Origin of the sequence: Sphingobacterium sp. (assembly GCF_032065005.1) — a bacterium.
Lineage (GTDB): Bacteria > Bacteroidota > Bacteroidia > Sphingobacteriales > Sphingobacteriaceae > Sphingobacterium.
The window spans coordinates 294,437-474,770 of record NZ_DAMBMM010000001.1; the positions used below are offsets into that span (position 1 = coordinate 294,437).

Consider the following 180,334-nt stretch of genomic DNA (forward strand, 5'->3'; position numbering starts at 1 on the left):
GTTCGTCCCGCGAAGATTTCTGCTTGGAAAAAGATCTTTAAATAATTTATTTATTAATTTAAATTTTATATTTTTATAATATAATTATTGATTTCAGACCCTATTACTGGGGTTATGGTATTAATTCCTTTGCAATAATCTAGATATTGTCCTATACCCCTAAATTATGGGTTTAATAATTGGCTTAATGGTATTAATAAAGGCTTAGTAAATTTGATAAGTCTTAGAAATTAGATGTTTAAGCACATAAATGAGGGTGTAAGGTTTGGGCTACAAATTGAGAAATATAAGGTGTGGATAGGCTTAATCAGTCGTTTGCCCCTTAAATATGTTATAAATTTGTTCCAAACAAATGCTCATTTTATAAAGCAAAATTAAATTGTTGGTTAGATATAGTGTTACTAAATCAGCTGGCAGCTAAAGTCTAAAAATTAAGTCGATGGAGTTTATCATTCTACTTGTTCCTTTCTTATTAGCCATATTTCTTGGGAAGATTATCATCCCATACATTATGCTTATAACATATAGGAAGAGGTTATTTGATCCCATTGATGCTCGAAAAGTCCACCAAAGTATTATCCCAAGATTAGGTGGAGTTGCATTTGTTCCCATTCAATGTTGTTTATTAGCCATTACCGTTGTATTAGTCTATAAGACCAATTTTGTCAATTTGGGCATTGTGACATGGGAAGTATTTCCAATGTTCATTATGCTAATTTGTGGATTGGTAATCCTTTATATCATTGGTATAGCAGATGACTTAATTGGAGTAAGCTATAAATGGAAGTTTGTTGCCCAGATTTTGGTGGCTACTTTCTTTCCTCTAGCAGGATTATGGATCAATGATCTGTATGGGTTGATGTTCCTAACTTATCTGCCAGCATGGGCTGGTATTCCGCTCACGGTTTTTGCTGCTGTGCTTATTATCAATGCGATCAATCTGATTGATGGTTTGGATGGACTATGTTCTGGCTTGGTTGGAGTTGGTTGTTTGGTGTTAGGAACCTTATTTGCTTTTTACCATGCCTGGATCCATGCCTTGTTGGCATTTATTACCACTGGTATTTTAATATCGTTCTTCTATTATAATGTTTTTGGTGCATCCAAAAGGAGGAGAAGGATATTTATGGGGGATACGGGCAGTATGACCTTAGGTTATACTATGGCATTTTTAGCCATTAGCTTTGCTATGAACAATAAGAGTATCAAGCCTTTTTCAGAAGGAGCTATTGTTGTAGCTTTCTCAACATTGATCGTTCCAGTTTTTGATGTAGCTAGGGTAATATTTATCAGATGGTATAAGGGCTTGCCTTTGTTCAAGGCGGATCGTAGCCATTTGCACCATAAATTACTTCGTTCAGGTCTATCACACAAGAGTGCCATGATGAGCATCATCGGTCTCTCTTTATTTTTCTGTGCTTTTAATATTATCACCGTTCAATTCATTAGTAATAACGTAGTTGTTCTTTTGGATCTTGTTTTATGGTTCTTGTTTACTTTGACCTTCAATTATTTTGTGAACAAAAGAAACGCTAAACTTGTTAATCAGGAGATGGAACAAGGAACGATTAAAGTTGAAGCTGCTCAGTTCACAGAGGCTCAGGGCAAAGAAGTGAAAGCTGGTGAAACTCCAGACGCAGTTTCAGTCACATTAATAAATAAAATATAACATTTAGATTATAGATGAATATAGCTATTATCGGTGGTTCTGGTTTTGTTGGCACAAAGCTAATTGGAAACCTCATTGATACTCCCACACTAAACCTTATCAATATTGATAAACAACAAAGTTCTAGTTATCCACAACTGACGAAGATTGCAAATGTTCTTGATAAAGTTCGATTAAAGGAGCTTTTAATGGGGCAAGATGTGGTGATTTTGTTAGCTGCAGAGCATAGGGATGATGTTTCTCCGACGTCACTTTATTATGATGTGAATGTGGAGGGGATGAGGAATACCCTAGAAGCCATGGAAGCTAATGGTGTTAGCAGGCTGATCTTTACCAGTTCTGTTGCGGTTTATGGCTTGGATAAGGATAATCCGGATGAATCTTTCCCAGCGGATGCATTTAACCATTACGGTAAAAGCAAATGGGAGGCTGAACAGGTTCTTCAAGAATGGTATAAGACCCATGCTGATTGGAACATCAATATTGTTCGCCCTACAGTAATCTTTGGAGAAGGAAACAGAGGAAATGTTTTTAACCTGTTGAACCAAATTGCATCAGGTAAATTCATGATGATCGGTGATGGGAAAAATCAAAAGTCTATGTCCTATGTTGGTAATGTCGTGGCATTCCTAGAATTCTTAATTCAACATAAGCGAGAGGGTTATAATGTATATAACTATGTAGACAAGCCTGATTTTACTACCAATGATTTGGTTTACCATACTGGTGAAATTTTAGGAAAAAAGATTCCGACTACCCATATTCCTTACTGGATCGGGATGCTAGGAGGATATGGTTTTGATGTGTTGGCATTTTTAAGCCGAAAAAAACTGACAATCAGTTCTGTTCGTGTGAAGAAATTCTGTGCAGTTACTAAATATGATTCTACAAAAGCGATGTCTTCAGGTTTTGTTCCCCCATATTCCATGGAGGAAGGCTTAAGGAGAATGTTGAATGCAGAATTCGGGAAATAATATAAAATCATAATTTTATATTAAAAATTTTGAAACTATAAAGCATGGGGCTTAAAGAGCAAGCTGCTAAAGGGGTATTTTGGGTTTTTGCTGAACAGTTTGGTTCACAACTGATCGGTTTTGTCATAAACCTAGTTTTAGCAAGGGTTTTATTGCCGTCTGATTTTGGAACAATTGCTTTGTATGGGGTAATTATGAGTGTTTCCGCTGTTTTGGTAAATGGGGGATTGACGAATAGCCTCATCCGTAGCCAAGATGTCGACCAAAGGGATATGTCCACTGTATTCTGGTTCAATTTTGGTGTCAGTGTTATCCTGTACTGCATCATCTTTTTTACAGCTCCACTTGTTGCCGCTTTTTATGAAATCCCGGTTCTTACAGGATTAATTAGGACTTATGCCATCATCTTGATCATTGATTCCTTTGCGGCCGTGCAAGCCACAAAGGTCATTAAAGAGATGAATTTCAAAAGGGCGTTCAAGATTCAGCTACCATCCATGCTGGCTGGCGGTGCATCTGGGATCTTCTTTGCGACCCATGGGTTCGGGGTCTGGTCACTGATCTATTCTTCCTTAGTTCAAAACTTTGTTTATACTTTACAATATTGGTTGTATAGTGATTGGAGGCCTTCTTTTGTCTTTGATAAAGTGAAATTCAAATACCATTTTTCCTTTGGTGTGAAATTGACCGCTTCTTCATTACTGGATACGATTTTCAATAATTTGTACAATATAATCATTGGTAAGAAGTTTTCTCCAACCCAATTGGGTTATTACAATAGGGCAGATTCATTAAAGCAATTGCCGATTACAAATATAGCTGGAGCATTAAATAGGGTTACTTTTCCTTTGTTTGCCAAACTAGCACATGATGATGCTGCTTTGAAAAAATATTATCAAAGCATTATTTTGGTTGTGATTTTCCTGATAGCTCCATTGTCAGTATTAATGGTAGTAGTTGCAGAGCCATTGATCCGTTTTTTATTGACAGATAAATGGTTGCCTTCAGTCCAATATTTTCAAATTCTATCAATAGGAGGGATTTTTTATCCAATCCATGCGTATAACCTTAATATCTTGCAGGCAAAAGGGAGATCCGATCTTTACTTGAAAATCGAGGTATTCAAAAAGATAGTTATTGTTTCAGTCATTTTATGTTGTTTGCCATTTGGAATGATTGGTTTGGTATGGGGTAGTGTAATTATTTCAGTCATCACGGTCTTCATAAATACCCATTACACTTCTAAGTTTATTAATTACCCTATTTGGAGACAATTTGCTGATTTGTTGCCGAGTATTATCAGGGCGTTAATTGTAGGTACTCTCGTTTTCCTAATTGACCAATATTTACTTATAAATTACCACGATTTAATTCGTTTGATAATATCTGTTTCCATATATTTGTGTACTTATTTTGGCGTTGCTTATCTATTAAAGACTAAGGAATTGGCTATATTAATTGACTTGATTAAAGGTAGCCGCAAGAATAAAGAGACTTAAACAACTTTATGGGCGTTAAATTGACCAAAAAGGATGTTATTTGGAGTTATTTAGCGCAATTTTTTGGAATAGCTTCAGGTATTTTCATCCTTCCTATTATTTTAAGATTACTTTCAACAGAGGAAATTGCATTAAACTATTTGATTGGATCCTTGGGGTCCATGGTTGCCTTGTTCGATTTTGGTTTTGCGCCACAGTTCGGAAGGAATATTACCTATGTTTTTAGTGGAGCTCAAGAAATTCATAAAAAGGGTATCCAAGAAGTAAATGGATTAGGAGAGATTAATTATAATCTTCTCGCCAATATGATCAATACGGCTAAATTCGTATATCTACGGATTGCTATTTTTTCTGGGATAGTTCTTTGTACGTTTGGGACCTGGTATATCTACAGTGTCACCAATGGTTTTACAAGTGTGAACCATGTGATTTGGATTTGGATTTTTACCATTATTTCCATCTTTCTGAGTTTCTATTTTACCTATTTTGATTCTTTGTTGATAGGACGGGGATTGATCCGCAAAGCCAAGATCGCCGGGATCATTTCCAAAGTTGTTTATATTTCTCTAGCTATTTCCTTTTTGTACATGGGCTATGGGCTTTTTGGCGTGGCGATATCCAGTCTTTGTTCCACTTTTGTATATAGATTTATTTCTTATCGTTTCTTTTATGACCGTGATTTCAAGGAAAAGCTGAAAGGAATAAAACCAAAACCTGAAGAAAGAAAGGAATTGTTTCTAAAGATTTGGCACAATTCAAGTAGATTGGGATTGGTGTTTATCTCTGCCTATGCCATTAATAACCTCAGTATGTTTTTGGCTGGTTTGTACCTGAGCAGTGAGGAGGTGGCATCTTATGGGCTGTTAATTCAATTGGTGGGTATTATTGGGGTGGTTTCAGGAACTTTGATCAACAGTTACAACCCAACATTTGCTTCACTGCGAATCTCTGGAAAATCGAAGGAGCTGATGCAAACTTTCTCCTTTGCATTGTTCGTATATCTCTCCTTATTTATTATGGGTGCCTCTTTTTTGATTTTCTTGGGCCCAATGGTGCTAGAATTTATAGGTTCTAATGCAGTTTTGCCAAATGCCTATATCATGATGGCATATTGTTTAGTTGTAATTCTAGAAAATAACCATTCCAATTTTGGAACCTTGATAGTGACCAAAAACGAAGTTCCTTTTTTGAAGTCGTCTGTTATTGCTGGTTTCTTTGTTGCAATCGGTGATTTCCTGGTTTTGAATTATCTTTCGTTTGGAGTTTTAGGGTTGATCTTAGTTCAAGGGATAGTACAATTGGCCTATGCGAATTGGAAGTGGCCACTACTGGTATGTCAAGAGTTTTCAACCAGCTATTTGAAGATTTTGCGCCTAGGCTATAAAGAAACCATTTTAAAAGTTAAGCTCCTGAGATGAACGAATTAGCAATAGTAATTCCTTATTTCAAGATTGATTATTTTGAAGAATGTATAAAATCTTTAGCTAACCAAAGCAATAAGAGGTTTTCTATTTACATAGGAAATGATTTAAGCGCTGATGATCCTTTGCCGATCATTGAAAAATATTTATCATCGGACCGGTATTTCTATTTCAATTATTCCGAAAACCTAGGTGGGAAAAATTTAGCTTTTCAATGGATGAGGATTTTGAATGAGGTTAAAGAGCCCTGGTTTCAAATATTGGGTGATGATGATTCCATTGCCTCAAATTTTGTAGAAGAGTTTTATAAGAATTTAGCATTCATCGAATCAGGGTGTCATGTATTAAAATTTAATACGGTACTTGATTTTGTGGGAGAGAGGGAAGAGAGGTTTTATAGTGGTTTTAGGACTGGTTACTATGACACCTATAATCTAATATTAAGAAAGATTGCGGGAGGACTGAACAGTAGTCTCAGCGAGCATGTTTTTAGGAGAGTAAGGTTTGATGAGGTAGGTTTTGAAATTTACCCTCTAGCTTGGCACACAGATGACTATTTAATTTTGAGTATGTCAGGTTTCAATAAAACTTACTTCATTAGCGATTCCAGTGTGCTAGTGAGGGTTTTTAGCAATAGTACCTCTGGTTCTGAGAAAAATCAAATTGAAAAGTCAGATGCTACAAAAAAGTATTTGTGGGATTTTGCACAGTTATTGATCCAAAGCAATAGGGGGTTCCAAGATAAAAGAAGCTTTTTAATTGCAATAAGAAAGTATAAATCTGAAGTCGGCTTACCTTATATTTCTGAGATTTATTCCTTGTTTGGTCTGTTAGGCGTTGTTTATTTTCGAATGTATTCAATTGGTTTGAGTTTAAAGATAAAATAAGGGGTTTCGGGAGAGTAAAAATTAGCTTAATTCTTTAATGTGAATTATTAGAAAATTGTAATTAAAATATTGTCCTAATATTTTACAATTTGTTAATATATCCCTATATTGGACACATGATCCAAGTAACAGTTATTGTTCCGGTTTTTAATGTTGAAAAGTACATCAGAGAGTGTTTTGAGTCAGTTGCTCTACAGAACTATCCTTATTTGACCTGCATGTTCATTGACGATGGGAGTACTGATGCAAGCTATGATATTCTTCAAAAGAAAATTGACGGCTATAATGGACATATCGATTTTAAGTTGCTTAAGAATGAGAAAAACCTAGGGGCTTCAGGGACTAGGAACCGAGGGATCAGAGAAAGTCAGTCAGACTATATTTATTTTTTAGATAGTGATGACGCCATTTCCTCAACTTGTATCGATGAGTTGGTTTACCATGTATTTAAACATCCAGGTGTTGATATTGTTCAAGGGGAGATATTAAGTGAGGTAGCAAATATCAATCATGTTCTTAAAATTTCTGGTAAAGGATATCCAGATTATTCTTGTGATATACATTGGGTTCGGGCAAACGTTTTCAATAGCTTACCTATTTCACCTTGCAATAAGCTTATTCGCTTGGATATCTTAAAAAGGTATGAAATCTACTTCATGGAGGGGATCGTGAATGAAGACGTGTTGTGGACCTATCATTTAAGGAAGTATATAAAAAGTTTAGCCTTCAATTTCAGAGAAACTTATTTCTATAGACATAATCCTAATTCAGTCACTATTTCTGTACAAAATGAAAGACGGAGGTTAGTGGATCAGTTTTTTATTTTGGACAGTTTTCTTCAAGATATTGATTCAAGCTATAAGGAAGTAGACAATTTTGGTATTCTAAAACAGTATTCCCATGTTAAATTAATGACTGTTTCTCCCGAAAATCAAGAATATTTTATTGTAAGTTTAAACACCTGTATTCGGAAGGCTCTGAATACCCGCGGTATTTTAAAATTTTATAAGCCATTTTTCTACTATTTAACCATTTCAGGCGCGATTTTTGGTAGATCTTTATTCATTTGGCGTAAATTTCTTGGTATTTTGTTTAGGTATAATAAAGTCATTGAAAAACAGCGTCTTAAGGGTGTTTAATCATTAAAACTGAACTATTTTATTCATTTACCTATTAGTTAATACATCATGGGGAAAGTAAAGGCAATCGCATTCTATCTCCCACAATTTCATCCAATTAAAGAAAACGATGAATGGTGGGGGAAAGGTTTTACAGAATGGACAAATGTTGCAAAAGCAAAACCAATGTTTCCGGGGCACTATCAACCACATATTCCTGCAGACTTGGGTTTTTACGACTTGCGACTCTCTGAAGCACGGATTGCGCAGGCAGATTTGGCAAAGAAATATGGTATTTCTGCATTTTGTTATTGGCATTATTGGTTTGGAAATGGACGCCGGATATTGGAGCGGCCATTTCAAGAGGTTTTGGAATCAGGAACTCCTGATTTCCCGTTTTGTCTAGCCTGGGCAAATGAAACCTGGAGTGGAATCTGGCATGGTAATCCTAAAACCATTCTAGTTGAACAGGTTTATCCTGGAGAGCAAGATTATATAGATCACTTCTACAGCATATTACCTGCATTTAAAGATAATCGTTATTTTAAGGTCGATGGGAAGCCATTGTTTATGGTGTATAAACCAATGGAAATTCCTGACTTGTCGTTGTTTGTTTCAACCTTTAGAAGATTAGCTGCTGAGAATGGTCTCGAAGGAATTCATTTAGTTGCGACTAATGTCGACCCAGATTGGGAAACTGAAAAGTATGGATTTGATGCTCTGACTCCTGCGGCTCATACAAAGGACTCTTATTTACGATCTGCAAATAAATTTGTTGACATATATAGGAGAGCGAAGACAAGTAGGTTAAATAAATATTATAAAAAAATATTTAAGCGTCCTGTTAGGATTTATAATTATAAGGATGCCATTCAAGAATTTGATGAGAATTCGGGCAACAATATATATTATCCAACCGTGATTCCAAATTGGGATAACAGCCCAAGAAGCGGATTAAATGGATTCATACTTCATGATTCTACGCCTGAACTGTTTAAAAAGGCAATGGTCAATGCGGTCAGGATGGTGAAAAAATATGATCCCGAGAACCAGATTGTTTTTATTAAATCATGGAATGAATGGGCTGAAGGCAATCATTTGGAGCCAGATTTAAAATTCGGTCATAAATATCTGGAGGTTGTAAAGGATGTCCTACAAACAAAAGATTAATTAAGGCTTTTCAATAAAAAGAGGTATCATTTATTTAATTTTCCAACTCGAAATTAATTAAATGATACCTGTAACAAAACCATTTTTACCTCCAATAGAAGATTATAAGCAATACTTGGACAGTATTTGGTCTAGGAATTGGCTTACAAATATGGGGCCTCTTGCCAGTAAACTGGAGATGGAGCTGAAGGATTATTTCGATGTAAACCATTTATTATATGTTACTAATGGTACAGTAGCACTTCAATTGGCAATCAAAGCCTTAGACTTAACCGGAGAAATCATAACCACCCCTTTTTCATTTGTTGCCACCACTTCTTCCATTGTTTGGGAGGGCTGTACACCAAAATTTGTGGACATTGATCCTAAAACTTTGAATATAGACCCTAAGAAAATAGAAGAGGCTATCGGTCCTGATACAAGTGCTATTTTGGCTACCCATGTTTATGGAAATCCGTGTGATGTTGAAGCTATTGAAAAAATTGCCAAAAAGCATAATTTAAAGGTGATATACGATGGGGCACATGCATTTGGGGTAAAGGTGAATGGTAAATCAATTTTCGAATACGGTGATATAAGTACTTGTAGTTTGCATGCCACAAAACTTTATCACAGTATTGAAGGAGGATTGGTTGTTACAAAGGATCCAGAGTTGTTAAAGAAAATCGCTTACATGAGAAATTTTGGAATCTCTGGATATAGCAGTTTTTCTGAACTGGGTTTAAATGGGAAAAATTCGGAATTCCATGCAGCGATGGGCTTGGTCAACTTTAAGTGGTTGGACAAGATTATCAGCCGACGCTTAGAAATTATACAACGATATTCCGAAAATCTAAAGAATTTTAAAGCAACAGTACCTGTTTGGCTTGAAAATTCAAACCAAAATGGTGCATATTTGGTTTATGTAATAGAGTCAGAAGATCTATTACTAAAAATCAAATCCACTTTGGATACATTTGAAATTTTCACAAGAAGGTATTTTTACCCTAGTTTGTCTTCAAGTTTACCTTATCTTGATCCAGTATCAATGAAGGTTACTGATGATATAGCGAAGAGGGTCTTATGTTTACCATTGTACTATGAATTGACAGATGATGAGGTGGATTGGATTTGCCGCATTATTTTAAGAAGTCAAAACAATTAGTACATGTTAATATTTGGAGCCAAAGGCCTTGCAAAAGAAGTTTTGGAGGTTTGTTTGGAAACAGTAAATAAAAGCAATATCGTATTTTATGATGATGTATCATCTGATTTACCTGATAAGCTATATAATGAGTTTTTAGTCCTGCGAAACCTTAGTGAAGCAAGTGATTATTTTGCAAATGTCGATAACAGGTTTGTTTTAGGATTAGGAGGACCATTATTAAGAGCTGGAGCGTTCAGAAAATTTATTGAAGCAGGAGGAATACCATTTTCTTTAATTTCCCAGACCAGTAAGGTTGGTTCTTTTGGGGTGGAGGTTGCAGAAGGGGTAAATGTGATGTTGAATTCAGTCATCACCAATGATGTTAAGATTGGTAAAGGAGTTTTAATCAATCAAATGGCATCGATTGGTCATGATGTGATAATTGAGGACTTTGTTGAAGTTTGCCCTGGGACTGCGATTTCAGGACATTGTAAAATAGGGGAATTGAGCTTCCTAGGAACAAATTGTACCATCCTGCCAAATATTACAATCGGAAAGAGGGTGATAGTAGGGGCAGGTTCAGTGATAAATAGAGATATTCCGGATGGCAGTACAGTTGTAGGTGTGCCAGGGAAAATAATAAAAACCAACAATTATTATTAAGGTTAATAGTTAGAATAAAATTTATAATTTAAAACAAATGTGATATGATATAAAAAGGGATATAGTACTCGAAAAAATCACACACACTAAACACACGCTAATAATAGTAACATCTTAGAACAAGTTCATTATGCTTAGAAAAAAAATAGGTATAATGCAGCCATATTTCTTTCCTTATTTAGGATATATCAGTTTGATTAAACATACTGATAGGTTTATTCTCTTGGACACCGTCCAATTCATTAGACGGGGTTGGATAGAAAGAAATCGGATTTTAAAGCAAAAGGAAGGATGGTTGTATATCCAGGTTCCATTGAAAAAAGAAAATGGAAGATCTACCTTAATTAAAGATTGTGTTTTAGATAACACTAAACCTTGGAAAGAGAAAATACTAGCACAATTTCAAATCTATAAGAAAATTGCGCCGAATTACGAGTTAGTGATGGATTTTTTGAGAAAGACTTTTTCAAAAGATTTTGATAATATCACTTCATTGAACCGTCATGTCCTTACTGAAATATGTAAGTATTTGGATATGGAGCGTGATATATCAATTTTTTCTGAAATGGGAATTAAAATTGATCAACCTCAAGATTCAGATGAATGGGCATTGAATATCTGTAAAAGATTAGGAGCAAAGCTTACTTACATAAATCCAATTGGAGGTATGAGTTTCTTCGATCGAACAAAATATTTCAATGCTGATATTGATATGTATTTTCATCAAATCAATCTTCAGGAATATAAACAAGGATACAGAGAATTTGAACCAGGATTGTCCATTTTGGATGCACTGATGTTCAACACAAAAGAAGAAATCCATAATATGTTAGATCAATTTGAATTGATTTAAATCCCTTTTAATTACGCCAAACAAACAACAATTTTTAACATAAGTAGTAACTATTTATCAAATAATAGGTTTTTGTTTAATGACTGAAACCTGTTGAGAATTTAACTATGGACGAAAATAAACAAGGAAATGTAGATGTTTCAGTTGTAATGACTACATACGGACATGAAGATTTTATTTTAAAAGCAATCAATGGGGTTGTGAGTCAGGAGTTTAATGGGGTTATTGAATTAATCATTTCGAATGATAAATCACCAGATAATACTCATCAGGTCGTCGAGAAATATATAAAAGAGAATCCCTGTCCGCCTAATATTATTATTAGGTATTATAATCATGAAGTTAATAAAGGTTCCATCAAAAACTTTATCTGGACCTTTAAGCAAGTGAAAGGAGAGTTTATCGCTGTTTGTGAGGGTGATGACTATTGGATCGATGTGAAAAAAATCCAGAGACAAGTTGATTACCTGAATGAAAATCAAGATTGCAACCTTGTATACCATAGAGTTCTACTATATGAGAATGAAGAGGGTCGGTTTATGCATGAAACCTTGAATAAAGAGGAGGAAAGTTGTAAAAAAACTATTGAAGAAATATCGAATGGTAATTTTATCCATACTCCTTCTGTACTCTGTAGGAATAACTTAAAATCTATCGATCTTTTAGAACATTCACTTGTTGGGGATTATGTATTGTGGTTTCTAAATGGTGAAATGGGCAAATACGGCTATTTACCGCAATTTATGGCGGTTTATAGGATGTCCAATATTTCTATTTTTGGAAAGAAATCTATCTATTTCCAATCCATCCATGTATTGAAGGCTGTTTTAAATCTAAAAAACTACACAAAAGTCAATAGTATTAAAAACAATTTTGTTCTTCAGAGCCAGAGGATTTCTGAAGATATAGGTATATCTGCTTTGTCTGGGAAAGAATTTATGGACCTTTTCAAGATCATGGTTAAGATTTCGCCTAGTAATGCAGCCTATTTAATAAAAAGGTTGGCTACCAAAATTTCATTCAAAAGAGCTGCAATAATCGCAATGTTCTTTTCAAACCTTGAACTTTATGGCGCTTAATCTCTCAAAATATCCAAAGGTTCTGCGGTGCCTTGCTGCTGGATATAGCAGGAGGATTTTCAATCTTCCGCTATTCTCCAATGAGGAGGCTGTTATTGAAATATGCCAGTCTCAGGAGAGAAGGGATGATATTCCTAAAATAATCTGGATCTATTGGGAAGAAGATGAGTTGCCACAAATCGTAAAGGGGTCAATAGAAAAAATAATTAAACTTAATCCCGATTTTGAAGTTAGGGTTCTTTCTAGTCATACTCTAAAAAGTTATCTACCTGATTTTTATTGCCATACCGAAGTTCCTGTTCCTAATAAGACCGATTTAATAAGATTAGAATTGTTATATCGATACGGAGGGATTTGGATGGATGCAACTATCATCTTACAAGAAAGTTTGAACTGGATATATCAGGATTCTTTAAGGAACAAATACGATGTCATTGGATATTACAGGGGAGTAAATACCTATGATAACAACTTTCCAGTTATTGAAACTTGGTTTTTAGCTTCTCAGGTCGGCAACAAATTTATAAAAGATTGGCTGCAAGTCCTTAGTCCATTAAGGGAAATGGGAAGTCTCCAATATTTTAAGAATTTAAAGGAGAGGGACGATTATGCCATAATCCAGAAAAACATTGAGCCTCCTTCATATTTATTGGTTTACCTGGCTTGTCAGATTGCTCAAAGAAACACACTTGGATATAATTTATATCTACGCAAAGCAGAAGCAAATGCCTTCTTTTTACAAAATCACTATGAATGGAATTCTAATGTAATTTCTTATGCCCTAACTCGTTTGGACGCAAGTCAATCAAATTATAAACTCATTAAGTTGACATCAGGGGATAGGTCTCTGTTAAATAGTTTGGAGGAGTTGAGGTTGATTAATAAAAGAAGTTTTATTGGTCAGTTATTGAATTGAAAATCTTAGAAAATAAAGTTTTTGAATAAATAACAAACATGTTTTATGATTGAAAAGGAATTAGTTAATTTTATTAAAAGTTTTGGAGTTAATTTTCTAAAGAATAGTTGCATTCAGAATGGAACACATCATTTAGAAAGTAATATTTCATTGCTTAAAAAGAATACTATTTCCTCTGTCAAAATACCTAAAAAAGTATGGATCTATTGGGATTCTTTACAGGTTCCAGATTTGATAAAGGCAATAATTGAAAACAACAAAAGGAAAAACCCTACCTATGAATTTACGGTGTTGAATGAAATCAATCTCTTTGATTTCATCCCAAAAGTTGATTTTCATAAAGACATGTTGGCTGCCCACAAAGCAGATTATATCCGATTGAAATTACTGTCGATTAATGGTGGTATTTGGTTAGATGCGACTACTATTCTGGTAGATAATTTAGATTGGATAGAAGAGATGAGTAATTCAAACCATTATGATTTGATCGGTTATTACCGTGAGAAAAGTACTGTTTGTAAAGAGTTTCCCATTGTAGAAACTTGGTTTTTAGCAACAGGGCCGAACAATTATTTTATTAACCGTTGGCTTGAAATGTTCTCTCCAATAATAAAACATGGTAGTAAAGGGTTTTTTGAAGTTTTAAAAACAAGAGCGGATTATAAATTGATTTCACAAGACTTGTCAAATCCAGCTTATCTCATGTTAAATATGTGTGAGCAGATTGCTAGCCGAGAATTGAAGGATGTAAATATGTACTTGAAAAAATGTGAGGACAGTGCATTTTTTATTCAGGAAAATTGTGATTGGGATTTTAACAGGATTAATTATGTCCTATGTAGACAAAAAATGAACATTAATAATTTTCCTGTTTTGAAATTGACATCAAAGGATAGGGAGTTAATTGAATATTATTCAAAGGTCAATTTGATTAAAAGAGAGAGTATAATAGGCCAAATTCTAAATAATAAATCGAACGTAGCATCATAATATTCATGTTGAATAAATATAAAAACTACACAAAGAGCCAATATATAAAAGGTGACAGAATGTATTATCCAGCAAGATTTTCTAGGGAAAGTATAATTGATTGGATACTTTGTTCTGAAAGATATCTTTTGAGGTCATATGTAGTTGCCTTAAGGTCTGAGGAATATTATACTTTTTTGCAACCTAACAAATTGTTGAAATTTTATTATACGAGAAAGAAAAATAAACTCGGATCAAAGCTTGGTTTCTTTATACCTGCAGGATGTTTCGGATTAGGTTTGCACTTAGCACATTATGGTTCCATAATTATCAATCCTAAAGCCAGGATTGGGGAAAACTGTACTATTCATGGGAATTGTTGCATTGGCAATACTGGAAGTGATGATAATGGCTTGCCGGTCATAGGAGATTTTGTGGATTTTGGTCAGGGTTGCCAAGTTTTAGGAGATATTAAAATATCGAATCATGTAAAAATTGGAGCAGGTTCAATTGTGTTAAATTCAATCCTTGAGGAAGGTGTTTCTGTTGTTGGAATTCCAGGTAGGGTAATCGTTAAAAAATAATCAAGTATGTTAATTTCATTTGTTCTTCCAGCTTATAAATCGAAATTCCTTAAACAAGCTATCGATAGTATATTAGATCAGACTTATTCAGAAATAGAATTAATAATTATAGATGATAATTCTCCAGAAAACTTATATGATATAGTTTCCACCTATCAGGATCCAAGAATTTCTTATTATAAAAACGAAGTAAATATTGGGGGGAAAGATCTTGTAGCGCAATGGAATAAATCAATTGATTATGCAAAAGGAGAATATTTAGTTTTAGCTGCAGATGATGATCTTTACCATCCTGAATTTACTTCAGATTGTATAGAGCTGATTCAGAAATATCCCGAGGTAGATATTTTACGCGCTCGGGTCTCAGTAATAAATGATGCTGGCGAACTATTAGAGATCGATGGAATATTGGCCGAAAAGTGTAGCCAGATGGAGTATGTTTATGATTGGGTAAAAGGCATTCCGTTTGTATGTATTGGAAATTACATGTTTAAGACTAAAGTGATTCAAAATGAAAGGTTTGACAGTTTGCCTTTTGCCTTTGGAACAGATACCATTAGTACAGTAAAGCTGGCAAAGAATGGGATAGCTAATACAAGTCAATTATTATTTGATTTTAGGGTCTCAGATATTCACCTTTCAAGTGATAAAACAAAATATGAACATAAAATAAAGGCAATTACCCATCTTTATACCATGATGCGAGCAATTGATTATAATCAGCCAAAGGATGAAATTGAGAAGCTGTGTTTGCAAAAGATCCAATGGGACACTCTTTATCAAAAATGTGTTTATGATTATTATAATGTTGCTGTTAAGAATTTGCCTATAAATAAAGCAAGATGTATAGAGAATTGTGAATTATTAAGTAGAAAGGATAAAATGATTATGTACTTTAGATTTTTCAAGGACAAACTACTTCGTTAGTTAAAGTAAAAGTCCTAATAATTTATATTTTTTATGCGTGTTTCGGTCCCAATAGTAGTCGCATTTACTGAGAATTATTTTATTCCTGCAGTAACCTGTTTGTCTTCCATTTTAAAGAATTCAAATCCAAAATATCAATTTGAAGTAATCTGTTTATTAACGAAAGATCTTCCTGAGGATCTACAGGGCTTATTGGCGAAGTTAAATCCACAACGGATGAAATTCACCTTTTTAAACCTTGATGGGGCATTAGAAGGGGTTTATGTAGATGAGCGATATACCATTGCTGCCTCATTTCGATTATTATTACCCGAGCTTCTGAAGCAATATGACCGTGTAATTTATACCGATTGCGATGTTATCATTCAAAAAGATCTTGGTGAATTATATGAATCAACGGATTTAGACGGTAACTACTTAGCTGCCGTTTATGAAGCTGCATTGGAATCACAGATACCATATTTAGAAGAAATTGGTTGTGAGCCCGGTTTCTACTTTAATTCTGGCTTTTTGCTGATGAACTTGGAGTTAATGCGCCAAGACAATATGTCGAAAAAGTTTATTGATGGTCTGAAGGTTCCTTATTTACAATTCCCAGATCAGGATGTCCTCAATATTTATTGTAAAGGGAAAGTATTAGGCCTATCTCCTGTATATAACGGGATTCGTACTTTTTTCCTTCCCCAGTTCAAACCTGATTTTCTGAAAAAATATACGGAGACTGATTGGAATCAGATTCAAAAAAGTGGAACAATACATTATACAGGGGGTAAACCATGGAATGAGCTGACCATAAAATTTGAAGTTTGGTGGAAGTATTATTTTGACTTACCTCAAGAATATAAAGAAAAGTGGAATCCAAATAAGAAGCTACAATCATTAGCGAAGTTACTGCTAACGCCAATCTTAGGGAATGTTAGTTTAAGTTCAATTGCGTTAATTCGAAAAATTAAAAATATTTGATTATTAATAATTTTTTTCAATTCTCTAATTTATTGAAAGGTGCTAGAAAGTATAAAGAAATTACCCATAATTAGTCAAATCTGGTCATTCATAAGAAAGACCAAGATTATCAAGAAGCACAAGGAAGTTGCTGATTTTTGGCATCCTGTAATCGATCAATATTATTCTGGTCAAATTGATCTTGAAAATTTAAAACCTAAAAAAGAATTCCAATCCGATAGAATTATTTGGCAGTATTGGGGCCAGGGTTGTAACAATGATTCTCTTCCTGAGGTTGTCAAACATTGTTTTGATTCAGTAGACCAATATAAAGCCGATTATTTAGTAATTCGAATTGACGACTCAAATTATAAGGATTATGTAGATCTTCCAGATTATGTCGTTGAAAAATTAGAAAAGGGCATTTTTAAGAGAACTTTTTTTTCTGACCTACTTCGACTTTCATTACTCAGTCTTTATGGAGGCGTGTGGCTTGATGCAACGATTTTACTGACAGCTCCATTAGATGATAAATTAAAATCCTTGCCCTATTTTATGTATCAAAGGGATAATAAGGAGCAAAAAAAGAATTTTTGGGAGAATAGTTACGCCTTTTACTGGGGATGGGACCAAGAATTTAAAGTCAAGGTATTAAATAGCATTATTTATGCTGAAAAAGGCAATGCCTTGATAACAGATATGTTGGAGTTGATATTATATTATTGGCGCACGCAAAATGAAATTATAGATTATTTCTTCTTTCAAATTTTATATAATGAGCTTGTGGAAGGTAAATTAAAAGATAAACAGTGTCAAGTGGTCAGTGATGTGTATCCTCATATCCTTCAGACTAAATTCAATGGTGTGGAAGGATTAATGGATTATAGGCAGGCTTTGAATTTTACATCAACTCATAAAATGTCTTATTTTGACGCTGATGGTATGAAGAAAATGAATGCATTTTTACAAAAATCGAATTAAATTATGAAACACGCATTCCTGATTATAGCTCATAATGAATTTGATATACTATCAATTTTGGTCGATCTTTTAGACGATACTCGAAATGATATCTTCATCCATATTGATAAGAAAGTGAATGATTTACCATCATTAAAAACTAAATTTTCGAATTTATTTTTTGTGGATAACTCAAACAGGGTAGATGTTAGGTGGGGAGATATCAGCCAGATTGAAGCAGAATTTGCCCTTTTTGACTTGGCAAATCAAAATGGTCCTTATGCCTATTATCACATGATTTCCGGAGTACATCTGCCATTGGTCAAGCAAGATACCTTTCATGAATATTTCTCGTCCATACCCGTTTCCCAAGTATTCGTTCCGATGCCCTCGAGTCCTGAAGAACTTGAAAGGAAAGGGAATCGTATGAATTTATTTATGAAGAGTTTTAACTCCAGTTTGATGTCTCAAAGGTTATGGAGGGTAGGAATCAAGGTACAGGACCTACTTGGCGTCTATGTAAATAAAGATCGCACTTTTATTAAAGCTTCAAACTGGGTAAGTATTACAGATGATGCCGTTAAATTCCTTCTGGCTAAGAAGAAAACAATATTAAAAAAATATAAATATACCATGTGCGGAGATGAGCTTTTCGTACCTACTGAACTTGTGTATTCAGGAAAAAATTGGAATATTATGTATTCTGACAGGGTATTGATGCATAAAGTTGGGAATGCAAATTCAACAGTTTTCTCTAATGAAGATCTCGGATCCTTATTAGAATCTAATTGCTTATTTGCAAGGAAATTTAGCTCAACGCATTTTGGAATAGTTGAAAAGATATTGGATAGAATTAAATCCTAATTATGAAACATGCATACCTGATATTAGCTCATAATGAGTTTGAGGTTTTAAATAGACTTATTGAATCTCTTGATGATGTGAGAAATGATATCTATATCCACTTCGATGCAAAAGTTAAAGAGTTACCAACCTTAGCGGTAAAATTTTCAAAATTATTTATTCTGGAAAACCGCGTAGATGTTAAATGGGGAGATGTAACCGTAGTCGAAGCCGAACTGAATCTTTTCGAGGCAGCCTCAAAAAACAAGTCCTATCAATATTACCACTTATTATCAGGGGTGGATATGCCAATAAAGTCCCAAGATTACATTCATCAATTTTTTAACTCCAACCAAGGGAAGGAGTTTATTGGTTTTTATACGGGGGATATAAGTAAAGAAATCGATCGAAAGGTGAGAAGGACCCATTTGTTTTCAAGTTCTTTTAGATCGAGTGAAGGAGTTTCCAATCAATTGAAAAGAATTGCAAGAGCAAGTTTAATTAGAGTTCAGGAACTTGTTGGTTATAAAAGGAATAAGAGTGTTGAATTCAAGAAAGGGACGCAATGGTTAAGTATTTCTGATGGCTTGGTTAAACTAACTTTAAAGGATAAGAATAAGATTCTGCGAATGTATCAAAACAGTTTTTGCTGTGATGAAATCGTAGTTCAAACGATTTGTTGGAATTCCGTGTACAAAAATAAAGTTTATGATTACAAAGATGAGGGAAGAGGCTGTATGCGAGAGATTAGATGGGAAAATAATGTGATCAGAGATTGGGAAGATGCTGATTTTGAGTATTTAATACAATCAGATAAATTGTTTGCACGGAAGTTTAATTCTAAGAGTATCAATGTTGTAGATAAAATTCTACAGCATGTTCAGACAAATAAAGCTTAGTTTTGTGGGGACTTGAAAATGAATAGAAAGCCACTAATTTCGATAATTGTTCCTGTTTATAATGCAGAGAAAACTTTGCATATATGTTTGGATTCTTTATCATCCCAGACTTACAAAAATTTACAGATTATTTTCATCAATGATTGTAGCACAGACAACAGCTTACAAGTGTTGGAAAAGTTTAGGGAGCAATCACAATTTGATGTAGAAATCATTATCCATGAAGTGAATAGGGGTGTTGCAGCCGCTAGAAACACGGGTTTGGATGCTGTAAAAGGGGAGTATATTTATTTTGTTGATGCAGATGATGCAATTGACCATGATGCTTTGGAATTGTCGGCTGAAAAGGCAGAAAAAGAGAATCTAGATATTTTGGGATTTAGTTGGTATCTGACTTTTGAGAAAAATGAAAGAAAGATGAATCAGCCAAATTTCGAATCCCCGATGGAGGCAATTGAAAAGATGATGAGGGGAACGATGAGGTGGAACCTTTGGCTGTTTTTATTCAAAACAAAATTATTTGTTGACCATAATATTAAGTTCATTGAAGGCAAAAATATGGGTGAGGATCTGATGGTTGCCATTAAATTGTTCTGTAATGCTAAAAAAGTAGCTTATTTAGACCGCCATTTTTATCACTATGGGCAAAGTAATACTGCTTCATTGACAAAAACCTATTCGGATAGCCATATTGAGCAAGTGTCAGCAAACGTTGAAGACGTTGAAAACTATTTAAAAAACAGTGAATTATCAGATAAGTTAGGTAACTTAATATATTATTTAAAATTAAATATAAAACTACCATTATTAATTTCTGAAAAAATCTCTCAATATGAAAAGTGGCTAAGCTGGTTTCCAGAGGCTAATCCGTATGTAATGGAAAACACAGCCTTGCCTATGAGAACAAGACTTTTACAATTAGCTGCAGTCAAAAAACAATTTTGGCTGATTAAACTTTATAATAGAGTGGTTTTGAGAATGGTTTATGGGGTATTGTATAAATAATCATTGTACTATATGATTCGATTGTTGCTTTATATTATTCTAGGAGCTTCGGTGAGTTTTTATCTCTTCCCGATCTCTTTCACTTTTCTTCCTAGCCTAAACACCAAAATGATCCTCGCTTTGCTAGGTGTCATGTTTGCAGGGATGAATTGGTTAATGGAAAAAGAAATTAAAATTTCAAAAGGGTTTTTAGTTTCAGTCATATTAGCATTGTTGTTTTCATTCATCTGCTTCTATTCTACCGACATAAATAAGACTACCGATTACGCCTATGCTTCTTATATTCTAAGTTTTGCGGTTTGGTACTTTGGAGCATATGCTATCTGTACAATGATTAAATCAGTTCATGGAAAAGTAGATTTTAAGTTAATAACTTTTTATGCCACAGCCGTTTGTGTCTTTCAATGTATAGCAGCACTTATGATTGATAATATCCCAAGTGTCAAGCTTTTCGTAGATAGTTATGTGTCTCAAGGCCAAGAGTTCTTTGAAGAGGTCGGAAGACTTTATGGGATTGGTGCAGCCTTAGACCCTGCAGGTGTTAGGTTTACCATTGTTTTATTAATGATTACTGCAACCCTAAATAATGATGAAAAAGTTAGGAACAATACATGGTCAATCAGTTTATTGTTAATTGCCTTTTTCTTTATCGCTATTATTGGAAATGCCATCTCTAGAACGACCATTTTAGGACTGGGTGCATCCTTAGGCTATTTAGTATTTGGATCATCCGTATTTAGACAAGCAGTAAAGAAGTATTCTGGGAAATTAAGTCTTTTGTTCGGATTATTTCTAGTGGTTGCCATTGGAGTATCCATTTACCTATACAATACCAACGCAGAGTTCTATGATCAAATGCGTTTTGCCTTTGAGGGATTCTTCAATTACGTTGAAAAAGGTGAATGGAGAACAGATTCAACAGATAAGTTGAATAGAGAAATGTGGGTATGGCCAGAGGATCAGAAAACTTGGTTAATAGGTACTGGATTATTTGACAACTTCGTATTCAGTACAGATATTGGCTATTGTCGTTTTATTCTTTACTCAGGCTTAATTGGCTTTTCAGTATTCGCCCTCTTGTTTGTGGTAAATGCCTTGGTTTTTATGAAAAGACACCCAGATTATTGGATGTTTTTCTTGATTTTATTGGTTTTGACCTTCGTTATCTGGTTCAAGGTTGCAACCGATATCTTCTTTATATACGCAGTTTTTTATTGCATCGATTCGTTAAAGGTTACAGAAGATATAGCTGAAAAAGAAGAAGTTTATGAAGATAGTTTATTGCATCCTAGGTACATTTAACTCAGGAGGTATGGAACGAGTATTGGCAAATAAGACCAATTATCTTGCTAAACTTGGCCACGAAATCAGCATCATTACTACTGATCAGAAAAATCGAAAACCTTATTTTGATTTAGATGATTCTATAAAACAAATTGATTTAGGCATAAATTATACTGAAAATAATAGTTCTGGTCTTCTTAAAAAGCTAGTTGATTATCCCCAGAAGCAGGCATTGCATAAAAGAAGGCTAACTGAACAACTACTAGCAATCCAACCTGATATCTGTGTTTCCCTATTCGATCATGAAGTAGACATATTGCCAGGGATTAAAGATGGAAGCAAGAAAATTGTAGAAATACATTTTTCAAGATTTAAAAGATTGCAATATGGTCGGAGAGGATTTTGGAAGTTAATTGATGGCTATAGAAGTAAAAAAGACCTAAATACCGTTCAGAAATATGATAAGTTCGTCGTCCTAACAGATGAAGACAAATCTTATTGGGGCGATCTTCCGAATATCATTGTAATTCCTAATGCCAATAGCTTTCCATTTTCGCAACGAAGTAAATTAACTTCTAAAAATGTTATTGCTGTCGGACGTTATGATTATCAAAAAAGATTTGAGGATTTAGTGGATGTTTGGAAAATAGTGCATCAACAAGAGCCAGATTGGAAGTTGAATATCTATGGAAAAGGACCAGAAAGGGAAAACTTACAGAATCAAATCAATAAGTTGGGCCTTGAAAAGACTTTAATTCTTCAAGAACCAGTAAGGAATATAGACCAACAATACCTAGATAGCTCAATGATTGCCATGACTTCAAGGTATGAAGGTTTACCGATGGCCTTGCTAGAGGGGCAGGCGTCTGGATTGCCTATGATATCCTATGCGTGTAAATGTGGGCCACGTGACATTATCCAGAACGGTAAAAATGGATACTTATTAGAAGAAGAGGATAAAGCAGGCATGGCAAGTAAAATAGTAGAATTGATACGTGATCCAGAATTAAGAGATTCGATGGGAGAGCAGGCATTTGAAATGTCCGAAAAATTTTCAGAAGCAGCAGTAATGAGAAAATGGATTCAATTGTTTAATGATGCTTTGAATAATCGCTAATGAAAACTATTGTAATATCTGCCGTAAATTTAGTTGAAGCTGGTACCTTGGCTATTCTTCAGGACTGCTTGAAGTTTTTGTCAGATTATGCTGTGCGGAATGGATACCGTGTCGTAGCTATTGTTTATAAAAGAGAATTAACCGATTTTCCCAACATTGAATATATTGAGACGCAATGGCCAAAGAAAAGATGGGTAAATAGGCTTTGGTATGAATATGTCTCTTTAAAAAAGATTTCGAAAGAAATAGGACCTGTTGAATTATGGTTTGCTTTACATGATACAAGCCCTTCCGTGGTTGCAAATAGGAGAGCGGTATATTGTCATAATTCATTTTCCTTCTATAAATGGAAAATGAACGATCTGTTTTTTGCACCTAAAATTGCCATGTTTGCAATTTTTACCAAACTCATCTATAAGACCAACATCCATAAAAATGAGTATTTAGTGGTTCAACAAGAATGGTTTAGAAGAGGTCTAAGCAAAATGTTTGATATTGATCCTAAAAAAATTATTGTTACCAGACCGAAAATTGTTGACAATACAGTGGAGGTCTTAGATCAAAAGGCCAGTTCTAATTATAACTTTTTATTTGCTGGTTCTCCAAATAGCCATAAGAATTTTGAGGTTATCTGTGAAGCCGCTAGAATATTAAGGTCTGATTATGGTCTAAACAATTTTAAGGCTACCATCACAGTAAAAGGCAATGAGAATAAATATGCCAATTGGCTAAAAAATAAATGGGGAAGTGTAAATAATATTGAGTTTTTAGGTTTTATCCCAAAAGCGAAATTGCTTGAGCTCTATGGAATGACCGACTGTCTTATCTATCCTTCAAAAGTTGAATCTTGGGGGCTGCCAATTTCTGAATTCAAGAAATATGATAGACCTATGCTTCTGGCTGATTTACCTTATGCTCATGAAACTGCAGAAGGAAGTAAATTGACGGCCTTTTTTAATCCGGATGACCCAAAGGAATTGGCTGATCTAATGGCTCAATTAATAAAAGGAGATTATTCTTCACTAAAACCAAAACCGGTTGTTCCACTTGATGAACCAAAAGCTGACAATTGGGAGGAATTATTTAATATTTTACTAAAATAACCGACGTACAGTTTATCATATGAAAGTTCTACAATTAGGTAAGTTTTATCCGATCAGAGGAGGAGTTGAAAAGGTTGAATACGATTTGATGCTTGGTTTATCAAATCAAGGTGTTCATTGCGATATGCTTTGTGCTTCCACAGAAGACCATCCAGAGGCTACCATACATCTTAATAAGTTTGCAACACTATTTGTTGTTCCGACTCAAATAAATGCTGCAGCGACCAAATTAGCCCCTAAAATGATCACTAAACTCCGCAAGATATGTAGGAACTATGATGTCATTCATGTACATCATCCTGATCCAATGGCTACTTTGGCGTTGTTTTTATCAAATTATAAAGGGAAGGTCGTTCTTCATTGGCATAGTGATATCTTGAAGCAGAAGACTTTATTGAGGCTGTATAAGCCACTTCAGGATTGGTTGATCAAGAGAGCCGATGTTGTTGTAGGAACTACGCCAATTTACGTTGAGCAGTCCAAGTTTCTTAAGGAAGTTCAACCAAAAGTGGATTTTATTCCAATTGGTGTGGATGTTGATCCTGAAATATCTCCTCTGCTTGAAAATATAAAAAAGGAATATCCGAATAAGAAGATAATTTTTTCATTGGGACGGTTAGTTGAATACAAAGGCTATGAATACTTAATTAAGTCCGCCAAATACCTTGACGATAGTTATCAAATTGTAATCGGTGGCAAAGGACCGCTGAAGGAAGAACTCGATGCTTTGATCAATGAAAACGGATTAGGATCCAAGGTGAAATTACTAGGATTTATGACTGATGAAGAAGTGGCTGGATATTATCAAGCCTGTGATTTGTTTTGTTTAAGCTCCATCTTAAAGACTGAGGCATTTGCTATTGTTCAAATCGAGGCAATGGGATATGGTAAACCTATTGTTTCCACCAGGATCCCTGAATCTGGCGTAAGCTGGGTAAATCAAAATGGGGTTTCGGGATTGACCGTAGAAATAGAAGATGAACGGTCTTTAGCGGATTCATTCACTACAATACTGACCAACGAAGATGTCTACAAAAATCTATCGGATGGAGCGAGAAAACGCTATTTTGAGCATTTTACGCGACAAAAAATGGTAGATAAATGTTTACAAATATATAATAAGATTTTAGCCTAATATTGCCAATACCTAATTTAGCGCAAAATCGTAGAAGATGATTTTTATTGACGTTCAACAAATTTTCTTGCGATTCTTTCGTTGTTCTTATTCTTTCTTGCTAAATTATCATTATTTAACCTAAAAAAATATTGATTAATGGACGAAAACATGAATGCAAAGAGCCATAAGGTTCCTAATCAATTATTTTTCAATTTAATCCAAGAAGATCTTAACCTTGGAAAAACCGTGAAATTTAATGTTTCAGGAAACAGTATGTTGCCCTTTTTAAAGCATGCAGATCAAGTTACAATCAAACAACCCATTAATAATAATGTTAATATAGGTGACATTCTTTTAGCCAAGCATGAAGGTAAAATAGTTTTACATCGATTAGTTGGAATTAAAGATGGTAAACTAATCCTTGCAGGCGATGGAAATCTCTATCAAAAGGAAATTATCCTTAAAGATGATGTGTTAGCAATCGTAATGAATGGCTTCAGAGATCGTAAAGAGCTTAATGTTAATTCTTGGTATAAAAAGAAGTTAGGGATGTTGTGGTACTATTTAAGGCCATTTAGATACCTCATAAGTAAATTTAATAGTTGAAAAATGAAATTGAGAACTGATTTGCAGCTTCGAAAATTAGGAAATGACCATATCATCATTGATCCTGGTCAGGAAATGATTGATATGTCCAAAGTTTTTACACTAAATGAGACTGCTGCATTTTTATGGGAAGAGTTACAAGGTAAAGAATTTACTGAAGAAACTATTTCCGATATTTTATTGGAAAATTATGAAGTGAATGAGGATGTGGCGGTAAAAGATGCCAAAAAGCTTATCCAGACCTTTATAAAAGGAGGTCTAATCAGAGATTAAAGTAATGCTAAATAACAGGATTATTAATATATTTTTTTTATTACTTAAATCTGGACTGTGGAAAAATGCTAATTTAGATACAGAGTTATTTCCTTTAACTAACCGAGAATGGGAAGAAATCTATAAAATTAGTATAAATCAAACCGTAGAATGTATCGTATTTGACGGTATTCAAAAATTAGAGCCAAAATACCAACCTAGTAAAATTTTGTTGTTGAACTGGGCGGTGAGAGTTGAAAAGCATGCTCAAAGGAATGAAAGAATGAATGAGATCATCATCAAATTACATTCGCTGTTCCAGGAACATCAAGTAAACAGCATTTTGTTGAAAGGCCAAGGGCTTGCAAAATGCTATGACAATCCTGCTAGAAGGGTATGTGGCGATATAGATCTATTTTTTGAGGACAAAAACACTTATACGAAGGCATTTAATATTATTAACGAAAAAGGGTTAGAGATCAATTCTATGCCCGGATTTAGTTCCGAATACAATTTTGAAGGATTTGAAGTCGAACATCATCGCAATATGTTTGATATCCATAATCCATTCGTTCAAAAAAAACTGGAGAAAATCCGATTGGAGGAGATCAATAACTTCACAACTTTAAATATTGAGAACACTAAAATAAAATTACCTTCTGCATTAGAAACAATTATCCAAGCAAATTCCCATATCCTAAAGCATTTGCTATCATATGGTATAGGAATACGTCAATTATGTGATTCTGCAAGGATATATGCGCATTATAATCAAGAGTTGAGAACAAAAAATTTAAAAGAAATCTATTCCTCTTTGGGAATAAAGAATTGGGTAGATATGTTGCACCTCTTGTTAGTTAAATATTTGGGTTTAGAAGAATCTAATCTGCCTTATAAACTGACAGCAAATTTAGACGCAGATTGGATGATGGAGGATATTTTGGTGTCAGGGAATTTTGGGTTTCATAATGCAAATTTTGTAGATAAAGAAATCAATTTGAATGGCGGACGAGCGAATAAGAAAAGTAGGATATGGAAAAGTTTTTTGAAGTATGTTAAGGTAACGCCTTCAGAAGCAATCTGGTTTCCAATAATGCAATATTATTCAAGGTTCAAAATATAAAGTATTGTTAGCAGGAATTACATATCAGCTAAAATGGGCTTGGGAACAAGCAAAGGGACATAAAAATGAACTGATAGTTTTTTTCATCCTAGAGTTAATTGGAATTGCCTGTTCGTTATATTTTGTCGTTTGGTCAAAACATGCAATTGATTTTGCAATAAGCGGTGATAAAGCTTCTGTAGATAAAGCACTAATATTAACCGTATTATTTATCGTTCTTGGACTTATTGTTAAAGCTTGGGGATCTTGGATCAATGAAAGGACAAGAGCAAAAATGCTCATTGAAGTTCAAAATAAACTGATCAAGATCCAGATGTTGTCAAGATGGAAAGTAATTAAGAATTGGCACACTGGAGATATGCAGATAAGAATAAATAATGACGCCAATGAAATCGTGCAGATGATTGGATTCTCATTTATTTCCTTTCTGATTACAGTGATCAAATTACTTGCTTCGTTTGCATTGCTTTGGTCCATGGATCCAATGCTTGCATTATTGATTTTGGCGATTTCACCATTGTTCATTTTTACCAAAATTTATTTCAAAAAACTAAGATTTATCAATAAATCTTTGAAAAAAGCAGAATCAAATTTAGGTAAAGTAGTGCAAGAAAACTTGAGATTCAGAATGGTTCTCAGAGCTCTGGGACTTCAGAATTTCAGATGGCAAAAAGTTGAAGAGAGCCAAGCTAACATATATGGTTTAAAATTGAAATTGTTGAATTTTTCAACGCTTTCACAGAGTTCTTTGAAGTTACTTATCAATATCGGTTTCCTTCTGACTTTTGTCTGGGGAGTTTATAAATTGAGAACTGATGAAATTACATTTGGAATGATGACTGCCTTCCTTCAGTTAGTTGGAAGGATTCAAGGGCCATTATTGCTCCTAATGAGTTTTATTCCTGTCTTTATAAAATATAGAACAGCAGCTGAGAGGGTGGAAGAGGTGTATAATACAGAAGTTGAAGAAGAATATTCACCTGAATTTATCAAAGATCCATATGAATTGATCATCAAAAACTTAAGCTTTAAGTATGAAGACAATTTGGTGATTGATGATTTTAACCTGAAGGTTAAAAAGGGCGAGCCTACAGCCATCATTGGTTCAAGCGGCAAGGGAAAAACAACGCTGATTAGATTGTTGTTAGCTGTTATCCAGCCTAACAAGGGTGAAATTTATGTGGAGACTGGACTAAAAACCTATGCGATTAATCATAATCACCGAGTAAATATAGCTTATGTTCCGCAAGGAGATAAATTGTTTTCAGGTACCATTAAGGAAAATATCCTGACTGATACTGAAAATGTTAATCCTGAAAAGATATACGAGGTTTTATACCTGAGTTGTTCAGAGTTTGTTTATGACCTTCCTGATGGTTTGAATACAGTAGTTGGAGAATCTGGCTATGGTCTTTCCGAAGGGCAGGCACAGCGGATTGCACTGGCAAGGGCATTAATGAAGGAAAACAGCATTTGGTTATTTGATGAAGTAACATCCGCTTTAGATCATAAAACATCAGAACTATTGATAGAGAGATTGATGAGTGCAGCGAAGAACAAAATTGTAATTTTTGTAACACACGACTTAAAATTGGCCGAGAAATGTAGTCAATCGGTTTATATGCAGTAAAAAAAATTTTTTGAAGGAAATAATGAAAACAGTGGACTATTTAGTTGCTGAGAATTTGATTAGGATCATATATGATGATTCAATTGATATTCAAAGTAGTTTATCTTCATTTATTGATTTTGAGGTTCCATTTGATCAGAATGCAGAGGCCATTGTACATGTTGAAATCGTTTTGGAACCCACTGACATTGACCTCACAGATGCCAAACTTCTAAGTGATGTTTCCATAATCTGGGGTGATAGGTTCAAATTTGAAGAAACAGAACAAAAGTATGTCACCTCGGTGGAAAATGGAAATGCTAAAGACACTGAAATTTGGAGAATGATAAGTGATAAAGACTTCCGATTCTCGAAAATTCACATAAAAAAACAAGAGTTATATGACTCTAATATTTTAAGCTGGCTCATTATGGTAGCATTTGGTCAGCGAGTTCTTTCAAATAATACAGCATTGATTCATTCCTCTGTTGTAGAAAATGGAGAATATGCTGTTTCGTTCTTAGGAAAAAGCGGTACTGGGAAAAGTACACACAGTAGACTATGGATAAGTACTAATGATGGTTTTCAATTATTGAATGATGATAACCCTGCAGTAAAAGTAGAGGGTGATGAAGTATTTATCTATGGAACTCCTTGGAGTGGAAAAACAGCTTGTTATATTAATAAAAAGCGAAAATTAATGTCAATTATTAGGTTGACACAAGCAAAAAAAAACCAAATGGAATGGAAAAGCAAAGGTGTTGAATCTTTATTGGCTCTGTTGCCAAGCTTCACGGCAATCAGATGGAATGCCAATATTTTTTCTTCCATGGTGAACATCCTTGAAAACATTATCCAACGAACTAATGTTGGACAATTAAATTGTCTCCCAAACCAGGAGGCAGCCATACTATGCTTAAATGAAATTAAAAAAGTAAATAAACTTGAAAATGAATAGATTAATTATCAGCCTGTTTGCATTGACTTTGTTTGGACTGAGTTCATGCGTTGTTTCTAAAAAGGTAACTTACCTTGAAAATATGGTTCCAGGTTCTGAATATCCTATGCAGGAGATTCCAACCTTAAAGATTCAGAAGTATGATAGATTGAGCATTATTATCAGTTCTAAGACTCCTGAATTGGCAGCACCATTCAACCCTGATGGTGGAATTTATAATGTAGGTGATAAAGGTGAAATTACCACCTCTGCTACTGGAGTTCCAACCGAAAAAGGATATTTAGTGGATAAAAGCGGAAATATCGACTTTCCAGTCCTTGGTGTCATCAAAGCAGAAGGAAAAACTGCCGAGGAGCTTAAGAGTTTTATTACGGACAGGTTGGTTAAAGAAAATTTAATCAATTCTCCTTTAGTTAGGGTAGAACTGCTGAACATTAAGATCATGATGATGGGTGAAGTTGGCGCAGTAGGTATCTTGAATGTTCCTGATGGTCAGATTTCTATTCTGGAAGCAATTACACGTAGCGGTGGTCTAACCACAAATGCTTTAACCGAAGCCATTACGGTCATCAGAGAAGAAAATGGCTACAGAAAAATGTATACAAGTAATATTGAAGATGTTAATCTATTCGACTCGCCAGTTTATTATTTGAAACAAAATGATATCGTCTATGTAAAACCAAGATCTGCCGTTCCTACTCCTAGAGAAGACTTAACATGGAGATATATTGGTTTTGCTACCGGTATGTTGACCCTAGGTGTGAGCCTTATAGCATTATTTAATAGAAACTAACAAATTAATGGTTAATCATTCAATAAATAAGCCTTTTCAAGGAAAAGGTAAACAAGATCAATCTCTTTATGTATTAGATATCTTGCGATATCTATTGGGGAACTGGAAATGGTTCTTGTTATCGATATTGATCTTTGGTGGATATTTTTATTACCAATACAGTAAGACTCCATTTTTATACAAAAAGGATCAAACTGTAATGATAAAAACAGCCACGAACTCCATGAGTGCTTCTAGGATTACCAGACCTAATAACTTTTACAATTTTGTAAATGTTAACTCTGAAATTCTTCAGCTAAGATCGCAAGAGTTAATGCGTAATACCATTAGTCTCTTGAATGCTGATGTAAGCTATTCTAGGAAAGATGGACTGAGGTCAGTAGAACTCTACAAAACTTCACCATTTATTGTTCGTTTTACAAATGTTCCTCCACAGGCTGGGTTCTCATTTAATCTGAAATATAAAGGAAACAATCAGGTTGAACTATCTTCATTTTCAAACTCCGACCCAGATAAAACAGTAACAGTAAAACTTAATTCAGAAGCCAAAACACCAGTTGGAAATGTAATCATTTCGGCCAATTCTGATAAAGCATATCGTGTAAATCTTTCTGAGGATATTACCATTACCAAAAGCCCTATCGAATCTATGGTAGGTTACTTTTTGGGCAATCTTAATATCGTTCAAATGGAAGATGTAGAAATCCTTCAGATGACTATGGAAGATACTTCTCCATTGCGTGCTGAAGACATGATCACTAAGTTGATTGAGGTGTACAATCAAATGACCATTGAAGATAAAAAGACAGTCGCTAATAATACGGCTGATTTTATCAATGACAGGATTGTAATCATTGAAAAAGAACTAAGTTCTGTGGAATCTAGCTTGGAAGGCATGAAAACCCAAAACCAAGGTCTGGATGTAAAATCTGCAGGTGAGGCTTATTGGACTGAATCTAGAACTTACCAGAGCTCAAGTAAAGAGTTAGAAACGCAATTGAAATTGGTAGAGATCATGCGCCAAAGGTTAAGTGATCCTAGCCGAGTAGATGACCTTATTCCAAGTAACACTGGGTTGGTAGATAATAATATTGAGGACATCATTTCTGAATATAACACGTTGCTATTGAGAAGAAACCGCTTGATGAGTGGAAACAGCTCAGAAAACCCAATTGTTCAAGATTTGAACAGTGCACTTTCTCAGGTAAGACAAAATATTGCCCGTGCTATTGATAACGTAATTTCTGGTTTTAGGATCAGAATGAATAACATGAGGGAAGAAGAGAATGCAGCGATCGGAAAAGCGAGAAGCCTTCCTTCAAAACAACGTATTATGTTGTCTGCTGAACGTCAGCAAAAGGTAATTGAAGAGCTTTATATTTTCTTGTTGAACAAACGTGAAGAAAACGCCATCAATAGAGCAATGACGGATGATAACATCCGCGTTATTGACTCTGCATCGGGTTCTAATGCTCCTTTCTATCCTAGCAAATTCAAAAAAGTTGCCATAGGTGTAGCCATCGGTATTGCGGTGCCAGCAGCCATATTGTTGTTGATGCTGTTGTTGAATACCAAGGTTAGAAACCGTAAGGACATTGAAGATGTGGTAAGCGTTCCTTTCTTGGCCGAGATTCCTTTCTCAACAGAGATGAAAAATGCCAAGAGTGATATTGTCATCAAAGAACAAGGCGTTGATGAGGTGACAGAAGCATTCAGGATTTTCAGAACGAACCTAAGCTTTATGTCTTCCGGTGATAAAAAACAAAAGGTCGTAACATTTACTTCATTCAATGTAGGTGCCGGTAAAACCTTCTCCGTTATTAATTTAGGAGTGAGTATGACCTTCTTGAAAAAGAAAGTTGTTTTAATCGACTTAGACCTTAGAAAGGGTACTTTAAGTAACATCACAAAATTCCCTATGCCAATTGGAGTTACGCATTACCTTTCTGATAGTTCTGTGACGGTTGATGAAATCATCTATAAAGATAGAACAGATGCCGAGATAGACATCGTTCCGATTGGTGTGATCGCACCGAATCCAGTTGAGCTTTTATTAAGTGAGCGTTTGGATCAATTGATCGCTGAACTAAAAGAACGTTATGACTATATTATCGTTGATAATGTTCCACTGGGAATCGTTGCAGACGCTGATATCGTGAATAGGATTACCGATGTGACCATATTTGTGGTACGTGCTGGTAAGATGGATAGAAGGCAATTGCCTGATGTTCAGAAAATCTATGATTCTTCAGCATTGACCAATATGGCGATCCTTTTAAATGGGGTGAAATTCGGAAATAACCCTTATGGTTATGGTGGATATGGATATGGTGGTTATGGCTACGGTTATGGCTATGGTTATTCAGCCCAACAGAAAAGAGGTTTCTTCTCCAGACTATTTGGAAGAAAATAAAATAGAACATCAGAAAAGCCCTATAGAATATCTATAGGGCTTTTTTATTGTTAATCATTTTCTGATTCTATGAGGCAAAACCTGGGATGAATACAATGTTTTGCTTTCCATTTCCAATCTTTTCGACTTGGAAACTATTTTCTTTGGTCTGAGCTTCTGCTGTTGATACCAATGCTACAAAGGCGATAACGGCTATTAAAATGTTTTTCAAGTTCATAACTAATTGTTTTTGTTTTCCTTTAGATATGATTTTGAAAAAAATGTTACAGTATATTTTGCAAAAATTAGTACTGTCTCTATAATGGATTGATTAAAAGGTTGAATGCCAGTTCGATAAAAAGGAAATAACTAGGTTCCTTTACTCAAATAGTGTTGGTTTTATTTCTTCCACTTCTTAGCATATTTTTTTAAATTTATTACATCCAAGCCTTAAGCTCTTGGTTTATAAATCAATAACCATTTCCTAATACAGCACTGAATATGTCCAAAAGCCCCTTATTCCGAAAATTGATTGCCTTAATTTTGCTTACTTCGGTATTTGCTCCATTGTTTGGTCAACATCCCCCAAAACTCATTGTCAGATCCGATGATATCGGTTCGTTTAATGCGGCAAATCTTGCCATTATTGAGACCTATCAAAAAGGCATAACCACTTCAGTAGAACTCATGGTAAACTGTCCTTGGGCACCTGAGGCTGTTAAGATGTTGAAGGAAAATCCAAATTTAGATGTTGGGGTTCATTTGATGATTACAAGTGAATGGGAGAATTGTAAATGGCGGCCTTTGACAGCAGCGAAAAGTTTAATAGATGATTATGGCAATTTTTACTCTTTTATCTATCCTAATGAGAAGGTACCGATGGCGTCCATTCAGGAACATCAATGGAAGCTGGAGGATATTGAAGCAGAGTTCAGGGCTCAAATTGAACTGGCAAAGAAAATGTTGCCGCGAATTTCACATATTTCCACCCATATGGGTAGTGGTAATTGGAATAAGGAGGTAAAGGAAATGTTGATCAGGCTTTCTAAGGAGTACAATCTCCCTCAGGATATGGATTATGAATTCTTAATGTTCCCAGATTTAGACCTGAAAAGCAAAGCGAATGTGGAAGGAAAAATTCAAGCTTTTTTGAGGGCGCTCGATGAATTAAAGAAAGATAGGGTATACCTGTTTGTGGAACATCCTGGTCTTGATGTCAGTGAAATGGAAAATGTGGGCCATGAAGGCTATAGGAATGTTCGTGAAGATAGGAGTGAGGTAACCAAAATCTTGCTAGATCCTAGGATTAAATCCAAAATCCATCAATTAGGAATTGAATTAACAGACTTCAAATCCTTAAAACCAAAGGGGACTGAATAAAAGACATTAATTGATAATATTAAAAAACGGAGAAATATAGATGACATAAATGGATATTAATGCTAAAGCAGAAATCCATATGCGGTATAAATAATGCATCATTCGATAATCTCCTGTCATATACCAATTGGCAAAGATTGCAGCACTTGAGAAAAAAATAATAAAGCTGAAGAATAAGACGATCACCATACTGTAATTTTGTTCAATTGTTAATTTCCTTATTTCAAATAATTAGATTTTTTGGTTGGTCTGCTAACTTCAGTTATCCTTCAAATATATGTAATATATTCATAATAAGAAACTTTGAGTCTTTTAATTTTTATTTTTTATTTTAAAAATAAAACAACATGATATTTTATAAGGGTAGTTTCGTATATGTCAATGAAGTATTCTTAATAGAATTTAATATATTTGTACTGTTAAAAAACAAGAATCCTTTTGGTCATGCAGTTCAAAAAAAGAACATTCACTTTGCTCGATAAGTTGTTTCTGTCCGTATTCCTCTTAAATATTCTGAATTATTTCCTTTTTGAAAAAACGCTAATTTCGCTTAGGGTAGTTTTTTTCTTTTTCCTTTTTGGAATTGTGTTCTATTGGTTGATCCGAAAAAAAGACCTGTTCCGTAATGTAGGAAAATTAGAAAGTGTATTCTATAGTATTATCCTTACTGGCTCCTACCTGACTTTTATTTTTCTAGGTCTGAATTATTTGTTTTGCTCATCCGAAACCGAAGTCTCGACCTATAAAGTAAAATGTAAGATCAATAAAATTTGGTTGCCTGGGGAAGACATGGCACCAAAAGTTGTAAAAGCGGAATTCGATAATGGATTCCATAAAAGAATAGGGCTTTCAGAAGGCATAAGAATTCAAAATATACATCCAGACTCTTTGAATGTCTATTTATCCTTGGGTTTATTTGGAATTCCTGTAATCAAAAAAGTGGAATTTGATCATTCGCATTCTTAAAAACTGTTCAAATAAGTGCTTCCGTCCATTTCATTAGCCATAAAATGGATGATACTCCCGTAATTATCTGTTGTAATCGGTTCTTCTAAATATTTTAATATAGTTTTAAAGGGATTAGCGTTGTCCAAGTCTAAAGGGACATCTTCAAAAATATTATATGAGAATGTGGCAGTTTCTATAATGATCTTTTGCTCTTCCGTCAACGCTTCATCTTTAATATACCTATTCAATGCAACTTTTAGACTGTTTTCATCAAAATCGGATTGAACAAAGATCAATGCCTTCCTTCCCCAGGTGATACTCATAACATAGATCAGGTCATCGTCTTTTAATTTAGCCAATTCCGCTATATAATTCATGATCCCATCGCCCCCTGGATCTATAAACATATCAAATAAGGGAATCTCATATTCCACAAGAATATTGGATTTAGGCATTTTGTTATTGACGTCCAAGCCAAACCATTTTCCAAGATCCATTTTTTGGCCAAAATTATCATATAGATCTTCGAGGTTTCGAATCGAGTAGAATGAATAACTCGCAATGCCTGCATTTCCTGTTGGAGCTCCTTCTTCCTTCAATTCATCAGAAATTACTTTGTACATGTTTTCCTTGCTAGGTACTATTTCAGGAAACTCATATTTAAACGTAGTTGAAATGGGGGTAATCTTATGATTGGTTTTAATATCCTTGAATTCATGCTTTTCCGTATTGATTGAATTCTTGCTAAGGACAGCGCCTAGAAATATACTTTCAGGATTTTTACCAAAGTAAGTCGAAGAATTTCTTGGTTCCTGAGCCGAAAGGATGCCCAAGGTTAATATATAAAGCAAAACAGTTATTAATCTAGTTCTCATTTTATTTCTTTTCAGGGGTAAAAACATAATTCTTCTTTAACCAGATTAATCTGGAATTATTCAAGGGCTCTGAATCGAGTAAATGTCGGTTATCGGGCATTTCATATTGCTGACCAACACTCAATTGGGCTCGGTTCTTATTATTGGTGTTTTTCTTGAAAAAGCTGATCTTAAGGGTTAAGGTTGAATCAGCATTCCTTGATGCCCAAATTTTCCAACTATTGTTTTTGGCTTCGTGGATTTGTAGAGTTTGCTCTGTCCATTTTATTTGATAGGATTCCATAGGCATTTTTGATTTATGCACAAACATGGAGTCTTCTTTGATCAGGATGGAATCTGGCTTGAAATAGGTAACACGGTTCCCGAAATGTAGTTTGATATCTGCCTCGGTTAGGTCTTTTACCACAAAGCCTTTAAGGTATTCAATGAAATCTTCATTTTTTTCAGAAGTGTATTTATATAAAATAGCTTTTGGTTTTTCAACAGGTTCGGGATCCGGTTCGGGCTCGGGTTCCGGTTTTGGAGCTGGCTTGGGTTCGGGTTCGAGTTCACTTGGACCGCAAGAATGTAAACTAATAAAGAAAATGGAGAGCGGAATTATTAATAAATAAATAGCAAAGCGATTGGTTATTAATGTCATGCCTTAGTTTTTGATTAATTGGTGACAGCTAGTAAAAGTGTAATTAACGTAAATATAAAAATAATTTCTAAATATTTAATAAAATAAATAAGGTGGTTGAAAATCAGCTTTTCCAACCACCTTAATCCGGTTTAATATAAACTTATTGTTAATTATATATTAATATCCTTGCTTATTACTTTTCTCTGCTTACGAAATAATCGATCCAAATTGGCGCGAAAGGAGAGGTACAGCCCTTAGATACTGGATAATCCTTGTAAACACCTAATTTATGACCGATTGCAATAGCACGATCCCTATATTGAGGTTGTTTAATGCCAATCTGAGCTAAGGTACTGTTCATGGTCCATTGTATTTCAGGTTTTGCTTCGAGCATATGTTTTTCAATATAATCCAATAATTTCGGAGTATCCTCCAATTCAGGATTCCTCGCAATATTACCGGATATCAAACTCCATGCTAGTCGCTGCAACATGACATTATCAGCTTTTTCCCATTCTAACCTTAGTGTTTGCTTATCTAAACTGTCTTTAACCAAATAACTATATAGCCAATCAATAACATTTGCGAAATTTTCTGATGAAACCATCACCGTCAATTGCGCGTTACTTAATTTTTTTGGGTCGAGAATTAGGATAGCTACACACCGCGCTTCCATGTTGTTGGTCTCCCATAGCTCAAGACCGAGTTCTTGATCCTTTTTTATCTTAGAAGCTATCTTACGAACATCACCCATTTTCACACCGTATTGATTATCGCCTGCACCTCTTTTTTTATTCTGAGCTATCAGTTTTTCAGAACCTAAGGACTTTAATTCCTCAAGAACTTCTTGTTTGGTCATCTTTGCCATGTCTTTATAGGAAGTTTAATGTGGTAATTTCTGTGTATAGATGTTGGTATAAACCAATTCATCTCCTGTAAAAATAAGAAATCTTGAATAAGATTGATTCGCTTCATAAAAAAACTCCTTAGGCGGGGAACCTAAGGAGTTTTAACTAACCAATTATTAACCTAAATTATGAAATTTGATTAGATATATTCAATGTCTGTGCCGAAATGATAATTAACATTTCGTTTAACTATTTTTAACACTTTCTTGTTGAATGCCAATAAAAACATTTAAATCCAGCGCTAATTGTTTTATTTTTCCGTCTGCTGACAAACTGACATTCACTGGGATTGTACAATTTGTCATTCAGTAGATTGACTTTTTGAAACAATCAGTTCTCCTCTTATCATGTTTAAATCCTCAACACAACGCTTGCAAGATTCGAAGCGTCTCATTGGGCTTGGCAATTCCTTAGCTTTTTCATTCGAATTAAATTCAACGATATAACCGATTTGGTCCATTGTCGTAAAATATACGATATCTGCTTTGTTTTTGTCTGCAGAATTGTATACCATAATTCTCTTATTTGCGGAGCGATTATCTATCCAAAGGTCTATTTTTTTAGAGGTCAACCAACCCGTAACCTTAGCCTTATATTTTAGGTACAAAGGGTATTCAAGATAATTTAATAGATAACAATAATGTTTAAAATCGATTTCATAAGGAAACAGAAGCAAGCAACTATTGGGGTCAATGCGAATAAGTTTGATGATGACATGATATTCCATTTCGTTGATCATCTCACAAAAATCCATGCAGGCAGCCTTTACATCATTGTAAATTGGACCTTCAATTAGGATACCTTTATCATTGCTTATGAGGGGATAATCATTTTCCGAAAACTCAGGCCGACTTGCAGTTGATTTACCAGTAATCCAGCTCACTATAAGAACAATAATGACTATAGCGATGATAACTATACTAATAATTGTACTCATGGCTTTCTTAAATTAATAATGGTTTGAATGACCCCAAAAAGAAGGGTCGATCACTTAAAAGTAGAAATAAAATGTTGATATTAAAATAATTGCTGAATTTTATTGAAGCATTTGATGTTATCTTATTGTTCCAAAATTATTTTCAATAGGTCATATTTAGCTTTCCAAATGTCCTGACATGATTTTAGGTAATCACTATTGGCTTTATTAAAATCTATTAATAGGATTCTGCCTGCCTGATAGGCGGCCAACTTTTCTTCTTTGTTTTGTAATGCTAGGTCCTTGATTTTATTTAGACTTTCAATCTTTTGTTTTGAAAAAATGATTTTTTCCTGCTTTTGTTTTTTGTCGATTTCATCATTCAATTGAAGGTCTTCCAATTGTTGTACATATACTTTTTCACTGAGTTCGGCTTTCTTGATGGCGCTGCTATTACTAAAATATGCTGAGATTGGTATTCTCAAACCCAGATTTGCATAACTATAGCCATACCAATTGTTTTTGTCAATAATATTAAAGGAATTACTGAAATACTGAGCCCCATAATAAGCGTTAAATGACACGCTGGGTAGAACCTGTCGCTTTATTCCCTTTAATTGGACCATGGATAATTGCTGATCAAGCTCAACCAGCTGTTGGTCATAGATCTTTTTTTCAAAAGCCCCCAACTCCATTAATATTTCTTCCATATTGTTGCTCAGGACCCTAATGGAATCTAGCGGATAATACCTACCTAATTCTAAATTTGCCTCCTTTAAAATCGACCATGATTCATGCATCAAGATTTTTTTTCGTTGAACTTCTTGCTGCGACAGACTGTAATCTTCAGAACTCCCTCTACCTGCCAAAAATCTTTCCTTATTGATGCTGTTAATCTCCTCAAATAAAGCGGAATCTTTAAGGGCAAATTGATATTGTTCGGTTGCTAAAACAATCGATGCATAGGCTAAAGTAGAATTGATTTTCCAATCCTGTTCTGCTAATGATTCTTCAACCTTGGCTTTCTCTAAAGCGATTAGGTCCTCCTGCTGTTGGCTCTTCTTATTGGGATCGAAAAGGTTCCATTCCAATTGCAAACCAGCTTTGGAATTCCATTTTGTAGAAAATTTCAATGGTAATATAGCACCTTCCTCTGCATTAGGGTCAAAGGCAATGGCTGGAACTGGTGTTGTTGGAATAATTAGATTCCTTTGCAAATTGGCATCGCCATAAATTACTGGAAACCGTTCAGACCTCCTTACATTCAATTGGGCTGCCTGAACCTCTTTATTCAGTTTCTTCACTTTTAGATTACTCGCTTGGCCAATATAGTTCCATAGATCCGAAATGCTCAGGCTCTGGGCATTTCCGGAAAAGGTAAATCCTATTAAGAGTAAAAATAGAAAGATAGGTTTCTTCATATTAAAAAACTGATGCTGGTTCTAATTTTGATATTTTCCTAACGGCAAATAGAGATCCCCCAATGGATATTATCATGGTTACCAAAAGCAAAAACAAAGCAAATGGTATACTGACATTTATGTTCAATCCGCTTTTTTCAACCCCAAACTTAAAGCCATAGATCAATAACATCGCTACAGCATATCCAATGGCTGCATAAAGAAATGCTTGGGCTATGATCAGGCGGTTTACAAATTTGTTTTTTGCTCCAATAGCTTTTAAGGTACCATAATCTTTGATCCGGTCCAATGCTGACGAATATAATGTGAGGCCAATAATAAAAAATCCAGAGATCATGGCGAACACCACTAATGTGCCAAAACTCATCCCCATATTCGATGAAATCAAGATTTCCTTTACGGTCGAAGATTTTAGTTTTTCAGCATCCCAAGCTCTTAGATGGGGGAAGTTCTGATTGATTACCTCGATCATCTCCTTTTTATCTTGGCCCTGTCCAAGCTTGGCAATGATTAAACTGACCTTATCATTCGGGAAGTTTCCAAAATAACTTGCATTTTCTAAAGTCGTATACATAAAACTGGCTCCAAATGCCTGGGCGTTTTTGGTTATGACCGCTAATTTTGCACTCTTGCCATTGATTTCAATAGGTTTATTTAGATAAAGTGAGGTTTCCCAACTTCTTGCATTAAAATATTCTGCGCTGACCGCGTATGGCTGTAACAGATCCTGAACCGAGCCACTATCAATTTTGTTTACCTCAGGTCCCATCAGGAACCCAGGAGCAGGGGCACCAACTAAAGTGACAGCAGCAGTCTTGCCATCCAGAAAAGTGGCCTGAGCGTTGGCTAATATGATGGGAGTTGCTGTTTCTATACCTTTTAAGCTACCAATTTCTTGGACTGATCGCTGATCAATGCTATTTATTGAATTTACATTTCTGCTTTGGGACTCAATTATCCATAAATCATCTTTTTCAACAGGCGCATTGTTCACCAAGTTTCCCATTAAACCCATCAGAAAGAAAAGGAGGCTTAACTGTTGACCAATGAGAAATACACTGATCACAATTGCAGTGACTATTCCAAAGCTCTTGGCCCGATCAAATCGAATAAATTTCCAAGCTAATCCCAGCATCCTATCATAATTTTATCCTACATTCAACTTTAGAATTGATCAATAGAGTAGAATTGCCTTCAGGTTCTATTCGTATTCTTCGTACCCTTCGGTCTTCTGCCTCGTTTGCCGTCTCAAACAATATGGATTTGTTCATTAGGGTAGGACTTAAATAGACAATCTTTCCTTTACCAATGACTGTTGGTTTTCCAACAAAGTTGATGTCAACAGTTTGTCCAATCTTTACGCTATCCGCAAATAATTCATCAACCTCAGCCTCAATGATTATATTTTCATTGTCCACTATTTTTCCTAATTCAGCCGTACCATTGATAGTTTGGCCAATCTCCACGTTTAGTTCAGATACTATTCCTTTTTTGATGGCCGTAACCTGATAGTCCTTTAAGCTTTGTCTATTTTTGGCAATGATGATGGATTGTTCTTTTTCCGTAGCTTGATTGGCCCTGATCTGACTTTTTAAACCTGATATGAGCTCTTCGTGTTGCTTGACATTGGAAAGATCATTGTCTACATTTTCCCTAGTTTCTGCATTTTTCGCTAAAAGGTTCTTGGACGTTTCATATTTCGACTTTAACTCTTTTAATATGATTTCCTGCTTGGCCAAATCCCTGATACTAGCTTGATGTTGAGCTTTCAAGCCCTCTAATTGGCTTTGTGACTGAGCAAGATCCAATTCCTCCGTATTCTCTTTCAAGGTCATTAAAACCTGGCCTTGTTCCACTTCATCACCTTCTTTGACCATTATATCCTTGACCTCGGCACTGACCGGTGAACTGATCTGTACCCAACCACCTTCCGGTAATACCTTGCCGATTGCAATGACAGAGCCGTAAACAGCAGACAGCTTCGCCTTCTCTTGCTCTTCTTGTTTCTTCTTTTCGCTTTTGCAGCCAATTAAAGCAATCAAGATCATGAAGCAACCAAAAATGCTTAACCTATTTATAATCTTCCTCATTTCGAATACTGTTTGAAACATTTCCTTCCTCTACATAAATGACCTGATCAGCGAACTTTCTCAACCTAAGGTCATGTGTGACAATAATTACTGCCTTACCTTCCTGCGCGAGATCTTTAAGTTCCTCCATGATAATGGCTGCACTTTTTGCATCTAATGATGCCGTTGGCTCATCACATAAAATCATAGTTGGATTGGTCACTAGGGCCCTTGCTATGGAAACCCTTTGTTTTTGGCCACCACTTAATTTCTTGGGCAAGTTGTGCAAACGGTCGGCCAGACCAACTGCTTCCAAGGCTGCAATTGCCTTTTCTTTTGCTTCTTTTTTATCCACTGCTTGCAGTAAAAGAGGCTGCATCACGTTTTCTAAAGCAGTAAGGGGCTCCAAAAGGTTGAATTGCTGGAATACAAAACCTATATCATGCAACCTTAAATCTGCAAGTTTGTTTTCCGACAGACTTGTTACCTCTTTGTCTTTATAGAAAACTTTTCCCGAGCTAGGGTATATGATACAACCAATGATGGACAATAAAGTTGTCTTTCCAGAACCGGAAGGCCCCATGATTAAGGTCAATTTGTTGGACTCAAAACTTAGGCTACTTTTAGCCAAAGCAGTAATGCTAGTGTCTCCAGTTTGATATATTTTCTCAACGTTTTCTAGGCGAACGATTTCTTCAGGCATGCTTTTCCAGCTTTGGTTTTAAAAATAACCAAGAAATAGCCTAAAGCCAAAAACAAAAGCTAATTTCTTTACTTAAATGGGAAATGATTATTAAAAAAGCCTTAACTTCATGCTAGTGAATCTCCTTGCTGATTTACCTCAAATAAACCTAATACCATGAATAAACTAATCAAATTGTCTTTTAGTGCTCTTCTATTGACGTTCGGAACTGTTCATCTTCAAGCCCAACCTTATATACAGAATAAGGCACCCCTCATCCAGAAACCTTTTATGGAATTACCTTTGGGAGCTATAAAACCTCAGGGTTGGTTGAAGGAAATGCTGAACTCCCAGAGAAATGGAGCTACAGGACAATTGGATCAGCTCTATCCATTAGTCATGGGAGACAGAAATGGCTGGCTTGGGGGAGATGGTGATCAATGGGAGCGAGGACCTTATTGGGTGGATGGATTATTGCCCTTAGCATATCAATTAAATGATAAGGGATTAAAAGCAAAAGCGCAACGCTGGGTGGAATGGGCCTTGCAAAGTCAATCTGAAGATGGCTATTTTGGGCCGGCAAAGGATTATGATCATGAACCAGGAATTCAGCGGAACAATTCACATGATTGGTGGCCAAAGATGGTCATGCTCAAGATACTGCAACAGTATTATTCTGCGACTGAAGATCAAAGGGTAGTAAACCTCTTTACCAAATATTTTCACTATCAACTTAGAACCTTAGAAGAGAAACCACTAGGACATTGGACCTTTTGGGCTGAATACCGTTCAGCCGATAACCTTCAGGCTGTTTATTGGCTTTACAACATCACGGAAGACCCTAAATTGCTGGAGCTTGCAGATATCTTGCATGCCCAAGGTTTTGATTTTACCCAAAAGTTCATTCAGCGGAATATGTTGGCTACTTTTAGAAGCATTCATTGTGTGAATTTAGCGCAAGGGCTGAAAGAACCAGTTATTTTTTACCAACAAAGTAAAGACCCAAAACATCTAGCCGCAGTGAAACAGGGCTTATCTGATATTAAATTATTTAATGGTCAGGCACAAGGGATGTACGGCGGGGATGAGGCCCTGCATGGTAGTAACCCGACGCAGGGATCAGAACTCTGTTCAGCGGTTGAATTAATGTTTTCCTTGGAAAAGATGCTGGAAATAACCGGAGATGTTGGTTTTGCAGAACACTTAGAAAAAGTGGCATTCAATGCATTGCCAACCCAGATTTCAGATGATTTTATGCGCCGTCAATATTTTCAGCAGGCCAATCAGGTTCAAATCACTAGACAGATGTACAATTTTGATGTCAATCATCAAGGGACCGATGTGGTTTTTGGACTTTTGACAGGCTACCCATGTTGTACATCCAATATGCATCAAGGTTGGCCTAAATTCACGCAAAATCTCTATTACGCAACCGCAAAGAAAGGAATTGCATCCATGATCTATGCGCCTTCATCTGCTGTTGTAAAAGTTGGCCAAGCTGGAAAAACCGTTCAGGTTTCGCAGGAGACTTTTTATCCTTTTGAAAATAGGATCAACCTTACATTTAATCACAGAGAAAGTGCTATTGAATTTCCTTATCAGCTACGGATTCCCACTTGGACAAAAAATGCCAAAATCCTGATCAACGGGGAAGAGTTCAAAGTTGATACAAAACCTGGTTCTGTAATCGAAATAAATAGAGCCTGGAAAAACAATGATGTCATGACTTTGGACTTTCCTATGGAGTTTAACTTTGAAACCTATCACGAAGGTTCTCGTGCCATAGAAAGAGGTCCATTGGTATATGCCTTGGATATCCCGGGTGAAGAGAAAGAGGTGTTCCTTGAAGACAAGGAAAAGGTCGCCTATGGAGATTCATTTATTGAGGTCCGGCCAACGGCTGATTGGAATTACGGTTTGCCTTTGTTCAACAAAAATGAAATGGCTTCGCTATTTCAGGTTTCTGAAAAGGACAATACCAATAAAGCCTATCCTTGGAACCGTGAAAATGCACCAATTGAATTAAAAGTAAAAGCGAGGCAACTTCCCTTTTGGAAATTATATAATGGAATGGCAGGACCGATGCCGACAGCTGATATGTATGGATTAAATATCAATGATTTAAAAGAAGTTGAAATCCGTTTGATACCTTATGGTTGTACCACCTTAAGGATCTCTCAATTTCCTATGCTTAGAAAATAAACCTATTGAACCCTATTTTATGAAAGTTATCCCTTCACAACGATTAGAGTCCCTAGATATTCTCAGGGGGCTGGACCTGTTTCTGTTGGTTTTTTTACAGCCTGTTCTGATGTCAGTAGGACAAATATGGGACAACCCAGCATATCACAGTATGTTGACTCAGTTTGAACATGAAGCTTGGGAAGGTTTTAGACTCTGGGATCTCATTATGCCCTTATTCCTCTTTATGACAGGGATTACCATCCCGTTTTCTTTAGATAGAAAAATCGGAAAGGATAGCCCCGACGTATACAGACACATCATAAGGAGATTTCTGATTTTGTGGATTTTAGGAATGATTGTTCAGGGCAATCTCTTGGCATTTGATTGGAAGGTATTACGATTATATTCCAATACCTTACAAGCTATCGCTACAGGATATCTTATTACCTCTTTGGCTTACCTTCATTTCAGCTTCAAAAAACTCATCGGTATGGGTTTGTCCTTATTGATCATTTATTCCATCCCCATGTCTACTTGGGGTGGTTATGAACCCAATTATAATTTTGCCATCTATCTCGATAAAATGTTCCTTCAAAATTTCATGGATGGAGTGAAATGGCAAGGCGATGAATGGGTGTTTTCCTAACATTATCAATATACATGGATCTGGAGTAGCTTAACCTTTATCGTTACAGTTTTGATGGGATGCCTCACAGGGAAAGTAATAAAGGATGGCAAAGATAAAGATCCAAATGGAACAACCGTAAAATTGATCATTGCAGGTGTAGTTTGTATTGCCGTTAGCTTATTATGGCAATTTCAACAACCAATAATCAAGAAAATCTGGACAGGGAGCATGACCCTGTTTTCAGGTGGAATATGTATCTTATTAATGGCCATATTCTATTATGCGATTGATGTCAAGCAAATTAAAATGCCCTTTCGCTGGTTAAAAGTTTATGGAATGAATTCCATCGTTGCTTACGGATTAGCGGAAGTTATCGATTTCAGGAGCTTGGTTCATTCTTTAACTTTTGGTTTAGAAAAACACTACGAAGAATATGCCCATTTGATCCTGACCATAGGGAATTACTCCATTGTCCTACTTATCCTTATTTTCTTATATAAAAGAGGGATTTTTGTCAAAATCTAGATTTGAACAGATGATTCCGTTTGCTATTCCTTAATTTTAGGTTTCTTAATCTTATCAGAGGAAATCAGATGGATGAAAAAAATGTAATTCCTACACTTGATATGCATGGTTTTCGTGAGGAGCAATTCGCTGGTAAGAAAGAATTGCTCTTTAATGAAATCCTAGGCGAAAAGATAATTGAGAAACCCCATAAGCATGATTTCTTTATTATTATCCTGTTTGATCATGCCTCAGGAATCCACAACATCGATTCTGTTGATTATATCATCGGGAACAGGGAAGTCCATGTGCTTTTTCCTGATCAGATCCACAAATGGCATATCCAGGAGGGTTCAAAGGGATACCAGCTCATGATTGACAAGACCTTTCTTGAACAGTTTGCACCAGCATTTCGTTATTCTTTTACAAATTATCAGAACCATCCAGTAATTAGGCTCAGCAATGAAGCTTTCGAAAAATTGCTATATGAGTTCAATGCGATTCGAGATGAACTGTTGCTAACCCAACCTGTCAACCAATTGATCTCTGCACGTGCTGCTGTAATTGCCGCATTAGTGAGCAAGGAGGCCGAATTTGATATCGAGGAATTTAAGGTATATCAAACCAATCCAAGATTGGCTAGGTTCAATTGGCTTATTGATAAATTTTACAAGGAACAGAAATCGATATCTTTTTATGCAGAACAATTAAATATCAGTGCTAATTATCTCAATATCCTTTGTAAAAAGAATCTGAAGGTATCAGCAAACAAGCTTATCCATCAGCGAATTACTCTCGAATCAAAACGGCTATTACAAACTTCTGAGCGAAGCATTAAGGAAATTGCTTTTGACCTTGGTTTCTCCGACCATGCCTATTTCTCTAACTTCTTCAAGAACCAAACAGGCTTAAATCCAAGTCAATTTCGTTCTCAGTTATAAAATTTACAAGAAATTGGATGTAATTTCCAAGATATTGGAACCAGAGCAGCCTACCTTTGTATTATAGATCACATTAGCTCATTCAAAATTAATTGAATATGAAACTTTCAAGAAAAGACTTCTTACGGAATTCAGCCATGAGCGTTGCAGGAATAGCATTTGGAACGAATGCACTTGCTGCAAACGCAGATAAAATGGCTAGCGAGACTCCATCTATCAACTATTATAAAAACATGAAAAATCTTAAACTTAAAAATGTAAGGCTTGAAACTGGTTTTGAATATTTTGACGATGAGGTGGCTTCTACAAAAACTGATCTCTTTTCCATCGAGATCGAAAATGGTAAAATCAAAAATATCAGTGCCAATATGAATGATCCCGATGCAGTTGATGCCAAAGGACTATTGATGTTGCCTTCCTTTAAAGATATGCATATTCACCTTGATAAAACTTATTATGGTGATAAATGGCAAGCCGTAAAAAGAAGGAAAGGAGGAGTGAAGGGGATGATTGCCCTGGAACAGGAGATCATGCCGGAGCTATTGAAGACCTCAACCTTCAAAGCTGAGAAACTGATCGAGTTATTACAGTCCCATGGATCTGCATTTGCAAGGAGCCATGTCAATATTGAACCCACATCGAAATTAAATTCCCTAAAAAACCTCCAAAAGGCATTGGACCATAAAAAAGATGGTTTTGGAACTGAATTGGTAGCTTTTCCTCAACATGGGGTTTATTATACCGAGTCTGCTCCATATTTAAAAGAAGCTGCTAAAATGGATATTGATTTTATTGGCGGTCTTGATCCCTTCAGTATTGATGGAGCAATTGAAAAGACTGTGGATTTCACAGTGCAATTGGCCTTGGATAATCAAAAAGGAATTGATATCCATCTCCATGAAACAGGTGATTCCGGAGTGCAGACCATTGAATACCTGATTAAAAAGGTTAATGAAAATCCAATCCTGAAAGGAAAAACCTATTTGAGCCATTGTTTTGCCTTAGGAAAAATTGACCAAGCAAAACAAGAAGAATTAGCCGAAAAATTAGCTGAAGCTAAAGTGGGAATAATATCCACGGTTCCATTTGGAGGATTAATCATGCCAATTCCTACCTTGATGAACAAAGGGGTAGAAGTGTTGGTAGGTAATGATAGTATAGTTGATCATTGGAATACTTTTGGTTCTGGAAGTGTTTTGCAAAAAGCGAACTTGGCAGCACAGTTATATGGTTACAGCACAGAATTGGCCTTATCAAGAATGTTGAGCCTGGCAACTGCAGGTATCACACCATTGGACGACAAAGGTAATCAACTTTGGCCAAAGGTGGGTGATAATGCAGACTTGGTTCTGATTGATGCCAGTTGTTCTGCTGAAGCTGTATCAAGGGTTTCAGAAGTTAAATCTTTAATTTACAATGGAAAGGTAGTGTATTGATTATGAAAGTATTAACTATATTTATGTTCCTTGCATTAGGGTTTTCCTCTTGCCAGGCCTCAACAAAGAAAGAACAGGAGATAGAAATCGTGGATCAACAAGGATTAGTGAAAATGGTGGAAAGTAAAAATGTAAAGGGCGTGGAATCCGCATTGAAAGCTGGACAAGATGTCAATACGGTAGATGCCAATAAACGTAACTTGCTATTGATCGCTACGATAAACCAAGATTTGCCCATGGTAAAGTTGTTGGTTTCCTATAAAGCAGATGTTAACCAACAAGCTGATAATCTGGATAGTCCATTTCTGTATGCTGGTGCAACCGGTCAAACGGAACTGCTCAGGTTATTTTTAGAAAATGGAGCTAGGTTTGATGTGTTCAATCGTTATCATGGATCGGCATTGATTCCCGCTTGTGAACGAGGACATGTAGAGACAGTCAAATTATTGGCAAATACAAAGGGATATCCTATTGATCATGTGAATAGATTAGGATGGACCGCCTTAATGGAGGCAATCGTATTAGGTGATGGCACCGAAAAATACCAAGAGATTGTACAAATCCTAAAGGATGCAGGATCTAGAATGGATATTCCAGATAAAGATGGGATAAGTCCTGTTCAACATGCCAAAAACAGGGGATTCAAAGAAATCGTTAAAATAATAGAGGGATAAATCGAAAGATTTATCCCTCTATTATTTAGCTCTTCATTTTTAGAGATTACTTTCTATAGCACCTACCTCTTCCGAAAACAGTTCAATAGGTTTATCAAGCAAAACAGCAATTACTGTTGTATTTTTATCTAGCCTATCTTTAGGAATATCAATATAAACTATTCCAGGTGTAGCACTCCAATAAAGCTTGTTATAAATTTCATGGCCAATCATAGAACCTTCACCTACAATACGGATCCTCGCAATATTGTTCTTCAATCCCTTGATGGCAATTGGACCAGTAGGTTTACCCTCCACAAATAGATATAGCGTTTGTTTGTCTGGGGATAAGGCCGTTTTTCCGTTAAAGTGATTCGCTGGGATTCCTTTAGCTGCATCTTGGAGAACTTCAGCATGTTTTTTAACCCAGTTTTTAGTTTCTTCACTATGGAAGTTAAAGGATTCATCCAATTTGCTACCATCATCATTGATATAACCTTTGAATAGGTTTGCACCAATGGAGGTCATATCCACAATTTTACGGATAGACTCTTGCGGGGTTTTCGCATAGAGAAAGTCAGTAATGCCAACTGGTTCTGGTAGGATATGAGGATTAATTGAAGGTTTTTTGTCGAATTTTATGGCAACAACAGAAGCAACTGGGTCAAAATTAGCTGTAGGGATCTGCATCTTAAGTTTGCCAAAATTATACTCAAATGGAACATTTTCGTTTGTTCCTAACATTTTTATTTCCAAAGGCTCATCATCTATACCTTGCATTTCTACAAAGTCCTTCACCTGATCTAGGTAGATAAATATGGTTTTACCATCTTTAGAGATACTGTTCTTTTCATTTAGCAAATCTTGGGATAGACCAGCTCTAGTACCATAGATTGCTTCAGAATATTTCTTCGTCCACCTTGCTAACTCTTTCAGAATTGCAATCTGTTCTTCAGGAATGGTTCCGTCGGCCTTTGGGCCGATATCTAACAATAAGTTTCCACCCATTGCCAAACATTCAATTAAGGTCCTTACGATCATATTAGGACTCTTATAATGTTTGTCAAAATGCTGGTATCCCCAAGAGTCATTCATGGTATAGCACAATTCCCAATATCTATGATTAGGACGTTGAACTGGAATACCTTGTTCTGGAGTAGCGTAATCCCCGTGATTGTTCAGTCGGGAATTGATAATGATGTTTTTATTATACTTACGAAGTAAATCTAAAGTTTCCCTGGCTTTCCATTCATCAGAAGAATGCTCCCAGTCTCCATCAAACCAAATAAGGTCGGGTTTATAAGCAACTGATAATTCCTTTAACTGTCCTTGATAATAATCTTGAAATTTGGTCCATCGATTAGGCTCATCCTTGATATCATATCTTTTTTGTGTCCTCGTGATGATATCATAATTCGGGTGGCTCCAATCGGGCAAAGAGAAGTAAAGTCCTGTTTTTAGGCCCGAGGCTTTAAGCTCTTTCACAAAGGGAGTCAATACATCTTGTTTTGCAGCAGCGTCTTTGGCGATAGTAGTTGGTTGGTCCATTTTACTGTCCCATAGAGCTACTCCATCATGGTGTTTTGTGGTAATAACGGAATACTTAGCACCAGAATCTTTAATTAATTGAACCCACTCTTTCGGATCATACTTGTCTGCAGAAAATCCCTGGAGTTGTTTCATATAGTTTTCATGACTCAGATAATTATTGAAAAATGCCCAAGATTCTGATATCCCATCCACAGAGTATATTCCCCAATGAATAAAAATTCCTAATTTAGCATCATCAAACCATTCCATTTTTGGGCTTTCAACATCTTTTTTGTTTTCCTGCCCATTAGCATGTGTCATCAAAATCCCTAATGCCAAAGTGATTAGTGCGCGGCGCATAAAGTATATTAAAATGTTTAAGTTTCTACTTGACTAATAATGATACGGATAAATTCTTTAATAGCTTAAATAAAGCTGAAAATTCATATTTTTTTCTGAGATCGAGTTAGTCTTATTCGAGGCATATTCCGAATTTTCCGAATATGTCTCGAATAAGACCAAAGCAAAATCAAAAGCACAGTCTAAATGATTTTTCATTTTTTTGAATCATTGAATTTTCTGTTTTATCATTATTGGATTTCTAAAAAAATTAAGGAATTCCAATATATTTGATGGAATAGCGGAAATATTATAGTTTCACAAGATGCAAGGAAAGAAAATAACCATTAAGGATAAACTAGAGCCTCAGCGTTTGATAAAAATAGCAGCGTTTGATCGAGCTAAAAATCGAACGAGACCTCATAAACATAATGGTTATTTAGAATTGGTTTTCCTTTCTTCGACCAGCGGCAGACATTATATTGATGGGAGGGAAGCAGAGGTGAAAGTACCCTGTATCTTGGTGATCCGAAGGGATAATGTACATCATTGGGAATTGGAAAATCCGGTTGAAGGCTATGTTCTTTTGCTGAAGAAATTATTTGTGGAGCAAAGTTTAGATTTTGAAATCAGCAGGTTAGTGGAAGAGGTTGTCCAATTTGACCAAATCTTCTTAAAAGAGAAGCTTGTTATAGAGCAGATCTTAGGATTGTTGGCGACAGAGAATAATAAAATCGTACAGGAAGGGTTGTTTAAGGCCATGTTGGCAAAGGTGTTGGAGAATGCTGATCAACAGATTTCTTCAAAGTTCATCCAGAACAACCTGTATATAAAGTTCTGCGAGTTGCTGAACAAAGAGGCTAAAGTGGTCAACCATGTTGCTTACTATGCTTCCCAATTAAATACCAGTCCGCAGAATTTAAGTGCTGCCTGCAAGAAACATGTTAACCTTACGGCATCCGAAGTATTGGCGGGATACATTATCAAAGAAGCCAAAAGGCTATTGTTCTACACCTCAAACAGCATTTCAGAAATTGCTTTCATGTTAGGCTTCTCTGATAAATCGAATTTTTCAAAGTACTTTAAGCGCTATACAGGAATTACACCCACGGATTTCAAGAAACAAGATCCTTAAAATTCCTTCTCACCGAACTCACTTTTTGGTAGTTTAATGATCTGATTCAATTTATGCAGGTTGAAATTCAGGTTGATCAAAAAGACATTCTTTTCATAGATGTAATTTGTCGTGGTATAGAAATCATTTGAATAGGTCGTAATTCTTTGTTCATTTACTCCCCATTTCTTGTTAAGTTCGATAAACTGCCAAAGCAATTGAGCCGTAATGGCACCTTTTAAGAATCCCTTACTGAGGTTGAAATGTGGAGTCAGGAACCTTGAATCCTTTCCTTGAACTGTTGGTCTTTCGGATAGGTAATTGACCTGTAAACCGGTGCTCCAAGAGGGGGCAAAATCTGCTTGTATCCCAGCATTGATGGAGTACACCCAGTCTTGGTTTGTTCGGGTTTCTTGATAGTCCAGTACCTTTCCTGAAACCTTGTAGTTATAAATATTTGCACCTGCATTCACCTTTAACCAGGTCAATGGCTTTCCCTCACCACCGATTTCCATTCCATATCTTGAAGCATAATCGGCATTGGTAAATACACGACGTAAGATCGTATCCGCATAAACAGAGTTTACACGCTGGATTGGATTTTTAGTATGTTGATAGTACGCATTCAAAAATAAACTACCTGCATTTAATTTTTTCACAAGTCCCGTTTCCGCATTTGTGGTGAATTCAGGTAATAACTCTGGATCACCTTGTTCCAATGTTTCCGAATGTTCACGTTCAGGTATAGGGTTTAGCTCAAAGTTATTGTTTCGTTGGACCCTTCTTGCAGCTGCTAATTTCCATGACCAGCCAGCTCCCAGATCATGCATCAAATTAAAGCTTGGGTAGAGTTGGTGGATGGAATAAGGGTATTCTTGATTATTGTCCAATAGAAGGAGATCCCTTTGATAATACTCATAACGAAGACCAAGGGAAAGTTGTGTGTTGTTGAATTTCCGGTCATATTGGCTATACAGGGCATGTACTCGGTTGGTCGCATTTAATCGGCCCGTGAATTCAGGGTTTATTTGAAGGTTTTGATCAGATTTTTCTTTGTAGAAGTATTCAAAACTTCCCTTTTGCCTGTCATTCCTTAGTTGATAACCTGAAATCAATTCTGCATTGTCGAATTTCCATTGATGTTGTAGGGAGAGCCTCAATCCATGCAAAGGATTTGTATAGATATTATGGGACCATTGCACCGTATCGATGTTGTTTTCAATATTCCCATTTTTTGTGGAACCGTAGATGTTGGCAAATTCATAGATAGCTCCCAATTGTAGGAAGTGCCTTGGATTTATTTTATATTGATAAGAGAAGTCCACTAAGTAAAACTCACCTTGTTTGTTCTGTAGATTGGAATTGAAGTAATCTAAGCTGGAGATTTGATCGCCGTTGGAATGCTGGATAGTTCTGTTATTATAATGAATATCAGCGAGCCTATCTTGGAATCTTCTGGAAGCCAGAATCCCTAAATTCAGGTTGTGTTTTTCAGATAGTTCATATGCAGCGTTTAATCTTAATCCGAAGTTGTATTTGTCAAAACTACGTTCTCCTTTTGAAGGAAAGAAGGTTTGTTTATCTCCAATGATGGTGTTAACATCACCATCCCTGAAGCCGGCATTATCATTTCGAAGGTAGTTGGCAGATCCATTGAGTTCCAGCTTATCTTTTTTCAATTGGAAAGAAATATCACCTCCGAATCGTTTTTGACTTTCGATATTGTCATAATCGTCGATGCTAGGTAAGCCAGTCTGAAGGTTTAAGATCCATGCGAATCCATTTGCTGCTGATTTCTTTGTTTTTAAATTGATAATACCACCTTTTCCATCTGGATCATACTGCGCAGTAGGGCTTGTGATATATTCCACTTCTGAAACATCATTGGCAGCAATCTGCCCGAGTATGGTAGCAGGATCTAAAAAGGATGGTTTACCATTGATTAGTACGATAACACCTGAATTTCCACGCATACTGATGTTTCCATTGGCATCGACAGATGCTGAAGGAAGGTTTTTGACGATATCTAAAGCAGTTCCGCCTACAGCATTTTTATATTGGCTGGCTTGATAGGTCTGTCGATCACTGCTATGTTTCTGGGCAGCGATATTTGCCGTAACAGTTACCTGTTCTAAACTTTGCTGAGCACTTGAAATTAAGATGTTTCCTAAATCAATGGATTTTTGACCCTTAATTTCAATTGGACTGTTCTTTTGACGGTAACCAATAAACTTGATCTGTAATATGTATTGGCCATTTTTCAGGTCCGTAAACTGAAATCTACCGGTTGTGTCGGTAATCATTCCATCGATCACCTTTTTGTTGACATCTAATAATCCTATACTGGCATAGGCTATTGGCGCTGATGATAATGAGTCTTTTACTGTTCCGGAGATTTTTGATGTTTGGGCGATGCTAAATTGAACAGAGAAAATGAAGCAAAGTATGGCAATAATCCTTTTCAATGGTTTAAGTTTTTTTCAAAAATAGAAAAGTAAAACCAGGATATGGATTGGATTGGAAATTATACCATTATATTTTCAAATCGACTTTTAATAAATAGAAAAATCCCTGATACAGTTTGGTATCAGGGATTTTTTGTTGAAATCATTTAATCTATTTCTTAAGATATAGATCGAAGTATTTTGCAATTTTATCGTACATGTGGATTCTATCCTTTCCAACTACATTATGTTCATGGGTTGGATATAGGAAATAATCAACCTGTTTACCGGCTTCAATACATTTTTGGATAAATTCCATGCTATGTTGTTGAACTACTACAGGATCTTGAGCACCATGGATAATTAATAAGTGACCATTCAATCGATCAGCCTTGTCTAGCATAGAGGTTTTTTCATACCCTTCAGGATTTTCCTGTGGGGTATCCATATAGCGTTCGCCATACATTACTTCATAATATTTCCAATCGATTACCGGTCCACCTGCTACTGCAGCTTTAAAGATATCGTTATGTTTGGTCATCAATGAGCTCGTCATAAATCCACCAAAGCTCCAGCCAAATATCCCCAAGTTTTCTGCATCTACATAAGGTTGGGATTTAAGGTATTCAATACCTTTCAATTGATCAGCCATTTCGGCTTCACCTAGATTGCGATGGGTTACACGGGTAAAGTCACGACCGCGTGCATCGGAACCTCTATTGTCCATCGTAAATACTAGGTATCCTTGCTGTGCCATGTATAAATCGAAATAACCCACGCCACCTAACCATTTGTCCGTAACCAATTGCGCATGTGATCCACCATATAAATAAACCATCACAGGATATTTCTTATTGGGGTCGAAATTGACAGGATAGGTGATTCTAGCATTCAAAGGTGTTTTACCATCTGCTGAGGTCAGGGTTTTGAACTCAATTTTAGGTAAATCAACCTTTCCAGTGAATGGATTAGTTGCTGTAACCAGTTTTTCGGCCTTGTTAGATTTTTTGTCAATAACCTGAACGATATTAGGGATATCTAAATTGCTGTATTGATCCAAGATATACTTTCCAGAGCTACTAACAGTTGCATTATGGGTACCATTGATACTGGTCAGTTGGGAAGTTTTTCCAGATTTCAGATCGACTTCAAATAAATGGCGTTCCATTCCCTGATTACTGGCGCCAATGTAATATCCTTTACTTCCTTTCGCATCAAATCCTTGGAAATCTGTTACTATGACATCCTTATAACCTAAGTTTTTGATCAGTTTACCATCTGTGTTATAAAGATAAAGCTGGTTAAAGCCATCTTTATCGGTCTGGTATAAAAACTGATTTGGGTTATTTGGAAGGAATTCCAATGCTACCTGAGGTTCAACCCAAGATGTTGAAGATTCTTCGAATAAAGTTTGCACAAGAGCACCATTCTTAGCATCATATTTATTCAATTTTAGATGGTCCTGACCTCGGTTTAATACCCCAACATAGACAAACTCATTTGAAGGATCCCATGTTACCATCGTTAGGTATTGTTCTTTTGGTTCACCAGTTTGCAATTGGACATATTCTCCAGTTTCGGTATTGAAGATGTTCAATGTCACTTCCTCACTTTTCATACCAGCCATAGGATAGCGGATGTCCTTAATGCTGGCCACTCGGGTATCCCATTGCGGTAATGGATATTTGCTGACCATGGTTTCATCCTTGCGATAATAAAGCAGCTTTTTGTCATCTGGCGACCACCACATTCCTTTGGCAATGCCAAATTCATTACGGTGAACGACAGAGCTCCCATTGACGATGCCATCAACTGTGTCTTTGGTAACAGTGATTTTGCTGCCATCGGCTTTTAGGATTTCAATATTATTACCAATCAGGTAGGCTGTGTTTTTATTTGTATGGCTATATTCCTCAGCATCCCTGTTACTTGGAAGGGTCGCATTGAGCTTAGCTTTTTTGCTGTTTACATTGAAATTGATGTTATAGCTGTTCTTTTCACCATTGATAATCAGGTTGATGTTTTCCTTATCAATCCATTTGTAATTATTTGGAAAAGAGCGTAATGAGAATTTGTCATTTGCGGCTATTTCCTTTAAGGCTTGTAGGATATCGTTGGTTGAAGCCAATTGAACAGGATTCCAATTATTCTTTGCTTCGCGAGCCAATAGGTTTTGGTAAGTACTGTCCAGGTTGGAGAATGCATCTGCATCTTTGATCCATTTTGCTGCAGTCAGTGTTTTAGGAGCAAATTTGCTTGGTCCATAAACCGTTTCATCGATTGTGAAACCTCTTTGACCATAAGCAACTGAAGAGCTTAATAATAGTAATACCAGTAGCTTTTTCATTGTTTAATCAAATTTTATGATGACGAAATTAAGGAATTGTTAGGAAAGGAAGGGAGAAAATGGAAAAAGTCAGGATAGTACAGGATACGTAATCGGAAAGAGAGGACTATCTTAGGTTTAACTTGAACTGGGACAACCACATATTGCTCAGACAATTAACCATATAACCTGTAAACACTAATTAAGAACGGACTCAGAATAGTTAGATACAAAAATTACATATAAGATCCAGGGTAATCTTGGAATTTGAGTGGATTTCTACTCAATGGGATTTAGTTGCCTTTAAATAGGGCGAGGTGGGCGTGTATTGGTTTTAGGTTAAGAGTTTTAGGAGCTGGTTTTTCTGTTTTTTAAGAAAACAAATAACACATAATATAAACCTTTTAAACTTAAAACCATGATGAGAACCTACATCCGATGTGTTCCTTTATTGTTATTTTTCTTGTTTGCAAAAATGACATATGCCCAGGAACTCACGATTACTGGACGAGTTACCTCGACTAACAACGAGCCCTTAGCAGGTGTTTCGATCAAGAGTAGCTCAGGCAATGCCAGTACAAGCACTGATACCAATGGTGCTTATGAAATCAAGACCAGTTCAAATGCCAACCTGACCTTCACTTTTATAGGTTATATTACCCATAGCGAATCGGTCAACAACCGACCGGAAATCAATGTGCAGATGAGTACCTCATCGGAATCCATTGAAGAAGTGGTGGTAGCTGTAGGTTATGGGGTCGTCAAGAAAAGTGATCTGACCGGTGCAGTTGGTACCGTTCAGGGCGAGGCATTGCGGGAAAGACCTGCATCCAATCTGAACCAAGCCCTAGGAGGAAAAATAACGGGTTTGAATGTTTCCACCAGTTCTGGCCGTCCAGGTGGTCGGGCCAATATCAGGATCCGGGGTTCAAGTTCCATCTCCACCACCAATAATCCATTGTACGTTATAGATGGTGTAATCATGAGTAGAGATGGATTACAGAATGGCAGTTCACCGATTGACTATATCAATCCTAATGATATTGCTTCCGTGGAGGTATTGAAGGACGCCTCATCAACGGCTATCTATGGTGCCCGTGGTGCCAACGGAGTCGTTATTGTAACCACCAAGCGTGGTACTTCTGGAGGCGGACGCGCCACATATGATGCAGAGGTTGGAGTAGGATATGCACCAAAATTATTGCCAGTTTTGAGTTCAGAAGAATTCTTGGCTGTTGAAGAATTAACCGATGAGAATGCCAAGAAATTTGACCCTGTAGGCTGGGCAACAGGAACAAAATATACCGATCCTAAAACCAAACGGACCAACCCATTGCTTTTTGATTCCAATGGTAAACCACTTTACAATACGGATTGGCAGAAGGAAGCTTTCCGAAACGCCATTACGCAGAACCATCAATTGGCTTTTACCAATGGAAATGAAAAAGGTTCCTACGGTGGTTTTGTGAATTATAGAAATGAACAAGGTGTTGCATATGGCTCTTGGCAGAAAAGATATTCAGCAAGATTTGTATTTGATACCGAGATCAAGGATTGGTTAAAGGTAGGAGGGGTATTGAGCTATACGGATCAAAAGGATAAGCAGGTTGATGAATTGGGCGGTGGTGGAATTACCATGATGCGCCAGGTACTTGAGGCATTGCCATTGATACCTGTTCGCTATGCAGATGGTAGATGGGCAAGTAATCGCGATTATCCAGGAATGGAAGGCGGTGATAACCCAATCCGTGTTGCAGATGAAAGGCTTTATTACCTATCTACCCAACCCTTTATTGGTAATATGTATGCCAATATAAAATTAATGGATGGTTTGGAGTTCCGGACTTCAATTGGAACCAATATCATCAATCAACGTAAGGATTATGCTGCAGCAGCAGGTCTGCAATATATATCAAGTGATGGATCGGCCAATGTGGACAATAAGCGATTCAACTCCTGGCAGTTTGAGAACTATTTTACCTACCTGAAAGATTTTGGAAATATTCATTCCATTAATGCTATGTTAGGTTTCTCATGGCAGCATACCGATTATTTTGGTTCCTATGCCAGCTCCAGCAAGTACACTGATTTCTACTATCAATTCAATAATTTGGGAGCAGGGGCAACCATGAATGCACCTTCTTCAGGTGCGAATGCCAATGGTTTGAACTCTTACTTCACGAGGATCAACTATACCCTGTTGAACAAATACCTATTTACCTTTACGGGGCGTGTGGATGGATCTTCCAAATTTGGACAGGATAACCAATATGCCTTTTTCCCATCTGCTGCAGTAGCATGGAAAATCAATGAAGAGAACTTCTTAAAAGATTCGGAGAGCATCTCCAATTTGAAGTTAAGGATGAGCTACGGAGCAACAGGTAACTCTGAAATCCCAGCCTACCGCGCATTAGCCGGTATGGGGAACTATGAAATTATTCAAGGTGGTGATCGTATGGTTGGAGTAGGGACTGGTAGAATTGCCAATCCAACTTTAAAATGGGAGCGGACGGAACAGGTCGATCTGGGACTTGAGTTAGGTTTGTTCCAAAACAAGTTGAACTTCGAATTGGATGTATATCACCGTCAGGTGAACGATATGCTACTCGATGCCCCAATTCCATTGTCCAGTGGGTATGGGACCATTTTCAGGAATATTGGAAGTATGAAAAATGATGGGATAGAATTTGGCGTCAACGTGGCCAATATCGGCAATGATGTTTTCAGTTGGTCAGGATTGTTTAATTTCTCCTACAATAGAAACCAAGTTTTGAGATTGATTGGTGGAGCTGATATCTATAGTGGTGCGACCATTATCAGAGAAGGTGAGCCGGTTGGGTCTTTTTGGGGTTTCCAGCATTTAGGGACCTGGTCCAGCGCCGACGAAGCTGAAGCCAAGAAATATAATATGCTTCCGGGTGATGTGCGATATCAGGATATCAATGGAGATGGCGTCATCAATGATAATGATAAAACCATTATTGGTAGAGGGATTCCTGATGGTTATGGAACATTCTCCAATACCTTCAAATATAAAAATCTATCCCTATTGATCGATTTACAATATATGTTTGGTAATGATGTGATTGATCGCAGTATTCACTCCGCTGAGGACAGACAAGGGATAGCAAACAGTTATAAGACGGTATTGAACGCTTGGACAGAGAGTAACCAAAACACTCCGATTGCACAGGTACGACCTATCAATGCCTACTATACGACAAATAACGACAGCCATAAAGTTTCTGATGCTTCCTTTATCAGAGGTAGAAACCTAATGCTTTCTTATACATTGAATCCAGATGTAGTTTCAAGAATGAAATTGGATCGATTGCGCTTTTTTGCTTCCGTACAGAACTTCTTTGTGATCACGAAATATTCTGGTTATGATCCAGAGGTTTCTAACTCGGGATCTGCATTTGATCAGGGATTTGGTCTATATGATTATCCAAGACCAAGGGTATTTACATTCGGATTAAACATTGGATTATAATAAAACAGGAAAATCATGAAATACATTAAATATATCAAGAGAACGATTCAATTAACTACAGCCGTAGTATTAACGGCAGGTATAGTAGGCTGTTCGGGGTTTTTGGATGAATCCGATCCCAGTAATTTTACAGTGGAGAACTATTTCACCAAACCTGAACATGCCCGCAGTTCCGTAAGTGCTATTTACGCCAATTTAAGAAACCCAATGGTAAGTGGATTTGGAGGGGGAACCTGGATGATGCTTGAATTTGCTACGGGATTGGCGGGAACTGATTTAGGTCAGGCGGTAAACAGTTACTATGTAAAGGACCTCAGAAACACTTCAGACAATGGCTATGGCCTAGATTATTGGACGACCTATTATAAAGGTATCGGGAATGCCAACCTTTCAATTACGTACATCCCTCAAATCACGATGGATGAAGCTGAAAAGAAGAAGATCTTAGGTGAAGCTCATTTCTTAAGGGCATTTTTCTATTTTAATCTGGTGCAGATGTTTGGGGAAATCCCTTTGGTAACGGAAGCTGTAAGTCTGACATCAGAGCAGCTTTATCCAGAACAGGCAACCGTAGAGAAGGTCTATGAATTAATAGTAAGTGATCTGAAAGTTGCAGAGAACTCCGGTTTGCCATGGAGTGATCAAAGTGGGAAAGTAAATATGGGAATTGTTAAATCCTTGATGGCAAAGGTTTACTTGACCATGGCCGGTTATCCATTGAACAAAGGAGCAGCTTATTTTGACCTTTCGGCCAAGGCATCTGAAGAAGTCATCAATTCCAAGCAATATCAATTGTTCCCTGCCTATGCCGATCTGCATGATCCCAAAAAGAAAAATGGGGTAGAGAATATCTTTAGCATTCAATATAAAACGCAGGTCATTGCCTCCAATTGGCAAGTCGCCATCATTCCTTACAACAAGAATATATCTGCGTATTCAGATGAAACAGGTGGAATCTATGCTACCAAGGATTTTGTGGAATCCTATGATGCAAATGACTTACGACGAGCTGAAAAGCAGTTTTTCTTTACCAAATATACCCATGAATCTGATCGTAGCAAAGAAGTCAATTTAGGGGGATATTTCCTATATAAGCATTTTGATGAGGCGGCGCAGACAAGTACGACAAACAGTGACCTGAATTGGTCTATCCTTCGATATGCTGATTTGTTGTTGATGTATGCTGAGGCAGCAAATGAAGTGTCTGGACCTAACCAAAAGGTATATGATGCGGTCAATGCGATCAGGAAAAGAGCTGAACTTCCAAACTTGAGCGGCTTGTCCAAGGATCAACTTCGGGAAGCTATCTGGAAAGAGCGTTGGCATGAGCTGTGTTATGAAAATGTCACATGGTTTGATATGGTACGTTTGAGGAAGGCTTTCAATGTGAGTACCAAGAAGTTTGATAATTATGTAGGGCATAAATTCTCCTATGGACCTGTGTTGACAGAAAGAGAATTATTGTTTCCAAAGCCTACAGCAGAAATCAGAAATAATAATAAACTAGTGCAGAATAAGGGCTATTAAGTGTTATAGATGTTTGTTTAGAAAGCCGTCGTAAGACGGCTTTCTTTTTTTTAAAACTTATATCGTGCTAACATACCTCCTCGGTTTGAGGTTTTTGTTCCAGAAAAACCAGTTTCAATCTCGATGATATCCTTATTGGTCAATGGTATTTGGTAGCCTGCAAACAAAGATCGGTATAAAGCAGGCTTGAAATCAGGACCTATCTTTTGTCCATCAGCTTTTTGTAAGGTGCTACCTTCATAGGCTAATCCTAATGAACCGGCAATATATAGGTTCTTCAATAAATAATATCGAATTCCTCCATTCAGAGAAAAAACCTCATGTTTCCAGATTTCAGGCATCGTTAAAAGAACATTTTTGGATATACCCCGAACGGTGACTTCATAATTTAAGGTTGAAAAGAAACTTATTTTATTTAAAGGTCGGTACTCATAGATCATCCCTACTCCATAGGAAGCGCCGTGAATGGAAAAATCATAACCAAGCATCGGACCAATTCCGATTGAATGTGTTTTTGGAGCAAAAGTGTCTTGGGCATAACTGATATTCAGCGCACAGCAGCAGAGAATCAGTGTCGAAAATAAAGGATAGTTCATTTGAAAATTATTTATATTAAAACGATAATTATTTCTGTACAGTGAAATTATTCCAAAGTAATTTAAAAAGAAAATTATTTAACGTTTTTAACGAGATAACTTGTTTATTATTAAAAAGTTAGGATTGATTTATACTTGGTCTCTAGGAAGATATTAATCTATATTCGGCTTGTTATTTATATTTTTAAGCGTTTATTTTTATTTATAATGATAAATAATTGTTTTTTTGGTAAGGGGTATATTTTGTATTTCATTTTTATATATTTTTGCTTTCTGAATCTATAAGTCTTTAGTTTTAAGGTATTTCATGAGCAGTTTGAAAAATCGAAAAAGCCGTTCACTAATTATTTACTAGACCTTACTCATTCAACATTATATCCTACTCATTACCATTTAATTTATTGCCATAAAGTATTAGATTAAATTCAAATTGCGTCAATATTGGTTAAATACCGGTTTTGATTTTATACGTTTCGCTAACTTTTAATACGCATCCGATGAATCTAACACAGGATACACAATCAAGCCAATGTTATGACTTCAACAGTCATATTATTGATATGGTTGGCCAGATTCTACAGCAGAAATTCCTAAAGGTGGAAATTGGTGATTTTGATGTAGGAAACCTAATTGTTGAGAATCATAATGAGCCAACGAACTCATTCTTTTATAAATGCAGGACAGATGGAATGGATCATGCGAATCCAGATACAGAACAGATCTGGCTGGCATACTTTGATTTCTTTTTTCCTCCGGAAGACCTTGTTCCCTTAATGCCTGAGCTTTTCCATGCTATCCGGCAAAAAGAATTGAATAAGGTCTATTTCTTTTTTCAGCGTGCAAGGCCACAGCAGATTGGCGATTATAAATGGCATTTTGCTACCAGTAAATTATTTGCCCTTGGTGATGAAAGCCAGCCTGGGATATTATTTCGCTATGCTTTTGAGTTGAATAAAGCTGAAAATAAACCACTTTCCTTAAATGATGAAAGCTATTTCCAAAAGTATTGTAATCGCGTGATGTTGCTGAGCAAACGGGAGAAGGAAGTCATCAAGTTGATCGTGGAAGGTAAGTCTAGCCAAGATATCTCGGAGTTATTGTTTATTTCCATCCATACGGTAAATAACCATCGAAAGAATATCACCAACAAATTGGAGATTAATAACCTTTGTCATTTGACCAAGTTTGCGATTTTGTTCAATATGGTTTAGGACAGTCCTGACCGAGGAAGGATCGGGATATTACACACCTTATTTTCGGAATAATTGCATTGGCGGACTTTCCTGCACCTTCGGTACACGATGACAGGACTTGATGGAGATGAACCGTACAGATTCTTCACGGTTTGTTCAGAATTGGAAAGGCGCATTTAAAAAAATGTTTTTCAATTATTCAAATGAACCCCTTTTGGGGTTCCATTATTTTAGCTGGCATGGCACGCTAGCCAGAAAGTCGCGCAAAAACAATGTTCGATTAATCGAACATTGTTTTTGCATTAGCCCTATATAGTTTACCATCCATGCTAAAATAATTCATCCCCGCTGGGGATGTATCGCGGATAAAAATATTCTTCAGATAAATAAATATGGACCTGGATGACAAAAAATATATTTCTATAAAACTTGTATTTGGTACGGAGGAAGGATCTCGGAATATTACATACCTAATTTTGGGAATAATTGCATCGGCGCAATTACCTGCACCGTTGGTTATCACCCTGGGGTCATCCTGACGAAGGAAGGATCTCGGAATATTACATACGTAATTTTGGGAATAATTGCATCGGCGTACAGGTCCTCCATCTTCGATGGAGAATGACAAGGTCATGAGGGGGAGAACTGTACAGATTCCTCACTGATCGTTCAGAATAAAAATGACCTAAGGAGGGATTCAGAGTGCAACGAAGAATCTATTTTTGTTTTTAATTAGGAGGTGTTTATCATCCCGAAATCGTAAGATGAGTGAACTATTTTCTTTCTTCAGGAAGATTTGTTGAAAAATATTTCTCCCACGCTGTGGGTTGGTCTTTGCAATCATCTCTTTTCTACAAATATTTCACCCACGCTGGGGGTTGACAGATGAACAAATCACACTGCAACAAAGATTTCATTACTTCTAGGGCTTGGCGGCTGCCAATAATGAAATGACTATTGATAGCTATTGATGTGGAAAGGTTTTATACAGAAATTTATTCCAGAATTACAGTATCTAGGAACAAGCACTCTAGCTTCCATCAATAACCAATCATCATGATAGATCAAGCCCTTATATTGTTTAAGACTGAACTGCTGGCTTATTTAAGTTCTAAAGGAGATAATGCGGCCGGAGTCATCATCGATAATATTGGTTTGTCTGAAACTTCTGCTGGCAATGGTTTGCCCGATAATATTGTAATCAGTCTGGTCAATATTGAGGAGGAGAATACCCTGAAGAATCAATCGCCGTTGCGACGGATGCCAGATGGTTCAGCATACTATGAAAATCCTGCTATCTATATCAATCTTTATGTATTGATTACATGCAATTATGCTGGAGACGGTTATTTATTGGCCCTGAAAAGGCTATCAATGGTGATCCGTTTTCTGCAAAGTAAAAGCAGTTTTTCATCAACCAACCCATTAAACATTAACCCTATCGATCCTGATCATACGGAACCCTTTCATTTTAATATGGAGCTCTTCACCTTATCCTTTGAACAGATCAATTATCTGTGGGGCTCACTAGGGGGGCGACAAGTGCCATTTGCAATGTATAAACTTCGTTTGATAAGTCTATCAGAACATGTGAAAGTGAGGAATGCTCCTCTAATTGAGGAAATTGAAACTAAGCTCAGCAAAATAAATTGACGCTATGAGAACGCTCTATAAACCGTTGTTTGAGGTAAAACTCCTCCACGAATTCTATCTGACTGATAGAACAGGAAATAACGTTTTTGATTTGAGCGCACAAGCAGATCGACTTGATTTTCTCTTTCAGAAATATGAATCTTTTGCAGAAGAGATCAATAATGATCTTTCCTATGAAGTTCCGGAAAGCTGTCAGGATATGTTAAAGAACTATGGCTTAAAATTATTGCCAAGTTATTCTGGATTAAAGGTATTGATAGAAGTTAAACTCAAGAAATTAGGAAGTGGGGTAAGTACGTATGAACCTATACAAAAGTTAGAGGATGACCTTCATATCCCAATTTTGATCAAGAGAAGGACCTCAAGATTTGATTCGATTAGCAATCAAAAGGTTGAACGAAATATCAAGTCCACTTATTTATTCAGCAATGATTCCTCCTTATCTGGCTCCCGAAACTTTCCATATCTACATACTGAAGTGGCCAATCATGATGCCGCTATTGAATATGAGCAAGGGGAATTGGCAAAGTTTGGTCCTAATGATATAAGGGCATTTTATGTCGATACGGCCAATAACAAGCAGTGGCTAAGTAAAGCTGGAAAGTCATTTGCCAATGAAAATGATAGGTTATTATGCGGGACTAACTTTAGTTATTCCTTCGTAAATGCCAATAATATCAGCAAGGCAGATTTTATACTCAAGGATCATTTGGGGAATATTATCCAAGAACTACATTTTAAAGCTTCCAATCCATTTGCAAATGTTCATTTAGCTTTTGATCCTAAACTATTGAAGATGCTACCAGAGGAAAAGATTAGCAATGAGTTGGTCTATCAACTGGAAGTTAGTGGAACGAGCTCATTTGCTAAATCCCATAAAGTTGTTTTTTACTCCGATATGCAAGAGTTAAGTAGCAGCATTGGGGTGATTTTTATTAAAGTGAAAGGGAATATAAGTGGCTATAAGCTATTTGATGCATCAGGTAAACTGATTACCCGAAAAAATCAATTTAATGTCACTGATCCCGCAGCACCGGTATTTGAAATTAATATCTCCAGCAAGGCTTCATTTTGGAGGTATATCAATAACAGAAATCGTGCTTTACAGAATGGTCTTTATTCTGACCTTTTGCAAACAATTGATGCCGTGTTGATTGCCAAAGAACCGCGACCATTGACCGCTAAAACTACATTATTTAGGTTGCCGGATAGTAGTTTATTTTATCTTCCTAATCCTACAGGGACTCAGGAAATCCATATTGAGAATAAAAAGATATACAGTGATATAATGGTTCCAGAATCAGATTTATTTCCACTGGCACCTTGACCATAATTAAAAGAATAATAAATCAAAATCTATTGTTATGCAAGAATATAAAACCCCCGGAGTGTATATAGAGGAGATTCCACATCTTCCACCTTCGATTGCTTCGGTAGAAACGGCTATTCCAGCATTTATTGGATATACTGAAATAGCAAAATGGAAAGAAACAGATGATCTTAGGAATAAACCCTGGCGGATTGAGTCCATGCTTCAGTATGAACAATATTTTGGATATCCAGATCCGGAGAAGGAAAGTTTATCTGTTGTCTTTGGACCTAATGCAGATGTCAATGGGAAGATTGATGATACAAAAAGATCTAAATTCCTGATGCATTATAGTATGCAGCTATTTTTTGCGAATGGTGGAGGTCCATGCTGGATCTGTTCTGTAGGAAACTATGTAGACAGTGGAGGTTCTATTGTTGCCAGTAATCTGACGGATGGGCTGAAAGAGATTGCAAAGATCAATGAGGTGACCTTGTTGGTTTTTCCGGACTCGACCAATTTGAGTACAGCATCTGATTATTACAAAGTGCATACAGAGGCTATCAACCAATGTGTAGAGTTACAGGACCGCATTACCGTTTTGGATGTCTATCATGATCCGGCTAATCTGACACAGTGGAGTCTCGATATCGCTTTATTGAGAAGTACACTCTCTGGAACGACAGAATTCTATAAATATGCGGCAGTATATTTTCCAAAATTGTTTACCGGAGTTGATTATAACTATAAGGTTGCTGGTGATCCAAGCAAGGATAACGATGAACTGGTCAGCATTACCGGCGTGGCCGGGGCTAGCAACCTCAAAGAATTACTGGCAATCAATAATGAGAAATACTTTCAGGCAAAGAGTGCCATTACCAATATTCAGATGCTTATGCCAGTTTCTGCTGCCATGGTGGGGGTATATGCTCAGGTTGATAATGCAAGGGGAGTCTGGAAAGCACCTGCGAATGTCAATGTTGCCAATGCGATCCGGCCAGAATTCCTGATCAATCAAAAGGAACAGATGAACCTCAATGTGGATACGACCGCTGGTAAATCCATTAATGTTATCCGCTCATTTCCTGGAAGAGGTCCTGCCATTGTTTGGGGAGCTCGCACATTAGCAGGAAATGATAATGAATGGCGTTATGTTCCAGTGCGGCGATTCTTTTCCATGGTGGAGGAGTCTGTTAAAAATGCTACTGAGCAATTTGTATTTGAACCCAATGATCGCAATACCTGGGTGCGGGTTAAATCGATGATCGAGAATTACCTGACTCAGCAATGGAAAGCTGGTGCATTAATGGGCGCATCGACCAAAGAAGCATTCTTTGTTCATATCGGGCTTGGGGAAACCATGACGGAATTGGATATCTGGGAAGGCAGGATGATCGTAGAGATCGGTATGGCGGTTGTTCGTCCGGCCGAATTCATTATCCTTCGTTTCATGCATAAAATGCTGGCAGAGTCCTAAGCCAAGTTTATTGTAAATCTTAAAAAACCATTGTTATGACCATTGAAAGCTCAAATATGCGAAACCCGAAAAACGGGAATTGTAATGGTAATGAGGCAAAGACAATAACTCAGAAAACTCTCCATCAGATTAAGGAAGATTACTGCAACAGACTGAAAGGGAAGTTAGGTGAGTTGAGTGAAAGCGAGGTAACCAGTGATGGGACCCTGATGATGTACGAAAAAAAGAAATGTGTTTTTGTCAAAACAGAAAAGAATTACCAAATGCTCCGAAACCTGGAATTGAAGGTCGGGGTAGAATTGATACAGTCATCGGAAGAAATAAAAAAGAATGTTGCGGCCAGCATAGCCCAGAATGATGCATTGGTGGCAGGGTTGAAGGCGGTGTTAATGACGGCCAAGAATGCAAAGGTTGCTTTTGGAAACCTTCGGGAATCGGCAGCAAAATTGGATGCAGCTAGGAATGATAGTTGTAATTCTGGGCAATTGAAGATATTGGGATGCTCAAATGACAACTGTAATGATGCTGAAAAGCAAAATGAATCGGATAACCGGCCAAATGAGTGCCAAGATGCCTGTCGGATTTTGAACAAACTGGTTGAAAGACCTGTTGACCTCAGTCTGGAAATTGATATTATCTGTAATTCTGTTGCTGATATCATTGGTATACAGTCTTTTTCAAATATTAAATCCTTAGAGAAATTCCAACAGGATTTTGCTGGCAACGCCAAAACATTTGATGACCTGATCCAAGCGCAGATCAATACGGCGACCGCCGGATTAAAGAAATCTCAAGATGATCTGACATTGGCGATTAAATCCCATACGCAATCCAGTTATACCCTTTACGGTAAACGCAATGAATTGGAAACCTTGGTTGAAGTCAAGGATTATCTATGCTGCCATAAATGCAGTTGTATCGGCGATTGCGGTTGTAATGAAGGGAATAATGAGGAGAATAACAGATTCAAGAAGTGTAAATGTGATATCTGTGACATCTGTAAGGAGGTCACTGAAATCTATTGCATCCGTGATAATGAAGGTGGCTCAAGCTGTGATTGATTGAGGCTACATTTTCAATATGGTAAATTTTAAAATAGACAAATATGTTAAGCTATAATGAAATAAGCAATTCTGAGCGGGATATTTTTGATTGTTGTGATCAAAAACCTAACGGTAATGAGCCAGGAGGAGATTGTTGTTATGATGCATGGATGGGTGATCTGGTCCAAGTAACCTCAGATTGGAAGGCAGCAAATGCCTACGCCAGCAATAAGGAGCTGGAATATAACCTGAGCATTGAGGAAAGAGATCGACTCAAGGCTTGGTTTGCCGACTGGGAAGCTACAGATGAAAATGCGGATGCCCTGCGTCGCCAACTGGAACTATTTATCCTCTTGCTACAAAAGGTCTGTATCGTTACGGACAAGACCAATAAAGCCATAGAGATCTTATTCTGTATGGTCGAGGATCTTTATATCCGTGTGGACCGATTGAAGTCAAACTATGATAAGTTAATCCTATGTATCAATTGCTTGAAACGACCAGAGCTAGCTCCTGGGATAGGGATCATGAAAGTCCTTGAGGACTATGGACAGAAATTAGATGCTGTGATCTTAACGCGAGATATCATGATTCCACAGGTTATTGCCGTGGTAGAATTAGCCTACGGTCTGCACATCAATATCTGTGAAGAGTATGGTCTGAAAAGGACCATTCAATATTGGAAGGATAAATTCCATTGTAACCATTCAGGTTCTGAAAGTATTGTATATGCAGAACAGGCCAAAATTGAAAGCAGTTCTGGTTCCCATGAATGCTGTTGCATAGAGCCACATATCCACCTGCCAATCGATTCTGATGAATATTACCATCAATTGGAATCAGACTATAATCAGACCAAGCAGCGTGTTGATGTGCTGAAAAAGGAATTGGATTCCGCAAAAGAGAAAAGGGATGCACTTTTTGCATGCAAGCAAAGTCTTGAGAATGCAATCAATGAGGTGAATCCTGCAAATAAGTGTAAATAATCAATAAATCATTTGTTATGTCAAACGATCCTAAAAAAAACTACCCATTACCGAAGTTCCATTTTCAATTGGATTGGGGTGGTACCAGAATTGGTTTTACAGAAGTTAGTGGACTTGACTTTGAAACTGAGGTTATTGAATACCGTGAAGGCAGTAGCCCCACCTATAACAAGACAAAACAACCTGGATTGACCAAATACCCGAATGTGACGCTGAAACGCGGTACTTTCTTTGGGGATTTTGAATACTTTGAACAGTGGAAAAAGACCATGATGTTCCAGGAGGGCAAGGAGAAATTTAGGAGGGATGTTACCATTCGATTACTGGATGAAGAACATCAACCGATCATCTCCTGGACGCTCTCAAGAGCTTGGCCTTCAAAGGTTCAATCCACCAATTTGAAAGCTGATGCCAACGAAGTGGCCATTGAAACCATGGAATTGGTGCATGAGGGTTTATCCATTGTAGAAGCTAAAAAATAAGTTATAAGCCATGGCTGACAGTTTATATCAAACGGTCAATTTTCATTTTTCAGTGAATTTTACACTGAAAGGGAATAAGGCTGTGGATATTAAATTCCAGTCTGTAACTGGTTTGGACTCTTCGATTGATATAGAAACCATAAAGGAAGGTGGTGAAAACAGGTTTGAGCATGTTGTGCCTGGACGGCATAAATATGGTCCTTTGGTACTGAAAAGAGGGTTGATCTCACCAGGTTCATCAGCGATTACGGATTGGTTGAAAAAGGCTTTCGACGACCAGGTATATGAAACCCTGGAGACTGTGGTCATCAATCTATTGGATGAGGAACATCAATCTATCATGCATTGGAAAATTAACAATGTATGGCCAAGGAGCTGGAAACTTTCGGAACTGAATGCCGGGAGGGCGGAAGTCCTGATCGAGACGCTAGAGCTGAATTATAACCGATTAATTTTTCAAAAATCATAGTTATGCCAGTTGAAGTTAGGGAGTTGGTCATTAAGGCGACCGTTGTTCAGGATCTTGCTTCCCCTGAAGGGAGTGGAGGTTCTCAGGATAATGGGGTTTCTGCTTCAGAGGAGCTAATCAAGATTTGCGTAGATAAAGTTTTGGATATTATTAAGGACAAAAATGAGCGCTAATTATAGTTCGGGGAAATTGGAGAAACTGTTGATCTATTCTTTTACAGATAGGCAGTTTCAGGTTAAGGGTGTGGAGCAAACCAATAAGCCAGCATTCGTAGCCCCGATCAATCCTGAGGCTTTTTCAAAGAACTTTAAAATTGAACACGATGTACAAAGACCTCATGGGTCTGGCTCATCAGAAGTTAAATTTAAATCTACTGCGCCAGAGGAGCTGAAGCTTGATTTTATTTTGGATGGTTCCGGAACCATGGAAGGCTATTGGGAGGAATACAAAACCAAACCCGTCAATGAGCAATTGAAAATCTTCATGGACTGTGCCTATAATTACCAAGGTGACATCCACCGACCCAATTTCTTGTTGATTATCTGGGGCTCAGAGATTCGATTCCGCTGTGTATTAGCTAATCTGGATGTGAATTTCACCTTGTTTAAGCCAGATGGCACGCCATTGCGAGCAAGGTTATCCGCAACTTTTCTGGATTACCAGTCTCGTGAACAGCGCATGGCAGAGGACAATCCCTCATCACCAGATTTGACCCATCACCGTGTAATCAAACAAGGTGATCGATTGGATCTGATGACCTATGGTATTTACAATGATCCGAAGTACTTTTTACAGGTTGCGAAAGCTAATGGCCTGACCTCAATAAGAAGGTTACAACCAGGAAATGATATTTATTTTCCTCCTTTTAATAAAAACGAAAACTAATGGAAGAGCTCATCATACCGAATCCGTCCCAACATGATACTATTTCGTATGAAATATCATTGGGTGGGTCTAAAATGGATTCTTCTTACGAAATACTCAGTATATCCATTGATAAGGAAGTCAATCGGATACCCACAGCAAAGATTTTGTTAAAAGATGGGGATGCCGCATTAGGCAGTTTTGAAATCAGCAACAAGGAGGATTTTTTGCCGGGTAGAGAGATTGAAATCAAGTTGGGATTTGATAGCGATAATAAAAAAGCATTTAAAGGCATCATCACGAAACAACAAGTAAAGGTTAAAGAAAATGGAAATACGCAATTGCAGATCGAATGTAAAGATGCCGCAATGCGAATGACCTTGGGAAGGAAGAGTAAATACTACCTGGACCAAAAAGACAGTGAAGTAATGGATAGCATCATCAGTGCATATGCAGATTTAAAGAGTGATGTTGAAGCTACTACCTTGAAACATAAAGAACTGATTCAGCATCACCTCAGTGATTGGGATTTTATTGCTCTGCGAGCAGAGGCCAATGGTCAATTGCTGTTTGTGAATGATGCTGAGTTGAAAATAGAATCTCCCAAAACAGATCCTGATCCTGTATTACAGGTTACCTATGGGTCCTCAATAATGGAGTTTGAAGCGGAGATGGACCTTCGCAGTCAATGGTCAAAAGTAGAGGCCCATTCCTGGGATTATAAAAACCAAGGATTGTTTACCGCAGAGGTAGATGAGGCTTCAGGATTTACGCAATTGGGAAATGTGAACAGTTCTGATCTTGCTTCTGCCAATAAATTGGAAAAGTTCATACTGCATCATAGCGGTAACCTTTTGGAACAAGAGCTTAAGGCTTGGGCTGAAGGAGCAATGCTACGCAGTAGATTAGCGAAAGTCAGGGGCAGGGCAAGATTTACTGGTTTTGCTGAAATAAAACCTGGGGATATGGTGAAGATCGCCGGTGTCGGTGACCGATTTAACGGTAAGGCATTTGTGACCGCGGTAAGACAAGAGGTAGGTGATGGTACTTGGTATACCAACATTCAATTTGGTTTAGATCCTGCGAGGTATTCATCCCTATATCAAGATATTGATGACTTTCCTGCCGCTGGCCTTTTAGGTTCAATCCAAGGGTTACAGATAGGGAAGGTCCTGCAGTTGGAAAACGATCCAGATGCTGAAGACCGAATCTTGGTCAAGATTCCAATCATAGAAAACAATTCAAATGGCACTTGGGTTCGGGTGGCATGCTTAGATGCAGGAAGTGATCGTGGTACTTTTTTTAGACCAGAGATTGACGATGAGATTATCGTAGGTTTCATCAACAACGATCCAAGGCATGCCATCATGTTAGGTATGTTGAACAGTAGTGCAAAACCAGCTCCACTCAAAGGAGCTGATGCCAATGATGAAAAAGGAATTTTCACCAGAAGCAATATGCGTGTGCATTTCAATGATGCAACCAAGACAATCAACATAGATACACCAGCTGGGAATAGTATAATCCTTGATGAAGATGGCAAGAAAATAGAAATCAAGGATCAAAACAGCAATAAAATAACGATGGATAGTAATGGGATTATAATGGAAAGTCCCAAAAACATCGAAATTAAAGCTGGTGCTGAGTTAAAAATCAGCGCCGGAACCAAAATGGAAATTATAGGAAAAACCATGACCTTGAAATCAGATACCAATGTGAATATCAATTCAGCAATGACGAAGATTAATTCAGATGGAGTAACCGAAATCAAGGGGTCTTTGGTAAAGATAAATTAGAAATATAGAACTGGTTATGGCTTCAGCAGCAAGAATAAACGATTTGCATATCTGTCCCATGGTGAATCCTGGGCCAGTGCCGCACGTTGGTGGTCCTATTGTAGGTCCAGGCGTACCAACGGTCCTCATCGGAGGTGTTCCTGCTGCTGTTGTTGGTGATTTGTTGGTTTGTACTGGACCGCCAGACAGTATTGTTCAAGGTTCCATGACCGTCATGATCGGTGGAAAACCAGCAGCAAGACAAGGTGACATGACTGCACATGGTGGCACCATTGTTATCGGTTTTACAACAGTTCAGATAGGAGGATAAAAATAAAAGACATGGAAAATTCTTTCAATTCATTTTTAGGAACAGGCTGGTCTTTCCCGCCTGAATTCAATAAGGTTTCCAATTCGGTGGAATTGGTTTCCGGAATTGAAGATATCGATCAAAGCTTGAATATTCTATTGTCAACAGCTTTGGGCGAAAGGGTCATGCAACCTAAATATGGCTGCGACCTGACTGACTATGTCTTTGAATCACTGAACAGTTCGGTCATTGGCTACCTAAAGGATAGGGTGACCAATGCCATCCTGTTCTATGAACCGAGGATCCGAGTGGAACAGATAGAAATAACAAGTAGTGATTCCATGGAGCTTATTGAGGGTCGCTTTACGATCAGCATACAGTATTTCGTTCCAGGAACTAATTCCAGGTTTAACTATGTCTATGATTATTATTTAAATGAAGCATTAAAATCAATTTAAGTTGGATATTCCTAAAAGTCAGAAGTCATGCAATGTAAAGAGCTTATACATCCATTTCAAAACGATCCAGGTGTCAGCCAAAGGCAGCGGGTTATGGATGATCTGTTGGGGGGAACTGCCCAAATCGATGCAAGGAGCTTAGCAGATCTGCTGGATTATTTTGAAAAACTATCTAGACATATCAATTATTATGATGCTGACCTCAATGTATCGGATTGGCAATCCTTCTTTCAGAACAGTTTGCCTTTTACCATTACATCCATCTTAAAATATGATGCCGAAACGATAAGGGAAAAGCTAGCTTTCTATAACTTGCTTTTTGAAAAATCGCCTTCAAAATCCAGCCTTCAATTGATCGTTAACTATGTTTTTCGATCTATTATCTACAAGATCTATTTCTGGAACTCCAAGCTCGAAGGCTCCGAATTGCCTGTAATGTTGTCATTGGATAAAATCATAAAAGATAAACTTGCTGACAGCTTGAAGGTCTTTATAGTTCAGGTCAATTCGGCAGTTAAATTCTTTCGGATCAAGCCGATTAACCTCATGTGTTTCCTGGAATCGGATGAATGGAATTTAGACCTTACAGATTTATATGCCGTAAAAACCAGCCAATCCATGCAGGATTCTGGAAAGAATAAAAGATTGAGGATGATGGCCCTGAAGAATGAAATTCTTTCTATTGGCGAATCTTTTATTACCGTCATCGACTCACTTCATGCAGCAGCTGAAACCAGCTTAGAACCCAGTTTCCTTTCTTTAAATGATGAATTCAAAGAGAAATTGAGTCCGCATTTGGCCTTGTTGTTCTCCTTTTTGAAGCTTTTTAGATATCTGCAACAGGATTTAAATTCCTTTACGAAAAAGCACCTTGATTTCTTTTATAAAGAAGTCTTGTTATTGCGTTCAAAACCAGCTATTCCTGATCAGGTACATCTAGTTTTTGAAATACAAAAACATATTCAAAAGTATCTTTTGAAGGAAGGTATCATAGTTAAGGATAGCAAGGATGCCAATAAGGTAGAGATCCAATTTGCTTTGGATGATCAGATCGTAGTGAATAAAGCCAAAGTGGTCGAACAACGTACGCTTTTCCTCAATAACAAAGTGCATGCAAGCAACAGCTATTTGGAAGGTGTATATATGTCCAGCAATGCTAAGATGGCAGATGGTGTTGAAAAACCCTTTGAGGATATACAAAATTCAAGCTGGCCGACATTGGGTTCAGCACTCAGTAAATATGTGGATCCTGAAAGCAAGTTTTTGAAACCATATCCAAATGCAAGGTTAGGGTTTGTGCTTGCCTCACCCGTTTTATTTTTGAGTGAAGGCACTCGGAAGATTGAAATTACCTTAGCCTGTAAACTGCATCAGAATGTATGTGAAAATGAAAATGATGTCTTTGCATTTTATGAAAGAATACGGACAGTCATTAATGATAAATTCTACCCTATCAATCGTGATCTTATAGCGCAAGCAGTCAAAAAAGGGATCAGTAAGTCTCTTAAGGAGAAGCTTGAGGCAGTATTATGGAAAGACAGCCCCATTGGGAAGCAGATTTCCTGTTATTATCCATTAGAAGAGGCTTTATTTGAGAAAACCATTACCGATTTAGAATATAGAGAACTTATTTCTTCTCCAGAGGAGATTGCTGTTCTAAAAGATATTTTTAAACCGATCAAAGCATTCAATATCGCATTGACCGGAAAGAAAGGCTGGTTAGTTCCAGATCAAGGGGTTGAAATAGCCATGTCTAACATCAGTGGGTCCAGTACTTTTGAAATCAATATTTCCTTGGCACTGAGTCCGGATCAAGATGGAATAGTGAACTATGATGATGAACTGTTCAAAGAAGGTTTTGATACCGCATTACCACTGATGAAAATAAACCTTGACGATCGAGTAAAAATTGAGCAAAATGTTAAGTGGACAAGTCGAGAATCCTGTTGTGAAAGAAAAGCAGAAGATGAAATCCAGTTAGTTTCCCTGTATCAATTTTTCAGGAGCGTTAAGATTTCCAATACCAAAGGCACGAAGATCAAGGTCAATGTATGTGGCCTTAAAAATTTTGTTGTTCAGAATAGCGAGAGCTTGCAGAACGTCAATAGTCCGATCTATCCTTTTGGTACTCGACCTGAGATTATAGATTTTGATATAAAGAACCCGCCAAACCTTAATAATCCAACCAACTTAAATTTATTGGGTCCAGATTTCTTTATCGGAAGTCAAGAGGTATTTACCAAGAAATGGAACGAGATCCATATTAAGTTAGATTGGAAAGAAAAGCCAACCGACTTCAGGGATTATTATAAAGGATATTTAAAAGAAGGAGGCCTATTTGGTCTTGATGAAAACAAGTTCTTGATCAATTTAGCTGTTTTAGAAAACGGCAAATGGATAAAGGAAAAATCGCATGGCTCACCTACAACTAAAGCTGTTAGCATTCAAGGGGAAACTTATAATGATAGGAAACTATTTGAAAACAATAATAGTTCTACCTGCTCTGGTAGCAGTGAGTTTGATCAAACCATCTTTTTGAGGAATACCTTTTTTGAACTCAATCAGAAATTTTCAAAAAACAGTACTCCAATAGAACAGTATGAAGTCGGGACCTCTGAAGGTTTTTTAAAGATAAACCTACAGGGGCAGGATTTCTGCCATAAGGTCTATTCTTATGTCCTAGCTAGGCAGATGATGGCATTGGGCAAACTCCCCGACAGCAAATTAGAAGATGCCATTTATTATGATGGCGCCGGAAACCTTATTGTTTTTAGCACTAACGCTATTTTGCAGAGTATCGAAGATGCCAAAACTGTTTCTACTCGGGTGGAAGATGATGTGAATAACCCATCTGACGGTATTAAATCTAAAATGGGCGATATTGGTGCCGGTAAAATCAATGAGGCCGAAGCCGATTCTATCCGGCGAACAGTTCTACCTCCATTCTTTGGAGAGTTTTCCAATAAGAATTTAACAGGTGATGTATCATTTCTGAAGAACCAGATCCTACAGATTCGAAATATCATCGATAATAATGATCTCTTTCAGGCAGTTATCCCCAATGAACCTTGGACACCCATCATTAAAAAGATGGAAATTGACTATGCTGCTACTGCCAATATGGAGGATATCGAACTCATTCATCTCTATCCTTTTCCTGGTACCTATAAGCTTGAACAATTGGAACATCAACCCAGCTTATTGCCGACCTTTTGCGATGAAGGAAATTTATTTCTTGCTCTAAAGGATCTAGTACCAGGCAGCAATGTGAATATACTGTTTCAAATGGCGGAGGCCACGGCCGATTCCGAATCAGTAAGAGAACCGGTTTCATGGCATTATTTGGAAAACAATGAATGGAAACCGCTAAGGAATGGATTTGAAGTCTTGGACGATGATACCGATGGTCTGACCAGTTCTGGAATCATTAAGTTTTCCATTCCTGCCAATATCAGCAATAAAAACACGGTCCTTCCGAAAGGATTGCATTGGATAAAAGCTGGAATCGCCAAAAACAGCAAATCGGTCAGTGAAACCATTGGGCTATTTACCCAGGCCATTAAGGCAACCTTTACCAATGAATCTTTGAATGACAAGCTAAGGCTTGATAAAGGTTTGCCAGCAGGTTCGATATCCAAGATGAAGGATGCTGATGTCGCCATCAAATCTGTTTCTCAACCCTATGATTCATTTGCTGGAAGGGTTCCTGAAGCCGAAGGGCATTTCTATATCCGGGTATCCGAGCTCTTAAAGCATAAGGGGAGGGCAATTCAAAAATTTGATTACGAGCGTTTGGTCTTGGAAGCATTTCCACAATTATATAAGGTGAAATGTGTGAACCATAGTTTCGCATTGGATGCGCATCACTATGTCAACGATATCCCGATGGCACCTGGCTATATTATTATGGCGGTTATTCCCGATATGAATAAATTGAAGGCTTCCCAATTGTTTGAACCTAGGGTTCCGGTAAGCCTGTTGGAAAGCATCCAAGGATATCTACAGGAAAGAAGTTCCCCATTTGTGAAGGTTCGGATCATGAACCCAAGGTATGAGGGAGTCAATTTCTGTTTGAAGGTGAAACTGCTGAAAGGCATGGATGAATCCTTCTATAGAGAAAAATTGAAACAAGATCTGCGTGAATTTCTAGCTCCTTGGGCAATCGGTGAATTTGATAAACTAACCTTTGGCCAATGCATCTACGAATCTGATATCGTAGGTTTCTTGGAGTCTAGGGATTATCTCGATTATATCGTGGAATTATGGATGAAACACGCCGATGAAGCAGGCTCGGTATTGGGTTCTTTCAATAAGGTTGTCTGTCCGATTAGCCCGAGGTCCATCCTTATTGCTGGAAATATCGATGTCAAGATTGAACAGGCAGATTGTGAAAGATGGGCATCTCGTAAAGAGGCAGAACCATGCCGCAATCCGGCCATCCCAATTGAAAATTATTGTAATAAGAGTTATGCATAGGTAAAATGCAAGATCATGGCAAGCCAAGGAGAAAATAAGAAAACGATAAACAAGGACAATGCTGGTTTTCCTGCCTACTTAGATTTTGAAAAACTAAGAACAGAAGGTATAGCCTACCTTGGTAAACTCTCTGGAAAAATCTGGACTGATCATAATGTCCATGATCCTGGTATTACCATCCTCGAAATACTGTGCTACTCGCTTCTTGATTTAGGCTATAGAACCAATTTACCTAGCATTGATTTGTTTAGTAGGGATCCTAAGGAAACTGGACCTGATAATAATTTCTTTACTGCAGCAGAGATCCTGAGCTGTAATCCATTGACCATAATGGATTATAGAAAGTTCCTGATCGATATTGAAGGCGTAAAGAATGCTTGGTTAGAAGTTGCTACCGATCAAACTGACTTTTGTAGGCCAAGGTATGATAAGCAATCAACCAATTTCCAAAACAATGATTGCGTTGATTATCTCAACGGGCTATACCATATTTTTATTGAGCCTGAAAAGGATGTCAATAAGGATTTTCCTGATGAATTAACAGCTAATGCCTATTTAGAAGCATTGAATAAAACCATCAAAGACAGATTGATGGCCCATCGGAACTTCTGTGAAGACTTTGTGGATATTACCATGCTTTGCAAGGTAGATATTGGAGTCTGTGCCGTGATAGAACTGCAAAATGACGCAGATGTCGAAAAATCTTATCAAGATGTCGTGCAAAGGCTAAGGGATTTTATTTCACCTGTACCAAAATTCTATACCCTACAGGAACTCTTGGACCGTCAAAAAGATATAGAAGATATTTTTGCGGGTAGACCTTATAATCCCGCGGAAAGCCATGGCTTCATCGATACAGAGGAGCTATCAGCCTTAAAACTGAAAAAGGAAATCCATTTTTCAGACCTGTATCAGGTTATTTTAGCGTCTGAAGGTGTGAAATCAGTAAACAAACTAACCCTAAGAAATTGCGAAACAGGACGATTTAGTGATATAAATACATGGAAGTATAAGGTTCCCGAAAATCATATCACTAATTTTTCGATAGCCTGTTCGGGCATTCAATTTACGAAAAACGGAATCCCGATTGATTTTGATAGTAAAAAGTTTGAAGGACTGTTTAATCTCAATTTCGCGAATTCAGGCAAAGTACTGTACCAATTGCCATCGGCTTATTTAGACCATGCCATTCCAACTGGCACCTTCCATGAGAACTTAGATGAATATTTCCTGTTACAAGATGATTTTCCAAGGGTATATGGCATCGCCGAAGGTGGATTGCCAGATGATGTCTCCGACCGTAGGAAAGCACAGGCACTCCAGTTAAAAGGCTATTTGCTGTTCTTTGACCAGCTGTTAGCTGGCTATTTGGCCCAGCTGAAAAACATTCGTGCCTTATTTTCCATGAACTCTGCAGAAGATGGCCAACGAAGAACCTATTTCCTCAATCAATTGACCGAGAAACCGGAGTTGAGCAAATTACTAAGGTTTGCTGTCGGAACAGATCAGAATGAAGTCTTAGGAGCAGTTGGTGATAGCCTAATTCGCGTGATTAAAAAAAGTCAATTGGACCAATTGATTAATGACCATGCAACTGATATTTCATCCTTGCAACAGTTCCAATATAGTTCATTGATAAAGCAACAGATTGCCATCAAACAGTTAATTGAGGATTTTGGCAACAATAGCTATGAATATGGCTTTGTCCATGATCCTGAAGGAAAGATATACTATTACATCAAAGGCACTTCAGATGATTTCGCTCTGATCAGTAAGATAAGCTTTCCTTCCATTTCTGCCGCAAATCTGCATCTCAGTTCAGTAGCCTATGTAGGTTCCTTTGAAGAAAATTATAGGAGTTTTATCATTGATGAAAACCATGTATCCTTTGATATTGAATTAAACATGGCTTCCTTCAAGTCCTATCTTGCCCTGATACTGGAAGATGATAATCTTTATGCGGAACGTAGAAATACATTCTTAAATCATCTCTTAAGTCGTTTTGCAGAAAGGTTTACAGATGATGTGCTCATGCAATTCAATCAACAACCAAACCAGTTGATTCAAGCCAAAGAGGATTTTCTCAGCCATTATGATGAGATCAGTTCCAATCGAGGCAGGGCATACGATTACTTAAAAGATGATTGGAACAATGATAATATATCTGGTTTTGAGAAAGAAGCCAAATATCTTGCAGGGATCCCCAATAAACGATTGCACAGCCTGTGCAACTTTGTTGTTGAGCAGTTAGATGAATATTACCTCGTAGAGTTAAGCATAGCAGAGGAAACCTATTTCAAACTGTCTGAAAAGTTTGATTCTCCGAAGGAGGCTGAAGAAGCTGCGCAGATGGCTTTCGATTCGCTTGCCCAACCTGAAAGATTAAGGACAAGGTATATCCCTCATGAAAAGATGTACAGCATTGTCTTGCAATATGACGATCGCTCAAGTGTTCCATTCTATAAACAATATGCAACTTCTCAAGAGGCCGATGAGGTAAGGTCTAAACTAAATCGGATGTTTTCCAAACAGCCCGTAGAAGATGTTTATATCAGTAGTTATGCGCATAAGGCTCAATTGCTGGACCATAATGGTAGCATCCTTAGGAACTCTGTGGAAGCTTTTGATTCCGATGTGAGTGCCATGGAAGCCGGTCGAAAGAACATGAGCAAATTGAATGACAGCAATATCTGGTCTGCAGAAGATTCAAAACAACCTAAAATTACCCAGCTTACTCTCAATGATCTTGATGTGGATGATCCAAATTATTTGGACATCAAAGCCTTTAAGATCAATATCAATAATACCATTGTTGGTAAACCCGATAAGTTTACCTACGATATATTAGACCATGCCAATTCCTTTAAATTTTATGCGGCAAAAGAATTTTCGAGTAACAAAGAAGCGAAAGCCAATGCATACTTGGTATTGAAACTTGCCGGAAATTCAAAAAACTATGCCCTTCACCGAAGCTCCATCGATTCCAAATGGCAACTTCAAATTGTCTATCAAGAGGAGGTCGAGGCCATCTGTTATGCGGAATTCGAAACCGAAGAAGAAGCAAGGGAGCTACGTGATCTCATTATCAGCTCTTTTCAAAAGGCCACCTATAGATTGTCCACAAATTCATTTCCGAAAGGATGGAAATTTAATTATGAATTAGGTTTTGACCAAGATTCCAATTATAAGTTCAGTAGTAGCAAGGAATATCCATATAAGGAAGAGGCTATTAAAGCTTCACATGCTTTCCAACAAGCTATTCCCACATTAAGGCTTGGTAAAAGTAAGAATGGAATTATCCTGACCCAACAAAATAGAGGCAGTAAATTGCCTACCGTCAATTTGGATACGGCGGAATTTCAGGAAGAAAGCATCAATCGAGCTTTAGATTCCCAGAAGAGCATTGCTCAGTATGCCAATAGCAATAAATCCCAGAACTTTAGAACCTCCATTCGGAAGGAGTCCACAGATAATTCAGCCCGATATATTTATAGGCTGGTGGATAAAGATCATGTCTTGGCCTATTATCAGGAACAATTCCTATCTAAGGAAGAAGCGGTTTTAGCCAAAATGAAATTGTCCAGGTTGTTTAAGAGAAATCTAAACCATCTACAGTTATGTTTAGGGTCTGCCGTGGTCAAAGAAGTGTCTTGGGCAAATAAGCAAAAAAACAAGGCATATACCTATCAGGTTCGGGCCCATAATATCCTATACAAGTCTGCCGGACCTATCAATGAAGAGTTGGTGCTATTCGAAAGCCTTAATACCTTTTCTACCAAGGAACAGGCTCTTGAAGCTTTTGAAAACAACTATTTCCATATATTGGAATTAGCAGCAGTAGAACAGAATTACGGAACCCTCATCAGTTTCGAAGAGAAAAGGAATACTAATACAGCGGCGCTGGTCTATATCCCTTTGGTAACTCAAGAAGAGATTAATGCATTTGGAGAAGGCAACATTCCACAAATGCTGATGCAATTAGTGCGGACCTATCCGATAAAAAGGAATGATGAACATTACTATTTTGAGACTTTCCATTCTGCAAAGAATCCCCGAGCTTGGCATAGTGTCAAAGAATATCCTACTGCGGAAGCAGCTATGCAGGATTTTCTCTTTTTCTTGATGCTCCTAAAGTATGCAGGCAATTTATATGTTGACTGTGATTTTAATGATGATGGAAAAGGTGACTTTCGGATCTATATCCGTGAGGTATTAGCGGAAAGTACACAACGCTTTTTCACCGAGGAGGAGGCATGGGGACTGGCAGGTGTCGAAAACCTGATCTGTGCCGTTCAATCCAATATCGGTTTCCGAAAATATCAACGGAAGGAAGATTGCTGTTTTTCGTTCTATATCAATTGTGGTGCAGACTTCTTGATTCATCCATGTACATACGACACGGCCAAAAAGAGAAATCAGGTTGTCCTTGATCTATATGATCAATTCAAACGCTTCCATGAAAGAAATGCCTATTCTATTTCTACTGAAGATAATGCTTTGATTTTTCACGATGAAGGCGGAAAGCCATTTGCAACCAAAAGGTTTGGAGCAAATGATAACCAAGAATATTGTGACCTTCTTTTTGATTATCTGGAAGAATTACAAGCATTAGGAAATGAATATGTCATTGAAAAGGAATTTGTTTTTATCAAGGACAAAAATGGACAGGTAATACTCCAATCTTATAACCAAGGTTGGACAGCCGAATCATTTAAAGAGCAATTAGACCTATTTCTCTGCTTTTTTCCTATTACCCGAAGCAAAAATCAAAATAATGAAGGCTATCAATATCAGATAGAAATAAAACTGCCTGGCTTTAATTCCTGTAAAGAGGAGAATACCGTAGACTGTGGTTGTTCCGATCCAGTGGAGGAGGAGCCTACCTGTTATGTGGCTTGGAAAACTTCCTGCCCAATTGATAATTGCTATATAGCCATGCGGTTGTATAGCTTGACCAGCCATTTGCTCAGCAATTTCGAAAATTATCAATCCATACTGGATTGCAGCTGCAATTCATTCGGTATTGCAATGGATTTCAACCTTCCGGAATATAGGGAGCAGTTTTCTGTCAATGGAAGACAGATTGCCTTTAATCCACAGTGCTATGAAACATCGCAAGAGATGTGCAAGGCTGTCGAACGGGCAAAAGATCTCATTAATGCCGAAGGCTTACAGGTTGTTGAACATATTCTACTCAGACCTCGATGTGAAGAAGACTGTGAATTTCGACAAAGCCTGTATTGTAATGAAACCTATGCCTATTGTGGCTTCACTTGGAAAGCTGACCAGGAAGATCCATGTTCCGATCAATCGGATATTTGCTTTGTCCCAGCGATGGATCCCTATTCCTTTATTGCAACTGTAGCTCTTCCAGCGTGGCCGAGAAGGTTCCGTTCTAAAACTGGAAGAATGCTAATGGAGGATATCCTATACCGTTTGGCACCAGCCCATGTTATGTTGAGGATATTGTGGCTTGCACCTCATGATTATTGCTGTTTTGAATCGAAATACAAAAACTGGAGGAAATGGCTTGCCAAGAAAAATACCTGTATAGAAAATTTCTCGAGCGATGATTTCTTGAATTTCCTATTCCATCGTAATTATGAGGATTTAGTGGATTGCGAAACTTGTAAACCATGCAATAATCAAGTTGAAACATATAATCCTTGCCTGTACCGAGAAGTTAACCAAGAAAACAGTTACAGCATGCAGCAAAGTTTCCTAGACCAGGTAAATGCTTCATTTTGCTGGCGGGTTTCCTATCCTGGTGAATACCAATTTATCAGTTGCGATCAAAACAATCAACCCAACTATGATTACATCCGCAAGGTCCAGAAAGAGAATAAAGAAGAAGAAGAAGAAGAAAAACCTATTGCGCCTGTATTAAGTGCTGTAAAGCGAGGCAATAGTAAAGAATTGAAACTGCTGAAAGAAAAACGCATAATGCACTATCGATCAGCAGTAGAACAAGTAGCTGAGAAACTCCAGAAAAATCTGGTTATTCAAAGCGTCCAAAATTATATGAGCGACCCTAATTTGGCAATAAACCAATTGGAAGCTATCGTAACGCAAATTATTGAAAACAAAAAAACTACCGCAAAGAACTACGTGGTCCTAAATAAACCCCAGATGCACCGTGTCTTGGAATCCGTAGTCTGTTATGCCTTGGATCAGGTCAACCACAAGAAAAAGAACAAAACTGATCTTTCCCTTATCAATGCCGCTTTTGAAAGGTTGCGGAAAGCGAAAATTGATGTAGCCGCGATCTATAATCATTGGGATGGAACGGAATTAAAGAAATATCAACCCGCAATCAATGTACTTGAAATCAAGAGTCTTCTATTAGGAAATAAGAAGTGAAATCATGCTGCATATCATCAGAAAACAGCGTATTGAGCTCCTACTGTCACAAGGAGAAGCTAGTTTTAGCATACAGCAAAAACTAAGTGATCAATATTGGGAGTTTTTTGTGCCCTTGATCGATGAAATCCTAACGGATTTATCCAACGAGGATGAGGTGTTATCACTAGATTCCTTGACCATTGATCTGGGGAATATTAAGCCATTGGATTTGGATCATATCAAATCCAATGGCAGATTAGTAGAAAACATAAAGCAGCAGTTAGAGGAACAGATACTAAAAGAGAGAGCTTTAAAACATCGAGTGAATATTCAACATACGGCTCTTTCGGACTTTCATAAATGGATTTCTTATTTGCGACAGGGCTATCTAGAATGGAATGTTGAATTTCCGATAGATGCCTGGCAAGAACATGTTCTAGCGTCCCTTTCTAGTACGATGGAGACCTTAAATCATTTCATATTGGAGGTAGAACGTAGTCCCAATTTCCGAATTCGATTAGTGAGGCAACATGCAGATAGTTTTTTGAATAGGTTGATTAAAGTAATAGCACCAAAACATGAAAAAATATTGGATAAAAAAGTAAAGGAATTTTTCGCTATTGCATCCAAAAACAAAGAAATCAATGCTGGAAACATAATGGTCTGGCGAGAGAAGTTTTGGCTGGATTTAATTCAGGTCGTTTCAAATGAATTCTTTAATTCCGATTCTGCTGAATTCAAAAATCGCATTGAGCAAATTAAAGTAGATGACCATTCCTTTGCAAATCCACTGATTGATCAGTCACGAAGTTTTGAAGAGCTTAAAGAAATAACCGAGATTAAAGAAGCTATTTTTCAGGACCATGTAGGGTTGGTATTATTACATCCCTTTTTAAACTCATTATTCAAACAATTGGGATTGGTCAAAGACAAAGATTTCATATCTCTGGATGCTAAAGAAAAAGCTATCTACCTATTACATTTTGCAGCAACTGGAAAGGAACAGCCTAAGGAATATGAATTGACCGTTCCAAAATTGCTTTGCTCTTATCCGATAAAAGCCGCAATCCCGACTGCAATAACATTAAGCCAGGATGAAAAGGAGGAAGTAATCGCTATGATGGAAGCCTGTATTGCAAATTGGGAAATATTGAAAAAGACTTCTGTTGAAGGGTTAAGGGAAGGCTTTTTACAGAGAAAAGGAAAAATAGAGCTGGGAATGGATAAGATTACGATACAAGTGGAAAAAGGTCCTATCGATATGTTGCTGGATTACCTGCTATGGAATTTGAATCTGATAAAATTCCCATGGCTAAAACAGCTTATCCATATAGAATGGAGGTAAATTTTAGAGGCTGAAGAACGAATTGTCGAATGAATTTATAGTATAATATCATGGCAGAAAAACCGCTAGTGTTAAAATGGAATCAACTTATGCTGGAGGCCATCAAGTTGACCAAAACCTCTGCTCCATTGGCTGCGAGAGCATTGGCAATGATGCATACAGCAATGTATGATGCATGGTCTGTATATGATAACTGTGCCTATAGCACCAGTACAGCTAAATATATAAAAATCCCAAAATCTAACTGTGCCAAGGATAATATCCGGAAATCCTTCAGCTATGCTGCTTACCGGATTCTGGTGAATCTATTCTGGTTAAAATTGCCTGCTGAAGAAAAGGATATTTTCCGTGATTTTATGTGCCAGCTGGATTACGACCCTGACCATAAAACCCTGGATATTTCCAAACCGGAAGGTATTGGCAACCTCATGGCAAAATTAACCATCGAACAGCGATATGGGGATGGAAGCAACCCTTATGGAAGTCTGCATATGCCAAGGTTTTCTGACTATACAGGTTATAAACCTATCAATCCTCCCGACCAGCTGATTAACCTCAGTTATTGGCAACCCCTCCAGAAAATTAAGGAAGGTTCCAAGATCAGGTTCCAACGATTCCATGTTCCTCATTGGGGCTTGGTGCAAGCCTTTGCACTTCCATTTAACTGGCAATTCAGGCCGGAGGCACCTTTTACCAAGGAACAACCTGAGTTCAAGCAACAAGCCCGGGAAATCTTGGATATCAATGCCGCATTAACGGATGAACAGAAAGTGATTGCTACTTACTGGGAAGATGCCAGAGGTACCTTTACAACTCCAGGACATTGGTGTGAGATTGCACAGTTCGTTGCCCAAAAGGAATTCTACAGGAACTCCCAATGCATCAAGCTTTTCTTTGTGCTCAGCAATGCGTTGTTGGATGCATCTATCGCTAGTTGGGAATGCAAACATCAATATCAATCTGTCAGACCTGTCACGGCTATCAGGAACTTATTCAATGGCCTACATGTACATGCATGGGGAGGTAGCTGTAAAGGAACGGAGACGATCAAGGGGGATCAATGGAATCCTTATCTGAAAACGCCAGCGACCCCAGAATATATTTCTGCCCACAGTTGCTTTAGCCGCGCTGCTGCGGTTATTCTGAAGAACTTTACAGGGAATGATGCCTTCGGAGGCAGGACAACCATCAAAATGGGTTCTTCAAAAATTGAACCCGCGGTAACTCCCTGTATGGATATCGTACTGGAATGGCCGACCTATTCTTTCGCTGCAGAGCAAGCGGGACTTGCCTGTATCTATGGGGGAATTCATTTTCCCAAGGCTACCGCCGAGGGCCATAAGCTTGGTCTGAAAGTAGCTATGACCGTTTGGGAAAAAGCAAAAGTCTATTTCAATGAAAAGTAAAAAGGAAAATAAAGATCTAAGCATTAGCTTTCTTGATATCAATGCCCCCGCGGAACTCAAATTCCTGGAGCAGTTGATCTTGTTCCGTTTGAGCAATTGGTTCCCCGGTGAAACTGAATTTGAAAAGCCTAAACCTGTTTATAAAACCTGGTCCAAAAAGCTACAAGAATTTATCAAGCAACATCAACTAAATGAACAAGAAGCTTGTCTATTACTGATTGGGATGGCTCCTCATATGCAAGCCGACCTCTTTGATAATGCCATCAACTTTAAACTACAGCGCTCCGGAGATTTTCAAAAAATAGGTGGGGTAAGGGGAAAGGATTTTAGAGGATTTATCCCTACGGGTGAAACCGCTGTCTTTCTTTTAGGAGATGATGATTTTGATAAAAAGACCGCAATCCATAAGCTGTTTTGGGCTGACCATATTTTTGATAGTAAAAAAATCTTATGGTTAGATGATGTGCCAGTAGGCGAGCCTGAGATGAGCGGAAAGATCTTGATTTCCAAAGAATACCTCGATGCATTTATCTATGGCGAGTCTACCCAGCCTAAGTTCAGTGTTAATTTTCCAGCTAAATTAATCCGTACCAAATTGGAATGGAAAGATTTAGTCATCAATGATGAACTCCAAGAGCAGATCCAGGAATTGAAGAGCTGGTTAAAATATAATAGCATCCTGATCAACGAATGGGGAATGGGGGGTAGGATAAACAATGGTTATAAAGCCCTGCTATACGGTCCTTCAGGGACCGGTAAAACGCTTACCGTCGGGTTATTGGGCAAGGAAGTCGGTAAGGATGTTTACAAAATCGATCTCTCGATGGTCATGTCGAAATATATTGGGGAGACCGAGAAAAACCTGGAACAGATATTTGCAAAGGCCGAGGACAAAGGCTGGATCCTGTTTTTTGATGAGGCGGATTCCTTATTTGGAAAAAGGACCAATGTTCGAGATGCCCATGATAAATATGCTAATCAAGAGGTTTCTTACCTGCTGCAACGTATTGAGGAGTATAATGGCATGGTAATCCTTGCTACCAATATGAAAAATAACATTGATGATGCCTTTATGCGTAGGTTCAATGCCATTTTGAAATTCACTGTTCCCGAAGCAGCAGACCGCGCCAAAATATGGAAATTAAGTTTTCCAGAAGAAGCCTTGTTCTTTAATGATAAGAACGAAAAGGTAGATATTCCAGAGCTCGTGAAAAACTATGTTGTATCAGGAGGCTCTATCGTCAATGCAGTGCACTATTCCTGTATCAAAGCCATAGAAAAATCTACTCCCGAAAAAAATCAAAAATCCATATATCTCTCCGATGTATTGGACGGAATCCGTAAAGAGTTATTGAAAGAAGGCAAACCTTTCCATTAACAGCTATACTGAATTTAGGGCAATAATAACTTCATGCCCCTTAGAACCCTTAAATATTTATTTTTAAAATCCCTCTCTTATTCGCCTAGGTATTACTATTTTAGGGATAGCAATTACCTTAGGCTTTCGCTATGAAAGCTTCCTAACCTTCAATATAAACTAAATGGTATTTACAATCGTACTTCTTAGCCTATTGTTGCTAATCATTTTCATTACCTATTTTAAAATCAACACGTTTTTGGCCTTCCTGATCGTATCGATCCTAGCTGCCATCGTCCTTGGGATACCACTGGCAAAGATTCCGGGAACAGTTGAAAAGGGGATAGGATCTATCATGGGCGGGCTCACCTTGATCATTGTGTTAGGTGCCATGCTCGGAAAGTTGATAGCCCATAGTGGCGCAGCAGAAAATATTGCAACCGTCATGGTTCGCCTGTTTGGTGTCAAGCATCTGCAATGGGGAATGGCCTTTACCGGTTTTATTGTCGGTATACCATTGTTCTATGGTGTAGGCTTTGTGCTTTTGGTTCCCCTAATTTTTTCAATAGTCTATAAATACAAATTACCATTGGTCTACATCGGTCTGCCGATGCTGGCAGCTTTGTCGGTAACCCATGGTTTTATACCTCCACATCCGTCTCCAGTAGCCTTGGTCGTCCTGTTCAATGCCAATATGGGATTGACATTGATCTATGGATTGCTCATTGCCATACCTGCCATAATTATTGGCGGTCCTTTGTTCAGCAAAACCCTAAAGAATATCAAGGCTGGTAAATCCGAAATCTTTCAACCGGTAGATCCAAAACCAGAGGACGAGGACTATCCTAAACCGGGGGCTTTCAACAGCTTCTTTACCGCTTTATTGCCGGTGGTCATGATCGTTTTGTTTACCGTATTACCTTATGTGGTACCAAAGGAATCTACTTTCATGCATGAAATCATTGCATTTTTAGGCTCGGCAAATATCGTTATGCTCATTGCCGTTATCTACGCTATGTTTTCCTTAGGGATCTTTCAGGGCAGACCCATCAAAGAGGTGATGTCGGTGTATGCTGATGCGGTCAAGGACATTGCGATGATCCTTTTGATTATTGCTGGTTCCGGGGTATTCAAAGAGGTTATGGAGGCCAGTGGTGTCAGCTTAAAATTGGCTGAGGCCCTACAAGGCTTACCCATTCATCCGTTGATATTGGCATGGATCATTACGGCCATCATCCGTGGATGCATAGGTTCGGCAACTGTTGCTGCACTCACTGCAGCAAGTGTGCTATTGCCTTTGTTGCAGGCTACAGATATCAATCCAAACCTGATGGTCCTTTCGATCGGTGCGGGAAGTCTCATGTTTTCACATGTAAATGACTCCGGATTTTGGATGTTTAAAGAATATTTAGGAATATCGGTAAAAGATACCTTTCGATCATGGTCCATGATGGAGGCAATTGTCTCTACGGTTGGTCTGATCGGTGTAATGATCTTATCTTTATTTATATAAAAAATTACTAATCAAAAAATAATAAATCATGTGGAATGCAGATGAACAATTTGAAAAATTAGGTTTAACATTACCTCCAGCTCCAAAGCCACTTGGGGTATACAAACCCTGTTTGGTCGATGGAAAATATCTATACTTATCTGGTCATGGTACGGTTCAAAATGACGGAACCTTAATCATTGGGCGCGTTGCGGAAGATATGGACATGGAAGCTGGTAAGTTAGCGGCTAGGCAGGTTGGCCTGGCTATGCTGGCAACGATAAAAGCCAATTTAGGTTCGCTGAATAAAGTAAAACGCGTTATCAAAGTTTTAGGAATGGTCAATGCCACACCTGATTTTGAAAGACACCCCTATGTAATCAATGGTTGTAGTGAATTGTTTGCTTCAGTTTGGGGCGAGGAAAATGGTATTGGGGTGCGATCAGCAGTAGGCTTTGGTTCGCTTCCAGACAATATCCCCGTGGAGATTGAAGCTATGTTTGAATTACATGAGGGCTAATCATGGAAAATTGGTTTGAAGTAAAAAATTCAGATTGTATCGCTTCACCTGCTCTTTTACTGTATCCTGATCGGATAACCCGAAATATTCGCCTGCTCAAAAGAATGGTGGCCAATGATACGTCAAGGTTGCGCCCTCATGCAAAGACCCATAAAATGCTTGAAGTGAGCAAGATGATGATTGAGGAAAGTATAGAGCAGTTTAAATGTTCTACCATTGCTGAAGCGGAAATGCTGGCATTGAGTAATGCAAAGGATGTCCTTTTGGCCTATCAGCCCGTAGGACCAAATATCTCACGGTTCCTGAAATTGATCCAAGAATATCCCAACACTCATTTTTCCTGTTTATTGGATAATGTGGAATCTATTAAAAACGTCAATTTTCAGGCTAGAGAGCAGGGAGTAAAAACCAGCATTTACCTGGATCTTGATGTAGGCATGGGTAGAACTGGAGCTTCCATAAAAGACATCGAAAAGCTCTGGAACTGCATTGCCGAACAAGACAGTTTGCTTTTGGAAGGCATACATGGCTATGATGGGCAGATCAACAATGTTGATGCTTCCATCCGTGAAAAAGAGGCAGATTCAGGCTATGATTTATTGAAGCATGCATTTGATTATTTTCAGGAAAAATGTACTTATCCATTGAAAATAGTAGTGGGCGGTTCGCCTTCGTTTACACGGCATGCAGAACGTCCGAATGTGGCCTGTAGCCCTGGAACCTTTGTGTTCTGGGATTGGGGCTACTCCCAGAAAATCCCCGAACAAGGTTTTGAAGTCGCCGCAGTACTATTGACCCGAGTGATATCCGTGATCAATGAGCATCGCATATGTATAGACTTGGGTTACAAAGCCGTTGCTTCGGAATCTCCATTGCCAAGGGTTAAGTTTTTGAATGCCGATGATGCCGTTCCGATATTGCAGAGCGAGGAACATATGGTCCTCAACGTCAATGATAGCAATGAGTATCCAGTAGGTACGGAACTCTATGCCATTCCTTTGCATATCTGCCCAACCGTGGCCTTGTATGATAAAGTCGCGGTCATCACTGACCATCAAAAGGTTAAGAATTGGCAAGTTGTAGCGAGAAATAGAATGTTAAATATTTAAGGATATTATGGATGTACAGCCTTTTTTGATCGATGGTCACCTTGATCTAAGCATGAATGCGATGGAATGGAATCGTGATCTCCGGATCCCCATTTCAGAGTTGAACCGGAGGGAAGAGGGGATGGTCGATAAACCAGATCGCGGCAAAGCAACCGTCACTTTCGATGAACTTCGAAAAGGCAACATAGGTCTGGTCGTAGCCACCCAGATTGCAAGGTATGTAGAGCATGGCAGTGTTCTTCCAGGATGGTTATCTCCCGAACAGGCATGGGCACAAACTCAAGGGCAATTAGCTTGGTACAAAGCAATGGAAGAGGATGGGCAGCTAAAAATGATCCGGACAAAATCAGAACTGGATGCCCATTTTGCATATTGGAATGATAGTAAGGGTGATGTGAAAAAAACCATCGGTTATATCCTTAGTCTGGAAGGTGCTGATTCCATCGTTAACCTGTCCTATCTTGAAAAGGCATACGATTATGGTCTTCGTGCGCTGGGTCCTGCCCATTATGGACCAGGTCGGTATGCCAATGGTACCGATTCCAGTGGAAAGTTGAATCATGATGGCATTTCCTTGCTCAGGGAAATGGACAACCTCCACATGATCCTTGATGCAACCCATCTCAATGACGATGCGTTTTGGGATGCTTTAGAACGATATAAAGGGCCCGTATGGGCCAGTCACAACAACTGTCGGACGTTTGTTGATCACAATCGCCAATTTTCTGATGATATGATCAAGGCGCTGGTTGATAGAAATGCGGTCATTGGCGTAGCACTGGACGCCTGGATGATGGTCCCCAATTGGATACGGGGAACATCTACTCCAAAAGGAACAGGCTGCAATATGGAGATCATGGCCAACAATATCGACCATATCTGTCAGATTGCCGGCAATACCAACCATGTAGCAGTAGGTAGTGATTTGGATGGCGCATTTGGAAGAGAACAATGTCCCTATGAGCTGGAAACCATTGCCGATATCCAAAAAATATTCCCAATCTTAAGAAATAGAGGCTATGCGGAGGAAGATATACAGAAGATTGCAAACGGCAATTGGTTGAGGTTTATGAGGGGGAGTTTGAACCCCGAATCCCTTTAATCCTGGTTCAAAAAATATTTTAATAAACCCCTTACAATTTACATTTTTTGCCCCCCATTTTTCCTTAAAATTTCATCCTTTCCGGTTTAGCGATTTTTATCTAACCTGATATCGACCTCATTCGAGACACATTCCGAATTTTCCGAATATGGCTCGAATGAGTCTCGAACATTGCCCGAATGCACAACCCAAATTTTTATTGATTTTCATGACATGTTATACATAATAAATTGTGTAACAAAAATGTTATTAACGCAGGGTTAATATTAGTTATAGCCTGAAATAATGGTTTTAGCACGTTAAAAACAGGGTTATGTATTTTTATTGATTTAAATTTTTAATGAAAATTCCTGATTTCGTTAAAAATTTACGCAAACGATTGCTGTTTTTTTTCCTCTAATTAACTCTTATCATTACCCCAATAATCAATTTTACTAACCGCTAACTATGAACATGAAAAAGGGTCAACCTATTAAAAAACCTATGTCCAATGTTTTTAAGCTTGTCCCAAAATGGGGTCAGGTTTCCGTAGCAACCTTATTGATTTCATCGATGTGTCCAGTTGATGTTTTAGGTGCCACAAACATTTCGGAATTTCCAGCCGTAACCATGATCGCCCAACAGCAGACCGTTTACACAGGAACGGTGAAGGATGCCAATGGTAATCTTTTGCAAGGGGTAACCATCTCCGTAAAAGGACAGACCAAAGCGCTGACTTCTACCGATGCCAATGGTAGGTTTGTTGCTGAGGTCCCATCAGATGCTACCCTTGTTTTCAAATTGGTAGGATTTGAATTCTTGGAGGTTCCACTTACAGAGAATGAAAAGGACATTACAGTAACTTTAAACGAGGATCTGGCAGGAATCGATGAAGTTGTTGTTGTCGGATTCGGTACGCAGAAGAAAGAGAGTAATGTGGGTTCGCAAGCGACTATCAAGAGAGAAGAGCTAAAGGTCCCGGTTGCTAACTTAACGACAGCTATTGCCGGTCGTTTGGCTGGGGTTGTTGCGACGCAACGCAGTGGAGGTCCTGGTTCTGGTGGTGCAAACCTGTTTGTGAGGGGGGTATCGACCTTTGCGAGTTCACCACAGTCACCATTATTGATCGTCGACGGAGTTCCAGATCGTGATATCAACAATATCGATCCAGAGGACATTGAAAGTTTCACCATCCTGAAGGATGCAACCGCTACTGCTGTTTACGGTACGAGAGGTGCGAATGGGGTAATTATCATCAATACCCGTAAAGGTAAGGCTGGTAAACCTTCCATTTCTGCCGAACTGCAACAGGGGATCACAGGATTTACCTACCTGCCTGATTTCGTAGATGGACCGACCTTTATGGAATTGTTCAATGAAGGTTTGACCATGCGTGGTAAACAACCTTTCTATACTCCAGAAAGGATTGAATTGCACAGAACTGGTGCCGATCCAGATCTATATCCAAATGTGGATTGGTACGATGTGCTTTTCAAGAATAATGCAACCAATAACAGAGCAAACGTAAATATTACCGGTGGTGCAGATATTGCCCAGTATTATCTGTCTTTAGGCTATTACAACGAAACCGGTCAGTTCAGGACTGAAGATATTGACACCTACAATTCAGCATTGAAAGAAGATCGATTTAACTTCACCAGTAATTTGACCGTCAATGTAACCCCAAATACCAAGATTGATTTTGGTATCAATGGTTTCTTGAAAAACTATAATGAACCGGCAAGGGGTAGGGACTATATTTTCGCTTTGGCGACGCAGACCTCACCACATGTAATTCCAGTTCAATATTCGGATGGCTCATGGCCATTTGTGAAGGGTGCAACAGAAAACCCATTTAAGGCTTTGACCCAATCGGGTATCAATAACAGATATGATAACGTGGTTCGTTCCAACCTGAGATTGACCCAACAATTAGGGTTTTTAACGGAAGGTTTGAGTGCTAATGGGTTATTCGCATTTGATGCTACGGTTCAATCCGTTCTTTCCAGGGTGAGAAACCTGCCGTCTTATTTTGCTGAAGGAAGAGATGATGAAGGCAACCTGATCTTGAACTTGACGGATGCAGGATCTCCAGACTTAAACTTTGGATTGGGAAGATCATCAACCCGTCGTCTATATGCTGAAGCTTCATTGAACTATAACCGTGCATTTGGAGACCATGAAGTTGGCGGTTTATTGTTGTTCAACCAAACCGATTTCTCAGATGCGGCTTCCAATGTAGGTTCGTATCAAGCGGCTATTCCTTACAGAAATAGAGCATTGGTGGGAAGAGCAACTTATGCTTACAACAGAAAATACCTATTTGAATCCAACTTCTCTTATTCTGGATCAGACAACTTTACGCCCAATAACCGTTTTGGTCTATTCTCTTCCGTAGGTTTAGGCTGGGTGATTTCGAATGAGGAATTCTTTGAACCATTAAAGGACCATATCGATCACTTGAAATTGCGTTACTCCTATGGATCTTCAGGGAACTCGAATACTGGAAACCGTTTCTTGTACCTAACAAGATTTGCTCAAGAAGGTGGTTCCTATAATTTTGGTATTCCAGGATCTCAAAGAGGATTTACGGGTTATGTAGAATCCTTGATGCGTGGCGATGTAACTTGGGAAACTTCCTACAGACATAATATCGGATTCGAGATCAACCTATTCAATAGCGAATTGCAATTCATTGCTGAGTTATTCAAGGAAGATAGAGAAGGTATCTTGATGCAAGGATTGGATATTCCTTATGTATCGGGATTTAATTCTGGAAACGTTCCTTACAAAAATATCGGTGAGACTGCCAATAAGGGTATCGACTTGACCTTGGAGTACAACAAGCAAATGACCAATGGTTTCTTTATGGCAAGAGGTACTATGAACTATAACTCTAACCGTGCTGTGAAAGATAACTTACCACCATGGGCATTCCCGTACCTGAACAGAGAAGGTCACCGTATCTCTCAACGTTTCGGATACATTGATCAAGGTTTATTCAAGACGGATGAGGAAATTGCAAACTCAGCATCTCAAGCAGGTGATGTACGCGTAGGGGATATCAGATACAAGGATTTAAATGGTGATGGAATCATTAACTCCAATGATCAAACGGCCATTGGTTATGGATCAACTCCATTGCTGACTTATGGTATTACATTAGGTGGAGGATTTAAGGGATTTGATATGAGCTTATTCTTCCAAGGCTCTGGTTTGGTGGATCTTAACTATGCAAGTGGTTTTGCGGTGACTCCGTTCTCGCAAGGTGCGACTTACGGAAACATGTACACCAATCTATTAGACCGTTGGGATCCAAATAACCCTGATAAAGAAACTTTATACCCAAGATTATCGACTAATGAAACCGTTACGACCAACTATTATGGAAGTACATATTGGTTGCACCGTTCGGATTTCATTCGCTTGAAGCAAGCCGAATTTGGTTACAACTTTACCGACAGATCTTGGTTGGATAAAATTGGTGTTTCTAAGTTCCGGATCTATCTGAATGGAACCAATTTGTTCACGATTTCAAACTGGGATTTCTGGGATCCAGAAATGGGAGATGGTAGAGGAGCGGCTTATCCTATTACACGAGTTTACAATATGGGGATAAGACTAAATTTTAAATAAGAACAGCCATGAAAATCAATTATAAAAAAATTACGTGCATGTTGTTGCTTGCTGCAACGACGATGTCCATGAACAGTTGCAACGATAAGTTCTTCGATGCACAACCGGACAACCTATTGAATATTGAAACCATTTTTTCCAACCGTGCTCAAACAGAAAACTATTGGGGAGGTCTGTATTCTCCGATCCAAGATGTTTGGAATCAGCCTTACTCGTTCTTCTGGTCAGCGATCACTGATGAAATGGATGTATCCAATTGGCAGGAATTCCCAGCGAATTCAGGAGCATTATCAGCTGATAATGTAAATACCATGTATGTCACTTATTACAATAAAATCAGACAGGCTCAGATTTTCATAGATAATGTTGACCGCTGTACAGAACTATTGTCAGCAGAGAATGGTGCTACACTGGTGAAAGAATATAAAGCGGAGGCGAAATTCTTAAGAGCTTTTTATTACTGGTCGGTAATGAAAATGCATGGACCGGCGGTCATCCTCCCTTTGATCAGCGAAGATGCTGCTGGAGAGAATTATCAGATTCCTAGAAGTTCTTGGGATGAGTCGGTTGCTTTTGTTATTGCACAGATAGATGAATCGATCAAAGACCTTCCAGTTGAACATTTCCAAATGGGAACAACTACAGCGGATGGTACACAATTAGGTCGAATCAATAAAATGGTCGCTGAAGCTGTAAAATCTGAAATCCTATTGTTCCATGCCAGTCCGCTTTATAACGGTAATACGGCTATGGCCAATTGGAGAAACTTAGATGGAAAGCAATTGATCAATCCTACTTATGATGCTTCACGTTGGCAAAAGGCAGCTACCCAAGCAAAAGTGGCAATAGATCTAGCTGAAGCGAATGGTAAGGCCTTATTTGTAAAAACGGGTGCCAACGATTTTGAAACAGCTTTTCTTTCCACTAGAGATGTGTTTTGGGACGGGTACCAAAAAGAAGGAATTTGGATGCGTCCAAATACCAACCGCTACCAATGGGAAATCCATGCTTCGCCAAGAGCGATCTCGGGTACAGCTTACAATGGATTGGCCGTTGTTCAAGAGTTAGTGGATGATTTCAGGATGCAAAATGGACAGACTATCCAACAAAGCAGCACGTATAACGAAAATACCTATTCCAGTGCAGAGACTAGATACTATGCAGAAGGAACCAATAAAATGTATATGGACCGAGAGCCAAGGTTCTATTCCTACATCACTTTTAATGGATCATTGATTCCAGGAGCTCCAAAATCAGGGATGAAATGGGTAGAGTTTTTCGCAACAGGTAACTCAGGTAAAAATGGTGCCCCTAGGGATTGGCCTAAAACAGGTTATACCGCTAGAAAGAACATTCACCCATCATTTTCTGTGGACCCATCGAATGCCACTAACCGTGCAGCCATGTTGATCAGGTTATCGGAGCTTTATCTAAATTATGCTGAGGCATTGAATGAAGCACAACCTAACCATCCAGATGTATTGGTTTACTTGAATAAGGTAAGAACCAGAGGTGGACTTCCAGCCTTGACATCAGGTCTATCACAAGCGCGAGTAAGACAGGAGATCCGTACGGAGCGTAGAGTTGAGTTGTGTTTTGAAGGAAAGCGTTATTTTGATGTAAGAAGATGGAAAGTTGCTGACCAAGATGGTTACAGACAAGGTGGAAATTATGAAGGTATGGATATGACCAAAGGTTCGGCTATCAATAATCCTGATTTCCATAAACGAGTGCCAGCAGTATTGAGAGCACCATGGGAGGACAAAAATTACTTTATGCCTTGGCATCAAATGGAAATTGACCGTAATAAACAATTGGTACAGATTCCAGGCTATTAATCATGAAATTTATGAAAAAGAATAATAAATCATTTATTGCAATCTGTATAGGGTTATTGGCCATGGTTTCCTGTAAGGAAGACATTCCAACCTATGAAGAATTGAACGATACCCGAGAAGAAGCTAAGTTAAATGTACAGAAGGCTACTGATGGCAGACAAGACCTTGTACTTTTTCCTCAGATCGATGAAAGAAAGGACCAGTTTAGGGTTAATTATGGTGGCGTAGGTTTACCAGCTGAAGATCTGCGTGTAAGCTTTGCCCAAGACCAAAAAGCCTTGGACAGTGTCAATAAGATCCGTGAAATCAATGGACAGGAGTTGCTATTGCCATTTCCTGCAGGAAGTTTCAATATCGATAAGGAGTCTGTCGTGATCCCGAAGGGGAAGACCAGTTCTGAATATCTGACACTGACCTACAATCCTAAGAAGTTTGATCTGAGCAAGGAATATATGTTGGCTCTAACGGCCACGAATGATCAAGGATATTCCTTTTTCCCTACTGGGAAAACCATTCTATATTATGCAGCGGTAGTGGAGAAGGTTCTTCCAAAAGCAAAATGGGAGGCTAAGGCAGATTCTGAGGAGCTGACTGGAGAGGGGGAATCAAATGGTAAGGTAAAATTTGTGGTTGATAACAGCATCAATACGTTCTGGCATACGCAATGGCAAGGAAGTGAACCTAAGTTCCCGCATTGGGTAGAGGTTGATTTCAAGGAAGATCTGTATGTCACTCAGATTGGTTTGACCAGAAGGCAGAATAATACCAATGGCTTTAAAACTTTTGATATTTTAGGTAGCACCGATGGAACCACTTGGAAAACCCTGGCTGCTGATCAAGTCATGGAAAGAACAGAAATCGAGATGCAGAAATTTGCAGTTCCAGCGCAATACCTGAAAAAGATCAAGATCAATATTAAGGATAATTTCAACAATCAAGCATCCACTCATCTTGCTGAAATTGATGTAATTGGGTATTAAGGAAGAGCGTTAGTTAAGTTTAGATAATTATTAGATTAATTAGGTTATGGTCGTTTAGCAATAAACGGCCATTTTTTATCCCTTCAGTCTGCAAAGTTGTCGTAATAGTAATCCTTGGACAGAATGCTGAATTTCCATAGATTAATTTTTTGGTAATTGGCCTTTCTTACTTTTGTTGTCACTATATGGATTACACTGGATTTTCCTTTATAAAGTTGTATCATCTTCTCACCCCTAAAGTAGTTATCCGATAAATAGTACTTGTTAGATTTTAATTTTAAACGGTATTTTTTAAAGATTTGAGGGTTATAGATATCCATGGAGATACTTTTTATAACTTTTTGAGGCGTGATTAAAAGATATATTCTTGTCTCTTCATTTTTCTTGGTAAAGTGACTTTTGGCGAATCCTCCAATTTTATTGGCCATATACTCAGAGTCATTTTCTGGTTTATAGGTCAATACCATTAAAATGTTTTCTTGTTCTTTGGTTAAGGTTACTATTTTCCAGTTTTTCTTCTGAAGATAATTTTTGCTTTGGTCAGCATTCATCTTTTTAAGCATAATGATTTGCTCAAGTGAAAGATTTTGGCCATAAGTTAAGGAGCTGATAAAGAATAATATAAAGATGAGGATATATTTCATTTCAAAAAGTTTGTGCAAAAATATGTTATTGTTTCGTAATAGTTAAAATGTTATTAAAAATTTAGTGTTTTTTTAATTGTCTAGCATTTTGCTAATCTAGGTGGAGAAAGTCGTAATGACGCGCTGAGACAGCCGTTAATATTTACTTAAAATCCAATAAATTGAACATAAATGATTATTTTATGCTTGATAACGATTTAATATTAACACACTAGCTAGTTTACTATGGAAAACAGATTGGAAAAGGAATCCTTAGAATTGATCAAATCGCTTAAATTACCGGCATTGGTTTCAGAAATTTTCAATGAGAATATTTCAGATCCGGAGATAGATGAACTGATGAAATATAATTATCATAAACCTGATTCGATTTTTGTATTAAGTGAGGAAGGACGAGAAATCTATCATGTGGAACGATTTATGCCAATTTTAGAATTCAATAGTTCACAGATATTGGCTTATGATGTTTCGCGATCAGGATTTATTCTTTATGATTTGGAGCAAGGAATAGAAAATCCACATGCCTATACCTGGGATGGGATATGGTTGGACGAGGTTTCTTTTTGGTGGGAAAACGAATGGGAGGACGATGAAATCCGTAAGGTGGCCAAAGCGCTGGATTTGAAATACGTTGATGAAATCATAGAAAGTTTGGAGCAAAACGATGAAGAAGGTACGCTTTCCACTTTTGAGGAAAAGGATGCTTGGCTAAATAAAATGATAAATAAATATGGATTGAGGGTGGAATAAAAGGTATTTATGGATTGACCAGAGGGATGGATCTCTATCGGAATAATAACCGATAGAGATCCATTTTTCGTATGGGATAGAATTATTTCAGGATGGTTCTGATTTATATCTACATCCATAAGTACATAATGAGCAACAAGACCAGTCCAAAAGCCCATACCCAGAAGAAAGCATATTTGATATATTTTCCTAGTTCCACATTGGCTAATCCCACTGCCAACCAAACGGCTGGTGCAAATGGGCAAATAAATGTACCTACAATATTTCCTACCATCATAAACTGGATTGCCCTGCTGCTATCGACTCCATATTCCGATACGATCTGTTCGATAACAGGAAATAGAGCAAAATAGGTCGCATCTGTACTGAGCAAGAGTTCAATTGGGACGCCGAGAAAGGCGATGATATAATGTAGATTGGGAACGGCCTGTTTTGGTAAGACTTTCACAAGATCATTGGCAATGGATTCCAGCATTCCACTTTCGCTGAGGATACCCATAAAAGAACCGGCAACAATAATGATGGAGGCCATTAATAAGGCATTGGGAGCATGGGCTTTTATCCGTTGCATCTGTTGATTTTTTTGGGAAAGTTTAAAAAGAGGATGATACTGCATCCCAACATAAATATTAATCCTGGTGGCAATATCCCGGAGAACAATAATATGAAGATAAATAGAGCAATCAGACTGTTTATCCAAAGGGGTTTAATATGTTCTTTGTCTATATGTGTGCTATGTTCCTTTATTTCAGGATTTGCTTCTTCAAGGGTTAGATCAACCAATTTTCCATTGTTCTTCACTTTCTCTCGCCAACCAAAATAAATGGCCATCATCAGGACTAGCAATAAGCCCATGATCTGTATGGGAATCAAAGGTTTCCATAATTCAAAGGGATCCATTTCCAGAACAATTCCGGCACGGCCCATTGGTCCTGCCCAAGGAATAAGGTTCATGACTCCAGCACTTAAACCAACCAACAGGAGCAGCAAATGGGGGCTCATTTTTAGGCGTTGATAGATGGGGAGCAAAGGAGGGATCGTTAATAGGAAAGTTGAAGCTCCAGAACCGTCAATATGGGCTATCGCAGCTATTATAACCGTACCGCAAGTGATGGCTATCGGATTGGAACCCGTTTTTTTCAGGACAAAATTTATAAGTGGATCGAAAAATCCGATATCTTGCAAGATCCCAAAAAAGAGAATTGCAAAAATAAACATGACAGCAATCCCAGTTACCTTATTGATTCCCTCGGTATAGAAGGTTGCAATTTCACTTTGGGAAAATCCTGCCAGCAGTGCAGCCAATAGCGGGACAATACTCAGAACGACAATGGGAGAAAACCGCTTACCCATCAAAAGAATAACAATTACCAGGATTGTTATCAAGCCAATAATACTTAGCATACCAGATTTATTTTAATTGATTATTTAGGAAGATATATTTTAAGAAACAAAAAATTAATCATTGATAAAATATTTATCTTTACAATTGGGTTGCAAATTAATGATCTATCCAGGAAATAAATGGAAATAAGGGTTTCGGAATGATTCCTAAAGCTGGAATTGGCTTTCCGAAATATTTCCGAAAGAACTAAGGGCTTAATAATCAAAAATGTATGGCGATTTTATCTAACAAGGATGATTTGATTGATTTGATTGAACGGGTGATTGAAAAGTATGAAAAAGATACCGGCGATATCATCAATAAAAATACCAATAGGGAAAATTATGTGAAATTGGCCAAGGTCTTGAGTGAAATCAGCAAACAATTGCCGTATACCTCATCGGATCTGTTGCATGAGGAATATGAAGAAGATATGCAGGCTAACCTAAGATATCCAAATCGAAAATATGATATTACCGGTGGTCAATTGAAAGATGCATACTTTGGGATCGTCAATAAGCCTCGACCATATCTGATCGATGCATGTTTAATTTATCTTACGGGCAAAGGGGCTGGAGCATTTCGAGAAAATCAAGGTGCAGCAAGGGATACTCGCAGGTCTTTGCATCAAAGAAATTTGCTGCTGAAGTCTAAAAGGCTAATCATCCTACTTGTATCGAGTTTTGTCCTTATCCTGATATTAGGAATTACAATACTTCAATTTGGTGGAAATAAGGAAATTGAAACTGCTTATAGACCTACATCGGCTGAAATAAAAGCCTTATCTGGCATATGGCTGTACTATACTGGAGCGCCTCAAGCTAGATCCAATGAACCGGGACGGTTCCGTCAATTTGTTAACAATATCGTCGAGGTGAAGTACCATGACGGTAGGTTTGAATTTATTCGTCATGGAGCTAATATCAATCATTATGGCTATATGGTCTACAATTCGCCGTCGGTCGTGTCGATCCATAGTTATGTGAAGCGAAAGAAAAATGGGGAAGTCCTGTCGCCAAGTCATTCCTTGGCAAGATTGGATAGCTTGAATAGGAGTATGCTTGCATTGTCTGCAACCTGGAGCTTTGAATCAGACAATAGGGATGAAATCATTGCCATACGCAATCTATATAAAAAGTTGGCAGATGATGGACGCTTGTCGGAAATCAAAAATACACAGGACAATGCAGCCTGTAAATGCAAGATTATGGAATGGCGATTTGGAAATAATAGCAAACAATTTAAACTTCAATACCAACATTTGGATGAGCATGAAAATGAGGAGTTGAAAAGGAATTTGAATGAGGAAAGTATCTTATTGCTGAAGCCTCGAAAGGATGTGGTTTTGTTGGAATAAAATCATGATTATTTACTTGAATCTTTTTATTTGTTTCTTCTTGATTACAAATAGATTAATATAGGTAATGCGCTGTATTTCAATTTGTTGTATCATTCCCTAAGTATTTTTGCCACTTCACTCATTCATGGTTGCTATTCACTCATAATCAGGTTTTTGCTGCTGTTTAACCAGTAGTTTTAAGGTTCCATTTTTATCAATAGATAATTTGGTTCTTACTACTAATTAAACAAAATTATCATGGAAAACTTGTTTTCATTTAAGGTTAGGGAAGGTCAGATACTTCCTGATACCGGAGCGCTCAAAAATCTGAATTGGAAAACAGTGGGAGATGTTGCCTTGGAAGGGACGACTATGAAGCTTTCTGATTCGCATGTAGACATGGAATTAGATATACCGGAAGATCAGCTCAATGAATTTACCTTGACATTGGAGGTTACTCCAGACCAGGTAAATGGAAATAAACAGATGATTTTTGAGAGTGAGGGCAAACCGATCTCTCTTTATTTGGATCCTAACGGAAATTTGGTCACTGAAATGGAAAGTGATCAAGGCGTGAAAAGCTTAATGAGTTCCGAACCAATGCCAGAAGGTAGGGCTAGTACCATCCGCGTGTTAAAATATGCCGATGGAAAGGCTGAATTGGAAGTCAACGGGAAAGTTGTGGCCTCTGATGCCAATATGGGCAAAATAAATAATTGGGGCAAACAGCAATTCCGTTTAGGGGGTTCCTTTAATGGTTCTGCCAGTTCTTTCAAAGGGAGTATTGCTAAATTAGAAATGGAAAATGGTGCGATTAGCTCAAGCTTGCTGCAGGAAAGGGCAAAAGAGGTGAGCATCATTTCGCAAAAGATTAAATCAGCTTTAGATATTCAAAATATCCTAGTCCATATAGATTTTAATGAAGGAAGAAGTCAGTTAAAAAGGATCAAGCAGGTCATGCAGTCCTTAGGGATTAAGTCTATCGATGATTTGGGTACCTTGAAGCTGGAAGGCAGTAAAAGTGTTAAGCCAGGCGATGTATTGATTGGGAGAAAGAGATCTATTTTAGACTCGATTAGATGGGAGTCTGTATCAGAGGCCTTCAATTCGGCAACCATTACCTCCAAAGTGGATATGTTGAATAATAAATTGGGGAATGCCAAGAGCTTCAAACATTTCGATATCAAGAAAACTACAGTCCCTAAAATACTTGGGCGAGGAGGAACCAGGAGGAGAAGTATTAATTTAGGCACTACCAATCCACAGCCCATAGGGATAAAGTGGAAGGATCTTTTTAAGGAAACCGATGGAAAAATAGAATTAGCTAACAAGACCGATTTCAGGAAAACCTTTGAAGCGATAAATCCTTCATTATGGCCTACTTTGACGGAAGGTTATCAGGTCATGGGAGGCCCATCTGTAATCGGGCAAAGGGAGACGGTCATCATTGCCAAAAAGATTGATTTAACCAATGTGCATTTGGAGGTTTCTGCTGATGTGGAGACTCTAACGATATATGCGGAAGAGTTGATCTGTGGGCCGGATGCATGGATTATTTGGAAAAGACCTGGTGGATTTACTCCGGCACGCACGGATGATCCTTATTTGAATGGTTTACCAAATTATAACCGTTCACCACGGAGTCGGGACTATGATAACCATACCGGACGGCGAGGTGGTCGTGGAGCTGATGGCATGGTTGGGCAAAATGGAGCGGCAGGCAGAAATGCACCCAATTTAAAATTATGGGTAAAGGATTTGAAGAATCTTCCAAATATAGATTTGAATGGTGAAAACGGTATTCAAGGGGGTCAGGGACAACGCGGTGGAAATGGTGGCAATGGAGAAGGTGGACGATATGGAAAAGCGTGGTTTTGGGGTTCTTGCTATAGTGAAGGGGGCAATGGTGGTCGCGGTGGAGACGGTGGCAACGGTGGAAATGGGGGAATTGGTGGAGGAGGAGGGAATGCCGGTAATATTTCCATCGGCGTACTTATAGGAACTTTGGAACAATCTGTTACCCAACAAAGTTTTAAATGGAAAAACCAAGGTGGGCAGGCAGGTTTTGGAGGTCCCGGAGCGGAGGGTGGTGATGGTGGACAGGGTGGTAGACCAGGAAATGGAGAGGATTGTCATGGTGCCAGGGCAGGAGATACGGGAGCGAAAGGACAACGTGGTTTTGATGGTCCCTTGGGCCAATATATTGGGCAGGATGGGGAAAATGATTTTTTCCAATTCACTCAAGCTGATTGGGATGAACAGATGACCCTGCCATTTATTACTTCCGCAAGCACCTATGAAGTGTTTCCAGGTGATAAAATAATCCTCAAAGGTAATGTCTTTACGAGTGCTGATACCTTTATTTATGATGGAACTGTAACCTTGGCGAAAAACCTGCTTCCTGATGGTACAATGGAGGTGACCATGCCAGCCGATGCGAAGGGTGGGGCCAAGGTGATATTTTTTAGGAGAGCCTCAGATAATCAGGAAAGTAATCGCATCATCGTTCGGATCAAACCTCAACTGGATGAGTTTGTAAACGGACTGATTCCAGGTTCTTTGGTGGAGGTCACAGGAAAAGCATTTTTGGATGGAGCAGCGATATTGGTCAATGGTCAGAGTCTACCTACCACGGTTTCGAATGCTGGAAAAAAACTGAGTTTTACCATGGTAGGAGTCGATGAAGGAATGCAGGTGGGAAGTGAAAAATCTCTTCAAGTTCAGAATCCTGATGGTATGCGCAGTAATATCCGTGTTGCCAAGGTGAAAGGTATTCTTGAAATTCGCTTTAAATATGGACACAACAATTTAGGATTCCATAATCCTAACATCGGTAAGCCAAGTTGGGACACCTTTAAGGCAACCTTCGGAAGTTCAGAAGTTTGGCATGAGACGATCGACCCAATATTTGGACATCCTATCCTTACCGCCGCATTTTACGCCTTTTATTATTACTTCCTGAAAGGGAAGGGAGATGGTGGATTAGCTACTGGATTCTGTACATCGATGTCGGCCAAGGTTGCCGATAACCTGTTCAATGAAAACAATAATATCTCCACCATTCCGCAGGCAGATATTATGACTGAACTTACCGGTATACATGGCAAGTTATTGAGCAAGGAATCTTTGCTTTATTTTCATGATTGTGGAAGAAGGGCAGGTAAGAATATTGAAACTGCCATAAGGCAGATTGAAACCACCTTCTTGAAAGGATGTGACCGAAATAATTCACCAATGTTGTTTTTTGTTCCTTCGGGTGAGGTTTGGGATAGTGGTTATTTTGATAAGTTGAGTGATTCCCATTGTATCTTCCCATATAAATTTATTTATCCTGACAATCATCCCGGAGCGCAGCTTTCGGCTGATGGAAAAACAACGATCAACAGCTTGGATGGCGTACAGCTAAAAGTATGGGATTGCAATAACCATGATAATGAAGATTGTTTCCTAACTTTTTCTTTAGAAGATGGAGAATTGCGATATAGCTACAACAAGAAGGCGGGCTTCACTTTAAGTAACGGTATTACCTTAGCTACGATGAGCAATGGAGCCTATAATCTAGCGGATCATGACATGCCGTTTTCTGGACCTTTTGGGCTGAGCACTTTTATTTTAGACTTTTTGTTGAGCCCAGCGGATATAGAAGTTACCGATGCTGAAGGTAGAAAGACCGGTAACTTTGATGGAAAGCTGTTTAGTGATATTCCAAACAGTCATCCTTGTTATCTTATCCCTGGGGCTTATTTGTTGCCATTTGGACAGAGCTTGACCCGCAATATCAAAGGCACTGCAAATGGCAGCTATACGTACAATAGTATCATGCCGGATGGAGCGATGATAAAGCTGGAAAACATAGAAACCAAGAAGGATGAACGCGATATCTTGATGGTCAATGCAGATGCTACTCAGATTAGGCTAAAGAGCCAAAGGAATAAACCATTGGGACTGACCTTTTCTAGGGTCATTGAAAATGAAATCCGAAGTATCAGCATAAAGGGATTGCAATTGCATGAAACCGAAGATGTGGACATGACCTTGGCTCCCGACTTAAGCTTCTGTCGATTTGCTAATCCAAAGATGATTTCCGAGGTATCTGTTGAAGCTACCGTAATGGATGCTACAAAAGCTATAAAATCGCAACTGATGAAGAGCATACAGGTTCAAGCCGATGCTGACTTGGTATTTGCCATGAGTAATTGGAAGGATATGAACTTTCAATTGGATTCTATAGCTTACTAGCAAAAATCAGTGGCAAAAAGATTGATTTTGAAGTCATATTATTAAGGTTTTTGGCCTGATTGACGGGTTGGCAGTTGAATAATTAAAGTATTATTAAAAAATCCCTGATTTCAGCTATAGGTATGCACTTGTTTTTGGAATAAATTTGTAATAACAATTTGAAAGTATGTTTCACTATTGGATTTGAAAACAAGTAAAAAATAAAAAAGCATATTATGATAAGAAAATCTTTTGCATGCCTAGCCGTATTAGGCGCATTGACCCTAGGAAGTTGTGGATCTAGCTCGAAGAATGCAGCGGAGTACAACAATTCAATCATTACTGTGATCAATGAGAATGAGTCACATATTGCCAATATGAACTCAGCAATGACCTCGGCGGATTATGCCAAAGCAGAAACCGTACGTGCAGAATGGGAAAAAGCATTAACTGCTGATATCAAAAAAGTAGAAGATCTTGGTGATTTTAACGGAGACGGTGAATTTCAGAAAGCTGTCGTGGATGGCTTAAAGGGATACCAAAAAATCGTAACGGATGCTTATCCTAAATTGATCGAAATCCGTAAGAACAATGTTGAAGATCCAGCTACGGAAACCAAGTTATTGGATGATATCAATAAAGCGTTTGAGGATGCTGCGAATAATGTGAACAAGGCTTCAGATGCCTTCGAAGCAAAATACAATAAGTAGGTTATTATTAAGTGAAATAAAATGGCCCCGACCTTTAGGTCGGGGCTATTTTATTTATTGTTATCCTTTTATATCTTATAGATACCCCATGGTGTTTTCTGGATAGAAATACTGTCTTACATGGGGATACATCAAAAGGTAATCCCTTACTGTCCAATAGGTTGGTTAGGAAACATTAATTTAATGATTGTTCCTTCTCCAATTTTACTTTTGATCGTAATATCTATCCCTAATTTATCCGTAATTCTCTTTACGATTGCCATCCCTACACCAGATCCCTCAAACCCTTTGGCATTGGACATTCTCTTGAACATTTCATAGATGGTTTTCAATTCTTCCTCTGCAATGCCTATCCCATTGTCCTTAATGGTATAGATCACGCCATTGTCTGTCTGAAGGGAGTCTATCATTACCAAAGCCGATTGAGATTTGGAAGAGTACTTGATGGCATTTCCAATTAAGTTTAGGAACAATTGGTAAAGCAAAGTCTTTTCTCCAAAAACTGGTAGTAATTGCTTGACCTCGACCTGTACGTTATTGGAACCAAATCGTTGTTTGCTGACATCTATGATTTCCTGAACAAAAGATTCTGGGTCAATGGTCTCTCTTGTAAACTTAAAGGAACTTGCCTTTGAAAATTGATGGATTTTATCGAGCATATTGAGGATTATATCCACGGAATCTAAAATATTAGTGGTCATTTTCTTCAACATATCTGGTTTGACATCCTGCCTATATTGTAAGAATTCTGTTGACACCTTAATGGCTGAAAGTGGATTTTTTAAATCATGACTGATGGTATAGGCATAGGTATCTAAGGCATTATTCATTTCAATAAGCTGTTTATTGAGCGATTCTATTTCTCCGGATTTTTGAAGGATGGAATCGCGCAATAGTTCCCTTATCCTTGAAATAAAATGTATATCCTTAGAACTCCATTTTTTAGAAGTCCCTCTGACCTGATCTTTCCATACATCAAAGGATGTTCTAGGAGAAGGTTTTAGAATATGGGTATCGTTATCATGTTCAAAATGTTTTTCGGGTTTTCCGGCCCACGACCTTTCAACCACGATTTCTTTTCTGAACCAAATGATAAAAAAATCCTTTTGGATATCAACTTCGGCAAATGCAATGCCTACAATGTCCTTTTCGAATGCCTCGAATATTTCTGGATAGTCTGATAGGGAATGGGTAAGAAAAACATGGTCTTGAGCTAAGCTTGTAATTTGGGATAGTTGAGACCTGAGCACTTCCTTGTTAGGGTGAAATCCTTCCAGATAAATGGATCCTTCATAACCAATAGCAATTCCATCAGATTCTAAGAATTCCAGTAAGGAATTGGCGAAATTCTTTAATTCAGGAAAGACTTTTTTCTTTAGCAAGATCTTTTCCTTCATGACGAGTTCAATCTGCTGTACTTCCCTTAAATATTGCGTCTTTGCTTTCTCCTCTAAACGCTGGAATTTATTTGCAGCAAAATTGGTAGCCAATAAGGCAAAGTCACGTATGGTTAGGTCAATATGTGCGGGACTTTCGTTCTGACAACATACTAAGCCCCAGAGTTCATCTTGTATGATGATGGAAAAGCTAATGCTGGAACGAAACCCTGCATTTTTTAGATATTGAAGATGGATAGGGGACAGTTTTCGTATAGAAACCCCACTAAGGTCAATTTCTTCTGGATTTTCAGAAAGGATAGTAGAGCCTGGATCTTCGGTGTCGACGATAAATCTGCAATGTTTTTTCTTGTAGAGTTCCCGAGCTTGCCTAGGGATATCAAATTCAGGATAGTTTAATCCTAAGTACGATTCCAGCTTGGTATTACCTAAGGATTCAGCAACTACAACACCACTTTTATCTTCATTAAACCGGTATACCATCACTCGGTCAAAGTGGAGTTGATCGGAGATCACTTTGGTCAGTGTGGCCCAAACCTGTTCGTCCTCTTCTTGGATTTCAATCATTTTATTGTTTAAAATCCAGTTAATATTGTGAGCTCTATTTCGACATATTTCGAATTCTAAATAAAGAGAATCCTCAAATTTGAATAAGCTTAAATAGTAATGCTTGTTTCCAATTTCAACAAGACTGGTATTTCTTTTTGAAACAGAACCATGGTTTAATTCTTTTAATTCATTATGAATGTTTGCTTTACAAATGGGGTCAGACAGGAAGAAGTCTTTACAGAGGGAGTCAATAGTTTTATTAAAGGCTATATCCGGAAATATTTGGCGGCTATTTTCACTATACGCCTTTACCGTACCATCCTTATTGAGTACTATAAAAAATCCTACATCCTGGATTGTACCAAGAAATTGTATTTTTTCATCTTCACACCTCATTACATTCATTTATTAATAGCTTACTAAATCTTGGGAAATCTAATAGGAATTTACTGGTCAAATAAAGACCAATATGTTGCAAAGTAATAAGAAAATATTTAATCTAACTAAGGATTCAATTTTATTAATGAAATATGTTTTTGTTAATGACGGTATAGACTTCAAAAAAGTGTCTGTAGGAGCAAGTCTTTTTTTAAGGAAGGAGAAAATACCTTGAATGAAGGGGAATACAGCGGAGAACGAAAGAAGTTAATCCTAGGTGGAATTGATCGAAAAAATTGAGCCAAGGATTATTCTTGGCTCTATGGATTTAAATATTGAGATCTCCCTCTTTACCGATGCTTTCGTTGTTTCCGGATATTGAGTTTCTTACCATTTTAACTAGGGTAAGGATCATATTGGTATCAGAATCCCAATAGTGTGCATCGGCAGGTAGAACCTTTATTAACCGAATATTTGGATCTTCTTTTCCCTTTTCAAACCATCCCTCCATCATTTTGTTCCAATATCTATCAATTCTTTGTTGATCTCTTGTAAGAATAACCTTTCCATTGATACTTAAGAAAGTAAAGTTTTTGGGATCTGAATACAGTACAGATACTAGAGGAGATTTATCCAGATTTTTATAGGTATCACTTTCTGCTGAACAGATATACCAAATATTTCCTTCCTTATCCACTTCCTGCCTACTCATCGGAACTGCATGCGGATAATCAGAATTTTCGTTGAAAGAACATAATATGCCAATATCTATTTGATCGACTATGGATTTCAATTTTTCTATCGCTTCTTGATTATTTAAGTTTTCTTGTGCCATAACTATTCGTTTTAATATTCAACAGCTATCGACGCTAATTGTTCCGATATAAGTTCTATTTCAAAAGTTGCTTGCATATTTTACTAAAAATATTAGTAAATTTGTTTCCAAGAAAGGGTAAAGCGAATGTTTGGATTTGATGATAAGCTGAATATTTTAGCTGATGCAGCGAAATACGATGTAAGTTGTAGTTCGAGTGGGGGCAAAAGACGAAATACAGGAGGGATTGGAGATTCTTCAGCAAGTGGGATCTGCCATACTTATACGGAAGATGGCCGTTGTGTCTCACTATTAAAAATCCTGATGACTAACTATTGTATCTATGATTGTTCATTCTGTGTGAGCAGGCGTAGCAATGATATTCAGCGAGCTTCTTTTTCAGTAAAAGAGGTTGTAGATCTTACCATGAACTTCTATCGTAGAAATTACATTGAAGGGTTGTTCCTGAGCTCAGGGATCTTTAAGTCTGCAGATTACACCATGGAGAGGTTGATGTTGGTTGTTAAAAAACTGAGAACAGAAGAACGTTTTCATGGTTACATCCATTTAAAGGCAATACCAGGAGCGAGTGAATCTCTTCTTAAAGAAGCTGGGCTCTATGTGGACCGGATGAGTGTCAATCTGGAGATCCCTACAGAGGCAGGCCTTAAATTGGTAGCTCCAGAAAAAGACCATCAGTCCGTAAAAGAACCATTGGCTATTGTGAAGGATGAAATAAAAACTATAGAACGGGATAAAAAATCATTCAAAAAAGTTCCATTATTTGTACCTGCCGGTCAAAGCACACAAATGGTTATTGGTGCAACAGCAGAGAGTGACCTACAGATCATGCAAACAGCAAATGAATTTTATAAGGACTACAACTTAAAAAGGGTTTATTATTCTGGGTATATCCCAATTAATTCTACGAATAGCATGCTGCCTCAGGTCGGAACAGCACCACCCTTGCAGCGTGAAAACAGGCTGTACCAGACCGATTGGCTATTGCGCTTTTATGGTTTTTCATTAAATGAAATACTCAACAGCAAACACCAGAACCTGGAATTGGGAATTGATCCCAAATTAGCCTGGGCTTTAAGGAATCCGCAGTTTTTTCCAGTGGATATTAATTCTGCACCCTACAATTGGATTATTCGAATTCCAGGAGTGGGTAGGCAATCTGCAGCAAAGATTATTCAAGCCAGGAAATATGGAAAACTAAAAGAATATCAATTGAAGAAAATGGGTATTGCATTTAATCGAGCCAAATATTTTATGCAGTGCCAAGACACATTGGTCACTCAAGGGTTTATTTATCCAGATGCTATTAGAAAGGCAATCCAGGGGCCCGAAAGCCAAAATAAAGAATTCAGTTCTATGTCCCAATTAAGTTTATTTTAATGCATTATATTTTTGATGGTAGCTATACCGGCTATCTCTGCTGTGTTTTTGAAGCTTTTGAAAGAAAAGAATTTCATGCTGTTCCCATAACGGAATCCTTGATGGAAAGTACCTTGTTTCCTGAATACAGGACTATTGATACAGACCCCTTAAAGTATAATAGGGTTCTCTCTGCTATGGAAAAGGTCGTGGAAAGGAAAAATCTAAACTTGTTTTATCATAATTTCTTGTCTGATTCCCCTGTAGAATGGCTCAATGCTTTCCAGCTTATTATCGAACTCTTTAAAAAGAAGAAACTAGATCTACGCAATTTTGGCGACCCTAGTATACTTCGGCTTCATCAAACGCTAAAAAAAGTGAGTCGCGAAAGACATCGAATGAAAGCTTTTATTCGTTTCGTGAAATCAGCCGATGGTTTATATACAGCCGTGGTTGAACCAGATTTTAATGTGCTCCCGTTGATTGTCGAATTTTTTAAAAACAGATATGCCGACCAAGATTGGTTAATATATGATCTAAGGAGGAATTACGGTTTTCATTATTCAGCCAATGAAATCAATGAAGTTTCCGGTAATATTAACGATACCATTCCTAATCCATATGAACTCGAATTGAACATCGACGCTAAAGAATTGGAATATCAACATCTTTGGAGTACCTATTTCAAAAGTACCAATATAGAAGCACGCAAAAACCTTAAACTTCACATCAGGCATGTACCCAAAAGATATTGGAAGTACTTAGTGGAAAAAAAGGTTTAAGATCTGTTAATACCATGTCAAAATAAAAGTCTAGTAATGATTGATTTTCAGCTATTTTAAATAGGATAGCAATTCCCGAAAGACCATTAAAATCTTTGTCGCATTAATAATCAATATATGTAAATATATTGGCATTGAGTTTGCCTATTTCCTGACAATCCACTTGATTGTGATAGGAATTTTTTAGTTTTGGATATCACACTCTAGGGGGAGAACATAAATCATTATTATTTCCATCAGGAAAGAATGTTTGGGAAAGCTATGAAATACGGACGAACAATGATACTTAAACAGAGGATTCGCAATAATTACTTAAAATATATACTTACCGGAACGTTTTCCGTTATGCTGGTGGCAGGCTATGCGCAAGAAGAGAAGAAGGAGCAGGTGCCTACTAAACCATTGGAAAGGACGAAACCACAGGACATGGATTCCATTGAGGTGGTTAGGGATTACCGTCCAATGTTGGCGGATGCTGTAAAGATGCGTCGGAGTCCGGAGATGAACATCGACCGGAAAGCTTTAGAGGTCGAACTTCGCCAGATTGCAGCGGGGATGTATTTTAAGAAGAATGGTTTCAAGGAGCCATATCACTTTCCTCTGCCGCAGAAGTATCCTAATGCTAAGGGCAGCAATATAGACAACAACAGAATCGGTATTATTGCCTATAGGGGTAAGGAATTTGAAAGAGCGACTTCCATTCTGAAAAAGGTAGAGCCGGGAGATGCTTTTTATCAAAGTTCCATTATCGCCTTAGGCTATATGGCTCAAGAAAGCGGCGATAAACAAGGCGCTCGTGACGCATTCTATAAAGCTTCAAGACTTAGTTTCGACGAAGATCTAAAGGCAGATGCGCTATATAACTACGCTAAAATCTTATATGATCTGGACTCTGTCCAAGCATCATTAGTTCCACTCCAGCAATTTATTCAAATGACCTATGACAATCTTGACAAAGAGGAGAAAGGTTCAGAGACTACAGAAGTAAGGATGGCTAAGGTTTTGGCGGGATCCAGCAATTTTCAGGTTGCTGTTTACCTGTTGGAATCATTCGACAATAGGGAAGAGGTTGCCGATAGGGTCTACCAGAAGATAACCTATTACAGAGGATTGGAGTTTTACAATGAGCGTGCCTTTGAGAACAGTATTTCCATGTTCATGCGTTCCGAAAAATACCCGTTTGATACCGAAATGGCAGCATTAGCTACTTATTGGAAGGCAGAAGCCATGTATGAGGTCCGTAAATACGGTGAAGCGGTTGATAACTTCACCAAATTCCTTCAGTTACCTGTTGCCAAGCAAACCTCTGTTTACAATTATGCAAACTATGCCTTGGCATACTCGGCATTCCGTATCAACAGATATAGTGTGGCGGCGCAGTACTTTGAACGCTTTCTTGCATATGAAGGCGGGGGATTGGATAAAAACACCCGATTTGATGTGATTGCACGATTAGGGGATTCTTATCTGTCCATGCGAAACTATGGCAAAGCCAATGAATACTACGATCAATTGATCGATGAAAAGGCTCCAAATCAGGATTATGCCTTGTTCCAACATGGTATTATCCAAGGATTGCAGGGCGACAATGAAGCCAAGCTCAATACTTTGCGTTCAGTAGTGGAGAAATTCCCAGGATCCAATTATGCAGATGATGTGGCCTTTGAAATCCCGTATATCTATTTCGTGAAAGGTGAATACGATGTTGCAATCGAAGGTTTGCAGAAGATGATCGAAAAATATCCACGTAGCAGCTATGTTCCGAGAGCGTTGATGACCATTGGTCTTGTCCAATACAATAAAGACGATTCCGAAGCTGCGATGGCTACCTTTCAGAAAATTGTAAAGGATTACTCTAAAACCAGTGAGGCCTCACAAGCCTTGCTATCCATAGAAAATATATATCTGGATCAAGGTGATGCTACCAGTTATATCCAATATGCCACCAGTACGAATATCACTGACCTAAGTCCAGCGGAGCAGGATAACCTAGCTTTTCAAGCCGGTAATACCTTATTCAACAGAGGACAATATGGCCCAGCTGTGGAAGCCATCAATGCCTATTTTGATAAATTTCCGAAACCTAGGCAAGAGAAACATGCTCGATACATCAGAGGGGTGAGTTTATACCATACGAACCGTCCTGAGGAAGCATTGCATGACCTAAACATCATCTTGAACGACTGGACAAGCCAGTACACCGAAAAAACCTTGATGACTGTCGCTGCGCTGTACCTGAAACTGAAGGAATACAACGAAGCTATCGTGCACCTCAAAAAACTGGAACTCAATTCAGATTATAAGGATAACTATGGCTATGCCATTACCAACCTGATGATCTGTTATTATGAAATCGGTGATTATGAGCAGATGCAGAATTATGTGGAGCTGATCAAGAATTACAATAAGGCAACCGAAGCGGAAATTGCAACCGCCCACCTTTATAGCGCCAAAGCCTATGAAAAGGAAGGGAATGCAGAGTCTGCACTGAAGGAGCTGAATCTGGCAGCACTGAAAAGTAAGGCTACAGCCAGTGCAGAAGCTAGGTACCGTGTAGCTGAATTGCAATATGCCAAGAAACAATACACAAAAGCACAGGAATCTGCCTTTGATGTAATCAATAACATGGATAACAATGATTATTGGGTTGCAAAAAGCTTTATTCTGCTTGCAGACACCTATGCCCGTAAAGGCGATGCTGTTCAGGCTAGAAGTACCTTGGAGAGTGTAATCGAAAATTACGAAGGTGATGATGATATCATCCCTGAAGCAAAGGATCGTTTGCAGAAATTGAAAAAGAAATAACAGTTAGAGATTTAGTTAAGGACCTTTGGTGTTCTTAGCTAATGATCAATAATAGAGAAAGCCGTTCAGGATACTGAACGGCTTTCTCTATTTTAAGGCTTCAATACATGAAGTTATTTCAATACATTGTCCTCAAATTTTTATTAAAGGATTAATGTAACGGAATAAAAAAGCGTGTAATAGGCATTGGTATCTTTTACCCATTGAACCTGAACAGGAAGCACATTTTTTATGTCCTTGATATTATTTTCCTCTATGTAGGTTTTTATCTTTTCCTCTATTTTTTTTCCACCCGTATTTTTTTCATTGGCATGAACATCAACGCTGCCTGTTATTATCTTTATTTCCATATAAAATATTTTTGCTGTTATTAAAATACATTGTATTGATTTGAATCATAAATTCTCGTTGCCACAGCCAAGCATACCAACTACCTAAATATAGAGATGATTTCATCCACCGTCACCTTACCAAAATATGCTGTAAGATCAACAGAATTTAAAGTTAATCGAATATCATCTTCATTGTGATTGATTCCAACAAGCTTGTTTTCCAATTCTTCAATAGGTTTAGACGCAAAGAAATCTCCGAATATCTTAACCGCATTGATCACTCCGCCCTGTAAAACATCCATGTGGAGCTCTATAAAACCTGATGGTACTTTGATTGCATTCTTAAAGTTATACATGGGCGAAAAACCAAAGTTCCAATCCCAAGTACCATATTTTTCAGCGATTAACTTTTCTACAGCTTTCACGTCTTCATCGGTCAACTCATATATGCTCGCCTGCGGATTATCAATCATCATCTGATCGATTAAGGCTTGCTTTATATGATCTATGCTCACTTGATCGGGCAAATACTCCTTCAGGTTTATTACCCGAGAACGATTTGATTTTACAGCCTTATCCTGATACTTTAATGGATTTATCTTCAACGCATCTGCCAAGATACTCATCTCCGAATCAAACAATATGGTGCCATGTTGGATCATCTTACCAGCTTTGGCAAGCTTTGCATTCCCACTGAACTTCTTGCCATCCACCAATAGGTCATTACGACCTTCCAAGCGACCAGGGATACCAAACTGATGTAGTACGTTGAGTACCGGCTGAGTAAATTTCGCAAAGTCCATAAACTCTTCTTCAATTAATTTAGTATGGAAAGAAAAATTCAGGTTCCCTAAGTCATGGTACACCGCACCACCACCAGACATCCTCCGTACCACTTTAATACCATTCTCCTGAACATATTCTAGATTGATCTCTGCTAACGTGTTCTGGAACTTTCCCACAATGATTGCAGGAGCATTGATGTACAATAGAAATATAGGCTCAGTGGGGTATTTGTAAAGTAAATATTCTTCTAGCGCAATGTTGAAATATGCATCAGTAGAAGATGAATCGATAAGTAACATATTTTTTATAGGATAAAATCAAAGCTACTGAAAATTTTAAGGATTGGGGATTTGCCTGACGGCAAGCTCCCAATTTTTTATGAAATGATTGAGGAGGTATAAGTTTGTTTAGATAACCCCTAGATGGGGTGAAATATTTTTCTACTATTCTCTTCGTTACTTTTGAAGCGCAAAAGTACCAAACCGACGAAGGAGCTCACGGATACCAAAAACAACTCGAATCCGTAAAACCTTCGGCCCATTTAAGGTGGCTTTTCGCACCATCCACATCACATGGATAGAATGCCTTGTTGTCGAGAATATCTTCCATAAGATCATCCCTTTTGATGGGATGATCATTTGAAAGCATTCCAAGGCCAATCCCATTGCACAGGTCGACGGCATTCTTTCCATTTTTCCGCCACTGGAAATGAGCCGGGGCTAAAGGGCTTCCTTTGGAAGGAAGATTTATGTATTTCGGCACTAAAACCCCCCAGCGGGGGTGGAATCTTTGTAGAAATTTGATGTTTGTAATGGCGAACCCACAGCGTGGGTTAAATATTTTTCCATACCCTTTTTGTGTCACCCTGAGGGCAGCCCCGAAGGGTCTCGGAAAATCCAAAATCACTTTAAATAGATTGTTCATCTTACGATTTACAATGACAACGATCCTTAAAAAAAAATAAAAAATAGATTCTTCGCTGTGCTCTGAATCCCTCTTTGCCGACTTTACGATAAGAAGAGAAGGAAGCGGAATAACCATAAATGACATTGCAGTGTTACCTATCCTTTAATTATCAGAAATTAATTAGGATAAATGTTGAGTTCTGAACTCTTGCGGCTTAATTTGGTAGTATTCATAATAAACCTTGGAGAAATGATGTGAATACTTAAATCCAGTCAAGAAAGCAATTTCCTTGATTTCTAAATCTGAATTTAATAAAAGATATTTTGCACGCTTTAGTTTTTGCTTTCGGATATAACTGAAAACTGTATCGTCGAATAAATCCTTGAAGGCATTTTTCAATTTATATTCGTTGATTCCAAATTTTCGGGTTAGTGTTTTTAAATGTAATTCCTCATGAAAATGTTCATCCAGATAGCTTTTTATAGAGAGGATAATTTCAATGTCTTTCTGGGACCATTTCACCGAGTTCAGCTGATTGCTTGCGCCAGCAAAAACGGTAATGATCAATTCTAAAGCTTTTGTTTTAATAAACTGTCTTGCGAAATCTGATTGGTAGGGGTGATTCAGCATTTCCTCAATCAACTTTTTTTGATGTTCATTGATTACTGTTGCATCACGGTAAAAGGTATAATTCTTTAATAGAAAATGCTCACGCAATTGTTTTTCGGAATAACCTTGAGTTTTGAGCAATTCAAATAAGTATTCTTCTTCAATGTAAATATCCAAGACCTTTCTAGAACTGGTATAGGCAATAAATCCATTGGTCTTAGGGATATTGATAAATTGATAATGGTTTCCAGGGATTAGGATAGCCTTTTTGCTCACACTTTCAAAATTGGAATTCCCTTCAATTTCAAATTGCACTTTGATCATGGGCGAAGGATGGTTCACTCTTAATAGGAAGGGTTGCTGCAAAGTCCATTCTTGAAAACTGACAGTAACCTTCTCGTCACGGTACTTCATTAATTTTCCATCTATCAGCTCATTTTTCATTAATCTAAACTCGAATCCATTCGTAAAACTTTGATTTTCAGAATATTCTAAGAGTTCATGTAAATGATCTTTGCCATAGAGTTCCTTTAATGTCACTGTTTTCATTTTATCCCTTATATGTTGTTTTATATCCCTTATATGTTATCAATGGATTTTCAAATGTAATACTTTTGCCTCATTATTTATATTTAATCTAAATAAGTTTTATTTATGTTTATAAAATCTACTCTACCTTTTTTAAAGATTTCGTTAACGATTACCTTCTTAATCTTTATCCCGATTATTTTACTAGCACAACAGACTGGCCTAATCCAAGGTGAGGTTTATACCATTGACGGTAAACCCCTTTCTTATGCTTCCATCCGTTTAAAGGACACGCGCTATAATACTGCGGTGGATGAAACTGGCCATTTTACCTTAAACGCTCCGGTAGGCAAATATGTGTTACAAGTAACTTATGCAAATTATACCGTTGAGGAAGTAGCCGTAACTGTAGAATCCGGACAAACCACACAAGTAGACCGAATTACAGTACAATCCAATTCTACCCAATTGAGAGAAGTCATCGTATCGGATATCCAGAGGAATAAATACGCCAGAAAAGAAACACAGGATATAGCCAGAATGCCATTGGCCAACTTGGAGAATCCTCAAGCATATAGTGTAATAACCAAAGAATTGATTATGGAAACTTCGGCAACAGACTATGTTTCTGCTTTAGCTCAAGTTCCTTCTGCGGTGGTTTCCAACGGGGTAAACGACAGTGGGAATGGAATTCTATTGCGTGGTTTTACAACCTATAATTCTGGAATGGTTAGAAATGGCCTTCCTGTCAATACTAGAGCTGTATCTGAAATATTCAACTTAGAAAAAGTTGAGGTATTGAAGGGGCCGTCTGCCACACTTTTTGGTGCTCAAGTAACTTCTTATGGTGGTGTGGTTAATAATGTAACGAAGAAGCCATTTGAATCCTTCAGGGGAGAGGTAAGTTATACTACCGGAAGCTTCGGCATGAACAGATTGACTGCAGATGTAAATGCACCCTTGAATAAAGACAGAACTGCACTAGGACGTTTCAACGTAATGGGAATGACTAATGATGGCTTTCAAAATGAAGGAAAAAGTAAGGCTTTTGGATTTGCAACAAGCTTATTGTTCAAGGCTGGCGCTAAGACCAATGTAAGGTTAGACGCCGATTTATACAATTCTACAAAACCCTTGGTAGCCTATCTAAGAAATACGAATAAACTAACCATGTCAAATATGAAGGAATGGGATCTGCCTTATGATCGATCCCTTACTTCAAATGATATCGCTACCAATAGGACCAACATTAACATCGGTGCTGAACTTGAGCATCAGATTTCAGAAAATTGGACTTCAAGAACTTCTTACCTATACAATAATGCAGGCGACAAGGGTTCTGTATTTATGGTTCCTATGATCGTTGATGACAACAGGATCGAGCGCCGTTATAGAATATTTGATGATTACAGTCTGAACTTTTCCGTAATCCAGCAAAATTTCAATGGTTCATATAAAGTGGGTTCTGTAGAAAACAAGATTTTATTAGGTCTTGATGCAACATTCTATACCAACAAAAACCTATATATGGTCCCATTCTTTGCTATCTACGACACGGTATCCGTGAAGGATCAGGTTTGGAAACCACTGACTCGTTCGGAGGTTGACCTTTCTAGAGGGGACAGGAGTTTTGGTGATGGAATTGATGACAGCAAGTACAATGTTTCTAGTGCTTACCTTTCAAATGTTACTAATATTTCAGATCGTTTTTTCGTGATGCTGAGCGCTAGGGTTAACAGATTCCAACAAGGGACCATTAAATCCTATAGTCCAGGGCAACCAGAGATAAAAGACGAAAACGGTAAGGTAGAACAAAGAGCTACTCCCGAATCCTATACAGAGACTGAGGGCTATACGCAAGTCAATGTCTCCCCTAAAATAGGTTTGGTATATCATCCCATAAAAGACAAGGTTTCGATTTTTGCGAATTATATGAACAGTTTCACGAATATTGCCGCTTCCAGAGGTATTGTGAATATAAATGATGATCCTGAACAAGCAGATATCATCAAGTGGAAACCTGAGCAAGCAAACCAAATAGAAGCTGGGGCTAAATTCGAACTGATGGAAGGTCTTATCAATGCAACGGTTAGTTACTACAATATCAAGGTCACCAATAGGTTGATGGAGGTAACTACTGGAGTTAATATTCAAGACGGTGAGCAGAAAAGTGAAGGATTTGAAGTAGACTTAATTGCAAACCCTGTCAGAGGTTGGAATATTATTGCAGGCTATGGTTTCAACGAAAATAAATATGTGATGAGTGAAGAAGGTGTCCTTGGAAAAACACCAGCTTGGACCCCAAAACATGTTGCCAATTTATGGACTTCTTACAAATTCTTGGACAATGGAGTGAAAGGATTGGGATTCGGAGCCGGATTTAATTATGTGGACAAAGTTTTGATGAATATTGCCGATGATTTCTACATCCCTTCTTATGCCGTAGTGAATGGTACTGTATTTTATGACCAACCCAAATACCGTGTTGGTGTTAAATTAAACAACATTGCCAATATAAAATATTGGGATATGTATGGCAAACCTCAAAGACCATTCGAATTCCTAGCTAATTTATCGTTCAAATTCTAATTTGATTTTTCTAATGCTAAACTACTGCGGGGATAAACCCTCGCGGTAGTTTGTTTCTAACAACCTATCAAGACATGCAAAATTTCGAATTGAAAACAAAACCCAAGCCAGCCAGCAATGCTACCCCGCCTAAAAAGAAAGGTAAAAATTGGTTTACCAGATTGAACGCTTGGCTACATCTCTGGCCATCCATTGTTTCAGGATTGATTGTAGTCTTTGTATGTCTTACAGGGACTATTATCGTTTATTGCGATGAAATATTGGAACTATCGGCCGGAAATGCCAAATATGTGGAAGTGGAAGGCCAAAAAGCCACTGCGGTGCAACTGCTGGAATCTGTCAAGGAGGCAAACCCCAATCTTGAAATCTCTCAATTGGTGTTTTTCAATGAACCTAACAGGTCAGTTAGGGCAAGAGCTTTCAATAAAGAGACCAAAAAATTAAACCTTATCTATATCAATCCATACACGGCAGAAGTAATGAAGGTTGATTATACCATACATTTCTTCTTTGTTACCGCGCACCTTCATTCTAATCTTTTGGCCCATAGCATAGGAGGTTGGATTGTCTTAATTTCTACCGCAATCTTTCTGATTAGCTGTATCACTGGCTTGATCCTCTGGTGGCCAAAAAGATGGACGAAAAAGACAAGACAGGATAGTTTCACGATCAAATGGAAGGCTAAGTTCAAGAGATTGAATTATGATCTGCACAATGTTTATGGATTCTATTCACTATTGTTGTGTTTTATCCTTAGTGCCACAGGCATCATTATCTTCTTCCATGCCTCCTTAGGCACCGCGATTATCAGGTCTTTTGGCGGTTCTGATGAACATCTTGAGGCTGTACTTCCAGCAGTAGATGAATCAAGGACATCTTTAGATCTTGCCCAATTTGCTTACCAAGCTTTAGAAAAAAATCCCGATAAGAAGAATGCATCTATTTGGCTTTATAACCTGGATAAAGCTGGTGCATATACCTTTCAGATGGGCGTGTCAGGATTAAAAAGTACAGAAAACCTAGGATTGGAAGTCTTTGACAAATATAACGGTCAACATATCGAGGTGGAAAGGCCATTTGTACTGCATGAGAAGGTTGAAAATTATGTTTGGCAATTGCATATGGGCCAATGGTGGGGACAATTTGGGAAATTATCTACCTTCCTAGCGGGTATAATAGCTACCTCATTGCCAATTACAGGATTCTTAATCTGGTGGGGCAGAAGAAAAAAGAAAAGGAGGGCCCTTCGCTAAATTGTAGAGGTAAGCGCCATGTAAGGATTCACTGTGAAAGTTAAGGGTGATATTCTTGTATGGCGCTTTATCTTTTCTGCATTTGAGCATTTCAATTCGGTGATCAAGTTAGGGAAAAATCAAAGCTGCTGAAAGTTAACAAAGGGAAATGCCAAATGGTAATTACCCAATTATTTATGAAATGATTTTAGAGCTAAAGGCTTGTTTAGAATACTCCTAACGAGATGAAATATTTTTCAATACCTTTTTGTGTCACCCAGAGGGCAGCCCCGAAGGGTCTCGGAACTATCCTTTCTTTATTTGAAATGGTTTGCCTTAATGATTACCAATGCTTGAACATCAACTAGTCCTCATTGTTACTTTTGAAGCGCAAAAGTAACCAAACCGACGAAGGAGCTCACGGATACTAGAAACAACTCGAATCCGTAAACGCTTCGGCCCATTTAAGGTGGCTTTTCGCACGATCATCCGCACATGAAAAGAATGCCTTGTTGTCGGGAATATCTTCCAAAAGATCATCCCTTTTGGTGGGATGATCCATTGAAAGCATTCCAAGGCCAATCCCATCGCACAGGTCGACGGCATTCTATCCATTTTTCCGCCACTGGAAATGAGCCGGGGCTAAAGGGCTTCCTTTGGAAGGAAGATTTATGTATTTCGGCACTAAAAACCCACAGCATGGATGAAATCTTTGTAGGTTAATGATGGGATAATAACGGCCAACCCACAGCGTGGGTGAAATATTTTTCTATACCTTTTTGTGTCACCCTGAGGGTTTCCCGAAGGGTCTCGGAAAATCCACAATCACTTGAAATAGATTGTTCATCTTACGATTTACAATGACAACGATCCAAAAAAAATAAAAATAGATTCTTCGCTGCGCTCTGAATCCCTCTCTGAGACATTTTCAATTCTGAAAGAATCGTGAAAAATCTGTATGTATCACGTTGCTGGTTCATATTTATTAGTTTAAATATTAAAAAAATATTATTAAGATTAATTTTATTATTATTTGAAACTTTATGATAAATATTTCTCAAAAAAATAATTGTAGCAAGTAAAATAATAAATCATAATATTTTGGAATATGAAAGGATTGAAAAATTTAAAATCTATTTATGAATCTATTTATGAATTGGATAAAAATCAAATTTTTAATATGATTTCAGAAAGTATCGAAATAGGATCATTGTATAGAGGAATAAAAAAGAAAACGTTTTTTATCAAAGCAAATCTTTTGAGGATTCAACTGTATTATTTAGTTAATGATATAAAAATTAGGGGTTTCTATTTAAATTATGAATTTAAGCAAGAAGACTGTTTTGAGATAATATTTTATTATTGCTTTTTTATAGCAGGTGAGTTTCGATTTGAAAATCCAATCAAATTATACAATGGGTATATTTATACAATTAGGGAATATTTAGAGAGTATAAATATTCAAACTATAACTATGTCTGAAATAAGATTTATGGAGAATAAACTAGGTGAGGAGGTTCTACATATTGGGGCTATTATTCTGAAAGATATTCAAGAAATAGATTTCTATAGAGAACTATTTAAGTTTGATTATTCAACCTTTAAAGCAATTGAAAACCGAAAATATGTATACCTATTATTTAATGAAAAGAATGGGTTTTTCAAGATTGGATATAGTAAAAATCCATTAAAAAGAGAAAAAACATTACAGGCTGAAGAACCAAATGTTGTTTTGTTAAAAGTTTGGGAAGAGGGCATGAGTTTTGAAAAAAAACTTCATAGAAAGTATTTTAAACAAAAAGTACGAGGAGAGTGGTTTAATTTCACCTTTAAGGAGCTTTATGAATTAAAAGAATTGTAGAAATTAAATTCATGAATATCCAGTTTAATTAGAATTGTAGATAAATAAAATAAATATTATTTCTATTATGAATGACAATCTATTCGATGGTAAACTTTTTTCTTTGGAAATGGAGGAAATTATTCAACTAGGAAAGGAAAGTGTAGAAATTCTAAATGTAATTTTAGGTTACCATAAAAAGGCGATTCAATTACGAGGGAGAGGTCTTCATCTTGAGTTAGTTTATATTGGAGAAAATATATCTTCGCAAAATATTGAAGGTTATGAGTTTCAATATAAATTCGAATCAGTAAATCATGTAGAAAGGATATTAGGATTTTGTTTTTTTATTAATGATAAATTTCCTTTAGAGAATTCTCTAAATCTATACAATACTTACATTGATCAATTAAGAAATTTGTTTACTCTACAGGGTATAGAAGTAATAACCCAAGCAGATATAGATGATGCTAATGACAGATACGGGATGAATTTAAATTTTTTTATGGCTAAGTCTCCTTTGATTTATTTAAGAACATTTTCTAAAAAAGCAGTTTATAGGGAATTATTCCAATTTGATTATACTTTATTTAAAGATGAATTAGACAAAAAATATGTTTATCTTATTTTTTGTAATAGTAATGGCTATTTTAAGATAGGCTATAGTAAAACTCCACTAAAGAGAGAGAAAACACTTCAGGCAGAGGAACCAGATATTTCATTGATAAAAATTTGGGAAAAAGACAAAACCTTCGAAAGGTTTCTACACTTAAAATATTCTCATTTAAGGGTTAGAGGAGAATGGTTCAATCTTACCATTCGTGAACTAATAGAGTTAAAAGGGTTGTAAATTGATTATTTGAAGATTTTCTTTTTTTTAACATTGCTAAGTTTCTTTACTCGCTCATAATAATTTATTATTCCCAAAGCTTTAGGTGTCATTTTTTCTGTTTCGTTAAATGATTCAATTTTTATACGATAAGCAGAATCTAATTTTAATCCATTGTTTTTTACTATTATTTGAGTCACCTTAGGATTGTTAGTTTGGTAAAATGTTTTATTGTGACTTATTCTGAATCCATCTATAGTAATAATTTTAATGATTTCAGGGATTAGGTGTTTAAAGTCTTTTTTTGAGGAAAATGTAATATCATCTACAAAAGTGGTAAAGGTAAGTTCATTTTGATTAGCAAATGCTTGTAGTTTATTTCCTACCTCTGTAAAGACTAAGTTTGCGATATACGGGGAGGTATGTGTTCCTTGTGGTAGGCTACCTTTATAGGTAGTTAATTTAGTTAAAAGACTTGCAATTGAAGGCGTAAATTTATATTTGATAAACATATCATTAACCTGTGAATTTGTAATACCAGGGTAATAACCTCTTAAGTCTGTATTAAAGAAGAATTTACTTCCTTGATGCATTTTAGCATTTAGAATATTATCCTTTTTCTTCACTCCACCAAAAGCATACTTTGGTAAGCTTATGCAGGAAAGTATTTTATGTAAAATAGATTTCTGTACTTTTTTTAGTTGGCCGATGGATGGGTATATATCCCTTGACCGAGGTTGGTTATGTTTATCAAAAACTTGATTCCCATTTTTATCTAATTTTGGAGTCGATTTTAAATAATAATATCTATCTAAATTCCGTAAAATAGAATCTACTTTGTTTTGGTCAGTACTTAAGATCTTTAATAGTTTTGACTTATCTAACATTATTACTATTTACTAAATAAAAGAATCAACCATTCCTTTTATAGATGGAAGTAAAATTTCAAATGCTACTCGTTTCTCAGGTTCGACATCTTCGATAGTCATGGAACGAAAGAAAAGAATAGGCAGGGGAACGTCAAGACTATTAGCTATAGCTTTAAGAGAACTGATAGTAGGTTCTTTTGAGTTGTTTTCAATTTTAGAAAGGTAGGCTTGCGTTATTTGAGCTTTTTCGGCAAGCTCATTTTGCTTGAGTCCTTTTTGCCTCCTTAACTCTTTTATAGTATTACCAATATCCATATTTGTATAGATTTTTGAAAAATGTAGGAATGTTAGTTAAAGAATATGTCAATTAGGTGTTTTGCGGTCATAAAAACTCTCATAAGTATTATAATTACTTTGAGTTTTTCTTCTCTAATTAGCGGATCGGACGGAGGTTTAGATTTTGTTTCCTCTAATCTCGAAATGCAATCTTCTAAAAGAACTTTGTCTTCAACTGAGAACGAACAACGGTCGTTTGAAAGGATGCTTCTTATACCTAGTATAAGATCATCGGTGCTTTTAATAGCTTTTTGTTTCATTATATTGAATTTAATTGTGGCAATCCATTTTGCCTGCTCAAATCAATAATGGTGTAATTAAATTCATAAACGTTGTTCGTTTGTTCCATTCCTACAATATCCTGCTCAAATCAAAATAAAATCCTGTTTAGATCTTATCAAATCCTCATTACATAGTTTTTCAAAAGTTCGTATAAACCTAATCTATGCTTCTGATAACATTGGGTCAATCACTTTCCATTTGATTTATCTCATGGTTTAATAACTTATATGATAAGGATTTTGTCCTCATCAGTCTTCAGTAAATTACTGGTCACTGCTTTAGGATTCTGAGGAATGTCTTCTGGGCTGTCTTATGCTAGATTACACTTTGCAGATCCTAAGCAGGGTGTTTTGTTGTGATGATGAGCTAGTGCTCCCCAAAAACCCTTTAGGGTTGTATATTATAAAATATACTTTAGACGTTTGAATAATAATTACTGTTGCTTTAAAAGCATTTCAAAGAACTAACAGAACAAAAGTAGTAATTATTCCTGTCAGAGCAAATATTTATACAAATTATATTCTTATGGAATATAATTTGTAGAGGAAGTCTTACAAAGTAAACCTTTTTTGGCATATGTTTGGTCTTGAAAATTTATAAATTTGGATTTAGCTTAGGGTTTAATTAGTCTTCTGGTTAGCTTCCAAAATCAACTTATAGCTGTAAATAATTAAGTGTTTTTTTGGTTTTAGACCTTCATCCTTTGATTTTTTTATAAATTATATGGTTACTTTTTCTTAATTGAATAACATTTTATGAATATACATTTACCACCCATAAATAACCTCAAAAAACAAAAACCCTGTAAGTTTATCACTTACAGGGTTTTCTCTGTGCGCCCACCTGGGCTCGAACCAGGGACCAAAAGATTATGAGTCTTCTACTCTAACCGACTGAGCTATAGGCGCAGTTTTTGTGCTGTTAAAATGGGTGTAGAATACCCGTTTTGACGATGCAATTATCGATATTTGAGACGAGAAAACAAAATTTTTATATGCAAAAAGTTAAAAATGTTATTCTGGATTATGGAAATGTAATCTTTATGATTGACTTTCCTAAAGTGCGTCAAGCCTTTATGGATTTAGGGATTAAAAACGTAGATGAATTTTTTGGACATCATGGTCAGGACTCATTGTTTGACGCTTTTGATAAAGGAGAGATTTCTGTTCCGGATTTTCGGGATGGCGTCCGTAAGAAGGCCGATCGATACGATCTAAGCGATGAACAGATAGATACCGCATGGAATTCCTTGTTGATTGGTGTGCCTGAGGGAAAGCATGAAATCTTGGAGAACCTAAGGGACAATTACCGTACTTTCCTTTGTAGCAATAATAATGAACTGCACTATGCATATTGCATGAATCATATCCAGGATAAATATGGTGTCCCTAGCAATGATGTGTTTTTTGAACGCACATATTATTCCCATTTAGAGGGATTACGCAAGCCAGATGCTGCGATTTTTGAACGCGTATTGGAGCAGAACAATCTAATTCCTGAAGAGTCGCTGTTTATCGATGATAGTCCGCAACATTTGGAGGGAGCTAAAAAGCTTGGTATCCAGACTGTTCTGTGTAGCAAAGAGAGACCATTGGAACAGATTGTTGCTGACTTGAAATTATATTAGAATTACCTTGCTTAATGTCATTGCTTTACTTATCTTTGCAGACCAAGAATTTTCACGACGGAAGGAGGTATACAAAAAAGCTATGATTATTGTAAATGTAAAAGAAGGAGAATCTCTAGATAGAGCATTAAAACGTTTCAAGAAGAAATTCGAGAAGACTGGTGTTTTAAGAGAATTACGTTCGCGTCAAGCTTATGAGAAAAAATCTGTTGCTCGTCGTATCCAAGTTAAGAAGGCTATTTATAAGCAATCTTTAAATCAAGATAATGCGTAATGATATAAAAAAGCTGCTCAAGGGCAGCTTTTTTTATTGAATATAGTGTAGGATTTTCCTACAAACATCTCCTTTGCTTTATCCCTAAAATAATTCTTTTCTAAAATAATTCTGCCCTTCTAGGGCAGTATGTCGCATAAATGCTTTCCTTTTCCAGTGTCAACCTGAGGCACGAAGGTTCTCGGAACCATACAAACAATGATTGAACTGGCGAACAGGTCATCCATCTTCGATGGATAATGACAGCAGGTAGAGGCATTCTCGTACAGATTCTTCACTTTCCGTTCAGAAATGGATATTCCTGAGAGGGATTCAGAGCGCAGCGAAGAATCTATTTTTTTATATTTTTAAGGGTCGGTGTCATTCCGTAATCGTAAGATGAGGAAACTATTTTCTTTAGAAAGATTTGCAGAAAAATATTTCACCCACGCTGTGGGTTATCCCTTGGACGCTACAACATTCTACATAAATGTCACCCCCGCTAGGGGTTTTGGATTAGAGCATTTTGTTTTTAGACCTGTAGGACCAAATAGGTCCTATTTTTATACCTCATGCTTTTGGAGAATTTTCTCGCCATAGATTCATTTTATTTTTAAAAAATAAGATGAATCTGCCTTTATAATGATTAAATATGCCTGTTTTTTTGACCCAAATTTTGGAATTCTAATAGGGGTTTTATTCGAGGCATGTTCGAGAATGATTCGAGGAGAGTATTGGGATGCCATTGCTTGTGTTGCGAAATTTCAAAATATGTCTCGAATAAGGTCAGAATTAAGGCTACTAAGTAAATCATAAGGTTTTATTTACCGTCTCTTTATAAATTATCAAAAAGGTTTTGTTTAGACAGGTGTCTAAATACTAATTACTCCTCAGATAAAGTTATAATAATTTCAAGATTGTTTTTCTTTATATTTATATGAACAATAACCAAAATCCCAAAAGTGGGGAATATATAACCTTAATCCATTATAAAAATAAATCAAATAGGAAATCTGGTCTGTAAAAAGGATCATTTTTTAAATGTTGAAGGGGAGGATATAGTCTTGGTCGCTAACCGTTTTCAATTTGACATAAAGAAATTGAATGATATTGATTGGGTTCTTATTTTCTAATGGATTAAAAACTTTCATTTAAATAATGAGAAAAAGCCTGTCTTAGATTTTCAGTCTATGTCCATTTTTCACATAACGAATGACGATAAGAAATATGATTATGCTCCTTTGGAAGAGGCACTTAAAAACATGAAATTGAAAACAATTCGTTTATCAAACAAGAATATTTTTCAAAATTGGAGGGTACCGACCATTTGTTTTTTAGTCTTTTAGAGAATGAGGTAGATTCTGAAAATTATAGAATAGACAGTTGGGTCATAGTGGAAGCTCAAAAAAATGGAATCGATATTTCTTGATCTTATAAGATTGTTTAAAGTATTTTAGTTTCCACTCTAGGTCTAATCCATGGTAGCAAAAATCGAGATAATTATACCTATACCATGTACTTGGATGAAATCAAGAATATCTGGACAAGCAAGGAGGCCGCTTTCAGGTCCTATGTAATGAATAATGTCTTGAATGCCATTGGCATTCATTTCACAAAAATTTTTAATGAGATATGATCGGTGTTCCTTATCCGAACAGACTAAAACGGCTATATACTGGAAATGGTTAACTGGGAATTTAGCCGTCGGGAAAATTTTTCAATCCAGAATATGCTATTAAACAAAATATCGATCAATTTTTAATGATCCCTATTTTTTCATGAGTTTTTTGAAACTACTTTTCTAATTCACTCTTTAAATTGGATTTTAAAGAATCTACTAACTCTTGCATATTATTTACCTTGTTTGAATTCAGATATTTGTTGGTAATTTTAATATCGTCTTTTAATTTATTAAAATATTCTAATGGAATTCCTTTGGATTTGAAGTCTGATTTTGAAGATTTTAACGCAATTTTATTGTCTTGAACATATATGTCTTGCACTAAAACTTCAATTAATTTATGTGCAATAATCCTTTCTTCCTCAGTTCTTAGGGAATCTGGAATTGTTTGTACATATCTAAAATTCCCATTATGATTATTGCATGCAATAATTATTAAAGAACAACAAACAACGGAAATATATTTTTTAAATTTTAATAGCTTGTCCAATTTGCGGTTCCTCCATTAGTGTCAGTAGTTCGAAAAGTTATTTCAACATTATAATTTGAAGCATCGATATTTATATCTACTGTGGTGTTCGTGAATGATGACCCAACAACTGTCTTAGATTTCCAGTCGCCAATAACGCAATTTAAGTAAAAATAAATAAAAAAATACTTCCATGGTAAATGTGTTGTAATCTATAATTAATAAAACATAAAGCACAATTAATTGTTTTTTGTTTATTTGGATTAATGAATATTCTTAGAAAAAAGCTGAGGTGGAATTGTTACTATATGTAATTGTAATAAACTCGAAAAAGTGCTAATATAGTTGGACACGTTGGACACTTGGACATAGCAGTAACAAAGTATTATTTTATTTATTGATTATTAATTATTTATATTATTTATATTAAAGTCAAATCTATCTTAATTGCTTTTAATCTGTGTCCAAGTGTGTCCAAGCATGTCCAAGGAATTCTGGTTAAAATTGATTTTCATTAATAATATTTTTAGTTATTAATAGCTGTTTAGTTGCTTATATTTGAGTAAGTTAATCCAATGATGAAATTGACTTATACAGAAAGAACCTTATAAGAATTACTGTTGAGCCTCATGTAGCAACGTATTTAAGGCACCATTTCGGTTTTCGCATGAGTTTATCTGAAGAAACTATCATTTCAACTATTTGGATCCACCTTTTGAACCTTTTGATAAGGTAGATCCGTTTCTTATTAAGAACTTGATCAAAGAAAACCTGGGAGATTTTTTTGATATGTACATCAATGATAGAATGTTGAAAAACAACGCAGCAATAAATCAAATTCTATGAATTTGATGATCATCTTAATTTCGACCATCTAAACCATTGGTATTACTGTGAGGTAAAAGGATTGGGAAACAATAAATAATTTATCTAATTAACATAGCTTGGAGATAAGTCTATTTTTAAATACTCTGAATTAGTTTAGTATATCTTTAAAAAGTATTTTAGGTTCCACTCTAGGTCTAAATACTTAATACTTTCTACTAAATACTAAAAAAGCCGCTTTAAGCGGCTTTTTTCAGTACCTCCGGTAGGAATCGAACCTACATCATCAGAACCGGAATCTAACATTCTATCCATTGAACTACGGAGGCGGCTCGCCAAAAATAATACTTTTTATGGGTTTTATATAACAATAGCCTGCTGATTTTAGCAAGCTATTGATTTTGAGCCTCTCAATATATTAATGACCTTCGTGGCCTTCTGCTACAAGGTGGATTTCCACTTTAAGATCTAGGTCGTTTGCACCACCGAATTTGTTGAAATCTGGATTGAAGATATCAGTTTTAGGATTGATCGTATTCTTGACACCAGGGTTTAAGTGGCGCATCAAATAACGGAAGGTAAAGCTGTCTGAAGCTTTTAAAACTGTAATATATCCTGTAACACCAACGTTAGCGGCTTTACCATCGGCTGTTTTATCGCTGTATTCTGCGGCAAGGGTACCTACAGGAGCACCTAAAAGGAATGCAAAATGCTGATCGGCACGGTCAATAAAGGTCTGTTGGCTTTCACGGCCTGCGAAATCCTTGACCATTAGTTCGAACTTGTAAGATTTTCCAACTTCCAAATGAACATGAGCGCCAACTGGTGGAAGGAATTTCTCGCCTGAAAACTCCACTTTTTCGATTTCAGGGTTCGTGATATCATGGTAGTGGTAGTGGTCATCGTGTTTTTCAGCTTCCACTTCGGTGAAGGTCAGGGTAGCTGCACTTACTTCTTCTTGGTCTACTTCAGGAGTAGGATCGTCTTTAGAACAAGATTGGAAAGTGAAGAAAGAAGCTAATATGAATAAAATAAAGATGTTTGATTTCATGATGTAATTTTTTTAGAATTTATAGTTAAGTGATAGAATAAAATTCCTTCCTGGGCGGTGGGCATAGTACCTAAAACGGTCCATGTAATCTTTGTAACTTGTATTGAAAAGATTTTCAACGGCCAAGGAAAGTTGGAGCTGTTGTTTATTAATAGTTAGTGGATGTGTAATATATGCATGAAATAAATGGTATGCAGCTGGAGGAGCAACGTAATCCGTTCCTTCAGTATACCTATTCTGTTTGGCTACATACTCATGGCTCAGCTTGATATATCCTTTTTCAGGACCAGCATAATACCACTGTATGGCATTCTGCATCCTGTCTGATGGGATATAGGGCAAGAAAGTATCGGAACTGATGTTCTTGGCTCGGACTAGGCTAGCCTGTAGGCTGTATTGAAGGTTAGGCAGAAACTTCCATTGCAATTGAAGGTCTGCACCATAGAATAGGGCTTTGTCCTGGCCGTAACTAAATACGGGAAAGGTACCACGGATGGTCTGGCGCACAGAATCTGGATTTGGAGCTGCATAGATATAATTATGGATATATTGTCCAAAAACATCTGCTGTCAAGGCTAAAGTTTCAGATTTATGGGAAATGGAATGAACCCATTTTAATCCTTGCTCAGCTTTGAGGTCCAAGTTTCCGATTTCATAGATGCCGGCACCGTGGTGTACACCATCGCTGTACAATTCGTTGGCCGTAGGCGCACGCCAAGCAAGGCCAATGCTACTTTTGTATTGCCAAGCAGGATTGATATTGTAGGCTGCGGCAATGGAGCCAGAGAAGTTATGGAAGCTACGAGTATCCTCCAACAGATATTGCTGAGGGACTGATTGCTCTTTATCGCTGTATTTATAACGGTATCCTGCTGCGTCGAAATACCGATAGTCGTAGCGCCAGCCTGCTTCCAAGAGCCATTGGTCGAATTGGAACTGATGGATCCCGAATATGCCTAGGGAATAGTTATCGAAGTTAGGAATGATAGGAGTGGTTCCCGTTCCGGCGGTATTATTGTTTACCTGATTACCTAGATCGATCCCAAAACTATGCGATTTCGCTTTTAGCATCACTTCGAGTTGCTGAGTTGTCAAAACCATATCTGACATAGGGACATCGTCTGCAACTGCTCTGCGCATATCAAATTCCTTCCTATGGTTCTGCTGGAAAGAATATTGGGCTTCCAGTTGAAGTCCGCTGTTCAGTTTGTATTGATATTTTAATTTCCCTAATTGATGGGTTACATCTTGTTTAGGGGCATTGATCTTATAGCTGAAATCGTATTTTTCAAATGGTTCCCCATTTTCTATCCGCGCATAGATATCTTCGATACTTCCTATATGGGCTCCATAGAAAACCCCCAGTTCAGTTGAAAATCTGCTGTAATATGCTTCCAAGAAATTGTTTTCCTTGCGGTACTGTACCGTTCCGGAGAAATTGATCTCTTCAACGCCTGTATTTCCCAATATATAATCTGGCGTCCTGCTATCGCCAAGTTTTTTACCTGATCCTTGAAGTTTCCAAGCTAAGCCTTCGATGGATTTAATTCCGCCCTGTAATTGTAAGTTGGCAGATCCAGCACGGCCATTTGACTGGGCAATAAGGTCCGCTCTTCCTTGGAATTTAGAAGGATCGATGCTTTGTGATTTTGCGATCAATACTCCACCTAATGCATCGGCACCATAACGAACTGCCTGTGCACCTTTGATGACTTCAAATTCATCTGCCGTAAAGGGATCCATTTCTGGAGCATGTTCCATTCCCCATTGCTGTCCTTCCTGTTTCACTCCGTTGTTCAAGAGAATGATCCGGTTGGAATGCAAACCATGAATGACCGGTTTTGCCACAGAATGGCCTGAATTAAGGATGGAAACACCCGATAGCTGAGAAAAGACTTCAGCGGCTAACTTACCTTTGCTTTCTTCGATCTGTTCCTTATCGAGCTTAGCCCTTACGGCTGCACGCTGTTCTTCAACCTGTGCAGAAACATTTACAGCATCGATTTTCTCGGTAAAGCTTTTTAGCTTGATTTTCAGTACTGTATCGTTATCCACATGGATGGGTTGTTCAAAGCTTTCATAGCCTAAGGCCGTAACTTTTAGCGTAAGATGCTGATGTCCTTGGCCAACCTTGATCTTAAAGTTTCCATGGATATCGGATGAGGTACTGATGTCGGAGTTTTGGATACTGATATTTGCTGCAAATATCGGCTGATCCTGCTCGTCCATGACAATACCTTTTATATATTGATTGGAGTTGTCCTTTGCAACAGCGCTATTTATTAGAAATAGGATGAGCACAGTCCATGCATATTTCAACATGTATTGTTATAAAAAAAGGGTATTAAATGCTATATATTACACGTTTGTGGGAAAATAGGCATGGGGAGGGGCCCGAAGGCTTTTGCTGGATTTGGGTTCCAATATCGGAGCTTCAAAGACTAGGATGCTTTGAAGGCTATTTAAGAGAAAACCTTTCGGGTTTGATTCCCAATGGAAGGGGTTTCCAATCTGTATGCCTTGCTGAAAGAAAAGAAAACAATAGTGACAGTCCTCTCCGTGGGAGTGATCGTGCTGATGTTTATGGTTTACTTCGCAGGCATCTTGGTTTTCATGGGAATGATCATGACGGTGCAAAACGATCAGGCTGATGGAAAGGAACATGATGCCAATCCATAAGGATGATATTACCTGTTTATATGACCTCAATAATCTAATCACAGTGCAAAGATAAGTTAAATGCAATGCTGTTGCAAATTAAATTAAACTTTGTTGCATTATGATCTAGGGTGAAACTGGGTAATTACACTTTGTAGGTATTCTTTGTCGATGTGGGTATAGATTTCGGTAGTCGTAATGCTCTCATGACCAAGCATATCCTGTACTGCCCTTAAATCTGCACCACCTTCCACAAGGTGGGAGGCAAAACTATGGCGAAAGGTGTGGGGGCTGATCTCCTTGCTCAGACCAATCTTATTGGCGAGGTCTTTAATGATCAAATAGATCATCACTCGGGACAATGGTGCGCCCCTTCGATTTAAGAAAACGTAATCTTCTTTGCCAGGTTTGATTACCTGATGTACACGGATCTCTTCCAAATAAAGCTTTAGGAACTTGATCGCTTGCTGACCTATTGGGATCAGTCTTTCTTTATTTCCCTTTCCTTCCACTTTTATGAACTCCACATCAAGGAAGAGATTCGATATTTTGAGGTTGCAAAGTTCAGAGACCCGAAGTCCACATCCGTAAAGGATTTCGAGAATGGTTTTGTTCCGCATGCCTTCTGGAGATAAAAGATCGATGGCGGCGATAAGTTCGTCGATTTCTTGGATGCTGAGAACAGCAGGGATCTTTCTGGAAAGGCGAGGGGACTCGATCAATTCTGCAGGGTTGTTTGGAAAGCCATGTTCTATCTGAAGGAATCCGAAGAAAGTCTTAATGCCAGAAAGGAGTCGGGCTTGGGTGAATTCGGATACTGCGAATTCATTGATCCATTGCAGAAATTGCTGTATATGTTGGGTTTGGAATTGCTTCAGCTCAATTTGTTGTAATTCGGCAAAACTCTGGAGTTTCTGGACGTCATTTAAATATGCGGCAATACTATTGTCACTCAATCCTCTTTCTAATAATAAGTAACGTTTAAAATCCCTTTTAGTCAGTTCCCAATCCATTTGTTAAAAATATATAATTCTATAGTTTGAATAGAAGATTTGTTTTAAAGCTAAATAAATTTATTGTAGATTGCTTTCCAAATATAATTTAGTAACCATTCTAGTAAATTTTTTTTGAAATTATGAAACTTCTAAAACCCTTGGCATTAGCATTTTTATTGCCTTTTGCAACAGAAATGGCTAGTGCATATGTGCCCACAAACTTCAATCCAGAAGCGAAAGTCATCTTGATGAATGACTCGTTGAAATGGGACACTAAATTGCCATTTGATAAAGATGTTATTAAAGGCAAGTTAGCAAATGGATTTCAATACTATATACGCAAAAACTCGGAACCGGAAAAACGGGTGACCATGTACTTGGCGATGAAAGTCGGTTCCATCCTGGAAAATGAAAAGGAACTGGGTTTGGCGCACTTTATGGAGCACATGAACTTTAATGGTCTTAAACATTTTCCTAAGAATGATCTGATCGATTATTTGCAAAAAGCAGGGGTCCGTTTTGGTTCAGACTTGAATGCCTATACCAGTTTTGATGAAACCGTTTATCAACTTCCTATTCCTTCAGATGATCCTGAATTGTTAAAAAATGGATTACAGGTAATGCGTGATTGGGCGCAGGATGCCTTATTGGAAACCGACGAGATCAATAAGGAACGTGGTGTAATCATGGAAGAGATGCGTGGTGGTAGAGGCGCTCAGCAGCGTATGCGTGATCAGTACATCAAGGTGATGTTAAATGGCTCGCGCTATGCAGATCGCCTTCCAATTGGAACGGAGCAGGTGATCATGAACTTTGATCCCGAAGTAATCCGTAATTTCCATGCTGAATGGTACCGTCCTGATCTGCAATCCTTGATTATAGTAGGTGATGTAGATCCTCAGCAGATGGAAGCTGAAGTGAAAAGATTGTTCTCGGATATGAAGGTTCCAAAGACCATCAAACCGCGTACAGAATACAAGGTTGATCTATTAAACAAGAACCAATTCATTAAGGTAACGGATCCAGAAATGACCTATACCGTTGGTCAGATCATGATCAAGCACCCAGAGGAAAAAGTAAGTACAGTCAAAGACTATAGAAGAGAATTATTGAAGGATGTCTTCAACCAAATGATCAATGCCCGGTATAGTGAATTGAGCCAATCTGCTAATCCTCCTTTCATTCAAGGTGGTGTAGATATCTCGGGATTCCTTGGCGGATTGGATAATTTAGGTGCATTTTTCGTTTCTAAACCTGGACAGTTCGAAGAAGGATTTAAAGCAGTTGTCAGAGAATTGGACCGTTTCCAAAGGTTTGGATTTACCGAAACTGAATTTAAACGTGCTGTCAGCTCGATTGCAAAAAACAACGAAACTTCTTATGTGGAGCGCGATAAAAGAAAGTCTGATAGCTATGTAAATGCTTATCTAAACCATTTCTTGAAGGATGGTCCGGCATTGAGCAATGAGGATCGCTATGAAATCACGAAACAATTATTGCCGACATTGACCCTAAAAGAGGTTGAAGCTGTTGGAAAGGAATTCTATAAGGATATTAACCGAGATGTTTTGATCTTGGCTCCGGATGCAGAGAAAGACAAACTTCCTGAAGAAGCCGCTGTAAATTCATGGTTTGCAGCTATCGAAAAGGAGGATCTAAAACCTTATGATGATAAGGTTTCTGATTTGCCAATGTTATCTAAAACGCCAGTTAAGGGTTCTATAAAATCTGAAAAATCTATCGACGGCATTGAAACCAAGGAATTGACCTTGAGCAATGGCGTTAAGGTTTTATTGAAACCAACGAAATTCAAGAATGATCAGATCATGATCTCTGCTTATAGCCCAGGTGGTACTTCTTTGTATTCAGATGCTGATTTTATGTCTGCAACTTTTGCTGGAAATTTAGTGAACAGTTCAGGTATCGGACAATTGAATACCGTGGAATTGCAAAAAAGCTTGACCGGCAAGGAAGTTAATATCAGTCCGTACATTACAGAACGTTCTGAAGGGTTGAGAGGTGCTACAGACAAGGAAAGTTTGAAAACTGCCTTCGAAATGGTCTATGGATACTTTACCGAGCCTAGAATTGAGGATGATGTGTTCCAAAGTACCATTAGCAAGCAAAAGGACATGATGGCAAACCGTGAAAACGATCCAAACTTCGTTTACAGTGATGCTATACAGCGTACGCTTTATGGAAATAGCATCCGTCGTGTTCCTTATGGTGTTAACGAACTTGATAAAGTGAACCAAGCAAGAGCGTTAGAGATCTATAAAGATAGATTTGCCGATGCTTCTGATTTTACTTTTGTGATTGTTGGTTCCTTCACTGAGGAAGAAATCAAACCATATTTAGAAGAATATGTTGCTTCATTGCCAACAACAAACCGTGATGAAAAGCCTAAGGACCTCAACCTTTATGAAAAAAATAAGGGAGTTGAGAAGATCGTAAATAAAGGTAAAGAGGCGAAGGCCATGGTTCGTTTGACCTTATATGGAGATTATACCTATAATGAGCAGGAGAACATCAATGCAAGCGCTGTGGAGACTATTCTAACCAATAAATTGATCGAGCGTCTTCGCGAGGAAGAAAGTGGTGTTTATGGAACTGGAGCAAGGTTCTCCTACAGTAAATTCCCTAAACCAAGATATTCCTTCCTGATCGTTTTTGGAACAAGTGTGGACAAATACCCTTCCTTGATCAATTCATCCATGGATGAGATCAAAAAGTTAAAAGCCAATGGTCCATCACAAGTTGATCTGGATAAGTTCAAGATTGAAGAAAAGCGTCAGTTGGAATTAAGCCTAAGGGAAAATGGTTTCTGGGCAAGTGAAATACTTGGTTCAGTTCAGAATCAAACGGATCCAACCAATGTTACCCGTTATCTGGAAGAACTAGATAAAGTAACCGTGGAGTCTGTCAAAGAAGCCGCAAATAAGTACCTGAAAGAAGAAGACTTCTATAAGTTTATTCTCCTTCCGGATGCCACAAAATAAAAACAATAGCCCCCGCCAAAAACGGGGGCTTTTTTTTAGACAATATATGGATTTGAACCAGGATGAAAGGGATTGGAGGATAGACCAAGATCATGGAATGAACCAGGATGGAAGGGATTGGAGGATAGACCAAGATCATGGAATGAACCAGGATGGAAGGGATTGGAGGATAGACCAAGATCATGAAATGAACCAGGATTGAAGGGATTGGAGGATGGGCCAGGATTACAGCGATAGGGGTTAGAAAGGTGTCAGAATTGGTAAGGGCATGCATACGCCTGTTTCAATTGAAATTTAACTGTCGTATAGAACCCTATCAGGGTTCCTTTATTTTAGCTAACATGGCACGCTAGCCTGGAGGTAGCGCAAAAACGCTGTTCGATTAATCGAACAGCGTTTTTGCATTAACCCTATATTGTTGGATACCATTGCTAAAATAATTATGCCCTTCCAAGGCAGTATGCCGCAAAAAAGATATTTTTCTGAAAATTAAACATGGGATTGCTTAGCTAGAAACATAGTTCTAACCAACTTGTCATTGATAAGCACGAAAATTCTCAGAATAAACACAACATATTTCTCTTTGAAATTTAATGTTAGGCAATTTGGCGTACAGTTCCTCAATCGGAGATTGACGATGACAGTTTTTTTTTAAAGAACCGTACAGATTCTTCACTAATCGTTCAGAATTGGGAGTAGGCTATGATGATTGCTATTATCTTGGTCCATCCTCTCATCCTCTTGGGCTGCGATTGCCGAGCGAAGTCGAGGGGAAGTCGAAGCCCATCCTGGTTCAAAATATTGTCTAATGTCTATTCCCGCTACTTCTCCTTCATCTTCACGTATTTATGTGAATAGCAATCAAAGCAGTCTTCTTGAAGGACAAGGGTGCTATCTTGTCGGGAAACAAATACCTTATGTGGGGATTCATTGAGCAGCCAGCTGTCCTTGTTATTGAGCATAGACTTGGTCAGGATGAGTTTATAGGGCAGGGTGGAAGTCAGTTCACCGTTTTCATAATAGTACACGCTGTCTTTTGTTATTTGCAGATGCTTGATCTCTCGAGTGGATTCGGGAGTCTTTGTGATTCCGGCAAATCCGCCTGAGGTCTCAATCCATTGCCAATTTCCCATTATTTTTGGAGGTTTTGTGCTGCTGCCTTGGTTGCTTGCGCAGGCAGCTAAAAGAGGGATGAAATATATAAAATTGAGCTTTTTCATAGATTTTGTTTTTAGCCATACTGTCTAAAATAAGTAAACGGTAAAATATTTCAATTGTTTTGATTAGATGGAATACCTCAATTTTTAGCTATGATTTGAACCTGAAAAATTATTTTGATAAAAAACCCATTTTTCATTAATCTTTTGACTGTTTCGATTGTCATAAAACATATATTTACATTTATTAACTGTTTGATAAAAATTATGAAATCACATTCTATTAAAATCATTGCTTTTTCATTATTCGTATTTATTTCGTGTTCAAAAGAAAATAATATTTCTATACAGGATGAAGAGCAGTATAAATTTGTTTCTATTGCTGTTGATGATAAAAATGATGAATTTTTGGTTGATGAGCTTAATGCAGACCAGATTTATCCAGGAAGGATATTCATTTTAAAAAGTCAACAAAATGGATTTGATTTGGATTATTTTGATGCGTATCAAAAGCAACCAATAAGTTTTCGTGTTTCTCAAATGAATCTTGCTTTCGAGAATGAAAAATTTGAAACTTTCAAGCAGTTTCAGGACCTTATGATAGAAAATAAAGATAGGGCGGTAAAATATTTGGAATCAACTGCTGGTTCTGGACTATATTTTAATGATTTCAATATGTTTAAGGGCTATTTTGTTAATGTGAAGGAAAGAGATCTATTCTATAAGGAGATGTTGGGTTACAAAGAAGTAAAGAACAGCGTATTTGGTTTTGATAAAAGTTTGACTGTAAACCCACGAATGGATTTGCCTGATCAAAATGAATTGATCTTGAAATCTGATTATGACAAAATAAAGGTAAATAATCCTGATCTGTATTATGTTAATTGGGTCTATTATGGTCTGGTTTCTTATTATGTCTTGCAGTCAGACTTTCCTCAAGCGGAATTTGTTAATGCATATGAAAAATGCGTAAGGGATATTAAATTATCTGCTCAAGAAATGAAAGTTTTAGATGAAACAAGATTCGTTGTTTATCATCGTAATAGCGGCATGAAAGAAACATTGATTGAGAAGGCGACAGGAGCTGAAAAAATTAATAGTTTATTTAAACGTTGGACAAAGATTAAAAAGGAAAGTATTTTGGAATTGAATTATCCATTATATTTTACAGCTGTAAAATTGGGTAGTTTCAGTAAATATTTTCAGGAGTATAAGTATGATTATATGACAAAGCAATTAGTTGTTAACTAATCCACATATAGGATTAAAAAAAAGCTCCAATGATTATTCATTGGAGCTTTTTTAATGTTTTGTTATGTTTATTCGAACCAAGCCAAGACTTCGTCTTTAGTTGGCATGGCAACGTCTAATTTCATTTTTTTACGCATTCCGCCCAAGTCATTGAAAACTTTGTTTGGGTTAGCTTCTTTGAGAAGTTCAATGGTCGTGAATCCCATTTTTTGAAGTACGGGAACCCATGCTTCAGGAATTCCTTGTTCTACATAATCAGCCGTTGAAGCTACTTTAGCAACTTTTTCGGGACGCATCTGTGGGAAGAACAGTACTTCTTGGATCGAAGGGTTGTTGGTCAGGAACATGATCAATCTGTCCATTCCTATTCCTAATCCTGAAGTAGGAGGCATACCGTATTCCAATGAACGCAAGAAATCCTGGTCAATGAACATGGCTTCGTCATCACCTTTCTCAGAAAGTTTTAATTGATGCTCGAAACGCTCTCTTTGATCAATAGGATCGTTAAGCTCAGAATATGCGTTGGCAATTTCCTTACCGCAGACCATCAGTTCAAAACGTTCTGTCAATTCTGGATTGTCTCTATGTTTTTTCGTCAATGGAGACATTTCGATAGGATAGTCGGTGATAAATGTAGGCTGGATAAAGTTTCCTTCACATTTCTCTCCGAAGATTTCATCGATCAATTTTCCTTTACCCATCGTGTCATTCACATCGATTCCCATGCCTTTTGCAGCTTGGCGGATTTCATCTTCCGATTTTCCTGTGATATCAAAGCCGGTGAATTGTTTGATCGCATCCGTCATGCTCACCCTAGGATAAGGAGCTTTGAAATCAACCTTATGTTCTCCAAAAGTGGCTTCTGTAGTGCCGTTTACCGCGATTGCACAGTGCTCTAATAGATTTTCTGTGAAATCCATCATCCAGTTGTAGTCTTTATAGGCTACATAGATTTCCATAGCGGTAAACTCCGGGTTATGTGTTCTGTCCATACCTTCATTTCTGAAGTTTTTGGAGAACTCATAGACACCATCAAAACCTCCAACGATCAATCTTTTCAGATAAAGTTCATTGGCGATACGCAAATACAATGGGATATCCAATGCATTGTGATGGGTAATGAATGGACGTGCAGCCGCTCCACCAGGGATTGCCTGTAAGATCGGAGTTTCTACTTCCATATATCCAGCGTTATTGAAGTATTCACGCATAGCGTTGAACAGCTTAGTACGCTTAACAAAAATCTCTTTATTTTGGGAGTTTACGATCAGGTCAACATAGCGCATTCTATAGCGTTGTTCTGGATCTGTAAAGGCATCAAACGTTTTCCCGTCTGCTTCCTTAACGATAGGAAGAGGTCTCAAAGCTTTGGTAAGCACCTTTAAGGTTTGGACGTGGATACTGATTTCTCCCGTTTGGGTAGTGAACACAAATCCAGTGATACCGATGATATCACCGATATCCAATAACTTTTTGAATACGGTATTATATAAGGTCTTGTCTTCGTCAGGGCAGATGTCATCACGTTTTACGTAAGCTTGAATACGTCCGGTCGAATCTTGAAGCTCCAGGAATGAGGCACTCCCCATCACACGGCGACTCATGATACGTCCGGCAAAACTGATGCTCTTATAGTTGATCTTATCTCTTTCGTAGTTTTCTAAAATATCTTCAGCCGTAGCATTTACTTTGAACTCTTCAGCAGGGAAGGGGTCAATGCCTAGGTCGATCAAGGCTTTCAGGTTTAGCCTTCTTTGTTGTTCTTGTTCAGATAATCCGATGCTCATTTTACGTACAACTTATAATGTTGTGCAAAAGTATGAAATTAGAACTATTTAATGATGCTTATGAAGAAAAAAGGCTTGTATTTGACGGGATTTGTTTACTTTTGTAATTCTGCTGATGAAAATCCTCGGAAATGTATTTGCTGATTCAAAGGCAAGTAGAACTTATCCACAGGTGTGGAAATGAATTTGTTTATGTTTTTTGTATTTGAATGAAAAATAAATTATCTTTGCACCTCAATTGTTGAATTATATAGTAATCATAAGATAAAATGAAAAAAGATTTGCATCCATCAAACTACAGATTAGTTGTATTTAAAGACATGTCTAATGACTACGCTTTCGTTACTAAATCTTGTGTTGATACAAAAGAAACTATTACTTGGGAAGATGGTAACGAGTACCCATTGGTAAAGTTAGAGATTTCTCACACATCACACCCATTCTACACTGGTAAGATGAAATTGGTTGATACAGCTGGACGTATTGATAAATTCCGTAGCCGTTACAACAAAAAGTAATATTCTTTACTATAAAGAAACTGATATTATCCCGATAAAGTTTATTTGTCGGGATTTTTTATGTACATTTATTTCATGTCGCTAACCATAGTTTTATTTGATAACGCGCACTGGCGTAAGCGTCTCTTTCCTTTTGCTTCAACCCGTCCGGTTGGCAATATCAGAACAGGTATTTGTACATTGAATGAAAAATGGGAGCATATTTTCCAATCTCCGGTAACTTATTTTACTGCTGATCATCTATCCGGAAAATACCCCTTTGAACATCAGGATTCTCCAGAATTTCTTTTTATCATGGCCAATGTCCTGCCTTCTGAAAGCTTGGTCAAAGAATTGAAAGCAATGGAAAAAGGAGATGTGCTGGTCGATGAAACTTCTTGGATCGCCATCAAGACCAGCGAACCTAGTCTGGACCTTGAAAACCTGTTTGAAAATTACAATCCCATCAAGTCATCTTCTGAAATACACTTTTTAAACTTTCTGGAAGATATATTCCTTCAAAATAAATCCCAATTACTTTTCGACTATAATCTATTGACCGCCGGGCGCCAATCTGCTGCCATCAGTGAGTCTAACATGGTATTTGGTTCTTGGATATTTATTGAAGAGGGGGCAATGGTCGAAGGAGTAAGCTTAAATAGCTTGGAAGGGCCTATTTATATAGGAAAGGATGCAAAGATTGAAGAAGGGGCGTTTTTGAAGGGTTATGTGGCTATTGGTGATGCTGCCAGGGTGAAGTCGGGAGCGAGGATATATCCAAATACCAGTATAGGTCCTGGAAGCACCGTTTGCGGAGAAATCAATAATTCGGTGATCTGGGGAAACAGTGCCAAAGGGCATGAAGGCTATTTAGGCTGCTCGGTAATCGGTGAGGGCTGTAACATAGGGGCCGGATCCTCCAATTCGAATCTGAAAAACAATTGGCAGTTTGTACGGTTGTTTGATTATGAGGATCTTAGCTACCGTGAAACCAGTGAATATAAGTGCGGATTATTTATGGGGGACTATGCGATGTGTGCCATAAATTCTTCATTTACAACAGGGTCCGTAATTGGCGTCGGCTCGCAGATTGCAATGTCAAAATTTATTCCCAAATTTGTGCCTGATTTCAGTTGGTTGACCGACAGAGAATCGACTGCTTATACTTTTGAGAAATTTATCAATATGATGGAGCGAAGGGAACAAATAACAGGTTCGGATAGTCTGCAAAGCAATCTCTCCATTTTCAAATATATATTTGATGATGTCAAATACCTACATGTGGAAAATCAATCTTAAACATATAATAAATACAAAACACTATGCGTAAAAATATTGTAGCTGGAAACTGGAAAATGAACATGGATTATGAGCAAGGAGTAAGCTTGTTCTCAGAAATCGTAAATATGGTGAAGGACGAGGTGATCGGAAACCAAGAAGTCGTTGTATGTAGCCCATTTATCCATTTGGCAGCAATTTCTAAATTAAGTGCTTCTACCAAGAATGTATCTATCGGTGCCCAAAACATTAGTCAGCACGAATCTGGTGCTTATACCGGTGAGATCTCTGCTTCACAGGTGAAATCAACTGGTGCTGAATACGTGATTTTGGGACACTCTGAACGCCGTGCTTATTTCGGTGAAACAGATGAACTTTTGGCAGAGAAAGTTGATGCCGCACTTAAGCATAATCTAAAGCCTATTTTCTGTATCGGTGAAACGAAGGATGAGCGTGAGTCGGGTTCTTATTTTGATGTGATCAAAACACAATTGAGCAAAGCCCTGTTCCACTTAGATGCAGAAGCTTTTAAAAACATCGTTTTGGCCTATGAACCGGTTTGGGCAATCGGAACCGGATTGACAGCAAGCCCTGAGCAAGCTCAAGAAGTCCATGCCTTTATCCGTAAAACTTTAGCTGATCAGTTTGGTCAAGAGGTTGCAGACAATACTAGCATTCTATATGGTGGTAGTGCTAACCCATCAAACGCACAGAGCCTTTTCTCTCAACCTGATATCGACGGTGGATTGATCGGTGGTGCATCATTGAAATCACGTGATTTCTTGCAAATTATTAACGTTTTTAACGCTTAAAATATGAAGTATACAGCAGTTGCTTTTACATCCTCCAATATGGAGGAATGGCAAAAGGATTTGCTTATAGCTGAATTGGCAAACCTTGGTTTTGATACTTTCGAGGATCAAGACCAAGGTTTTGTTGCCTATATTCCAGCTGCCAACCTGGATATCCAGGCTCTTGAGACTGTTTTGGTCGCCGAAACAGAAGGCTATGACATTTCCTACGAGGTTAAAGAATTGGAGAACAAGAACTGGAACCAAGTTTGGGAAAGCAATTTTAGTCCTATTGTAGTCGATGATCAATGTTATGTTCGGGCTACTTTCCATGAGGATAAACCTGAATATCCGTATCAGATCATTATAGATCCGAAAATGTCCTTTGGAACGGGCCATCATCAAACTACCTCCATGATGCTTTCGTACATCCTGGAAAACGATTTTGATGGGAAGGCTGTTTTAGATATGGGCTGCGGAACTGGGATCCTGGCGATTCTGGCTTCTAAAAGAGGAGCATCGAATATTCTTGCCGTTGATTTTGACCCTATCTGTGTGGAAAGTGTTTTGGAAAACAAGCTACTGAACCATGTAGACAATATTGAAGCTAAATTGGGCTCTAAAGAGGCAATAGAAGGCAAGAAATTTAATACTATATTGGCAAACATCAATAGGAACATCTTGTTGGATCAATTTGATGTATATTTTGCTGATCTTGAAAATTCTGGAGAGTTGTACATCTCCGGTTTTTATGATGGCGAGGATTTAGATATCTTAAGGGACAAAGCAGAAAGCTTAGGTTTTCAATTTGTAGAAAAAAAAGTGCTGGATACCTGGTGTGCAGCCAAATTCATTAAAGCAAACTAAATGCGCATTCATTTTATTGCCATAGGCGGAAGTATCATGCATAATTTAGCTATTAATTTAGCTGAACAAGGCCATCAAGTAACCGGCTCTGATGATCAAATCGTAGAGCCTTCGAAGTCTCAACTTCGTGAGGCTGGTTTGTTGCCGAAAGAGCTTGGTTGGTTCCCGGAAAAGATTACAGAGGATATTGATGCTGTAATTTTGGGGATGCATGCCGATGAAAACAACCCTGAACTACAAAAAGCCAAGGATTTAGGGATCAAGATCTATTCCTTCCCCGAATTTGTCTATGAACAGAGTGCCGAGAAAACACGTGTTGTCATCGCCGGTACGTATGGTAAAACAACAATTACCAGTATGATCATGCATGTCCTGAAAAAACTGGGACGAAATTTCGATTATCTGGTAGGGGCGCAGTTGGAAGGCTTTGATGACCTTCTGCAATTGAATCCTGAAAATAATTTAATGATTATTGAAGGGGATGAATATTATGCTTCAGCAGTTAATAAACAATCAAAATTCTTAAAATATAAGCCCAATATAGCCTTGATCAGTGGCATTGATTGGGATCACTTTAAAACCGTTATCACGGAAGAAGAATATTTTAAGCAGTTTGAGGACTTTATACGCACGATTGTGCCCAAAGGCACGCTAATATATAACAAGGACGATAAAAACACCAGAGAATTGGTCGAAAAGACCATGGATATCAAAATAAATCGCCATGGTTATAAATTGCCAGAATATACCATTAATAAAGGCGTCACATACATCCATGTCGGCGATGAAAATATACCTCTAAAAGTTTTCGGAAAGCATAATCTATCCAATATTGCTGGGGCTTTCACGGTTTGTGAGTGGCTAGGAGTGAAGCGAGATGAGTTTTATGGCGCAATCCAGGATTTTAAGAGCTCTATCCGATATCTTGAATTTGTCGCCAGCCAGAACGGAAGCGTAGTTTACCAGGACTTTGCACATACTCCAAGTAAATTGCGGTCCAGTATCCATGCCGTTAAGGAACAATTCCCAAATCAGGCATTGGTAACTGTCATTGAATTAAATGCCTACGACAGTCTTGACTCTGAGTTTATTACGGAATACGCAAATTCGATGAATGAATCGGATTTCGCTGTCGTATTCGTTAATACATCACTTATAAAGGAAAAAAATATTGCTTTAGATAACTTAATTTGGCGTTTAACTGAAGCTTTTAACCATCCTTCCTTCCATGTAATCACGCAAATGTCTGATTTAGAGGATTTTTTGGAGACTTTTAAGTCTAATGGTTATAATTTGCTGTTTATGAGTTCAAACAACTACAATGGGGTAAATATGAGTAGTTTTGCAGATAAATTTTTGAGAAATTTTTAACATTCTTTCTGAATTTTTTTAAATTTTTAATAATGGGATTTTGAAATTTACTTTATTTGTTTAAATTTGATAATTACTTAATAAATAAATATTTTACATTTTACCCATGAATGCATTAGGAAAAAAAATTAGATTACTTAGACATCAAAAAGGATGGAGTCAGGAGGATGTAGCAAAAAGGCTAGATATTTCGATTCCCGCTTTTTCTAAGATTGAAACTGGAATTACTGATGTCAATTTATCGAGATTAAACCAAATTTCTAAATTGTTTGGACTATCTCTTGTACAATTGTTGTCTACTTCAGACCCTGAAGAAGACAAACAAATTCAGAATGAAGTAAACGAGCTTCAAAAGCGTCTTCAAGCACGCGAAGTTGAAGTTATCGATTTGCAAAAAAAGGTAATTGACTTATACGAACAATTACATAAGAAATAACAAAATTATTTCTAAAGGAAAAAGCCTTGTACATTGCGTGCTAGGCTTTTTTTTATTTTCAGTGAAAAAATATTAAACAAAAAAAATGCGCAATTTTACTTGCGCATCCCTATTGTTAAATCATAAAGTCTCTTATTATCCTAAATATGATTTTAGGATCTTGCTTCTAGAGGTGTGTCTCAGACGCTGTAACGCCTTATCTTTAATTTGACGCACACGCTCTCTAGTCAAGCTGAATTTCTCTCCAATCTCTTCCAATGACAATTGATGGTTTGAACCTAATCCGAAGAACAATACAATGATTTCTCTTTCGCGCTCTGTTAAAGTAGCCAACGATCTTTTGATTTCTTCCGATAATGACTCATCGATTAATGAACTGTCAGTGTCAGGGTCGCTGTTTTCCAAAACGTCCAATAGGGTGTTTTCTTCACCTTGTACAAACGGTGCATCCATAGATACGTGACGTCCAGAATTACTTAATGTATCCGAAACTTTGTCAACCGTGGTTTCCAAAATATCCGCTAATTCTTCTGGAGATGGTTCACGCTCATATTCTTGCTCCAATTTTGAAAAGGCCTTGCTGATTTTGCTTAAGGACCCTACTTGGTTCAATGGTAAACGAACGATACGAGATTGCTCAGCAATTGCCTGTAAAATTGATTGACGAATCCACCAAACTGCATAAGAAATAAACTTAAACCCTTTTGTTTCATCGAATCTCTTTGCTGCTTTTATTAAGCCTAAGTTCCCTTCGTTGATCAAGTCCCCTAAGGTCAAACCTTGATTCTGGTATTGTTTTGCAACGGATACTACGAAACGTAAGTTGGTTTTTGTTAATTTCTCCAAAGCAACCTGATCACCTTCACGAATTCTTTGAGCTAGAATAACCTCTTCTTCTGCCGAAATTAAATCTACCTTGCCGATTTCATGCAAATACTTGTCTAGTGATTGCGATTCACGGTTGGTGATGGATTGTGTAATTTTGAGCTGTCTCATCTAAATAAATAAACCTTTCTTTTCTGAAATGTTTGCAAACATAACGAATTTATCCCAATTATTTCTAATCTTATTGTAATTTATTAACTCATTATGAGTTAGTTATCTGTGGTGAGTTGATGTTATACTAACATCAAAAATCATTCCAAAAACCTGTTAATCTCGCCGATTTACAAGTATTTAACACACATTTAACTAATTTTTCTTGCGTATTTCATTTTCCTTTTTCTCGATATAAAACAAATCGAAACATGATTTGTTTTCATCAATAATATTATTCAAAAGCAAAAATAGATCTGTTATGCCTATAATTGTTCATTTAGACGAAATCATGTCTCAGAGAAAAATGTCTCTGAATGAATTGAGCGCAAAAGTTGGTATTACACTTTCCAACCTTTCCATTATTAAAAACCAAAAGGCTAAAGCCATACGAATCAGTACGTTGGATTCGATTTGCAAAGCCTTAGATTGTCAGCCTGGTGATATATTTAAGTATGTAGAAGATTAATCTGTCAATTTGTCCACGCGAAAGCCCCTAAGAAAATCACTAACTAACATTCTCTTCTTTCCTTCAATTTGTACTTCAGTAAGTTTTAGATAACCATCTCCAGTTGCAAATTTCAAACTTGTTTTTCCGTCCGATTGGTAAGAACCAGGTAAATCATGCTGTGCTGTAATTTCTTTTTCAGCTGAATAAATCTTTAAGACCTTGCCATCTAAATGGGTAAAGGCTGCTGGATATGGACTCAGCCCCCTAATTAAATTATAAACTTCTTCTGTGCTTTTATTCCAGTCGATCAGGCAATCTTCCTTAAAGATTTTAGGAGCATGCTTTAATTCTGAATTCTCTCCTAAATCATCCTGTGGAATCGGGTTGATGTTTCCTGTTTTTATGGCATTTACGGTTTTGATCAGTAATTCTGCTCCGGCAACCATCAATTTGTCATGAAGGTCTCCGGCATTATCAGTTTCGGAAATTGGGACTTCTGTCGAATATAGGATGTTTCCAGTATCGATTTCATGTTGCAAAAGGAATGTCGTGACACCAGAACTTTTTTCACCGTTTATAATTACGTGATTAATTGGAGCTGCTCCTCGATAATTTGGCAGTAATGATGCGTGTACATTGATTGTCCCCTTCGCTGGCATGTTCCAGACCAATTCAGGCAACATTCTGAAAGCGACCACCACTTGCAAATCGGCACGGTAAGATTTTAATTCTTCCAAAAATTTGGGGTCTTTTAATTTTTGGGGTTGAAGAACTGGGATATTTTGTGAAACCGCAAATTGCTTTACAGCTGATTCATGGATTTTCTGACCTCTTCCCGCAGGCTTATCAGGACCCGTAACTACAGCAACAACTTCTTCACCCGCATCGATCAATGCTTTCAAGGAAGCAACTGCAAAGTCTGGGGTGCCCATAAATATAATACGCATATATGAATAAATTACCTTAAGGATGCTTAGACATCCTTATTGTTGGACGACAAATTTTATTAACTTTGCGAAGTTACAAATTTAATTTAAGCTTGAATTTTCCATATTTCTTAGCCAAGAGGATCACACTTGAAGGAAACCGTACGTTTTCCAAATTAATCGTGCGCGTCACTATTGGGGCTTTGGCCTTGGCTATAATGGCTATTATTCTTGCTGTGGCAATCCTTAATGGGTTCAAAAGCGAAATTACGGAAAAACAAAGGGGCTTTTTTGGCGATATCATTATCCTCAAGAATGAACAAAATGACTCCTATGTCAATTCCCCAATTTCAATGGACGAAAAGCAATTAGCTCGAATCAAACAAAACCCCAATGTTTTAGAGGTTTATCCTTTTGCTACCAAAGCTGGCATCATGAATGTGAAGGGTGAGGTGGAAGGTGTCCTGATGAAAGGGATCGATAAAGACTATGATCAAGACTTTCTGTCCAAAACAATCCTTGAAGGCGATACCATAAACTTTTCTGCCGATGATGCCGATAATCAACTCTTGATTTCTTCCTTGATGGCCAATAGGCTCCATCTGAAAGTTGGTGAAAGCTTTATCATGTACTTCATCCAAGAGCCAGTGAGGAAACGGAAATTTGTTGTCAAAGGAATCTTCTCAACCAACTCCGAGGAACTTGATAAAATTTATGTGATTGGTTCACTTCCTTTGATAAGAAGGTTGAACAATCTCGAGGATCATCAAGCTGGTGGTTACGAAGTCCGTGTTAAGGATTTTAACCAACTCTTTAATACTACGGATGAGCTTAACAATAATTTGGGCGTAAGTCTATATGCCACCAATGTTGTTATGCAAATGCAGGATATCTTCAATTGGCTGAATATGCTCGACATGAACGACAATATTATTTTTGTTCTAATGGTGGTGGTGGCAGTCATCAACATGATCTCAGCATTATTGATCTCCATTTTGGAAAGATCACCGATGATTGGGATGCTTAAGGCATTAGGGATGAGAAACACAAAGATCAGAACTGTATTTCTGTACAATTCATTATATCTCATAGGTTACGGACTTGTCCTTGGAAATCTGGTAGCCTTAGGTTTATACGCATTCCAGACCAGTACGCATTTCTTCAAGCTTGATCCAAGCATCTATTATGTTTCCTTTGTGCCCATGGAAATATCATGGATGGCAGTTTTATGGCTAAATGTTTCACTCATTGGCATTGCCCTGGTCACTTTGTTTATTCCATCTATGTTGATCTCGCGGATATCACCGATAAAGACCATACAATTCAAGTAACATTCTTGCCAAATTACTGGCCCTAATCATTATTTACCTTAATTTTCATTATCTTTCCGATGAAAACATTCTCAGTTTTCAATTGTATTGACTTACAGAAATAATTATATGAGCGACAAAATTTTTGACCACTTAATACACGCGTTCGAAGCACCACTAACTAATCCGGTGCTTATATTTTCTCTAGTACTCTTCATTATTTTATTGTCACCCATATTGCTGAGACCCATCAAAGTCCCAGGTATTATTGGACTGATTATCTCAGGGATGATCATTGGCCCGCATGGACTGAACTGGTTGGAAAAGAATTCCGCTGTAGACCTTTTTTCTACCATAGGATTACTTTACATCATGTTTATTGCAGGTTTAGAGCTAGACATGAACGAATTCAAAAAGACCAAGCACAAGTCTGCCATGTTCGGTCTTTTTACCTTTATTATCCCGATTTCCATTGGTTTTCCGGTCTGTTATTACGTCTTGGACTATAGCCTGCTCACCAGTATTTTGATTGCGAGCATGTTTGCCACCCATACTTTGGTTTCTTATCCTATTGTTAACCGTTACGGTATTTCAAAGAACGAGGCCGTTGCTATTACCATTGGGGGAACAATCTTGACTGATACCGCGGTATTGATCATTTTGGCTGTCATCAAAGGTGCCTCACAAGGTGATATCAACAATGAATTCTGGGTAACCTTAGGAATTTCCTTTGCGATTTTCCTATTTATCATGTTCGGCGTCATTCCGAAAATAGCGAAATGGTTCTTTGAAAAGGTGGAAAGTGAAAAAACGGGACATTATATTTTCGTTCTTACCGTGGTGTTCTTTGCGGCTTTCCTTGCCGAGATGGCAAACCTTGAACCCATTATCGGAGCATTCGTTGCTGGATTGGCATTAAATAAACTGATTCCCCATTCATCCGCTTTGATGAACCGGATCGAGTTTATTGGTAACGCAATATTTATCCCATTCTTTTTGATTTCCGTAGGGATGATCGTTGATATTGGTGTGATTACCAATAGCTCGGGATTGACAGTATTTTATGTAGCCGGTGCATTGACCTTGGTAGGTATTGTAGGTAAGTTCTTGGCAGCTACAGCGACCCAGTGGGCGTTCAAATATTCTACCAATGAGAGGAACCTGATCTTTGGCTTAAGTAATGCCCATGCGGCAGCAACTCTGGCTATTATTATGGTTGGGTATAATAATGATATTATTGATGAGAATGTCCTGAATGGTACGATTATGCTGATTTTGGTCAGCTGTATCATAGCATCCATAGTCACTGAAAATGCTTCCAAGAAAATTGTATTGGAAGGAAGACAGCATGAAGAACATATCGAGCATGTGGAAGAGCATGACGAGCAGATCGTCATCCCGATTGCGAACCTGAATAATATGGAAGCAATCTTAGACTTTGCCACTTTAGTCAAATCTAAGAAATCTCCGCATCCATTGAATATCCTAAGTGTCGTGCCGAACGATGAATTGGCCGAAAGAAACCTGCACCAAGCAAGGCAGAACTTGGATAAAATGGCGAGATACGCCTCAGGTTCAGAAACGGAGGTCGAACTGCAGACCAAGGTCGATTTCAATATTGCAAACGGGATCAGTAGGGCATCCAAAGAAGCTTTTGCAGACTGTCTGATCTTAGGTTGGCCTAGTGCAACGAGCTTTGTAGAGAAGATCGTAGGTGAAAAAACTGAAAGTATCCTGAACCGAACAGATTCTACCTTGATGATGTGCAGGATCGAGAAACCGTTCATTACCAATAAGTCCATCACCGTTTTCGTTCCGCCATTGGCAGAATCTGAAGTAGGATTCGCATATTGGATGGAGAAAATGACCAAGTTGGCATCCGAATTGACCCTGCCTATTACCTTCGTATGTAATCATAGGAGCCACCAGGCCATCATCCAAATGTTGGATTCCCTGAAATCTAGTGTTCCCGCAACTTTTGAGCACTATGAAGATTGGGACAATATCTATGGATTGGCAACATTTAGCAATGCCGACTCGATGTTAGTCTTTGTTTCTGCTAGATATGGTGATGTTTCCTACCGAGATTCATTGGACGGACTTGCAAAGAGAGTAGGGAAGTACTATAAAAATCAAAACTTACTATTGATCTTTCCTTCTCGACTTGAGGACCAACATATTGATGAATACGAAGATATCCAAACTGCGCCGATCTTTAGAAGGATCAGTCGTGAAATTGGGAATATGTTTAGTAAAGATAAATAACAATAAATCAGATTATTATGTCAGATAAGATCAGTATAGATTCAACAGGTAAATTATTAGTTCCCGATCAGGTTACCATACCATTTATTATCGGCGATGGAATCGGTCCTGATATTTGGAAAGCTTCAGTAAGGGTTTTTGATGCAGCAGTTCAAAAGCTATATGCTGGAAAGCGTAAAATAAATTGGAAAGAGGTCCTTGCTGGAGAAAAAGCTTTCAATGAAACCGGAAGCTGGTTGCCAGAAGAAACCTTGGATATTTTCAAGGAATACTTGGTTGGAATCAAAGGACCATTAACCACTCCAATTGGAGGAGGTATTCGTTCCTTGAATGTAGCATTGAGAAAAGAGTTAGATCTATATGTTTGCCAACGCCCTACAAAATGGTATGAAGGCGTTCCTTCACCGGTAAAACATCCCGAGAAAGTGGATATGGTTGTATTCAGGGAGAATACAGAGGATATCTATGCAGGAATTGAATTTGCTGCAGGAACCGCTGAATCCAAAAGGATCCAAGATTTTCTAAAGAATGACTTAAACGTCGACTACAACTTCAGCAACAGTACTGGGGTAGGCTTGAAGTTTGTCTCTGAAGAAGGTTCAAAGCGACTTATCCGTGCGGCAATTGAGTTTGCATTGGCAGAAGGACGTAAATCAGTAACGCTGGTCCATAAAGGTAATATCATGAAATATACTGAAGGAGCCTTTAAAAACTGGGGTTATGAATTGGCAGAAAAGGAGTTTTCCGACAAAGTCTATACTTGGAACCAATGGGAACAGACCAAGGCTAAGGATGGTCAGGATGCTGCAAATGCGGAGCAGAAAGCAGCTGAACAAGCCGGTAAACTGATCATCAAAGATATTATTGCCGATAACTTCCTTCAGCAGATCCTGTTGGCTCCACAAGATTATGATGTGGTTGCAACGCTGAACCTGAACGGAGATTATATTTCAGATGCTTTGGCTGCCATGGTAGGAGGGATTGGAATTGCTCCCGGAGCGAATATTAATTTCAAAACCGGACATGCTATCTTTGAAGCGACACATGGTACGGCACCAAGGTTCGCGAACACCAATACCATGAACCCTTCATCCGTAATCCTTAGTGGGGTGATGATGTTGGAATACATGGGCTGGATAGAAGCAGCGGATGCAATTGTTGATGCATTGGCTAAAACCATCAAGGATAAAACGGTTACCGTTGATTTCTATAACTTGATGGAAGGCGCAACACTTCTCAAAACATCGGAATTCGCAGATAAGATCATCGAAAAGATTTAGTACTTTGCATTTCATGCATAAAAGCTGAACTTTACAAGGTTCAGCTTTTTTTTGAACCAATATTTATGCAAATATCAGATATCCCAAATTTTATCAGCTCATCAGGCATCTTCAATGTGCAGGAACTTGAACAATTGGCCAGTATTAAAGAAATCCCTACAGACGGAGAAATCGACAGCTTCAAATACGAACCCGAAATCCAGGAACTATTAAACGCCTTTATCGGTGATGAAAGCACCCGCATAACACATCAACTCCTCCAAGCCAAAGAATTCCTCAATCAAGGAAGGGTAGAAGAGGCATGGAAACTCATGCTGCTATAAAATAGAAAAGAGTGGAAGGATTCCACTCTTTTCTATTTTATAGCAGCAGTATTGAGATTTGAGTATTGAGATATTAACCGTGTCAACTATATCTTAAACTAATACATAAGACATTAGAATAAAGACATTTGTCCATCCCTGTGCCGCCTCTAATCGCGGGTTTCTATCTCATATCTCACATCTCAATACTAAATACTAAACCTCAAACCTATCAGCATTCATCACTTTGGTCCATGCTTTCACAAAATCCCTAATGAATTTTTCTTGTGCATCAGCACTTGCATAAACCTCAGCTACGACGCGTAGCTCAGAGTTGGATCCAAAGACTAGATCGGCTCTAGTACCTGTCCATTTCGGTTGGCCAGTCTTGCGGTCTGTACCAATGTATAGTTCTTTGTCCTCCGATGCTGCTTTCCAGGCAGTATTCATGTCAAGCAAGTTCACCAAGAAGTCATTAGTCAATTGGCCTGGACGATTCGTGAAAACTCCATCTTTAGAACCATCGAAATTAGTATCCAATACACGCATACCTGCCAAAAGAACGGTTAATTCAGGAGCTGTAAGATTCAATAATTGAGCTTTGTCGATCAATAATTCTTCAGTACTTGAAGTGTATTTTCTTTTCTTGTAATTTCTGAAACCATCAGCGATAGGCTCTAAGTACCCTACAGATTCCACATCGGTCTCCTCTTGGGAAGCATCCATACGACCTGGAGTAAATGGAACTTTAACTTCGCTTCCAGCATCTCTAGCCGCTTTTTCGATACCTGCATTACCTGCAATGACAATCAAATCCGCTATGGATACCTTCTTGCCAGAAGTTTGCGCCTGGTTGAATTGTTCTTTGATATTTTCCAATACACCCAATACCTTGTTCAATTGTGCTGGATTGTTTACTGCCCAGTCCTTTTGAGGCGCTAAACGAACACGAGCACCATTAGCACCACCGCGTTTGTCAGAACCACGGAAAGTAGAAGCCGAAGCCCATGCTGTGGAAACTAATTCAGAAACGCTTAAACCAGAAGATAACACCTTGTTTTTTAGGCCTTCTACATCCACTTCGTTAACCGTTTCATGGTTAAGTTCTGGAATCGGATCCTGCCATAGGAATTCCTCAGCAGGTACATCCGGACCTAGATAGCGGGAGCGAGGCCCCATATCCCTATGGGTCAACTTAAACCAAGCTTTTGCAAATGCATGCGCAAATTCATCTGGATTCTCTAAAAACCTACGTGATATTTTTTCGTAAGCAGGATCAACTCTCAAGGAAAGATCCGTCGTCAACATCGTTGGCTTACGTTTTTTATTAGGGTCAAATGGATCAGGAATAACATCATCAGCATCTTTTGCTACCCATTGGAATGCACCGGCAGGACTTTTGGTCAATTCCCACTCATAGCCAAAAAGGTTTTCAAAGAAATTATTACTCCATTGTGTCGGCGTTTCTGTCCAGATTACTTCCAGGCCAGAAGTGATTGCATCTGCTCCAACTCCTGAATTATAGGTACTTTTCCAGCCTAAACCTTGATCTTCTAAACCTGCAGCTTCCGGTTCCTTGCCTACATGGTCCGCTGGACCGGCACCGTGGGTTTTTCCGAAGGAGTGACCACCTGCGATTAGCGCAATGGTTTCTTCATCGTTCATCGCCATACGGCCAAAGGTATCACGGATATCTTTCGCAGCCAATAGTGGGTCAGGATTACCATCTGGACCTTCTGGGTTTACATAGATCAATCCCATTTGAACTGCTGCCAATGGATTCTCCAGATCCCTGGAATGTACATCACCATCCGCTTTTTCTTCACCCGATAGCACACCATGGTCTTTATCTACGATTCCTTCAGAACCATGCGAATATCTTACATCGCCACCTAACCAAGTATCCTCAGATCCCCAGTATACATCCTCATCGGGTTCAAAGGCATCCACACGACCACCTGCGAAACCAATGGTTTTGAATCCCATAGATTCCAAGGCTATATTTCCGGTCAGTACCAATAAGTCTGCCCAAGAAAGTCTCTTGCCATATTTTTGTTTGATTGGCCACAATAATCTCCTTGCTTTATCCAAGCTCACGTTGTCTGGCCAGCTGTTCAAAGGAGCAAATCGCTGCTGTCCTGTTCCAGCACCACCACGACCGTCACCTACTCGGTAGGTACCCGCTGAGTGCCATGCCATACGTATGAATAAACCACCGTAATGACCAAAGTCGGCAGGCCACCAATCCTGCGAATCGGTCATCAAAGCATGTAGATCCTGTTTTACTGCCTCTAGATCCAATTTCTTGAACTCTTCTGCATAATCAAAATCTGGATCCATAGGGTCAGATAGATTTGAATGCTGACGCAATAAACTAACCTTTAATTTTTTTGGCCACCAATCTGAAATTGTGGTTCCTCCGCCCGCAACCGTCAGATTCTGTTTAGCACTTCCATTATGAAATGGGCATTTGCTGATGTCATTTCCATTTTCCATATCTCTGATTTTATTTACTATATAATATTTAAGTTAAATCGTATTTATTTGAACATCAAGGTTCATGGGCAGAATTACTCTGCTCCCTGCTGTATATTTAACTAAAGATAGATAAATAAAACCTAAGATTGCCATCTGTACTGATAGATTTTATCTATGTAACATCAATGAAAAAATTAACAGATTGACAGGAATTTTAATATAGGTAAACTTTGGAAAACACACTCAATAAACGATCAAGGATATCAGATAAGAATAGAGGGTGACATCAGGAAGAATCCATGTGGAATTAGATCTAAAGCTCAGGATAATATCATATCCAAAGTTGTCTCATCTATTGACGAATATAGAAAACTAGCAAATACTCCATATCAAAATCAAAATATTATATGCGCTTTTATCGTTAGTTTATATGCAGGTTGTCGATCTTTTGACGTTAAGACCTTGAGATATGGTGATATTGATTATGGAAACAAGATATTCCGTGTACAGCAGGAAAAGGTAAAACACAGTTGTTTAAATGACAGGGACAAAACCCCCGATTAGTACTGCTCCATGTAACTAAACTAAAAGTTATGAAAAAGAAAACAATTATTATTGTGCTTGTCACTATTCTCTTGATTCCCAATTTACCTGTAATCAATAAGTATGTTGCTCATCAACTGGATGAAGGGCATTTCAGATATGCTAACTTAGATGGGTCGTATACAACGACACAGCATTTTTCATTTAAAAGCCCGGCGTTTTCAATGTTTGGATTTAATCAATTTATTATAGAAACATCCCCAGCCAAAGAAAATCAAAAGCTGTACCGACTGTACAAAATTAATCCACTATGTTTTTGGAGATGGAACAATTATCTAAAAAAATCTATTCATTATGAATATAAGGATTGGGAAACTATCGAAATGAACAGGCAAAAGAAGGGGATAGCTACCAGCTCGACCTGGCAAAAATTCTAGCATCTTCATAAACAATATGAGGAATAAGAATAGCAGGTTCAGGTCTAAATACTAAACCGATATATGAATTTTGAGATTTATAACTGCGTGGAATAAAAATTAGTAAGACCACAACAATTTCCGATTGAAGCATATTATGTAATTACCAAAAAACATAGCTTATGGAAAAATATTGTGGTCTTGATGTACATAAAGGTAGTGTTTTTATGTGCATTCTAAATGAGAACAATGAAAAGTACGAAGAAGTTTTCGGCACGCTTACCCCTGAGCTTGAACGGCTTCGGGATGCCCTGGTCGACCATGGGGTTGGTCAGGTTGCCATGGAGAGTACCAGCATCTACTGGTACCCCGTCTGGCGAGTACTGGAAACGGACTTTGATGTCAAGCTGGTCAACCCTTTGTTCATCAAACAGCTTCCCGGTCGGAAGTCCGATGTAAGGGATGCCAAGTGGATTGCGACAGTCTTGATGAAGGGGCTGGTTCGCGGGAGCTTTGTTCCCCCTGGAATTATCCAACAGCTGCGGATGTATAACCGCAAGATCATCAACCTGAGCAAGGACCTTCGCCGGAGCGAACAGGGAATGGACCTGGTTCTTCAACGGTGCAACATGCGCCTGAGCAACTACCTCTCGGATATCGGGAGCAAGTCAATGCGCAAGGTAGCCCAATCGATCGCCCAGGGAGATTTCCGTCCCGAGCACCTATTGGGCCTGGTGCATAAACGGATCATAACCAAGCATTCCGCGGCAACTATCCATGCTGCCCTGTGCGGACACTTTACACCCGGGGACCTGGACATGCTCAAGTTGACCATGCAGGAGATCGACTTCCTGGAAAACCAGATATCCTTCTGCAAGGCCAGGCTGTTGGAGAACTGCAGGGACTATTTTGGACTCCAGATGGAACTCATGGTGACCATTCCCGGGGTACAGGAACACACTGCTGCCAGTATCATTTCCGAAATAGGGACAAACATGAACTTCTTCCCATCAGCTTCAGCACTGGTTGGCTGGGCTGGACTTAGACCGCGGAACGACCAAAGTGCGGGTAAGATCAAGGGAAGAAAGACCCTGCATGGAAACAAGTACCTGCGCCTGATGCTCGTGCAGTCTGCCTGGGGAGCATCCAGGACCAAGGGAAGCCCCTTCATGGCACGATACCAAAGACTGAGGAAAAGGATGCACCACAATAAAGCATTGATCGCCAACGCCAGGAAACTCCTGGTGGTGGCTTGGAACATTTTAGCCAAAAAGGAACCTTATTTTGCCAAGGCAACTTAGGATATCCTTTTAAAGGAACGCACCAAGACCCTAGTATTTATGGTGGCTCGACCCCGATTTCTAAACTGGTATATAGGTCTGTTCTGGCAAGAAATTGCGTGTGAGAATAATAGCTCGAAGAGGAAATTATTATTATTTATAGAACCGGAAATAGGGGAAAACCCTGTTAGGGGAACCTTTTTGTGAGTATATTTGAAACAAGCCTCTAATAAAATGATTAAAGGCTTATTCGAATATTATTTATAGAGGAAATACTCAATACTTATATACTAAAAAAGCCGCTTATTGCGGCTTTTTTCTGTACCTAGGGCGGGAATCGAACCCGCACTCCCTTAACGGGAACAGGATTTTAAGTCCTGCGTGTCTACCAGTTCCACCACCTAGGCAACTGAGCGAAAGACGAGATTCGAACTCGCGACCCCAACCTTGGCAAGGTTGTGCTCTACCAACTGAGCTACTTTCGCTTGACGTGGTGCAAATATAGAGAGAAAATTGAAATCCTAAAATTATTTTTTCAAAAATATTTCATTAATCCTCCAATCCATTGTCTTTCAGTATCTCTAAGATCAAATTATTTTCATAACCCCGACCTAAGGCATATTGATAGAGTTTATTTCTATGTTTATAGGGGTCTGACTCTTTAATTAAGGCCGATTTCTTCTCCAAGATCAACCTCAATTTCTCAAAATAATCGTTCGGGTCGATCTCCTTCATCGCAATCTTGATCAAGGGAGCTGAAACCTGTTTCAATTTCAATCCCTGCATGATCTTGATGCGGCCCCAACCTTTCATCCTAAACTTTCCCAGGACATAGGCCTTCGCAAAACGCTCCTCATTGAGGAAATTATTTTCAATTAAGTAGCTGATAATATTTTCAACATCCTTACTGTGTAAACCCCATTGGTATAATTTGTCACGAACTTCCTGTTGGGATCGCTCTTGATAGGCACAATAGGATTCGGCTTTCCGCTTGGCTTCCAGGGGAGTATAGGTTCTCTGTTTTTTTATAGGATCATCCATAATGCAAATCTTCAAAAAATGATGAACTTTTAAAAAAAATGATGAACTTCGTTCTTTATTTGCAGAATCATGTATACTATTAAATTTATTTGCGAGGAATTAAATATAAAACCTTTGATATCAAATGATTTAACGTCTAAAATCAGCGAACTAGTATACGATAGCCGTAAGGTAAACAATCCTGATGAATCTCTATTCTTTGCCCTAAAAGCCACTCGTGATGGTCATGATTTTATTCCAGATGCCTATAAGAAAGGGATCCGTAACTTCGTTGTCTCCCATTCCGTAGCCTTTCTGGAGGATAAAAGCGATGTCAATATCATTCAGGTCAACCATGTATTGCATTTCATGCAAGAACTGGTTGCTTACCATAGAAAGCAATTCCATTACCCGATAATAGGTATTACCGGCAGTAATGGTAAATCCATAGTCAAAGCTTGGTTATTTCAGCTGCTGATTCCCGAAAAGAAAGTTTACCAAAGTCCCAAAAGCTATAATTCCCAACTTGGGGTCGCATTATCCTTATGGAACTTGGGACCACAATATGATCTTGCCCTAATTGAAGCTGGAATCAGTGAACCCGGCGAAATGTACAGCTTACAACAGATGATCCAGCCTAATATTGGGATTTTTACCAATATTGGAGTGGCCCATTCCCAAAATTTCGCTAGTAAACAAGAGAAATTAAAGGAAAAAATGAAACTTTTTTCCGAGGTGGAAACCTTGATCGCTGGCTCTGAATATATCGAAAGAGAACTTACCGATCCTAAAATCCGCTTAGTAACCTGGGGAAGAACGGATATGGATCAGATCCAATTGATCCATGAAGAGATCCATAGCCAGCTCAGTAAACTAAAAATCAGGATAGGAGAGGTTATCTGCATATGTCAGGTTCCTTTTACCGACCGCGCATCCATCGAGAACATAATGAGCTGTATAGCTTGCATGTATTTTATGGGTTATGATCCAGAGACCATCGTCGAAAGGATCCAAAACCTTAAGCCTTTGGAAATGCGGTTGCAATTAAAGAAAGGGATCAATAATAGTTCGATTATCGATGATTCCTATTCCAATGACCTCGCATCTTTAAAGATTTCCCTAGAGTTTTTAAATCAACAGAACCAACATAGCTGCAAATCGCTCATTCTTTCTGAAATGGAAGGATTGGCTGAAAGTGAAAAACTACAGCAAAAACTGATTGCCCTGCTGAATTCTTCCCAACTCCAAAAGTTCATTTGGGTTGGAAACAGATACCCATGGTTAAAGGATATTGAAATAGATCTGCTTCAGGACTATTCCAGTACTGAAGAATTTCTGGAACATTTGACTGAATTGGATCTCAGTAATGAAAGTATCCTGATCAAGGGTGCGCGGAAATATCAATTCGAACGTATAGTACAAAGACTTGCCCTAAGGTCCCATGGGACGGTTTTTGAGATCAATTTGAATGCGATTTCAAACAACCTGATGTTATATCGCTCGTTGATTCCAAAGAACGTCAAGCTGATGGCCATGGTAAAAGCTTTCTCCTATGGCAGTGGAAGTTTTGAAGTGGCAAATCTCTTGCAATTCAGCAAGGTCGATTACCTGACTGTTGCCTTTGCAGATGAAGGCGTGGAATTAAGGACTGCCGGTATCGCTCTACCGATCATGGTCTTAAGCCCAGATCGTGATACCTTCCAATCCTTGATCCAGCATAATCTGGAACCCGAAGTCTACAGTATGGATTTTCTGGATGAGTTTTTAGAATTCCTGAAGGAACAGAACATCAGCGATTTCAAGATTCACCTGAAATTGGATACCGGAATGCACAGGCTTGGCTTCTTTCCTTCGGAGATCCCAGCAGTGCTGGAAAAACTTAAGGGCCAGAATCAGGTCAAGGTGCAGTCGTGTTTTACGCATTTAGTGGCATCAGGTGATCCAGGCCAAGATCCATTTACCGAATCACAGATCTCAACCTATCTAACTGCAGCAAAGCAATTGGAAAGTGGATTGGGCTATACCTTTATAAAACACGTAGCAAATACCTCGGCGATTGTCCGTTGGCCACAGGCACATCTGGATATGGTCCGCTTGGGTATAGGGCTTTACGGTGTGGATATGGATAAGAACCTGCCTTCCCTTGAACAGGTCAGCTGTCTCAAGACTACCGTGACCCAAATCAAGGAATTACCGGCAGGGGAGACCGTTGGTTATGACCGAAAAGGTATCCTATCCAGGGACAGTAAAATCGCTACGGTAAAAATCGGTTATGCGGATGGTTATTCCCGCCGATTTGGTAATTCAGTTGGAAAAATGCAAATTAATGGTTTCCTTGCACCCACAGTCGGCAATATCTGTATGGATATGTGCATGTTGGATGTCACTGGACAACATGTTCAGGTAGGAGATGAGGTCCTGGTTTTTCCAAGCATAGTGCAAGCAGCCTCAGATATCGGAACTATTCCATATGAACTGCTGGTCAATATTTCAAGTCGAGTAAAAAGAGTCTATTATTACGAGTAAAATGATAACTAAATTTTTTCAACAATTCTTTTATTACCTCATTAAAGGAACACTGGTCGTAGCACCTGTTGCCGGAGCGATTTTCGTGATCGTTTGGTTGGTGGCGACATTGGATGGCGCATTAAATATTACCGAACATTTTTTGGTTGATGAAACCGGAAAACCGCTTTATATACCAGGATTAGGTATTGTCTCGGTCATTCTCCTATTAACATTGATAGGTTTTATTTTTACGACGTTGGTTACTGCACCTATCCGGAATTGGTTGAGCAGGACAATCAGTAAGATCCCTCTGTTCAATACCTTATATTCTTCCATCAAGGATTTTACGGAAGCCTTTGTGGGGGATGCCAAAAAATTCAATGAACCCGTTTTGGTTGAAGTAAACGAATTTGGCCTTAAAAAAATTGGTTTCTTGACCCAAAAAGATTTACATATCATCAATCTCCCAGGTGAAGTAATCGTCTATTTTCCTTATTCCTACTCCGTAGCCGGACAGGTCGTGGTTGTTGCCTCGGAGAAAGTGACCAAGTTGAATATTTCCGCTACTGATGCCATGAAATTAGTGGTTTCTGGTGGTGTAAGCGGTTTGGAAGGAAAGAAGGATTCTAAAAAAGAACAGAATTAATAGAAGACCATGTTTTGGAAAAATAATTCAAAAAACATAAAGGAGCTGGAATACAAACTCTTGAATTCAGATGCTGATCTTAGTTTTTTGAATGCGCAGACCGAACGGGAACTTTCGAAGCTTTATTACAACCAATCGACCGAGGATGGAATCCTGAAAAATAGATACCAGGAATACCAACAGGATGTATTGACCATTTCAAAAAATACCAAACACTCGGTAGAAGATGAAATCAAACTGCTCTCAAAATTTATTGAACTATATACCGAACTTTCCAGTTCCGAACATTACCATAAGGTAGATATAGCTATTGAAGATGTTGAGGCTAAAATACCAGCATTGTTACTTTTTCCAATTGTGCAGAATGCAATGGTCAATGGATATAATAGCATGCAGAATTTTCCCATGAAACTAAAGTTAAAGGTCAAGGAACAACAGCTAAGTTTGGAGGTCAGTAACCGGGTAAACCATTACCTTAGCAATCAGGCCGATGATCCTAGGATCAAACAATTGGAAAGTAGGTTGTTCTTGGAGTATCCCGAAGATTACAATCTCTTTATCAATAGCAATTCCAATCTCTTTAAAATTACCCTACTGATAAAGCTTAAAAGAGACTGATAACATTTACTCATACAAAAAAGAGCAATCAATCTGATTGCTCTTTTCAAGTTAAATTAATCTGTATATATCGAAGTTTTAGTCTCTTTTACAATTGGCTGTCCAAGTTTCACCTTCATCAGTAGTATATCCAATTGTCAACTGATCAGCATCAATGGAGATCAGTCCAAATGTTCCGTCTTCTAAGAACAGTTTATTGTTATCCCCTTTTTGCATCTTAACATTCAAGATATCTGGAATGTCACTATCAAAGATAAAGGAGTAATTAGAACCACCTACTTTGGTCACTGTTACTTTACCTTCTGTTGGAGCTACGTTTTTCTCACTATCGTTTTTGTTAACATAACTGATGGTTCCTTTGTATTCATCCACAAATATGTCGTTATCTACAGGATCATCGTCCTTTGAACATGCAGAAACTGCGAACAATACCACAAACAATAGACTCAGTAATTTCATTGATTTTTTCATAGTGCAAATTATTTTATCGTTTTTCTATAGTTTATCACTACACTATGACCAAAGGATATGCCAAGCAAGCTGCAACATAGCTGTTACAACATTATTTTAACATAATTTTAACATTCCTTAACCTAATGTTTCAAATAGGTTTAATTGGGGATTTTGTTGCTTTTTGAAGTGTGAGAGGTCATATTCAAACATACTTTGGTTCAATTTATTCTTCTTGCAATGAAGTCTGAAATTATTTCGGATGATTTCAGCAATCTGTCCTGTTCCTCTCATCCTGTTTCCAAATTCGCTATCATTAACTTTACCGTTGTGGCATGCTTGTATACTGTGCCAAATCTTGTTTGCACGGTCTGGATAGGCTTTGTTCAACCATTCTTCAAAGATCTTTGAAAGTTCACCATTTAAGCGTACCACGGTATAGCCTGCCCATTGTGCACCTGCATCAGCAGCTGCTTTTAAGACCTTGGGTATTTCATGGTCCGTAAGCCCTGGTATGACCGGAGCACACATGATCCCAACAGGAATGCCATTTTTCGAAAGGGTTTCGATCACTTTGAGCCGTTGTTGGGCAGTAGCTGTCCGAGGTTCCATTTTCGATCGGGTCTCCTTGGTCAAGGAGTTGATGGAAACAAAGACCATACAGATGTTTTTCTGGGCCATCTCCATCAAGATGTCCAGATCACGTAAAACTAGGCTGTTTTTGGTTATGATTCCGACCGGTTGACCATGTTCCAGCGAAATTTTTAAGATAGCTCTGGTGAGCTTAAATTTACGTTCTAGGGGTTGGTAACAATCTGTATTGCCAGATAGCGAAATAGGGGTTCCGTCCCAATTCTTTCGGGTTATAAAATCGCGGTACAGTTTCGGACTGTTGGACTTGACTAAAATCTTGCTTTCAAAATCAAGACCAGCACTGTAGCCCCAATATTGATGGGAGTTTCTGGCATAGCAATAGATGCAACCATGTTCACAGCCCTGATATGGATTGGCTGAATATTCCATCCCCACATCTGGACTGCTTACCTTGTTGACTATGGTCTTCGGGTGGATGATCGTAAACTGGGTATTCGGAATATCCTGTTCCCAATCATCGATCCCTTCTATATGATCTTGTGTATAACTAAGCTTAGAAAATACATTGTGTATATTCTTTTGCGCACCTCTACCTGAAATAAATCCATGTTCCATCTCACCAATATTTTTACTAAAATACTAAAAATATTAGCAAAATAAAAAATCTCGTTTATTCTTCTACGGGTTCTAATACCGTGGCTTCCACTTGTTTGATCTCTTGTTCATCAGTTTTTGCCTTTAAATAATTATGGATTTCGATCTGGGACCTACAGATTGGTTCATCGTTGCGGACATACTCATTGTTCTGTTTATTGTTCAGGACCCTAGCCTTGACATTATCGCGCAATTGGATTTCGAGCATATCCAAAAGCTCATGTTTTAGCTTTTTACTGCTGATCTTAACTGCAGCCTCGATGCGATGATCGAGGTTTCTGGTCATCAGGTCAGCTGAAGAAATATAGGTCAGTTCCTTTCCGGCGGCATAAAAATAGAATACGCGGGCATGTTCCAGGAACTCGTCAACAATGCTTATTGCATTATATGGAACTGCAAATTTTCGCTGGTTCACTGCACAGAATATCCCTCTAACAATTAAATCCACCTGAACTCCCGCAGAAGAAGCTTCATAGATCTTTTTGATTGACTCCTTGTCACTCAGTGAATTGATCTTAATGATAATTCGTGCTGGCTTTCCTGCCTTTGCCTCTGCAATTTCCTTGTCGATCAGGGCGGATAATTGCGATCGCATATCATAGGGACAGATCATCAGATGTTTATTGTGATGGATCTGTTGTTCTATAGGAACCTTAGGTTTTTGCAAAGCATTGAAAATCTTGTTGATGTCAGCCATTACACCTTTGTTGCTGGTCATCAGGCAATAATCTCCATATAGTTTGGCTGTTTTTTCATTGATATTACCCGTGCTCACAAAACCATACTGAATGGTCTTGTTCTGCACCCTTTTTTTGATGATACAAAGTTTGGCATGTACTTTCTTGTTTGGCACTCCAACCAAGACTTTCACTCCCTCCATCTCGAAGCGTTCCTTCCATTCCAGATTATGCTCTTCATCAAATCTTGCGCGTAGTTCCAGCATAACCGTAACTTCCTTGCCATTTCTTGCCGCATTGACAAGGGCATTGGCAATCTTGGAATTGCTGGCCATCCTATAGATGGTAGTCTTGATCGATTTGACATCAGGGTCCATGGCCGCTTCACGCAATAGATCAATCATCGGACGGAACTCATGGTAAGGGAAGGAGAGAAGGACATCTTTCTTCTGTATAATATCGGTCACTCGGTCTAGACCCGTAAAATCGGGATGTTCAAATGATCGGCGTTCTTCCGGTTTCTGGTAGGACTTGAACACATCTGGGAAATCCATGAAGTGTTTAAAGTTATGGATCTTCTGACCTGGAATGATGGAGTCCTTCTTGCTGAAATTCAATTTCTTGATCAATAGATCCAATAGCTTAGGGTCCATTTCCTGATCGAAAACAAATCTGGTCGGTTTGCCCTTCCTTCTGGTCTTGATTCCTTTACTGATTTTATCCGCAAAGGAAGTGTTGACATCGTTATCCAAATCAAACTCGGCATCTTTGGTCACCTTAAAGGTGTTTGCCACAAACTCATCAAATCCAAAGTAGGAGAATATATAGGGTAGGTTTACCTTGACAATATCCTCCACCAGGATAATGTCCTTTTGGTTTTTTGACGAAGGCAAGATAACAAACCGCCCCAGTTGACGGGATGGTAGTTCGATAATGGCAAATTTGGTGTCATATTGCCAATCATCTTTGTACATGGCAATCCCTAGGTATAGACTTTTGTCCCTTAAGTAGGGCATAGGCTTACTTTCATCCAATATCAAAGGAATAATATTGGTTTCCACCTCTTCATCAAAATAATTCCTGACAAACTTCAGCTGGGTCGGAGTTAAGTCCTCTGCAGATTTGATATAGACCTTTTGTTTGGCCATTTCTCGCTGCACTTGGTTCCATATCTTGTCAAACTTCCGCTGTTGTTTGATCACGATTTCCGTAATCTTCTCCAGGATGATTGCTGGAGCTTTGTAGAAATAGCCATTGGACTCCTTCGTGTTTATTTCAGCAGCCCTTTTAAGTGCGGCCACCCGAACCCTGAAAAATTCATCGAGGTTATTGGAAAAGATTCCCAAAAACTTAATTCTTAAATGTAAGGGGACTGTTGGGTCCGCAGCTTCTTGTAAAACGCGACCATTAAAACTTAACCAACTAATATCTCTCGGGATAAACTTGCTTGCCATTTCTCTATCTATCATCATAGCTCAAAGATGTTCGAGCTTTATTTGGTAAAAGTTAATAAATTAATATCAAATTATTAAATAATCAGAGAAGACAAGAGATATTAATTTAATCAAAGCCTGCCTACCAATTTATCCGCTCTAAACTTGATTTTTATAACTTTTTGCCAGATTTTCGCTTGAACTTTTTATGTATTTACAGATTAATAATTACCTTCAATTAATTATCGGTTAAAATTAGTTAAAATAACTGTAAATAATAATTAATAAATAAACTATTTGATAACATTCTGATGGATTGGTTAATAGTTTTTGGTTATCATAGGGAGGAATTACAGCTGTCAAAATAAAAGAGCATCCAAGTTTTCTTGGATGCTGTCATTACTACTATAATCGCAATAAATAAAATGCAATTTAACAACAGCTATTTTCCTGCATCCTTGCATTAAAGAATGGCTCATCCCCATCCAATAAACATCTTTAGGTTAAATTATTGTTTGTTAAATATTTTATTTTTATAAATTTAAAAATAAATAATTATAAAAGAAAAAATATTTACGTAAAACACAAAAGCTGCAATGGCTTAACACTGCAGCTTTTATGGTTTTATTTTTTGATGGTTTATTTGCTTACTCCTCGACGACTTAAGATATTGATTGCTTCATATTTACTGTTGTCATAATGAGGATCTTCCAGCTGAAGGCTGGTTGGATATGGCTTACTCTTGTCAAAGAAATAAATCTTTGTTAAGCTGCCATAATCATTCACAGGGAACAAATCTGCACATTGATCATATTGTGCATTCAACTGATCTTTCACTGTAACAGCATAGATCCTGATAATCCCACCCTTATTGTTTTCATTGCGCACAAAGGCTACCTCTTCAAATCCGCCGGGTAAATCCTCAATGGAAGGCTGGGAATAGGCATCATATATGAAATAACCCAAAATCAAGATCAAGGGTATGGCAATAAACCAAATTTTCTTCTTTTTTTTCTCCATTATAGCGTGATCTTAACGCCTAAAAGCTTATAGAATTCCTTGAGGATGTTCTGATGGCCAGGCCATGCTGGTGAGGTAACGAGATTTCCGTCAACTACTGCTTGGTCTGCAGGAATGTTTTTCCAAGTGCCACCTGCTAATTCGATATCCGGACCTACGGCTACATAAGCCGTTAATGTCCTTCCCTGCAATACTTTTGCAGCGGTCAAGACCTGTATACCATGGCAGATTGCTGCAACAGGTTTGTCTTTATCAAAAAAGTCTTTTGTAATCTCCAGTACACGCTTATTTAAACGGATATATTCTGCCGAACGTCCGCCTGCAATATACAGTCCGTCATAGTCATCGGTATTGATCGAATCAAAATCTTTGTTGATTGCAAAGTTATGTCCTCTCAATTCCTTATAAGTTTGATCTCCCGTGAAATCATGGACTGCTGTAGGGACCACATCGCCTTTTTTACGGTCAGGAGCTACGGTATCTACTTCGATTCCAACAGACTCCATTGCTTGAAAAGGAACCATTGCTTCATAGTCCTCTACGTAATCACCAACTAATAATAATACTTTCTTTGCCATAATATTGAAAATTTAATTTTACTGTTGTTCTTTATTGATAATCTCAGCCATCAGCCGTTTTGTCTTTCTGACTTTTGCCTCCAATTGGCTCCTCAATACATTGCTTATTACACCTTTACCTTCCTCAAAGTTTTTGCTGAATTCAGGCAAGGAGAAGGTCTCCAACACCTGGGCAGCATCCCTTGGCATCCGGGCTTCTGCAATTTCCAAAACGGACTGCCCGCCACGGGCACCCTGACTGGTCGCTAACAGAAAAACAGGTTTATCAGAAAAAACCTTTCTGCCCTTGATCCTTGAAATCCAATCGATCAGGTTCTTGTAACCCACATTATAATTGCCATTGTTCTCTGCAAAAGAGATGATTATAAAATCCGCCCAGTCTATATGGGCAGCAAACTTGGTCGCTGCATCGGGAATGCCGATCTCTTTCTCCAGATCCTTTGAAAATAAGGGTAATTCAAAATTGTTGATATCTAAAACAAGGATCTCATCATCAACTTCCTTATAATACTTACTTACACTGTTTACTAATTTTTTATTGATTGAATCTGAACTATTGCTAGCTCCAAAAGCCAATATTTTCATATCCATAAATTTAAGGAATATGTACGAGAATTAGCAGGGAAGGTTGAGATATTAACCAAATATGACATTGAAACTATTGCCGATCAAGGATGATTTTGTCATTTTTTGGCACCTTCATAAAATTTTATTTTGGAAGTTTGTACAGGTATTTCTGTCGAGTTTCGTTTTACCCTCATTCGAGACATATTCGGAAAATTCGGAATATGTCTCGAATGAGGTCAAATCAAAGTCGCTAAAATTTAGATGGAAGATCCAGGACTATTTTGCTGTGGATCCTGAAAATCAGTAGGCATAATTTCTGTAAATCAGGTTAGTTTAATGACTAACTGAAATTTTATGTTTTTGCAAAAGCCCCGGTAAACTGACCAAGCTAAATTTAGCAGCCTTGATTTTGTTTTGGTCTGGATCCAGCTGTAGGTTTTGAGATCCTCGGAAATCAACTTTTTCAAGATTGCTATTGAAAAACTGGCTTCCACCTAGATCTGAACCCTCAAAACTGCCATTGCTTAATTGGGCATTTTCAAAATCTACCTGCTGCAACCTGCAGTTTATGAATTTTGTCCCTTTGATATTGCAATTGAAGAAGGAGCTGTGGTCTAAGGTACAGCCTTCAAATTGCAATTGCAGGTTAAATGGATTGGCGCTGTCAAAACGCATCCCCAACAATTTGCAGTCTTTGAACTTGCAGTCCTGGAAACTGGTTTGCTCTATCTTAGATAGGGAAAGATTGCACTCGGTAAATATACAATCTATAAACTTAACTTCGTTCAGGTTCAGGCCTTCAAAATTGCACTGTTCAAACCTGCAATATTCATACTCTGCCTTTAGAAAGGTGTTCTCTTGATAGTTGATGTTTTTGAAGGTCTGATCTTCAAGGTACTCCATGCTTTATTAAATTTTTATTAAATCAATCGTTAAGGATCTCTTTACGGATTCGGCTTAGGGAACTGTCTGTTACCCCGAGGTAAGAGGCTATATATTTGAGTGGAGCCTGCTGGATAATCTGCGGCTTTTCTTCCATCAGGTGCAGATAACGCATCTTTGCAGGTTCGGTGATCATCTCGGTTGCCCTTTTCTTGCTGAGATAGAGTTCAAATGCCATCCATGCCCGGCCCCATTCGCGCAAGGCAGGAATCTTATGGAAAAGATCTTGAAAGGTTTCATAATCGATTTTCCATAAACAGCAATCGGTAAGGCATTGAATGTATTCTTGGGTCGGTATTCTTTGGAAAATAGATGCCACTTCGATGACTACTTCGTTTTTACCGGAAAAACCGGTCGTTATTTCATTTCCATCATAATCATATAGATAGGTGCGTACGAGACCGTCCTCCAAAATATAATATTCATTGGCTACCTGACCTTTTTCTAGGATTACAGCTCCTTTGGTCAAGTGTATTTTTTCATGAGCATGATAAATCTGATCTAAATCTGCTGCTTCTAGTAGTGGATGTTGATAGGCGTATTTTAATACTTCCATTGTTGGAAATTTATTCTACCAATATAAAGAAAAGCCTTGATAACTAAAATGGGTCTTTGACTTCAAATTGGACCAAGGATTTGGTCAGGGGATGAACGAATTGAATAAATGCGGCATGTAGGTGCAGGCGATCGGCACGCTTCCCATAGAGATCATCGCCGATTATGGCGCAGTTTAAGCCCTTTTGGTGCGCAGAGTGTACCCGTAATTGATGAGTCCGGCCTGTCAAAGGAAAAAAATGGATCCGCGTATTATTCCCTTCAATGCTGACTACTTTATATTTCGTTTGCGCAGGTTTTCCATGTTCGTAACAAACCACCTGCCTTGGTCTATCATCCAGATCGACACGTAATGGTAGGTCAATCAATCCTTCTTTCCCTGAAATAAGCCCATCCAATAATGCCGTGTATCTCTTCTTAACGGTATGTTTGATGAATTGATCCTGAATAAACTGATGGGCATCCTTGCTTTTGGCTAAGACTAGGATTCCAGAAGTGGACATATCCAGGCGATGGATAATCAAAGGGCTATCCATTTCTGGATATCTGTTTTGGATTCGGGTCTGTACACTGTCCTTCACATTGATCCCGGGAACCGAAAGAAATTCTGCAGGTTTGTTGACCACTATGATGGCTTCATCCTCAAAAATGATTTCCAATTCCTTGTCAGCAGCTGGGTTTTCAAGCATAGGGTTATCATCCACATTCAATCCAAGGAGCATATGTCCTAAGATGGGTTCACACTTGCCACGGCATGCCGGATAGTAGTTTTTGTGCTTGCGGACTTCCAGGTTAGGCGAGGAGCCCCACCAAAATTCAGCCATACAGATCGGTGTTAATTGATGGTTGAAGGCATACTGCAGTAATTTCGGCGCAGCGCATTCACCAGCACCAGCAGGAGGCTGGATATTTTTGCTTTCCGTAAATATCGCAAGGACCGATTTGGATTCCTTTCTGGCATTCAAGAAGTGGTATTGATCAAAAAGTTGGTTTTGAAGGTTCGAAGACCTTGTCCTACGTTCGGACTTGAGTTCTTCAATTTGATCGAGGATATGGTTCAATGCATCCTCTGCCAGCTTGATTTGCTGTGTAGACTTTTCCTTTTGCACATCATAATGATGTTGATCTCTATAACTTTGTTTTATTAAGTCCTCTAGAAGTTCCTGGTATGCTTGTTCAGGCAGACAAGGTTGCTGGGCAATCCTTCTTTCTTTGCGTTCCGCCTTGTTCTTCTTATGCAGTTTCCGCAGCTCTGATAGGATCTGTTCCTCATGTTTTTTGCATTGGACCAAGTTTTCCCTCAGCTCCTTTAATTCCGCCGACTTTTGAAGTAGCTCTATGTTTCTATTGATCTGGTTGATGTGCTCCTCCTCCCTCAGAAAAAAACCTTCGGGATCAAGCATATCGAAAATAGGAGGAACAAAGTACCTATGCTTATTGCTGCCGGCCATTTTTCCCGAAACTGCGGCTAGAAAGCCCAGATTCCCTTCTTGATCCTGCACAACCAGGACACCGAACATTTTTCCGATGACCAATCCTTCTTGACCATCCATCAATCCGAAATTATGAATAAAATCATTTTGGCCGGCTAAGTATGTTTGTACTTGCTCAGCAGCCAATATGCTCAGTTCATGCGGGTCATAACAAAAAGGAAAGGTAAACCGCAATGGAAGTTCAATTCCTGTTGTATCTTTTTGAAAATGATGGAAGTAGGGGACTGAAGTAGACATTCTTAAATTTTGCAAAGGACAAAAATAATAATAGTTCGCATAAGGCAAGGATTTATCGACTTTTTTATGACAATAAACTCCCTGAAATCGGCCTTAATCACTCAAAAAATGGCTATATTGTTAATGTTAAAATTAGAAAGCTCATATGGAGAAATCAGTACAATTGGCCCATTCCGATTTACATATCGTACCGATAATTTTCGGTGGGAATGTCTTCGGATGGACTTTGGATGAACAGCAGTCCTTTAAGATCATGGACAGTTTTGTGGATATGGGATTTGATGCCATAGATACGGCAAACAACTATTCACATTGGGTTCCAGGAAACATAGGTGGCGAGTCTGAAACCATTATAGGAAATTGGTTCAAAGAAAGAAAAAATAGAGATAAAATTGTCTTGATGACTAAAGTAGGTGGGCGTTTTGGCTATGATAGCCAGAAAAATACGAAAGCCTCCTACATCAAGGAACAAGTTGAACTGTCTTTAAAAAGACTTCAGACCGATTATATCGACTTATATCAGACGCATTATGATGATACCACCACTCCGGTTGAAGAGACCCTAAGGGCATACGACGATTTAATTAAAGAAGGAAAGGTAAGGTACATCGGAGCCTCGAATATTTCCACGGACCGTCTGATCGAGAGTTTAGATACCTCTTCCAAACTTTCTTTGCCGGCCTATATATCTTTACAGCCTGAATATAATCTATATGATCGGGAGAAATATGAACGTGAGTATGAAGCTACCGCTAAGGAGTATGGTCTAGCGGTTATTCCTTATTATTCCTTGGCCAGTGGATTTTTATCAGGGAAATACCTAACGGATGATGATTTTTCGAAGTCCGCAAGGGGAGAGGGTATTGAAAAACGCTATTGGAATGAACGCGGAAAAAGGATTGTCGCGGCCTTGAACGAGGTAGCCTCAGCATACAGGACGTCTGCTTCTTCAGTTGCCTTAGCTTGGTTATTGGCCCAACCAACCATTACAGCGCCAATTGCCAGTGCTACGAAAGATGCCCATTTACAGAGTTTTGTTGCTGCTCTCCAACTGAGGTTGGGCGATGAAGCCATTGAAAAACTAAATGACGCAAGTCGTTATTAATATATACATAAAACATAAAATTAAAAGCTATGAAAACAGATATCGGAATAAAAGAACAAGACACTAAAGTAGTTGCAGGAATTTTGAACAAACTTGTGGCTGATGAAAATGTACTCTATACCAAAGTCAGGAATGCACATTGGAATGTGGAAGGTCCAGACTTCCACGCCCAGCATATCTTCTTTGAAGAGCTCTATTCGGAATTGGCTGAAATAATCGATGAGGTTGCAGAGCGGGTTCGCGCCATCGGACATTATGCCGTAGGTACGCTTAAAGAATTTCTGGAACTTACCCAATTGACTGAAATGAAATATAAAAAGAATGATAGTCAGGGTTTTATATCTGAATTATTAAATGATTACGAGAGCTTGATTATCTCTTTGAGGGAAGATATTAAGTTAGCTGAGGAGCATAATGATGCAGGTACAGAAGACTTTTTAGTGGGCTTGTTGGAGAAACATGAGAAAACTGCCTGGATGCTGAGATCGCATTTGAGATAAGCAATACTAGAACAGCTCTGGGGCATTGGAATCCAGATCGACAATTTTTACGAAAGCACCCTTTTGGGGTGCTTTTTGTTTTTTGCTGTTATTTCTTAGATATTTAGTTTAGAATGGTTAATTTCAAAAAATTATTCTCCGCTGGATCAAATGATAGAAGAATTAATAGAGTTTCTTGGAAAACAGAATGCTGTAGTTGCTGCATTATTTGCTGGATTGTTCACTTGGGGGGTAACAGCCTTGGGAGCCGCCAGCGTATTTATATTTAAAGGGGTAAATAAAAGATTGCTGAACGGCATGCTCGGATTTACGGGTGGTGTAATGATTGCAGCAAGTTTCTGGTCACTATTGGCGCCAGCCATTGAAATGACCCCCGGAGAAGGTTTCAGCAAGGTCATGCCTTCGGCAATAGGATTTGTGCTGGGAGCACTTTTTATCTTTGGATTAGATAAACTGATGCCCCATCTTCACCTTAATTTCTTGAAAACGGAAGGTCCAAAATCCTCCTTGCACCGTACTACCTTGTTGACCATAGCGATTGCCTTACATAATATTCCCGAAGGATTGGCGGTCGGGGTTCTATTTGGAGGTGCCGCCTCTGGAATTCCAGAAGCAAGCATCACGGGGGCGGTCTTGTTGGCCATGGGGATCGGGTTACAGAACTTCCCTGAAGGTATTGCAGTATCGATGCCCTTGCGCAGAATGGGCCTGTCTAGATGGAAAAGTTTCCAATACGGACAGCTTTCAGCGGTTGTAGAGCCAATATTTGCCGTTCTAGGAGCCTTTGCCGTTGGCTTTTTTATGCCAGTTCTTCCCTATGCACTTTCTTTTGCCGCCGGAGCCATGCTGTTCGTCGTTATCGAGGAGGTTATCCCTGAAACACAACAGGAAGAACACTCCGATATTCCGATCCTGGGATTTGTGTTGGGCTTTGTCGTGATGATGATGTTGGATGTGGCGTTGGGGTAGATAAGACATTAGACAGTAGACAGGGTGTTACGCTTGGTTGGGCTGTATTGCATACAACCGCACCATACTAACCTAAATTAACATCAATTCTCATTAAGGAAATTCCTCAATTTTCAAATTTTCTTGCGTATAAATGCATAAGCGAAAAGCCAACGGAGTTTCATCATTTTATTTGTTATGCTGCGGGACGAAGTATTTCGGAGAAATGCGAACCTTCAAAATCAAGAACAACCAAGCTAGCATTGGCGTACAGTTCCTTGACCTTCGGTCAAGGATGACAGGGTCGGTGGGAGGAGAACCGTACAGATTCTTCACGAATTGTTCAGAATTGTAAGTTCGCTGAAGAGGGATTCAGAGTGCAACGAAGAATCTATTGTTGTTTCTTATGAGGATTTTGGTGTTTGTGAATCGTGAGATGAGCAAACTATTCACCCTGCTACGCAATGTCATAAAGTTTATTTTTTTCTGTCATTGGTAGGAATAAAGCTCGGAGAAATGCGAACCTTCAAAATCAAGAACAACCAAGCTAGCATTGGCGTACAGTTCCTTAACCTTCGGTCAAGGATGACAGGGCCGGTAGGAGGAGAGCCGTACAGATTCTTCACTAATCGTTCAGAATTGTAAGTTCACTGAAGTGGGATTCAGAGTGCAACGAAGAATCTATTGTTGTTTCTTATGAGGATGTTGGTCATTTGGAATCGTAAGATTAGCAAACTATTCACCGAGCTAGGCAATGTCATAAAGTTTATTTTTTTTCTGTCATTGGTAGGAACAAAGCTCGGAGAAATGCGAACTTTTAAAATCAAAGACAACCATCATGGTATTGGCGTACAGTTCCTTGACCTTCGGTCAAGGATGACAGGGTCGGTGGGAGGAGAGCTGTAGAGATTCTTCACGAATTGTTCAGAATTGTAAGTTCGCTGAAGTGGGATTCAGAGCTCAGAGAAGAATCTATTTTTTTAGTCATACTGAGGTTCATCCGAAGTATCTCGGTACTATAAAAGAATTAGGATTGACGTTTAGTGTGTCAATCTTAGATAGTTTGAATTAGCGTACAGTTCCTTGACCTTCGGTCAAGGATGACAGGGTCGGTGGGAGGAGAGCCGTACAGATTCTTCACGAATTGTTCAGAATTGTAAGTTCGGTGAAGAGGGATTCAGAGCTCAGAGAAGAATCTATTTTTTTAGTCATACTGAGGTTCATCCG

At 38.0% G+C, this 180,334-nt stretch carries 150 protein-coding genes, 4 tRNA genes and 1 pseudogene (1 of these 155 only partly in view); 107 read left to right on the plus strand and 48 right to left on the minus strand.

From position 1 onward, the window contains the following. From RT138_RS01265 to RT138_RS01420, 32 genes are all read left to right on the plus strand, one after another. Positions 1-45, plus strand: the end of a protein-coding gene (locus RT138_RS01265; RefSeq protein WP_313189172.1) for a BT0820 family HAD-type phosphatase. It extends 381 nt beyond the left edge of the window; 45 of the gene's 426 nt are visible here — the last part of the coding sequence; its start codon lies off the left edge, out of view; its stop codon occupies positions 43-45. A gap of 466 nt (positions 46-511) precedes the next feature. Next, positions 512-1,669: an MraY family glycosyltransferase gene (locus tag RT138_RS01270; protein WP_313189173.1), complete on the plus strand. Its 1,158-nt coding sequence runs from the start codon at positions 512-514 to the stop codon at positions 1,667-1,669. 14 nt (positions 1,670-1,683) lie between these two features. Beyond that, entirely contained in the window at positions 1,684-2,643 is a 960-nt protein-coding gene (locus RT138_RS01275) for an NAD-dependent epimerase/dehydratase family protein (RefSeq protein ID WP_313189174.1), read from the plus strand. Positions 2,644-2,687: 44 nt separating this feature from the next. Next, entirely contained in the window at positions 2,688-4,142 is a 1,455-nt protein-coding gene (locus RT138_RS01280) for a lipopolysaccharide biosynthesis protein (RefSeq protein ID WP_313189175.1), read from the plus strand. An 8-nt stretch (positions 4,143-4,150) separates the two neighbouring features. After that, positions 4,151-5,560 (plus strand): O-unit flippase-like protein, encoded by a 1,410-nt coding sequence (gene wzx, locus RT138_RS01285; protein ID WP_313189176.1) that lies wholly within the window; start codon positions 4,151-4,153, stop codon positions 5,558-5,560. Continuing rightward, the gene (locus tag RT138_RS01290) at positions 5,557-6,450 is read left to right on the plus strand and encodes a glycosyltransferase family A protein (RefSeq protein WP_313189177.1); all 894 of its coding nucleotides are present in this window, start codon (positions 5,557-5,559) and stop codon (positions 6,448-6,450) included. Before wzx ends, RT138_RS01290 begins: the two co-directional genes overlap by 4 nt. Before the next feature lie 116 nt (positions 6,451-6,566). Then, complete coding sequence (locus RT138_RS01295; protein ID WP_313189178.1) at positions 6,567-7,589, plus strand: glycosyltransferase family 2 protein; 1,023 nt, start codon at positions 6,567-6,569, stop codon at positions 7,587-7,589. Positions 7,590-7,637: 48 nt separating this feature from the next. Next, entirely contained in the window at positions 7,638-8,738 is a 1,101-nt protein-coding gene (locus RT138_RS01300; RefSeq protein ID WP_313189179.1) for a glycoside hydrolase family 99-like domain-containing protein, read from the plus strand. Positions 8,739-8,799: 61 nt separating this feature from the next. Next, entirely contained in the window at positions 8,800-9,882 is a 1,083-nt protein-coding gene (locus RT138_RS01305) for a DegT/DnrJ/EryC1/StrS family aminotransferase (RefSeq protein WP_313189180.1), read from the plus strand. Between the two features lie 3 nt (positions 9,883-9,885). Continuing rightward, positions 9,886-10,527 (plus strand): acetyltransferase, encoded by a 642-nt coding sequence (locus RT138_RS01310; protein WP_313189181.1) that lies wholly within the window; start codon positions 9,886-9,888, stop codon positions 10,525-10,527. Between the two features lie 130 nt (positions 10,528-10,657). Continuing rightward, on the plus strand, positions 10,658-11,380 hold the full coding sequence (locus RT138_RS01315) for a WbqC family protein (protein WP_214649487.1): 723 nt from the start codon (positions 10,658-10,660) through the stop codon (positions 11,378-11,380). A gap of 107 nt (positions 11,381-11,487) precedes the next feature. Continuing rightward, on the plus strand, positions 11,488-12,459 hold the full coding sequence (locus tag RT138_RS01320; protein WP_313189182.1) for a glycosyltransferase family 2 protein: 972 nt from the start codon (positions 11,488-11,490) through the stop codon (positions 12,457-12,459). Further along, positions 12,449-13,375, plus strand: coding sequence for a glycosyltransferase family 32 protein (locus RT138_RS01325; RefSeq protein ID WP_313189183.1), 927 nt, complete (start codon positions 12,449-12,451; stop codon positions 13,373-13,375). Before RT138_RS01320 ends, RT138_RS01325 begins: the two co-directional genes overlap by 11 nt. A gap of 45 nt (positions 13,376-13,420) precedes the next feature. Beyond that, the gene (locus tag RT138_RS01330; RefSeq protein WP_313189184.1) at positions 13,421-14,365 is read left to right on the plus strand and encodes a capsular polysaccharide synthesis protein; all 945 of its coding nucleotides are present in this window, start codon (positions 13,421-13,423) and stop codon (positions 14,363-14,365) included. Between the two features lie 5 nt (positions 14,366-14,370). Further along, entirely contained in the window at positions 14,371-14,928 is a 558-nt protein-coding gene (locus RT138_RS01335) for a hypothetical protein (protein ID WP_313189185.1), read from the plus strand. Positions 14,929-14,934: 6 nt separating this feature from the next. Continuing rightward, positions 14,935-15,855, plus strand: a complete 921-nt coding sequence (locus RT138_RS01340) for a glycosyltransferase family 2 protein (RefSeq protein WP_313189186.1) — start codon at positions 14,935-14,937, stop codon at positions 15,853-15,855. 33 nt (positions 15,856-15,888) lie between these two features. Continuing rightward, entirely contained in the window at positions 15,889-16,818 is a 930-nt protein-coding gene (locus tag RT138_RS01345; protein ID WP_313189187.1) for a glycosyltransferase family 8 protein, read from the plus strand. Between the two features lie 39 nt (positions 16,819-16,857). Further along, entirely contained in the window at positions 16,858-17,778 is a 921-nt protein-coding gene (locus RT138_RS01350) for a capsular polysaccharide synthesis protein (protein WP_313189188.1), read from the plus strand. A 3-nt stretch (positions 17,779-17,781) separates the two neighbouring features. Then, complete coding sequence (locus RT138_RS01355; protein WP_313189189.1) at positions 17,782-18,621, plus strand: beta-1,6-N-acetylglucosaminyltransferase; 840 nt, start codon at positions 17,782-17,784, stop codon at positions 18,619-18,621. A 2-nt stretch (positions 18,622-18,623) separates the two neighbouring features. After that, positions 18,624-19,499 carry a beta-1,6-N-acetylglucosaminyltransferase gene (locus tag RT138_RS01360; RefSeq protein ID WP_313189190.1) on the plus strand — a complete coding sequence of 292 codons (876 nt, stop codon included), beginning with the start codon at positions 18,624-18,626 and terminating at the stop codon, positions 19,497-19,499. An 18-nt stretch (positions 19,500-19,517) separates the two neighbouring features. Next, complete coding sequence (locus RT138_RS01365) at positions 19,518-20,504, plus strand: glycosyltransferase (RefSeq protein WP_313189191.1); 987 nt, start codon at positions 19,518-19,520, stop codon at positions 20,502-20,504. A gap of 420 nt (positions 20,505-20,924) precedes the next feature. Further along, positions 20,925-21,806: a hypothetical protein gene (locus tag RT138_RS01370; protein WP_254527397.1), complete on the plus strand. Its 882-nt coding sequence runs from the start codon at positions 20,925-20,927 to the stop codon at positions 21,804-21,806. 10 nt (positions 21,807-21,816) lie between these two features. Beyond that, entirely contained in the window at positions 21,817-22,905 is a 1,089-nt protein-coding gene (locus RT138_RS01375; protein WP_313189192.1) for a glycosyltransferase family 4 protein, read from the plus strand. Then, positions 22,905-24,008, plus strand: coding sequence for a glycosyltransferase family 1 protein (locus RT138_RS01380; protein ID WP_313189193.1), 1,104 nt, complete (start codon positions 22,905-22,907; stop codon positions 24,006-24,008). The genes RT138_RS01375 and RT138_RS01380 overlap by 1 nt, the downstream gene beginning before the upstream one ends. Positions 24,009-24,027: 19 nt before the next feature. Then, positions 24,028-25,143 carry a glycosyltransferase gene (locus tag RT138_RS01385; protein ID WP_313189194.1) on the plus strand — a complete coding sequence of 372 codons (1,116 nt, stop codon included), beginning with the start codon at positions 24,028-24,030 and terminating at the stop codon, positions 25,141-25,143. Positions 25,144-25,281: 138 nt separating this feature from the next. Further along, positions 25,282-25,731: a S24/S26 family peptidase gene (locus RT138_RS01390; protein ID WP_313189195.1), complete on the plus strand. Its 450-nt coding sequence runs from the start codon at positions 25,282-25,284 to the stop codon at positions 25,729-25,731. Between the two features lie 3 nt (positions 25,732-25,734). Beyond that, positions 25,735-26,004 (plus strand): PqqD family protein, encoded by a 270-nt coding sequence (locus tag RT138_RS01395; RefSeq protein WP_313189196.1) that lies wholly within the window; start codon positions 25,735-25,737, stop codon positions 26,002-26,004. Positions 26,005-26,008: 4 nt separating this feature from the next. Further along, complete coding sequence (locus tag RT138_RS01400) at positions 26,009-27,106, plus strand: nucleotidyltransferase family protein (RefSeq protein WP_313189197.1); 1,098 nt, start codon at positions 26,009-26,011, stop codon at positions 27,104-27,106. Positions 27,107-27,110: 4 nt separating this feature from the next. After that, positions 27,111-28,736, plus strand: a complete 1,626-nt coding sequence (locus RT138_RS01405) for an ABC transporter ATP-binding protein (protein ID WP_313189198.1) — start codon at positions 27,111-27,113, stop codon at positions 28,734-28,736. Between the two features lie 22 nt (positions 28,737-28,758). After that, positions 28,759-29,673 (plus strand): hypothetical protein, encoded by a 915-nt coding sequence (locus RT138_RS01410; RefSeq protein WP_313189199.1) that lies wholly within the window; start codon positions 28,759-28,761, stop codon positions 29,671-29,673. Next, positions 29,666-30,466: a polysaccharide biosynthesis/export family protein gene (locus tag RT138_RS01415; protein ID WP_313189200.1), complete on the plus strand. Its 801-nt coding sequence runs from the start codon at positions 29,666-29,668 to the stop codon at positions 30,464-30,466. The genes RT138_RS01410 and RT138_RS01415 overlap by 8 nt, the downstream gene beginning before the upstream one ends. A 7-nt stretch (positions 30,467-30,473) precedes the next feature. Next, positions 30,474-32,879, plus strand: a complete 2,406-nt coding sequence (locus tag RT138_RS01420) for a GumC family protein (RefSeq protein WP_185216602.1) — start codon at positions 30,474-30,476, stop codon at positions 32,877-32,879. A gap of 67 nt (positions 32,880-32,946) precedes the next feature. Here RT138_RS01420 and RT138_RS01425 read toward each other — a convergent pair whose 3' ends face one another. Beyond that, complete coding sequence (locus tag RT138_RS01425) at positions 32,947-33,096, minus strand: hypothetical protein (RefSeq protein ID WP_313189201.1); 150 nt, start codon at positions 33,094-33,096, stop codon at positions 32,947-32,949. A 290-nt stretch (positions 33,097-33,386) separates the two neighbouring features. On the opposite strand from RT138_RS01425, the gene RT138_RS01430 reads away from it, so the two are divergent. After that, positions 33,387-34,238, plus strand: coding sequence for a ChbG/HpnK family deacetylase (locus tag RT138_RS01430; RefSeq protein WP_313189202.1), 852 nt, complete (start codon positions 33,387-33,389; stop codon positions 34,236-34,238). 444 nt (positions 34,239-34,682) lie between these two features. Then, positions 34,683-35,204: a hypothetical protein gene (locus tag RT138_RS01435; protein ID WP_313189203.1), complete on the plus strand. Its 522-nt coding sequence runs from the start codon at positions 34,683-34,685 to the stop codon at positions 35,202-35,204. Here the strand turns inward: RT138_RS01435 and RT138_RS01440 are convergent. The 8 genes from RT138_RS01440 to RT138_RS01475 form a co-directional block, all read right to left on the minus strand. Then, the gene (locus RT138_RS01440; protein WP_313189204.1) at positions 35,201-36,061 is read right to left on the minus strand and encodes a hypothetical protein; all 861 of its coding nucleotides are present in this window, start codon (positions 36,059-36,061) and stop codon (positions 35,201-35,203) included. The genes RT138_RS01435 and RT138_RS01440 overlap by 4 nt on opposite strands. A gap of 1 nt (position 36,062) precedes the next feature. Next, complete coding sequence (locus RT138_RS01445; RefSeq protein ID WP_313189205.1) at positions 36,063-36,701, minus strand: hypothetical protein; 639 nt, start codon at positions 36,699-36,701, stop codon at positions 36,063-36,065. Positions 36,702-36,876: 175 nt separating this feature from the next. Beyond that, positions 36,877-37,551 carry a DNA alkylation repair protein gene (locus RT138_RS01450; RefSeq protein ID WP_313189206.1) on the minus strand — a complete coding sequence of 225 codons (675 nt, stop codon included), beginning with the start codon at positions 37,549-37,551 and terminating at the stop codon, positions 36,877-36,879. 341 nt (positions 37,552-37,892) lie between these two features. Further along, a complete protein-coding gene (locus tag RT138_RS01455; protein ID WP_313189207.1) occupies positions 37,893-38,528 on the minus strand; it encodes a hypothetical protein in 636 nt (211 codons plus the stop codon). A gap of 122 nt (positions 38,529-38,650) precedes the next feature. Further along, positions 38,651-39,928: a TolC family protein gene (locus RT138_RS01460; protein ID WP_313189208.1), complete on the minus strand. Its 1,278-nt coding sequence runs from the start codon at positions 39,926-39,928 to the stop codon at positions 38,651-38,653. 1 nt (position 39,929) lies between these two features. Beyond that, positions 39,930-41,063 (minus strand): ABC transporter permease, encoded by a 1,134-nt coding sequence (locus tag RT138_RS01465; RefSeq protein WP_313189209.1) that lies wholly within the window; start codon positions 41,061-41,063, stop codon positions 39,930-39,932. 4 nt (positions 41,064-41,067) lie between these two features. Continuing rightward, positions 41,068-42,018 (minus strand): efflux RND transporter periplasmic adaptor subunit, encoded by a 951-nt coding sequence (locus RT138_RS01470; protein ID WP_313189210.1) that lies wholly within the window; start codon positions 42,016-42,018, stop codon positions 41,068-41,070. Then, positions 41,999-42,700, minus strand: a complete 702-nt coding sequence (locus tag RT138_RS01475) for an ABC transporter ATP-binding protein (RefSeq protein WP_313189211.1) — start codon at positions 42,698-42,700, stop codon at positions 41,999-42,001. The genes RT138_RS01470 and RT138_RS01475 overlap by 20 nt, the downstream gene beginning before the upstream one ends. Positions 42,701-42,856: 156 nt before the next feature. Here RT138_RS01475 and RT138_RS01480 point away from each other — a divergent pair, with 156 nt between their 5' ends. The 6 genes from RT138_RS01480 (at position 42,857) to RT138_RS01505 (ending at position 49,046) form a co-directional block, all read left to right on the plus strand. After that, positions 42,857-44,881, plus strand: coding sequence for a beta-L-arabinofuranosidase domain-containing protein (locus tag RT138_RS01480; protein WP_313189212.1), 2,025 nt, complete (start codon positions 42,857-42,859; stop codon positions 44,879-44,881). Between the two features lie 19 nt (positions 44,882-44,900). Beyond that, positions 44,901-45,509, plus strand: a complete 609-nt coding sequence (locus RT138_RS01485) for a DUF5009 domain-containing protein (RefSeq protein WP_313189213.1) — start codon at positions 44,901-44,903, stop codon at positions 45,507-45,509. A gap of 54 nt (positions 45,510-45,563) precedes the next feature. Next, on the plus strand, positions 45,564-46,016 hold the full coding sequence (locus RT138_RS01490) for a hypothetical protein (RefSeq protein ID WP_313189214.1): 453 nt from the start codon (positions 45,564-45,566) through the stop codon (positions 46,014-46,016). Positions 46,017-46,084: 68 nt separating this feature from the next. Further along, the gene (locus RT138_RS01495; protein WP_313189215.1) at positions 46,085-46,936 is read left to right on the plus strand and encodes a helix-turn-helix domain-containing protein; all 852 of its coding nucleotides are present in this window, start codon (positions 46,085-46,087) and stop codon (positions 46,934-46,936) included. Between the two features lie 98 nt (positions 46,937-47,034). Then, positions 47,035-48,372: an amidohydrolase gene (locus RT138_RS01500; RefSeq protein WP_313189216.1), complete on the plus strand. Its 1,338-nt coding sequence runs from the start codon at positions 47,035-47,037 to the stop codon at positions 48,370-48,372. Positions 48,373-48,374: 2 nt separating this feature from the next. Beyond that, positions 48,375-49,046, plus strand: a complete 672-nt coding sequence (locus RT138_RS01505) for an ankyrin repeat domain-containing protein (RefSeq protein WP_313189217.1) — start codon at positions 48,375-48,377, stop codon at positions 49,044-49,046. 39 nt (positions 49,047-49,085) lie between these two features. On the opposite strand, the gene RT138_RS01510 is transcribed toward RT138_RS01505, so the two are convergent. Further along, positions 49,086-50,915, minus strand: a complete 1,830-nt coding sequence (locus RT138_RS01510; protein WP_313189218.1) for an alpha-L-fucosidase — start codon at positions 50,913-50,915, stop codon at positions 49,086-49,088. 304 nt (positions 50,916-51,219) lie between these two features. Here RT138_RS01510 and RT138_RS01515 point away from each other — a divergent pair, with 304 nt between their 5' ends. Further along, positions 51,220-52,029: a helix-turn-helix transcriptional regulator gene (locus RT138_RS01515; protein ID WP_313189219.1), complete on the plus strand. Its 810-nt coding sequence runs from the start codon at positions 51,220-51,222 to the stop codon at positions 52,027-52,029. On the opposite strand, the gene RT138_RS01520 is transcribed toward RT138_RS01515, so the two are convergent. Beyond that, positions 52,026-54,473 carry an outer membrane beta-barrel family protein gene (locus tag RT138_RS01520; protein WP_313189220.1) on the minus strand — a complete coding sequence of 816 codons (2,448 nt, stop codon included), beginning with the start codon at positions 54,471-54,473 and terminating at the stop codon, positions 52,026-52,028. The genes RT138_RS01515 and RT138_RS01520 overlap by 4 nt on opposite strands. Positions 54,474-54,624: 151 nt before the next feature. Continuing rightward, positions 54,625-56,799, minus strand: coding sequence for a S9 family peptidase (locus RT138_RS01525; RefSeq protein WP_313189221.1), 2,175 nt, complete (start codon positions 56,797-56,799; stop codon positions 54,625-54,627). Between the two features lie 397 nt (positions 56,800-57,196). Between RT138_RS01525 and RT138_RS01530 the strand changes: the two genes are divergently transcribed. Beyond that, positions 57,197-60,271, plus strand: a complete 3,075-nt coding sequence (locus tag RT138_RS01530; protein ID WP_313189222.1) for a TonB-dependent receptor — start codon at positions 57,197-57,199, stop codon at positions 60,269-60,271. Positions 60,272-60,286: 15 nt separating this feature from the next. Further along, positions 60,287-61,798, plus strand: a complete 1,512-nt coding sequence (locus RT138_RS01535) for a RagB/SusD family nutrient uptake outer membrane protein (protein ID WP_313189223.1) — start codon at positions 60,287-60,289, stop codon at positions 61,796-61,798. 50 nt (positions 61,799-61,848) lie between these two features. Here the strand turns inward: RT138_RS01535 and RT138_RS01540 are convergent, their stop codons facing one another. Continuing rightward, complete coding sequence (locus RT138_RS01540) at positions 61,849-62,394, minus strand: hypothetical protein (RefSeq protein WP_313189224.1); 546 nt, start codon at positions 62,392-62,394, stop codon at positions 61,849-61,851. A 497-nt stretch (positions 62,395-62,891) separates the two neighbouring features. Between RT138_RS01540 and RT138_RS01545 the strand changes: the two genes are divergently transcribed. The 25 genes from RT138_RS01545 (at position 62,892) to RT138_RS01665 (ending at position 99,995) form a co-directional block, all read left to right on the plus strand. Beyond that, positions 62,892-63,605 carry a helix-turn-helix transcriptional regulator gene (locus tag RT138_RS01545; RefSeq protein ID WP_313189225.1) on the plus strand — a complete coding sequence of 238 codons (714 nt, stop codon included), beginning with the start codon at positions 62,892-62,894 and terminating at the stop codon, positions 63,603-63,605. Between the two features lie 1,038 nt (positions 63,606-64,643). Next, positions 64,644-65,240, plus strand: a complete 597-nt coding sequence (locus RT138_RS01550; RefSeq protein ID WP_313189226.1) for a DUF4255 domain-containing protein — start codon at positions 64,644-64,646, stop codon at positions 65,238-65,240. 4 nt (positions 65,241-65,244) lie between these two features. Further along, the gene (locus RT138_RS01555; protein WP_313189227.1) at positions 65,245-66,567 is read left to right on the plus strand and encodes a hypothetical protein; all 1,323 of its coding nucleotides are present in this window, start codon (positions 65,245-65,247) and stop codon (positions 66,565-66,567) included. A 37-nt stretch (positions 66,568-66,604) separates the two neighbouring features. After that, complete coding sequence (locus RT138_RS01560; RefSeq protein ID WP_313189228.1) at positions 66,605-68,026, plus strand: phage tail sheath family protein; 1,422 nt, start codon at positions 66,605-66,607, stop codon at positions 68,024-68,026. A 35-nt stretch (positions 68,027-68,061) separates the two neighbouring features. Next, positions 68,062-69,087 carry a hypothetical protein gene (locus RT138_RS01565; protein ID WP_313189229.1) on the plus strand — a complete coding sequence of 342 codons (1,026 nt, stop codon included), beginning with the start codon at positions 68,062-68,064 and terminating at the stop codon, positions 69,085-69,087. A 44-nt stretch (positions 69,088-69,131) separates the two neighbouring features. After that, complete coding sequence (locus tag RT138_RS01570; protein WP_313189230.1) at positions 69,132-70,055, plus strand: hypothetical protein; 924 nt, start codon at positions 69,132-69,134, stop codon at positions 70,053-70,055. A gap of 17 nt (positions 70,056-70,072) precedes the next feature. Further along, complete coding sequence (locus tag RT138_RS01575; RefSeq protein ID WP_093096915.1) at positions 70,073-70,537, plus strand: phage tail protein; 465 nt, start codon at positions 70,073-70,075, stop codon at positions 70,535-70,537. Between the two features lie 10 nt (positions 70,538-70,547). Beyond that, positions 70,548-71,006 carry a phage tail protein gene (locus tag RT138_RS01580; protein WP_185212338.1) on the plus strand — a complete coding sequence of 153 codons (459 nt, stop codon included), beginning with the start codon at positions 70,548-70,550 and terminating at the stop codon, positions 71,004-71,006. Between the two features lie 2 nt (positions 71,007-71,008). Further along, complete coding sequence (locus RT138_RS01585) at positions 71,009-71,179, plus strand: DUF5908 family protein (RefSeq protein WP_313189231.1); 171 nt, start codon at positions 71,009-71,011, stop codon at positions 71,177-71,179. Next, a complete protein-coding gene (locus tag RT138_RS01590) occupies positions 71,169-71,891 on the plus strand; it encodes a LysM peptidoglycan-binding domain-containing protein (RefSeq protein WP_313189232.1) in 723 nt (240 codons plus the stop codon). Before RT138_RS01585 ends, RT138_RS01590 begins: the two co-directional genes overlap by 11 nt. Continuing rightward, on the plus strand, positions 71,891-73,666 hold the full coding sequence (gene vgrG, locus RT138_RS01595; protein ID WP_313189233.1) for a type VI secretion system tip protein VgrG: 1,776 nt from the start codon (positions 71,891-71,893) through the stop codon (positions 73,664-73,666). Before RT138_RS01590 ends, vgrG begins: the two co-directional genes overlap by 1 nt. Before the next feature lie 16 nt (positions 73,667-73,682). Next, entirely contained in the window at positions 73,683-73,976 is a 294-nt protein-coding gene (locus tag RT138_RS01600) for a PAAR domain-containing protein (RefSeq protein WP_313189234.1), read from the plus strand. Positions 73,977-73,987: 11 nt separating this feature from the next. Further along, entirely contained in the window at positions 73,988-74,413 is a 426-nt protein-coding gene (locus tag RT138_RS01605; RefSeq protein ID WP_093096902.1) for a GPW/gp25 family protein, read from the plus strand. Between the two features lie 27 nt (positions 74,414-74,440). Continuing rightward, a complete protein-coding gene (locus RT138_RS01610; RefSeq protein ID WP_313189235.1) occupies positions 74,441-78,889 on the plus strand; it encodes a hypothetical protein in 4,449 nt (1,482 codons plus the stop codon). A 15-nt stretch (positions 78,890-78,904) separates the two neighbouring features. Continuing rightward, positions 78,905-85,249, plus strand: coding sequence for a hypothetical protein (locus tag RT138_RS01615; RefSeq protein WP_313189236.1), 6,345 nt, complete (start codon positions 78,905-78,907; stop codon positions 85,247-85,249). 4 nt (positions 85,250-85,253) lie between these two features. Beyond that, positions 85,254-86,576, plus strand: coding sequence for a contractile injection system tape measure protein (locus RT138_RS01620; RefSeq protein WP_313189237.1), 1,323 nt, complete (start codon positions 85,254-85,256; stop codon positions 86,574-86,576). Positions 86,577-86,626: 50 nt separating this feature from the next. Further along, complete coding sequence (locus RT138_RS01625; protein WP_313189238.1) at positions 86,627-87,982, plus strand: DUF6851 domain-containing protein; 1,356 nt, start codon at positions 86,627-86,629, stop codon at positions 87,980-87,982. Then, positions 87,972-89,360: an ATP-binding protein gene (locus RT138_RS01630; RefSeq protein ID WP_313189239.1), complete on the plus strand. Its 1,389-nt coding sequence runs from the start codon at positions 87,972-87,974 to the stop codon at positions 89,358-89,360. The genes RT138_RS01625 and RT138_RS01630 overlap by 11 nt, the downstream gene beginning before the upstream one ends. 163 nt (positions 89,361-89,523) lie before the next feature. Further along, positions 89,524-90,852: a gluconate:H+ symporter gene (locus RT138_RS01635; protein ID WP_313189240.1), complete on the plus strand. Its 1,329-nt coding sequence runs from the start codon at positions 89,524-89,526 to the stop codon at positions 90,850-90,852. Positions 90,853-90,880: 28 nt separating this feature from the next. Further along, the gene (locus RT138_RS01640) at positions 90,881-91,351 is read left to right on the plus strand and encodes a RidA family protein (RefSeq protein ID WP_313189241.1); all 471 of its coding nucleotides are present in this window, start codon (positions 90,881-90,883) and stop codon (positions 91,349-91,351) included. Between the two features lie 2 nt (positions 91,352-91,353). Then, entirely contained in the window at positions 91,354-92,460 is a 1,107-nt protein-coding gene (locus tag RT138_RS01645; protein WP_313189242.1) for a D-TA family PLP-dependent enzyme, read from the plus strand. A 7-nt stretch (positions 92,461-92,467) separates the two neighbouring features. After that, on the plus strand, positions 92,468-93,562 hold the full coding sequence (locus tag RT138_RS01650; RefSeq protein WP_313189243.1) for a dipeptidase: 1,095 nt from the start codon (positions 92,468-92,470) through the stop codon (positions 93,560-93,562). Positions 93,563-94,009: 447 nt separating this feature from the next. After that, complete coding sequence (locus RT138_RS01655) at positions 94,010-97,177, plus strand: TonB-dependent receptor (RefSeq protein ID WP_313189244.1); 3,168 nt, start codon at positions 94,010-94,012, stop codon at positions 97,175-97,177. An 8-nt stretch (positions 97,178-97,185) separates the two neighbouring features. Further along, on the plus strand, positions 97,186-99,015 hold the full coding sequence (locus RT138_RS01660) for a RagB/SusD family nutrient uptake outer membrane protein (protein ID WP_313189245.1): 1,830 nt from the start codon (positions 97,186-97,188) through the stop codon (positions 99,013-99,015). Between the two features lie 11 nt (positions 99,016-99,026). Further along, complete coding sequence (locus tag RT138_RS01665) at positions 99,027-99,995, plus strand: discoidin domain-containing protein (RefSeq protein ID WP_313189246.1); 969 nt, start codon at positions 99,027-99,029, stop codon at positions 99,993-99,995. An 83-nt stretch (positions 99,996-100,078) separates the two neighbouring features. Here RT138_RS01665 and RT138_RS01670 read toward each other — a convergent pair whose 3' ends face one another. Next, positions 100,079-100,639, minus strand: a complete 561-nt coding sequence (locus RT138_RS01670) for a hypothetical protein (protein ID WP_313189247.1) — start codon at positions 100,637-100,639, stop codon at positions 100,079-100,081. Positions 100,640-100,864: 225 nt separating this feature from the next. Here RT138_RS01670 and RT138_RS01675 point away from each other — a divergent pair, with 225 nt between their 5' ends. Beyond that, positions 100,865-101,389: a hypothetical protein gene (locus tag RT138_RS01675; RefSeq protein ID WP_313189248.1), complete on the plus strand. Its 525-nt coding sequence runs from the start codon at positions 100,865-100,867 to the stop codon at positions 101,387-101,389. Positions 101,390-101,498: 109 nt separating this feature from the next. Here the strand turns inward: RT138_RS01675 and RT138_RS01680 are convergent, their stop codons facing one another. Both RT138_RS01680 and RT138_RS01685 read right to left on the minus strand, forming a co-directional pair. After that, positions 101,499-101,960 (minus strand): TRAP transporter large permease subunit, encoded by a 462-nt coding sequence (locus RT138_RS01680; protein WP_313189249.1) that lies wholly within the window; start codon positions 101,958-101,960, stop codon positions 101,499-101,501. Then, positions 101,948-102,793, minus strand: coding sequence for an SLC13 family permease (locus RT138_RS01685; RefSeq protein WP_313189250.1), 846 nt, complete (start codon positions 102,791-102,793; stop codon positions 101,948-101,950). The genes RT138_RS01680 and RT138_RS01685 overlap by 13 nt, the downstream gene beginning before the upstream one ends. Before the next feature lie 212 nt (positions 102,794-103,005). Between RT138_RS01685 and RT138_RS01690 the strand changes: the two genes are divergently transcribed. The 3 genes from RT138_RS01690 to RT138_RS01700 all read left to right on the plus strand — a co-directional run bounded on the left by RT138_RS01690 (position 103,006) and on the right by RT138_RS01700 (position 109,040). After that, positions 103,006-104,130, plus strand: a complete 1,125-nt coding sequence (locus RT138_RS01690; protein WP_313189251.1) for a hypothetical protein — start codon at positions 103,006-103,008, stop codon at positions 104,128-104,130. A 240-nt stretch (positions 104,131-104,370) separates the two neighbouring features. Next, a complete protein-coding gene (locus tag RT138_RS01695) occupies positions 104,371-108,351 on the plus strand; it encodes a LamG-like jellyroll fold domain-containing protein (protein ID WP_313189252.1) in 3,981 nt (1,326 codons plus the stop codon). Positions 108,352-108,566: 215 nt separating this feature from the next. Then, positions 108,567-109,040, plus strand: coding sequence for a hypothetical protein (locus RT138_RS01700; protein ID WP_313189253.1), 474 nt, complete (start codon positions 108,567-108,569; stop codon positions 109,038-109,040). Between the two features lie 146 nt (positions 109,041-109,186). Here the strand turns inward: RT138_RS01700 and RT138_RS01705 are convergent, their stop codons facing one another. From RT138_RS01705 to RT138_RS01710, 3 genes and pseudogenes are all read right to left on the minus strand, one after another. Then, positions 109,187-111,004 carry an ATP-binding protein gene (locus tag RT138_RS01705; RefSeq protein WP_313189254.1) on the minus strand — a complete coding sequence of 606 codons (1,818 nt, stop codon included), beginning with the start codon at positions 111,002-111,004 and terminating at the stop codon, positions 109,187-109,189. Positions 111,005-111,061: 57 nt separating this feature from the next. Further along, a pseudogene (locus RT138_RS18845) lies at positions 111,062-111,391 on the minus strand (hypothetical protein); the annotation flags it as partial. Between the two features lie 301 nt (positions 111,392-111,692). Continuing rightward, on the minus strand, positions 111,693-112,199 hold the full coding sequence (locus tag RT138_RS01710) for a pyridoxamine 5'-phosphate oxidase family protein (protein WP_313189255.1): 507 nt from the start codon (positions 112,197-112,199) through the stop codon (positions 111,693-111,695). Between the two features lie 126 nt (positions 112,200-112,325). On the opposite strand from RT138_RS01710, the gene RT138_RS01715 reads away from it, so the two are divergent. From RT138_RS01715 to RT138_RS01725, 3 genes are all read left to right on the plus strand, one after another. Beyond that, positions 112,326-113,579, plus strand: a complete 1,254-nt coding sequence (locus tag RT138_RS01715; RefSeq protein ID WP_313189256.1) for a putative DNA modification/repair radical SAM protein — start codon at positions 112,326-112,328, stop codon at positions 113,577-113,579. Beyond that, complete coding sequence (locus tag RT138_RS01720) at positions 113,579-114,340, plus strand: TIGR03915 family putative DNA repair protein (RefSeq protein WP_313189257.1); 762 nt, start codon at positions 113,579-113,581, stop codon at positions 114,338-114,340. The genes RT138_RS01715 and RT138_RS01720 overlap by 1 nt, the downstream gene beginning before the upstream one ends. Positions 114,341-114,619: 279 nt before the next feature. Next, complete coding sequence (locus tag RT138_RS01725) at positions 114,620-117,145, plus strand: tetratricopeptide repeat protein (protein WP_313189258.1); 2,526 nt, start codon at positions 114,620-114,622, stop codon at positions 117,143-117,145. A 143-nt stretch (positions 117,146-117,288) separates the two neighbouring features. Here the strand turns inward: RT138_RS01725 and RT138_RS01730 are convergent, their stop codons facing one another. From RT138_RS01730 to RT138_RS01745, 4 genes are all read right to left on the minus strand, one after another. Beyond that, positions 117,289-117,495 (minus strand): hypothetical protein, encoded by a 207-nt coding sequence (locus RT138_RS01730; RefSeq protein ID WP_313189259.1) that lies wholly within the window; start codon positions 117,493-117,495, stop codon positions 117,289-117,291. An 80-nt stretch (positions 117,496-117,575) separates the two neighbouring features. Next, a complete protein-coding gene (locus RT138_RS01735; RefSeq protein ID WP_313189260.1) occupies positions 117,576-118,562 on the minus strand; it encodes a lipoate--protein ligase in 987 nt (328 codons plus the stop codon). A gap of 196 nt (positions 118,563-118,758) precedes the next feature. Then, on the minus strand, positions 118,759-119,187 hold the full coding sequence (locus RT138_RS01740) for a hypothetical protein (protein ID WP_313189261.1): 429 nt from the start codon (positions 119,185-119,187) through the stop codon (positions 118,759-118,761). Positions 119,188-119,349: 162 nt separating this feature from the next. Then, positions 119,350-120,327 (minus strand): AraC family transcriptional regulator, encoded by a 978-nt coding sequence (locus RT138_RS01745; RefSeq protein ID WP_313189262.1) that lies wholly within the window; start codon positions 120,325-120,327, stop codon positions 119,350-119,352. A 105-nt stretch (positions 120,328-120,432) separates the two neighbouring features. On the opposite strand from RT138_RS01745, the gene RT138_RS01750 reads away from it, so the two are divergent. The 5 genes from RT138_RS01750 to RT138_RS01770 all read left to right on the plus strand — a co-directional run bounded on the left by RT138_RS01750 (position 120,433) and on the right by RT138_RS01770 (position 126,817). Beyond that, the gene (locus RT138_RS01750; RefSeq protein ID WP_313189263.1) at positions 120,433-122,895 is read left to right on the plus strand and encodes a TonB-dependent siderophore receptor; all 2,463 of its coding nucleotides are present in this window, start codon (positions 120,433-120,435) and stop codon (positions 122,893-122,895) included. A gap of 74 nt (positions 122,896-122,969) precedes the next feature. Continuing rightward, entirely contained in the window at positions 122,970-124,148 is a 1,179-nt protein-coding gene (locus RT138_RS01755; protein ID WP_313189264.1) for a PepSY-associated TM helix domain-containing protein, read from the plus strand. Positions 124,149-124,622: 474 nt separating this feature from the next. Next, complete coding sequence (locus RT138_RS01760) at positions 124,623-124,850, plus strand: hypothetical protein (RefSeq protein ID WP_313189265.1); 228 nt, start codon at positions 124,623-124,625, stop codon at positions 124,848-124,850. Positions 124,851-125,235: 385 nt separating this feature from the next. Continuing rightward, entirely contained in the window at positions 125,236-125,988 is a 753-nt protein-coding gene (locus tag RT138_RS01765; protein ID WP_313189266.1) for a GIY-YIG nuclease family protein, read from the plus strand. Positions 125,989-126,055: 67 nt separating this feature from the next. Continuing rightward, a complete protein-coding gene (locus tag RT138_RS01770; protein WP_313189267.1) occupies positions 126,056-126,817 on the plus strand; it encodes a GIY-YIG nuclease family protein in 762 nt (253 codons plus the stop codon). A gap of 5 nt (positions 126,818-126,822) precedes the next feature. On the opposite strand, the gene RT138_RS01775 is transcribed toward RT138_RS01770, so the two are convergent. The 3 genes from RT138_RS01775 to RT138_RS01785 form a co-directional block, all read right to left on the minus strand. Next, a complete protein-coding gene (locus RT138_RS01775; RefSeq protein WP_313189268.1) occupies positions 126,823-127,683 on the minus strand; it encodes a reverse transcriptase family protein in 861 nt (286 codons plus the stop codon). A 12-nt stretch (positions 127,684-127,695) separates the two neighbouring features. Then, a complete protein-coding gene (locus RT138_RS01780) occupies positions 127,696-127,980 on the minus strand; it encodes a helix-turn-helix transcriptional regulator (protein WP_313189269.1) in 285 nt (94 codons plus the stop codon). Positions 127,981-129,117: 1,137 nt separating this feature from the next. Further along, a tRNA-Ile gene (locus tag RT138_RS01785) sits at positions 129,118-129,191 on the minus strand. An 86-nt stretch (positions 129,192-129,277) separates the two neighbouring features. Here RT138_RS01785 and RT138_RS01790 point away from each other — a divergent pair. Together RT138_RS01790 and rpsU are read left to right on the plus strand one after the other, a co-directional pair. Next, complete coding sequence (locus RT138_RS01790; RefSeq protein WP_313189270.1) at positions 129,278-129,910, plus strand: HAD family phosphatase; 633 nt, start codon at positions 129,278-129,280, stop codon at positions 129,908-129,910. A gap of 82 nt (positions 129,911-129,992) precedes the next feature. Further along, complete coding sequence (gene rpsU / locus RT138_RS01795) at positions 129,993-130,184, plus strand: 30S ribosomal protein S21 (protein WP_093097788.1); 192 nt, start codon at positions 129,993-129,995, stop codon at positions 130,182-130,184. 1,772 nt (positions 130,185-131,956) lie between these two features. Here the strand turns inward: rpsU and RT138_RS01800 are convergent. From RT138_RS01800 to RT138_RS01815, 4 genes are all read right to left on the minus strand, one after another. Further along, positions 131,957-132,334: a hypothetical protein gene (locus tag RT138_RS01800; protein ID WP_313189271.1), complete on the minus strand. Its 378-nt coding sequence runs from the start codon at positions 132,332-132,334 to the stop codon at positions 131,957-131,959. 1,061 nt (positions 132,335-133,395) lie between these two features. Then, positions 133,396-133,467, minus strand: a tRNA-Arg gene (locus tag RT138_RS01805). A gap of 89 nt (positions 133,468-133,556) precedes the next feature. Next, positions 133,557-134,189, minus strand: a complete 633-nt coding sequence (locus RT138_RS01810) for a hypothetical protein (RefSeq protein WP_313189272.1) — start codon at positions 134,187-134,189, stop codon at positions 133,557-133,559. 12 nt (positions 134,190-134,201) lie between these two features. After that, positions 134,202-136,511, minus strand: coding sequence for a TonB-dependent receptor domain-containing protein (locus RT138_RS01815; RefSeq protein ID WP_313189273.1), 2,310 nt, complete (start codon positions 136,509-136,511; stop codon positions 134,202-134,204). Between the two features lie 171 nt (positions 136,512-136,682). Between RT138_RS01815 and RT138_RS01820 the strand changes: the two genes are divergently transcribed. Next, a complete protein-coding gene (locus RT138_RS01820) occupies positions 136,683-136,868 on the plus strand; it encodes a hypothetical protein (RefSeq protein WP_313189274.1) in 186 nt (61 codons plus the stop codon). A gap of 98 nt (positions 136,869-136,966) precedes the next feature. Here RT138_RS01820 and xerD read toward each other — a convergent pair whose 3' ends face one another. Continuing rightward, positions 136,967-137,860 carry a site-specific tyrosine recombinase XerD gene (xerD, locus tag RT138_RS01825; RefSeq protein ID WP_313189275.1) on the minus strand — a complete coding sequence of 298 codons (894 nt, stop codon included), beginning with the start codon at positions 137,858-137,860 and terminating at the stop codon, positions 136,967-136,969. A 122-nt stretch (positions 137,861-137,982) separates the two neighbouring features. Here xerD and RT138_RS01830 point away from each other — a divergent pair, with 122 nt between their 5' ends. Both RT138_RS01830 and RT138_RS01835 read left to right on the plus strand, forming a co-directional pair. Then, positions 137,983-140,841 (plus strand): insulinase family protein, encoded by a 2,859-nt coding sequence (locus RT138_RS01830; RefSeq protein ID WP_313189276.1) that lies wholly within the window; start codon positions 137,983-137,985, stop codon positions 140,839-140,841. Positions 140,842-140,887: 46 nt separating this feature from the next. Next, entirely contained in the window at positions 140,888-141,043 is a 156-nt protein-coding gene (locus RT138_RS01835) for a hypothetical protein (protein ID WP_313189277.1), read from the plus strand. A gap of 619 nt (positions 141,044-141,662) precedes the next feature. Here the strand turns inward: RT138_RS01835 and RT138_RS01840 are convergent. After that, positions 141,663-142,061: a hypothetical protein gene (locus tag RT138_RS01840; RefSeq protein WP_313189278.1), complete on the minus strand. Its 399-nt coding sequence runs from the start codon at positions 142,059-142,061 to the stop codon at positions 141,663-141,665. A 204-nt stretch (positions 142,062-142,265) separates the two neighbouring features. Between RT138_RS01840 and RT138_RS01845 the strand changes: the two genes are divergently transcribed. Further along, positions 142,266-143,249, plus strand: a complete 984-nt coding sequence (locus tag RT138_RS01845) for a hypothetical protein (RefSeq protein WP_313189279.1) — start codon at positions 142,266-142,268, stop codon at positions 143,247-143,249. 68 nt (positions 143,250-143,317) lie between these two features. Here RT138_RS01845 and lysS read toward each other — a convergent pair whose 3' ends face one another. Continuing rightward, positions 143,318-145,036 carry a lysine--tRNA ligase gene (lysS, locus tag RT138_RS01850; RefSeq protein ID WP_313189280.1) on the minus strand — a complete coding sequence of 573 codons (1,719 nt, stop codon included), beginning with the start codon at positions 145,034-145,036 and terminating at the stop codon, positions 143,318-143,320. 269 nt (positions 145,037-145,305) lie between these two features. Here lysS and RT138_RS01855 point away from each other — a divergent pair, with 269 nt between their 5' ends. The 6 genes from RT138_RS01855 to RT138_RS01880 all read left to right on the plus strand — a co-directional run bounded on the left by RT138_RS01855 (position 145,306) and on the right by RT138_RS01880 (position 150,276). Beyond that, positions 145,306-145,554 (plus strand): type B 50S ribosomal protein L31, encoded by a 249-nt coding sequence (locus tag RT138_RS01855; RefSeq protein ID WP_093096812.1) that lies wholly within the window; start codon positions 145,306-145,308, stop codon positions 145,552-145,554. A gap of 75 nt (positions 145,555-145,629) precedes the next feature. Next, complete coding sequence (locus tag RT138_RS01860) at positions 145,630-146,832, plus strand: putative sugar nucleotidyl transferase (RefSeq protein WP_313189281.1); 1,203 nt, start codon at positions 145,630-145,632, stop codon at positions 146,830-146,832. Between the two features lie 23 nt (positions 146,833-146,855). After that, complete coding sequence (gene tpiA, locus RT138_RS01865) at positions 146,856-147,623, plus strand: triose-phosphate isomerase (RefSeq protein WP_313189282.1); 768 nt, start codon at positions 146,856-146,858, stop codon at positions 147,621-147,623. 3 nt (positions 147,624-147,626) lie between these two features. Further along, the gene (gene prmA / locus RT138_RS01870) at positions 147,627-148,469 is read left to right on the plus strand and encodes a 50S ribosomal protein L11 methyltransferase (RefSeq protein ID WP_313189283.1); all 843 of its coding nucleotides are present in this window, start codon (positions 147,627-147,629) and stop codon (positions 148,467-148,469) included. After that, positions 148,470-149,840, plus strand: coding sequence for a Mur ligase family protein (gene murC / locus RT138_RS01875; protein WP_313189284.1), 1,371 nt, complete (start codon positions 148,470-148,472; stop codon positions 149,838-149,840). A 106-nt stretch (positions 149,841-149,946) separates the two neighbouring features. Continuing rightward, positions 149,947-150,276 (plus strand): helix-turn-helix domain-containing protein, encoded by a 330-nt coding sequence (locus RT138_RS01880; protein ID WP_093096800.1) that lies wholly within the window; start codon positions 149,947-149,949, stop codon positions 150,274-150,276. A 135-nt stretch (positions 150,277-150,411) separates the two neighbouring features. Here the strand turns inward: RT138_RS01880 and RT138_RS01885 are convergent, their stop codons facing one another. Further along, entirely contained in the window at positions 150,412-151,272 is an 861-nt protein-coding gene (locus tag RT138_RS01885; RefSeq protein WP_093096797.1) for an RNA polymerase sigma factor RpoD/SigA, read from the minus strand. 301 nt (positions 151,273-151,573) lie between these two features. Here RT138_RS01885 and RT138_RS01890 point away from each other — a divergent pair, with 301 nt between their 5' ends. Beyond that, positions 151,574-151,780 (plus strand): helix-turn-helix transcriptional regulator, encoded by a 207-nt coding sequence (locus RT138_RS01890; RefSeq protein WP_313189285.1) that lies wholly within the window; start codon positions 151,574-151,576, stop codon positions 151,778-151,780. Here RT138_RS01890 and fmt read toward each other — a convergent pair. After that, positions 151,777-152,709 carry a methionyl-tRNA formyltransferase gene (gene fmt, locus RT138_RS01895; protein WP_313189286.1) on the minus strand — a complete coding sequence of 311 codons (933 nt, stop codon included), beginning with the start codon at positions 152,707-152,709 and terminating at the stop codon, positions 151,777-151,779. The genes RT138_RS01890 and fmt overlap by 4 nt on opposite strands. Before the next feature lie 92 nt (positions 152,710-152,801). Here fmt and RT138_RS01900 point away from each other — a divergent pair, with 92 nt between their 5' ends. The 4 genes from RT138_RS01900 to RT138_RS01915 all read left to right on the plus strand — a co-directional run bounded on the left by RT138_RS01900 (position 152,802) and on the right by RT138_RS01915 (position 157,866). Beyond that, positions 152,802-154,019 carry an ABC transporter permease gene (locus RT138_RS01900; RefSeq protein ID WP_313189287.1) on the plus strand — a complete coding sequence of 406 codons (1,218 nt, stop codon included), beginning with the start codon at positions 152,802-152,804 and terminating at the stop codon, positions 154,017-154,019. A 108-nt stretch (positions 154,020-154,127) separates the two neighbouring features. Beyond that, on the plus strand, positions 154,128-156,263 hold the full coding sequence (locus tag RT138_RS01905; RefSeq protein ID WP_254527281.1) for a cation:proton antiporter: 2,136 nt from the start codon (positions 154,128-154,130) through the stop codon (positions 156,261-156,263). Between the two features lie 17 nt (positions 156,264-156,280). Further along, positions 156,281-157,543 (plus strand): NADP-dependent isocitrate dehydrogenase, encoded by a 1,263-nt coding sequence (gene icd, locus RT138_RS01910; protein WP_313189288.1) that lies wholly within the window; start codon positions 156,281-156,283, stop codon positions 157,541-157,543. 65 nt (positions 157,544-157,608) lie between these two features. Next, on the plus strand, positions 157,609-157,866 hold the full coding sequence (locus tag RT138_RS01915; protein WP_313189289.1) for a hypothetical protein: 258 nt from the start codon (positions 157,609-157,611) through the stop codon (positions 157,864-157,866). Positions 157,867-158,061: 195 nt separating this feature from the next. Here the strand turns inward: RT138_RS01915 and katG are convergent, their stop codons facing one another. Next, a complete protein-coding gene (gene katG, locus RT138_RS01920; protein WP_313189290.1) occupies positions 158,062-160,341 on the minus strand; it encodes a catalase/peroxidase HPI in 2,280 nt (759 codons plus the stop codon). 575 nt (positions 160,342-160,916) lie between these two features. Between katG and RT138_RS01925 the strand changes: the two genes are divergently transcribed. Both RT138_RS01925 and RT138_RS01930 read left to right on the plus strand, forming a co-directional pair. Then, a complete protein-coding gene (locus RT138_RS01925) occupies positions 160,917-161,303 on the plus strand; it encodes a hypothetical protein (protein WP_313189291.1) in 387 nt (128 codons plus the stop codon). A gap of 161 nt (positions 161,304-161,464) precedes the next feature. Next, positions 161,465-162,583, plus strand: a complete 1,119-nt coding sequence (locus RT138_RS01930; RefSeq protein WP_313189292.1) for an IS110 family transposase — start codon at positions 161,465-161,467, stop codon at positions 162,581-162,583. A gap of 301 nt (positions 162,584-162,884) precedes the next feature. Here the strand turns inward: RT138_RS01930 and RT138_RS01935 are convergent. From RT138_RS01935 to RT138_RS01945, 3 genes are all read right to left on the minus strand, one after another. Then, a tRNA-Leu gene (locus RT138_RS01935) sits at positions 162,885-162,969 on the minus strand. A gap of 5 nt (positions 162,970-162,974) precedes the next feature. Beyond that, positions 162,975-163,047: transfer RNA gene (locus tag RT138_RS01940), tRNA-Gly, on the minus strand. A 64-nt stretch (positions 163,048-163,111) separates the two neighbouring features. Further along, complete coding sequence (locus RT138_RS01945; RefSeq protein WP_313189293.1) at positions 163,112-163,603, minus strand: regulatory protein RecX; 492 nt, start codon at positions 163,601-163,603, stop codon at positions 163,112-163,114. A 69-nt stretch (positions 163,604-163,672) separates the two neighbouring features. Here RT138_RS01945 and RT138_RS01950 point away from each other — a divergent pair, with 69 nt between their 5' ends. From RT138_RS01950 to RT138_RS01960, 3 genes are read left to right on the plus strand one after another with little or no spacing between them, the layout of a single operon-like run. Further along, positions 163,673-166,108, plus strand: coding sequence for a bifunctional UDP-N-acetylmuramoyl-tripeptide:D-alanyl-D-alanine ligase/alanine racemase (locus RT138_RS01950; protein ID WP_313189294.1), 2,436 nt, complete (start codon positions 163,673-163,675; stop codon positions 166,106-166,108). Position 166,109: 1 nt separating this feature from the next. Next, positions 166,110-166,736 carry a DUF502 domain-containing protein gene (locus RT138_RS01955; RefSeq protein ID WP_313189295.1) on the plus strand — a complete coding sequence of 209 codons (627 nt, stop codon included), beginning with the start codon at positions 166,110-166,112 and terminating at the stop codon, positions 166,734-166,736. A 9-nt stretch (positions 166,737-166,745) separates the two neighbouring features. After that, complete coding sequence (locus RT138_RS01960) at positions 166,746-167,354, plus strand: hypothetical protein (protein WP_313189296.1); 609 nt, start codon at positions 166,746-166,748, stop codon at positions 167,352-167,354. Between the two features lie 78 nt (positions 167,355-167,432). Here RT138_RS01960 and RT138_RS01965 read toward each other — a convergent pair whose 3' ends face one another. From RT138_RS01965 to RT138_RS02005, 9 genes are all read right to left on the minus strand, one after another. After that, positions 167,433-167,825 carry a hypothetical protein gene (locus RT138_RS01965; protein ID WP_313189297.1) on the minus strand — a complete coding sequence of 131 codons (393 nt, stop codon included), beginning with the start codon at positions 167,823-167,825 and terminating at the stop codon, positions 167,433-167,435. A 117-nt stretch (positions 167,826-167,942) separates the two neighbouring features. Continuing rightward, on the minus strand, positions 167,943-169,013 hold the full coding sequence (locus RT138_RS01970) for a PA0069 family radical SAM protein (RefSeq protein ID WP_313189298.1): 1,071 nt from the start codon (positions 169,011-169,013) through the stop codon (positions 167,943-167,945). A gap of 55 nt (positions 169,014-169,068) precedes the next feature. After that, a complete protein-coding gene (gene ppk1, locus RT138_RS01975; RefSeq protein ID WP_313189299.1) occupies positions 169,069-171,201 on the minus strand; it encodes a polyphosphate kinase 1 in 2,133 nt (710 codons plus the stop codon). Between the two features lie 600 nt (positions 171,202-171,801). Continuing rightward, positions 171,802-172,182 (minus strand): hypothetical protein, encoded by a 381-nt coding sequence (locus RT138_RS01980; RefSeq protein WP_313189300.1) that lies wholly within the window; start codon positions 172,180-172,182, stop codon positions 171,802-171,804. Then, positions 172,182-172,760, minus strand: a complete 579-nt coding sequence (locus RT138_RS01985) for a DJ-1/PfpI family protein (protein WP_313189301.1) — start codon at positions 172,758-172,760, stop codon at positions 172,182-172,184. Before RT138_RS01985 ends, RT138_RS01980 begins: the two co-directional genes overlap by 1 nt. A gap of 18 nt (positions 172,761-172,778) precedes the next feature. Then, the gene (locus tag RT138_RS01990) at positions 172,779-173,345 is read right to left on the minus strand and encodes an NAD(P)H-dependent oxidoreductase (RefSeq protein WP_313189302.1); all 567 of its coding nucleotides are present in this window, start codon (positions 173,343-173,345) and stop codon (positions 172,779-172,781) included. Between the two features lie 315 nt (positions 173,346-173,660). Next, positions 173,661-174,230, minus strand: a complete 570-nt coding sequence (locus RT138_RS01995) for a pentapeptide repeat-containing protein (protein WP_313189303.1) — start codon at positions 174,228-174,230, stop codon at positions 173,661-173,663. A 22-nt stretch (positions 174,231-174,252) separates the two neighbouring features. Further along, a complete protein-coding gene (locus RT138_RS02000) occupies positions 174,253-174,825 on the minus strand; it encodes a Crp/Fnr family transcriptional regulator (protein WP_313189304.1) in 573 nt (190 codons plus the stop codon). 43 nt (positions 174,826-174,868) lie between these two features. Further along, entirely contained in the window at positions 174,869-176,554 is a 1,686-nt protein-coding gene (locus RT138_RS02005; RefSeq protein WP_313189305.1) for a pseudouridine synthase, read from the minus strand. A gap of 145 nt (positions 176,555-176,699) precedes the next feature. Here RT138_RS02005 and RT138_RS02010 point away from each other — a divergent pair, with 145 nt between their 5' ends. The 5 genes from RT138_RS02010 to RT138_RS02030 all read left to right on the plus strand — a co-directional run bounded on the left by RT138_RS02010 (position 176,700) and on the right by RT138_RS02030 (position 179,752). Further along, positions 176,700-177,659 (plus strand): aldo/keto reductase, encoded by a 960-nt coding sequence (locus RT138_RS02010; protein WP_313189306.1) that lies wholly within the window; start codon positions 176,700-176,702, stop codon positions 177,657-177,659. Between the two features lie 29 nt (positions 177,660-177,688). Next, a complete protein-coding gene (locus tag RT138_RS02015; protein WP_185212218.1) occupies positions 177,689-178,159 on the plus strand; it encodes a Dps family protein in 471 nt (156 codons plus the stop codon). Between the two features lie 150 nt (positions 178,160-178,309). Beyond that, the gene (locus tag RT138_RS02020; protein ID WP_313189307.1) at positions 178,310-179,128 is read left to right on the plus strand and encodes a ZIP family metal transporter; all 819 of its coding nucleotides are present in this window, start codon (positions 178,310-178,312) and stop codon (positions 179,126-179,128) included. 133 nt (positions 179,129-179,261) lie between these two features. Further along, entirely contained in the window at positions 179,262-179,462 is a 201-nt protein-coding gene (locus tag RT138_RS02025; RefSeq protein ID WP_313189308.1) for a hypothetical protein, read from the plus strand. 161 nt (positions 179,463-179,623) lie between these two features. Continuing rightward, positions 179,624-179,752: a hypothetical protein gene (locus RT138_RS02030; RefSeq protein ID WP_313189309.1), complete on the plus strand. Its 129-nt coding sequence runs from the start codon at positions 179,624-179,626 to the stop codon at positions 179,750-179,752. Positions 179,753-180,334: the final 582 nt, after the last annotated feature.

Excerpts from the sequence above, each read along its gene's own strand:
- RT138_RS01495 (WP_313189215.1), top strand. The coding sequence starts at position 46,085 with ATGGATGAAAAAAATGTAATTCCTACACTTGATATGCATGGTTTTCGT.
- RT138_RS01425 (WP_313189201.1), bottom strand. The coding sequence starts at position 33,096 with ATGAACTTGAAAAACATTTTAATAGCCGTTATCGCCTTTGTAGCATTG.
- RT138_RS01555 (WP_313189227.1), top strand. The coding sequence starts at position 65,245 with ATGAGAACGCTCTATAAACCGTTGTTTGAGGTAAAACTCCTCCACGAA.
- RT138_RS01330 (WP_313189184.1), top strand. The coding sequence starts at position 13,421 with ATGATTGAAAAGGAATTAGTTAATTTTATTAAAAGTTTTGGAGTTAAT.
- RT138_RS01985 (WP_313189301.1), bottom strand. The coding sequence starts at position 172,760 with ATGGCAAAGAAAGTATTATTATTAGTTGGTGATTACGTAGAGGACTAT.
- RT138_RS01685 (WP_313189250.1), bottom strand. The coding sequence starts at position 102,793 with ATGCTAAGTATTATTGGCTTGATAACAATCCTGGTAATTGTTATTCTT.
- RT138_RS01810 (WP_313189272.1), bottom strand. The coding sequence starts at position 134,189 with ATGAAATCAAACATCTTTATTTTATTCATATTAGCTTCTTTCTTCACT.
- RT138_RS01295 (WP_313189178.1), top strand. The coding sequence starts at position 6,567 with ATGATCCAAGTAACAGTTATTGTTCCGGTTTTTAATGTTGAAAAGTAC.
- RT138_RS01320 (WP_313189182.1), top strand. The coding sequence starts at position 11,488 with ATGGACGAAAATAAACAAGGAAATGTAGATGTTTCAGTTGTAATGACT.
- RT138_RS01980 (WP_313189300.1), bottom strand. The coding sequence starts at position 172,182 with ATGGAGAAAAAAAAGAAGAAAATTTGGTTTATTGCCATACCCTTGATC.
- RT138_RS01380 (WP_313189193.1), top strand. The coding sequence starts at position 22,905 with ATGAAAACTATTGTAATATCTGCCGTAAATTTAGTTGAAGCTGGTACC.
- RT138_RS01915 (WP_313189289.1), top strand. The coding sequence starts at position 157,609 with ATGCAAATATCAGATATCCCAAATTTTATCAGCTCATCAGGCATCTTC.
- RT138_RS01560 (WP_313189228.1), top strand. The coding sequence starts at position 66,605 with ATGCAAGAATATAAAACCCCCGGAGTGTATATAGAGGAGATTCCACAT.
- RT138_RS01420 (WP_185216602.1), top strand. The coding sequence starts at position 30,474 with ATGGTTAATCATTCAATAAATAAGCCTTTTCAAGGAAAAGGTAAACAA.
- RT138_RS01585 (WP_313189231.1), top strand. The coding sequence starts at position 71,009 with ATGCCAGTTGAAGTTAGGGAGTTGGTCATTAAGGCGACCGTTGTTCAG.
- RT138_RS01845 (WP_313189279.1), top strand. The coding sequence starts at position 142,266 with ATGAAATCACATTCTATTAAAATCATTGCTTTTTCATTATTCGTATTT.
- RT138_RS01415 (WP_313189200.1), top strand. The coding sequence starts at position 29,666 with ATGAATAGATTAATTATCAGCCTGTTTGCATTGACTTTGTTTGGACTG.
- RT138_RS01740 (WP_313189261.1), bottom strand. The coding sequence starts at position 119,187 with ATGAACAATCTATTTAAAGTGATTTTGGATTTTCCGAGACCCTTCGGG.
- RT138_RS01930 (WP_313189292.1), top strand. The coding sequence starts at position 161,465 with ATGGAAAAATATTGTGGTCTTGATGTACATAAAGGTAGTGTTTTTATG.
- RT138_RS01565 (WP_313189229.1), top strand. The coding sequence starts at position 68,062 with ATGACCATTGAAAGCTCAAATATGCGAAACCCGAAAAACGGGAATTGT.
- RT138_RS01375 (WP_313189192.1), top strand. The coding sequence starts at position 21,817 with ATGGAACGAGTATTGGCAAATAAGACCAATTATCTTGCTAAACTTGGC.
- tpiA (WP_313189282.1), top strand. The coding sequence starts at position 146,856 with ATGCGTAAAAATATTGTAGCTGGAAACTGGAAAATGAACATGGATTAT.
- RT138_RS01640 (WP_313189241.1), top strand. The coding sequence starts at position 90,881 with ATGTGGAATGCAGATGAACAATTTGAAAAATTAGGTTTAACATTACCT.
- RT138_RS01970 (WP_313189298.1), bottom strand. The coding sequence starts at position 169,013 with ATGGAACATGGATTTATTTCAGGTAGAGGTGCGCAAAAGAATATACAC.
- RT138_RS01675 (WP_313189248.1), top strand. The coding sequence starts at position 100,865 with ATGGAAAACAGATTGGAAAAGGAATCCTTAGAATTGATCAAATCGCTT.
- RT138_RS01960 (WP_313189296.1), top strand. The coding sequence starts at position 166,746 with ATGTTTTGGAAAAATAATTCAAAAAACATAAAGGAGCTGGAATACAAA.
- RT138_RS01745 (WP_313189262.1), bottom strand. The coding sequence starts at position 120,327 with ATGAAAACAGTGACATTAAAGGAACTCTATGGCAAAGATCATTTACAT.
- fmt (WP_313189286.1), bottom strand. The coding sequence starts at position 152,709 with ATGCGTATTATATTTATGGGCACCCCAGACTTTGCAGTTGCTTCCTTG.
- RT138_RS01730 (WP_313189259.1), bottom strand. The coding sequence starts at position 117,495 with ATGGAAATAAAGATAATAACAGGCAGCGTTGATGTTCATGCCAATGAA.
- RT138_RS01280 (WP_313189175.1), top strand. The coding sequence starts at position 2,688 with ATGGGGCTTAAAGAGCAAGCTGCTAAAGGGGTATTTTGGGTTTTTGCT.
- RT138_RS01600 (WP_313189234.1), top strand. The coding sequence starts at position 73,683 with ATGGCTTCAGCAGCAAGAATAAACGATTTGCATATCTGTCCCATGGTG.
- RT138_RS01515 (WP_313189219.1), top strand. The coding sequence starts at position 51,220 with ATGCAAGGAAAGAAAATAACCATTAAGGATAAACTAGAGCCTCAGCGT.
- RT138_RS01340 (WP_313189186.1), top strand. The coding sequence starts at position 14,935 with ATGTTAATTTCATTTGTTCTTCCAGCTTATAAATCGAAATTCCTTAAA.
- xerD (WP_313189275.1), bottom strand. The coding sequence starts at position 137,860 with ATGGATTGGGAACTGACTAAAAGGGATTTTAAACGTTACTTATTATTA.
- RT138_RS01490 (WP_313189214.1), top strand. The coding sequence starts at position 45,564 with ATGGGATGCCTCACAGGGAAAGTAATAAAGGATGGCAAAGATAAAGAT.
- RT138_RS01965 (WP_313189297.1), bottom strand. The coding sequence starts at position 167,825 with ATGAAAAAATCAATGAAATTACTGAGTCTATTGTTTGTGGTATTGTTC.
- wzx (WP_313189176.1), top strand. The coding sequence starts at position 4,151 with ATGGGCGTTAAATTGACCAAAAAGGATGTTATTTGGAGTTATTTAGCG.
- RT138_RS01760 (WP_313189265.1), top strand. The coding sequence starts at position 124,623 with ATGAAAAGAATGCCTTGTTGTCGGGAATATCTTCCAAAAGATCATCCC.
- RT138_RS01705 (WP_313189254.1), bottom strand. The coding sequence starts at position 111,004 with ATGATTGAAATCCAAGAAGAGGACGAACAGGTTTGGGCCACACTGACC.
- RT138_RS01465 (WP_313189209.1), bottom strand. The coding sequence starts at position 41,063 with ATGCTGGGATTAGCTTGGAAATTTATTCGATTTGATCGGGCCAAGAGC.
- RT138_RS01545 (WP_313189225.1), top strand. The coding sequence starts at position 62,892 with ATGAATCTAACACAGGATACACAATCAAGCCAATGTTATGACTTCAAC.
- RT138_RS01385 (WP_313189194.1), top strand. The coding sequence starts at position 24,028 with ATGAAAGTTCTACAATTAGGTAAGTTTTATCCGATCAGAGGAGGAGTT.
- RT138_RS01815 (WP_313189273.1), bottom strand. The coding sequence starts at position 136,511 with ATGTTGAAATATGCATGGACTGTGCTCATCCTATTTCTAATAAATAGC.
- RT138_RS01460 (WP_313189208.1), bottom strand. The coding sequence starts at position 39,928 with ATGAAGAAACCTATCTTTCTATTTTTACTCTTAATAGGATTTACCTTT.
- icd (WP_313189288.1), top strand. The coding sequence starts at position 156,281 with ATGTCAGATAAGATCAGTATAGATTCAACAGGTAAATTATTAGTTCCC.
- RT138_RS01625 (WP_313189238.1), top strand. The coding sequence starts at position 86,627 with ATGGCAGAAAAACCGCTAGTGTTAAAATGGAATCAACTTATGCTGGAG.
- RT138_RS01510 (WP_313189218.1), bottom strand. The coding sequence starts at position 50,915 with ATGCGCCGCGCACTAATCACTTTGGCATTAGGGATTTTGATGACACAT.
- rpsU (WP_093097788.1), top strand. The coding sequence starts at position 129,993 with ATGATTATTGTAAATGTAAAAGAAGGAGAATCTCTAGATAGAGCATTA.
- RT138_RS01410 (WP_313189199.1), top strand. The coding sequence starts at position 28,759 with ATGAAAACAGTGGACTATTTAGTTGCTGAGAATTTGATTAGGATCATA.
- RT138_RS01660 (WP_313189245.1), top strand. The coding sequence starts at position 97,186 with ATGAAAATCAATTATAAAAAAATTACGTGCATGTTGTTGCTTGCTGCA.
- RT138_RS01365 (WP_313189191.1), top strand. The coding sequence starts at position 19,518 with ATGAATAGAAAGCCACTAATTTCGATAATTGTTCCTGTTTATAATGCA.
- RT138_RS01880 (WP_093096800.1), top strand. The coding sequence starts at position 149,947 with ATGAATGCATTAGGAAAAAAAATTAGATTACTTAGACATCAAAAAGGA.
- RT138_RS01750 (WP_313189263.1), top strand. The coding sequence starts at position 120,433 with ATGTTTATAAAATCTACTCTACCTTTTTTAAAGATTTCGTTAACGATT.
- RT138_RS01475 (WP_313189211.1), bottom strand. The coding sequence starts at position 42,700 with ATGCCTGAAGAAATCGTTCGCCTAGAAAACGTTGAGAAAATATATCAA.
- RT138_RS01830 (WP_313189276.1), top strand. The coding sequence starts at position 137,983 with ATGAAACTTCTAAAACCCTTGGCATTAGCATTTTTATTGCCTTTTGCA.
- RT138_RS01855 (WP_093096812.1), top strand. The coding sequence starts at position 145,306 with ATGAAAAAAGATTTGCATCCATCAAACTACAGATTAGTTGTATTTAAA.
- RT138_RS01505 (WP_313189217.1), top strand. The coding sequence starts at position 48,375 with ATGAAAGTATTAACTATATTTATGTTCCTTGCATTAGGGTTTTCCTCT.
- RT138_RS01670 (WP_313189247.1), bottom strand. The coding sequence starts at position 100,639 with ATGAAATATATCCTCATCTTTATATTATTCTTTATCAGCTCCTTAACT.
- RT138_RS01395 (WP_313189196.1), top strand. The coding sequence starts at position 25,735 with ATGAAATTGAGAACTGATTTGCAGCTTCGAAAATTAGGAAATGACCAT.
- RT138_RS01725 (WP_313189258.1), top strand. The coding sequence starts at position 114,620 with ATGATACTTAAACAGAGGATTCGCAATAATTACTTAAAATATATACTT.
- RT138_RS01525 (WP_313189221.1), bottom strand. The coding sequence starts at position 56,799 with ATGAAAAAGCTACTGGTATTACTATTATTAAGCTCTTCAGTTGCTTAT.
- RT138_RS02025 (WP_313189308.1), top strand. The coding sequence starts at position 179,262 with ATGCATAAGCGAAAAGCCAACGGAGTTTCATCATTTTATTTGTTATGC.
- RT138_RS01950 (WP_313189294.1), top strand. The coding sequence starts at position 163,673 with ATGTATACTATTAAATTTATTTGCGAGGAATTAAATATAAAACCTTTG.
- RT138_RS01445 (WP_313189205.1), bottom strand. The coding sequence starts at position 36,701 with ATGACATTAATAACCAATCGCTTTGCTATTTATTTATTAATAATTCCG.
- RT138_RS01450 (WP_313189206.1), bottom strand. The coding sequence starts at position 37,551 with ATGGCAAAGATGACCAAACAAGAAGTTCTTGAGGAATTAAAGTCCTTA.
- RT138_RS01535 (WP_313189223.1), top strand. The coding sequence starts at position 60,287 with ATGAAATACATTAAATATATCAAGAGAACGATTCAATTAACTACAGCC.
- RT138_RS01945 (WP_313189293.1), bottom strand. The coding sequence starts at position 163,603 with ATGGATGATCCTATAAAAAAACAGAGAACCTATACTCCCCTGGAAGCC.
- RT138_RS01360 (WP_313189190.1), top strand. The coding sequence starts at position 18,624 with ATGAAACATGCATACCTGATATTAGCTCATAATGAGTTTGAGGTTTTA.
- RT138_RS01990 (WP_313189302.1), bottom strand. The coding sequence starts at position 173,345 with ATGAAAATATTGGCTTTTGGAGCTAGCAATAGTTCAGATTCAATCAAT.
- RT138_RS01680 (WP_313189249.1), bottom strand. The coding sequence starts at position 101,960 with ATGCAACGGATAAAAGCCCATGCTCCCAATGCCTTATTAATGGCCTCC.
- vgrG (WP_313189233.1), top strand. The coding sequence starts at position 71,891 with ATGGAAGAGCTCATCATACCGAATCCGTCCCAACATGATACTATTTCG.
- RT138_RS01645 (WP_313189242.1), top strand. The coding sequence starts at position 91,354 with ATGGAAAATTGGTTTGAAGTAAAAAATTCAGATTGTATCGCTTCACCT.
- RT138_RS01720 (WP_313189257.1), top strand. The coding sequence starts at position 113,579 with ATGCATTATATTTTTGATGGTAGCTATACCGGCTATCTCTGCTGTGTT.
- RT138_RS01550 (WP_313189226.1), top strand. The coding sequence starts at position 64,644 with ATGATAGATCAAGCCCTTATATTGTTTAAGACTGAACTGCTGGCTTAT.
- RT138_RS01480 (WP_313189212.1), top strand. The coding sequence starts at position 42,857 with ATGAATAAACTAATCAAATTGTCTTTTAGTGCTCTTCTATTGACGTTC.
- murC (WP_313189284.1), top strand. The coding sequence starts at position 148,470 with ATGCGCATTCATTTTATTGCCATAGGCGGAAGTATCATGCATAATTTA.
- RT138_RS01885 (WP_093096797.1), bottom strand. The coding sequence starts at position 151,272 with ATGAGACAGCTCAAAATTACACAATCCATCACCAACCGTGAATCGCAA.
- RT138_RS02020 (WP_313189307.1), top strand. The coding sequence starts at position 178,310 with ATGATAGAAGAATTAATAGAGTTTCTTGGAAAACAGAATGCTGTAGTT.
- ppk1 (WP_313189299.1), bottom strand. The coding sequence starts at position 171,201 with ATGATGATAGATAGAGAAATGGCAAGCAAGTTTATCCCGAGAGATATT.
- RT138_RS01290 (WP_313189177.1), top strand. The coding sequence starts at position 5,557 with ATGAACGAATTAGCAATAGTAATTCCTTATTTCAAGATTGATTATTTT.
- RT138_RS01500 (WP_313189216.1), top strand. The coding sequence starts at position 47,035 with ATGAAACTTTCAAGAAAAGACTTCTTACGGAATTCAGCCATGAGCGTT.
- RT138_RS01995 (WP_313189303.1), bottom strand. The coding sequence starts at position 174,230 with ATGGAGTACCTTGAAGATCAGACCTTCAAAAACATCAACTATCAAGAG.
- RT138_RS01955 (WP_313189295.1), top strand. The coding sequence starts at position 166,110 with ATGATAACTAAATTTTTTCAACAATTCTTTTATTACCTCATTAAAGGA.
- RT138_RS01355 (WP_313189189.1), top strand. The coding sequence starts at position 17,782 with ATGAAACACGCATTCCTGATTATAGCTCATAATGAATTTGATATACTA.
- RT138_RS01315 (WP_214649487.1), top strand. The coding sequence starts at position 10,658 with ATGCTTAGAAAAAAAATAGGTATAATGCAGCCATATTTCTTTCCTTAT.
- RT138_RS01470 (WP_313189210.1), bottom strand. The coding sequence starts at position 42,018 with ATGAGGAAGATTATAAATAGGTTAAGCATTTTTGGTTGCTTCATGATC.
- RT138_RS01780 (WP_313189269.1), bottom strand. The coding sequence starts at position 127,980 with ATGGATATTGGTAATACTATAAAAGAGTTAAGGAGGCAAAAAGGACTC.
- RT138_RS01770 (WP_313189267.1), top strand. The coding sequence starts at position 126,056 with ATGAATGACAATCTATTCGATGGTAAACTTTTTTCTTTGGAAATGGAG.
- RT138_RS01840 (WP_313189278.1), bottom strand. The coding sequence starts at position 142,061 with ATGAAAAAGCTCAATTTTATATATTTCATCCCTCTTTTAGCTGCCTGC.
- RT138_RS01615 (WP_313189236.1), top strand. The coding sequence starts at position 78,905 with ATGGCAAGCCAAGGAGAAAATAAGAAAACGATAAACAAGGACAATGCT.
- RT138_RS01715 (WP_313189256.1), top strand. The coding sequence starts at position 112,326 with ATGTTTGGATTTGATGATAAGCTGAATATTTTAGCTGATGCAGCGAAA.
- RT138_RS01790 (WP_313189270.1), top strand. The coding sequence starts at position 129,278 with ATGCAAAAAGTTAAAAATGTTATTCTGGATTATGGAAATGTAATCTTT.
- RT138_RS01765 (WP_313189266.1), top strand. The coding sequence starts at position 125,236 with ATGAAAGGATTGAAAAATTTAAAATCTATTTATGAATCTATTTATGAA.
- RT138_RS01755 (WP_313189264.1), top strand. The coding sequence starts at position 122,970 with ATGCAAAATTTCGAATTGAAAACAAAACCCAAGCCAGCCAGCAATGCT.
- RT138_RS01610 (WP_313189235.1), top strand. The coding sequence starts at position 74,441 with ATGCAATGTAAAGAGCTTATACATCCATTTCAAAACGATCCAGGTGTC.
- prmA (WP_313189283.1), top strand. The coding sequence starts at position 147,627 with ATGAAGTATACAGCAGTTGCTTTTACATCCTCCAATATGGAGGAATGG.
- RT138_RS01650 (WP_313189243.1), top strand. The coding sequence starts at position 92,468 with ATGGATGTACAGCCTTTTTTGATCGATGGTCACCTTGATCTAAGCATG.
- RT138_RS01735 (WP_313189260.1), bottom strand. The coding sequence starts at position 118,562 with ATGTTACTTATCGATTCATCTTCTACTGATGCATATTTCAACATTGCG.
- lysS (WP_313189280.1), bottom strand. The coding sequence starts at position 145,036 with ATGAGCATCGGATTATCTGAACAAGAACAACAAAGAAGGCTAAACCTG.
- RT138_RS01400 (WP_313189197.1), top strand. The coding sequence starts at position 26,009 with ATGCTAAATAACAGGATTATTAATATATTTTTTTTATTACTTAAATCT.
- RT138_RS01695 (WP_313189252.1), top strand. The coding sequence starts at position 104,371 with ATGGAAAACTTGTTTTCATTTAAGGTTAGGGAAGGTCAGATACTTCCT.
- RT138_RS02015 (WP_185212218.1), top strand. The coding sequence starts at position 177,689 with ATGAAAACAGATATCGGAATAAAAGAACAAGACACTAAAGTAGTTGCA.
- RT138_RS01710 (WP_313189255.1), bottom strand. The coding sequence starts at position 112,199 with ATGGCACAAGAAAACTTAAATAATCAAGAAGCGATAGAAAAATTGAAA.
- RT138_RS01325 (WP_313189183.1), top strand. The coding sequence starts at position 12,449 with ATGGCGCTTAATCTCTCAAAATATCCAAAGGTTCTGCGGTGCCTTGCT.
- RT138_RS01530 (WP_313189222.1), top strand. The coding sequence starts at position 57,197 with ATGATGAGAACCTACATCCGATGTGTTCCTTTATTGTTATTTTTCTTG.
- RT138_RS01335 (WP_313189185.1), top strand. The coding sequence starts at position 14,371 with ATGTTGAATAAATATAAAAACTACACAAAGAGCCAATATATAAAAGGT.
- RT138_RS01835 (WP_313189277.1), top strand. The coding sequence starts at position 140,888 with ATGGATTTGAACCAGGATGAAAGGGATTGGAGGATAGACCAAGATCAT.
- RT138_RS01455 (WP_313189207.1), bottom strand. The coding sequence starts at position 38,528 with ATGAGTACAATTATTAGTATAGTTATCATCGCTATAGTCATTATTGTT.
- RT138_RS01690 (WP_313189251.1), top strand. The coding sequence starts at position 103,006 with ATGGCGATTTTATCTAACAAGGATGATTTGATTGATTTGATTGAACGG.
- RT138_RS01370 (WP_254527397.1), top strand. The coding sequence starts at position 20,925 with ATGATTGATAATATCCCAAGTGTCAAGCTTTTCGTAGATAGTTATGTG.
- RT138_RS02000 (WP_313189304.1), bottom strand. The coding sequence starts at position 174,825 with ATGGAAGTATTAAAATACGCCTATCAACATCCACTACTAGAAGCAGCA.
- RT138_RS01310 (WP_313189181.1), top strand. The coding sequence starts at position 9,886 with ATGTTAATATTTGGAGCCAAAGGCCTTGCAAAAGAAGTTTTGGAGGTT.
- RT138_RS01540 (WP_313189224.1), bottom strand. The coding sequence starts at position 62,394 with ATGAACTATCCTTTATTTTCGACACTGATTCTCTGCTGCTGTGCGCTG.
- RT138_RS01435 (WP_313189203.1), top strand. The coding sequence starts at position 34,683 with ATGCAGTTCAAAAAAAGAACATTCACTTTGCTCGATAAGTTGTTTCTG.
- RT138_RS01630 (WP_313189239.1), top strand. The coding sequence starts at position 87,972 with ATGAAAAGTAAAAAGGAAAATAAAGATCTAAGCATTAGCTTTCTTGAT.
- RT138_RS01300 (WP_313189179.1), top strand. The coding sequence starts at position 7,638 with ATGGGGAAAGTAAAGGCAATCGCATTCTATCTCCCACAATTTCATCCA.
- RT138_RS01275 (WP_313189174.1), top strand. The coding sequence starts at position 1,684 with ATGAATATAGCTATTATCGGTGGTTCTGGTTTTGTTGGCACAAAGCTA.
- RT138_RS01305 (WP_313189180.1), top strand. The coding sequence starts at position 8,800 with ATGATACCTGTAACAAAACCATTTTTACCTCCAATAGAAGATTATAAG.
- katG (WP_313189290.1), bottom strand. The coding sequence starts at position 160,341 with ATGGAAAATGGAAATGACATCAGCAAATGCCCATTTCATAATGGAAGT.
- RT138_RS01620 (WP_313189237.1), top strand. The coding sequence starts at position 85,254 with ATGCTGCATATCATCAGAAAACAGCGTATTGAGCTCCTACTGTCACAA.
- RT138_RS01390 (WP_313189195.1), top strand. The coding sequence starts at position 25,282 with ATGGACGAAAACATGAATGCAAAGAGCCATAAGGTTCCTAATCAATTA.
- RT138_RS02030 (WP_313189309.1), top strand. The coding sequence starts at position 179,624 with ATGCGAACCTTCAAAATCAAGAACAACCAAGCTAGCATTGGCGTACAG.
- RT138_RS01820 (WP_313189274.1), top strand. The coding sequence starts at position 136,683 with ATGGAAGGGGTTTCCAATCTGTATGCCTTGCTGAAAGAAAAGAAAACA.
- RT138_RS01655 (WP_313189244.1), top strand. The coding sequence starts at position 94,010 with ATGAACATGAAAAAGGGTCAACCTATTAAAAAACCTATGTCCAATGTT.
- RT138_RS01270 (WP_313189173.1), top strand. The coding sequence starts at position 512 with ATGCTTATAACATATAGGAAGAGGTTATTTGATCCCATTGATGCTCGA.
- RT138_RS01440 (WP_313189204.1), bottom strand. The coding sequence starts at position 36,061 with ATGAGAACTAGATTAATAACTGTTTTGCTTTATATATTAACCTTGGGC.
- RT138_RS01700 (WP_313189253.1), top strand. The coding sequence starts at position 108,567 with ATGATAAGAAAATCTTTTGCATGCCTAGCCGTATTAGGCGCATTGACC.
- RT138_RS01665 (WP_313189246.1), top strand. The coding sequence starts at position 99,027 with ATGAAAAAGAATAATAAATCATTTATTGCAATCTGTATAGGGTTATTG.
- RT138_RS01570 (WP_313189230.1), top strand. The coding sequence starts at position 69,132 with ATGTTAAGCTATAATGAAATAAGCAATTCTGAGCGGGATATTTTTGAT.
- RT138_RS01860 (WP_313189281.1), top strand. The coding sequence starts at position 145,630 with ATGTCGCTAACCATAGTTTTATTTGATAACGCGCACTGGCGTAAGCGT.
- RT138_RS01575 (WP_093096915.1), top strand. The coding sequence starts at position 70,073 with ATGTCAAACGATCCTAAAAAAAACTACCCATTACCGAAGTTCCATTTT.
- RT138_RS01580 (WP_185212338.1), top strand. The coding sequence starts at position 70,548 with ATGGCTGACAGTTTATATCAAACGGTCAATTTTCATTTTTCAGTGAAT.
- RT138_RS02010 (WP_313189306.1), top strand. The coding sequence starts at position 176,700 with ATGGAGAAATCAGTACAATTGGCCCATTCCGATTTACATATCGTACCG.
- RT138_RS01890 (WP_313189285.1), top strand. The coding sequence starts at position 151,574 with ATGCCTATAATTGTTCATTTAGACGAAATCATGTCTCAGAGAAAAATG.
- RT138_RS02005 (WP_313189305.1), bottom strand. The coding sequence starts at position 176,554 with ATGTCTACTTCAGTCCCCTACTTCCATCATTTTCAAAAAGATACAACA.
- RT138_RS01590 (WP_313189232.1), top strand. The coding sequence starts at position 71,169 with ATGAGCGCTAATTATAGTTCGGGGAAATTGGAGAAACTGTTGATCTAT.
- RT138_RS01925 (WP_313189291.1), top strand. The coding sequence starts at position 160,917 with ATGAAAAAGAAAACAATTATTATTGTGCTTGTCACTATTCTCTTGATT.
- RT138_RS01775 (WP_313189268.1), bottom strand. The coding sequence starts at position 127,683 with ATGTTAGATAAGTCAAAACTATTAAAGATCTTAAGTACTGACCAAAAC.
- RT138_RS01485 (WP_313189213.1), top strand. The coding sequence starts at position 44,901 with ATGAAAGTTATCCCTTCACAACGATTAGAGTCCCTAGATATTCTCAGG.
- RT138_RS01605 (WP_093096902.1), top strand. The coding sequence starts at position 73,988 with ATGGAAAATTCTTTCAATTCATTTTTAGGAACAGGCTGGTCTTTCCCG.
- RT138_RS01635 (WP_313189240.1), top strand. The coding sequence starts at position 89,524 with ATGGTATTTACAATCGTACTTCTTAGCCTATTGTTGCTAATCATTTTC.
- RT138_RS01905 (WP_254527281.1), top strand. The coding sequence starts at position 154,128 with ATGAGCGACAAAATTTTTGACCACTTAATACACGCGTTCGAAGCACCA.
- RT138_RS01345 (WP_313189187.1), top strand. The coding sequence starts at position 15,889 with ATGCGTGTTTCGGTCCCAATAGTAGTCGCATTTACTGAGAATTATTTT.